The following is a 227,525-nucleotide window of genomic DNA, read 5'->3' on the forward strand; positions in this document are numbered from 1 at the left end:
CCGACACGAGCACCCGCACCGCCGTCTCCGAGCTGCTCACGGTCACCGTGAACGAACCGCCCGCCCCGGACCTGGTGTGCAGGATCGCGTTCGTGGCCAGTTCGCTGGTGAGCAGCGCGGCGTCGTCGTACAGGGGGTGGTCGCGGCCGAGCGCGGCCGTCACGAGCCCCCGGGCCCTGGCCACCTGCGACGGCACGCCCGGGAGCCGGGCCACGAGATCACGGGAGTCGCCTCCGTCGACGCTGTGAAAGTCCGGCGGTGCCACGGCGACCTCCCCCAAATCCGGTGACGTTATGAGACGCGCTGACAGGGGGCCGGAGATTATCGCGAAAAGGTAGGAATGACCTTGCCCGAGGTCGGCTGCACGACCGCGGACGCCGACCGAGTACGCTGCGATCGACGAGTCGTCTAGGCCTATAGGGGAGAGCGTGGGAGGTCGCGTGAGCAGCCTGGAGGCCGTCTGGGTGCAACCGTACGACCAGGTGGGGGCGGCGGTCGTGACCGGCGTCTTCGACATCCTGCACGTCGGCCACGTGCGCTACCTGGGCGCGGTGGCCGACCGCGGCCTGCCGCTGGTCGTCGGCGTGGAGGACGATCCCCGGGTGCGGGCCTGGAAGGGGCCGAGCCGCCCGCTCAACCCGGCGGAGGAGCGGGCCGAGGTGCTGGCCGCGCTCCGCTTCGTGACCGGCGTCTTCATCGTGACGGGGCCGCCCGACGCGCACGGGCCGGAGGACTACATCGACCTCCTGGCCCCGATGCGGCCGGGGGCGCTCGCGCACACGGCCGGCGACCCGCACGCGGGCGCCCGCGCGGCGGCGGCGGCGATCCTGGGGTCCGAGTGCTGGGAGATGGCCTCCATCCCCGGCCGCTCCACGACGCGGATCGTGAACGCGGCCGGCAAGGGCTGACAACCGGGCTCCTTCACGCCCACCGGTCCTTCGCTCGCCGGGCCCCTCGCGCTCGCCGGGCCTTTCGCGCTGGCTGGGCGCTGCGGTGAGGTTGCTCACGTCTGCAGGGCCACTCCACCACCCCTGCCCACGCCACGAAGCGCCCCGCCCCTTCACGGCCGCGTCCGGATGCGACCCGCATGACGAGCGGTGCCGCTCCCACGGCGGTGCCTCGCCCATGACGGAGACGCGCTCCCGAGTGAGCCGTGCCTGCGCCTGAGGGGCGATGGATCCGTGAGGCCACCGGCCTTCGAAGGGGCCGCGGGTGGGGTGGAAGGGGTGGGTGGGGGCGGCGGGCATGATCGCGTACTCTTTCGTGACATGACAGCCGACCTCGTGGCGAAGCGCGTGACGAACCTGCTGGCACCCCAAGTGCTGGTGATCGCCATGCCGCCCGTCGTCGGCCTGCTGGCCCAGGGATGGGGCGGCGCGGCATGGGGGCTGGTGGCCTCGGCGATCTGCGGCGGCGTGCCGGCGGCGGTGATCGCGGCCGGTGTGCGCACGGGCCGCCTCGACTCCCACCACATCGTGGACCGCGCCCGCCGCACCGGCCCCCTGCTCGCCGCCATGGCGGCCGTGCTGGTCGCGCTGGCGCTGCTGGTGGTGATGGGCGCCCCGACCCTGCTCGTCGCCACCGTGACCGCGATGCTGGTCGCGCTGGCCGTCACCGTGCCGGTGACGCTGCGCTGGAAGATCTCCTTTCACGCCGCCGTCTCGGCGGGCACGGTCGTCGTGTTCGCGCACGTCCTGCCCGCCTGGCCGGCCGCGATCGCCGGAGCCGCCGTGGTCGCGCTGGTGTGCTGGGCACGCGTACGCCTCACACACCACACCTGGCCCCAGGTCATCGTCGGAGCGGTGGTCGGCACGGCCGCGACGTGGGCGACGCTGGCCGCGTTCGGACTGAGCTGAGCCCCGGCCGCCCGCACGCGGGACCGGAATAGCGGTGCCGCGTCCGGGGTTGGCGGTGACATGGATGTCACGAACCGCGGCCGGGTACGCGTCGAGCCCACGGCCAAGCGTGTGAGGACCTATCTCGGCGGCCGGGTGGTGGCCGACTCCACCTCCGCCCTCCTGGTGTGGGAGGTCCCGTACTACCCCACCTACTATTTCCCGGCGGCCGACGTGGACGAGTCCGCGCTCAAGGCCACCGGCGCGACCAAGCACTCCCCGAGCAGGGGAGACGGCCTGGTCCACACCGTCACCTCGGGCACAGCGGAGGCGGCCGACGCCGCGCTCGTCTATCCCGACTCGCCGCTGGAGCAGATCCGCGGCCACGTCCGCTTCGAGTGGGACGCCATGGACGCCTGGTTCGAGGAGGACGAGGAGGTCTACTTCCACCCGCGCGACCCGTACACGCGGGTGGACATCCTGGCAAGCTCGCGCCACGTGCGGGTCGAGGTGGACGGCGTGACCGTGGCCGACTCCCGCAGCCCGCGCATCCTCTTCGAGACGGGCCTGCCCGCCCGCTACTACCTGCCGAAGACGGACGTACGGCTCGACCTGCTGGAACACACCGACACCGCCACCCACTGCCCCTACAAGGGCACGGCGGAATACTGGACGGTCAACGGCCAGAAGGACCTGGCCTGGTCATACCGCACGCCGCTGCCGGAGAGCGAGAAGGTCGCCGGGCTGATCGCGTTCTACAACGAGAAGCTCGACATCTACGTGGACGGCGAGCTCCAGGACCGCCCGAAGTCGAAGTTCTCCTGATCCGCCGCGGTCAGGAGGAGGGGGTCCAGCGCGGGTCGCGGCCGAGGTAGCGCAGGAGCGCCGCCACGTCGTCGTCGCCCGGCTCCGAGTCCAGCGCCGGGGCGTACGCGCCCCAGGCGCGCAGCGGCTCGACGATCTCCATGGCCACCTTCAGCAGGGGCCTGGCCAGCTCCGGCGTGAGCGGCGAGGCCTGGCCGGTCGCGACCGCGATGTCCCAGGCGTGCACGGCGGCGTCCAGCGCGCACGCCGTCGAGCCGGACCACGGCGACATCTTGTGCGGCGGCACCGGCGTCGGCACCTCAACGGCGCTCCGGTCGACGCCCGCCCATGCCCGGGCCGAGCGGACCAGCGCGTCCTCGGTGAAGGCCGTCGGGTCGGTCTCCGGCGCGCCCGACGGCTCGAACGGGTTGAACGTGGGGCCGGGCTCGCCGGTCAGCGCGGCGGCGAAGCCGATCTGGTCGCCGACGGCGTGCTGGAGGACCTGGGTGACGTTCCAGGCCGAGCAGGGCGTCGGCAGCTGCCAGGCCCCGGCCGGCACGGCGCCGACGACCCGGCGCAGCGCCTCGTGCGAGCCGTCGAGGATGTCCCAGCCGCTGACAGTGGTGTCGCTCATTGGTGAGCCCCCTTTCGTGGTGCTTTCAGCATAGCAGAACGGAATGCTTTGTTCCACTATTTGGGGGCCTCGGCCGCCAGGCCGTGGATCAGCATGTTCAGGGCCTGCTCGAAGTCCGCCAGGGGGTCCACCCCCTCCCGGGTGCTCCGCAGCAGCCTGCTGAAATGCGGCAGCCGTGCCGGATCCATCTCGCGTACGTACGCGCTGACCCCCTGCTCGCCCGCGTGCACGCCGGGATCGCCGGTGAACCCGCCCGTGGACAGCACCAGCGACCCGAACACCAGGCTGTTCACGGCGGTCAGCGCCCGCCACGCGCCCAGGTCGTCGAACCCCGCCTGGAACAGCGCCCCCACCAGCGCGTCGAGCGGCTCCAGCGCCCGTACGGAGGTCGGGTTGGACTGGTCGGTGACCAGCGCGAGCGGCACCGCCGGATGGCGGCTGAACACCCGGTACATGCTCAACGCCACCTCGCGCACCTGCTCCTGCCACGGCAGCGCCGGGTCCGGCCGCTCGACCTGCTCGAACACCCGCTCGGCCACGCCGTCGAGGATGTCGGCCTTGTTCGAGACGTGGTTGTAGAGGGACATCGCCTCAACGCCGAGCGCCTTGGCCAGCCGTCGCATGGTCAGGCCCTCCAGGCCCTCCTTGTCGGCCAGTTCCAGGGCCGCGTCCAGGACCCTCTCTCGGTTCAGCGGCTCCCGTCGTGCCATTCGGTGCTCCTTTCCCGGATTGACAAAGCTTACGGTGTATGTGTTCTACTTACTACGTAAGCTTACTGCGTAAGTAGAGGAGCGGAGATGACCGACGTGATCATCGTCGGCGGCGGGCCGGTCGGGCTGCTGCTGGCGTGCGAGCTCAAGCTGGGCGGGGCCGACCCGCTGGTCCTGGAGGCGGCCACGGGTGAGGAGCGCCGCACGCGCAGCCTCGGCCTGCGCTCGCTCAACGCGCGCACCGTGCAGTCGCTGGCCCTGCGCGACCTGGTCGAGCCGGTGGCGGGGGAGCAGTGGGCGATGCTCGACGAGCTGGCCGCACGCCGCGAGCCCGCCGGGGCCGACCTGGTCGCCATGATGGTGGAGCTGCTCCAGGAGGGCCTGATCAGGGGGCACTTCGGCGGGCTGCCGCTGCTGGGCGAGGCCGGCGACGCCGAATACCTCATGCTCAAGCAGGACCGGCTGGAGGCCGTCCTGGCCGAGCGGGCCGCCGGGATGGGGGTGCGGATCTGGCAGGGGTGCGCGGTGAGCGACGTCGCGCAGGACGGGTCCGCCGCCGTCGCCACGCTCGCCGACGGGCGGACGGTACGGGCCGCGTACCTCGTGGGGTGCGACGGCGGGCGGAGCCTGGTGCGCAAGCGGTCGGGGTTCGCGTTCGAGGGGACGCCGGCGACCATGACGGGGCGGACCGCCGTGGCCGAACTCGCCTCCGCCGAGGCCGTGACGTCGTCCCTGCGCCACCCCGGCGGCCTGGTGAACCTGTCGCTGGTGCCGGGGGAGATCGCCACCATCGAGTTCGACGGCGGGCCCGGCGACCGGGACGCGCCGATGACGGCCGAGGAGCTGGAGGACAGCCTGCGGCGGGTGACGGGGCACGACGTGGTGGTCAAGCGGCTGGAGACCGGCATCCGGTACAGCGACAACACCCGGCACGCGGGGACGTACCGCCAGGGGCGGGTGCTGCTGGCGGGGGACGCGGCGCACGTGCACTCGCCGATCGGCGGCCAGGGGCTCAACCTGGGGCTGCAGGACGCGGTCAACCTCGGGTGGAAGCTGGCCCTGGTGGCCCGGGGGCTCGCGCCCGAGGCGCTGCTGGACACCTACACCGCCGAACGGCACCCGGTGGCGGCCAGGGTGCTGCGCAACACGCGGGCCCAGGTGGCGCTGATGCGGCCGGGGCCGCAGGTGGAGGCGTTGCGGGAGGTGCTGGCGGAGGTGATCGAGCTGCCGGACGCCAAGCGGCACTTCACGGGGATGGCCGACGGGACGGAGACGGACTACGCGCCCGGCTCGGCGCACCCCCTCGTCGGGCGTTTCGCACCACGCCTGGAGGCGGTCCCTTCCGCACCACGCCTGGAGGCGGTCCCTTCCGCGCCGCGTCCGGAGGCGGTCCCCGAGCCGACTCCCGCGAAGGCCCGGACGGTCGCCGAGCTGCTGCGGGACGGGCGCGGCCTCGTACTGGCACTCTCGGGAGCATCTGGCGACGGCGGGCTCGATGCCGCCGTGGCGGGCCACCGCGAGCGCGTGCGGGTGGCGCACGCTTCGACCCTGCCTGGCAATGGGCCCGGCGACGGGGATGCCGAGGTGCTGCTGGTGCGGCCCGACGGCTACGTCGCGTGGGCGGGCGGGCGCGACGGGGTCGCCGCCGCGCTCACCACGTGGTTCGGACCGCCCAGGGGCTAGGCGAGGAGACGGGTGAGGACCCGGGTGCCGAATTCGAGCCCCTCCACCGGCACCCGCTCGTCCTTGCCGTGGAACATCCCGAAGTAGTCCAGGTCCGGCCGGAGCATGAGGGGCGCGAAGCCGTACCCCTTGATGCCGATCCGGGCGAAGGACTTGGCGTCCGTGCCGCCGGCCATCACGTACGGCACCGGCCGGGCGAGCGGGTCCTCGGCCACCAGCGCACCCGCCAGCGTGTCGAAGAACGCCGACGGGTACGGCGCGTCGGGCGCGTCCTCCAGGTTGACGAACTCCCGGGTGATCTTCGGCCCGAGCAGCGCGTCGATCGTCTCCAGGAACTCCTCCTGCGACCCCGGCAGGTAACGCCCGTCCACGTGCGCCTCCGCCGTCGAGGGCACCACGTTCACCTTGTAGCCGGCGTCGAGCATCGTCGGGTTCGCCGAGTTGCGGATCTGGCTCTTGAACAGGCCGCCCAGCGGCCCGAGCCGGGCGGCCTCCTCGTCGAGGCGGTCGAGGTCGATCGGCCGGCCGATGATCTCCGACAGGTTCTGGATGAGGGCGGCCACCGGCGGCGTCAGGCGTACGGGCCACTGGTGGGAGGCCACCCGCGACAGGGCGTGCACCAGCGTGGCGACCGGGTTGTCCACCGGCGGGCGGGAGCCGTGCCCGGCCACGCCGTGCGCGGTGAGCTTCATCCAGGCGGTGCCGCGCTCGCCGACGGCGATCGGGTACACCCGGTGCTCGCCGGAGGCCACGCTGAAGCCGCCGGACTCGCTGATCGCCTCCGTGACGCCGTCGAACAGCTCCCGGTGCTCGGTGACGGCGTGCCGCGAGCCGTAGTCGCCGGTCGCCTCCTCGTCCGCCAGGAACGCCAGCACCAGGTCACGCTTCGGGCGCACGCCGCGGGCCGCCAGGTCGAGCACGGTCGCGAGGGTCATCGAGCACGACCCCTTCATGTCGACCGCGCCGCGCCCGTACACGCAGCCGTCCACGATCTCCCCCGAGAACGGGTCCATCTGCCACTCGGCCGGGTCGGCGGGCACCACGTCCAGGTGGCCGTGGATCAGCAACGCGTCGGGGGAGTCGCCGTCGATCCTGGCCACGACGGTGGTCCGCTTCGGAGCCGACTCGAACACCACCGGCTCGATCCCCGCGTCGGCCAGCAGCGTGGCGACGTATTCGGCCGCCGGCCGCTCACCGGAGCCCGGGTTGGTGGTGTCGAACCTGATCAGATCCGAGCAGATCTCGGCAACGCTCTTCACGCTCTCCCCTTCAGTGTCAAAGGCGGCACCTCGGGAGTCTCCATGCCGAAGATCAACCCGTAGAAGGCCAGCTCGGCCTCCAGCACCGAGACGATAGTCTCCTCCCTGCGCCAGCCGTGCTGCTCGCCGGGGTAGGTGAGCAAGGCCCACTCTTTGCCATGTTTGTCCAGTTCAGCGGTGAATCGCTCGGCCTGGCTCACGTCCACGATCGCGTCCTCCAGGCCGTGCAGCATGAGGCACGGGCCCGAGGCGCGGTAGGCGTTCAGGAGCGGCGAGCGTTCGGTGTAGCGGTCGCGGGTCTCGGGCAGCGGGCCCACCAGGCCGTCCAGGTAGCGGGACTCGAAGTCGTGCGTCTCGGCCGCCCAGCTCTCCGGGTCGGTGATCGCGTAGTGCGCGACCCCGCCCGCGAACACGTCGCTGTGCACGAGCGCCGCCACCGTCGTCCAGCCTCCGGCGCTGCCGCCGCGGATGGCGATCTTCGCGGCGTCGGCCCGGCCCATCTCGACCAGGCCGCGCGCCACCCTGGCGCAGTCCTGCACGTCCACCACGCCCCACTCGTGGCGCAGCCGCTCGCGGTAGGCGCGGCCGTACCCGGTCGATCCGCCGTAGTTGACCACGGCCACGCCGAGCCCTCTGCTGGTGAAGTACGCGATCTCCAGGTCGAGCACGACCGGGAGGTTGCCGGTCGGGCCGCCGTGCACGAAGATCACGTACGGGCTCGGGCCGCTCCGGCCGCCGGTCGGCGGGTAGAGGTGCGCGTGCACGCCCTCGAGGGTCACGGCCTCGGGCGTGGGCAGCAGGTCGCGGTCCGGCAGCGGCTTGCGCGGCGACACGACCTCGTGGGTGCCGTCCGCGAGGTCGACGAGGGTGACCTCCAGCGGCGTGTACGGGGTCGCGCCCACGGCCGCCACCATGCCGCCCGCGACCGACACGGTCGAGGACCAGTAGGTGGCCGTGCCGCCGATGTCCCTGATGTCGCCGGTCTTCGGGTTCAGCACGCCCAGGCGGCGCAGGTCCGGGGTGCCGTACACGACCGCGAGCTCGCCCGTGTCCGCGATGTCCAGGTACGTCATGCCCGGCTTCCACGCGGCGGCGCCGAACTCCTGCTCGATGGGGGTGAGGTTCGTGGCGGGGGAGCCGTCGAGGGGGACGAGGTGGACGTTCCACCAGCCGGTGGGGTCGGTCACGGCGTACAGGCTGCCGTCGTCGCGCCACTCGGCCTGGGCCACCGACTCCTCGGGGCCGCCGGCGACCACCCGGTACGCGCCCGCCGTGCCGTCCTCGCCCAGCGGGGCCACGCACAGCTCGGTGCCGTCCCAGGGCATGTTCGGGTGGTCCCAGCCGATCCAGGTGATGTGGCGGCCGTCGGGGGACAGGCGGGGGTTCATCAGGAAGTGCTGGGCTTTTACGATCACCGTGACCGGGCCGCCGTCCAGGGGCACCGCCACCAGGTCCCGCACGTCGTCCGTCTCCCGGACCGCCCACACCTCGTCCCGGCCGGGCGGGAGGTAGAGGTCCGCGTAGCGGTAGGAGCCCTCCGGGGTGATCGCCACCGGCTCCGCGCCCCCGGCGAGGCGATAGAGGCGCTGGTCGGCCCAGTTCGTGAAGACCAGGCCGCCGCCCGGGAGCGGACGCCAGGAGCGCCCGCCGTACTCGATCACCCGGTTGCGCGCGTTCCAGCCCGCCGGCAGGGCGTCCACGCGGCTGCCGTCAGGGAGGCGGCGCACCACGCAGCGGCGCCCGCCCTCGGCCGGGCGTGGCTCGTCCCACCAGACCTCGACGCCGGAGGGCGTGGCCACCGCCTCCACCCACTGCGGGCCGCCATCGGTACGGGCCACGTCGATCGGTCGAATGCTCATCAAGTCACCAATTGCCATTCGTACATGGGGGAAGTGGATGGTCAGGCGGGTGAAGGATGTACGCGATGCCCCCGCTGCCCGAGCTCCTGAGCCATACGTTCTCGAACGCTGCCCGCGGATAGACCCTTCGAACCGAGGCGTCATCGGGAGCCGCGGGATCGTTGACGACGATGTCGCCCTCGACGGTGAAACCGGTGACGACCAGGATGTGCCCGCTGGTGGAGTAGCAGGAACCGGGCAGCTCGGCCGCCTTGAACGACTGCGACGTGATCACCGGGACGCCCGCCCGCACGAACGCCTCCAGCTCCACCGCCGACCGCAGCCGCGTCACGAACCCGGCCAGGCCGTAGCGCCCCGCGTACGCCACGTTGAACGGCCAGTTGCCGGTGCCCTGGTAGCTCTCGTCGTACGTACCCATGGCCGCGTGATCCACGGACGGGGCCGGATCGCCGTCCCCCACCCAGGCCAGCTCGGCCGGCCCGGGACCGCGGCCCCAATGGCCCAGCACCATGGCCACCGAGGTCGGGCCGCACCAGTTGACACCCCCGCCGTCCCACTGCGGATGGTGCCCGGCGTGCGCGTGCTGGGAGTACGCGGGCACCGCCAGCTCCACCGCCCCCGCGGCGCCGAAGGGGCTCGCCACGACCGGGCGGCGCGGCACGGCCGAGGCCATCACGCCCAGCCCGGTCACCCGCGCGTCCCCGCCGTGCGCCGCGACCCGCACCTGGTACGCCACGACCGACCGCCGGGCCACGAAGGTGTCCACCGCCACGTTCCCGTCCTCGTCGCCCTGACCGGGCACCGAGGTGCGGGGGGTGCCGTGTTCCGACCAGCGGCCCATGACGTACCACTTGGTGAGATCGCCCCGCTCGGTCCTGGCCCGGAGTGCCACCTCGATCCACGAGCCCGGCGGGGTGCGCGCGGTCCACGAGGGGATGAGCTGGGTCGCCGCGAACCCGATCCGCTGCTCCGCGCTCGCCCACGAGCCCGCCTGCGGCGAACCCGCGGGTACGGCGAAGCGGGTGAAGGCGACGCGGGCCAGGCCGACGGTGAGCACCAGCCATATTGTGGTTTCGCACTCTGTGTCGCACATCGGATGGTTTACGTACCAGCCCCGTTTGTGTCGGTGGTGATCTCTATCGTTCGGGGCATGACTCAGGCGGTACAGGCATATTCGTACGCGGGCCCCTCCACGCTCACCGACGGCAGGCTCGGTCTCTCGACCTCCGGTGGCACGGCGTTATCGGGGCCGCAGACGCACCCGCGCTTCTTCAGCGGGCTGCTCACCCACGCGGCTCCGGCGGCGGCCGGGCTGCTCGCGGTGGCGGACGTGGCGCTCGCCCGCTACCACCAGCCCAGGCCGGGCTGGACCCGCGACCCGGTGGTGACGTGCGACGGCGGGCGGCTGCGGTTCGAGTCGTTCTCGGCGTGCGGCGGCGTCTACGCCCGGCTCGACGTGCTGGAGCTCGACGGCGACGTGCTCGACCGGGGCACCACCAACGTCGACGTCAACGGCCCGCTGCGCGAGTCCCTGGCCAGGGTGGGCGGCAGGGATCCGCTCCACCTGGGCGTCGGCCCCGACGAGCTGACGGTCACCACGCTCGACGGCGCGGTCGTGGAGAAGAAGGTGCCGCTGCCGTCGCGGTGGCTGCGCGGGTTCGCGGAGGTGCAGGTGATCGCGTCCGGCTGGGACCTGCGGGCCGAGCTGGCCGGGCCGCACGCCGTGCGCTTCCTGCGCTCCCTGCCGAAGGGCGCCCGCTCCACCGTCTGGGCCGTCCCCTCGGGCCGTGACCTGCGCGTGGCCTCAGGCCCCGCGCGCGGCGCGGTCTGCCTGTCGGGCACCGGGCGGGTGGCCACGCTGCTGCCGCTGCTCAGGTTCGCCAAGGCACTGAGGGTGTACGGGCCCGCCGACGGCTCGTCCACGGCCAGTGCCTGGGAGCTGGAGCTGCCCGGCATGCGTTACACGCTGGCCGTCTCGCCCGAGCCGTGGCGCGGGTTCTCCGGCGAGGGGGCGGTGCTGTCCGACCTGGCCACCGACGAGGCCGCGGACGACGCCGACGTGGTGGGCATGCTGCTCAACTTCGAGCCCACGGTCGAGCTGGGGCTGCTCGCCGACCGTTCCGGGCTCGCGATCGAACGCGTACGCGCGGCGCTCACCCAGCTCGGCACGGCCGGGCGCGTCGGCTACGACCTGCACGAGGCGGCCCACTTCCACCGCGAGCTGCCCTACGACAGGGACCAGGTGGCGGAGCTCAACCCCCGGCTGACGGCCGCCCGCGCGCTGGTGGACTCCGGCGCCGTACGGCTGCTCGGGGAGACGGCCGAGGTGACGACCGACGGCGGGGTGCGGCGGGTGCGGATCGCCGACGGCGAGTGCACGTGCCCGTGGTGGTTCGACCACCTGGGCTCGCGGGGGCCGTGCAAGCACGCGCTGGCGGCCAGGATCGCCGCCCGCGTCGCCGTAGAGGTCGCTCCGTGACCGCATGGGAGACGGTGGTGGCGGCCATCGACACCGGGGATCCGCAGTGGGTCTCCGAACGCGTCCTCGCTCTCGGCGAGCGCGAACGTCGCGAGGTGGCCGCCCTGCTCCCCGCCCACGTCGCCGTGGCCGAGGAGCGGGCCCATGCCCGGGAGCTGGAGCGCATCGCCAGGCGGGAGCGCGAGAGCGAGGCCGCCTGGCGCGAGCACGTGCGCCGGGCCGAGCGCGCCGGCCGCACCGTCCACGAGTACGAGCGCTGGGAGTGGAACACCCCCTGGAACCAGCCCTGGCCACTCGAGCGCGGGGAAAACTGGGCCGACTCCCTGCGGGTCGCGGGCGCGGCCACCATCGGCGGCGCGGCGGCCGTCGTGGCCTGGCTCAACCGCCGCGAGTTCCAGGACCGCGGGGAGGTGAGCGGCGCCACCACCGCGATCCTCGAAAGCGTCCTGTCCGCCCGCCCGGCCGCGTGGCAGGAGGACTTCGCCACCCGCGCCGCGCTCCGGCTGCGCCCGGCGCCCCGGCGGCGCCGCCGATCGGACGAGATGGACACGCTCGCCCTGGCCATGCTGCGCCGCACCGGCGTGGTCCCGCCCGAGCACGACCCCCTCGTCGTGGCCTGGGTACGCCGGCCGCCCGCCCGCGAGGACCCGCTGCTCGACCACCTCCTTCCCCGGCTCTTCGAGGCGGAGGGCGTGGGCGCGGTGCTGCGGGGCGAGCGCGCGGAGCCGCTGACGCGCGGCACCTGGCTGGCCGCGCTCAAGAGGCTGGCCGGTCAGGGCCGCCGCGACCTGCTGCTCGACGGGTGCGTACGGCGCTTCCTGCGCGGTGGCGAGGCCGCCGACCTGCGCTTCTTCGTCCGCCTGCACGAGCTGCTCCAGCCGACCCCCGACGAGGTGAGCAAGCACGCCGCCGACTACCTGCGGCTGCTGCCCGCCGCGCCGGGACCCGTCGCGGAGGTGGCGCTGCGCCACCTGCGCGGGCTCGACCACCTGGACCACGCCGACGTGTCGGAGGCGGTGCGGGCGCTGCTGTTCAGGGCGGAGCGCAAGCTGGTGACGGCCGGGCTGACCTGGCTCGACGCCGTCGCCCGCGCCTGGCCGGGCGACCTCGACGAGCTGGCGCCCGCGCTGGGGTCCGCGTTCGCCTGCGAGTCCGCCGACGTGCAGGGGCGGGCGGTGCGGATCGCGGTCAAGCACGCCAAACGGTTCACGCCGGTGGGGGCGCAGGCCCTGCGGGACTCCTTCGGGCTGCTGCCGCACCAGCTCGGCGAGACCCTCGTGGCGGTGTTCGGCGGGGAGGCCGCCGAGGAGCCGCCGGAGCCCTTCACACCCGCCCCGCTGCCCGCGCCGCGCTTCGCCGAGGCGTTCCCCGGGCCGGTGACCGCGCCCGTGGAGCTGGGGCCGTGCGGGGGCGGATGGGAGTCCGCGGAGCTGTGGCTGGCGGGCGTCGTGCGGCTGCTCCACGACGACCGGGACGGGCTCGTGGCGAGGCTGTCGGAATGGCGGCTGGGCACCCGCTCGCACGAACGGCCGTGGCTGGACGTCTGGCAATGGTGCGAGGAGATCGCCCGGCTGATCCTGACGGGCGGCTCCCCGGCTGACGGGCTGCCCCGGGGCGACGCGGTGTCGGCGCCGCACCTGTTCCTGCTGCGGCGGTGGGCCGAGGTCCACTCGGCGCTCCAGGACGGCATCCTCCCGCCGTACCTGCTGGCCGAGCCCACCGAGGGCACCGGGCACGTGGACGCCGGGGAGCTCGTGGCGCGGCTGGCGGGCTACGAGCGACGCGGTTCCGAGGCCCTGCCGGCGGACCTGCAGCAGGCGCTGCTGCGGCTGCCGCGCGAGGTGGCGCCGGAGGTGGTGGCGCGGGCGCGGCTGCTCACCTCGGAGGCGGGGCGGGCGGCGGCCCGGTGGCTGGACGGCGGCCGTCCCGAGCCGGTCACGGAGGTCGGCTGGCTCGCCTCCGGGCGGCTGGACCCCGGCGGCGAATACCGCGACGACCGGGATCCGGCCGACACCCGGACCCCCGATCTGGAGCCCAGGATCCGGGTGGCGCCGACGGGGCTGCCGCTGGTCGACGACCTGCTCACCGAGCCCGGCTGGCGGCGGCGGAGAGGGCAGGGCGGGCTGCTGCCCTGGTGGCCGTACGTGCTGCCGTCCCATCGGGAGGTCGTCGCGCAGCACTTCGTCCCGCACCTGATGTACGGGTGGCCGGTGGAGGGGGCGAGTCCGCCCGAGGCGTACGCCCTCGCGCTGGCCGACGGTCCGTGGGGCGAGGGGATGGCGCTCGTGGTGGCGTTCTTCCTGGCCGACCCGTCCTGGTCGAAGCTGCCCGTGGTGCGGGCGCACCTGGTGGTGGACCTGGCGGCGCGCGGCGACGAGGACGCCGAAGGGATCGGCCGGCAGCTCGGACTGCTGCTGCGCAGGACGTGGTTCAAGCCCGGCCCGGTCCTCGAGACCCTGGAGAGCGCGGCCGAGCAAGGAGCGCAGTGGGAGGTGTGGCGGATCATGACCGGGTTCCTGCCGGTGTTCCTGCCGGGGCCGGAGGAACGGCCGCACACCCGGCACACGCAGGTGCTCGCCTTCGCGCTGCGCGCCGCCCGGTGGGCCGGAGCGCGGGGGCCGGTGCCCTGCGTGGCGGAGATCGCCGAGCGGCGGGCGTCGAACAACTTCGTCCGCGAGGCCCGCCGCCTGCACACCTACCTGACGTGACCGCCCCGTGACCACCACGTGACCGCCACATGACCGCCTCTGACCGGCGCGCCGGTCAGAGGTACAGGCCCGTGGACTCGTCGCCCGGCTGCGGGGTGAACTCGCGGCCCGCGCGCAGAGCGTACAGCTGGGCCAGCGTCGCGCCCGACGGGCTCACCCCGTTGGCGGAGCCCAGCCAGGTGACGGCCTCGTCCTTGGTCAGCGGCCCGACCTCCACCTGCGCCAGGCAGCGGCCGGGGCGGACGACGGCCGGGTGGAGGCGGGCGAGGTCCTCGTTGGTGGTGATCGCCACCAGGACGTCCCGCCCCTGGCCGAGCAGGCCGTCGGTCAGGTTGAGCAGGCGCGAGAGCCCCTGGCCCGCCTGGGCCTTGGCGCCCGAGCTGATCAGCTCGTCGCAGTCCTCCAGGACGAGCAGCCGCCAGCGCTGCGTGTCCTCGTCTGAGTCGTAGCCGACGGCCACCTCCATCAGGTAGCCCGGCTCGTTGAACAGCCGCTCGGGGTCGAGCACGCAGTCCACCTGGCACCAGTCGTGCCACTGCTTGGCCAGCGTGCGCAGCAGTGTGGTCTTGCCGGTGCCCGGCTCGCCGTGCAGCAGGATCAGGCGGCCGTTGACGTCGGCGGGGGTGATCGACATCAGCCGGTCGAGGGCCGGGCGGACCTTGGCCGAGTAGTTCTTGTTGATCTCGTCCCAGGGCTGGGCCGTGATCGGCTTCTCCGAGCGGGTGCCGCCGTGCATGCCGCGCCACCAGAAGCCCATCTCGACGTGGTCCACCTCCGGCATGGCCTCTTCGGCGCCCTCGATGCTCTGCGCGAGCACGCTCTTGGCCAGATCCTCGTCCACGGCCGTGACGCTGACGGTGGCCGTGCGGTTGCGGTGTCGCACGACGCGCAGGGTCCAGCCCTCGCCGGCGATGAGCCGCGACTCCGAGCCGTCCTCGACCCGCGCCGTGCGCAGCAGCCGGCCGTCGGCCGGACTCAGCGGGGCGTCGGGGCGCACGCGCTCCAGATTGGCAAGGCGGGACCACGGTTGCGCACCCGTCGCGAACGGCGACAGCGCCAAGGCGTCGATGACGTCGATCGCGGAGTCGGCATCGTCGATCCAGATGTTCATGGGGAGCTCTGAAGACTCCCGGCTGGGGAACGGCACCTCCCTCATCACAGACATAACGTTAATGATCCAGCGTCCAGCCGTCACATGTCGAAGGGTTTTGCGGAAAATTCGTGGTATCGGTTAGCTCTTGGTCAGAGTGCCGGTCTGGGTGACGATGCCGGGGCCGGGCTCGTCCCGCCAGGTGTAGGAGAGGGAGTCGCCCTGCCTGGCGAGCCAGACGGTGCCCGGGATGCAGCCGCCCTCCATCGCCTCCAGCGAGAACGTCAGCCGCGACGCCTCCACCTGGGTCAGGATGATCATGCCGCGGCAGCTCGCGCCGGCGTCCTTCTCGCTCCACTGCGCGGTGGTCGCGCCCGGCTTCAGCACCACGGTGTTCTCGGCCCCGTCGGTGTCCATGGGGTTGGTGCTCTCCGTCCGGCCCGTCCACGTCCCCGCGTAGGCGGCGGGGATCTTGAGCTTCCCGCCGGAGGCGGTGGGGGTCGCGCTGCCGGAGGTGGCGGGCGTCGTCGGGGTGGCCGCTGGGGTTGAGGGCGGGGTGGACGGTGGGGTGGACGGCGGGGTGGACGGGGCCGGGGATTCCGGAGGGGTGGCCGAGGGGGAGCTGTCGTCCTGGTCCGCGAGCGGGGTCGGGGTGCTGTTCACGGAGAGGATCGTGACGACGGCCGCGGCGAGGGCGACCAGGCCCGCCAGCGCGCCGATGAGCAGGCTCCGCGAGCGGGGGCGCCCCGTCCCCTGGGTGGTGACGGCGGCCTGGGGGCGCGGCCCCGTGCGAAGGCCCTCGGGTACGGCGGGGTCCTGCGGGAGAGGGGCCGCCGGGGGGCCTTGCGGGGCGTTGGGGTTGACCAGGGACATCATCAGGTGCTGGGCCGTGGGCCGCCGCGACGGGTCCTTGACCAGGCAGGACGCGATCACCCCGCGCAGGCGCGGCGGCAGCGGCGACAGGTCCGGCTCCGCGTGGAGCACCCGGTGCAGCACGGCGGGCACGGTGTCCGCGCCGAACGGGCTCGTGCCCGTGGCCGCGAACAGCATCGACGAGGCCCACGCGAACACGTCGGAGGCGGGCGCGGCGGGCGAGCCGCTGATCTGCTCGGGCGCCAGGTAGGCGGGGGTGCCGATCAGGCCGGAGGTCATCGTGGCCGCCCCCTCGGCCCGGGCGATGCCGAAGTCCACCACCCTGGGCCCGTCGGGCCCGAGCAGCACGTTGGCCGGCTTGAAGTCGCGGTGCACGATCCCGGCCGCGTGGATGGCGGCCAGGGCGGTGGCCGTGCCGACCGCCAGGCGTTCGAGGTCGCCGCCGCGTAGCGGGCCGCGCTCGCGCACCCGGTCGGCCAGCGAGGGGCCGTCCACGAACTCGCTCACCACGAACGGCCGGGGCCCGTCGGCCGAGACGTCGAGGACCCGCGCGGTGCAGAAGGAGGCGATGCCCTCCAGCGCGTCCAGCTCGCGTGCCAGCCTGGCCCGCGTCTGCTGGTCACCGGTGCTCAGCAGCTTGATCGCGACCGGTTCGCCGGCGGCGGTGTGGGCGAGATAGACCACACCCTGCCCGCCCTCCCCGAGCCGGCCGGACAGGATGTACCCGCCCAGGGACGGCGGGTCGTCCGGTCGCAGGGGGCTCGCCATGGCCGATACGTTACCGGTCGCCATGCGCTTGTGAAGATCCACCGGTACCTTGGAGCGTTGGGCAAATCACACCTTAAGCGGAGGTATCGGGGAAGTGTCGAAGGCGACGTTCCGTGAAAGGACGCGTTACTGGTTCGACAACACCATGTCCAGGGGGACCGCCTCGTTGATCGGCTGGCTGGCCGTGGTGTCGGTGGGGCTGATCGTGGTCGTGGCCGGGCTCACGCTCTGGCTGGCGCCGAACGAGCCCGACGGCGTGAACGGCCCCGGACATGTGCTCTGGATCGCGCTCATGCACGCGCTGAACCCGGGCAAACTCGCCAGTGACAAGGGCTCGACCGCGTACATGGCCGTGATGTTCGCCGGGTCGATCGGCGGACTGTTCATCGTCAGCATGCTCGTCGGCCTGCTGTCCAACGGGCTCAAGCAGAAGGTGGACCGCCTGCGCAGGGGACGCTCGCGGATCGTCGAGTCCAGCCACACGGTGGTGCTCGGCTGGTCGGACCAGGTGTTCACGATCGTGGCCGAGCTGGCCAAGGCGCACGCCAGCCAGAAGGGCTCGGTCATCGCCGTCCTGGCGGAACGCGACAAGCTGGCCATGGAGGACGACATCCGCGAGGCCGTCGGGGACCTCGGCAGGACCCGGCTGGTCTGCCGCACCGGGCGGCCCACGGAGCCGCGCGACCTCGCGATGATGAACCTGGCCACCGCCCGTTCCGTCGTCGTGCTCTCGCCCGAGGGCGAGGACCCGGACGCGCACGTCATCAAGATCCTGCTCGCGCTGGCCAAGCGCCGCGGCGTCCATCCGCCGGTGGTCGCCGGGCTCACCTCCAGCCGCAACATCGCCGCCGCCCGCCTGGCCGGCGGCGAGGACGTGCACCTCGTCGACTCCGACGACACCGCCTCCCGGCTCATCGTGCAGTCCTCGCGCCAGTCGGGCATGTCCGTCGTCTGCATGGACCTGCTGAACTTCGACGGCGGCGAGATCTACCTGCGCACGCCCAAGAAGCTCATCGGCGTCACGTACGGCGAGGCGCTGCACGCGTACCAGACCGCCTCCGTCATCGGCCTGCGCCGGCCGACCGGCGTCGTGCTGAACCCGCCCATGGACACCGTCGTCAACGCCGACGACGAGGTCATCGTGATCGCCCACGACGACTCCCACATCCGCCTGGCCGCCGGCAAGCCGTCCATGGACGAGTCCGCCGTCGTCGAGGCGGAGGCGCCGCCCACCGAGCCCGAGCGCACGCTCCTGCTCAACTGGAACGGCCGGGCCGAGCAGATCGTCCGCTACCTCGACGGCTACGTGGCCCCCGGCTCGGTGCTGGAGATCGCCGCCGACCACCCCAAGGCCGGCACCGGCCTGGCGGGCCTGCGCCACCTCACCGTGAACGTCAAGGACTGCGACACCACCGACAGGTACGCGCTGGAGTCGCTCGGCGTCGGCCTCTTCCAGCACGTCATCGTGCTCTCCGACGACCGCTTCGCCGCCCACCACGCCGACACCCGCACGCTCATGACGCTGCTGCAGCTCCGCGACATGCAGAGCACGCTCGGCGAGCACTACTCGATCGTCAGCGAGATGCACGACGAGAACAACCGGGCCCTGGCCGAGGTCACCGAGGCCGACGACATCGTGATCAGCGACACCGTCATCGGCCTGCTGCTCGCCCAGCTCGCCGAGAACCGGCACCTGGCGGACGTGTTCGGCTACCTGTTCGACTCGCGCGGCTCGGAGATCTACCCCAGGCCCGCCGGCTCCTACGTCAAGACGGGGACGCGCGTGCACTTCTCCACGGTCGTGGAGTCGGCCAGGCGCAGGGGCGAGACCGCCATCGGCTACCGCAACGCCCTGGCGCGCAACGACCCGCCGCACTACGGCATCGTCCTCAACCCCGACAAGTCCGAGCCCATCGTCCTGAACAAAGGCGACTCGGTGATCGTCCTCGCCGAGCGGTAAAAACGTACAGTTTGCCGTGTGAGGACCATTGACTGGGTGGACGGCGCCGTCGAGCTCGTCGACCAGACACTGCTGCCCGACAAGTGCGTGACGCTGCGCATCCAGACCGTGGACGAACTGGTGGACGCCATCCGGCGGCTGGCCGTGCGCGGCGCGCCCGCGCTCGGCGTGGCGGGGGCGCTCGGCGTGGTGCTGGCCGACGGCGACCCCGCGCAGATCGCCAGGCTCCGCACCGCCCGGCCCACCGCCGTCAACCTCGCGTGGGGCGTCGACCGGGCCGCCGCCCACCTGCGGGAAGGCCGCGCGTCCGTGCTCGCGGCCGCGCTGCGCGTGCGCGACGACGACATCGCCGCCTGCGTGGCCATGGGGGAGCGCGGGGCCGACCTGCTCGAAGGCGACCGGCTGCGGATCATGACCGTGTGCAACACCGGCGGGCTGGCCGCCGTCGAACGCGGCACCGCGCTCGGCGTCGTGCAGACGCTCCACGAGCGCGGGCGGCTGACCGAGGTGCTCGCGCTGGAGACCCGCCCGCTGCTGCAGGGCGCCCGGCTCACCACCTGGGAGCTGGCCAGGATGGGGGCGCCGCACCGGCTCATCGCCGACTCGGCGGGGCCGTACCTGCTGGCCAAGGGCGAGGTGGACGCGGTGCTCATCGGCGCCGACCGCATCGCCGCCAACGGCGACACCGCCAACAAGATCGGCTCGTACGCCCTCGCGCTCGGCGCGGAGCGCGCCGGGGTGCCGTTCGTGGTGGTCGCGCCCGAGTCCACGATCGACCAGAACACCCCCACCGGCGAGCACATCGAGATCGAGGACCGAGGGGCGGACGAGGTCGTGACGGTCAGAGGTGTGCGCGTGGCGCCTGAGGGCACCCAGGCGTTGAACCCGGCCTTCGACGTGACGCCGCACGATCTCATCACCGCGATCGTGACGGACAAACGGGTGATCAGACCCTAGGTAAAATCACCCAACTTCAGGACCCGTCCGCATGCTCCGCGTTACGCTCGGTGGTCTCGACAGCGACTCTCGGAGCTCACCGTGGCCATCGACCTGGTGTTACGCAAAGACTGGAACGCCCGCTCGCCGCGCGGCGACTACACGCAGCTCGACTCCACCAAGGGAGTGAAGGTCCACTACACGGGCGGCAGGGTCGACCCCGGCATCGTCTCCGACCACAGCGGGTGCGTCTCGCTGGTGCGGTCGATCCAGGCGTTCCACATGGACGACAACGGCTGGATCGACATCGGCTACTGCGTCGACGAGGAGACCGAGCTCCTCACCCGGCAGGGCTGGAAGTCGTACCGGGACCTGCGCGTGGGCGACGTCGCGCTCACGCTCGACCACGACACGGGCATGTCCGAGTGGCAGCCCGTGCTCGAGGTGTGCGTGTTCCCCGCGATGGAGCGGGAGATGATCCGGATGGAGGGGCCCGCCCACTCCTCCCTGACCACCCCCCATCACCGCTGGCCCGTGGAGCGCCAGGCGGGGGAGGACACGCGGCGCCTGTGGGTGACCACCGAGACCATCGGTCACCGGGACCGCATCCCGGTCGCGGCGCCCTGCGCCGACCTGCCGGCCGAGGCGAAGTGGTCGGACGCCTTCGTGGAGCTGGTCGCGTGGTTCGCGGCCGAGGGCGCGTCGAGCGCGAGCGGGGTCGCGATCCACCGGTCGCGTCGGGACCCGGCGCATCTCATGCGCGTCCGCGCCGCGCTCCACGGGGTCTTCGGCCCTCCCGCCGCGGGCGCGTCCCGCTGGAGGGAGACGGTCAGGGACGATCTCGTCGAGTTCCGGCTCCCGGCCGACGCCGGACGGCAGCTGGTCGAGGTGGCGCCCGGCAGGGTGCCGGGGTACGCGTTCCTCCTGTCGCTGACCCGGGCCCAGCTCTCCCTGTTCCTGGAGACCTCCCTGACGGCGGGCGACGCCGGGCGCGACAGGCTCGCCCGCGGGGACCGGGCGGCGGCGGAGGCGTTCATGTTCGCCGCGCTGCTGTCGGGGTCGGGAGCGGCCATGAGCCGCCTGCCCGAGACGGGCATGTGGCTGACCACGATCCGGCGCCGGCACTCCGTCATGCCCCGACCGGCCCTGAGGATCCGGAGGGAGACCTACCGCGGCCGGATCTGGTGTCCCCGGACCGAGAACCAGAGCTGGCTGGCCCGCCGGGAGGGGACCGTCTACTTCACCGGCAACACCATGGTCGCCTGCCCGCACCGCAAGGTGTTCGAGGGGCGGGGCCCGCACCACCTGCCCGCCGCCAACGGCCCGGGGCTCAACGCCGGCCACTACGCGGTGCTGGGGCTCGTCGGCAACGCGGGGCTCGTCCAGCCGCCCGACGGGGTGCTGCACGCGATCCTGGACGCCGTCCAGTACCTGCGCGACAAGGGCCGCGCGGGCAAGGAGATCAAGGGACACCGCGACGGCTACTCGACCGACTGCCCCGGCGACCCGCTCTACGACTGGATCCGGAGGGGCGCGCCCCGGCCGGGCGGGACCCCGCCCACGGAGCCGACCGCGCCGCCGTTCCCCGGGCGGCCGCTGAAGTATCCGCCGGTCATGCACGGCGAGGACGTGCGCACCTGGCAGGCGCAGATGAGGAAGCGCGGCTTCGACCTGGCCGTGGACGGGGCGTACGGCTCCGGGTCGCGCGAGGTGTGCCGCAGGTTCCAGCGGCGGCAGGGCCTCGAGGACGACGGCGTCGTGGGCGCCCTGACGTGGCGGCTGACGTGGGAGGCGCCCGGATCCTGAATCTGGGTCCTGAATCTGGGGTGGACCGGGGTCAGCGACACACCGAGCCTGGGGTGGACCCGGGGTTACCGCACCTTCGCAGCTCCGCCTAGTATCCGACCATGGAACTGGCCACGGGGTTCGAGTCCATCTCGCGAGACGGCTGGCGGGCGCTGGCGGTCGAGGTCCTCCGCAAGTCGGGCATCGAGACGGAGGCGCCGGAGGAGGCGCTGTCCACCGCCACCTATGACGGGGTGACGGTCGCGCCGCTCTACGACCTGGACGACCTGCCCGGCGATCCCGGGCTGCCCGGCGAGGCGCCGTACGTGCGCGGGGCCCGCGGCACCCCCGGCTGGGACGTGCGCCAGCGGCACGCCGTGGCCGACCCCGAGGCGGTGCTGGCCGACCTGGAGAACGGGGTCACCTCGCTGTGGCTCGTCGTCGGGGACGGCGCCATCCCGGTGGACGCGCTGGGCGCCGTGATCGAGGACGTCTACCTCGACCTGGCGCCGGTCGTGCTGGAGGCCGGGGACCGGGTACGCGAGGCCGCCGAGGTCCTGTTCGGGCGCGGGAGCGCCGTGCGGGGCAACCTGGGCGCCTCCGCCGTTGAGGGTCCGGGGCTGGAGCTGGCCCGGCGCTGCGTCGACGGGTTCCCGGGGCTCAGGGCTATCACCGTCGACGCCACCCCGTACCACGACGCGGGCGGCAGCGACGCCGAGGAGCTGGGTTGCTCGATCGCCCGGGGAGTCGCCGAGCTGCGGGCGCTCACGGACGGCGGGCTCTCTGTCGAGCAAGCGCTAGGGCAGATCGAGTTCCGGTACGCCGCCACCGCCGACCAGTTCGCCACCATCGCCAAGCTGCGCGCGGCCCGCCGGCTGTGGGCCAGGGTCGCCGAGGTGTGCGGCGCCGCCGGGCACGGCGGCCAGCGGCAGCACGCGGTGACCAGTTCGGCCATGATGACCGCCCGCGATCCCTGGGTGAACATGCTGCGCACCACCCTGGCCTGCTTCGCCGCCGGCGTCGGCGGCGCGGAGGCGGTCACGGTGCAGCCGTTCGACGCCTGCCTCGGGCTGCCGGACGCCTTCTCGCGGCGCATCGCCCGCAACACGCAGGCGCTGCTGCTGGAGGAGTCGGGCCTCGGACGCGTCATCGACCCCGCCGGCGGCTCCTGGTACGTCGAGCGCCGCACCGCCGACCTCGCCGAACGCGCGTGGGCCTGGTTCCAGGAGATCGAGGCGGCCGGCGGGATCACCCGGGCCGCCGGGCTCGTGGCGGACCACATCGCCGCCACCCGCGCCCGCCGCGCCGACGACGTCGCCCACCGCCGCCTGCCCATCACGGGCGTGAGCGAGTTCCCGAACGTGCACGAGAAGCCGGTACGGCCGCCCACACCCGCGCAGGCCGCCTCCGAGACGGGCGGCCTGCCCCGGGTCCGCTACGCCGAGGAGTTCGAGGCCCTGCGCGACCTGGCCGACGCGCGGCCCGAGCGGCCCACGGTGTTCCTCGCCACGATCGGGCCCGTGGCCGCCCACACCGCGCGGGCCGCGTTCGCCGCCAACCTGTTCCAGGCGGGCGGGCTGGACACCGAGACCGCCGGTCCCGGGGCCGATCCCGAGCAGATCGCCACCGCGTTCGCCGTGAGCGGCGCCTCCGTCGCCTGCCTGTGCTCGACCGACAAGCTCTACGCCCAGCACGCCGCCGCCGTCGCCACCGCACTGCGCAAGGCCGGTGCGAGGAAAGTCTGGCTGGCGGGGAAGGGGGAGTACGAAGGCGTGGACGGAAACCTCTACGCGGGCTGCGACGCGCTGGCCGTGCTCCGCGAGACCTTCGACGACCTGGAGGTGACCCGATGATCCCGGACTTCTCCGGCATCCCGCTCAACGCCCTGCCCAAGGACGGGCCGCAGGCGCCGAAGCACGCCGGTGAGGTGTGGGAGACGCCGGAGGGCATCGGGGTCAAGCCGCTCTACACGGCCCACGACCTCGAGGGCATCGACTTCCTGCGCACCTACCCGGGCGTGGCCCCCTACCTGCGCGGCCCGTACCCCACCATGTACGTCAACCAGCCCTGGACCATCCGCCAGTACGCGGGCTTCTCCACGGCCGAGGACTCCAACGCCTTCTACCGGCGCAACCTCGCCGCCGGGCAGAAGGGTCTGTCCGTGGCCTTCGACCTGGCCACGCACCGGGGTTACGACTCCGACCACCCGCGCGTGGCCGGCGACGTGGGCATGGCCGGGGTGGCGATCGACTCCATCTACGACATGCGGCAGCTGTTCGACGGCATCCCGCTCGACCGCATGTCCGTGTCGATGACCATGAACGGCGCCGTGCTGCCCGTCCTCGCGCTCTACATCGTGGCGGCCGAGGAACAGGGGGTCGCGCCGGAGCAGCTCGCGGGGACCATCCAGAACGACATCCTCAAAGAGTTCATGGTCCGCAACACCTACATTTATCCCCCGACGCCGTCGATGCGGATTATTTCGGATATTTTCGCTTATACGAGCGAGAAGATGCCGAAATTCAACTCCATCAGCATTTCCGGTTACCACATCCAGGAGGCCGGGGCGACGTGCGACCTGGAGCTGGCCTACACGCTGGCCGACGGCGTCGAATACCTGCGGGCCGGGGTCGGCGCCGGGATGGACGTCGACCGGTTCGCGCCGCGGCTGTCGTTCTTCTGGTGCATCGGCATGAACTTCTTCATGGAGGTCGCCAAGCTCAGGGCCGCGCGGTTGCTGTGGGCCAACCTGGTTTCTGGATTTAACGCGAAAAATCCGAAATCGCTGAGCCTCCGTACGCACTCCCAGACCTCCGGCTGGTCGCTGACCGCGCAGGACGTCTTCAACAACGTGGCCCGCACCTGCGTCGAGGCCATGGCCGCCACCCAGGGCCACACGCAGTCCCTGCACACCAACGCCCTCGACGAGGCGCTCGCGCTGCCCACCGACTTCTCCGCCCGCATCGCCCGCAACACGCAGCTGCTCATCCAGCAGGAGTCGGGCACCACCAAGGTGATCGACCCATGGGGCGGCTCCTACTACGTCGAGCGCCTCACCCACGACCTCGCCGAACGCGCCTGGGCCCACATCCAGGAGGTCGAGGCCGCCGGCGGCATGGCCAGGGCCATCGAGGCGGGCCTGCCCAAGCTCCGCATCGAGGAGGCGGCCGCCCGTACGCAGGCCCGCATCGACTCGGGCCGCCAGCCCGTGATCGGCGTCAACAAGTACCGCGCCGAGAGCGACGAGGCCGTCGAGGTGCTCAAGGTCGACAACAGCGCCGTACGCGCCCAGCAGCTCGACAAGCTGGCCCGGCTCAGGGCCGAACGCGACCCCGGCGCCGTGCAGCGCGCGCTCGACGCGCTCACCAAGGCCGCCGACAACCCCGCGCCTGGCCTGGAGCACAACCTGCTCAAGCTGGCCGTGGACGCCGCCCGGGCCAAGGCGACCGTGGGCGAGATCTCCGACGCCCTGGAGCGGGTGTTCGGCAGGCACGCCGAGCAGGTACGTACCATCTCTGGGGTGTATCGCGACGAGTCAGGCCCCTCCGCCAACATCGAGCGCGTCCGCCGGGCGTGCGCCGACTTCGAGCGGGCCGAGGGCCGCCGCCCGCGCATCCTGGTGGCCAAGATGGGCCAGGACGGGCACGACCGCGGCCAGAAGGTGATCGCCACCGCGTTCGCCGACCTCGGCTTCGACGTGGACGTCGGCCCGCTGTTCCAGACGCCGGAGGAGGTCGCCAGGCAGGCGGTCGAGGCCGACGTGCACATCGTGGGCGTGTCGTCGCTGGCCGCCGGCCACCTGACGCTGGTGCCCGCGCTGCGCCGGGCGCTGGCCGACCTCGACGCCGGCGACGTCATGATCGTGGTCGGCGGCGTCATCCCGCCCGGCGACCACGACGAGCTGCGGGCCGCGGGCGCCGCCGCGATCTTCCCGCCCGGCACGGTGATCGCCGACGCCGCCCTCGACCTGCTCGACCAGCTGAGGAACCGTCAGTAGGTTCCCCGGTCGCACATCGTGACGGAGATCGTCCGCTGGGTGGCGACCGGGGACGTGATCCGGAGCGTGACGCGATGGACGCCGCCCGTGCTCTTGAGGCTCTGCGGCGAGGTCAGGAAGCGCTGGCCGTTCTCGGTGACGAGCGCCGACGAGCGGCCCACGGCGACGTTGTCGATGTACCAGGTGTAGCGGAAGGTCAGCGGCAGGCCCGTGCGCTGCACCATCGCCTGGAGCGTGACCTCGCCGCCGGTCCAGCAGTCGCCGTTCTTGGCGCCGCCCGGGCGGACGTAGACGAGCCTGAGCCGGCCGGCGGCGGGCGTGGCACTCGCCGTCGGGTTGCCGGTCGGGTCCGCCGTCGGGACGTTGCTCGGGGTGCCGACGGTCTGCGGGCTGGGCCTGGCGGTACGCGAGCGCCTCGGGCGCGAGGTGGGCGTGGACGCTGCCTCGGTCGTGGGCGCGGTGGTCACGTCGGAGACGTTCTTGGCCTTGGGGGTGGGCGTGGTGGGGGTGAGCCACATGATCGCGCCGGCCAGCGCCAGCACGGACACGCCGGCGACGCCCGCGATGAGCACGATCTTCACCCGCCGCCGCCCGGACCGCCGCGGCGGCTCGGGCGCCTGGGGCGGGGCCTGGGGCTGGGGCTGGGGCGTGCCCGGCACGAGGAGGTCGACCAGGGCCGAGTGCTGGGCCACCGACGGCTCGGCCACGACCTGCGCGGCGCCCGGCCCTTCGGCGGGCGGGAAGCCCGGCGGCGGCTCGGCGGGCGCGTGGTGCTGGAAGGCGGGGGGAACCGGGACCTCGACCGGAGCCGCCATCGGGAACGTCCCCGGCCCCTGGCCGTGCGGCGCGGTCGCACCCTGGTGGTGCGCGGCCACGCCTTGGTCGAAGTGCGCGGGCGAGCCCTGGCCGAAGTGCGGGCCTTGATCGACGTGGGCGGGCGCGGCCTGGCCGAAGGGCTGGCCCTGGTCCAGAGGTGCGGGTGCGTTCTGGCCGAAATGCGGGCCCTGGCCGTGGTGCGCGGGCGGAGCGGGCTGGCCCGCCACGGGCCGGCCCAGGGACTGGGGGTCGGTGCCGTGGCTCTGGCGCGAGGTCCTGCGCGGCAGCGGGGCCGCGGCCTGCTCCGCGGCCGGCTCCTGGGCGCGGGCCCGGCGCGGCGGCGTGTCCTGGTCGAGGGTGGCGTCGGGCGTGTCCTGCCAGGCAGCCAGCGGGGGATCGGGCCGGTGGGGCTGGGTCTGGTACGGCGCCGTCTGCTGGCGGGACGGCGCGGTCAGCCGCAGCAGCACGTCACGCATCGCGGGGCGGGAGCCCGGGTCCTTGGCCAGGCAGGCCAGCAGGATCTCGCGTACCGGCCCGCGCAGCTCGCCCATGCGCGGCTCGTCCTTCAGGATGCGGTTGATCACCGCGGGCAGCGAGTCGTCCCCGAACGGCGGCACCCCCGTGGCCGCGGAGACCATCACCGACCCCCACGCGAACACGTCCGCCGACGCCCCGCCCGCCTGCCCGGCGAGCTGCTCGGGCGCCATGTACGCGGGCGTGCCGACGAAGGTGCCGGTCGCCTTCACGCCGGTGCCGAGCGCCCCCGCTATGCCGAAGTCCACCACCCGCGGCCCGTCGGGCCCGATCAGGACGTTCGCCGGCTTGAAGTCCCCGTGCACGACGCCGGCCTGGTGGATGGCGTCCAGCGCGGTCGCGGTCGCCACGGCGAGCCGTTGCAGCTCCGCCCCGCCGAGCCGGCCGACCTGCTCGAGCGAGGCTCCGTCCACGTACTCGGACACGATGTACGGCCTGCCGCTGGTCGAGGCGTCGAGCACCTGCGCGAGGCAGAACGGCTCGACCTTGCGCGCGGCGGCGATCTCCGTGGCGAGGCGGCCGTCGACGGAGAGCCCCTCATGCAGCACCTTGACGGCGACCGGGGTTCCGTTGCGAGCCTGGCCGAGGTAGACGACACCGTGGCCGCCCGCGCCGAGCCGACCGACCAGCCGGTAGGGTCCCACCGTTGCCGGGTCGCCCTCGCGGAGGGGTTCGACGTTGGGCATGAGGGGAGTGACTCCTGTGACGGCTGAGATCAGAACTCCAGCACCCTACTGGCAAAAGTCAAGAATTGTCAGAGATTAGCTGATCAACTGGGAAGAAAGGGGTAAGCCGGGTGCACTCGCTGGAGGACTACGCCCGAGGCGTACGGGCCGGGTCCCGTACGTGGATCGCCCGCGCGATCACGCTGGTCGAGTCGACCAGGCCCGACCACAACGTCCTGGCGCAGCGGCTGCTCGTCGAGCTCACCCCGCTGTCCGGCCACGCGCGCCGGATCGGGATCTCCGGCGTGCCCGGCGTGGGGAAGTCCACGTTCATCGACGCGCTCGGCACGATGCTGACCGCGCAGGGCCACAAGGTGGCCGTGCTGGCCGTCGACCCCTCCTCCACCAGGACGGGCGGCAGCATCCTCGGCGACAAGACCCGCATGGCCCGCCTGTCGGTCGACCCCGCCGCGTTCATCCGCCCCTCGCCCACCTCCGGCACCCTGGGCGGCGTCACCAAGGCGACCAGGGAGGCCATGGTCGTCGTGGAGGCCGCCGGCTTCGACGTCGTGCTGGTCGAGACCGTCGGCGTGGGCCAGTCGGAGACCGCGGTGGCCGACATGGTGGACACGTTCCTGCTGCTCACGCTGGCCCGCACGGGCGACCAGCTCCAGGGCATCAAGAAGGGCGTGCTGGAGCTCGCGGACGTCATCGCGGTCAACAAGGCCGACGGCGAGTACGAGCTGCCCGCCAGGAAGGCCGCGCGGGAGCTGGCGGGCGCGCTGCGCATGCTCCGCTCAGACTCCACGCCGCCGCCGGTGCTCACGTGCAGCGGGCTCACCGGCGAGGGGCTGGACAAGCTCTGGCGGCACGTGCTGACCCACCAGGAGTCGATCGACCTGGCCGCCAAGCGCCGCGGTCAGCAGGTCGGGTGGACGTGGACGCTGGTGCGCGACCGGCTGCTGTCCGAGCTGCGCCACGACCCCGAGGTGGCGGCGATCACCGAGGAGGTCGAGCGGGAGGTCCTGGCGGGCGAGCTGACGCCCGCGCTCGCGGCCGACCGGCTCCTGTCCGCCTTCAAACGCCCCTGAGACGGGAAGCACGCGGCGCGCTGGTCTATCCCAAATGGTGGGATTGCTTTTAGAGTCGGCGTCAACACCGTCCAGGAGGTTCAGGCATGTCCAGCATTCCGTCCCTGCTGCGCGACCGGATCGCGGCGACCCCCGACGCGGAGGCGTACCGATTCCCCTCGGACGACGGCTGGGCCTCGCTGTCGTGGCGCGAGGTGGGCGACCGCGTGCGCGGGCTGGCCCTGGGGCTGGCCGGGCTGGGCTCGGGGCCCGGCAAGCGGGTGTCGATCCTCTGCTCCACCCGGGTCGAGTGGATCCTGGCCGACCTCGCGGTGCTGGCGACCGGAGCGGCCACGACCACGATCTACCCGTCCAACACGGCGGCCGAGTCGGCGTTCGTCATCACCGACTCCGGCAGCACGATCGTCATCGCCGAGAACGACGACCAGGTGGCCAAGCTCAGGTCCGTCCAGAAGGAGCTGCCCGACGTCACCCACGTCGTGGTCGTCGACGGCTCGCCCAGCGACGACGGCTGGGTGGTCACGCTCGCCTCCCTCAGCGGTGAGGGCGACTACGACGCCATGGTGGACGCCATCGCGCGGGACGACCTGGCCACTCTCATCTACACCTCGGGCACCACCGGCCGCCCCAAGGGCGTGGAGCTGACCCACGACAACTGGCTCTACGTCTCCGAAGCCGTCCGCGGGCTCGGCATACTCTCCGTGTCCGACCTGCACTTCCTGTGGCTGCCGCTGTCACACTCGTTCGGCAAGCTGCTGGAGGTCGTCATGATCGACATCGGCGTGCCGACCGCGATCGACGGCCGCCTCGACAAGATCGCCGAGAACCTCGGCGTGGTCAAGCCGACGTTCATGGCCGCCGCGCCGCGCATCTTCGAGAAGATCCACAACACGGTCGTGGCCACCGTGCGCCGCGAGGGCGGGATCAAGCTGCGCATCTTCGACTGGGCGAAGCGGACCGGCATCCGGGTCGTCAGGGCCCGCCAGCGCGGGGCGGACATCCCGGTCACCACCCGGATCGAGCACTCCCTGGCCGACCGCCTGGTCTTCGCCAAGCTCCGCGACCGGTTCGGCGGCCGGATCCGCTTCTTCATCTCCGGCGCCGCCCCGCTCTCGCAGGACATCGCCGAGTTCTTCGACGCGGCGGGCCTGACGATCATGGAGGGGTACGGGCTGACCGAGTCGTCGGCGGGCAGCTTCCTCAACCGGCCGGAGTCGGTGAAGTTCGGCACGGTCGGGCCGCCGCTGCCGGGCACCGAGGTCCGCATCGCCGACGACGGCGAGGTCCTCATCGGCGGGCGCGGCATCATGCGCGGCTACCACGGGCTGCCGGAGGAGACGGCCGGGGCGCTGGAGGAGGGCTGGCTGCACACCGGTGACATCGGCGAACTCGACGAGGCCGGACGGCTGCGCATCACCGACCGCAAGAAGGAGCTGATCAAGACCTCGGGCGGCAAGTACGTCGCGCCCACGTACCTGGAGGGCCGGATCAAGGCGGCCTGCCCGTACGCGTCGCACGTCTTCGTGCACGGCGACCGGCGCAACTACGTCACGGCGCTGGTCACGCTCGACATGGACGTCGTCAAGCCGTGGGCCCAGGCCGAGGGGCTGCCGTCCGACCCCGAGGAGCTGCGCGAGCACCCGCGCGTGCGCGAGGAGGTCGGGCGGGCCATCGACCAGGTCAACGCCGACCAGGCCAGCTACGCCACGGTCAAGAAGTTCGCGATCCTGGCGGAGGACTTCACCGTGGAGACGGGCGAGCTGACGGCCAGCCTCAAGATCAAGCGCAAGGCCGTCGAGGAGCGCCACGGCAAGACCCTCGACTCCTTCTACGACGGGTGAGCGATCCCGTCGTGATCTCCCACCTGCCGGTGCGGCCGAGGCACTGCGACGCCCAGGCCATGATGCACGCCTCCCGCTACTACGAGTACATCGAGGACGCGTTCCTCGACTGGATCGGGGCCCGCGGCGGCTACGACCGGCTCCGGCGGGAGGGCGCGGACCTGGTGGTCAAGGCGAGCGGGTGCGAGCACCACGCGCCCGCCCGCCTCGGCGACGTGCTGGCCGTGGAGAGCGCGCCGGCCAGGGTCGGCACCACGTCGATCACGATGACGTTCACGATGCGGCGCGGGGACGAGCTGGTGGCCGTCGGCACGGTCACGTACGTGTGCGTCCGCGACGGCCACCCCGCCCCGCTCCCCGCGATCCTCACAGGACCCGCTTCGCCCCCGGCAGCGACCGCACCAGGTACGCCAGCGACCAGCACAGCGGCAGCGCCACCACCAGCATGATCGCGAACTTGACGACCGCGACCGCCTCCAGCGGGCGCAGCGCGTAGCCGATGGCGACCAGCACGAGCGGGTGGATGATGTAGACGGTGAAGGCGTGGTCGGACAGGAACCGCCCGCGCGGCCCCTGCTCGGCGAAGCGCTCCCGGAAGAGCACCGCCAGCCCGATGATCATGCTGACCGCGAAGGCCGACTCCCAGGTGGCCGTCAACGCCGACGAGAGCTGCCCGCCGGTCATCCGCGAGAGCGGCAGCAGCACGGCGCTCGACACACCCGCCACGACGAACCCGAGATGCCCCGCCCGCGCGGGCAGCGTCTCGAACCAGCCGCGCCTGAAGGCCGCGCACCCGAGGGCGAACATGGCGACGTACTGCGGCAGGAAGTCCGGCGTCGGCAGCCCGAGCACCGGCACGTACGTGCCGGTCGGCACCGGGATGCGCCACAGGAACGTGGCGAGGGACAGGCCCAGGACGAACAGCACGACCGACCGGAGCCGCAGCGGCTCAGGGCGCGGATCGGCCGCCGGCCGCCGGCTCCGCCACCACGCGTACACCAGCGCGAAGACGATCAGCACCTCGGCGAACCACATGGGCCCCGGGTCCCACGAGCCCAGGTAGTACTGCCAGTAGGGCAGCTCCGGGCGCTGCGCGAGCCCGCCGAAGTTCACCAGCGGCCGCAGCAGGACGAGGAAGACGAGCAGCGGGATGCCCAGCCGCACCAGCCGGTCCCGCACGAAGGCGCGCGAGCCCTTGCGGTCGTACGAGCCGGGGGTGAAGAAGCCGGAGATGAGGAAGAAGAACCCCATGAAGAACGCCTGGTTGAACACCACCAGGATGTCGAGCGCGACCCCCGAGGGGTCCCTGGCGGGCTCGGTGTAGAACCAGAGGGGGATGTTCCCGTACGTGACCGCGGCGTGGTGGGCCACCACCAGCGCGGTCAGCACGATCCGCAGGTTGTCGATCGAGTGGAGCCGGGTCCTCGGCTCGGTCTTCATTTCCTGCATGCCCTTTCGAAGAGGTCGGCGAGTTCGCGCGCGTGCGCGTCGAGGTCGTGGTCGGGATAGGCGGCCCAGTAGCCGAACATGCTGTCCATGGCGGCCGACACCGAGACGGACATGACGCGGAGGTCGAAGTCCCTGAACTCGCCGGTGCGCTGCCCGAGTTGGAAGATCATCTCGATTGCCCGGTAGATCTCCTCGCTGGTGTGCACGCCGTAGCGGGGTTTGCCGTCGGCGCCGCGCAGGTTGTTGAAGATCTCGCCGAGCGCCAGGATCTTCGAGCGGTGCTTGCGCATGTGCGCGGCGTTGGCGACGAAGTACGTCCGCAGCAGGGCGCCGGCCCCCTCCACACCCTCCATCGCCGCCACCACGTGATCGGCGGCCTCCGTGTAGGCGCGGGTGACGACCTCCTCCATCAGTTCGTCCTTGCCGGCGAAGTGATAGGAGATGACGCCCTTGCTGATGCCCGCGTGCTTGGCGATGCGCGCAAGGGACGCCTGGGCGAACCCGACGTCGGCGATCACCTCCACGGCCGACGCCACGATCTGCGCGCGCCGGGCCTCCTCGATGAACGAACGGCGCTTCCGGCCGTCCGGTTCAATTTCTGACCGCATGGCCAAAATTTAACACATACGGCCAGAAACGGCGACGCTCGTCGCCTCGCGCCTCAGCTCAGCCGGGACCGATAGACCGCCCTGGCCTGTTCCAGCAGGGACACGTGCCCGGCGAGCCGACAAGGCGCGCGAAAATCGTGGTCGGGGCGCTTATTGCCGTGTTCAGTGCGCCTAAGGGAATACTCGGGAGTACAGATCTTCTCCCCAGGACAAGGTTTCCGATCCCTGGCACTCGCCTCAAAGGACTGCCGTTCGTGACCCATGTCACGATGACGCGCGAGCGACAGGGAGGGGCGCGTATGTGTGCCGAGCCAGTGCTGCCCGAAAGCGTGGCGGGCGCGTTGGAGGAGTACGGACGGCTGCTGGCCGAGCACGGCATCACCTGGGGTGAGCCGGAGATCCATTACGTGAAGTTCTTCGCCAGACGCAGGGTGCTGCCGTCCGCACTGTTCGAACGGTTCTGGCGGCTGGTAGTCGAGGCGGTCGCCGAGAGCCATCCGGGCGAGCCGCACGACCGGCTCGGGGCCCACCTGGCCGAGCCGGACTACGACAGGGTGCTGCGCGACACCCTCGGCGGTGAGCTGCCCCGGCACCTCGCCGCCGTACGGGTCGGGCCCGAGGGGGTCCGGCTCGAAGGGGCGCCGCGGATGGTGCTGCTCCCGCCGCGCCCGAACCGCCGCGTGAGGAACAGCCTGCGGTGGACGCGCAGGCTGCCGTTCGTCCCGCTCGCCGAGCCGCCGCCCGGACGCGGCGAGGAGCGGATGTCACTGCTCATCGACTCGAGGCGGGATGAGGCCTGCATGGTCAGCGTGAACGAGACGCAGCGACGGATCGACCCCGGCGGCGCCTGGCTGGTGGAGGTGGATCACGACAGCTCGGTCATGGTGGACGGCGTGCGCATCGAGCTGGACACCCTCCTGCGCCCCACCCAGGCGGCCAGGCTGCGGCTGGTGGCGGGGATGCCGTGCCGGTGGAGCGTGACGAGCGAGGACGGCAGCGGCTGGTTCCCGCGCGACACCCCCAACCGGTACGACTACCACGGCCGCCCCTACTTCCACGGCGACGACATCGTCCTGGAGGTCCCCTGCGTGCCCCTGACGATCACGGTCGCCAGGGGCATGGAGTACGGCGAGGCCAGCCTGGAGCTCGAACCGCGGCCGGGTGAGGAGCGCCTGGTCGAGCTCGCCCCGCAGCGCATCTACGACGCGGCCGCGCGCGGCTGGTACGGCGGCGACATGCACGTACACCTCAACTGGGCGGGAGACCTCGTCGGCGCGCCCGCGGACGCCGCCGCGGCACAGCACGGCGAGGACCTGCACGTGCTCAACCTCCTGGCCGGCAACGTCTCCGGCAGGCGCGTCTACGACCGCGAGGCGCTGGAGCACTGGACGGACGTGGACCTGCCGTGGTCCGATGCCACGCACGTGGCCAGGATGGGCGTCGAGTACCGCAACGACCTGCTCGGCCACGTCTACGCGTTCGCGCCGCGCGCCGCGCCCGGCCGCTACCACACCGGGTTCGCGGGGGACGCCGACTGGCCGCCCAACGCCGACGGGCTGCGGGAGCTGCGCGGGCTCGGCGCGCTCGTCGGCTACAGCCATCCCTTCCGCACGCCGATCGCCGACGGCGACCCGCCCAAGGGCATCGTGTCGCCCGTGTGGCGCAACTGCGCCGCCCGTGAATTGGTCGCCGACGTCGCGCTCGGGCTCGTGGACAGCCTCGACGTGCTCACGCACGCCTCGATCCCGTCCACGGCGGCGGTGTACCGGCGGCTGATCGGCGCGGGCAACCGGCTCGCCGTGACCGCGGGCACGGACGCGATGATCTCCTTCACCCGTTCCGACAACCAGTCGAACCCGCCCGGCTGGGCCCGCGTCTACGCCCAGGTCGAGGGCGCGCTGACCGCCAGGTCGTTCGCGGCGGCCGTACGCGCGGGCCGGACGTTCGCCACCACCGGCCCCTGGCTGGAGCTGTCGGTGGCCGGCCACGGCCCGGGCCACGTGATCCAGGCCCGTAAGGGGCAGCGCGTCCGCGTCACGGCCACTGCCGTCGGCACCGAGGTCTCCGCTGTGCGCATCCGCACGGCGGAGGGCGTGCGGGCCGAGGCCACGCGGCTGACGGACGAACCCGGGCGGGCCCCCGACGAGCCGCTGATCGCGACGGCCGACCTCACGGTGGACGCGTCCACGTACGTGGTGGCCGAGGTCCTGTGCGACCGGCACCCCCGCACCCTGGCCTCCACCGGGTACGCCCTGAGCAGCCCCGTCTACGTTGAGGTGGACGGGCGGGGGGTCGCCCGGCGCGAGGACGTCCTGTGGTGCCTGGAGTGGCTCGACCTGCTGGAGGAGCTCATCAGGCAGCACGGCCGCCTGGCCGGTGCCTACCAGTTCGGCGACCACGTGTCCCTGCTGGAGCAGGCCAGGGCGGTCTACCGGTCCCGGCTGAGGTGAGGCATGGAGACGGTGGCGACCATGCCCGAGGTGCGCACCTCCCACACGCCGCAGGCACACCGCAGGTAGGAGACCGTGCCCTCGGAGGTGCGGTGGGAGGAGACGACGGCCAGGGCCAGGGGGTCGTGCAGGTGTCCGGAGTGCATGCTTCCAATCTGCTGTAATGGACTTATGCATTTCAACGCTTACGGTGGCAACGGGGCGGCCCTCGCGGCGGAGCTGGTGAACGCGACCGACTTCAGTCCCGAGGCGGTCGAGGCGATGCTGACCGAGCACCGCCTGGTTCGCACCGTCGTCACGGCCGAGCAGGCCGAGGAGCTGCGGGTGTGGGCGGGGCGGCTGTCGCCGGTGTTCGGGGAGCGGGACCAGGACACGCAGATCAAGCTGATCAACGATCTGCTCGACGTCACCGCGTCCAAGCCGTACATCAGCGCGCACGACGGGCGCGAGCCGCACCTGCACTTCTTCGACCCCAGCGCGGACGTGGTGTCCAGGGCGAAGGACACCACGGCCGGCGGGCTGGCCATGGCCATGTCGTTCGCGGGCAGGCACCGGCTGGGGCGGTGCGACCGCGACGGGTGCGAGATCGTCTTCGTCGACACCTCCCGCAACGGACGGCGCCGGTTCTGCTCTCCCGCCTGCGCCAACCGGGTCAACGTCGCGGCACATCGGGCGCGCGGCCTTGCGGGGTGATCGAGGCGTCGCATACTCTTTGGAGTCTTATCGCCGAGCCCTGGGGGCAGTTGACGTGAGGATCTGAGGTCGCGGGCACCGCGCCGTTCCGCCCTGTCGTGGGCATGCGCGCACACCTGGACCTCCTGGCGATCCTCGTCGCCCCGAATCCTCTGCTTGTGTTGCGCGCGTTTGCGGTGATTTCCCGCCAAGTCACGAAATTTCGATCTTTGTGACGGGAGCCGCCTTATGTCTTTTTCCATTGTTGTAGATCACGTGTCCTTCGGCTGGCCGGACGGCACCAAGGTGCTCGACGGGCTCGACGCCGCGTTCCCCGCGGGACGCACCGGGCTCATCGGGACCAACGGGTCGGGCAAGTCCACCCTGCTGAAGGTCATCGCGGGGGAGCTGGCCCCCCGGCCCGGGTCCGTGTCCGTCTCCGGCGAGATCGGATACCTGCCGCAGAACGTCCCGCTGGGCGCCGGCCGTACCGTGTCGGACCTGCTGGAGATCAGCGCGACGCGGGCGGCGCTGCACGCCATCGAGAGCGGGGACGTGGCCGAGGAGCACTTCGCGGCCGTCGGCGACGACTGGGACGTCGAGGAACGCGCCCGCGCGGAGCTCGACCGGCTCGGGCTGGACCACGTCGGGCTCGACCGCACGGTCGGCACGCTGTCCGGCGGCGAGACCATCATGGTCGCGCTCGCCGCCCAGCTGCTGAAACGGCCCGAGGTGCTGCTGCTCGACGAGCCCACCAACAACCTCGACCTCGACGCGCGAGAGCGGCTCTACGCCGCGGTCGCGGCCTGGCCGGGCGTGCTGGTGGTGGTCAGCCACGACCGGGCGCTGCTGGAGCTGGTGGACCACATCGCAGAGCTGCGCGACGGCGCCGTGCGCATGTACGGGGGCAACCTGAGCGCCTACGAGGAGCAGGTCGCCGCCGAGCAGGAGGCCGCCCAGCGGATGGTACGGACCGCGGAAGGCGAGATCCGCCGCCAGCAGCGGGAGCTCATCGACGCCCGCACCCGGATCGACCGCAGCCAGCGGGCCGGCCGGAAGGCGTTCGAGAACAAGAAGGCGCCGAAGATCGTCGCCAACGCGCTCAAACGGAAGGCCCAGGTGACGGCGGGCAAGCAGCGCAACCTCGCCATCGAGAAGCTGGAGGAGGCGCGCGGGCGGCTGACGGAGGCGGAGCAGGCGGTGCGGGACGACGCGGAGATCCGCATCCAGCTGCCGGGCACCGAGGTCCCGGCCGGCCGCACGGTCCTGACCCTTCCCCTGGCCCCGCCCCCGGGTCAGGGCACTCCCGAAGCCGGTGCCTCCGAGCGCCGTCGCGTTCCCGAGGACCACGAGGCCGGTGAGGAGGAAGTGGAGGGCGATGCGCGCGGCGTGGTGCTCGAGACGCTGGTGGTGCGCGGTCCCGAGCGGATCGCGTTGCTGGGCCCCAACGGCTCCGGCAAGACCACGCTGCTCAGGCGGATCGTCGAGCACGGCGCCCACGTCCCGGTGCGCTACCTGCCGCAGCGCCTCGACCTCCTGGACGACGCGCTGAGCGTGGTGGACAACGTGCGGGCCGTGGCCCCGTCCGCCTCCGTGAACGACGTCCGGGCCCGCCTGGCGCGCTTCCTGTTCAGGGGCGAGCGGGCCAACCAGGCCGTCGGCACGCTGTCGGGCGGCGAGCGCTTCCGGGCGACGCTGGCCGCGCTCCTGTCGGCCGAGCCGCCGCCCCAGCTGCTCCTGCTCGACGAGCCGACGAACAACCTGGACATGGCCAGCGTCCGCGAGCTCTCCCAGGCGCTGAACGCGTACCGGGGGGCGCTCGTCGTGGCCAGCCACGACGTGCCGTTCCTGGAGACGATCGGGATCACCCGGTGGCTGCGACAAGATCGCAATGCCGGACTGTCCGAATCCTGATTGACGGGCAGGGATCAACCGGACGATAGTGTGACAGGTGGCTGGACCCCGGTTGATCTCCTGCGTTCTCGCCCTGGCAACCCTCACGCTCAGCGCGTGCTCCACGGCGTTACCGTCCCCGACCGGAGGCGAGCCGAAGGTCAGCGGGGTCGCCGGCGGCAACGGCGGCGGCGTGCCCGCCGGCGGCGGCACGGCGGCGCAAACCCCGAGCCCGGCCGCGCTCACGGCCGAGGCCTACAAGGGCGAGCTCCAGAGCAGGCACAAGTCGATGGCGGACGCCATCAGCGCCCTGGCGGGCGCGCGCGGGGTCAAGGCCCTGGACCAGCGCGTCGGCCGCGCTGAGCAGGCGCTGAGCGGGGCGGCGGACGCGCTGGCCGCCATCACCCCACCCGACGCCGTACGGCCCCAGCACGACGCGTACGTGGCCAGCCTGCGCGACTTCGCCGGCGAGCTCGGCTCCACGGCGGGCAAGGTCGGCGCGCGGAACCTGTGCACGTCCTCGGCCGTCCTCATCGACCTCGACGCCAAGCTGGCCGCGCTCGACAAGGCGGGTGCGGCCCTGCAGAGCGCCGGCGACTACCCGGCCGACGTCGTGAGCGTGAAGGCCGGCAAGAAGCAGACCAGACGGCTGAAGAACGGCTCGTTCATCAAGAGGGCCACCTTCAACGGCCGCAGCTCGCTGGAGATCGACAACGGCGGCACCCGCGACTCCGTGGTGACCATCATGAAGGGCGGGAGCAAGTCCTTCAGCGTGTACGTGCGCAAGAACGCCAAGTTCAAGGTCAAGGGCGTGCGCGACGGCAGCTACAAGGTCTACTTCACGCACGGCGTGGACTGGGACGGCAAGAGCAGGTCGTTCACGCGTGACTGCAGCTTCGAGAGGTTCCAGAAGTCGGTGACGTTCAAGACGACGTTCACCGCCACGCAGATCCGCTGGCACGACTGGCGGATCACGCTGCACGCGATCGCGGGCGGCAACGCCCGCACCTCGCCCGTGGACCCCGACGACTTCCCGGGCTGACCCGCGGATCCGGACCGCAGGACGCGCGAAGGCCGCACACCCCCACCGGTGCGCGGCCTTCGTCGCGATCAGGTCGAGAACAGCATGCCCACCCAGCTGCGCTGCCGGTGGTGGTGGCCGCCGTAGTGGCCGCCGCCGTGCGGGGCGCCCCAGGCCGGGCCGGGGGCGGGGGGCGGCGGGGGAGAGGTGTGGTACTGAGTCTCCATCCGGGTCAGCGTCTCGAGCTCGCCGTAGTCGAGGAAGATCCCGCGGCAGTTGTCGCACTGCTCGATGTGAACGCCGTTGCGCTCATAGGTTCGCATGTTCCCGCGGCACTTGGGGCACTGCATCTAGGTCGCTCTCCTTGGCTTCGAGGTCTCAGGTTGAAACCTACCGCGCGCAACCCCGTCACGCTCGGACGATTCTGTTGCACGACTCGACCAACGAATGCTCGACCTCGTCCAGTTCCCGGCCCTCGCGCTCGGCGTTGACCACGGCCACCGCGGCCAGCTGAACGGTCAGCGCCCTGGCCGGCACGTCGAGCCGCCGCCACGGGTCGTCGCCCCGGCCGAGCGCGGGCCCGCCGGAGGCCAGGTAGGCCCCCAGGAACCGCTCCCAGACGGCCGGGTCGAGCAGTCCGGCGGCGTACCAGGCGGCCGGCCTGGCCAGGTCCCACGCCGGGTCGCCGACGCCCAGGTCGTCGACGTCGATGAGCAGCCAGTCGTCGCGGTGGACGAGCTGGCCCAGATGCCAGTCGCCGTGCGTGAGCAGGCCGGGCAGCGGGTCGGGCTCGGGCAGCTCCTCGAAGGTCCGCCTGATGAGCTGCTCCACCGGGCCGTCGCCGGTCATCCGGCCCACCGCCCTGGCGGCCCGCGCGGGCCCGCCGGCGGCGGGCAGGCCGGGCAGCAGGGTGAGGGGGACGGCGTGCAGCCTGGCCAGCAGCCTGGCGCCCTCCTCCCAGGGCGCGGAGTCCGGGTCCTCCTGCGCGACCGGCCGGCCGGCGGGCCAGACCGTCACCGCGCGGCCCGCGACCGCCAGCACCTGGGGGTCGAGCGGGGCCAGCATCACCCCGGTCACCGCGGCCGACGCCGCGCCCCGCAACCGGATCCGCAACGACTCCACGTCGTCACGCCGCGAGTGGGCCTTGACCACGACCTCGCCTCTACGTAACACCACGACGTCCGTACGCGTCGGATGCAGCACGGGCTCGCCCGTGCCCCCGTACGCCCCGGCGATCCCCGCCAGGTCCTCCTCCAGACTCACTGCTACAGACTAGGGGTCATGAGGATCGGTTTCGCAGTGCCCCAGTCAGGCCCATGGGCGACCCCCGAGAACATGCGCCGCGTCGCCAGGCGGGCGGAGGAGCTCGGCTACCACGAGCTGTGGACGTTCCAGCGGCTGCTCTACCCGGTCGGGCACCCGATGGGGCCGACGTACCGCAGCGTGCACGACCCGCTGATCACGCTGGCCCACCTCGCGGGCGTGACGGAGCGGATCCGGCTCGGCGTGGCCGTCGTCAACGCGTACGTGCAGCCGGTCGTGCTGGCCAAGCAGCTGGCCACGCTCCAGACCGTGTCCGGCGGGCGGCTCACGGCGGGGCTCGGGCTGGGCTGGCTGCCGGAGGAGTTCGAGGCGGCGGGCGTCGGCATGGAGCGGCGGGGGCGCAGGGGCGAGGAGTTCGTCGAGGTGCTGCGCGAGGCCTGGGCCGACGACGTGGTCGAGCACCGCGGCGAGTTCTACCGGGTGCCGCCGTCCCACATCGACCCCAAGCCCGTGCCGGGGCCGCCGCCGATCCTGCTGGGCGGCACCGCCGAGGTCGCGCTGCGCCGCGCCGCCCGGCTGGCCGACGGGTGGGTGAGCTCCAGCAGGGAGGACCTGTCCGCGATCGCCGCGCGGGTGGGGCTCATCAAGGAGACGCTGGCGGAGTCGGGGCGCGACGCGGCCGCGTTCCGGTTCGTCTGCCGCGGCGTCACGCAGGTCCGGGCGGCCGGCGACCGTCCCTTGACGGGCACGTACGACAAGATCAGGAGCGACGTGGACGCGCTGGCCGCCAGTGGCGTGACGGACGTCTTCCACGACCTCAACTTCGACCGCGAGTTCGTCACGCTCGACGCCGAGGAGGCGATGGGCCGGGCCGAGGAGGCGCTGGAGGCGCTGGCGCCCTAGCCCCAGCCGCCGTACGGGACCGTGATGATCTCCAGGTTGTGGCCGTTGGGGTCGGACCAGTAGAGGCCGCGGCCGCCGTCGTGGGTGTTGATCCGCTCCGGCTGCGTGTGGTGCGGATCGGCCCAGTACGTCAGGCCGCGGCTCTTGATCCGGTCCCAGATCTGGTCGAACTCCTCCTCACCGACCAGGAACGCGTAATGCTGCGGCTCCACGGCCTCACCCGCCTGGACGACGTCGAGCGAGACGTCGTTGCCGAGCGAGACGACGCGGAACGGCCCGTACACGGGCGCGGGCTCCAGGCCGAGGACGTCCACGAGGAACGCGGCGGTCTCGTCCCTGTCCTTCGCCTGCACGATGGTGTGGTTCAGCTGGACGGACATACCTGCAGGCTACGTCAGGGGCTGGAGCTCGCGCAGTCGCAGCGCCTCCCCGGCCACCGCGTGGCGCAGCTCGCGGATGCCGTCCCGCCCGCGTACGGGGTGGACGGCGTTCGTCAGCAGCACCACGGTCAGCCCGCGGGCGGGATCGACCACCAGCGAGGTGCCGGTGAAGCCGGAATGCCCGAAGGCGCCGGTCAGGGGGCCCACGATGGCCGGATCGCCGATCCGCACGCCCAGCCCGTGCCGGAAGGCGGCCCCCTCGGCGCCCTGGTCGCGCAGCATCTCGGCCACGCTCCCCGAGCGCAGCACCCCACCGCCGCCCAGCCGCAGCGCCTCGCCGAAGGCCAGCAGGTCCCCGGCCGTGGCGAACAGCCCAGCGTGCCCCGCCACGCCGCCCAGCGCGTACGCCGTCTCGTCGTGGACCTCCCCCCGCACGCAGCCCGGCCCGGTCCGCTCCGGCTTCCACTCGGTCGCGGCGACCCGCGCAGAAGCGGCGACCTGCGCAAGCGGGGCGGCCCGGGACGGCGCTGTGGGCCGGTAGCCGGTGTCGGGCAGGCCGAGCACGTCCGTGACCCGGGCGCGGACCAGCGCGTCGAGCGGGGCGCCGCCCGCCAGCTCGGCGACCCGGCCGGCGATGACCAGGCCGACGTCGCTGTAGAGGTACGGGCCGCCGACCGGATGGGCGATCGGCGTGCGCAGCATGGCCTCCATGCGTTCGGAGGCGTCCGCGCCCGGCAGCTCCAGGTCGATGCGGCGGGTCGGGGGCAGGCCCGCCGTGTGCGTGAGCAGGCGGCGCGGCGTGACCCTCGGGTCGTGCCCCGGAATCCAGGCGGCCACCGGCTCGTCCAGGCCGATCGCGCCCTCCTCGGCCAGCGAGAGCAGCACGGCCGTGGTGAAGAGCTTGCTGATCGAGGCCAGATCGAAGATCGAGTCGCGGCCGGCGGGCGGGCGCTCCGCGACCAGGGTCCCCTCGGCGTCGGCGTAGCGTACGAGCTCGCCGGTGGCGGCCGCGGCGGCCACGGAGCCGTCCACGGCGATCAGCGCGACCGCGGCGGGGCACACGCGCGGCACCGCGCCCGCCAGGACCGCCCCCAGCCGGTCGGTCATCCCCGTTCCCCTCAGCCGCTCAGCGCGTCGCTGAGGCGCTCCCCGTGTGACTCCAGCAGCGCTCGTGCCCCCTCCGCGTCGAGCCCGTGCTGGATCATCAGCACGGCGATCTTCGCCTGCCCGCCGGCCGCGTCCAGCGCGGTCTCGGCCGTCTCCAGGTCGGCGCCGGTGATGTCGCTGACCATGCGCAGCGCGCGCCCGGCCAGCTTGTTGTTCATCGCCGACATCTCGATCATCTTGTTGCCGTAGGTACGGCCGAGCTTGACCATCGAGATCGTGGAGATCATGTTGAGCACGAGCTTCTGGGCCGTGCCCGCCTTGAGCCGGGTCGAGCCGGTCACCACCTCGGGTCCCACGACCACCTCGATCGCGTGCTCGGCGGCGGCCGACAGCGGCGCGCCGTCGTTGCACGACAGGCCGACGGTGAGCGCGCCCCGGGAGGCCGCCTCCGCCAGCGCGCCCAGGACGAAAGGAGCCCGGCCGCTGGCGGACACGCCCACCACCGAGTCGAGCGGTCCCACCTCCAGGTCCTTCAACGCGGCGGCGCCGGCCTCGGCGTCGTCCTCCGCCCCCTCGACCGATCGGGTGAGAGCCTCGGGCCCGCCGGCGATGATGCCCTGCACCAGCGACGGATCGGTGCCGAACGTGGGCGGGCACTCGCTGGCGTCGAGCACGGCCAGCCGCCCTGACGTGCCTGCCCCGACGTACAGCAGCCTGCCGCCCTCTGCCATCCTGGCGGAGATCGCGTCGACGGCGGCCGAGATCGCCGGGATGACCACCGCGACGGCGGCGGGCACGGCGGCGTCGGCCTGGTTCATGAGCCGGGCGATCTGCTCGGTCGGCAGCCGGTCGATCTGGCTGTAGCGGGGATCGCTCTGCTCGGTGGACAGCTCGGGTAGCGGATCAATCATGACGCTAATTTCCACCCTCTCCTTCACACTTGTAAATATCTTTCAGACAATGGCTTTCATGGCATACGTACGCATCGGAGCCGAACGGCTGGCCGTGGATACCGCACTCGCGGGCGGAACCCGCCTCGGCCTGATCACGAACCCCACCGGAGTCCTGCCCGATCTCACCCCCACCGCGGACGCGCTGCTGGCCGCAGGACTGAACCTGACGGCCCTGTTCGGCCCCGAGCACGGCATGCGCGGCACCGCCCAGGCGGCCGGCAGCGAGGCCGACACGGTGGACGAGAGGACCGGGCTGCCGGTCTTCGACACGCACAAGCTCGAGGGCGAGGCGCTCGACCGGACGATCGCGGGGTCGGGCGTGGACACGCTGGTGTTCGACATCGCCGACGTGGGCACGCGCTTCTACACCTACGTCTGGACGATGTACGACCTGATGGCGTCGGCCGCCCGGCTCGGGCTGAGGTTCGTGGTCCTGGACCGGCCCAACCCGCTGGGCGGGACCGTCCAGGAGGGGCCGGCGCTCGACCCGGCGTTCGCGAGCTTCGTGGGCCGCTTCCCGCTGCCGGTCCGGCACGGCAGGACGGCGGGGGAGCTGGCCACGCTGTTCGGGTTCGACGTGGAGCTGCGCGTGATCGAGATGGAGGGCTGGCGGCGCGACATGACGTTCGCCGAGACGGGGCTGCCCTGGGTGATGCCCTCGGTCAACATGCCGACCCCGGACACCGCGCTGGTCTACCCCGGCACGGGCCTCTTCGAGGGCACGAACTTCTCCGAGGGGCGCGGCACGACCAGGCCGTTCGAGCTGATCGGCGCCCCATACGCCGACGAGCGGTTCGCCCCGGCGCTGGCCGCGCTGGACCTGCCGGGCGTGCGGTTCAGGGAGACGTGGTTCATGCCCACGTTCCACAAGCACGCGGGCGTCGCCGTGCGCGGCGTCCAGCTCCACGTGCACGACCGCGAGGCGTTCAGGCCCGTCCTGACGGGCCTGTCCATGCTGTACACGGCCCGCACCCTCTACCCGGACGACCTGCGCTGGTGGGGCCCCGACCTGTTCATGGACCACCTGTGGGGCTCCGACACCCTGACCCGCTGCCTGGACGCCGGCGAGGACCCCCGGGGCCTCTGCCCGCCGCCGGGAAAGCCGGAAGGACGACTCATCTACGACTGACATCACACCAGATCGCGCCGGTAGAGCCAGAAGACGCGTTCCGCTCGCGCGCCCACGGCGTGCGAGTAGAACCGCAACGGCCCCACCCACCCGATCTGGGCGCTGGACTGTCCAGCGGCCCGCTGGTCGGCCAGGCACCTGCGCAGCAGCACCCGTCCGACGCCGAGCCCGCGGGCGTCCGGGGAGGTCCCCATGGGCCCGAACCAGCCCGGCCGGGCGCCCCAGGCGGCGAAGCCCAGGACGTGACCGTCGCGCTCGGCGTAGTGCAGGCCGGCCGCGTGGGCGGCCTCCCAGGCCCAGCGCTCGTTCCACTGCTCCCGGACGAACGCGGCGACGTGCGCGCGGGCCGGGTGGTCCGCGGTGTCGCCGGCCGCGTGCACGCGCACGCCGGAGCGCTCCAGCCGCGACAGGTCGTCCTCCACGGACAGGTCGGCGCTCAGGTCGGCCGTCATGTTCCAGGCGACGTCGTAGCGGTGGTAGCCGAGGCTCTCGGCCAGGCAGGCGGCCGCGGTGTAGCGGACGTCGATGCCCGGCCAGACGTAGCACGGCGGGTTGCCGGCGAAGCGCGACTGCCGCGCGCCCTGGCCTTTCAGCCATTCCTCGGCGGCCCGCACCAGCGCCCGCCCGCGCCCCTGCCCCTGCGCGGAGGGGTGGACGGCCAGCAGGTCGATGTGCCCCACCGCCGGATCCGTGGCCGACACGGACGCCATCACCACGCCGCCGTCGGTGGCCAGCGCGCTCCAGCGCCGATCCGCGGGCGGGCGCGACAGGTAGCCGACCAGGCCGGCGGCCTCGGCGGCGTCCAGCGTCAGGGCGGCGGCGGCGACCCCGGCCGCCTCGGCGACCCCGGCCCCGCTGGTGGATCCGGCGGCGGACGCGAAGGTCCGCACGGCGTGGGACATCACACCTCGCTCATCGGGCGGGCGATCACGCTGCGGCGCTCGGGGTAGAAGCACGCGTGCTCCTGCGGCACCCCTTCCGTCAGCTGCAGCAGCGGCCGCTCGCTCGTGCACCGCTCGCCCCTGAACGGGCAGCGGCGGGCGAACAGGCAGCCCTCGTCCGACTGGCTCTCGTCCAGCGACTCCAGCGGCGTCACCGGCTGCTCGCCGGGCAGCTCCAGGCCGTGCAGCACCGGGATCGCCGACAGCAGCGACTGCGTGTACGGGTGCACGGGGTCGGCGATGACCGTGTCCACGGCGCCGCGCTCGACGACCTGGCCGCGGTAGATGACGTACAGCTCGCCGTCGCCGCCGATGTAGCGGGCCGTGGCCACGTCGTGGGTGATGAACAGCACGCTCACGCCGAGCCGCTCGCGCAGGTCCTTCAGCAGCGCCAGGATGCCCAGCCGCAGCGACACGTCGATCATGGAGACGGCCTCGTCGGCGACGAGCATCTCCGGGTCGACGGTCAGCGCGCGGGCGATGACCACGCGCTGCCGCATGCCGCCGGACAGCTGGTGCGGGTAGCGCGACAGCACCGTGCCCGGGTCGAGGCCCACCAGCGACAGCACCTCGGCCGCCCGCTCCTCGACCCACGACCGCGACCGCCCGGTCTGCCCGGCCCGCAGGGAGAGCGGGGCGAACAGGGTCTGGTGGACGGTCCTGGTCGGGTTCAGGGCCGAGTACGGGTCCTGGTGGATCATCTGGATCTTGCGGAAGTGCGGCTGGCGCTGCTTCTGCTTGAGCGGCGACATGGAGACGCCGTCGATCAGGATCTCGCCCTCGTCGTACGTCTCCAGCCCGGCGATGATCCGGCCCAGCGTGGTCTTGCCGCACCCGGACTCGCCGATGAACGAGGCCGCGCCGCCCTTCGGGATCGCGAAGTCCACGCCGCGCAGCGCGCGCACCTCGCGGGCGCCGAGCATCTTGCCCCGCTGCTTGAACGTCTTGACGACGCCGGTCCCAGTGATCATGCGTGCTCCTTCACGTTCGCGGTCACGGCGTGGCAGGCCACGACCCGCGACCCGTCGGCCACCGCCAGCGGATCGACGGTGTCGCAGACGTCCATGCGCAGCGCGCAGCGCTCCCTGAACACGCATCCCTCCTTCGGCACGGTCGCCAGCGTCGGCGGCCGGCCGGGCAGCGCCCTGGCCTCGTCGATGTCGCCGACGAGCCGGGGGATGGCCTGGATCAGACCCCTGGTGTACGGGTGCCGCGGCGAGCCGAGCACCTCCCTGGTGGGGCCCTGCTCGACCAGCCGCCCGCCGTACATGACGGCCAGCCGGTCGGCGACCTCGGCCACCACGCCGATGTCGTGCGTGATGACGAGGGTGGTGAGGCCGCGCTCCGCGTGCACCTCGCGGACGATCTTCAGGATGTTCGCCTGCGTGATCATGTCGAGGGCGGTCGTCGGCTCGTCCAGCACCACCAGGTGGGCGTTGAGGACCAGCGCCAGCATGATGCCGACCCGCTGGCGCATGCCGCCGGACAGCTCGTGCTGGTGCGAGTCGAGCACCCGGGCCCCGTCGAGGCCCATCCGCGACAGCAGCTCCTTGGCCTCGCGCACCAGGCCGCGCAGGTCGTCGACACCGTGCGAGCGGCCCAGGTCGAGCAGTTGCTTGCCGACCGTCTTGAGCGGGTTCAGGGAGTTCTGGGCGGCCTGGAAGACGTACCCGATGTGCTTGCCCCTGGCCTTGCGCAGGTGCTCGCCCTTCAGGCCGACCACGTCGCCGAGCCCGTCGATCTCGACGCTGCCCGCCGAGATCCTGCCCGGCGGCTGGACGGCGTTGAGCAGCGACAGGGCCATCGTCGACTTGCCCGAACCGGACTCGCCGACGATGCCGGTGATCGAGCCCGGCTCCAGGGTCAGGTTGACGTCCCTGACGGCGGGCAGCTCGCCCGCGGGGGTCTTGTAGACGACCGTGAGGCCGTCGATGCGCACTCCCGGCGCTGTCTGAGTCAGGCGGCCTCCGGCCACCTGACTCGGAGTGCTGTATCCGATGGTGCCCTCGCTTCGCTCGGTCACGCCTACTCCTCCCGCAGCCGGGGGTTGAAGATCTCGTCCATGGCGTCCACCACGAGCACGATGGCCAGCGTCAGCAACAGGATCGCCAGCAGCGGCCCGATGAGGAAGCCCAGCGCGCTCGGCACCTGGAGCGCGCCGGAACGGAACACGGCCGTGTTGAGCATCTGCCCCCAGTTGTTCGACTCGTACGGCAGCACGCCCAGGAAGAACAGGCCGACCTGCGCGTAGACGCCGCCGGTGACCGCGATGAGCATGTTCATCGCGATGTACGGCGCCATGCTCGGCAGCAGCTCCTTGCCCACGATGTGCCTGGTGGGCAGACCGAGCCCGCGCGCCGCCTCGATGAAGCCCCGCTCGCGCAGCGACAGCGTCTGCGAGCGCACCGCCCGCGCCACGCCGCCCCAGCCGAGCAGCCCCAGCACCAGGCCCATCTGGATCGCGCTGCTGAACTTCCACACCGTGGACAGCACCAGCAGCAGCGGCAGGCCGGGGATGGTCAGCTTCATGTCGGTGAGCCGCATGAGCACGTTGTCCCAGCGGCCCCGCTTGAAGCCGGAGAACAGCCCGATGCCGGTGCCCACGACCACGGTGATGACCGCGGTCACCAGGGCGGCCAGCAGCACGTACCGCGACCCGGTGACCACCAGGGCGACCACGTCCCGGCCCTGGTCGTCGGTGCCGAGCCAGTGCTGCCAGCTCGGCGGCTTGGTGATCTGGGTCGGGTCGAGAGGCAGCTGGGCGGGGTAGAACATCGGCCCGAACACGCCCATGAAGACGAACCCGAGCACGAGCACCACGCCCACCATGCGGCTGGGCTTGCGCTTCATCACCCGCCAGACGCCCGCCCAGAAGTTGCGGCGCATGGCGGCGCTGGTCGAAGAGCTCTCGAGCAGGACGCTCATGACGACACCTCCTCCCCGCTGCGGACCCGCGGGTCGATCGCGGAGTAGAACAGGTCGGCGACGATGTTCGCCACGATGATGGACACCGTGATCAGCAGGAACGCCCCGCCCATCAGCGCGTAGTCACGCATGGTGATGCTGTCGAGGAGCAGCAGGCCCAGTCCCGGATAGTTGAAGATCCGCTCGATGAACACCGCGCCGCCGAGCAGCAGGCCGAGCGACAGCGCGAGGATCGTGAACAGCGGCAGGATCGCGTTGCGCGCGATGTAGCGGAAGATGATCGACCGCTTCATCCCGCGCAGCTCCGCCGCCAGGATGAAGTCGTCGCCGAGCACCGTCACCACGCTCGACTTCATCGCCAGGATCCACCCGCCGTAGGACGCCAGCGCGTACGTCAGCACCGGCAGCACCGCGTGCTGGGCCAGCGAGCCGATGTAGTCGGCGTTGAACCCGGGCTCGAACAGGATGTCCACGGGCCCGTCGGCCGGCAGGATCGGGATCAGCGTCGCGAAGACGGCGCTGAGCAGCAGCCCCAGCACGTACTGCGGGACACCGTGCAGCAGCGACCCCGAGACGGCCAGGACATCGCCGAGCTTGCCGGAGCGCTTGATGGCCGCGTAGACGCCCATCACGATGCCGACCAGGAAGCTGAGCAGCGTTCCCACCAGCACCGGTAGAACGGTCCACTTGGCCGCCTCGCCCAGCACCTGGGTGACCGGCGCGCCCGCGTGGGTGATCGACTGGCCCAGGTCGAAGCGGAGCAGGCCCGACATGTACTGGACGTACTGCTCCCACAGCGTGCCCCTGGGCTGGAACCCGTAGAGCACGCGCGTCGCCTGCTCGGCTGCCTGCTGATCCATGCCCTGCTGGATCAGCTTCTGGACGTTCGCGGCCACCGGGTCGCCGGGAATGCTCCTGACGATGAAGAAGCTGATCGTGGCTACGACGAGGATCATGACGACCCCGCGGGCCAGGTGGCCCGCGAGTCGCCGTGCGATTACTACCATAGGCTCTTCTCTACTGCTTCGCCTTGATGAGACCCAGCTGGATCCAGACGCCGGCGTTCAGGCGGAGCAGGTCACTGTCCTGCTCCGGCCAGCCGGTGAAGCGGCTGGTGTTGGTGAACTGCGTGTTCACGTAGTCCCAGAGCTGGATCGCCGGCAGGTCCTGGTTGGCCGTCTTCGCGAGCTGCGCCATGATCGGCTTGGCCTCCTCGGGAGTGGCCGCGTTCAGCTTGGCCGTGAGCTCACCCGGGTTGACCTTGCCCACGCCCTCGACGTCGATCTCCTCCGCGCTGCCCATCCAGTTGCCGCCCTTGCCGGGCGCGCTGTGCGCGACCTTGCCGGCGACGTTGGTCCAGCCGTTGGAGGCGCCGTAGAGGCGCTGGAAGATGTCGTACGGCGCGGGGCCGAGCGCCATCAGCCAGAAGCCGACGTCGTACTTGCCGGCCGCGAGCTCCTCCAGGTAGACGGGATAGTCGGCGACGGTCACGACCTCGGCGTCCACGCCGCCCGCGATGAGCTGGCTCTTGATGTTCTCCTCGGCGGAGATCCAGTCGGAGAACGTCGCGGGCGCGCGCATGCTGACCTTCCACGGCGAGCCGTCGGCCAGCGTCCACTTGCCGCCCGTCTTCTTCAGACCGGCCGCCTTGAACTCCTCCTCCGCCTTGGCCACGTCGTGCTTGTACGGGTTCAGGCTCGCCAGCTCGGAGCCGATCCACTCCTGGGCCGGCTTCTGGTGGATGCCGGAGGTGGTCACGGCGGGCGTGCCGCCCTCGGGCGAGGCCACCTTGGTCACCTGGTCGCGGTCGATCAGGTAGGCCAGGCCTCGCCGCACGTGCACGTTGTCGTACGGCTTCTTCGACTGGTTGAAGCCCATGCCGACGGCCACCGGGGAGAAGCCCCTGACGACGTTGGAGCCGGGGGCGTTCTTGATCCGGGTCATGACGTCGGAAGGCATGGCGGTGAAGCCGGCCTGGTCGAGCTTGCCCGCGCTCAGGTAGTTCCAGATCTGCTCGTTGCCGTTGTAGTTGAGGAGCTTCACCTGCGCGGGCGCGACGTTCGCGGCGTTGTAGAAGTTCTTGTTCTTGACCAGCAGCGCCTCGCCGGGGTTGACCCGCTCCAGCGTGAAGGGTCCGGCCGAGACGTCCTTCGGCGGCGCGAACGCGAGCACCTTCTGGCCGATGGCGAGGATCTCCTCGCGGGCCTTGTCGGCGTCGGCGCCGGTTTCCCTGGCGGCCTTCAGCTTGTCCCAGAAGTCGGCCGGCAGCAGGCTGCTCCAGACGTGCGCGGGCACGACCCAGTTGTCCATGATGCCGCGGGCGAACTTCATGCTCGGGTTCTTCATGTCCTGGGAGACCTTGACGGTCTTCTGGTCGACCACCTGGACGTCGGACGCCACGCCCGCCGCGCCCGGCGTGACCGCGAACGCGGTGCTGCCGGTGGTGGAGGCCAGCCCGAGAGAGAGCTTGACGTCGTCGGCCGTCACCGGCTTGCCGTCGGACCACTTGGCGTTCGGCTGGATGTGGAGGGTGATCGAGGAGTTGTCGGGAGCGATCTCCCAACTGGCGGCGATACCTGGGTAGAACTGGTTCGGGTCGGTCAGGTGGTTCTTGATCCAGCCCAGCTTCATCGCGTTGTAACCCAGGAAAGAGTTGCCCTTGGGCGCCCATGGGTTGGCCGGGCCGCTCGCGTCGAGGCCGGGCTTGAGCACGTCGATCGTGGTGAAGAGCCCGCCCCCGCCGCCCGAGCCGCCGGAACTGTTGGTGGAACCACCGCTGCACGCCGCTGTCGCGGTGGCAAGGCCCAGCAACGCTACTACCGCTGCCAGTCGTTTCATTTGCCGCTCCGGGGAGATGTCGGACCTGTCAAAGATCTCTGCAGGGATTGACCGGACACTACGATCGTGCCTGATCCGCGTCAATAATCTCCAGAGGTTGTGAGGCTAATGTAACTTTCCTTCATCAGTGTGCGGAGTGGAGCTAAGCGCCGTCAAGTAAAACGTCATTCCATTACCAAGACGGCAGCCCCTCTGACCTGGTCGTTTGCCAGATCGGTGAGCGCCTGGGCGGCCTGCCCGAACGGGTAGAGGCTCGTCGTCACGCGTGGCGGGTGCGCCAGCGCCAGCTCCAGATAGGCACGCCCATCGGCCCTGGTGTTGGCCGTGACGCTGCGGAGTGTGCGCTCCTGGAAGAGGTGCCTGTCGTAGTTCAGGACGGGCACGTCCGTCAGGTGGATGCCGGCGATGGCCAGCGTGCCGCCACGGTCGAGCGCTTCGAGCGCTGCTGGAACCAGGGTACCTACCGGCGCAAATAGGATGGCCGCGTCCAGCGGTTCCGGCGGTTCGTCCCCGGCGGAGGCGGCTCCCAGCTCCAGCGCGAGCGCCCTGGAGGCCGCGGATCTGGTCACCGCGTGCACCACCGCGCCCCGGGCGATGGCGGCCTGCGCGGTCAGGTGGGCCGACGCGCCGAACCCGTAGATCCCCAGCCGCCCGCCCGGCGGCAGGTCGCAGCGCAGCAGCGCCCGGTAGCCGATGATCCCGGCGCACAGCAGCGGCGCCAGCCGCTCGGCGGGCACGTCGGCGGGCAGCGGATAGACGTAGTCGCGGGGCGCGGTGAGGTATTCGGCGTACCCGCCGTCGGCGTCCCACCCCGTGTAGGCCGAGGAGGGGCAGAGGTTCTCCGTGCCCCTCAGGCAGTATTTGCACGCGCCGCAGGTGGAACGCAGCCAGGCCACGCCCACCCGCTCACCCGTGCCCTCGACGCGCCCGACGACCTGGTGGCCGGGCGTGGTACGCGGCCGGCGCGGCAGGAGGTCGCCCTCCGCCAGGTGCAGGTCGGTGCGGCACACGCCGCACGCCTCCACCCGTACCAGCACCTCGCCCGGGCCCGGCTCGGGCACGTCCCGCTCGACCGGCTCCAGCGGCCGCGTCGCCATCGGCCCCGGCTCGGCCACGACCCACGCCCGCATGGTCACGACAGCCTGGCGTGCGCGAGCGTGGCGTAGAGCGCGGCGCCGTCGGACAGGACGGCGTCGTCGAAGACCGCCTCGGGGGAGTGGTTGTAGGGCGCCGTGGCCGGGTCGCGGTCCGCCGGGCAGGCCCCCAGGAACACGAACGCGCCCGGCACCTCCTCCAGCACGTACGAGAAGTCCTCGGAGCCCATGATGGGCTGCGGCGACACGAAATACCGCCCCGGGCCGAACAGCTCGTCGGCCGTCCTGCCCACGAACGCCGCCTCGCCGCCGTCGTTCACCGTCACCGGGTAGCCCATCCCGAACGACGCCTCGACCTCCAGCCCGTGCGCCGCCGCGATGCCCCGCACGACCTCCACCAGCCTGCGCTTGACCTTCGTCCGGTTGTCCTTGCTGAACGTGCGCACCGTGGCCTCGAACCTGGCCTCGTCGGGGATCACGTTGTCCGCCGACCCGCCGTGGAAGCTGCCCACCGTCACCACGACCGGGTCGAACACGTCGAACCCCTTGGTCACCATGGTCTGCAGCGCCGTCACCATCTCGCAGCCCGCCGCGATCGGGTCCAGCGACCGGTGCGGGCTGGAGCCGTGCCCGCCGCGCCCCTTGACCGTCACGAGGAACGTGTCCGCCGCCGCCATGATCGGCCCCGGCCGCGACGCGAACAGCCCCGGCGGCAACATCGCCGACACCACGTGCATCCCGTACGCCGCCACGGGCCGCGCGCCCGCCGCGTCCAGCACCCCCTCGGCGATCATGTGCTTGGCGCCCTCGTAACCCTCCTCGCCCGGCTGGAACATGAAGATGACGTCACCGGCCAGCTCCTCCCGCCGCGCGCTCAGCAGCCGCGCCGCCCCCGCCAGCATCGCGGTGTGCAGGTCGTGGCCGCACGCGTGCATCTGGCCGGGCAACTGGGAGATGTACGGCAGGTCGTTCTTCTCGGCCACGGGAAGCGCGTCCATGTCCCCGCGCAGCAGCACGGCCGGGCCCGGCCGGCCGCCCCTCAGCACGGCGGTGACGGAGCTGAGCTCGGTGCCCGTCTTCACCTCCAGCGGCAGCCCGTCCAACGCGGCCAGGACCTTCTCCTGCGTGCGCGGCAGGTGCAGGCCGAGCTCCGGGGTGGTGTGCAACGAGTGCCTGAGCTGGATGAGGTCGTCCCGCATGTCACGGGCGGATTCAGTGAAGGACATGAAGAACATTGTTCATCCGCCGGGCGGGAAGTCGATAAGGCGCGCTCGGTACGATGTGCGTGTGACTCAGCGTAAACGGATCGACTCCTGGTTGTCCGACATGGACGGCGTTCTCGTCCACGAGGGTCGTCCGATCCCCGGTGCGGACGAATTCATCAAGCGGCTCAGAGAGTCGGACAAGAAGTTCAGGGTGCTGACGAACAACTCGATCTACACCCAGCGCGACCTGTCGGCGCGCCTGGCCGGGGCGGGCCTCGAGGTGCCCCCCGAGTCCATCTGGACCTCCGCGCTGGCCACCGCCCAGTTCCTCGACGACCAGCGCGCGGGCGGCTCGGCGTACGTCATCGGCGAGGCGGGCCTGACGACGGCGCTGCACGAGGTCGGCTACGTGCTCACCGACCTCGACCCCGACTACGTCGTGCTCGGCGAGACCCGCACCTACAGCTTCACGCAGATCACCCGGGCCATCCGCCTCATCGAGGGCGGCGCCCGCTTCATCGCCACCAACCCCGACCCCATCGGCCCCTCCACCGAGGGCTCCCTGCCGGCCTGCGGCGCCGTGGCCGCCCTCATCACCAAGGCCACCGGCGTCGCCCCCTACTTCGTCGGCAAGCCCAACCCCCGCATGATGCGCAGCGCCCTCAACGAGATCGAGGGCCACAGCGAGACGACCGCCATGATCGGCGACCGCATGGACACCGACATCGTGTCGGGCATGGAGGCGGGCCTGTTCACGATCCTGGTCCTCACGGGCGTGACCCAGCGCGACGAGATCGACCGCTTCCCCTACCGTCCCTCGCTGGTGGTCGACTCGGTCGCCGACCTCATCGACCTCATCTGAACCTGACTCCTTCTGACAGGTACGGGTGGCACCCTTGGACGTCATGACCCGCGTTTACCTGGAGATCGGCCCGAAGAAGGCGTTCGCCTGCTCGCTCGACTGGCCCGGCTGGTGCCGGGTCGCCAAGGGCGAGGAGGCGGCGCTCGACCTGCTCATGGAGTACGTCCCCCGGTACGGCGCGGTGGCCGCCCGGGCCGGGCTGGAGTTCTCGCCGGGTGACCCGGTGGTCGTGGCTCGCATCCCGGGCAGCGACATCACGGACTTCGGCGCCCCGTACGCCGTTCCGGACCTGGACCAGGAGCCCGTGCCGGCGTCCGAGGCGGCCCGCGGCGTCGCCCTCCTCCGGGCGGCCTGGACCCTGTTCGACGAGACCGTCGCCACCTCGCCCGAGGACCTGCGCAAGGGCCCGCGCGGAGGCGGCCGCGACCTGTCGGGGGTCGTCAGGCACGTGGAGGAGGCCGAGCGCGCCTTCGCCAGGAAGGTGGACGTGCGGCACAAGCCGTACAAGGAGCCCGGGGACCGGGACGCCATGCGGGCGGAGCTGGCCGACGTGCTGTCCCGCGCCTGGGAGCCGCCCCAGACGACCGGCTGGCCGCCCCGCTACGCGCTGCGCCGCATCGCCTGGCACGTCATCGACCACCTCTGGGAGATCGAAGACCGCCGCTGACACCCTTGCCCGGCGAGCCGGGCAAAGAATCGGCCCCTATTTCTTTGAGGTCTGGCCAAATCACTCACCGGCTGCAACCATATGGTGACCAAACGCGGTCGTCGTCGGGGCGGTCGCACCATCAGCGAGCGCAAAGGTAAAACCCGTGGACGTACAGGCGGAGATTCGCGACTTGAAGCTCCGTGTCGATGGGCTCGAGGCGTGCGAGCGGCTCGGCGAGGCCACGCCGGGGGGCGGCGGGGAGCGGGACCTGCTCCGTGAGATCAACGACCGCGCCAAGCGCCTGGAGACGCAGCTCGCGGCCATGAAGGCCGAGACGTCGATGGCCCGCACCGAGACGATCGAGCAGTTCGCGGCCGTCGATGTCGAGATCGCGGCCATCCGGCGGGAGATCAACGCCTGCCGCGCCACGCCCGCCGGGGGCGACGAGGACTACGTCCCGACGCTGATCGCCGACCAGTTCGCGAGCGTCCGGGCCGAGATCGCGCGGGAGTTCGACGCCATGCGGTCCGAGCTGCTCGATCTGGGCATCAAGCTCGATCGCCTGCTCAAGAACGACTACATGTGACGGCCGGCCGGGCCGGATCGACGTCCCGTGGCCGTCCCCGCGTTGCTAGCCGGGCGCGGGGTTCGTGAGGTCGTCGGCGCGTTCCAGGAGGGCACGCCGTTCGGCTCCCGGGCCGAGGAGGGCGGCCGCCTGGCGGAACAGCGCGGCGGCGTGGTCGCGGTGGCCCAGGCGGGCCGTGAGGTCGGCCTGCGCGGCGACGGCGAGCGGGTAGTCCTTCAGCGCGCCGGTGGCGAGCACCTGGTCGATCAGCGCCAGCCCGGTCGCCGGGCCGTGCGCGTAGCCGTGGGCCACGGCGCGGTTGAGGGCGATCACCGGTGAGGGGTGGATCTCCACGAGCTCGTCGTACCGGCGGGCGACGGCCCGCCAGTCCGTCGCGCCGGAGTCCGTCGCGGTCGCGTGACAGGCGGCGATGCGGGCCTGCAGGACGTAGGGGCCGTCGGCCGGCGCCGCCGCCAGCGTCTCCAGCCCTTCGCGGATCGCCGCGCGGTCCCAGCGGGCGCGGTCCTGCTTGTCGAGCGTGAGCAGGTTGCCCTGGCCGTCGCGGCGGGCCTCGCGCCGGGAGTGCTGGAACAGGAACAGCGCCAGCAGGCCGGCGACCTCGGGCTGGTCCGGGAGCAGCCGGTGGAGCAGGCGGGCCAGCCGGACCGCCTCGTCGGCGAAGCCCGGCTCGCCGTCGGCGTCGTAGCCGCGGGTGAAGAGCACGTACAGGACCGCCAGCACGCCGGGCAGGCGCTCGGCCAGCGCCGGGCCGCTCGGGACGAGGTACGGGATGCGCGCGTCCGCGATCTTCGTCTTGGCCCGGGTCAGCCGCCGCGTCATGGTCGCGTGGGGGACGAGGAACGCCCGCGCGATGTCGGCGGTCGGCACCCCGCAGACGGTCCTCAGCGTGAGCGCCACCCGTGACTCCAGGGCCAGCGCGGGGTGGCAGCAGGTGAAGATCAGCCGCAGGCGGTCGTCCACGACCTCCTCCTCCGGGTCGTCCGTGGCCGGGGCGGTGAGCGTGAGCTCCGCCAGCTCGTGCAGCTTGCGGCGCTCGACGGACGCGCGGCGCAGCACGTCGGTGGCGCGGTTGCGGGCGACGGTCATGAGCCAGCCGCCGGGGTTGTCCGGCACGCCGTCCCGCGGCCACCTCTCCAGGGCCTGCGCGAGCGCCTCCTGGGCGCTGTCCTCGGCGAGCGTCCAGTCGCCGGTGACGCGGATCAGGGTGGCGACGATCCTGGTGTAGGAGTCCGCGCCGACTGCCGCGACAGCCTCCGCGACGGTCCCAGCACCGGTATTCGCGCCGGTCCCCGCGGCGGGCTGTGCCGCCGCGGGGGGCCGTGCCGGGCGTCCCCTCGTCACTGACCGGCGAACGGCCGCAGCTCCAGCCGCCCGTACCGGGCCATCGGGTGCGCCCGGGCCACCTCGATCGCCTCGTCGAGATGGGCGCACTCGAGGATGTCGTAGCCCACGATCACCTCCCGGGTCTCGGCGAACGGCCCGTCGGAGACCAGCAGCTCGCCGTTGCGGACGCGGACCGTCGTGGCGGCCGACACCGGCCCCAGCTCGTTGCCGTCCAGCCGCCGGCCGCGGCCGTCGTTGTCGGCCACCCACTTCTCGATGTCCTCGCTGCCGGTTGAGTCCGTGTCCGGTTCGGCGTCGGTGCAGACGAACATCATGTACTTCATCGATCGCTCCTTGCGTGTCGTGCTGTCACCAGCATGACGAACGGGCTCCCCGGATCCGGACACCACCCGGAACATCCCTCTCAATCCGGACTCTCTGCCCAAAGCTGACCTTAAACCCGGTAACCACCTCCATATCGCCAACGCAGGACCAATGAAAACTTGCGCGACAACAAGGACTCCAAGCCCGTGACGTTCTCGATTTCCGCGAGTCGCGCGGCTACGCTCAAGGCTTCGTTGGGCGATTGTTCGCGTATTCCGTAGGAAAAACCTTGCTACGGAAATATGGGGTGGCAAATTGCCCGAAGGGGGACTATTAGCTTTTTGGGGGGATTAGATCGACAGTTTCACTGTCGATCCAGTCAAACTAGTTTATTTCCGGAGAAGTAGTGGCTGTTAGTGTTGGGGGCCACCGCTGGGTCAGGCGGTGGGGAGGGCAGCAGAGGTCGGGGCTCGGGAGGGCTGTCCAGCCACTTGGCCTGATCTGCATCGATCTGATCTGCATGGCGTTCGCCGCGGCCAACGCCGGCCAGGCCGTGCCGCGCATCGCGCTGGCGGGAATCCTGGTCGTCGCGGTCGGCGGCCTCGGCCATGTGTACGCGCCGCGCGTCCTGCCCTCCAGCCTGGACCGGGGCTTCTGGCTCGCCGGGGCTGGACTCGTGGGCGCGCTCATCGCGTTCCGGGAGACGGCCTCGCTCATCGTGGTCGCCCTGGTCGCGTTGCTCTTCACCTTTCTCGCCGTGTGCGGCAGAAGCGTCCTGTATTTCCTGATCCGCCGGGCACGCCGGCGCGGCAGGGCCGCGCCCACCCTGGTGGTCGGCGCGGGGCCGCACGGCCACGGGCTGGCGCGCAACCTGCTCGCCTACCCCGAGCACGGCCTGCTCCCGCTGGGCTTCCTGGACGAGACGCCCGGCGAGGACCAGTGCGTCCCGGTGCTCGGCGGGCCCGGCGACGTCGTCCGCGTCGTCCAGGCCCACGGGGTGCGCGCGGTGGTCATTGCCGGGGTCATCGCAGGGCAGGGCCAGCAGTCGATCGCGAGAACGGCGCGGTCGCTCGGCTGCGACGTCTACCTCGCGCCCGACCAGGGCGAGCTCATCATCGACTTCGTGACGCTGCGCGAGCACGTACGCAGCTTCCCGCTCGTGCGGATGCGCCCGGAGGCGCAGCGCGGCCTCGCCTGGCCGCTGAAGCGGGCGCTGGACATCGCGGTCGCGCTGACCGGACTCATCGTCAGCGCGCCGATCCTCGCGCTCTGCGCGGCGCTGATCCGGCTGGAGACCGGCCCCGGGGTGCTGTTCCGGCAGCGGCGCGTGGGCTACCGGGACGAACCGCTCGAACTGATCAAGCTCCGGACGCTGAAGCCGACCGACGCGCTCGAGTCCGAGACCCTGTGGAGCATCGCCCACGACAGCCGGATCGGGCCCGTGGGCCGGCTGCTGCGCAAGGCCTCCTTCGACGAGCTTCCCCAGCTCTGGAACGTTCTCAGAGGGGACATGAGCATCGTCGGCCCGCGGCCCGAACGCCCGCACTTCGTCAAGAAGTTCTCCGGGACGATCCCGGGCTACGGCCTGCGCCACCGGATGCCGGTCGGCATCACGGGCTGGGCCCAGATCCACGGGCTGCGCGGCAACACCTCGATCGAGGACCGCGTCCGGTTCGACAACCACTACATCGACGGATGGACCCTCCGGGCGGATCTCAAGATCATGCTGCAGACGGTGTGGTCCCTGCTCCGGCCGGGCGGGGGCTAGGCATGCGCGCTCTCTTCCGGCGGCCCAGTCTGGCGGCCGCCGCCACCGTGCTCCTGACCTGCCTGCCGGCGGGCCGCCAGGACCTGTCCTCCGGCGTCCAGGTCACGGCCGCCGACGTGGCCTCGCTCCTGCTGATCGCCATCGCGGCGACGGTCGCGCTCGCGAGCCGGCTGACACGCCCGCTGCCCGTCCGTGCCCTGGCGTCCGCCGGTGCCGCGGCGCCTGCCCGTGCCGTGCCGGCCGTGGTGCCCGTTCGTGCCTTGGTGCTCGCTCCGGTGGCGGGCGCGGCCGGGATCGCGATGCTGGCCTCTCCCGACGTCCTGACGAGCATGCCGGGCTACGTCCGGTATCTCCAGGTGTTCGTGCTGGTCCCGCTGGCCGTCCTGGTGGCGGTCCGGGACCGTACCGACACCCTGATCGTGGGCGGGGCGCTCGTCGGGACGGCCGCCCTGCAGGGCCTGGTCGGCTGCGTCCAGGCGGTCACCGGCACCGGCGCGTCGTACGCGGGGGAGCGGGTACGGGCCGTCGGCACCTTCGGCGCGCTCGACATCATGGGCATGGCGAGCGTGGTCAGCTACGGCGTGATCGTCCTGCTGGCGGCCGGTTTGGCCTGGCGCGGCGGGCGCCGGGCGGCCGCGCTCGGCGGCGCCGCCCTGCTCTGCGTGCCGCTCGCCCTGTCGCTCAGCCGCGGCGCCTGGCTCGCCCTGCTGGGCGCGTCGCTGGTGGTGCTCTTCGTGCACAGCCGGGCGCTGGCGGCCAGGGTGATCCTGCTCGGCGCCGCGGCGGCGACCGTGCTGGTCCTCGGCCCGGGCGCGGGCTCGGACCCGGACCTGCTGGGGCGGCGGCTGGCCTCCATCACCTCCGTCGTCTCCCATCCCGACCAGTCGGTGAGCGACCGCTACAGCCTGTGGCTCACCGCCACGAGGATCTGGCTGGACCACCCGCTGACGGGGGCCGGGCCGCGCAGGTTCGCGGAGCTGCGCGACGCCTACGCGCCGATCGAGCTGTCGTCCGGCAGCGACACCGACGACCCGGTGAACGGCTTCCAGCGCATGCCGCTGCTCTCCCCGCACAACATGTACCTGCTGACGCTCAGCGAGCAGGGCCTGCTCGGGCTGGCCGCGCTGGGCGCGTGCCTGGGGTCCATGGCCTGGTGGGCCGTGCGGGCGGCCGTGCCGGCCGCGGCCGGGCTGCTGGCCTGGCAGGGCATCGACTTCCTCTACGGCGACGTCGGCGGACCTTCGACCGTGGTCATGTCCGTCGTCCTGGGGCTGGTCCTGTCGCTCGTCGCCCGGCCCCCGGCGACGGGATGGGCCGGCGAGGTCCCGGTCGCGCTGGGCGTGGCGCGATGACCACGTCCACATCACCGGCCACCTCGCCCATGGCGCGGGCCGTCGGCGTCACCATCCTGCTGACCGCGCTGGGCTCGCTGCTCGGCTTCGTCCGCGACCTGCTGCTGGGCCGGTTCTTCGGCGCCGACGCCGGCACGGACGCGTTCCTCGTCGCCTGGACGATCCCGGAGACCGCCGCGCCCCTGCTGATCGAGGGGGCGATGGCGTTCGTGCTGGTCCCGCTGTTCAGCCGGGCGATGGAGGCGGGCGAGGATCTGAGGGGCCTGGCGTCGTCGACGCTGCCGTACCTGTGCCTCGGGCTGCTGGTGCTGACCGCGCTGACCGTCGCGGGGGCGCCGTGGCTGGTCGGGGTGCTCGCCCCGGGCATCCGGCGGGCCGACCTCGCCGTGGACTGCATGCGGGTGGCGTCGGTGACGATCCTGACGTTCGGGCTGGCCGGGTACCTGAGCGCGGCGCTGCGGGCGCACCAGTCGTTCGCGCCGCCGGCCGCCATCTACGTGGCCTACAACCTGGGGATTGTCACCTGCGTGTGGGCCCTGCGCGACCAGGGCGCGTACGCGGCCGCGATCGGGGTGGCCGCGGGCGGGGCGGGCATGGTGCTGGCCCAGGTCCCGGCGTTCGTGCGGCGCTTCGGGGTGCCCCTGTGGCCCACGCGCGGCGTGGCGCTGCCGATGATCGCCTTCCTGCCGGTCGCGGTCTTCACGCTCGTTCGCCAGAGCCAGGTCTTCGTCGAGAGGTTCGTCGGCTCGAAGCTGGCCGAAGGATCGATCTCGCACCTCAACTACGCGCAGAAGATCGCCCAGGTGCCGATGGTCCTGTCGCTGATCGTGGCGACCGTGACCTTCCCGCAGCTCGCCCGCGCGCTCGCCGCGGGCGAGACCGCGCGGGCGCGGCGCAGGCTCGCCGACGACCTGGTCAGCGCCTCGGCGATCGTGCTGGCCGCCACCGCGGCGCTGCTCGTCTGCGCCACGGACGTCGTGGCCCTCCTGCTGCAGTACGGCGCGTTCACCGAGGCCGACACCGCCGCCACCGCGCGGATCATGCGGGTGTACGCGCTGGGGCTGCTCGGCCAGGCCGTGGTCGGGGTCGTCTGCCGCGTCTACTTCTGCGGCGCCCGCGCGTCCTGGTACCCGGTCCTCGCGATGGGCGCGGGGCTGGCCGCGACGGTCGTGCTGGCCCGCCCGGAGTGGGGCGTGACGGGGATCGCCGCGGCGAACGCGGCCGGGATCTCGCTGACCGCCGCGCTGCTGCTCGCGGGACTGCGGTGGCAGGCCCTCGCCCTGCCCGCCCACACGGCGCTGGTCCCGCTCAGCGGCCTGCTGCTGGCCACCGCGGCCGCCGTCGGAGCGGGCTGGGGCGCGCGGACGCTGCTGGCGGACCTGCCGCCGCCGATCGCCCTGGCTTCGACCGGTGTCGCGATCGCCGTCACCTTCTCCGCTGTCGCGGCCCTCTCGGGGGCCACGGCCACGCTCACCGACACCACCAAGATCACCCACTTGATCAGGATGCGAGGTCGCTCATGACCGCGATGCCGCTGGTGCTCATGTACCACTCCGTGGACAAATACGACAGCGACCCGCTTCACGTCACGGTCTCGCCGGACCGCTTCGCCCGGCAGATGCGCTGGCTCGCCCGGCGCGGCCTGAGCGGGGTCTCGATGCTGGAGCTCACGCGCGCCCGGAGCACGCGCGGCCTGGTCGGGCTCACCTTCGACGACGGGTACGGCGACTTCCTCAGCGAGGTCGTCCCCGTCCTGCGCAAGTACGGCTTCACGGCCACGGTCTTCGTGGTCACCGGCCTGATCGGCGAGCACAACGCCTGGGACGCCGGCTCCCCGCGCAAGCGGCTCATGGACACCGAGGGCCTGCGCTGGGCCGCGCGGCAGGGCATGGAGATCGGCTCGCACTCGGCCGGGCACTACTCGCTGTCCGGGCTGCGCGACGACGAGCTCCACCAGGAGGTGGCCGGCAGCAAGGCGGCGCTGGAGGAGCTGCTGGGCCGCCAGGTGAGCGGGTTCTGCTACCCGTACGGGCACGTCAACGCCCGCGAGCTGGCCGCCGTCCGCGAGACGGGCTACTCCTACGCCTGCGCCATCTGGAAGTCCGAGCTCACCGGCCCGTACGCGCTGCCGCGCACGTACGTGGGCGAGCGGGACGGCGCGCTGCGGCTGCACGCCAAGCGGGCGCGGCACCGGGTCCGGTGGGGCTGGTGAAGGTCCTGCACGTCATCACCGGCCTGGCCGCGGGCGGCGCGGAGCAGCAGCTGCGGGCCCTGCTGCCGTACCTGCGGGCCCGGTGCGAGGTCGCGGTGCTCACCGGGCACGGGGTGGTCGCGGAGGCCATCGAGGGCTCCGGCGTGCCCGTCCACCACGTCGGCATGCGCGGCAACAGGGACCTTCGCGCCGTCGGCCGGCTGGCCCGGCTCATGCGCGGGGGCCGCTACGACGTGGTGCACACCCATCTGTACCGCGCCTGCGTGTACGGCCGGCTGGCGGCGCGGCTGGCGAACGTGCCGGCGATCGTGGCGACTGAGCATTCGATCGGGCGCGAGCACGTCGAGGGACGCCGCCTGACCCGCTCGATCAGGGCGCTGTACCTGGCCAGCGAGCTGCTCGGGCACCTGACCGTGGCCGTCTCGCCGACCGTGGCCGACCGGCTGTCGAGGTGGGGCGTCCCCCGCGCGCGCATCGCGGTGGTCCCGAACGGCGTCGACGGCGAGGCCTTCGGCTTCGACGCAGCCCTGCGCCGGCGCACCCGGGAGCGGCTCGGCCTGCCCGAGAACGCGTTCGTGATCGGCGGCGTCGGCCGCCTGGAGCCGAGCAAGCGCTTCGACACGCTGATCAGGGCGCTGCCGCCGCTCGAACACGCCGTCCTGCTCCTGGTCGGCTCCGGCTCCTGCGAGCCGCGGCTGCGGGAGCTGGCCCGCGAGGCCGGGGCCGAGGACAGGGTGATCTTCGCGGGGGAGTCGCCCGACGTGGGGGCCCTGATGATGGCGATGGACGTGCTGGCCGCGCCCTCCGTCGAGGAGACGTTCGGCGTGGCCGTCGTCGAGGCGCTCGCGTCCGGCCTGCCCGTCCTGTACGACGCCTGCCCGGCCGTCGAGGACCTGCCGCCCGGCTCGGCCCCGGGAGCACGGCGCGTCGAGCCGCACCGGCTCGGCGCGGAGCTGTCCGGCCTCGCCGCCAGCCCGCCTCTCAGGCTGCCACCGCCCGATGCCGTCCGGCTCTACGACGTCCGCCGCCAGGCGGACCAGCTGGAGCGGCTCTACCTGCGCCTGCTGGGCGCCGAACCCACCGAGGAGTGACGATGACATGGACCTGGGTCCGCATCACGGGCCTGCTCGTGCGATGGTGGCTTCCGCTGTCCCTGGCGCTCGGGGCGCTGGGCGGGGTGGCCTACGCGCTGGCCCGCGACACCGTCTACGCCGCCGAGGCGTACGTCGCGGTGGCCGGCGGTGACCCGGCGCAGGCGGCCGGGTTCGCCGCCGCCTACGCACGGATATCCAGTCATCCCGGCTTCCTCGTCGGCGCCGCGGACGAGCCGGACAGCCTGCGGGCGGCGGCCTCGCCCGACGCCCCGCTGGTGCGGCTCACCTCCGTGGCGACCGGCGCGCGGGAGGCCGCCGACCGCGTCAACCAGGCGGCCGCCGCGCTGATCGCCTACGCCAACGCCCATGCCGCCGACACCCGCGTACGGCTGGTGCCCTTCGCCTCGGCGGTGCCTCCGCTGCGCCCCTCGTCCCCGCTGCCGCTGCTCAGCGTGGCCATCGGCGCCTGCGGGGCGGCCCTGGCGGCCGGCCTCGTCCGGCTGGCCGCGCCGCAGGCCCGTCCTCAGGCGCGGCCGGAGCCGGCCGCGCTGACCGGAGCGCCGGCGTGAGGGCCGCCCGGCAGGGGACCTCGCGCGCGGGGCTCACGCTGCGGATCGTCAGGGAGAGCGCGGAACTGGCCGCGCTGTCGGCGGAATGGGCGGATCTGTACGCGCGCAGCTCGGCCGCCACGCCGTTCCAGTCGTACGGCTGGCTCAGCTCCTGGTGGCGGGTCTACGGGACCCCGGGGCGGCTGCGGGTGTTCCTGGCACACCGGGACGGACGCCTGGTCGCGGCCGCGCCGCTCAGGCTGGAGCACCGGCTCGGCTGCCGGGTGCTGACACCCGTCGGGGGAGCGCAGTCCGACTTCACGGACATCGTGGTGGACGACTCCGAGGGCGACGCGGGCCTGCGCGAGCTGCGCGCCGGGCTGCTCGCCCAGCCGGGCTGGGACGTCATCGACCTGCCCGAGGCGCGGCCCGGCTCGGCGATCCGCCGCCTGGCGGAGATCTGGGACGGCAGGGCCTGGACGCTGCCCGCCTCCACCTGCCTCCAGCTGCCCGGACAGCCCATCGAGCAGGTCCTCACCGGGCTCCAGAGCCGCCGGGCCCAGCATGTGCGGGCCGCGCTGCGCAAGCTCGACGCGCTGAACGTGTCGGTGACCGTGGTCGAGGCGGACCGGGTCAGAGCGTCGACGGCCGAGCTGCTGCGGTTGCACACCATGCAGTGGAAGAGCCGGGGGATCAACGCCCAGCACGCGCAGCCGCGCTTCCTGGACCACCTGGCCGGGGCCGCGCAGGCGCTGGTGGCGGAGAACCACGGGGCGCTGTGGGAGTACCGGGTGGGCGGGCGGCTGCTGGCCTGCGACTTCGCGGTGATCGGCAAGGACTTCGTGGGCGGCTACCTGTACGGGGTCCACCCGGACCTGCGGGCCCGGGTGGACCTGGTCACGATGCTGCTGCGTACCAACCTGGAGCTGACGCACCGGCTGGGCAAGCCCGTGCTCAGCATGCTGCGCGGCGCCGAGCCGCACAAGGCCAGGTGGGAGGCCGAAGCGGTGGTCAACCGGCGGGTGATGCTCGGGCGCGGCTCCCGCGCGGCCGCCTACGCCGCGCTGGCGGGCGTGAACAAGGCGGGCAAGGAGCTGCTGAAGAGGCGCTGCCCGCGCCTGGCGGCGAAGGTCTCGGCATGGCGATGAGGCCGAGAGTCCTGCACGTCACGCAGCCGGTGGACGGCGGCGTGGGGGCGTACGTGGCCATGGCCGCCGCCGACCAGGCACGGCGGGGCTGGCGCGTCGCGGTCGCCTGCCCCCCGCCTGATGTCCTGGCCGGCCCGCTGGCCGGCGAGCTGGACCGGCTGGGCGTGCCCCGGCTGGACTGGACGGCCGGCCGCGCGCCCGGGCTCGGCGACGTCGTCCAGGCGGCGCGGCTGCGGCGGATCGTGCGCGAGTTCGGCCCCGACGCGGTGCACCTGCACTCGTCCAAGGCCGGGCTGGCGGGCCGGGCCGCGCTCAGGGGCCGGGTGCCCACGCTCTTCCAGCCGCACGGCTGGTCCTGGCTGGCCGCCCGGGGCGCCGTCGCCGCCGCGGCGCTGACCTGGGAACGGCTGGCCGCGCGCTGGGCCGACCGGGTGATCTGCGTGGGCGAGGGCGAAGCCGCGCTGGCCAGACGGTACGGCGTGCCCGGCGACCTCGTCGTGGTGCGCAACGGCGTGGACCTGCGCCGCTTCAGTCCCGCGGGGCCGCGGGAGCGGGCCGAGGCGCGCGCCCGCCACGGCATCGCCGAGGACACGCCGCTGGCGGTCTGCGTGGGCAGGGTCACCCGCCAGAAGGGCCAGGACCTGCTGCTGTCGGCCTGGCAGCGCGTCGCCGCCCGCGACGGGCGGGCCCGGCTGGCCATCGTCGGCGACGGCCCGATGCTGCGCGCGCTGCGGTCGCGGGCCGTGCCCGGCGTTCACTTCGCCGGCGGCGTGGCCGACGTCCGGCCCTGGTACGCCGCCGCCGACGTGGTGGTGCTGCCCTCGCGCTGGGAAGGCCTGCCGCTCACCGCGCTGGAGGCGCTGGCCACGGGCAGGCCCGTGGTCGCCTGCGCGGTGCCCGGGCTCACCGAGGTGGTGACCGGGGGAGTCGGCGCGCTCGTTCAGCCGGAGGACAGCGTGGGGCTGGCCGAGGCGCTGCTGGTCAGGCTCGGGCAGCCCGAGCTGGCCGGCGCCGAGGGGGTGGCCGCCGCCACGCTGGCGGCCGGGTTCGGCGTGGACGGCGCGCTGGACGGGCTCGCCACGCACACGCTGGCCGTGCTGGGCGGCGAGGCGTGCTCCAGCAGCCGCCTGCGGAAGGCCTCCGACGAGCCGGGGTTCGACGAACACTGCCAGACGCCGTGCGGACAGTAATCGGAGATCGAGTGATAGACCACGTTGTGAGTACTGATCCAGTCGAGCATCCCTTCGACGTAGGCGGGACGGTCGCCGTTGCGGAACAGCCCCCACTCGGGGAACGAGATGGGCTTGCCGTGCTGGGCGGCGAAGTCGGCGTGCGCCCGCAGGCCGTACGGCTGGTCGATGTATTCGGCGAACTCGTGCCCGGGCCCCTGGTCGTAGCTGTCCATGCCGATGATGTCGACCACGTCGTCACCCGGGTAGCACTGCGTCCAGGGCACCGCGTCGAGCCCGCGGCTGGGGGCGAAGTCGAAGCGGAAGCGCTGGCCGGGCGTCTCGCGCATGGTCTTCACGATGCGCCGCCAGTACTGCTTCCACGTCTCCGGGTCGGGTCCGCACCTGCTGGAGTAGGTGGTGCCGTTCATCTCCCAGCCGAGCACGATGATGGTGTCACCGGCGCCGGAGGAGACCAGCTTCCCGGCGAGCTTCCTGAAGCGGCCGTCGTGGGCTCCGTGCGCCCCCTTGGCCAGTCGTCGCGCCACGGTGCGGTCGGACATCATGGACTCGTTCGGAGTGACCATCGGCACGTTCAGCGCCAGGACGCGGCCCGGCTGGGCGGCCCGCCAGCGCGTCCACGCGTCGAGGATCTCGGAGTCGCCCCCCTCGAGGGACTTCCAGCGTTCGCCGGGGAGATAGGTGCGCCCGACCGTCACCCTGAGCCCCAACCACGCCTCGAAGCCCGTCAGGAGCTCGGGACCGCGCGCGTCGGAGGCGAGGAAGACGCCCAGCGCCGCGGGACCGCTCGCCGGAGCGGGCGCCGTCGCGCCCAGACCGAACGATGCCACCGCCGCACCCGTGATTATCGCGAGCGAAAAGCGCAGATATCTCGTTCCTGCCACGATCGCACATCCCCGATTCTCGCCTCTCCTTCCTTCTCCATACCCCATGTTTCGGCAATCCGGATATCCGACTCGCGATTTGCCTGATTTATAGCTTTTCGCGAAGGAGAAGGAAGATGCTCGATTGCACTGTCCCGGCGCTTGTGCTGCGATTGGACCCCAATAACTTTCATCATGGGACCCTCGGCGCCATTCGCTCCCTCGGCAGGGCCGGAGTGGAGGTGCACGGGCTCCTCGGGGAGACGGACTCGCCGACCTCCCGCTCCAAGTACCTGGCGCGCGCGCATGCGTGGCCGCGCGGCGGGGACCCCGGGGACATCGTGCGGACGCTCACGCAGGTCGCCCAGAGCATCGGCCGCCCGGCCGTCCTGCTGGCCCTGGACGACGCGGGCGCCATCGCCGTCGCGGAGCACGCGGCCGAGCTGCGCCCGCACTACCTCATCCCCGACCAGGTGCCCGGACTGCCGCGCGCCCTCGCCGACAAGAGCCTGCTGGCGCAGCTGTGTTCCGCGTTCGGGGTCGTCCAGCCGGAGACCCGGCTGATCACCGGCGAACGCGACGCCGCGGACGCCATCACCGACTTCGGGCTGCCGCTGGTCGCCAAGTGGGCGCAGCCGTGGCTCCTGCCCGCCGGCGTCGGGCTGCGCAACACCAGCCTGGTGCGGCGGGCCGGCCAGGTGCCCCGGCTGCTCCAGCACGTGGAGGGCTGCGACCTGCTGTTCCAGCGCTTCGTGCCCGGCGGGCCGCACGCGGACTGGTTCTTCCACGGCTACTTCGACGAGAACTCCCGCTGCCTGTACGGCGGCGCGGGACGCAAGGAGCGCGCCCATCCCAAGGGCGCCGGGCTCACCACCTACGGGCGGTGGCTGCCCAACCCCGTCGTGGAGGGCACCGCCCGCGAACTGGCGGAGAGGCTGGGCTACCGCGGCGTGCTGGACATCGACTTCCGCCACGACGCCGGCCGGGACGCCTACCACCTGCTGGACTTCAACCCCCGGCTCGGCGCCCAGTTCCGGCTGTTCAGCGACAGCAGCGGCCTGGACCTGGTACGGGCCGCCCACCTGCACCTGTCCGGCCGGCGCGCGCCCCGGGGACGGGCCGGTCACGGCCGGACCTACGTGGTGGAGAACTACGACCTCATCACCGCGGGCCCGAAGAGCCTGCGTGCCCTGTGCTCGGCGGACGAGTTTGCCTGGCTGTCCGCCGACGACCCCCGGCCCTTCGTGGCCATGGCCAGGCAGGCGATGAAACGCGGATTCACCCGGCTGGCCCGGCAGCGGGCCTAGCACGGCGAATGGAGGATAATGTGCCTACCTCGGTCATCGACGTGGCGATCGTGGGCGCCGGACCGTACGGGCTGTCGGTGGCGGCGCACGCGCTGCACGCCGGGCTCGACGCACGGGTGTTCGGCGAGCCGATGCGGGCGTGGGAACGCCACATGCCCAGAGGCATGCTGCTGAAGTCCGAGCCGGACGCGTCCCATCTCGGCGACCCGGATCGCAGACACGGCCTCGACGCCTTCCACCGGTACTCCTACGGGGAGCCGGTGCCGGTGGAGAGGTTCGTCGCCTACGGCAGGTGGTTCCGTCAGCAGGCGGTCGGCCGGGCGCTGGAGGAGACGGAGGTGTCGGCCGTCGGCGTCGAGGGCGGGCTGTTCGCGCTCTCCCTGTCGTCGGGCGCGTCCGTGCTGGCCAGGACCGTCGTGCTGGCCCTGGGATTCCTGCCGTTCGCCCACCGGCCCCGCGCCCTGGCGGCGTTGCCGCCGGAGGTGGCCACGCACAGCTCCGACCACCATGACCTGAGCGGGTTCGCGGGCCGGGACGTGACCGTGCTCGGAGCCGGGCAGTCGGCGCTGGAGACCGCGACGCTGCTGGCCGAGGCGGGGGCGGCCGTCCGGCTCGTCGCCCGCACCGGCGCCCTGGCCTGGAACGACGTGCCCGTCGAACGGCGCCCGGTCATGTCGCGCGTGCTGGCGCCCCGCTCCTCGCTCGGGAGCGGCTGGCCCTCCGTGGCCTGGTCGCGGATGCCGTACGCGGTCAGGCACCTGCCGCGGGCGGCCCGCGCCCACATCGTGCGCAACACCCTCGGGCCGGCCGGATCCTGGTGGCTGAAGGAGCGCTTCGACGGCACGGTGCAGGTGACCCTGGGGGCGCGGCTGGCGGCCTCCGAGTACCGCGACGGGGTCCGGCTGCGGCTGCGGGACCTCGCGGGAGCGGTCACCATGCTCGAGACCGAGCACGTCATCGCGGCGACCGGCTACCGGGTGGACGTGGCCAGGATCGGGATCCTCCACGAGGACCTGCGGCGCGCGGTGGCGGCGCCCGGTCCGGCGCCGCGGCTCGGTCCCGCGTTCGAGACGTCCGTCGCGGGGCTGCACCTGGTCGGGCTCGCGGCGGCGGCGACGTTCGGACCGGCCATGCGGTTCGTGTGCGGCTGCGACTTCGCCGCCCGCCGGGTGACCAGGGGACTGGTGGGCCGCCTGCGGGGAGCTCGGCCGTGAATCCGGGCAGAGCCGCTTCGGGGGGAGCGAGAGTGGTTCTTCATGCGGTGCTGGCCTGCGTGGTCACGGTGTTCGCCGGCGTCCCCGGGGCCGTGGCCGAGGACGCGCCGTCGTCCTTCACCAACTCGCCGGCGACGGCCTCGGGGCGGACGCCGTCCGGCGTGACGGTGACCGTGCGCAAGACCATGATCGGGGAGACGCGCGTGGCCTCCGCCGAGGTGCTGACCGCGAGCACGTTTGCACCCGACGACGAATTCCTCGTCCCGGCCAACGCCAAGATGACGGCGGGATTCATGGACCTCTACGAGGACTTCGCGGCCCGGCCCGGCGGCTGGGGCGGCGTGGCCATGCTGACGTTCACGTTCTCCCGGCCGGTACGCGACCCGCACCTGCACGTGTTCGGCACGGGCGGCGTGTCGCGCGACCCGAGGCGCGGCCGCGACGACTACTGGCCCGCCATCGACCTGGTCGACGGGACCCCGGCCACGCCCGCCTTCTCCGCGGCGGCCGGCTTCCCCGGCTACCGGGTCACGGCGGACTCGATCGAGCCGGAAGCGGTCCGTCCCGTCAAGTCCACCACCTGCGGGGTTGTCTACACCTGCGGCACGGCCAAGGTGAAGGGCACCGTCACCGCGTTCTCGATCCGGCTGAGCGCCCGTGACGTGCGCTACGCGCTCGGGGGCCCGGGCCCGCAGCTGTGGGCCGCGTTCAAGATCACGCTGGCCGAGGACGACTCCGACGCGCCCGCCTCATACGGAGCGGCCTCCCATGCGATCACCGACTCCTTTCTGGGGGCCTCCGTGACCGCCGACCATCTGGACGAGGTGAGCACGGCGGCCCGCGAGGTGAGCGCCGACGAGGACGACGCCGTGACCGGCTCGCCGGCGGAGATCACCGTCCGGGACCGGGTCGGCACGCTGACGGTGCCCGTACGGGCCGGGTCGCCCGCGTACCTCACCGGGTGGATCGACGCCGACCACGACGGCCGCTTCGACACGGACGAGCGGGCCACCGCGCAGGTCGCCAAGGACGCCACCACCGCGGAGCTGCGCTGGAGCCTGCCGCAGACATTCCGTACCGGCCTCACCTGGATGCGGCTGCGCCTGGCCGCCCAGGCGACGGCCCTGCCCACGGGATGGGCCGACAGCGGCGAGGTCGAGGACCACCGGATCGAGCTCGTCCGCCCGGCGGACGACGCGTCGCCGGCGACGGACTGAGGAGGGTCAGAGCGAGAGCGCGGGCTCCATGACCTCGGAGGGGCACAGCTGGCCGATCACCCTGCGCACCTGGGCGCGCAGGGCGGGATCCGTGAGATGGCCGTCCTTGTCGAAGTGCGGGCAGGCCGGCGAGATCACCAGCTCGGCCCCCATCACGACGGCGCCCGCCGCCTGAAGGTGCTTGTAGAGCTCCGCCTGGGCCCACATCGCGCCGCACGCCCGCGCGCTCGCGCTCATCACCGCCACGTGCTTGCCCGACAGCCCGTTGCGCGCCGACATCCAGTCCAGCGCGTACGTCAGCTCCTCCGGCAGCAGGCTGTGCTCGGGGGCGGTCAGCAGCACCGCGTCGGACGCGGCGACCAGCCCGATGAGCTCGCGCGCCATGACCGGTACCGGCCCGTGCGCGTACGGGGGGATCTCGCCCAGCCCCGGCCACACCGCGAAGTCGACGCCCACGGGCAGCTCGCCACCCGCCGCGTCCAGCAATTTGTTGATAAACGACCCCGCGTGGAGACTGGCGGCGATCCCGATGATTTTCACCCTCTGCTCCCGAGCGGTTCCGAAGTTTCCAGGAACCTGCCCGATGTCTCGGATGTCCAAGACCAGTGCCGGGTCAAGACACGACTGGGGCCCGTTCGCGTCCTATCGCCGCGCCGGGTGATCGTCCGAGGCGCGCGGGCGGCGGAAGATCAGGGCCAGGACGCGCAGCACCAGGATGGCGGCGATCACCAGCAGGTTGTAGCCGATGAGCTGGAACAGCGTGGTGTTCGCCAGCGCCGGCGGGCCGCCGGCCGTCCCGAGGAGGATGACCGCCATCACCCCGGCCGTGGCGCCGAGCACCGTCAGCAGCACCTGGTGGAGCAGGCCCGTCACGTAGCGGCGGTCGCGGTCGTCGGCCAGCAGCCGCACGTTCATGGAGAACCGGCCGTGCTCCGCGGCGCTCGCGATGCGCTCGACACGGCGCGGCAGGCGGCGCAGCATCGGCAGCAGCGCGACCAGCTCCTGGGTGGCGGACTCCTTGATCGTCTCCGGGGTGATCCGCTCGGCGAGATGGCGGCCGGCGAACGACCGGGCCTCGCCGATGAGGTCGAACCCGGGGGAGAGGCGCACGAGCGTGCCCTCCAGCGTGGCCAGCGCGCGGAAGACGGCGGCCACCTCGGGCGGGATCGACAGCCCGTACGCCGAGACGATCCTGAACAGATCGGTGAACATCTGCGCGCTGTCCATGCCGGCCGTCACGTGCCTGGCCATGAACTGGCCGAGCGCCCGTTCGAGCGCGGCCTCGTCGATGTCCTCCGGCCTGGGCACGACCTCGAGCAGCGCGTCGGTGACGCCCAGCGGGTCCTGGCGGTTCATGGCGAGCAGGAAGCGCCGCAGCGCCGAGCGCACGGAGTCGTCGAGCCGCCCGACCGCGCCGAAGTCGAGCAGCCCCAGCGTGCCGTCGTCGAGCAGCATGAGGTTGCCGGGATGCGGGTCGGCGTGGAAGACGCCCTCGATCAGGATCTGCCTGAGCAGGCAGTCGAGCAGGTCGCGGGCCAGCTGCGGGCCCTGCTCGGGAGCGGCGGCGGTGACGGGCCGGCCGGTCAGGCGCCGCATGACGAGCACGCGTTCGGTGCACATGGCGCTGATCGGGGCGGGGTACGTGACACCGCCGCCGGCGGTCACGGCCGCCATGTTGGCCGCCTCCACCCGGAAGTCGAGCTCCTCGCGGATCGCCGCCGCGAACCCGTCGGCCAGGTCGCGCAGCCCGAGCGAGCGGCCCCAGCGGGTCCTGGACTCCAGTGTGGCCGCCAGCCGCCGGACGATGTCGAGGTCCTTCGAGACCACCGGCCAGATGCCCGGCCGCAGCACCTTGACCACGACGCTCTCGCCCGAGTGCAGGCGGGCGGCGTGGACCTGCCCGATGGAGGCGGCGGCCAGCGGCGTCCGGTCGAACTCGGCGAACGCCTCGTCCACCGGCCCGCCCAGCTCGGCGGCGAGCACCGGCTCGATCTCCGGCCACGGCGCCGGGGCGACCTGGTCCTGCAGCCGGCCCAGCTCCTCGACGAACTCGGCGGGCAGCAGGTCGCGCCGGGTGGACAGGACCTGGCCGAGCTTGACGAACGTGACGCCGCCCTCGTCGAGGGCCTCGCGCAGCGACCTGGCCAGACGCACCTTCCCGGGGCGGTCGTCGAGCCGCTCGCCCCGGCCGCGCAGGTACGGGCCGAGGCCGTGCTTGATGGCGATCCTGGTGATCTGCGAGTAGCGCCTGGCCCGGGAGAGGCGGCCGCGTACGGACCGGATGAGCTCCAGCGGCCCCGGCACCGAGCCCGGCGGCACCAGTGCCTCGGCGATCACCAGGATCACCATGGGGATCAGCACCACGCTCATGACGATGAGCAGCAGGATCCCCAGCGCCGGCGCGGCGGGCGGGTTCTCGCGGCCGATGGGGCCGAGCGAGGTCAGGATCGGCTCCAGCATCGGCTGCGCCAGCCCGAAGGCGACCAGCGCGGCCAGGAACGTGCGCAGCCTGCCGAACCTGACGCCCAGCAGGCGCTGCGCCGCCGTGGCCAGGCCGATGATCATCAGGAGCGTGAAGACGCTGAGGAGCAGCTGGGTGGGGAGATCCATAGGGCAGGATCATTCCACGGCGGCGCTCCTCGCCACATGTCAGCGACGTGCCTCGGGGGCCCCGGTCAGCGGGCGGCGCGGGTCCGTCAGCGGGCGGGGCGATGGCTCGTCAGCGGGCGGCGGCGCGCGCCCGGCGCTCCTCGCGGCGCTCGACGAACCTGGCGGCCGTGGTCTCGGTCTTGGCCAGGAACGCGGACAGCTGCTCGCGGGCCTGCTCGCCTTCGGCGTCCAGCCCGGTCTTGTCGAACACCGCCCACTGCTTCAGCACCGGCATCAGCACGTCGTCCAGGTGCAGGCGCAGGTCGTAGATGCCCTCGTTCGCGATGATCATGGCCTTGCGGGTGAACCCCTCGATGCCCGAGCCCGGCATCTGGAACGTGGTGACGACGTCGGTCACCGCGCGCATGGTCTGGTTGGGGTCCAGCTCGAAGGCGGCCTTGAGCAGGTTGCGGTAGAAGAGCATGTGCAGGTTCTCGTCGGCGGCGATCCTGGCGAGCAGGCGCTCGCAGCCCTCGTCGCCGGAGGCCCTGCCGGTGTTGCGGTGCGCGATGCGGGTGGCCAGCTCCTGGAAGGAGACGTACGCGAGCTGCTGGAGCATGGTGCCGTACTCGGTGGTGAAGCCGTTCTCCATGTGGTGCATGCGGGCGCGCTCGAGCGCCACGGGATCGACGGCGCGGGTGACCGTGAGGTAGTCGCGGAGCGCGGTGCCGTGGCGGTCCTCCTCGGCCGTCCAGCGGTGCACCCAGGTGCCCCAGGCGCCGTCGCGGCCGAACGTGCTGGCGATCTCGTGGTGGTAGCTGGGGAGGTTGTCCTCGGTCAGGAGATTGACGATGAGCGAGATGCGAGCCGCCTCGGGGATCTTGGAGTCGCCTTCCTGCCACGCCTCGCCCCCGTAGATGCCGTCGAAGTCGCGGCCCTCGCTCCACGGGATGTACTCGTGCGGGAACCACTCCTTCGCCATCGTGTGATGGCGGTCGAGCTCCACGGCCACCACGGGCTCCAGCTCGTGCAGCAGCTCCGTCTGAGTCATCGCCATAAAAGATCTTCTCCTTCAGGTTACGGTACCGTAGGTTAGGCTACCGGAAGGACATACCGGTCAAATAGGGTGTCCCTATGCGACCCAGTGTCCGCGGTGTCCTGCTCGACCACGACGAGCGGCTGGTGATCTTCCGTCGTACGGTTCCGGGACGCGACGTCTATTGGAGCATCCCCGGAGGGCATGTCGAACCGGGGGACGACACGCTGGAGCACACCCTGCACCGGGAGCTGCTCGAGGAGCTGGGCGCGACCGTCTCGGCGGTGACGCCCCTGGTCACGCTGTCCTACCCGTGGCAGGGCGAGCTCAAGACGCAGCACGTCTACGGCTGCCGCCTGGTGGCGATGGATCCGGGGCTGCGGCACGGGCCCGAGTTCGAGGACCCGTCGCGGGGGCTGTACGAGGTGGAGCGGGTACGGCTGAACCGTTCGGAGATCACGTCCCGGCACCTGGTCCCCGAGCCGGTGGCGGACTACCTGTCGACCACCATCACGGACCTGCCCCGCCTGATCGGCCAGGGCTCAGGGCCCGATCAGGGCTGAGGGCTCGGTCGGGGCTCACGGCCCCGCTAGGGTTCGCGGCGCAGGCGCTTCAGGTCGGAGCGCTGCTTCTTCGCGGCGATGCGGCGCTCGACGGCGCCGCGGCTGGGCTTGGTCGGGCGGCGGCGCTTCGGCGGCGGGGCGATGGCCTCGCGCAGGCGCTGGGCCAGGCGGTGCGCCGCGGCCTCCCGGTTGCGCAGCTGGGAGCGGTATTCGGAGGCGGCGATCGTGATCGTCGGGGAGCCCAGCCGGTCGAGCGCCCTGGCCTTCAGCGCGGGCGGCAGCGCGGTGCTGGCGGCCACGTCGAAGACGAGCTCCACGCGGCTGTCGGTGGTGTTGACGCCCTGGCCACCGGGGCCCGACGAACGTGAGAAACGCCAGACGAGCTCGACGTCGGGAATGACGATCGAGTCGTTGACGATCAGCGGGCCGGGCATGGGCGGGACTCCTGTTCTCTCACCAGCATTAACAGTAAATGGGTGATATATGCCGCGCGCAACGGCATTTTCCCCATCCGCTCGATGGCGGACTGCAAGTGACGTGTGCCACCATCGCGCGTGGAGATCACGGGTGGGGAGGCGCTGTGACCGCGATCGTCGGCGTGCACGGGATCGGCAAGTACAACTATTACCTCGAGGCCGGGCGGTCCGCGACCGGGGCGGCCGAGGCCATGCGGGTCAAGTGGGACCGCTATCTGCAGGTGGCGCTCGGGGGCGAGGCGCGGCCGTACTTCAGCGAGGTCGCCTACTTCTCGCACCACCTGCACAGCGGCAAGGGCGGTGAGGAGGAGGCGAGGGCCGCAGCGGTGACGGAGGGCCAGATCCAGCAGGTGCTCGTCGCCTGGGCGAAGAACCTGGGCGTGGGGGAGCACGTGACGGGGGCGCTCAAGTCGTTCACCGGCTGGCTGCTCGACCGGCTGGACGGCAGGTCGGCGGCGTTCGCCAAGCTGTTCGCGCCGGAGGTGGCGGCGTACCTCACGGACGCGATCAGGCGCGAGAGGTGCCGGCAGGCCGTGGCCGACACGATCAGGCGCAACCGGCCCAAGGTGGTGATCGCCCACTCGCTCGGCAGCGTGGTCGCGTACGAGACGCTGTGGGGCGACCCCAGTCTCCGGATCGACCTCCTGGTCACCCTGGGCAGCCCGCTCGGCATGCGCAACGTCGTCTTCGAACGCCTCCTGCCCGCCCCCATCAACGGCCATGGCGAACGCCCCCCGGGCGTCAGGCGCTGGGTGAACATCGCCGACAAGGACGACATCGCCGCCATCCCGCCCAACCTGGCCGTCAGCTTCACCGGCATCGACGCCGAAGAGCTGGTCAACCTGGACTGGATCGACTTTCACACGGTCGAGAAGTACCTAGGTTGCCCGGCGCTCGACCCGCATCTGCGACCATTCCTGGCATGACGTGGATTGTGTTCGACTACGGCGGCGTGCTGTGCCTGCCCCAGCTCGAGTCCGACAACGAGGCCATGGCGCGGGCGGTGGGCGCGGATCCGGACGCGTTCCGGCACGGCTACTGGGAGCACCGCCTGGAGTTCGACCGGGGGAGCCTGGGCCCGCTGGACTACTGGTCGGCCGTGCTGGACCGGCCCGTCACCCGGTCCGAGCTCGCCCGCCTGGTCGCCATGGACGTCGCGAGCTGGGCGTACCCGAACGAGAGCACGGTCACCCTGCTCGGCGAGCTGGTCGGGGCCGGGTGTGACGTGGCGCTGCTGTCCAACATGCCCGTCTGCGTCGGCGACGGCCTGGACGAGCTGCCCTGGATCGCCGAGGTCGGCCACCGCTTCTACAGCGGCAGGATGGGCCTGGTCAAACCCGACCGGGAGATCTACGACGCGATGGCCCGCGCGCTGGGCGCCGACCCGTCCGAGGTCGTCTTCATCGACGACCGCGAGGAGAACGTCGAGGGCGCCGAGCGCGCGGGCATGACCGGCGTGCACTTCACGGACGCGGCCACGCTCCGCGGAACGCTGTCTGGCGTTCACAGAGCCATCGGATGAACGCTCAGTGAGGTCATCGGCCGAGGCCAAACCTCGCGAACAGGACGACTGATGCTGTTCACCCGTGCTTGACTCGGCTGTCACGGCCGGGTCAGCGCGGGCGGACATACCTGTGAACGTGGACCGCAGAGCCTTCCTGACAGCGGCGACAGCCGGACTCCTCCTCCCCCAGACCGCCACACCGGCGGCAGCGGCCAGAACCCTCAGATCCGACCCGTTCACGCTGGGCGTGGCCTCCGGCGACCCGTCGGCCGACGGCTTCGTCCTGTGGACCAGGCTGGCGCTCGACCCGCTGGCCGGCGACGGCCGCGGCGGCATGCCCGCCCGTGACGTGGACGTGGACTGGCAGGTCTCGGCCGACGAGCGCTTCTCCAAGATCGTCAGGTCCGGTACGGCCACCGCCAGGTCGCGCGACGCCCACAGCGTCCACGTCGAGCTGGACGGGCTGGAGCCGGGGCGCGAGTACTTCTACCGCTTCAGAAGCGAGGGCAGGCTCTCCCCGGCGGCCCGCACCAGGACGACCCCCGCCGGGGAGACGCCGCTCAACTTCGCGGTGGCGGCGTGCGCGCACTACGAGCACGGCTACTACACGGCCTACCGCCGCCTGGCCGAGCAGGAGCCCGACCTGGTGGTGTTCCTCGGCGACTACATGTACGAGTACGGCCCCAGCGGCTACACGGCGCTGGCCGGCCGCGTACGCACCCACACGCCCGGCAAGTGCGAGACGCTCGCCGACTACCGGCTGCGGCACGCCCAGTACAAGAGCGACCACGACCTGCAGGCCGCGCACGCGGTGGCGCCGTGGCTGGTGGCGTTCGACGACCACGAGGTGGAGAACAACTGGGCCGGGCCCGTCTCCAGCACGAACGCGCCCGGCTTCACCACGCGCAGGACGCACGCGTTCCGGGCGTACTACGAGAACATGCCGCTGCGCCGCGCCAGCCTCCAGGGGGCGGTGCTCAGGGTGAACCGGCGGATCTCCTGGGGGACGCTGGCCCGCTTCCACCTGCTGGACACCCGGCAGTTCCGCGACGACCAGGCGTGCCTGGACGGCGTGCGGGCCGGGTGCGACGACCGGCTGGCGTCGGGGCGGACGCTGCTCGGGTCCGACCAGTGGCGCTGGCTGGAGAGCGGCCTGCGCGGCTCGACCACCCGCTGGAACCTGCTGGGGCAGCAGATCATGATGGCGCAGCGCGACTACAAGGTCGGGCCCGGGCGCGAGGTGAACCTGGACTCCTGGGACGGTTACGCCGCCGAGCGGACCCGGCTGCTGGGGTCGCTGGCGGGCACCGAGAACCCGGTGGTGCTGACGGGGGACGCGCACATGCACCACCTGGCCGAGCTCAAGACCGACTTCGACGACCCGGACTCGCCGGTGGTGGCCAAGGAGCTGATCGCCTCGTCGATCGCGAGCGACGGGGACGGGTACCGGGACCGGACGTGGATCGCGGAGGCGCTGCAGGAGAACCCGCACATCTCCTTCATCGACCAGCGGCGGGGGTATCTGATGGCGCGGCTGACCCGGGATGAGCTTTCCGTGGATTACCGGACATTGGACTACATCTCCCGGCGGGGCGCGCAGGCGAAGACCGCTCACCGGCTCACGATCCCCGCGACCACCGGTCCCGCGGCCGCCGGCCGGGCGGGCGCGCCGCGCGTCGGCTGAACGTTTGCTGGGAGCAGCCTGAAAATCCCCTCAACCGCGCACACGCCTGGCGGGCCGGCCGTGCTCCCGGGCGCGTTTGCCGCGCCCACCGGAGGCGCCGGGTGGCGCCGCCGGTGGGCGCGCCGGGCCGGGGCGGCACGCGCCACGTGCGGCCCTGCCCGGGACCCGGCGGGAGAGGAGGTGCCGGGCCGGTCCAGGGGGTCAGGCGCCGGTCCAGGGGGTTAAGCGCCGCTCCAGGGGGATCAGGCGCCGGGCCAGCTCGCGTCCGGGAACTCGCCGTTCGTGGCGCCCGACATGACCACTTCGTCGCTCTCCTGCAGCCCTGAGGTCACCTCCACGTACTGGTCGCCGCGGACGCCCGTCCGCACCACCTTCGCCGAGTCCCGTCCGCCCGCCCGGACCGTGACCACCTGAGCGCCGTCCGACCTGCTGCGGACCGCCGAGGCGGGCACGTAGATCGCGTCCGCGGCCGTGTCCGTGGTGACCGTCACCGAGGCGGTCTGCCCGAGCATGAGCCCGGTGGGCGGCTCGTCGAAGGCCAGGGTGACCGAGTAGCGGACGAGCTGGCCGCTCACCGTCGCGGTCGGCGCGATGGCCGTGATCGTCCCCTCGTACTGCCGGCCGTTTCGGGTGGCCAGGGTGATCCGGGCCTTCTGGCCGAGCTTGAGCCGGTTCACGTCCGACTCGGTGACCATGGCCTGGACCTGCAGCTCGTTGAGGTCGCCGAGGCTGACGAAGGTGCCGGTGCCCGCCTGGTCGCCGACCGCGCCCGCCAGCGACAGCACCGTGCCCGCCGCGGGGGCCACGATGCGGGTCGCCCGTACGGCGTCGGCGGCCTGTTCGAGGGCGGCCTGCGCGCGGTCCACGTTCGCGCCGGCCTGCTCCTCGCTGACGCCGCCCTGCCCCTGAGCCTGACCCTGGCCTTGAGTCTGGGCTTGAGCCTGGCTCTGGCTCTGGCCCGCTGAGCCCGTGCCGCGGTTGCAGGAGGACTGCGCGTTCGGCCGGGCGGCGCCGCCGGTCGGCCTGGTGCTGGCTCTCGCCGACGGCTTGCCGCTACCCGTGGGGCGGCCGGTCGCCGACGGCTTCGCGCTGGTGGACGGCTTGCCGGAGCTCGTGGCGGACGGCGTGGCGTCCGAGGTGGGACGGCTCCCGGACTGGTCCGAGCCCCCGCCCGGGGTGCCGCCTTGGGGAGCGTCGCCGGTCGGGGTGGCGGTGACGGTCGTGGTGACGGTGGCCGTCACGGTGACGGTGACCGTGGGCTGCGGCTCGGGCCCGGGGCCGGTGGGGCCGGGGTCCGTGGGCACGGAGGTCGGCGTGCTGGTGGGGCGGGGTGTGGAGCCGGTGGCCGGGCTCCCGTTGCTCAACGACACGCCCTGGGTGGGTGGCGCCGTGGGCCCGAGCGCCCCGCTGCCGCCGACCGCGCCACCGCTCGGCCTGCCCGTGGGCGTGGCCGCACCCGTGGCCGCGCCCGTGGGGGTCGCACCTCTGGTGGGCGTCGCCGAACCAGCAGGTGTCCCGCTGGTGGGTGCGGTCGGCGTCGCGCCGTTCCCGGACGGCGTACAGGCTGCGGGGCTGGCGGCGGTGGTCGGGGACGCCGCCTTCTCCTGGGCGTCCTCCAGGGCCTCCTCGGCGGCGGCGAGATCGGCCTTGGCCGCCGTGTACGCCTCCCGCGCCGACCGCCCGTCGACCCTGGCCAGCACCTGACCCTTCGTCACCTTGGTCCCGACTTTGACGTACACCTTGGTCAGCGTCCCCGAAGAGCCGAACGCCAGGTCCCTGCGCGAGCCGTCCACGGTGTTGCCCGCCGCGCTGACCGTGGCCGTGACCTGGCCGCGCTGCGCGGCGGCGAGCCGTACCTGGACGGTGGGCGGTGCGTCGTCGCGCAGCGCCAGCGCCAGGCCGGACCCGGCCACGAGCACGGCGAGGGCGAGGCCGCCCAGCGCGAAAGTCGGTCTCATGGCGGCCCATCCTGGCGAAGCCGGCTCGCGCCAGGCTGCGAGCAGCCTAAGAGTTACCTGTGTACCTGGAGGGACCCTCAGGTTGTCAGCGAACGTTCAGCTCGCTCGCGGCTCCGGCGCAGCCTGGTGTGCAAGGGTCACCGCCTGTGAAGGTGTCCACACGGCGCAGAGCGCTGATGACCAACGGAGCGCTGATGGTGCTCCTGCTGGGCGGTGCCGCGCTCGCGTACGCCCAGCTCGGCACGGGCCAGGCGGCGGGCCAGACGGCCGTCAGGACCGTGACCGCGAGCCGCGGCTCCGTGGTGGCCTCGGTGTCCGCGTCGGGCGCGGTCGAGAGCTCCAAGTCCAGGGCCCTCTCGTTCGGTACGACGGGGACGGTCGAGAAGATCTACGTCAAGGCCGGCGACAAGGTGAGCAAGGGCGACCTCCTGGCCAGGATCGACGACGACGCCGCGCAGGAGAGCCTGTCGGCGGCGAAGGCCACGTACGACGAGGCCGTCGACGACGGGACCTCGACGGCCCAGCTCTACGCCTCCTACATCAAGGCCCGCAACGCCTACCGGGAGGCCCAGCGCACGGTCGCGGCCACCGTGCTGAAGGCGCCGTTCAAGGGCACGATCACGGCGGTGAACGGCTCGGTCGGCGGCAGCAGCTCGGGATCGGGCTCCGGATCCGGCTCCGGGTCGGGTTCGAGCGCGGCCTCCGGCCAGGGCACGGGCCAGTCCTCGGGCTCGGGCTCCGGCGGCACGCAGAGCTCCGGCGGCTTCGTCGAGCTGGCCGACACCGGCAGGCTGCAGCTCGTGGGCACCTTCACCGAGTCCGACGTCGGCAAGCTCAAGAACGGCCAGGAGGCCACGGTCACGTTCGACGCCCTGCCGGGGGTGACCGCCACGGGCAAGGTCACCCAGATCCAGCCGGTCGCCTCCACCAGCAACAATGTCGTGCAATATCCGGTCACGGTGACGTTCACGAAGGTCCCGGGCCAGGTGCGGCTGGGCCAGACGGCCACGGTCGAGGTCGTGGTCGGCCAGGCCGACAACGTCGTCACCGTACCCTCGACGGCGGTCTCCACCAGCGGTGGCCAGACCACGGTCACCCTGATCAGGAACGGCACGCAGACCAGGACCCCGGTGGAGGTCGGCGTGCAGGGCACGACGCTGACCGAGATCAAGTCGGGCGTCTCCGAAGGCGACCAGATCGTGCCCCCGGCGACCACGACGAGCACCACGGGCGGCAACCTGCGCTTCGGCGGTGGCGGCGGCTTCCCCGGCGGCGGTGGGGTGCCCGGCGGCGGCGGTCCGGGAGGCGGGCGATGACGGCCCCGGAGGTTCCCCCTGTCCTGCGCGTGCAGGACCTGGTCAAGGAGTACGGCGAGGGGGACGCGAAGGTCCGCGCCCTGCGCGGCATCAGCGTGGACGTCGAGCGCGGCGACTACGTCGCCATCATGGGCGCCTCCGGCTCCGGCAAGTCCACCCTCATGAACATCCTCGGCTGCCTCGACATCCCCACCTCCGGCACGTACCTGATCGACGGCGCCGACGTGGGACAGCTGGACGAGCGCCAGCTCGCCATCCTGCGCAACCGCAGGGTCGGGTTCGTGTTCCAGTCGTTCAACCTGATCCCGCGCATGAGCGCGCTGGCCAACGTCGAGCTGCCGCTGGTGTACGGCGGCATCGGCCAGGCCGAGCGGCGCAGGCGGGCCCTGGCGGCGCTGGACCAGGTCGGGCTGACCGACCGCGTGCACCACGAGCCGAACCAGCTCTCCGGCGGCCAGCAGCAGCGCGTGGCCGTGGCCAGAGCCCTGGTCACCGCGCCCGCGCTGCTGCTGGCCGACGAGCCGACCGGCAACCTCGACACCGCCTCCACGCACGACGTCCTGGAGATCCTGGACCGGCTCAGCGAGTCGGGCCGCACGATCGTGCTCATCACCCACGAGAACGACGTGGCCGCGCACGCCAAGCGGGTGATCAGGCTGGTGGACGGCGAGATCGTGGAGGACCGCCGCCAGGGCCCGGTGGACGGCCCGCCGCCCCGGATGGCGGGAGCGGCCCGGTGAACCAGCTCGAGATCCTCCGCTTCGCGCTGCGCGGCCTGCTGGCCAACAAGATGCGCAGCTCGCTGACCACGCTCGGCATCCTCATCGGCGTCGCCGCGGTCATCATGCTGGTCGCCATCGGCGAGGGCTCCTCGCAGAGCATCCAGCGCAACATCCAGCGCCTCGGCGCCAACACCCTGACGATCTCCCCGCAGTTCTCGGGCGGCGGTGGTGGCGGCGGTGGTGGTGGTGGCGTCATGCGGGCGTCCGGCGGCGGCACGAACACCGGCCCGCGCACCCAGGCCAGGCAGCTCAGCCTGACCGACGCCAAGGCGCTGACCGACAAGACCCTGGCGCCCTCCGTCAGGAGCGTCTCGCCGGTCGTGACCGCCTCCTCCTCGACGGCCACGTACGGGGCCGCCAGCCACGCGATCTCGCAGTTCGTCGGCACCTACCCCAGCTACTTCGAGGCCGTCAACAAGCCGGTCACGAAGGGCACGTACTTCTTCAACGACGACGTGCTGGCCGCCAGGAAGGTCGTGGTGCTCGGCCAGACCGTCGTGGAGGAGCTGTTCGGCACCGTCGATCCCATCGGCAAGCAGGTCAGCGTGTCCGGCGTGCCGTTCACGGTCGTCGGGGTGCTGAAGGAGGCCGGGTCCACCGGCATGCAGGACGCCGACGACGTGGCCATCGCGCCGCTGCCCGCCGTACAGCAGAGCCTGAGCGGGTTCGGCTCGCTCAACTCGATCGTCGTGCAGGCGTCCGGGGCGGAGACCACGACAGCGGCGCAGGCCGAGGTCACGGCCATCCTCAACCAGCGGCACGGCATCAAGAACGACAACGCCGACTACCGCATCCTCAACCAGGCCACCTTGCAGGAGACCGTCAGCGCGGCGACCGGCACCTTCACCGTGCTGCTGGGCGCCGTGGCCGCGATCTCGCTGCTGGTGGGCGGCATCGGCATCACCAACATCATGCTGGTGACCGTCACGGAGCGCACGCGCGAGATCGGCATCCGCAAGGCGATCGGCGCGCCCAGGAGCGCGATCCTGGGCCAGTTCCTGCTGGAGGCCACGCTGCTGAGCCTGGTCGGCGGGCTGTCCGGGGTGCTGGTGGCGTTCCTCGGGACCAGGTTCACCGTGGCCGGCATCGAACCGGTCCTCGTGCCGTCGTCGGTGGCGCTCGCGCTGGGCGTGTCGGTGGGGATCGGGTTGTTCTTCGGCAGTTATCCCGCAAACCGGGCGGCCAAGCTGAGGCCGATCCAGGCCCTGCGCCACGAGTAAGGAGAATGACATGGCCCAGCTCGACGACTCCTCGCCGTACCCCGACGACCTGAAGGAGGAGCTCGCCGTCCAGCCGCGGAAGGGCACCTCCAAGCTCACGCTGGCGTTGGCCGCCGGCGTCGTGCTGGTGGCCGGTATCCTCATCGGCATTCAGGCCGCCAACCTGTTCGGCTCGCCGGCCGCCTCCGCCGCCGGGGCGCAGCAGCGCCCCATGGGCGGCGGGTACGGCCAGCAGCAGGGCGGTTTCGGCCAGCAGCGCGGCGGATCCGGACAGCCGCCCGGTTACGGTGGAGGCCAGCGGATGGGCGGCGGCGGGGGAGGCACCATCGGCACCGTCGAGAAGGTCGAGGGCGGCAAGGTCTACGTGAAGACCATGGACGGCTCCACCGTCACGGTCGCCACCGACGACCAGACGACCGTCCAGATCTCCAAGCCCGGGAAGGTGACCGACCTCCAGACCGGCACCACGGTGGTCGTCCGCGGCCGGCAGGGCGGCGACGGTTCGGTGACCGCGACGTCGATCACGCAGGGGAACCTGGGAGGAGGCCCGCGATGACGCGCGAGCCCGAAGCCCGGCTGCTGGTGGTCGACGACGAGCCCAACATCAGGGAGCTGTTCTCGGCCAGCCTGCGCATGGCCGGCTTCGAGGTGCTGACCGCGGCCGACGGCATGGAGGCGCTGCGGGTGGCCGAGGAGAGCTCACCTGACCTGGTGATGCTCGACGTCATGCTGCCCGACCTGGACGGCCTGGCGGTCGCGGGCAGGCTGCGGTCCCGCGGCCGCCGGGTCCCGGTGCTGTTCGTGACGGCGAAGGACACGCCCGAGGACCGCATCGCGGGGCTGGGGCTGGGCGAGGACTACGTGACCAAGCCGTTCAGCCTGGAGGAGGTCATCGCCAGGATCCGGGCGGTGCTGCGCCGCACCCGGCGCGGCGTGCCGCCGCCCAACCGGATGCGGGTGGCCGACCTGGAGCTGGACGAGGAGAGCCACGAGGTGTGGCGCGACGGCATCCCGGTGAAGCTGTCGCCGACGGAGTTCAGGCTGCTGCGCTACTTCATGCTCAACGTGGGCCGGGTGCTGTCCAAGACGCAGATCCTCGACCACGTCTGGAACGGCGACTGGCGCACCGACGTCGGGCTCGTCGAGTCGTACGTCTCCTACCTGCGGCGGAAGGTGGACACGGGGGACCGCAAATACCTGCACACGCTGCGCGGGGTGGGCTACATCCTGCGCCCGCCCCGCATATGAGCGGCGCCGTCTCTCCCGCTCAACACCTCCGCGCGAAGGGCGCGGCGGTCCGCAAACACCTGGCCAGGTCCCCGCTGTGGCTGCGGCTGGTGTCGGCGACCCTCCTGCTGGTCACCCTCGCCATCACCGTGACCGGCCTGTTCGCCGTACGGCTGATGCGCGGCTACCTCGTCGAGCGCGTGGACCAGCAACTGCTCGCGGCCAGCCGCCCGCTGCGCGAGCCGCCCCCGCCGCCCACCGACCAGCCCCGTCCCGGTACCCGCCCGCAGCGTTTCTTCGGCCTGTTCTACGCCGTGATCCTCGACTCCGCCGGCGCCCCGATCAGGACGCTCAGCGAGTCGACCGAAGATCACACGCCCGCCCTGCCCAAGCTCGACCTCGCCACGGTCCTGGAGCTCCACGGCCACCCCTTCACCGTCGAGTCGCGCGCCGCCGGCGGCCCAAGCTGGCGCGTCACCGCCGTGCCGGTCCGGGACGGCGAGACCCGGGTGATCGCCGTCAACCTGAACGACGTGGACGCCACGGTCTCCCAGCTCGCCCTGATCGTGGGGGTCGCCGGCGGCGGCACGCTGGTGGTGCTCGGGTTCGCGTGCTACTGGCTGGTACGCCGCAGCCTGCGCCCGCTCCGCGAGATCGCGCGTACGGCCAAGGACATCGCGGGCGGCGACCTGTCCCGCCGCGTGCCCATGTGGGCGGCCACCACCGAGGTCGGCAAGCTCGGCCGCTCCCTCAACGGCATGCTCGCGCAGATCGAGTCGGCGGCGCGCGAGCGCGAGGCGGCCGCCGAGTCCGCCCGCCAGTCCGCCACGGCCGCCCGGCGCTCCGAGGAGCTCATGCGCAGGTTCATGGCCGACGCCTCCCACGAGCTGCGCACGCCGCTGACGTCGATCAGGGGGTTCGCCGAGCTGTACCGGCTGGGGGAGGAGAAGGACCTGGCGGAGGCCGTACGGCTGCTGAGCCGCATCGAGGGGCAGGCGGCCCGCATGGGGCTGCTGGTGGAGGACATGCTCCAGCTGGCCCGCCTCGACCAGCGGCGGGAGCTGGCCCGCCGGCCCGTGGACCTGCTCAGCCTGGCCGCCACCGCCGTCATCGACGCCCAGACGCTGGCGCCGGACCGCAGGATCGAGCTGGTGCGGCTGTTCGGCGGCGAAGGGGACGTGACCGTGACGGGGGACGAGTCGCGGCTCGGGCAGGTGATCAACAACCTCGTCACGAACGCCCTCACCCACACGCCGCCCGGCACGCCCTTCCAGGTGCGGGTCGGGCTGGACGGTGACCAGGCCGTGGTGGAGGTGGCCGACGAGGGGCCCGGCTTCCCGCCGGAGGTGGCCGAACGCGTCTTCGAGCGCTTCTACCGGGCGGATCCGGCGCGGAGCGCGGGCGGGTCGGGGCTGGGGTTGTCGATCGCGGCGACGCTGGTGGAGGCGCACGGGGGGATCGTGATGGCGGAAGGCTCACCCGGCAAGGGCGCCCTCTTCCGCATCATCCTCCCCACCACCGCCACCCCACCCCCCACCTGACCACCCGCCCCCGTCAAGCCCGCCCCCATCACGGCCGCCCCCGTCACGGCCACCTCCGACACGGCCACCTCCGACACGGCCACCCCCGACACCGCCACCCCCGTCACGCTCGGCCCGAACCCCGTCCCACACCGTCCCCTGGAACTCAGCACGTCAGCGGCTCAGCCGAAGGTGTACCCGTACAGCCCCGTGCCCTTGCTGAGCCGGCGGACCTTGCCCAGCTTCAGCCCCGCCTTCCGGGACCCGGGAGCGTACATGACCAGCCCCTGGTCCGGCGCCGCCACCACGAGCCCGTACAGCGGCCGCCGCGCCCCCAGCGCCCGATACCGCTCACTCAGCGGCAAAGCGGCCAGAGCGGCCCCGAAGTCCCGCCCCTCGCCCTTGATCAGCAGGTTCCCCACCCGCGTCAACCCGCCGGAGGCCCGCCCGGCCAGCACCTGGACCGCCTTCTCCCCGGGCACGCCGATGGCCAGCTCGTCGTGCCCGTCCCCGTTGAAGTCCCCGGCGGCCAGCGACGCCCCGAACCGGTCGTAGTACCGGGGCACCCCCTTGAGCGTGTTCTGCGACCACGCCTCGCTCTTGCGGGTGGTCAGCCCGCCGCGCGACCCGTACAGGACGTCCACGGTGCCGTCGCCGTAGTCCATCGCCCGCTGGTTCGCACTGAGCCCCTCACTCGGCACCCCGATGGCCAGGTCGGCCCGCCCGTCCCCGTTGAAGTCGCCCGTGGCCAGCGAGGCCCCGAACGCGTCCCACTTCTCGGAGGCCCCCTTGATGCCGGGACTGCTCTGGGTGAGCAGCCGCGCCCGCTTCGCCCGTACGTCGACGACGGTCACCGACCCCTGCCCGTCCAGCGTGACGCTGTCGGCGGGCGCGCCGACGACCAGCTCGTCCTTGCCGTCCCCGTCGAAGTCCCCGGTCGCCAGCGCGGCGCCCCACTGGTCGGTCACGTTCGCCGCCTGCCGCACCCACGACGTCTTCTGAGTGATCTGGTACGGCTTGCGCCCCTTCATCCAGTACACCGTCACCGCCCCGCCCGAGCGGTGGCTGGGCGCGCCGACGACCAGTTCGTCCTTGCCGTCCCCGTCGAGGTCCCCGGCGGCCAGCGCCGCCCCGAACCGGTCGCTGGACGGCTTGGCCAGCGCCAGCTCCTTGCCCGGGACCAGCCCGCCGACCGAGCCGTTGAAGATCTGGACGACCCCGTTCCCGTCCCCGCCCGGGACCCGCGTCCCCACGAACTCCTCCGACACCCCGACGGCCAGGTCGGCGCACTTGTCCCCGTTGAAGTCGCCGACGGCCAGCGCCGATCCGAACGAGTCACCGGGTTCGGCGCCGTTCTGGGTGAGCTTCACCTTCTTCCCGGACCCGTACATCACGGTCACCGACCCGGCCCGGGAGTCGTCGTAGGGCGCGGCCACGGCGAGGTCGGGCCGTCCGTCGCCGTCGAAGTCGAGAGGGTGCCCGCCGCACGCCCGTGCCGCGGCGGGAGTCGTGCCGGAGGCGAGGGGGAGAACCAGGCAGGCGGCGAGGAGAAGGTTCATAACGGAAGTAATGTCCACACAGGTCGAACCGTGCCTGAACAGCGCGAGAACGGCCCAGGAGAGCCGGATGCACATCGCTTGGCGATCCACGGCGTGGTGGGAACGTGCCAGGATAGACGCGTGGACATCGATCTCGCGGATCTGGATTTCTGGCGTAAGCCGCCGAAAGAGCGAAACGAGGCATTCGCCCGGCTCCGGCAGGTGGAGCATCCGGTGTTCTTCCCCGAGAAGAAGGTGCCGTTCCTGCGCTCGGGCAAGGGTTTCTACGCCCTCGTACGGCACGCGGACGTGGTCGAGGCCAGCCGCAACGCCAAGATCTTCTCCAGCGAGCCCGCCGTCACCAACCCGGAGCCGCCCGGCTGGGTGAAGCAGGTGTTCGGGGAGTCGATGGTCAACATGGACGACCCGCGCCACGCCCGCCTGCGCCGGATCGTCACCCGCTCGTTCAGCCCGAAGATGCTGGCCGGCCTGCAGAGCGACATCGAGGCGGCCTGCGCCCGCATCGTCGACGACGTCGTCAGGGACGGGCCGAGCGACTTCGTCACCCAGGTGGCCGCCCGGCTGCCCATCCACGTCATCTGCGACATGCTGGACATCCCGCAGGAGTTGCGCGAGAAGGTCCACCAGCACGTCGACATCTCCACCGCGTACACCGGTGTGCGCCCCAGCCTGGCCCGCAGCGTCCAGATGGCCGGCCAGAACATGCTGGCCCTGCTCGCCCTGCAGCGCATGGTCATCAAGCTCGGCCACGAGCGCGTCGCCGACCCCAAGGGCGACCTGGTGTCCCTGCTGGTCAACGCCAACCCCGACGGGGAGAAGCTGACCGACAAGGAGCTCGGCTCGTTCTTCTCGCTGCTGCTGGTCGCGGGCAACGAGACGGCCCGCAACACGATGGCGCACGGCATCAAGCTCCTCACCGACAACCCGGCGCAGCGCGAGCTGCTGATGAGCGACTTCGACACGCACATCAACGGCGCGATCGAGGAGATGGTCCGGTACGTGTCACCGATCATGCAGTTCCGGCGCACGGTCACCGAGGATTGCTCGCTGCGCGGGCTGGAGCTGAAGAAGGGCGACAAGGTCGTCCTGTTCTACGGATCGGCCAACCGGGACGAGTCGGTCTTCCCCGACGCCGACACGTTCGACATCACCCGCGAGACCAAGCCGCACGTCGGCTTCGGCGGCCCCGGGCCGCACTTCTGCCTCGGCGCCAACCTGGCCAGGCAGGAGATGCGTACGATGTTCCGCGAGCTGCTGACCAGGCTGCCCGACATCCGCTCGGTCGGCGAGCCCGACCTGCTGCTGTCGAACTTCGACAACAGCGTCCGCGCCCAGCCGTTCACCTGCTGACGCTGTGACGGGACTCAGTCGGGCTGGTCGTCGTCGACCGCCAGCACGTTCGTCCTGATCGTGAAGAACGTGATCAGCGCCGCCACCACCATCATCCCGGCGCTGACCAGCATCGCCATGTGGAATCCGGCGTTGAACACCGGCGGGTTCCTGAACGCGTCACCCACCAGCCCGACCAGCGGCGGCACGGCCGCCACGGCGAGGAGGCTCCCGGTGCGGGCCACGGCGTTGTTGACGCCGCTGGCGGTGCCGGCGTGCCGCTCCTCGGCGGTGGCCAGCACGGTCGAGGTCAGCGGCGCGACCGCCGCCGAAAGCCCCAGCCCGAACAGGGTCGCCGCGGGCAGGACCTGCAGCGCGTAGGAGGCGCCCGGCCCGATCGTGCTCATCGCGAGGAACCCGCAGGCCGCGAGCAGGATCCCGCCCGTCATCGGCCAGCGTGGCCCGCGTCGCTTGGCGATCTCTCCGGCCCGGGGCGACAGGAGCAGCATCAGGATCGTCGTCGGCAGCATCGCCAGCCCCGCCGCGATGGGCCCGAATCCGGACACCACCTGGAGCTGGACCACGAGCAGGAAGAACACCACGCCCATGGCCGCGTACATGATCAGCGTCACCACGTTCACGGCGGTGAAGACCGGGTTGCGGAAGATCTCCACCGGCACCAGCGCGTCGGGCGACCTGCGGATCTCGGTCACCACGAAGGCCGCGCCCAGCACCAGCCCCGCGATCAGCGGTATCGGCGCGCCCGTCTCGATCAGCCCGTACGTGATCCCGGCCAGCGCCAGCGCCGCCAGCGCCGCCCCCAGCACGTCGAACCGCCCCGCCGCCTCCTCGTCCTTGCTCTCCGGCACGTGCCGCAGGGTCACGAGCACGATCAGCGCCGCGAACGGCAGGTTGATCAGGAACGCCCAGCGCCACCCCACGCTCTGCACCAGCCAGCCGCCCAGCAGCGGCCCGATCGCGCTGGCCACACCGCCCAGCCCGGACCACACCCCGACGGCCCGGGGCCGGTCGTGCCGCACGAACGACGCCTGAATGATCGCCAGCGAACCCGGCGTGAGCAACGCACCGCCGATGCCCTGCAGGGCCCGGGCCGAGATCAGGAACTCGATGTTCGGCGACAGCCCGCACAGCGCCGAGGCCACGGCGAACCACACCGTGCCGATCAAGAAGATCTTCCGCCGCCCGTACCGGTCGCCCAGCGACCCGCCCAGCAGGATCAGCCCGGCGAGGGTGAGCGTGTACGCGTTGATCGTCCACTGCAGGCCGTCCATGCCCGCGTTGAGCTCTTTGCCCAGGAACGGGAGGGCGACGTTGACCACGGTGCTGTCGAGCAGCGCCAGCCCGGAGCCGAGCACGGTCGCCGCCAGGATCCAGCGGCCCCGGGCGGACCCGAGTTGGACATGGCCGTTCACGGGCGCCGTCCCCGGGCCGCCAGCCGTACCGCTCACGCGAGTCCGCCGATGGCCCGCAGCACGAACTCGGACACCAGCTCCCCGGCCCGGTCCACCGTCACGCTCCCGCTGATCAGCGGAACCCGCTCGGCGCCGACCACGGCGAGGATCATGCGAGCCGTGGCCTGCACGTCGAGCACCCGGAAATCGCCGGACTCGACCCCGCTCTCGAGGATCTCCACCAGAATGCGCTGCATGGGCGCGACATGCTCGGCCAACTGCTGGTAGGCATCCGGTCCGAGCGCGGCACTGAGATCGGCGGCACCCGGGTGCGGATGGGCGACCAGCCCGGCCAGCTGCAGCCGCACGAACGCCCGCAGCCGATCAGCCGGTGAGGCACTCCCTGGCAGCTCCTGCTCGTAGCTGTCGATGAAGTACTGGGTCACCCGCTCTGTGAACGCCAGCAACAGTGCCGCCTTGTCGGGGAAGTAGTTGTAGAGGACGGTCCTGGTGATCCCGGCCTCGCCGGCCACGTCCGTCATCGAGATCGCGTCGATACCGTGCACCCTGGACAGTCGGGAGACGGCCTGCAGGATCCGGTCCCGCGTCTGCGTTCGATGCTCGCCGATCGTGGCGGCGGAGATCCGAGGCATACGCCCATCGTAGGCCGAGATCGTCACAAGCCGACGCGCACTCCCCTCATTCACCCTCCCCTCAGAATCCCACCACCGCCAACGGACACCGGACCAGCGAGAACGGCCCGTCGGCAGTTGATGGCTTGTCTTGATGATGCGGCGGGGCGCCTGTCGGCGGTTGGTGGGCTTTCTTGATGATGAGGCGAGGGGTTCCGCCGGTGGCTGGTGGTTGGTCCTGATGATGTGGTGTGGTGCGCGCCGGTGGTTGGTGGGCTTTCTTGATGGCGTGGCGGGGGGTTCCGCCGGTGGCTGGTGGTCGGTCCTGATGATGTCGTGAGATGCACGCCGGTGGTTAGTGGGCTGTCCTGACGACGTGATGAGGGCGCCCGCTGGTGTATGGATGGCAGCCGCGAAGGCGTGGGTGGGCTGGCCGCCGGGTGTTGGGTGGCGGCCGTGGCGAGAGGCTGCTGGGGGTGGATGGTGATTCCGGCGTTGGGGGGAGGCCCGGCTGTCGGGGGTCAGGCCCCGGTTTCGGTGCGTGGTGAGGGTGGCCGCTGGTGTTTGGACGGCGGCCGTGACGGCGGCGGGGTCGGTCGTCGGGTGTTGGGTGGCGGCCGTTTCCGACGGCGTGGTGAGGGTGGCCGCTGGTGTTTGGACGGCGGCCGTGACGGCGTGGTGGGGTGGGCCGCCGGATGTTGGGTGGCGGCCGTGACGGCGTGGTGGGGTGGGCCGTCGGGCGTTGGGTGGTGGCTGTGACGAGGGGCCGCTGGTGGCTGGGCGGCGCACGTAAGGGGGCGTCGGTGGCTAATTGGCTGGCAGTTGTGACCGCGTGGTGAGGTCGGCCGCTAAGTGGCGGGTCCTGATGACGGGCGGCTGGTGGCTGGGCAAGGGGCGGGGCACGTTTGGTGGGAGGCGACAGCCGTAACAGCGGGGTGAGTCCGGTCGTCGGGCGTTAGGCGGCAGTGGCGACGGCGGGGCGCTGGTCGTCAGGCGGCGGTCTTGACGACGTGGAGGAGTTCGGCGAGTACCTCGGTGTTGAGCTGGTACGCCAGCTTCACCTCGCGGATCATGCGCTGACGCTCCCGGTCGTCCAGCTCGAGCTCGTCCAGCCGCGCACGGTACTCGTTCTTGAACCTCGGCAGGCTGCCCAGCCCGTCGAAGATGTAGAAGTCGACGCCCCCGCCCGTGCCGTACCCGTAGATCTTCTGCAGCTCCATGCGGATGAACTGACCGCCGGAAAGATCGCCCAGGTAGCGCGTGTAGTGGTGGGCGATGTAGCCGCTCGGCCAATCGGCCATCTGGTGGATCCGCGCGACCAGCGTGCGGGTGGCCTTGGACGGCACGATCCGGCTCCGCCAACTCGGACCGTAGATCGTCGCGAGGTCCCGCTCCAGCGCTCGCTCCCGATAAAGCTCAGGAAAGACGAACCGGCCCGCCACCGGATGGTCGGCGAGCTGGTGTGACACGCCGTCAAGCGCTATGTACGCGAAGTAGTGTTGCGCTACCATCTCGCCGTATTCGTGCTCGCTCAGCCGGCCGCCCATGAGCTCCGCGAGATAGCTCTCGCCTTCGGCGGACTCGTGGTCAGCCCAGGTGGTGTTCTTCAGGGTTTCGGAGAACGGGGTGGTCACGGCCTACCTCAACTCGCACGGAAGTTTCATGACAAAGTGTCACAAACATCGGCATCCGGCGTCAAGCTGATGACGACACCATGTCATCAAAATCCGGCTCTTCTGTCTCGTACCCAGGAAACACCACGTCAAGAGGTCACCTCGCCTTCGTGTCCGAGAGCGATGAGGGCCAGGTTGCGCAGCGATGGGGTCCCGGGGGTGAAGTAGTCGCTGTGACCGCCTGAGCCCACCGCGAAGACACGAGCTCCGAACGAAGGGCTCATAGGGTCGGCGCCGAAGCCCACGGGCCCGAGCTTGACCTTCGGCACGAACCTGACCCAGTCGTTCTCTCCGAGCCCCGCCCACACCCGCAGCGGCACCACCGCCGCACCTGTCGCGCCGCCCTGAGCACCCTGTACGCCTGCCGTGCTCCAGGCGTCCGGCAAGTCTGCCGTGTCCCCGGTATCCGGCGGGCTTGGCGTGCCTGTGGTGTCCGGTGAGTCTGCCTCCTGCGCGCCCGTGGGATCCGGTGCGCCGACCGAGCCTGTCGCCTTTTGGACGTTGTGTGAGTCTGCCGCGTCCTGATCGTCCTGCGCGCCGGTCGTGCCGTGGGTGTCCTGCGGGCCTGTTGCACCTTGAGCGTCGTACCCGCCTGTCTTGCCGCGAGTGGTGTCTGCGGTCAGCGCGCTGACGGCGGCTCGGGCGGTCTCTGCGGTGCGGGCCGGGTTGGTCGGGGTGGCTCGGGTGGTCTCCGTGGTGTGGGCCGGGCGGGTCAGGGCGGTGGCTCGGGCGGCCTCTGCGGCGTGGGCCGGCTGGGTCAGGGCGGTGGCTCGGGCGGCCTCCGTGGTGCGGGCCGGGTGGGTCAGGGCGGCGGCGGAGGGTGCGTCGAGGCCGGGGCTGCCGAAGACCGCGAGGTCGGTCACGGGTAAGCCGGGGACGGCTTTGGCGCACAGGACCGAGCCGTAGCTGTGGCACAACAACGCGATCGGAGCCGGGGTGCGGGCGTGGAGCTCCGTGATGGTGCGGCGCAGCGCGCGGGCACCTTTGACCGCCGCGTCGCTGGTCAGCACGCCCAGGCTCAGCGTGGGTGGGGAGTCGTAGCCCAGCCAGGCCACCACCGCCAGTCGCTCGCGCGGGGCGAGCCGCGCGGCCTCCGCCAGCAGGGCCCTCGCCGCGCCTCCGGGCCGCTTTGTGCCGTCGTCGAACGTGGCGACCGTCGTGTCGGCGCCGGGCACGATGACCGCCAACCGGTCGGCCGTGGCCAGGTCGCCGTAGACCCGCACCAGTCGCCCGCCCGGTTGCCCCGGCCACACCACGAGCGCCCCCACCGTCACGAGCCCTGCGAGGAGAAGATTTCTGAGCATGCTGGGAAGGTTACGGAGAGTGGCCGGTCGTCCGCGTCACCGCAGGGTTTGACCTTTCCCGTAGTACTGGAGGGTGATGCGGGACTACGGTGCGTGTACGGTGGCCTAATGGCCAGCGATCGCCTTGAACGAGGCTCCGCCTCGGCGTACCCGTCCGGGCCTACCGACGGCGTGTGAAGGCGCGCGGCGTCCCGGCGGCGCCTCGGATCAGGCTCGGAGGACGGCTCGGCGAGCCGGCCACAGAGCGCCGCGTCCCGCGCCGCCTCGCGTCGTCGGAGAACGCCGTGTGGAACGGGTGCCCGTACCCCATCACCCCGCCCAGCCCGCGATCCGACCGGTAATGCCGGGCACTGTGTACGGTGACGGCCTGCGTGCGTACTCGCGAGAGACCGTCCATCCACGACCACGACCTGGCCAGGGCCGAGCGGCGGGTCGTGGAGCTCCGCATCGCCCGCCCGGGTCAGCGGGTGTAACGGTGCTTGGCACCTGGGGGGAAGTATTCGGGGTCGCCGGACTCCCGTAGCCGGATGAACGGCACCTGCTGCGGGACGGGCACATAGCTGGCGAACTCGCTGTTCAGCCGCCGCAGCTGGGCCAGGACCGACCCGCCCACCGCCTGGGCGATCTCGTCGGTCGGCTTCTCGCCGGGCATCAGCTCCACCGTGATCGTCAGGTGCCGGTCCCGGTCGGCGTCCTCCACCACCTCCACCACGAACTTCCCGGTGACCGAGCCGCTGACCTCCGGCTGCTCCAGGCCGACCGCGATGTTCTCCGGGTAGACGTTCGCGCCGTAATAGGACACGGTGAAGTGGCTGCGGCCGAAGACGTACACGAACGGCCGCTCCGGCCCTCCGGCCGCCGGCTCGAAGCCGTGCCGCCGGACGAAGCCCAGCATGTCCTCGTACGGCACCACGCCGCCCTCGTCGGCGATGTGGTAGCGGATGAGCGGGATGCCGTTGTCGCCGGAGAAGAGCAGGGTGCCCTCGTGCTCCTCGAAGAAGCGGACCTGCGGGTCGTACTGGATGAGCGTCGGAAGCCTGGACTCGCCGAACAGCTCCCTGGCCGTGTCCGGGCGCGTGGACAGGAAGCGCCGGATCTCCACGGACAGCGGGGTCTCGTTGCCCAGGACGCCCGCGTCGGCGGTCCCGTACAGGGAGGCGATGCCCCGGACGGGGTCCGCGATCCCCGCCCGCCGCGCGACCAGCGTGCGCCACTCCTCGCTGAACACCTCGCCGGCCGTGACGAGCTTGATGTTCCAGTCGGCCCAGGGGAGGTCCTCGGTGTCGATGACGTTCTTGAGGAACGGCGGGTAGCCCAGGAGCACGACCTGGTCGAAGTGGGGCGCCAGCTCGGGGATGACCCGCAGGATCTCCCTCCGGTCGGTGCCGGGGGCGACCACGGTGATCGGGTAACCGCGTTCGGCCAGGTGTCGGCAGCAATTGACGGTGAACAGGCCGCCGACCCAGGTGCCCAGGGCGAAGCAGACGACGGCGAGGGTACGGCGCTCGCGGGCGTCGAAGGAGTCCCTGAAGACCTCTTCGAAACGGGCGGCGATCACGCGCTCGTCCGCCGCCGAGCGCGGCCAGAAGGACGGGACGCCGGTCGAGCCGGAGGACACGGCGATGATGTCCCCGATCGTGCCGTTCCTGCACAGGTCGGGGAGGGGGTGGCGGTGGGTGTAGTTCTCCTTGGACGTCATCGGCAGCCCGACGAAATCCTGAAATGTCGAGATCTGCTCGGGGTTGATGCGGTTCTCCGCCAGAAAGGCCCTGTAGGCGGGAACGGTCGCCGCCACCTGATGGAAGAGCTCAACCGGGTCCATCAGCCGACTGTACGGCGGCGGCCCGTGAAGGGGAACGGGGGTTGTGCAAGGGAGGGGCGCCATCGGTAAGGCCGGCACGGATGTGGGTCGGGTGAGGGGGATGGGGCCGTGTAAGGCAGGGGCGGCACTGGCAAGGCCGGCACGGATGCGGGTCGGGTGAGGGGGAACGGGGCCGTGTAAGGGAGGGGCGCCACCGGTAGGGCCGGCACCGACCCTGGTCGGGAGAGGGGGACTGGGGCCGCGCAAGGGAGCGGGCACCACTCCCAGGGTTACTCGCCGGGGCGGACCAGGCCGGTCTCGTAGGCGAAGACGATCGCCTGGGCGCGGTCGCGCAGGCCGAGCTTCATCAGCACCCGCCCGACATGCGTCTTGACCGTCTGCTCCGCCACGAACAGCGTCTCCGCGATCTCCTGGTTGGACAGCGCCTGCGCCACCAGCGTCAGCACCTCAGTCTCGCGCTCGGTCAGCTCGGCCGGCCGCTTGCCCGTCACCGGTCGCGGCCCGCCCAGCTTGGCGAACTCGTGGATGAGCCGCTTGGTGATAGCCGGGGCGATGAGCGCCTCCCCGGCCGCGACCACGCGCACCGCCTCCACGAGCTGGGCGGCGGATGCGTCCTTGAGCAGGAACCCGCTGGCCCCGGCCCGCAACGCCTCGTAGACATAGTCGTCGAGGTCGAACGTCGTCAGGATGAGCACCTTCGGCGCCCCGTCGCGCGACAGGAGCTCCCTGGTCGCCTCCAGACCGTTCATGACCGGCATGCGCACGTCCATGAGCACCACGTCGGGGCGCAGCGCCGAGGCCCGCTCCACGGCCTCCCGCCCGTTGGCCGCCTCGCCCACGACCTCGATGTCCGGCTGCCCGCTCAGGAACACGGTGAACCCCGTGCGCACCATCCCCTGGTCATCGGCGATCAGAACCCGGATCAAGCCCTCTCCCTCTCCATGGTCATCCGACGTCGTCCCCTGCGATGAGGTGCTCATGGGCCTCCGCGTCGGCATCGGTGACGGGCAGCGTGGCACGTACCTCGAAGCCTCCACCCGTCGCCGGACCGGCGTCGAGCGTGCCGCCGAGCAGCGTCGCCCGTTCGCGCATGCCCACCACCCCCTGACCCGCGCCGGGCCCCGCGCCGGGCGCGGTACTCGGGCCGTTGGCGACGCGCAGCCACAGCTCACCCCGCCGGTGTGCGACGTCCAGCGCCACCGTCGAGCCGGGCGCGTGCCGCATCGCGTTGCTGAGCGACTCCTGCACGATCCGGTACGCCGACAGCCCCACGGCCGGAGACAGCCGGTCGAGCGGGCCGGCACGCTTGACGAGCACGGCCAGCCCGGCGGCGCGGGCGTTGGAGACCAGCTCGTCGAGCCGGTCGAGCCCGGGCTGAGGGGCGGTGTCGACGCGTCCGTCCTGATCGCGCAGCACGCCGAGGACCTGGCGCAGCTCGGCGATCGCCTCCAGCGACAGCCCCCGGATCTCCGCCAGCCCCGCCTCCAACTGGGCGGGATCGCCCCTGGCCTTGAGCGGCACCGCCTCCGCCTGGATCGCGATCACCGACATGTGGTGCGCGACCACGTCGTGCAGCTCCCTGGCGATGCGGGCCCGCTCCGCCAGCACCGCCTGCGCGCTCTCGGCCTGCCGGGTGCGCCGCTCCTCCGTCTTCAGCTTCGCCGTGGCGGAACGGCGGACCCGCACGTTGTAGCCGAACAGCACCGCCACCGACACGACGACCATGGCGACCGGCATCGAGTTGGGGTCGATGATCCAGGTCGCCAGGAACGTGACGACCCAGACGGCCACCGTGATCCGCCGGTCGCAGCGCACGGCCACGGAGTAGAGGACCAGCAGATGGGAGACGATCAGCCACGTCATGTACGGCATCTCGCCGTGAGGGAACCCGATCGTCCGGGTCACCCCGACGGCCACGGGCAGCAGCGCGAACGACACCCGCCAGGCCGCCAGCGGCCACCGGTCGCGCAGGGCGATGGGCAGCGCGACCGCCACGGCGGTGAGGTAGACGAAGCCCTCCCAGATCGGCCCTTGTCGGTAAGGGCCGATCTGTGGGCCGATGTTCCACGACCACACCGTGTTCACCGTCTGCATGTAGAGCAGCAGCGCCAACATCAGCTCCGCCACCTGGACGAGGCTGATCGTGGTGAGCGGGACGAGCGGCCTGAGCCACTGCGGCACCCCGAACGCCAGCCGCCGCGCCTTCGGTGGCGGATCGGCGTCGCCCTGGAAGAAGGCGAGCCCGACCGCCCCCCGAACGGCCCACACGGCCCGTCCCGCCGACGCCCCGAGCCGCCCGAGGAACCCGCGTTCCGCCGACGCCCCGAGCCGGCCGAGGAACTCTCGTCCCGCCGACGTCCCGACCCGCCCGAAGAGCCCCCGTTCGCCGCCGCTCCGTTCGCCGCCGCTTCGTGCGCCGTCCGTGCTGGACGGTGACCGGCTGACTCGCTCGCCCGAACGCTCCCCGCCGCCACGCCGCCGGGCTGCCGCGTCATCGTCGTACGGCTCGGCCGCCGCCTCGTCGCCACCCCCGCCTGGCACGTCTGCCCGCTTCTCGCCAGCCTCGTCTGGCGCGTCTGCCCGTTCCTCGGTGGCCGCGCGACGGCGGCGGCTGAGGAAGCGGCGGCGGGGGACGGAGATCACCTGGTCAAGGGTACGGGCGCGCGCCCCGTCAGGCGTCACACCAGGGTTTGATCCCACACGTCCCCCTCAGGTATCGCTTACACAATTACGATCGCCGTGAGCGAACATCGGCAAGAGAGGGAACAACGAAGGGCTCCAATGAATTGAGTCGGTATAACTCAACCTTTGGAGTTCGCATGAGTGAGAGCCTGATCCTTCCGGTCCTGCCACTGGACGACGAGGTCGTCCTGCCGGGCATGGTGGTTCCGCTGGACCTGTCCGACTCCGAGGTGCGGGCTGCCATAGACGCGGCCCGTGCATCCGGTGGCAACAAGCCGCGGGTCCTCCTCGTTCCCCGGATCGACGGCCGTTACGGCGCCATCGGCGTGCAGGCCGTTGTGGAGCAGGTCGGGAGGCTGCCCGGCGGCGAGCCCGCCGCCGTGGTCCGGGGCGTCAACCGCGTCCGCGTGGGCACCGGCACGACGGGCCCGGGTGCCGCGCTGTGGGTCGAGGCCGACACGATCGACACCGTCGCCGCCGGCGAGCGCGCTCAGGAGCTGGCCAAGGAGTACAAGGCGCTGGCCACCACGATCCTCCAGAAGCGCGGCGCCTGGCAGGTGGTCGACCAGGTCAACCAGATCGACGATCCCTCGGTGCTGGCCGACAGCTCCGGCTACACCCCCTGGCTGACCACGGCGCAGAAGGTCGAGCTGCTCGAAGCCGCCGACCCCGCCGAACGCCTGGCCAGGCTGATCGAGTGGTCCCGCGAGCACCTCGCCGAGCTCGACGTCGCCGAGACGATCCGCAAGGACGTCCAGGAGGGCATGGAGAAGCAGCAGCGTGAGTTCCTGCTGCGCCAGCAGCTCGCCGCCGTGCGCAAGGAGCTCAAGGAGCTCAACGGCGACACCGAGACCGAGGAAGAGGACTACCGGGCCCGCGTCGAGGCCGCCGACCTGCCGGAGAAGGTGCGCGAGGCCGCGCTCAAGGAGGTCGACAAGCTGGAGCGGACCTCCGACCAGTCCCCTGAGACCGGTTGGATCCGCACCTGGCTGGACACGGTGCTCGACATCCCCTGGAACGACCGTACCGAGGACAACTACGACATCACCGGCGCGCGGGCCGTGCTCGACACCGACCACACGGGCCTGTCCGACGTGAAGGACCGCATCATCGAGCACCTGGCCGTGCGCAAGCGCCGCCAGGACAAGGGCGTCGGCGTGGTGGGCGGCCGCCGCAGCGGCGCCGTGCTCGCCCTCGCCGGCCCTCCCGGAGTCGGCAAGACGTCTCTGGGCGAGTCCGTGGCCCGCGCGATGGGCCGCAAGTTCGTACGCGTCGCGCTCGGCGGCGTGCGCGACGAGGCCGAGATCCGCGGCCACCGGCGCACCTACGTCGGCGCGCTGCCCGGCCGCATCGTCCGCGCCATCCGCGAGGCCGGCTCGATGAACCCGGTCGTCCTGCTCGACGAGGTCGACAAGGTCGGCGCCGACTACCGCGGCGACCCGACGGCGGCCCTGCTGGAGGTGCTCGACCCGGCCCAGAACCACACGTTCCGCGACCACTACCTCGAGGTCGAGCTGGACCTGTCCGACGTGCTGTTCCTGGCCACGGCCAACGTGCTCGAGGCCATCCCCGGGCCGCTGCTCGACCGGATGGAGATCGTCACGCTCGACGGCTACACCGAGGACGAGAAGGTCGCGATCGCCCGCGACCACCTGCTGCCCAGGCAGCTGGAGCTGGCCGGGCTGAGCGCCGAGGAGGTCAAGGTCGAGGACGGCGCGCTGCGCAAGCTGGCCGCCGAGTACACCCGCGAGGCGGGCGTCCGGTCGCTGGAGCGCTCGGTCGCCAGGATCCTGCGCAAGGTGGCGGCCAAGGACGAGCTGCCCGTCACGGTCGGCGAGGGCGACCTCGTGGGCTACCTCGGGCGGCCGCGGTTCGTGCCGGAGTCGTCGCTGCCCGAGTCCACCCAGCGCACCTCGGTGCCGGGCGTGGCCACGGGCCTGGCGGTCACCGGAGCGGGCGGCGACGTCCTGTACGTCGAGGCGTCCATGGCCGACCCGGAGACCGGCGAGACCGGCCTCACGCTGACCGGCCAGCTGGGCGACGTGATGAAGGAGTCGGCCAGGATCGCGCTGTCCTACCTCCGCTCGCACGGGGCGGAGCTTGAGCTGCCGGTCACCGCGCTGAAGGACCGCTCGGTCCACGTCCACTTCCCGGCGGGCGCCGTGCCCAAGGACGGCCCCTCGGCCGGTGTGACGCTGACGACCGCGCTGGCCTCCCTCCTGTCGGGCCGTCTCGTACGCGGTGACGTGGCCATGACCGGCGAGATCTCCCTGACCGGGCGGGTCCTGCCGATCGGCGGCGTCAAGCAGAAGCTCCTGGCCGCGCACCGGGCGGGCATCACGACCGTCCTCATCCCGGCCCGCAACGAGCCGGACCTGGACGACGTGCCCGAGGAGGTTCGCAAGGAGCTGACCATCCACGCGGTGAGCGACGTGCGCGAGGTTCTCGACATCGCGCTGACCCCGGCGAAGGTGGCCGCCACGGCAGCAGCCTAATCGGGGCATAAATGGGCGAATCATTCAGTCGTTTGACTGGATGATTCGCCCATGCTGTTATGTGGGCATGTTGTACGAGACCCCGGCGCTGGAGCCCGCGGACAAAGCAGTCCTCGAGGAGATCGAGGAGATGCGGCGCGACCTGAAGTACCGGCTCGCCGAGACGCACCGGTGGGACGGGCAGCTGCGCAGGCAGTTGCAGGCGCGGGCGATCCAGGGCTCCAACTCGATCGAGGGCTACCAGGCCAGTGTCGAGGACATCCAGTCGATCATGGCGGGTGAGGAGCCCCTTGAGACGTCGACGTCGGTGGCTCAGGAGATCGCGGGCTACCAGCAGGCGCTGACGTACATCCAGGTGCTGTCGCGGGCGCAGATGTTCCGCTACGACGCCGGGATGCTCAACGCGCTCAACTTCATGGTCATCGGTCACCATCGCAACAAGGGGCCGGGCGTCATCCGGCCGGGAGCCATCTTCATCCGTGACTCCGACACGGGGGAGGTCGTCTACGAGGGCCCCGACGTCGAGCTGGTCCCCGGTGCGATGAACGAGCTGGTCACCTGGCTGAACGAGGGCGACCTCGATGTCCCCGGCTATGTCCGGGCCGCCATGGCCCACTTCAACCTCGTCAAGATCCACCCGTGGCGTGACGGCAACGGCCGGATGTCGCGGGCGCTGCAGACGCTCGTCCTCGGCCGGGAGCAGATCCTGCTGCCCGAGTTCTGCTCCATCGAGGAGTGGCTCGGCCAGCAGCGCGTCACCCTCGACTACTACGACGTGCTGGGCGAGGTCGGAGGGCGGCGATGGGGCCCTCACGGGGACACGCTGCCGTGGGTGCGGTTCTGCTTGAAGGCGCATCACCTGCAGGCCCAGCGGGTCCGCCAGCGCCTGGCCGAAGCCGGAGAGATCTGGATGCTCCTGGAGGAACAGGTCGACGCCGACGGGCTCAACAGCCGTACCGTCTCCGCGCTCTACGAGGTCTTCGTGAACAGGCGGCTGCGCAGGAGCCGCTACCAGTCCGACGAGGGTCTCAGCCAGGGGCAGGCCGCGCGTGACCTGCGCGATCTGGCCGCCAAGGGCTGGCTCCGGCCGTACGGCGAGACCAAGGGCCGCTTCTACGCGCCGGGGCCGCGCATGGAGCGGATCAAGGCAGACTTCGCCGAACGCGTCACCCCGCTGCGCGACCCGTACCGTTAGCGGAGCTGTTCGAGCAGGTCGGCGGCCACCGCCAGGATGCGGCACTCGGCGGGGGTGAGCTTGCCGGCCATGGCCTCGGCCAGCCACAGATCCGTGGTGCCGACCTGCTGGGTGAGCGCCGCCGTGCCGTCCTCCGTGAGGACGATGTGGTGCCTGCGGCGATCGGCCTCGCCGCGCGAGCGGCGGATCAGGCCCTGCTCCTCCAGCGAGGCGAGCACGCGGGTCACGGACTGGGGCTGGAGGTGCTCGGCGGCGGCAAGCTCTCCCGCCGTCATCGCGCCGCGCCGGTGCAGGTGGCCGAGCAGGGAGAGGGCCAGGCGGCCGAGGCCGTGCGCGGGGCGCTCGTCGCGCAGCCGCCGCGCCAGGCCGATGGTCGCCCGGCGGAGTGCCACGGCTGTGCCCCGCAGTTCCTCGTCGTCCATGATTATTACGATAGCACTTACTAATTCGACGGCATCGAGCGACAAGAGCGCGCTGACTTACTACGCAATGCGTAGGAAATTGAGGTAGGCTCCCGCGTCGGGAGGTGCCACGTGCGGATCGAGCTGCGACACATGGTCGCCGCCGGGCTGGGGCTCGGCGGGCCGGTCGCGTGGGGAGTCGCCTCGGGGCGGCCCGCGCTCGGCGCCCTGGCCGCCATCGGAGCCCTCGCCGTGAGCGGCCTCTTCGGAAACGAGGCCCGGCCGGGCCTGGCCCATGGCGCCGCCGCGGTGGCGGGCACGGCTGTGGCCGGGTTCGCCGGGGTCGTGGTGGCGGGGCGCGGGTGGCTCACCGCCGTCGCCGTCGTGCTGATCGCGGGCCTGCTCGCGGTGGCCGGCGGCATCAGCCGCCCTCTGGCCGACCACAGCACTCGCTTCATCGTCTTCATGGTCATCAGCACCGGCGTGGCCAAGGGTGTCGAGCCGGTCGCCGCCGCCGTGCTGTTCGCCGAGGGGGCGGCCTGGGGCCTGCTGGTCACCGCGCTCTGCCTCCACACGCGGAAGGGGCACGACGGGCCGGGGGAGCCCCGGCCGGCTCCTCCTCCGGCGAGAGCGCTGCTGCGGCGCTGGTGGCGGACGCTGGGGAGCATGCCCGGGTGGCAGTACGCCATCCGCCTGACCGCCTGCCTCGCCGCCGCCGAGGCCGTCGGGCTCCTGTGGCCGCAGCCGGCCGCGTCGTGGATCGCCGTCACCGTGGTGATCGTCGTCCGGCGCCGCCTGGACGGCGCGGCCAGGCGGTCGGTCGAGCGGGCCGCCGGCACCGCCGCCGGAGTGGTCGCCGGATCCGCCGTGCTGCTGTGGGTGCCGCCGTCGTGGCTGTTCGTGCTGCTCGTCGCCGCGCTCGCCGCGGTCAGGCCCGCGCTCAAGGAGCGCAACTACACCCTGTACGCGACCGTCATGACCCCGCTCGTCCTGCTGCTCATGGAGGGCGGCGCACGTGTGCCACCCGCCACGATCGGGTACCGGCTGGCGGACACGGTCATCGGCTGCGTGCTGGCCCTGGGGCTCGGGTATCTGCCCTGGGTGGTACGCCGGGAAAGGAGCGTTCGTGCCGTCGTGGGCTGAACATGCGATCTGGTGGCACGTCTACCCGCTCGGCTTCACCGGAGCCCCCGCCACGGCAGAGCCTGCCGAGGGCGTGCGGCACCGGCTGCGGCATCTTGAGTCATGGCTGGACTACGCGGTCGAGCTGGGCTGTTCTGGCCTGCAGCTCGGCCCGATCTTCGCCGCCGAGTCCCACGGGTACGACACCGTCGACCACCTCAGGATCGACCCGCGCCTCGGCGACGATCGCGACTTCGACTCCCTCGTCGCCAAGGCGCGCGACCGCGGGCTGCGGGTCGTCCTCGACGGCGTGTTCAACCACGTGGGCCGCTCCTTCGCGGCCGGCGAACGATGGTTCAAGCGCGCCCCCGGCGGCTACGAGGTCTTCGAGGGCCACCACGGGCTCGTCACGCTCGACCACGCCCAACCCGCCGTGCAGCAATACGTGGCCGGCGTGCTCGACCACTGGCTCCGCCGCGGCGCCTCGGGGTGGCGGCTCGACGCCGCGTATGCCGTGCCGGCGTGGTTCTGGCGGAAGGTCCTGCCGGAGGTACGCGAACGGCACCCCGAGGCGTGGTTCGGCGGCGAGGTGATCCACGGCGATTACACCGGTTACGTCAGCGAGTCGGGGCTCGACTCGGTCACCCAGTACGAGCTGTGGAAGGCCATCTGGAGCTCGCTCAACGACCGCAACCTCTTCGAGCTCGCCTGGGCCCTCGACCGCCACGACAAGCTGCTCGACACGTTCGTGCCGCTCACGTTCGTCGGGAACCACGACGTCACCAGGCTCGCCACCCGGCTCGACGACCCCCGCCACCTGGGCCACGCGCTGGCCGTGCTGTTCACCGTCGCGGGCCTGCCCAGCGTCTACTACGGGGACGAGCAGGCGTTCCAAGGGTTGAAGGAGGAGCGGGCGGGCGGCGATGACGCGATCAGACCGGCGTTCCCCGCCGAGCCGGACGGTGTGCCGCCGTACGGGACCGAGGTCTACCGGCTTCACCAGCGGCTCATCGGCTTCCGCAGGCGCCATCCGTGGCTGCACCGAGCCCGGACCACCGCCGAACAGCTCACCAACACCACCGTCGCGCTCCGCAGCCGCGGGGGACCCGGCGAGGAGGTCGTCACGCTGCTGAACCTCGGCGACCGGCCGCACCGCTTCCTCATCGGCGACGCGCGGGCCGCCTTCCAGGACGATCGGGGGGACCCGGCCGTGGTCCCAGGCCACGGCTGGCGCATCGTGACTCAGATCACCAAAGAAGTAGGGAATAAGGGGAGTCAAGGGAGCCGTTGAATCGGGCGTGAACGAGGCATACGCGTACGACACGAGCGCCCACCGGGACGGCTCGTGTTGTCGTATGGGGCGAATGCCGAGCTGAAGCAGAGATCCGCCCGCTCCTCCTCGAAGGTCACCATGATCGCACCTTGTTTCGTGCTGCGCAGGCTGAGCCACCTGCCCTTCCACCCCGGCACCCGCTGACACCGGCCCCCTGACATCGGCCCCCTTTTCTTCCTTCATGTGATGTACGTTTCCGCGGCCCGCCGACGGGCCGCTCTCAGTCGTGGGGATATTCCGTGATCCAGGCTTCAGGCCTGCGCAAGCAGTACGGGGACACCGTGGCGCTGGACGGCGTCGACCTGCACGTGCGCGAAGGCGAGATCTACGGCGTGCTCGGCCAGAGCGGCGCCGGCAAGAGCACGCTCCTGCGCTGCGTCAACCTGCTCGAACGCCCCACCGCGGGCACCGTCACCGTCGCGGGGCAGGACCTGACCGCGCTGCGCAGCGCCGAGCTCAACCGCGCCCGCCAGCGCATCGGCATGATCCACCAGCACTTCGCGCTGCTGAACTCGCGCACGGTCGCGGGCAACGTCGCCTTCCCCCTGGAGATCATGGGCGTGCCCAGGGCCGAGCGCGACCGCCGCGTGGCCGAACTGCTGGAGCTCGTCGGGCTCGCGGGCCGCGGCAAGGACCGCCCGAACCAGCTCTCCGGCGGCCAGAAACAGCGGGTCGGCATCGCCAGGGCGCTCGCGGGCAACCCGTCCGTGCTGCTGTCGGACGAGGCCACCTCGGCGCTCGACCCGGCCACCACCCAGTCGATCCTCGCGCTGCTCAAGCGGCTCAACGCCGAGCTGGGCCTGACGATCCTGCTCATCACCCACGAGATGAACGTCGTCAAGAGCGTCTGCGACTCGGTCGCCATCATGGCGAACGGGCGCATCGAGGAGTCGGGCGCCATCGCGGACCTCATCCGTACCCCCGGATCCCGCTTGACCAGGGAGATCTTCCCGCTGCCCGAGCCCGCCCCGGCCGGCTCGGTGACGCTGACGTTCACCGGCGACCCGCGGCAGCCGGTGGTGTCGGAGGTGGTCAGGAAGTTCTCCGTGGACCTGAGCATCCTGGGCGGCTCGATCGAGGACCTCGCCGGCGGCTCGGTGGGCCGGCTGCGGGTCGCGCTCGACGGCGCCGAAACCGCTGCCGCGCTGGCGTACCTGCGTGACGCGGGCCTGATCGTGGAGGAAAGCGCATGAACTGGGACGAGATCCTGCCGCTGCTCGGTCCGGCGACGCTGGAGACGGCGCAGATGGTCGGCTGGTCGACGCTGTTCACGGCGCTGCTCGGGCTGCCGCTCGGCGTGGCGCTGGTGGTGTTCGACCGGAACGGGCTGCGGCCGGCGCCGGCGCTCAAGTCGGCCCTCGGGTTCGTGGTCAACATCGGGCGGTCGCTGCCGTTCATCGTGCTGATGATCGCGATCATCCCGTTCACCCGGCTCGTCGTCGGCACGACCATCGGGACGGCCGCCTTCGTGGTGCCGCTCACCGTCGGCGCGGTGCCGTTCTTCGCCCGGCTCGTCGAGACGGCGCTCAGGGAGGTCGGCCCGGACGTGGTGCAGGCCGCGCAGGCCATGGGCGCGAGCCGGGCCACCATCGTGCGCAAGGTCCTGCTGCCCGAGGCGCTGCCCGGGCTGGTCGCGGGCCTGACCGTGACCGTCGTCGCGCTCATCGGCTACAGCGCCATGGCCGGCACGCTCGGCGGCGGCGGGCTGGGCGACCTGGCGGTCCGGTACGGCTACCAGCGGTTCGAGACGCTGCTGATGATCGTGACCGTCGTCCTGCTCCTCATCATCGTGCAACTTCTGCAAAGCCTGGGCGACTGGGTCGCTCGGCGCCTATCTCACAAATAAGGAAAAATCATGAAATTTCGTTATATAGCGGGTGCTGTTGCGCTGGCCTTGTCGCTCGCCGCATGCGGAACGTCGCAGTCCGCGACGACGGCCACTGAGTCGGCCGCCGAGTCGGCCGACACCGTGCTGAAGGTGGGCGCCAGCCCGGTGCCGCACGCGGAGATCCTCAACTTCGTCAAGCAGAACCTGGCCCCGGCCGCCGGGCTCAAGCTCGAGGTCGTGGAGTTCACCGACTATGTGCAGCCGAACGTGCAGCTCGACGAGGGCCAGCTGAGCGCGAACTTCTTCCAGCACAAGCCGTACCTGGACGACTTCAACGCCTCCAAGGGCACCAAGCTGACCTTCGTCACGCCGGTGCACCTGGAGCCGCTGGGCCTCTACTCCAAGAAGATCACCTCCGTGTCCGCGCTGGCCGCCGGCGCGACCGTGGCCGTGCCGAACGACGCCACCAACCTGGGCCGCGCGCTCAAGCTGCTCGCCGACAACGGCCTGGTCAAGCTCAAGGACGGCGTCGGCACCGCCGCCACCGAGCGCGATGTGGTGGACAACCCGAAGAAGCTGCAGTTCAAGCCGCTTGAGGCCGCTCAGCTCCCGCGCTCTCTCGAGGACGTGGACGCCGCCGTCATCAACGGCAACTACGCCATCGAGGCGGGGCTCAAGCCGGCTTCGCAGGCGCTGGTGCTGGAGAAGACCGAGGGCAACCCGTACGTGAACGGCCTCGTCGTCAAGGCCGGCCACGAGAAGGACGCCAACATCGTCACGCTCGGGAAGCTGCTGCAGGACCAGAAGGTCAAGGACTTTATCAAGCAGAAGTACGAGGGCTCCGTCATCCCCGCCGAGTGACCCCACCCGCGCGCGAAGCCGCGTCGCCCGTCCCACCTACACGCAAAGGGGATGGGCGGCGCGCAGCCTGGCGTGGGCGCACGGCACCGAATAGTGTTCGGTCATGTATCCGGGAGCCATCGCAGCAGTCACCCCAGACAAGCCCGCTGTGATCATGGCGGGCTCCGGACGGATCATCACCTACCGCGAGCTGGACGAGGAGTCGAACCGGCTGGCCCACCTGCTCCGCGCCGCCGGGCTGCGCCCCGGTGACCACATCGCGTTCATGCTCGCCAACCACCCCCTCTTCCTGGCCGTCGCCTGGGCGGCGCAGCGCTCGGGGCTGTACTACACGCCGATCAGCTCCCGCCTGCAGACCGACGAGCTGGCCTACATCATCGGAAACTGCGGCGCCCGGGCGTTCGTCTCCAGCGCCGACCTGGCCGCCGTCGCCACCTCGGTCACCGACGCCACGCCCGGGGTCGAGCTGCGGCTCATGCTGGACGGCACGGCCGAGGGCTTCGCGTCGTACGAGGAGGCGGTCGCCAAGCAGCCGGCCACCCCGATCGACGACGAGTGCATGGGCGTGGACATGCTCTACTCCTCGGGCACCACGGGACGGCCGAAGGGCGTCAAGATCCCCTCGGCGCACGGCCCGCTCACCGAGCCCGGCATGCTGCTCCAGCTCGTCCAGGCGCTGTTCGCGCCGTCGGCGGACAGCGTCTACCTCTCGCCGGCCCCGCTCTACCACGCCGCCCCGCTGCGCTACAGCCTGACGTTCCAGCGGCTCGGGGCCACGGTGGTGGTGATGGAGCGCTTCGACCCCGAGCAGTTCCTGGCGCTGGTGGAGCGGTACGGGGTGACGCACGCGCAGCTCGTGCCCACGATGTTCATCAAGATGCTCAAACTGCCCGAGGAAACCCGGACAAAGTACGATATTTCCTCGCTCGCGTACGCGATCCACGCCGCCGCCCCCTGCCCCGTCCCCGTCAAGGAGCAGATGATCGACTGGTGGGGCCCGATCATCCACGAGTACTACGCGGGCACCGAGGGCAACGGCTTCCTCTACGTCAACTCCCAGGACTGGCTCCGGCACAAGGGCACGGTCGGCCGCTCCCTGCTCGGCATCGTGCACATCTGCGACGAGGACGGCAACGACCTGCCCCCGGGTGAGCACGGCACGATCTACTTCGAGAAGGGCGGCCGGTTCGAGTACCACGACGACCCGGGCAAGACCCGCTCCGCGGAAGACCCTCAGGGCAGGGGCTGGACCACGCTCGGCGACATCGGCCGCCTGGACGCCGACGGCTTCCTCTACCTCACCGACCGCCGCTCGTACATGATCATCTCCGGCGGCGTGAACATCTACCCGCAGGAGGCCGAGAACGTCCTGTCGGTGCATCCGAAGGTGGCCGACGTGGCGGTGTTCGGGGTGCCGGACGAGGAGATGGGCGAGCAGGTCAAGGCCGTGGTGGAGCCGGTCTCCATGGCCGAGGCCGGCCCGGGGCTGGAGGCGGAGCTGATCGCGTACTGCCGCGAGCGCCTGGCCCACTACAAGTGCCCGAAGTCGGTGGACTTCCGCGAGCAGCTGCCCCGCCACCCGACGGGCAAGCTCTACAAGCGCCTGCTCAGGGACGAGTACTGGCCGGCTTCCGGGTAAATCTTCCGCATTTTCTCCGGACCGTCGCCGGTGGTTCCACCTTGGCGGATAAGGCGCCCGTTCAGAGTTCTCATAAAGCTCTGATCAGCGGCTTAACGTGCGCTTACGCGTCGCTTGGCACCCTGGAGTCATCGGTACTCGAGGGAGATGACAGATGAACGCGAACGAGCCTCACGAGCAGGGGACCGGCGGGTGGAGCCAGTTCGGCAGCAACCCGCCGGCCGCCGGGGGCTTTCCCCGGCGGGACACTCAGATCATGGACCAGCCGGCCCCGCCTTCCTCCCCACCGAAGAAGCTCGGCTTCGCCGCGGGTCGCAAGACCGTCGCCGGGCTGGCCCTGGCGGCCACGGCCATCGGCGGCGGCGTCGTGGGGGCCGTCGTCGCCAACGCGTTCCAGCCGACGCAGCTGGCCAGCAGCGCCACGCCGAGTCCCGTCTTCAAGTCGGCCTCCAACCAGCTCACCATCGCGCAGGTGGCCGCCAAGGTGCAGCCGACCGTCGTGATGATCCAGGGTCAGACCGGTGAGGGCTCCGGCGTCGTGCTGTCGGAGGACGGGCTCATCCTCACCAACAACCACGTGGTCGTGGGCGCCGGCGAGGGCGGCGGGCAGATGACCGTCAAGTTCAACGACGGCAAGACCGCCAAGGCCAGCGTCGTCGGCACCGACCCGGCCACCGACCTGGCCGTCATCAGGGCGGAAGGCGTGTCGGGGCTGAGCAAGGCCACGCTCGGCGACAGCGACATCGTCAAGGTCGGCGACCCCGTACTGGCCATCGGAAGCCCGCTCGGCCTCGACGGATCCGTCACCGCGGGCATCGTCAGCGCGCTCGACCGCACGCTCACCGTCGGCGGCGAGCAGCGGCAGCAGATCCCGCCCGGCTGGGGCTGGGGCCAGCAGCAGGACCAGGGGAGCGGGGCCACCACGATCGCCGGCGCCATCCAGACCGACGCCTCGATCAACCCGGGCAACTCCGGCGGCGCGCTGGTGAACGCCGCGGGCGAGCTGATCGGCATCAACACCGCGATCGCCTCGGACGCCGCGGGCGGCGGCGTCGGCTTCGCCATCCCGGTCAACACCGCCAAGCAGGTCTCCGAGCAGCTCATCGGCAGCGGCAAGGTCAGCCACGCGTTCCTCGGCGTGAGCGTCACCGACGCGACCGGCGACGTGCCGGGAGCCCTCGTCAGGCAGGTCACCGACGGGAGCCCGGCGGCCAAGGCGGGACTGCGGCAGGGCGACCTGATCACCAAGATCGGTGACAAGGCGGTTGACGGGGGAGATACTGTAGTTGGGCAGGTCAGAGGTTTTAAACCCGGCCAACAGGTCAAGATCACATACATGAGGGACGGCAAGACGGCCGACGTCACCGTGACCCTCGAAGAGAAGAAGTAACAAGGACCCCCTCCCGGACGGGTGTGCCGTTGAGATCGCTGCGGACTCGGCGGCACACCCCCCCTTTCAGGAGAAGCGTCTGCCCTCGTCGCGGCGGTAGGCCCAGCCCGCGGCGAGGGCGAGGACGACGGTCCAGACGGCCAGCATGACGACGGCGACCACGTTCGGGGCGCGGTCCGCGGTCACCGCCCAGAGCAGCTCCGCCGCACCCCGGGTCGGCACGTACGGGGAGACGGCCTCGATGAAGCCGGGCAGGACCTGGGGCGGCAGCAGCAGCCCGCCCAGCACCGCCAGCGGGAAGAACAGGATCTGCGACACGGCGATCGCCGCCTTCGAGCTCAGCCGGAAGCCGATGAACAGGGCCAGCAGCATGAACGGGATCCCGCTGACGACCAGCACGGCCAGCCCCAGCAGCAGCTTCACCGGCGTGATGGTGGCCTCCGTGAGGAACGCCGCCACCAGCAGCACGGGGATCACCGAGATCAGCATGACGGCCACCGTCGTCAGGATCCGCGCGGCGAAGCGGGGGAACGGGCCCGCCGGGAGCGTGCGCAGGTACGGGTTCCAGGGCTGCTCGCGGTCCTGGGCGACGGTGATGCTGAGCCCGATCAACGCCCCCGACATGGCCCCGAAGAACATCAGCGACGCCGTCGCCATCGTGGCCCCCTTCGGATCCTGCCCCGCGAACGGCACCACGAAGGCCAGCATCGACACGGCCGGGAAGAACGCGCTGGCCAGGAGGCTGATGGGCACCCGCAGCTGCTCCAGCATGAGGTAGCGGGTGTGCGCGAGGACCAGGCTAGGCATGGGCGGTCTCCTTCGAGGTGATGGTGAGGAAGGCCTCCTCCAGGGTGGTCGGCCTGATCTCGAGGCCGGAGAACGGGGTGCCGCTGCGCACCAGCTCGACGACCAGCCGGTCGGGGTCGGTGGTCACCAGGTGGGTCCGGCCGTCCTCGTGTTCGGTGCCGATCACGCCGGGCAGCTCGGGCAGGTTCTCGGCGACGAGCGAGACGCGCCGCACACCCACCATGTCGCGCACGGCCCGCACCGTGTCGTCGGCCAGCACGCGGCCGTGGCCCACCACCACGACCCGCTCGGCCAGGGCCTCGATCTCCTCCAGGTAGTGGCTGGTCAGCAGCACCGTGCCGCCGCCCTCGTGGAAGGATCTGACGCCCTCCCACAGCGAGCGCCTGGCCTCGACGTCCAGGCCGGTCGTGGGCTCGTCCAGGAAGACCAGCTGCGGGTCGCCCGCGAAGGCCAGCGCCACGGCCAGCCGCCGCTTCTGGCCGCCGGACAGGCCGCCGACCTGCCGTTTGGCCAGGTCGTCGATGCCGAAGCGGGCCAGCAGCTCCCCTTTATCCGCTTTTTTCGGGAAGTGTGATGAGACGAAGTCGACGATCTCGCCGACGCGTAACGACTCGGGCAGCCCGGTCTCCTGCGGGGTCACGCCGATCCCGCGCCGCATGATCGGGTCCTGCGGGGAGCCGCCGAGCAGCTCGACCGTGCCGGAGGTGGGCCGGCGCAGCCCCACGAACAGGTTGATCAGGGTGGACTTGCCCGCGCCGTTCGGGCCGAGCAGCCCGACGAGCTCGCCCGCCCGGATGTCGAGCGAGACGCGGTCGAGCGCGAGCACGTCGCCGTAGCGGCGGCTGGCCTCGATCGTTCTGGCGAGGATGGTCATGGCATCACTCCAGCGTTGTCCCAGCGTTGTCCAGCAAGGCGCGGATCGCCTTGGTGTAGTCGTCGAAGGCCAGCCGCCCGCGCTTGGTGAGCGCCGCGAACGTGACCGGCGTGCGGCCCTTGTGCGTCTTGGTGATCTGGACGTATCCGGCGTCCTCCAGCTTGCTGAGGTGCACCGACAGGTTGCCCGCGGTCATGCCCAGCAGGTCCTTCAGCGCGGGGAAGGCCATCTCGTTCCCCTCGCCGAGCACGTTCAGCGCGGCGACCACCCGGAGCCTGGCCTGCGCGTGGATCACCGGGTCGAGCTCCGGCGGTGCATTGTCCGTGCTCACCGGCAGCGCCTGAGCCACAGGCCCGCGACGATGAAGCCGCCTCCCAGCAGCACCGCCGTCAGCAGCGCGTGCCAGCCGGCGCCGAGGAGCACGCCCACGGCGTCGACGCCCGCCACCCACGCCCCGATGAAGAACATCGGCCAGTTGAGCCAGATCGCGCCCCCGGCCATGTGCATGACCGCGACGACCATGAGCGACGCGCCTCCCCAGACGAGGCCGCTCTCGGCGGGTGGCAGGAGGTCGCTCACCCTGGAGGCGATGACGACCACGAGCATCATCCCGGCGAACCACGCGTAGCCGTACATCGTGCCCCTGGCCGTGTGGTCGCCGCGGATGCCCTTGTTCATCCGCACGATCCCGAACGCGGCCACCGCACCGGCCACGATCTGCGCGCCCATCAGCACCCCCAGCGCCTGCATCTGGGAGATCGGCGCGTAGGGGTGGCCGTCGAGGCCGTAGTGCAGGAAGAACGCGGTGAAGCCGAGCAGCCAGGCGATGCCCCAGGGGGCGTAGAGCAGGAGCGGATCGCCGTGCAGCCACCTCGTGGTGGCGGCCCGCTGCTCCTCGATGACGCGCAGCATCTCCTCAGGACTGGTCACCTGGTCGTCGTCGCTCGTCATCGCAAACTCCTCGGTCCCTCAAACTGGTTTGTACTTTAAACCAGATTGCCGCGCCAACTCAATCCCGTGTTCGTCAGGGGACTCAGCGCCTGGTCAGGACCTCGGACTCCCACAGATCGCGGTAGTAGCCGGGCACCGAGACGAGCTCGTCATGCCGTCCGCGTTGGACGACCCGGCCCTCTTCGAGCACCACGACCTCGTCCACGCTCTCCAGCCCCTTGAGCCGGTGCGTCACGAGGAGCGTGGTGCGGTCGCGGGTGACGTCGAGCAGGTCGCCCATCAGCCGGTCGGCCGTCTCCTCGTCGAGCGCCTCGGCGGGCTCGTCGAGCAGCAGCACCGGGGGGTCGTACAGCAGGGCCCTGGCCAGGGCCAGGCGCTGCAGCTGGCCGCCGGACACGGTCCTGCCGTCCTCGCCCAGCTCGGCGTCCCACCCGGTCCGCTCGACCCAGCCGTCGAGCCTGGCGTCGCGTACGGCCCGCTCCAGCTCCTCCTCGCCGGCCTCCGGGCCCGCGAGGCGCAGGTTGTCCTTCAGGCTGGCGCGGAAGATGTAGGGGTCCTGGGTGAGGCCGGTCATGAGCGTCCGCACGTCGTCGCCGGCGAGGTCGCGGACGTCCACGCCGTTGACGCGGACGCTGCCCGACTCCGGCTCGACCAGGCGCATCAGGGCGGCCAGCAGCGTGCTCTTGCCCGCCCCGCTGGGGCCCACGATCGCCACCCGCCTGCCGGGCGTGAGCGTCAGCGACACGCCGTCCAGGGCGGCCCGCGCGGACCCGTGGCGGACCACCAGGTCGTCGATCTCGACGGTCAGCGGGGCCTCGGGCCGGGGCGCGGGGCGGGCGGGCTCCGCGACGGCCGGGGTGGCGGCGCGGACCTCGCGCAGGCGGCGCAGCGCCGCCGTGATCCCGGCCAGGCGCTCGCCCGCCGCCGCCAGCGGCAGCACCGGCTCGAACGCCACCAGGGCGGTCAGCGCGAGCACGGCCGTCGCGACCGAGCCCGCGCCCTGCGCGAGCAGGACGACGGCCGCCACCGTCAGGCCCTGCACGAGCGTGCCTCCGGCCAGGGCGGCGGCGTGGACGCGGGCCTGGCGGCGTTCGAGCGCGGCCAGGGACTCGTCGGCGGCCAGCGCCTTGGCCAGCGCCTCCTCGTCGGCGCCGTAGGCGGCCAGGTCGGCGGAGCCGTGCACCAGGTCGGCCACCCGGCCCGCCAGCGCCGCCCTGGCCGGGGCGATCCTGGCCGACCAGCGCCGGGCCGCGGCGGCCGTGCCGGCGGGCAGCGCCACCCCGGCCAGCACGAGCCCGGCCACCAGTACGAGCGCCGTCACCGGCAGGACGGCCAGCCCGATGACGACGGCCGCCAGCCCCGCCAGCGCCGCCGCCGCGGCGGGGAGCAGACAGCGCACGAGCAGGTCCTGTACGGCCTCGGTGTCGTCGACCATGCGGCTGAGCAGGTCGGCGCCGCCGTGCCGGGGCTGCTGGGGCGGGATGAGGGCCCGGTAGAGCTGCTCGCGGGTGCCCGCCTGGGCGCGGAGCGCGACGTCGTGGCCGGTGAGGCGTTCGGCGTAGCGGAAGACGCCCTTGCTCGTGGCGAACGCCCTGGTCGCCACGATGGCCACGCTCAGGGCGGCCAGGCCCGGCTGCTGCGCGGCCCTGGTGATCAGCCAGGCGGCGGCGGCGATGAGCCCGAGCCCCGCCAGGTCCGCCGCCGCGCCCGCCAGCACGGCCCAGAGGAGCCGTGTCCCCATGCGCCGGTTCACCGCCCGCTCCCTTCGCCCCGCCGCGCCGCGGGTTCAGCTTTTCGGTGCATACGGGTGGTGTCGGAGACGACGCGGCCCTCGTGCACCCGGATGACGCGGTCGGCCAGGTCGATCATGGCCGGGCGGTGCGCGACGATGACGGCCGTACGGCCCTGGGCCAGGTCCGAGGTGGCCGCCACCACGGCGGCCTCGCTGCGCCCGTCCAGGCGGGCCGTGGGCTCGTCGAGCAACAGCACCGAGGCCGCGGGCCGGCAGAAGGCCCGCGCCAGCGCGATCCGCTGCCGCTGACCGGCGGACAGGTTGGCGCCGCGCTCGCCCACCACCGTGTCGAACCCCTGCGGCAGCGCGTCCACGAAGTCGGCGTGCGCGGCGGCCGCGGCCCTGCGGACCTCCTCCGGGGAGGCCGCGGGAGCCCCGAGCCGGATGTTGCCGGCCACGGAGGTGGCGAACAGGTGGGGCCGCTGCGCCACGAACGCCAGCCGCGCCCGCCAGCTCCCCAGGTCGAGCTCGCGAAGGTCGGTGCCGTCGATGAGCACCCGGCCCTCCGACGGCCGGACGAACCCGAGGACGAGATGGAGCAGGGTGCTCTTGCCGCCGCCGCTCTCGCCGACCAGCGCCACGCGTTCCCCCGGGCCGATCGTGAGCGAGACGTCCTCCAGGGCCGCGACGTCACGGCCGGGGTAGCGCACGGTCACGTTCTCCAGGCGGATCTCCGGCGCCCCCTGCCCGGCCGGATGAACCCGCCCATATGCGGGCTCGGGCTCGCCCGCGCCGTCCAGCACGGCGAAGGCCGCGTCGGCCGCCGCCACCCCCTCCATCGAGGCGTGGAAGCGCGTCCCCATCGCCCGCAGCGGCAGGTACGCCTCCGGCGCCAGCAGCAGCACCAGCAGCGCCGTCGTCAGATCCAGCGACCCCCCGAGCAGCCGCAGCCCGATCGGCACCGCCACCAGCGCCAGCGACAGCGACGCGCACAGCTCCAGCACCAGCGACGACAGGAACGCCACCCGCAACGTCCGCATCGTCGCGTTCCGGTGCGCGTCCGCGACCTGCTGGATGACGCCCGCCTGGTAGCGGGCCCGGCCGAAGGCCCGCAGGGTGGGCAGCCCGCGCACCACGTCGAGGAAGTGGCCGCCGAGCCGCGACAGGGCCAGGAACTGGCGCTCGGTGACGGCCTTGGTGGTCATGCCGACCAGGGCGCCGAAGACGGGGATCAGGGGCAGCGTGATCAGGACGATGAGCGCGCTCGCCAGGTCGGCGGCGAACAGCCGTACCAGCACCGCGAGCGGCACCACCCCGGCCACCGCGATCGACGGCAGGTAGCCGGTCAGGTACGCGTCGAGCCCGTCCAGGCCGCGCCCCGTGAGCGTGACCAGCTCGCCCGAACGGTGCTGCGTCAGCCGCCCGGGGCCGAGGTCGCGCAGCCGGGCCAGCAGCCGGTGGCGCAGCGCCGACTTCACGCCGGTGGCGGTGCGCCCGGCGAAGACGCCCTGCGTCCAGGCCAGCAGCGCCCGCACGCCCACCACCGCCGCCAGCCCCGCCAGGGCGACGGCGGTGAACCTGCCGGACAGCACCCCGGCCAGCAACTCGGCCTGCACCAGCACGAGCAGCCCCGCCAGCACCGCCGCGACCATGGTCACGGCCAGGTGGCGGCGGACCGACCGCTCGGCCCGCATGAGCCGTAGGAGATCCTTGTGCACGAGCCCTCAGAAGCCCTCAGAAGAACGACGGAAGCTGGACGGCGTCCTTCCCTGGGCGGAAAGTGCGCCACACCCATACTTGCGCGCCCAGGACGATGGGTGCGAACGGCAGCACCATGACACTGAGCACATTCAACGTGGCCGCCGGCGCGCTGTTGGCCAGCAGGTACGGCATCGCGCCCACGAGCACGCCCACCGCCGGCACCGCCGCCACGACCCCCGACACGACCAGGGCCCGCCCCGACCTGGACGCCCCGAAGACCCCGGGCGCCCGCCACGCCAGGAACGTCCACCCGTGGAAGGCGAACAGCAGCGTCACGACCGCCCCCAGCATCACCCCCACCGGGTGCACCACCGGGCCCGCGAACCCCGTGGCCGCCGCGTGGATCGTCATGCCCCACCCGAACGACAGCCCCAGAGACCCGAACGCGATCATCGCGTCCCAGAACCCCCGCCACCTGAACCCGTCCAGCCTGCGCCGGAACCACAGCCCCGCGTCCCGCAGGATCCAGCTCAGCAGCATGGCCACCACCAGCGGGTACAGCTTGAACAGCACCTCGCCCTCGAGCAGCGGATAGACGCCGAACAGCGTCCCGGCGACCGCCACCAGCCACACCTCGTTGGCCAGCACGTACGGCGCCATCGCGGCCACCATGCGGTCGCGGCCCTCGCGGGTCCTGCCCAGCAGCGGCAGCAGCAGCCCCACCCCCAGGTCGAACCCCTCAAGGGCGAAATATCCGGCCAGCAGCACGGCGAAGAGAACGAACCAGATCACTTCCATGTCGGCACCTCACTCAGTAACTCAGCGCGGGGGAGCGGGTCTCACCGGCGGGGACGGCGCCCAGGGCCACGTCGCGCGGCCCGCGCCGGACGATCCTGGCGATGAGCACGTAGTCGACGACCGCCAGCAGCCCCAGCACGCCCGCGAACCCGACGAGCGAGGCCGTGACCATGCCCGAGGTCAGCCCGGGGGACATGGCGTCGGCCACGGTGAGCTTCTCCCAGATCATCCACGGCTGCCGGCCGACCTCCCGCGCCAGCCAGCCCATGATCGCCAGCACGAACGGCAGCGGCGTCATCAGCATGAGCAGCGGATGCGTCCACCGCCAGCGCGGCAGCACGGCGACCATCGGCAGCATCACGAACAGCACGACCAGCGCGAGCAGCTGCCCGAACTCGATCATCAACCCGAGCGGGAGCGCCGCGCCCACGTTGTCGCTGAACTTCCCGTCCTGGAGCCCGGCGAACTGCGCGTACCCGAAGCCGATCGTCACGAAGATCCCGAGCGCCGCCGCGACCACGCCGGTCCGCAGCGACCTGGTGAAGAACTCCACGTGCTCGGTACGGCGGCGCAGCTGGTACGCGCTCGCCCCCACCAGCACCATGGCCCCCGTGAACAGCCCGGCCCCGATGACGTGCGGGAAGGAGAAGATCAGGCTCTTGTTCGTGAGCAGGGCGCCGAAGTCGACCAGCTCCAGGCGGTCGCCGCGGGCGACGGAGCCGACCGGGTTCTGCAGGAACGAGTTGGCGAGCATGATGTAGAAGGCGCTCGCGTACGCGGTCAGCGTCACGAGCCAGATGCAGGCCAGATGCGCCCATTTCGGCAGCCGCCCCCAGCCGAAGATCCACAGGCCCAGGAACGTGGACTCCAGGAAGAAGGCCACCAGGGTCTCCATGGCCAGCGGCGCGCCGAACACGTCACCGGCGTAGTGGGACAGGCCGCTCCAGGAGAGGCCGAACTGGAACTCCATCACCAGCCCGGTCACGATGCCCAGTGCGTAGTTGACGACGTAGATCTGGCCCCAGAAGCGGGTCATGGCCTCGTGGAGCGGCTTGCCCGAGATCGCCCAGCGCGTGTTCATGATCGCCACCAGTGGCGCCAGGCCCAGGGTGAGCACGACGAACAGGAAGTGGAGGCTTCCCGTCACGGCGAACTGCGTCCGGGCCAGTTCAAGTACATCCATCGCGAACTCCGTTGTTGTGTCTGTCTACATATAGACAGCCTACATGTAGACTGACTACATGAGCGCACTTCGATGGATGGCGCGGGGAATGCCGGGTCGCCCGTGCGGTGTCTAGGATCGGAATCATGAATCCGGACGCGCTGCGCGGGCACATGGACGCGCTCCTGCTCTCCGTACTGGAGCGGGAGCCGCTGCACGGCTACGCCATCATCGAGGCGCTGCTGGAGCGCAGCGGCGGCGCGCTGAACGTGCCGACGGGCACCGTCTACCCGGCCCTGCGCAGGCTGGAGCGGATCGGCTACCTGTCCAGCGAGTGGGCCACGGTGGGCGGGCGCAAGCGCCGTACCTACCGGCTGACGGATTCGGGCAGGAAGCAGCTCGAAGGGGAGCGCTCGGCGTGGCAGGAGTTCGCCAGCGTGATCGGTGGCGTGCTCCGCGCGGACGCCGTGGAAGCCGGGGAGGTCAGCGGCGCGCGAAGGGCGGCCGGCTGATGCGCAGGCAGCGCGTCGCGCCGTAGATCTGCAGGCCCCAGCAGGCGGACGTCACCGCGTTGGCCAGCATGGAGGGCAGGACGTCCAGATGGCTCGCCCCGTTCGAGCCCAGGGTGAGCAGCATGCCCAGCGCCACGGTGACGGGCAGCATGCCCCAGACGAGCACGCCGAGCGACCTGGTCACCAGCCGCGGCCGGCGGATCCACCGGGCGCCCCGGCTCAGCGCGAACAGCGCGAGCCCGCCGTAGAGCCCGACGCAGAGCTGCAGGATGTCGAGCAGGCGCGAGACGGGCCGGTACCAGGCGGGCGCGAGCCGCCAGGCCTGGTCGTCGCCGGGATAGATGCGCCAGATCACCGACCACATCAGCGCGGTGATCGGCACGCTGATGAACAGCAGGAAGCCCAGCCGGCGCCCCGCCACGGCGGTCAGCTCGGACTGGTAGCCGGGGGCGACCTCCGCGACCTCCCCGAACTCCGCCACCGCGACCCGCTCCGCCTCCGCCCGTGCGAGCCCTTCGGCCTCCAGCGCGTCGGCGGTGTCGGTCAGGCTGTCGCGCGCCTCGACGACCAGATCGCGCTTCGCCCCCTGCGGGCCGGCCAGGGCGCTGTCGAGCTCCGCCACGTAGTCGTCGATGCGCATGGACCCCAGTCTACGGAGGACGATCTCGGTCTCCCATCGGGGAATTCCCCGATATTTCCGGGGTCGGGTTGATGTGTAGGAAAACTCCTACGTATAGTGTCCGACATGCCGATATCTCAGATCCTCACCATCACCGTGCCCGTCGCCGACCAGGAGCGGGCGCTGGCCTTCTACACCGGCGTCCTCGACTTCGAGGTGCGCACCGACAACCCGTTCCCGATGGGCCGCTGGCTCACCGTCGCCCCCAAGGGGTCCGGGGCCGCCCTGCTGCTGGCCTCCTGGTTCCCCGGTATGGCCCCGATCGGCGGCCTGGTGGTGGCCGCGCCCGATCTCGACGTCCTGGCCGCGCGGCTGCGCGAGCACGACGTGCCGTTCGAGGGGCCGAGCGACGAGCCATGGGGGCGTCAGCTGCTGTTCCAGGACCCGTTCGGCAACGGGTTCGTGGTCAGCCAGGCATGACGGCCGACCACGTGTTCACCGCGCTGGCCAGCCCGGCCAGGCGGGAGCTGCTGCGCCTGCTGCTCGACGAGGGCGCCCAGCCCGCCGGCCGGCTGGCCGAGCGGTTCGACATGAGCAGGCCCAGCGTGTCGGAGCACCTCAAGGTGCTCAGGGACGCCGGGCTGGTGGCCGAGAGCCGCAAGGGGCGGGAGCGGCACTACCGGCTGGAGGCGGCGCCGCTCATGGAGATCCGCGACTGGCTCACCCCGTACGAACGGTTCTGGCGGGAGAAGCTGGCCGACCTCACGACCCTGCTGGACGAGATGGAGGACGACGACCATGCCCCGTGACACGGCGGCCGAGGACCTGCGCGCGATCAGGATCGACCAGTTCATCGCGCATCCCCCGAGGAAGGTGTGGCGGGCGCTCACCGAGCCCGAGCTGGTCGCCCGCTGGCTCATGCCCAACGACTTCAAGCCGGAGGTGGGGCACCGCTTCACGTTCACCACGGAGCCCAAGCCGCAGGTGGGCTTCGACGGGATCGTCTACTGCGAGGTGCTGGAGCTGGAGCCGGAGAAGCTGCTCAGGATCAGCTGGAGCGACCACAAGCGGGCCGACTGGACGGTCACCTGGCGGCTGGAGCCCGAGGGCAAGGGCACCCGGCTGTTCCTCGACCACGAGGGCTTCGACCCGGGCGACGAACTGCAGCAGCTCTCCCGCCGCATCATGGGCGGCGGCTGGCGCTCGCGCCACTTCCGCGCGATCGCCGCCGTTGTGGAGGAGCTGGACGCCTAAGGGTTCAGGGCCGGGCTCGGCGGCTCCGCCCGGCGTTCGGCGTGCTAGGTGGACGTCCACATCACGGTGGCCGTGGTGATCGCCAGCAGCAGCGCGAACCAACCCGCCGCCCGCCCCATGCGCATGCCGTACCCGCACACGAGCCAGGAGACCGACAGCCACCAGCGGTGACCGGCCTGGCGCCGCATCTCCATGGCCGCGAACGCGAAGTCGGCCGAGGTGGCGCGGTCGCTGGGCTGCAGCCCGGCGTAGAGGTCGGCCAGCCGGTCGGGTGTGGCGCCGGGGTCGACCGCCGCCTCCCAGCCGCGCATGGTGTGCTCGTCGGCCAGCGCGCGCCGGCGGGAGAACCAGCGCAGCATCGGCCAGCGCAGGCTCACCCGCAGGCCGCGCGGCGTCAGCGCGAACGTGCAGTCCTTGACCCGCACCGCCGACGGACGGGCCAGCCCGGCGAACCTGCACGCCGACAGGTCCAGCCCGTACAGCGCCAGGTCGCTCGCGTTCACCTGCCGCAGCGAGGTCAGCATTGACCTGCCCCGGCCGGTCACGGTGGCGGGGCCGCGCAGCACCGCGCCCTCCAGGTCGGCCTGGGAGTCGGTCAGTCGCAGTGTCGTCGTGCCCGCCACTTCGACGCCGCGCAGGTCGACGCCGCACCGGGACACCGCCACGTCCAGGAGCCCGTCGGCGCGGGCCCTGGCCGCCGACAGCCTGCCGGTGGCCGAGAGGTACGCGTCGGCGGCGAAGTGCGCGGCCTCGAACCCGGCGTGCCCGCTGACCTTGCGGAAGGACAGGGTACGGCCGAAGCGCGCCCCTCTGAAGGCGGCCCCGTCGCCCAGCCTGGCCCCGTCGAAGGTGGCGTACCCGTCGAACCTGGCCCGCTCGCACGACAGCCCGTGGCCGAAGACGGCCTGGCTGAACAGCGCGTCGCGGGACATCACGGCCCGGTCGAGGGAGACGTGCCCGCGCACGGTGACGCCGTGGAAGGACAGCTCGCGGGTGAACCTGGCGCCGGCCAGCGACACGTTGCCCTCGAAGCGGGCGCCGAAGAACGAGGCCAGCCGCTCGAACCTGGCGCCGTCGAGCGACACGTCGCCCGTGAACGTCACGCCGGACAGCCGTACGTCGCCGGTGAACCTGACCCGGTCGAGCCGGGCCCTGCCGGGCCTGCCGCCGGTGGCTTCGAGCACCCGGGACAGCAGTTCGGCGCTGACGGTGGTGCCGCGCAGGTCGAGCAGGCGGCCGGGGGAGATCTCGTCGAGGGCCTGGGGGAGTTCGTCGGGTGCGAGGTGTGCGAGGCAGAAGCCGGTCGTCCGGCTGGCGATTCCGGTGCAGGCAGCGGAATGCGCGCAGGTGACCCAGTCCATGAAGAGGTCATACCCGCCGGCGACGGTGTCAAGGTTCGATGTTTTAATGTTCTATCCACTTTTATGCGGAAATATGCGCTCTAAATAGGCTCTAATGTGCCGGGCATGGGCGCTTTATCCAGAGCCTCCCTTGCTGCCCTGATTGTGGTGGCTCTCTCCGCCTCGCCCGCGGTGTTGAGCCGGCCAACGCCTACGGCGAGGAGGACCCGATCGACCCGCTCGAGGCGGGCGGCCTGACCAGCGTCACCAAGCGGTTCGTGCCCGCGGCGCTGCGCTACGGCCACCTCTTCGACGGCCTGGCCGGCGAGCTCGACCACGCCATGGTCGGGCGGCAACTGCTCAAGCGGGTGACGAGCGCGACGATCTGGCACATCAACTCCGACGAGCCGCGCATCCGCGACCACAACACGGAGTACAACCCGCCCGGCCTCTACCAGCCGGACGCGTTCCGCTCCTCCGACCACGACCCACTGGTCATCGGCCTGACCCTGCCGGGGTGATGAATGTCACAACGCCCGCCCACCCAGGTCTCGCGCGGGGCACCCGCAAATAGGATGGATCTTCCGAACCCCCCTGGGAGAGGGTGAGCGTGCATTGGCGCACGTTGATCGACCCCGGACGCGCGCGCTGCGCGCCGGGACCTACGACGGCGGCGATCAATCGGGCACGCGCGAGGTGGTGCGGCTGATCAAGGAGCCGGCCCCGCGGGAGGTCGTCTTCGACGGCCCCCGATCCCGATGCATGACGTCAGGCGCGCGGTCCTGCCCACCCCCGGCCTTCTCCGGCCGTCCGCTCCGGCATGGACACTGGAATGCCGGTGGGAGGGTAGGGGTTCATAACCATGGACAGTTATCAGCGAGGGACGAGGAGCCACTTGTGGCGACCATCGAAGTAACAGAGCAGAACTTCAACGACATCGCCGACAAGGGGATCGTGCTGCTCGACTTCTGGGCGGAGTGGTGCCCGCCGTGCAAGAAGTTCGGTCCGATCTTCGAGCAGGCCTCGGGCCTGCACGAGGACATCACGTTCGGCAAGATCGACACCGACGCCGAGCAGGGCCTCGCCCAGGGCTTCGACATCACCTCGATCCCGACGCTCATGGCCATCCGCGACGGCATCGTGGTCTTCGCCCAGGCCGGCGCCATCCCGGCGCCCGCACTGGAGGACCTGATCAGGCAGGTGCGGGCGCTCGACATGGACGCCATCAGGGCCGAGCTCGCCGAGGAGATGAAGCAGAACTGACCCTTCCCAGGGGTCTCAGGGTTTGCGGGCGACTCCGACGTACCCGAACGTGATCCCGTTGCCGGGCGCGTCCGGGTCGTCGGGCCTCCAGCCGTTCGGGTACGTCAGCCCGGGCTCCTCCAGCTCGTACCCCTCGAAGAAGCGCAGGATCTCCTCACCCGTCCGCAGGCTCAGCGCGGCCGTGGCCCGCCGATAGATCTCGATGGCCTGCGGGGTGGTGTCCGGCGTGGTGTCGATGGCATGACTGATCACCAGGCGGCTCCCGGGCGCGCTCGCCGCCCGCAGCTTGGCCACCATGTCATACGCGACGTAGTCCGGGATGAAGTGCAGGATCGCCAGCATCAGGAACGCCACCGGCCGCTCGAAGTCGATCACGTCGCCCAGCTTGTTCAGCAGCGTGTCGGTCTCGCGTACGTCCGCCTGCAGGAAGTGCACGTTCTCGGTCCTGGCCAGCAGCGCCCTGCCGTGCACGCAGACCACGGGGTCGTTGTCCACGTAGACGACCCGCGCCTCAGGAGCGATCTCGTGCGTGTTCCCCTGGGTCGGCAGGCCCGCGCCGAGGTCGACGATCTGCCGCACCCCCGAATCGACCAGGTGCCGCACGGCGCGGCGCAGGAACGCCCTGTTCGCGCGGGCGCCCTCCTTGGTGTTGGGGAACGTCTGCAGGATCTGCTCGGCGGCTGCCCGGTCGGCCGCGAAGTTGTCCTTGCCGTCGAGGAAGTAGTCGTACATCCGCGCGACGTTGGGGACGTTAGGGTCCACCCCCTCCGGGGCACTGTCCACGATTTCTCCTGAAATATCGCCCTTTTTGCGGGCGATCATAGCCGTGAATTACCCGGTTTCCCCGGAATTTGGTTCTACTGGCGGTGCCAGTGAGACGTACATCACGTATCACCATCACCCCCCGCCCCACATCCCTCGCACCCCGTGACACAGCCCCCCGGCGCGCCCCCTTGGGACCCACCCGCCACCGCACCCCCGGCCGCGCCGCCATCGGGCGGGCGCCGTCGCGGGGGACCACCCGACCGCCGCCGCGCTGCCGCCGTGCGCCGGGCCTTCAAGCGCCGCGGCCGCTCGCGCGGGGACGGTACGTCGAAGTGGGGCGGGCGGCAAAAGGCGGGCGTCGAAGTGGGGCGGGCGGCAGAAGAAAGGGGACGCGGGCCTGGAAGGCGGGCGCGTCCCCTTGAATGCGCGGTGAGGTCAGCCGCGGTAGAGCTCGGCGACGCGGAAGGCGAGGTCGAGGGACTGGCCGCGGTTGAGCCGCGGGTCGCAGGCCGTCTCGTAGCGGGTCGCGAGGTCGTCCTCGGCGATCTCGTGCCCGCCGCCCACGCACTCCGTCACGTCGTCACCGGTGAACTCGATGTGGATCCCGCCGGGATGCGTGCCCAGCGACCGGTGCACCTCGAAGAAGCCCGCCACCTCGTCCAGCACGTCGTCGAGCCGGCGGGTCTTGTGCCCGCTGGGCGCCTCGAAGGTGTTGCCGTGCATCGGGTCGCAGATCCACGCGACCCGCGCCCCCGTGGCCGTGACCTCCTTGACCAGGGCCGGCAGGTGCTCGCGGATCTTGGAGGCGCCCATGCGGGTGATGAACGTGAGCCGCCCCGCCTCGTTGCCCGGGTTGAGCTTCTCGATGAGGCCCAGGGCCTCGTCGGGCGACGTGGTGGGCCCGAGCTTGACGCCGATCGGGTTGCGGATGCGGGCGAAGAAGTCGACGTGCGCCCCGTCGAGCTGGCGGGTGCGCTCGCCGATCCAGACCATGTGCGCCGACACGTCGTACGGCAGCCCCGTACGCGAGTCGATGCGCGTGAGCGCGCGGTCGTAGTCGAGGATGAGCGCCTCGTGCGAGGAGTAGAACTCCACGGTGTGGAACTCCTCGGGATCGGCCCCGCAGGCCCGCATGAACGCGAGCGCCTGGTCGATCTCCCTGGCCAGCTGCTCGTAGCGGCGCCCGGCGGGCGACTCGGCCACGAAGTCCTGGTTCCACGCGTGCACCTGGCGCAGGTCGGCGTAGCCGCCCTTGGTGAACGCGCGGGCGAGGTTGAGGGTCACGGCCGAGGAGTGGTACGCCTTGAGCAGCCGCCACGGATCGGGCCGGCGGGACTCGGCGGTGAAGTCGAACCCGTTGACCATGTCGCCCCGGTAGGCGGGCAGCTCGATCCCGTCACGGGTCTCGCTGCCCTTGGAACGCGGCTTGGCGAACTGGCCCGCGACCCGGCCGATCTTCACGACCGGCACCTTGCCCGCGTACGTCAGCACGATCGCCATCTGCAGCAGCGTCTTGAGCTTGTTGCGCACATTGTCGGCGGTCGCGCCGGAGAAGGTCTCCGCACAGTCGCCGCCCTGCAGGACGAAGGCCTCGCCCCGGGCGACTGCGGCCAGCTGCTCCTTGAGCTGGTCGCACTCGCCGGCGAAGACCAGTGGGGGCAGGCCGCCGAGCTCGGCGACGACCTTGTCGAGCTCGCCGCGGTCGGGCCAGTCAGGTTGCTGCGCCGCGGGGAGGGCTCGCCAGGAATCGAGATCCACGAGATTGCTGCTCACGAGATACGAGGGTAATCCACTGGCCACGGGCCCACGGACCTCGTTGTCCACGTTGTGAGAATGCAGTTATACCCCTGAGGACTCAGAGGCGGTCAAACTTCCTTTACGGACACGTGCTCGGGCCGCACCCCCAGCCCGATGAAACGCCGGGCCACCCGCCTGAGCAGGGGGATCCGCGTGAGGTCGCGGGGCATCCTGGACGGGTCGAGCCTGTTGCTGAGGGCCCGCTTGATGACCAGATTCTGGACCACCCGCTGGGCCGCCTGCGTGACGCGCGTGGGCGGCATCCGCCGCTTCTGCACCAGGCGCAGGGTGGACTCGGGGATCGGCGCGCCGGACCTGAGCGAGCCGGCCAGCAGGTTGGCGGTGGCGACCGCGTCCTGGACGGCCAGGTTGATCCCCACCCCGAACACCGGCGACATGGCGTGCGCGGCGTCCCCGATGCACAGGAATCCGGGCCGGTGCCAGCGGTGCAGCCGGTTGAGCGCGACGGTGAGCACGCTGACGTCGTCGTAGCTCCCGATCTGCCCGATCCGGTCGGCCAGCCACGGCAGCAGCTCCGCGACCGGCTCGCGGAGCGCGTCGATCCCGGCGCGCACCAGCTCGTCGAACCCGCCCTTGGGGATCGCGTACGCGAGTTGCCAATAACTTTGCCGGTTGATGGACACCATCATGCGTCCGCCGGAGATCCGCAGGAACGAGTCGTCACGGTCGGACGGGTGCCGGGGCAGCCGGAACCACACCACGTCCATCGGCGCGCCGAGCTCCTCCGGCACGAGCCCGGCGCGCTCGCGCAGGGTCGAGTGCCGCCCGTCGGCGGCGACGGTGAGGTCGGCCCTGATCTCGTGCTCGCCCGACTCGTCCCGATAGCGCAGGCCGCGCACGGTCTGGCCGTCGCGGATCAGGTCGTACGCCTCCGCGTTCATCAGCAGCCGGAAACTCGGATACCGGGCGGCGGCCGACGTGATGAGGTTGAGGAAATCCCATTGCGGTACGAACGCGATGTAGTCGTACTTGCCGGGCAGCCCGCGCAGGCTCGCCAGCCTGGCCTCCCCGCGGTCGGTCACCATGCTGATCCCGTACGCCTTGCGATGGGGGATCTTCAGGAACTCCTCGGCCAGCCTCAGCTCGTCGAGGACCTGCAGCGTGGACGGATGGATCGTGTCGCCCCGGAAGTCACGCAGGAAGTCGCCGTGCTTCTCCAGCAGCGTGACCTCGACGCCTGCCCTGGCCAGGAGCAGCGCCAGCATTGCGCCGGCCGGCCCGCCCCCCGCTATTACACAGCTCATAATTCATCACCCGATGAGATTGTCTCACGCCATGGGAAAAGAGCAAGCCCCCGCAGCCATCCGACATGCCCGAGTCGCCGAAGTACATGCGTGAGCCGCCTCTCACAAAGGGAGTGGATGATGACGGACGACCTCCACACCCTCTCGGGCGCCTACGCCGTGCACGCACTGCCGTACGCCGAGTGGGTGCTGTACGAGGAGCACCTGCTGGCGTGCTCGGCCTGCTGGATGGAGGTCCGGAGGCTGCGGGAGACGGCGGCCAGGCTCGCCGAGGCGGTGGCCGAGCCGCCGCCCGCCACGCTCCGGCAGCGCCTGCTCGCCGCCGCCCACCAGCTGCGGCGGCCCGAGGAACGCCCGGAGCGGGGGTCAGGAGCGGTGCCCGACGACAGCCCGACCATCTGGCGGCCCCCGGCGTCACGCACGCCCGCAGCCCCACCTGTGGCCCCGCACGTACCCTCGTCCGTGTCCCCGTCCGTGTCCCCGTCCGTGTCCCCGTCCGCGTCCCCGTCCGCGCCGGAGGACTCGCCGACGCTCAGGATCCCGCCCGAGCCGGAGCGGCCCCCCGCGTTCAGGACCGCGCCGGAGCTCCCGGCGGCTCACGAGGGCGGCCGCGTCGTGCTCCTCAGGCGCCGCCGGGCCAGGGTGACGGCGGGCCTGGCGGCCGTGGCCGCGGCGGCCGCGGTCGCGCTCGGCGCCGTCGCCGTGGACGCCCGCCGCGACCTGAGCGACCTGACCGCCAGGAACGACGAGGTGATCGCCGTGCTGGCCGCGCCCGACGCCGAGACGGTACGTCAGCCCGCCACCTCCGGCGGCACCGGCACGGTCGTGATCTCCCGCGCCAGGGGACGCATGGTGTTCGCCTCGTCCGGCCTGGCCGAACTGCCCCGCTCCAAGGGCTACGAGCTGTGGCTGATGGGCCCGGACGGCCCCCGCCCCGCCGGGATGCTCGACCGGGCCGAGAGCGGCCTGACCGCACCGCTGCTGATCACGCCGGAGCGGGGGGACGACCGCGTGGCGCTCACGGTCGAGCCGGCGGCCGGTTCCGGCAGGCCCACGACCCAGCCGATCCTGCTGGCCGAGCTCCCCGAGGCCTGACACGCAGTTAGGGACTTGGTCACGCGCGTTTGATCGTAGATAGTGCAGGGCATGCGTATCTTCGCGGCCCTGGCGCTGGCCGCCGCACTGTTACCCGTGTTACCCGTGCCCGCGGCGGCCGCCGAGGCGGGCGCGGCAGCCGTGGTGCCCGTCCAGGTCACGGGCTCCCCGGCCAGGCGATTCAACCTGATCATCATGGGGGACGGCTACACCGAGCCGGAACAGGCCAAATTCCGGGCCGACGTGGACCGGCACCTCAACGTGATGTGGTCGATCGAGCCGTTCAAGACGTATCGCAACTACATCAACGTCTACCGCGTGGACATCGTCTCCGGCGAGTCGGGCATCAGCTGCGACCCCGGACTGGACTCGCCGAAGAAGGTCACCCCGCTCGGCATGGGCTTCTGGGGCCGCTGCAACCCCGGCAGCGTCCAGCGGCTGATCACCATGGACAACACCGCCGCCACCCGCTACGCCGACCTGGTCACCGGCACCTCCTCCGGCAACCGGCAGATCCTCGCGCTCGGCAACAGCGGCACGTACGGCGGCGCCGGCGGCTCGTACGCCACCGCCTCGGGCAGCAACAGCATGTCCGCCCTGATCAGCCCGCACGAGCTGGGCCACTCCCTGGGCGGCCTCCAGGACGAGTACGACTACTACCAGCGCGGCGTCCCCGGCGGCGCCTACCCCGGAGCCGAGCCGTCCAGCCCCCACCACACCCTGCTGACCGAGCAGCAGATGAAGGACCAGCAGAAGAAGTGGTGGCGCTGGCTGGGCGAGCCCAGCGAGTCGGGCGGCCCCATCGGCCGCTACGAGGGCGGCCTGTACTACACGACCGGCGTCTGGCGGCCCAGCCGACACTCGATGATGAAGACCCTCGGCTACGCCTACGACCAGGTCAGCCGCGAGGTCATGGTCCAGCGCATCACCGCCAAGACCATGGTCATCCAGGACGCCACGCCCAACCAGCAGCCCGTCGGCGCCGACCGGGTGCTGTGGGTCGAGCCGATGCGCCCCGTCGGCCACTCGCTGACGACCACCTGGAACGTGGACGGCAAGGACCTCGCGAGCCGCGAGGACGCCCTCGACCTGCGCACCCTCGGCCTCACTCCGGGCACGCACACCGTGACGGCCACCGTCTCGGACCCGACCGAGTTCGTCAGGGACCCGGCGATCAGGGCGGCCATCACCAAGTCCCGCACCTGGACGGTGGACACGTCGCTGACCACCCCGCCGGACGGCGCCGAGGCCGCGTTCGTCTCCGCCACCCCTGCCGACCGGCCGCTGGGCCGCGCCGACGTCGTGTACGTGGAGACCACCCATCCGGCCGCGACCGTGCCCGAGGTGACGTGGACCGTGGACGGCCGCCCGGCGGGCACCGGAACCGACCTCGACCTGGGCAGGCTGAACCTGCAACCGGGCACGCACACTCTCGTCGCCGCCCTCGGCGGCCAGACCCTCAACTGGCAGGTCGACGCGAGCCTGCCCGCCACCCGCTACGAGCTGTCCGAGCCGCTCGCCGCGGTCGGCGACGCCTACGTCTACAACGGCCCCTTCTCCATGCGGCTGGCGGGCGAGGACGACCGCGGCGGCTACGTGGTCTCGGAGTCCCGGGTGGACGGGGACGGCTGGTTCAACTACTTCGGCTGGCCCACCTCCTCGGAGCTGCCGTGGACGTTCAGCGAGGAGGGCACGGTCATCGACTCCCTCGTGTACGGGAAGCTGCCGCGCGGCCGGCACACGGTCGAATACCGCTCGATCGACGCCGCGGGCAACCAGGGCACGCCGAAGAGCTTCACCGTCACCACGATCGCCCCGCCGCCCGCCTGCACCCGCACGGTCACCGGCGTCTACCAGGGCGCCCTCGTCGCCGCCGACGGCGTCACCTGCCTCGACGGCGCCCAGATCAGCGGGCCCATCACGGTGAAGCCCGGAGCCTCGCTCGTGGTCAAGGGCGGCCGGATCGCCGGGACGCTGACCGCGGCGCAGCCCGCCGCCGTGCACCTGCTCAAGGCCTCCCTCACCGGCGCGCTCAACGTCAGCGGCGCCAAGGCGCTGACCATCGTGGGCGCCGACCTGCGCGGGGCCGTCCTGCTGGCCGGCAACACGGCGCCGATCCTGTCGGGCAGCACGATCAGCGGCGCGCTGCTGTGCACGGGTGACAAACCCGTCGACCTCGGCGTGCCCAACAAGGGCGCGCGTTCGTGCGTCCGGCTAGCCGCGGCCGCCAGGGGAGGCGCCTACGAGGCGGTCGAGCACCGCGGTAAGTGAGCCGAACGAGGCGTCGCGGAGCCTGGCGTACTCCTCCTCCGGATACTGCCGGGGTCCGTTCTCCACCAGCAGGATCAGGTAGAGGTAGGCGCGGTAGAGGTCGATGCGGGTGCGCGCCGCCGGGGTGAGCTCCAGCGGCGTCACCTCGCGGTAGCCCGCCAGCAGCGGGTCGTCCTCCGCCAGCTCGCCGAAGATCGTCGGCGTGACGAACTCGGCGAGCGGGTCGCCCCAGAAGGCCCGTTCGTGGTCGATGATGGCCTGGATCCGGGGCGGGCCGCTGACGTCGAGGAAGACGTTGCCCGGCCAGACGTCGAAGTGCACCAGCCGCGGCGTCGTCACCTCGTCGAGCACCGGCGACGCCGCCTCGATCAGCCCCATGATCTCCCCGGGGGAGCGCGGCAGCGGCGTCGGGTAGCGCTCGGTGTCGCCGACCAGCGCCCCCACCATCGCCAGGAACGCCTGCCGCCAGGTGGCGCCGACGATCCCGGCGTGCGGGTAGCCGAAGACCTCGCCGCTCACCGCGTTGAACCTGGCCAGGTGGCGGCCCAGCTCCCGGCGCAGCGCCTCCTCGCCCTCCGGCTTGACGTCGTTCCACGAGACCCCGTCGAGCGCGTCGAGCAGTAGGTAGTCGCCGCCCAGCACCGGGTCGTCGAACTCGGCGCGCAGCAGCGTCGCCACCGGCACGCCCGCCTGCGCCGCCAGCTCGTACGCGGCGGCCTCCATGCGCAGCAGGTTGCGCTCGTAGCTGAGCTGGTCGAGGTCGGGCGGCGGGGACAGCTTGAGCACCACCTCGCGTCCGTCGTCCAGCTTGAGCCGCCAGACGGCGTTGGCGTAGCCGTCGGTCAGCTCGGTGACGGCCACGACGCCCGTGCCCAGCGCGCGGCGGAGCAGGGCGTCGAGCTCGGCGTCGGATAAGCGGCGCTTGGTTCTACTGTCCACGGGAGCCTTTCACGCTGACTGCCGGCGTACCAGGTGGGTGTCGAGGATCACGACCGGCTGGCGCAGCTCCTCGCCGTTGATCCGGGCCACCAGCAGCTGCGCCATCTGCCGGCCCATCTGCTCGGTCGGCTGGTGGACGGTGGTCAGCGGCGGGTCGGCGTGCAGCGCGGCCTTGGAGTCGTCGAACCCGATCACCGCCACGTCCTCCGGGATCGCCCGCCCCGCCGCCTTGAGCACGCGCATCGCGCCCAGGGCCATCGGGTCGGACGCGGCAAACACCGCGTCGAGATCGGGATGGCTCGCCAGCAGCTGGGTCATCGCCGCCGAGCCGCTCTCCTCCGAGAAGTCGCCGTACACCACCAGCTCCGGCAGCCCGGCGGGCAACAGCGCGTCGCGATAGCCGGCCAGCCGGTCGACGCCCACGCCCATGTCCTGATGACCGGCGATGGTGGCGATGCGCGTGCGGCCGAGGCCCAGCAGGTGTTTGACCGCCTGCCGGGCCCCTGCCCGGTTGTCCATGTCGACGTAGCTGTAGGGGTCGAGCCCGACGGGCCGGCCGCCGAGCACGGTTGGCACGCCCATCTCCTCGAGCCGCCCCGGCAGCGGGTCGGCGCCGTGCAACGACAGCAGCAGCACGCCGTCGACGTGCTGCCCGGTCAGGTAGTGCTCCAGCCGGTCGTACTCCTCGGTGGTGCGGGCCATCGCCAGGATGAGCTGCAGCCCGGTCTCCGACAGCGCCGAGCCGATGCCGCGGATGGTGCCCGCGAAGAACGGGTCGTCGAACACCCGCAGCTGCGACTCGGACACCACCAGGGCCACCGCGTCGGTGCGGCGCGTCACCAGGGCGCGCGCCGCACGGTTGGGCACGTAGCCCAGCTCGCGGATGGCCAGCTCCACGGCCTCGCGGGCCTTGGCGCTGACGTTCGGCGAGCCGTTGATGACTCTAGACACCGTGCCCCGGCCCACCCCGGCCCGAGCCGCGACTGCCTCAAGAGTCGGTCGGTTCATGGCGCCTATTCTGCCGGATGATCTCCGAGTACCAGAGCGCGCTGTCCTTGATCAGCCGTTCCTGCGTCTCGAAGTCCACGCGCACCAGGCCGAACCGCTTGCCGTAGCCCCAGGCCCACTCGAAGTTGTCCATCAGTGACCAGGCGAAATAGCCCTCCAGGGGCACGCCGGCCTCGATGGCCGCCTTGCAGGCGCCGAGGTGCGCCTCCACGTACGCCTGCCGCTCCCGGTCGTGGATCCGGCCGTCCTCGAGCACGTCCTCGAAGGCGGCGCCGTTCTCGGAGACCACCATGGGGATCGGCGGGTACTCCCGCGCGATCCTCGTGAGCACCTCCACCAGGCCGCTCTCGTCGATCTCCCAGCCCATCGCGGTGACCGGGTAGCCGGCGCTGACGAACGACACGTGCTCGCTGCCCACCCACGGCGAGGCCGAGTCCGTGGGGGCCGCCGCCGCCGACTGCCTGCCGCCTGGTGCTCCCGAGACCGTGAAGCGGCTGTAGTAGTTGACGAGCAGCAGGTCGATGGGTGCGTTGATGGTCTTCATGTCGCCGGGCTCGATGAAGTCGATCTCGAGCGGCAGGTCGGCCAGCACGTCCTCCGGATAGCGGCCGGTGAGCAGCGCGTCCAGGAAGAACCTGTTCTGCAACCCGTCGATGCGCCGGGCGGCCTCCAGGTCCTCCGCGCTGTCGGTGGCGGGGGTGACCGCGTACAGGTTCACGCAGCCGCCGACGCGCCGGGCGTCCATCGCCTGGACGGCCAGCCCGTGCGCCAGGTTGAGGTGGTGCGCGCCCCTGATCGCGTTCTCCGGCTCCCGCCTGCCGGGGGCGTGCTCCCCCGAGGCGTAGCCGAGGAACGCGGCGCACCATGGCTCGTTGACGGTGCTGAAGGTGTGGATGTGGTCCTTCAGCGCCTCGTGCACGGCCGCGGCGTAGTCGGCGAAGTGGTAGGCCGTGTCGCGGTTGGGCCAGCCGCCCCTGTCCTCCAGCTCCTGGGGCAGGTCCCAGTGGTAGAGGGTGAGCCAGGGGTCGATGGAGTGCCGGCGGAGCTCGTCGGCGAGCCGCTTGTAGAAGTCCAGACCCTTCTGGTTGATCCGGCCGGAGCCGGTGGGCTGGATGCGGGGCCAGGAGACCGAGAAGCGGTAGGCCGACAGGCCCAGCTCCGCCATGATCCGGACGTCTTCCCGGTATCGGTGGTAATGGTCGATGGCCACGTCCGCGTTGTGGCCGTTGAGAATCCGGCCCGGCGTCCTGGTGAAGGTGTCCCAGATGGAGACGCCGCGCCCGTCCTCGTCGACCGCGCCCTCGATCTGGTACGCCGAGGTCGCCGCGCCCCACGTGAAGCCCGCAGGGAAGCGCAGCCCGGCACGCGTCTGTTCCTCTTGTGTCGTCACGCCTTGACCGCACCTTCCATGAGGCCGCCGACGATCTGGCGGCCGAATGCGACGAATACTGCGATGAGCGGAATGATGGACAACGCCGTTCCCGCGAAGATCAACGTGTAGTTCGTGGAGAACCTGGCGTTGAGCGAGGTGATCGCGATCTGCACGGTCGGGTTGTCCGGGGTCAGCACGATCAGCGGCCACATGAAGTCGTTCCACATGAGCATGAACGTGTTGATGCCGAGCACCGCCATGCCCGGACGTACGGCGGGCAGGACGACGTTCCACCAGATCCGCAGCGTGGCGGCGCCGTCCACCCGGGCGGCCTCGACCAGCTCCATCGGCACGGCCTGGCGGGTGTACTGCGTCATCAGGAACACGCCGAACCCGTTGAGCAGGTACGGGAGGATGACCGCCTTGAGCGTGCCGGTCCACTCCAGGCTCACCATGAGCCGGTAGAGGGGCACCACGCCCATCTGTTGCAACGGCACCGCCATCGTCAGCAGCACGAGCACCAGCAGCAGGTTCCTGCCCTTGAAGCTCAGGTTCGCGAAGGCGAAGCCGGCCAGCGTGGAGATGATCACCACGGAGACGGTGACGATGCTCGACACGATGAACGAGTTCGTCAGGCCCAGCAGGAACTTGGCGTCCTCGTTGTTGAGCACCGCGACGATGTTCTCGCCCAGGTTCCCGCCCGGCAGGAACGGCGGCGGCATCGCGACGGCGTCGGCGTTCGTACGGGAGGCGATGACGAGCATCCAGTACAGCGGGAACGCCGACAGCAGGACGGCCAGGGCCAGCATGAGCCGGGTGGCGAGGGTCGGGGAGAAGTTGTTCATCGGGTGCCCCCGATCCTGCGCACGAACAGGAAGTTGATCGCCGCTCCTATGAGGATGAGCAGGAACAGCAGCCAGGCGGCCGCCGCGGCGTAGCCGTAGTCGAACTCGCGGAAGCCCTGCTTGACGATGAACATGGCCACCGTCTGGAACTGTCCCTGCGAGCCGCCGTCGACGTTGCCGTTGTAGAACGTGGTCGGCTCGGAGAACAGCGTCAGGCCGCCGATCGTGGAGTTGAGCACCACGAAGATCATCGTCGGGCGCAGCATCGGCAGCGTGATCTGCCAGAACTGCCTGCGCCGCGACGCGCCGTCGATCGCGGCGGCCTCGTACAGGTCGCGGGGGATCGTCTGCATGCCGGCCAGGAAGATGATCGCGTTGTAGCCGGTCCAGCGCCAGTCGACCATGGTGGCGATGGCGATCCACGACGGGATGCGCTCGGCCCGCCAGTTCGTCTTGTCCACGCCGAACGAGCTCAGGATCCAGTTGACCAGGCCCCAGTCGCGGGCGTACAGCTGCGTGAACACCACCGCGACCGCGACCACCGACGTGACCAGCGGCAGCAGCACGCTCATGCGGATGGCCAGGCGGAGCTTCAGGCGCTTGTTCAGCGCGTTGGCCAGGAGCAGCGCGAGGATCATCTGGGGGACGGTGGCGAGGACGAACATGCCCACCGTGTTGACCACGGCGTTCCAGAAGTCCTCGTCCGCGAGCAGGGCGGTGTAGTTGCCCAGCCCGGTCCACTCCACGGTCCCGGCCAGGTCGTAGTCGTAGAGCGAGTAGTACAGGGTGAAGGCCAACGGGAACAGCCCGAAGGCGGCGAACAGCAGGAAATAAGGGGACACCAGGGCGTACGGCATCGCTTTGACGTCGAATCGTGAACGCCAGCGGTGGCCGGGCGGACGGGCGCGGCGATGGTTGTTCCGCGCCGCCCGCGGAAGGGTGTCGAGGCTCATAACGGAACCTTTCGGCAGCTTGTCGTCGGCAACACGCCCGGCCCGCTGCTCGCGGGCCGGGCGGGGAGACTAGCCCGCGGCCTTCACCGCGTCGTCGACCAGCTGCTGCCAGGCCTTGTCGTACGGGACGGAGCCGTCGTCCATGCCCTGGATGACGGACTCGATGGCGTTCTTGACCTGGGCGTGCTTCACGCCGAGGAAGACCGGCTGCAGGCTCGACGCGGACTTGGCGAAGATCTCACCGATGGGGGCGTCGTTGAAGAACTCGTTCTTCGCGCCCTGCACGGCCGGGTCCTGCTGGGCCTTCGTGTTGCTCGGCATGTTGCCGAAGTCCGTGAAGATGCTCGCCTCGGTCTGCGCGTTGGTCAGGAAGTCGGCGACCATCGCGGCTTCCTTCGGGTGCTTCGACTGCTTGGGCACGGCCAGCCAGGAGCCGCCCCAGTTGCCGCCGCCGCCCGGCACGCTGGCCACGTCCCACTTGCCCTTGCCGCCGTCGCCGGCGTTGCCGCTGACCACGCCGAGCATCCAGGACGGGCAGCCGACCGTGGCGAACGCGCCCTTCTGGGTGCCCGCCGCCCACTCGTCGGTGAAGTTGCGCAGCTTGGCGGTCAGGCCCTGCTGGCTCATCTTCGTGGCGAAGTCGAAGCCCGCCTTCACCGCCGGGTTCTTGTCGACGATGAGGTTGTTGTCCTTGTCGAAGTACGTCACGTTGCCGTTCTTGGCCGCCTCCTGGTAGAGGACGACCTGGTAGAGCGTGTTCGTGCCGTCGGCGAACTTGGTGTCCTTGACCTTCGACTGGAACGTCTTGGCGACGTTCATGAACTCGTCCCAGGTCGGCCAGAGCGCGCTGACCTTGTCACGCTCGGTCGGCAGCCCGGCCTTCTTGAACAGGTCCGTGCGGTAGCAGAGGCTCATGCCGCCGATGTCGGTGCCCAGGCCGAACAGCTTGCCGTCGGCCGTGACGCCGTTCTCCCACTTCCACGCCGGGAAGTCCGCCTTGCGGGACTCCAGGCCGTACTCCTTGAGGTCGGCCCACCATTCGGGGTGTGCCTTGGCCAGGCCCATGCCGCCCTCGTCGATGCCGACCACGTCGCCAGCGCCGTTGCCGGCCTGCAACCACTGGATCATCTGCGGCCAGTACTGCTGCTCGAACTGGTCGGTCAGGTGCTCTTCCTTGATCTGGATGTCCTTGTGCTCGGCGTTCCACTTCGTGATGGCGTTCTTGTAGCCGAAGTTGGTGCCGCCGCCAAAGGTCTGAACGCGGATGGTGACCGGCTCAGCCGCCGCGGAGGAGGCGGGAGCGCTGCTGGACCCCGTGGCGGTGCCGCCGCCGGAGCTGCAGGACGCGACGGTCAGCGCCGCCACGGCCAGGGCAGAGGCCGCGGCGAGACCGCCGCGACGCTTGCTGATCATCATGGGTGGACCCCTTCTCGGGTGAATGTTGGGGGAGTGCACCGCGGCTCGCGCTCCGCCGCGGTGGGAGTCTTTGGGAGCGCTCCCACAAAGGGTGCACTTACGTGGTCTGCACGTCAATCCACCGAAACGCAACCGTTACCAATGAGGCGGTTTGTCACTCTAGAACCGGATTTTTCGCGTTATACCTCGCAAAGGGCCGCTTGGGAGCGCTCCCACCACAAGAGGCATCTTTTGTGTCGCATCAAGGGCATGTCACCCGCACCCACCACGCTTTCTCCCGGTCACACCACCAGTGAGAACCCCCCGCCGGAAGCGTAGGACCCTCGGAGCGCGATCTCGCTGAAACGGGGACGCCGGTGGATCGTACGACGGGGCCGCGGAACGCCGGTACCGCTCGGCCGTTAGGGTCCGTCGTGATGATGACTTCTGCCTTGTCGGGCGCGCGGTGGTTGCTGCTGGACGAGTACACCGGAGAGGTGGGTGAGCCGGACGTCACGCTGGGCGTGTGCCACGACATCGACGGCCTCTTCGTGGACCCCGAGCCCGTCCCTCCGCCCGAGACCTTCACCCTGCTCGGTTGCGATCCTGCGGGTCCGCTGCTGGAGGCGCTGCGGCATTTGGGGACCGAGCGGGCATGGCTGCCCAGCATCGCCCTGACGCCCGTCCACCGGCCGGGGCACCGGCCCGCCAAGTGCCGGACGTACGAGCACGGGTGCACGTGCGAGGAGGAGCTCATCGACGTCACCGTGGTCGGCCGACGCCCGTCGGCCGCGCGGGATGGCCTGGTGGACCTCGACTTGCGCGGATATGTCCGGCTGTTTCCGGAGCACGGGTTGCCAGAGGTGAAGCCCGACGGGACGGGGTTCCGGCTGTCCGCGCTCGACAACGAGAAGCTCGGCGAGTGCCTGGACGTCGCCGGAGTCTTCCGCGTGCGCCCCGCCGCGCCCGTCCGGCCGGTGACGCTGATCGGATTCCGCCCTGAGGCGCCGCTGCCGCGGTTCGTCGAGGGGCAGAGGATCACGGCGTCTCTCATCGCCATCCAACGCGACGGACACATCGCTGGATGGGCCGGGATGCTGTCGGCCGCCGTCGTCTCCGCCCGGCCGTCGAGGTTGGGCGACGGTCTGCTGGACATCGCCTTGGACGGCGGGGTGGGGGAGCCGTGGCTGAGCGGCGCCCGTGAGATCTTCCAGATGTGGTACGATGGCGGCCCGGCCGAGCCCAACCTGTGGGCACGTTACGACCGGCTGCTGCGGCGCGAATGGCTGGGCGTGGCCGCCGGCCATCGTCCTCAGGGCCTGCCTGACAAGCCGGCCGACACGACGTATCACCTCGACGGCCGTCTCGTCACCGACATCGACGCCTTCTACTGCACCATCGGAGAGGCGATCAACGGTCCCGGCGGCTATTTCGGCTCGAACCTCGACGGCCTGCATGACTGCCTCTTCGGCGGATGGGGCGCCGCCAGGCCGTTCCGACTGGTCTGGCACCACTCCGACGTGGCTCGCCGGCATCTGGTCCCGGGTTACGACCGGCCCACCCACGACCCGCGGTGTTGGAGACCGAACGTCGAGCTGGACGACCTCCTGGAGATCTTCTCCGATCGTGGTGTCGAGGTCGAGCTCCGCTGACCCGCCTCTCGTCTTCCGAACCGACATGGCCTCACCACCGCTATGCGCGCTGTCTCCGATATTCAGAGCGCTTCGGGCGAGCAGGTGACGGTGACAGTCCTTCGATCCGGAACCGAAAGCTCAGGTCAAGCCTGAACGCGGCAGGCGGTTCGATCGGATGCGACTGACCCGGGCGGGTCGCTTCGCCGAGGCACTCAGCGGCACGTGAAAGCCGGGAAAGGTCGTGCAGGGGTGGTCCTTGGGTTACTTGACGATCTCCAGGATCGCCATCATGCCGGCGTCTTCGTGGTTGAGGATGTGGCAGTGCAGGACGGTCCTGCCGGTGTAGTTCTGGAAGTGCGTCCGGATGACGATCTGCCCCTTGGGAGGGACGCTTGCGGTGTCCTGCAAGCCATGCCCTTGATGGGGTCGCCCGTTGATGCTCATCAGTTGGAAATCATTGGTGTGGACGTGAAAGGAATGCTCTTCGTTGCTGTCGTTACGGACGATCCACTCCTCGACGGTGTTGAGCTTCGACCGGATGTCCACCCGATTCATGTCGAACTGCTTGCCGTTGATGTAGAACGCGGTGCCCGCCTTGTTCTCAGAGAACACGATGGTGCGCCGCGCGGCGATAGCGGCATGGCCCAGGTCCTCTGTCGGCGCGAACGTCGCGGGCAGAGCCGGCGGGTGCATCGCAGGGCCCTCTGAGACAACGGTCGCCAGCGTGGCTTGCGGGAACCGGTTGCCCGCGGGCCCGGTGCTGTACGGGAGCGTCCACAACTGGGCGTGCCCGGGCGGACCGCCTCGTACAAGCACGTCGAACCGGGAACCGGCCGCGAGCAGGAGCGAATCCGCCGTCCAGATCCGGTCGACGGGATTGGCGTCGTGCGCGATCACCTGGAACGGCTGTCCCTGCAGGCTGACCCGGTAGTAGATGTTGGCGCTGATGTTGGCCAGCCGCCAGAGTTGAATCTCGCCCGGGCGGATGTGGATGGTCGGGTTCAGCTGGCCGTTGACGGTCCGGTTGGTCGGCGCACTGATGTGGAGATCTTTGGTTTTGATCGCGTCGCCCTGCACCTGGAAATCTTTGAGCGCGATGACGTGCTCTTTGATGCGCAGACCCGGCGGCAGATAGCGCTTCAGCCCATCGACGACGATGATGCCCGACATTCCACCGGCGACCTGTTGTGCCGAGATCGGATGCGCGTGTGAGTGGTACCAGTAGGTGCCAGGCGCGAGATCGTCCGGGAACTGATATGAGTAGTGGAACGTCTGGCCTGGATGGATGTGGATGAAGACGTTGTCGGAGTGGCCTGCCGGTGACACGTGCAGGCCGTGCACGTGCAGATTGGTGTAAGGGCCCAGCCGGTTCTCCATCGCCAGTTCCAGCCTGTCTCCTGGCCGAATTCGCAGCGTGGGCGGCATGTACTGCCCGTTGTAGGTCAGCGCCGACAGTGTTCGGCCGGCCACCTCCACCCGCTTTTTCTCCACGACCAAATGGGCGCGCAGGACTCCGTGGTGACTCACCAACTGCGGCGGGTCGCGCAGCGGGACCCCTTCGGCTGCCAATGGCGGCGGCGGGCTGCCGGCGAGCCCACCCGCCGCGGCAGTGAAAACGAGAGTTCCGGCAGCAGCGAAGCCCGCCAGACCGGGTCGAAATCGCATTTACACCCCCCGATGTGCATGCCGTCCGTCCAGCGCAGCTTCCCGTGCCAGAGCCGCTTAATCCGAGGCCAAGCCGAAAGCCCACCCGCACCCAGCCGACGTCGTCACCACGCCAGTCCATGATCACCTCACCGCCCCACGCCGCCGGCCTGCCCACGGGGCGGAGGCGATCTGGTCGGCCAATCGACGCATGCTCGCCGCAGGCATCACCGTCCTGTACTGGGGCGTGCTGTCGGTGTTCGCCTTGCGGGGCATCCGCCGCCGACCCACGGTGCGCTCTGGCGTGTCACGGCCGTGACGGTACGCCGCCCCAGGGCAGCACGCCTGGGCTTTGCGTGTTGAGTGTCGGGGTCAACCGGACGGGTGGTACCGCCGACCACTGCGGCGGCCGCCGGTGCGGTGGCCGCTCTGGACTGCACGGCCGTCCGGTCGGGTCCGGTTCACGATCCGATGATCGTGCTGTTCCGCAGCGACGCCGACGCCGAGACATGGGTGGAGTCGTATTGGTGGGCCCTGCCTGGACCTACACAGGTCAGTCCGTGGCCATGACCGCCGAGGCTTGGACGCCACAGCCGCTGTACGCCTGGTGGCAGGGCCTTTCACTGCTGAGCGACTGAGCCGGCCAGACTGTGTTGAGCAGGAGTCACTGTCGCAGTTCACCCAGTCGGGATCGTGCCAGCCTGAGACCTTTGCATAAGCACAGATGGGCGGCATATCCGTTGGATCCTGCGCCATTACTACCGGGACCCCTGAACGTGGCAGGCGGTGGCGCGTTCCCGGAGGAGGGTGCGTTCGCGGGCGTTGCGGGTCATGTCCGCCGCCCTTTCGAACTCGGTCCGGGCCTCTTCCCTCCGGCCCAGCTTGAAGAGCAGGTCTCCTCGTACGCTCGGCAGCAGGTGGTAGTCCTTGAGGGACGGCTCGTCGGCGATCTGGTCGAGGAGCTGGAGGCCGACCGCGGGGCCGTAGGCCATGGAGAGGGCGACGGCCCGGTTGAGCTCGACGATGGGGGAGCGGGACAGCTTGGCCAGCGCCTCGTACAGGCTCGCGATGCGTACCCAGTCGGTGTCCTCCGGGTTGAGGGCTCGCGCGTGGCAGGCGGCGATGGCGGCCTGGAGGGTGTACGGGCCGAGCGTGCCGTCCCCCAGCTTCTCGGCCTGGTCCAGGGCGGTGAGGCCGCGCCGGATGAGGAGGCGGTCCCAGCGGGCGCGGTTCTGGTCAAGGAGGAGGATGGGCTCGCCGGACGGGCTCACCCGGGCCGCCGACCTGGACGCCTGGATCTCCATGAGGGCGACCAGGCCGTGCACCTCCGGCTCCTTGGGCATCAGGCCGGCCAGGACCCGGCCCAGCCGGAGCGCGTCCTCGCACAGGGCGGGACGCATCCAGTCGTCGCCGGCCGTCGCCGAATAGCCCTCGTTGAAGATCAGGTAGATGACCTCCAGGACCGATTCCAGGCGCGCCGACAGCTCGGTGGCCTGGGGGACCTCGAAGGGGATCTTCTTGTCGGCCAGGGTTCGCTTGGCGCGGACGATCCGCTGCGCCACCGTGGACTCCGGGACCAGGAACGCCCGGGCGATCTCGTCGGTGGTCAGGCCGCCGAGTACGCGGAGCGTGAGGGCCACCCGGGCCTCCACGGAGAGCGCCGGGTGGCACGCCGTGAACACCAGCCGCAGGAGGTCGTCCTCGATCTCGTCCACCTCGGGCAGGTCCTCGTCCGTGTCGAGGCGGTGGCCGAGCTCGATCAGGTTACGTTCGAGGCGTTCGTTCCTGCGGATCAGGTCGATGGCGCGGCGCTTCGACACCGTCATCAGCCAGGCGCCGGGGTTGCGGGGCACGCCGGACTCCGGCCACTGCTCCAGGGCGGCGACCAGCGCGTCCTGGGCCAGCTCCTCGGCCAGGCCGACGTCGCGCACCAGCCCGGCGAGCCCGGCGATGAGCCGGGCCGCCTCGATCCGCCACACCGCCTCGATGGCCCGATGGGTCTCCGTCCCACGGCGGGGGGTGGCCTGGGTTCGGGCCTGGTCGTCGGTGTCGGAAGCCATCACCGGCCCATGAGAGCAGCACGAAGGCGCCGATGGCAACCCGCGTCCCGTCATGTGTCCCAGGGGGCGGTTAGGGTCGGGGCGGGCGCGTGCGGGTCAGGGGTTGGGCGTGTCGACGCCGAGGCGGTCGCGTAGTGCTTGTTCGCGGTCCCGCTCGTCCGCGGGCAGCGAATCGTCCGGTACGTCCGAAGCGTCGAACACCCGCCACACGTCCAGCCCGATCCCGTCGTACCCCGGCGGCACCGGTACGCGCATCGCCCATTCGATCGCCTCTTCCCGGGACTTGACCTGGATCAGCCAGAAGCCGGCGATGAGCTCCTTGGCCTCGGCGAAGGGGCCGTCGATCACGGTCGCCTTGCCGCCGCTGTACGCGATCTGGGCCCCCTGCGAGCTCGGGTAGAGCCCTTCGGCCGCCAGCAGCACGCCCGCCTTGGTCAGCGCCTCGTTGTAAGCGTGCATGTTGTCCACGACCTCCTGGCTGGGCAGCGCCCCGGCCTCGGTCTCCGCGTTGGCCTTGCCGACGATCATGAATTTCATGGGTGTCTCTCTTTCGTCCGGTTCGAGCTCTCGTCGAACGCGTCGAACGGCGACAGGCGGGATCGACACGTACGCGGGAGATTCATTGCGCGAACAGCCGGGCAGCGATGCCGTCCAGAACGTACTCGAGCCCGGTCTCGAACTGCCAGTCCGGCCGGTCCTTGTGCCTGCCCTCGTAGATGTACTGCCGGAAGCCGGGGTAGCGGCCGGTGTCGAGGAGGTACGTGAGCTGTGGGGCCATGCTGAGGTAGACCTGCTGCTCGCTGGACCAGCCCTGACCCGCCATGAGCCGGCGCATCGCGATCTCGGCGCCGGTGACTCCCTGCGTGAAGGAGCCGACGGTGTTGACGACGGCCAGCTTGGTGTCGGCGTCCAGGTCCAGGCCGTCGACGGCGCGCAGCGAGCGTTCCGCCACCGCCAGGCGGTTGGGGGTGACGGCGAGCAGCGCGCTCGGCGGGAGCTGGGCGAGCCAGAGGTGCTTCAGCACCAGCTCGCGCGTCCTGACGGCGATCTCCCGCAGCGTCTCGCGCCATCCCGCCGTCTCGCCGGGCAGCTCCAGCTCGCCGTAGACGTGGTCGGCCATCAGCTCCAGCAGCTCGTCCTTGCCCGACACGTACCGGTACGCGGCCATCGGGGCGACGCCCAGCTCGGTGGCCAGCCGCCGCATGGTGATGGCGTCGAGGCCCTCCGCGTCCGCGACGCCCACGGCGGCGGTGGCGATGCGGTGCGGGGACAGGGTCTGGCGGGGGGCGGGCGCCGGGCGCTCGAGGCGGGCCCACAGCGGGGGCCTGTCATTGGGCTTGCGCGGGGCAGCCATGGATCGCCCTCCTCTCGACGAGTTGGTGTACAACGTATCAGTAGTAGACGACGTACACGCTGATCTACAATGTAAAGGCGCCGAGCTGGTCGAGAAAAGCGCGTGCGGTCGGGGCGCAGTCGTCCGCCGACGGAACGGCCAGGGCCTCCGCGCTCGCCCGGCCGGCCACCGAGGCGGAGCCGGCCGATTACCTTGATCCGTGGAACGACCCGCGGGTGGGCCGGTCGTGGATGGCGCTGGCGGGCGCGGCCGACAGCCGTTACACGCTGGACCTGGTGCCCGCGCTCAAGGCCGATGGGACGCCGAAGCTGCTGGTGTGGGGGGGAGGACGACACGTTCCAGGAGGTCCGGTACGCCGAGCGCTTCGCCGCCGAGGTGCCGAACACGACGCTGGTGCGCGTTCCCGGGGCGGGGCACATCCCGATGGAGAACGATCCGGCCGGGGTCACCCGGGCGCTGGCGGAGTTCTTTCTCGGCTGAGACCATTGCGGGCGACGAGGGCGACGGTGGTGAGCAGGGCCAGGGCGATCGCCAGGGCGGGTGCGGGGCCGGTCGTGAGGTGGAGGGTGGCGCCGGTCAGGGCGCCGAGGAACATCGCGGCAATGGAGGCGGATCGGCGCAGGGCGGCCCGGCCCGGCGTGTCGGCGGCCAGGCCCGTGAGGGTCGTGGTGAGGACGTTGGTGACCAGGTCGGGTACGCCGAGCGCCCGTACGGATGCGTTCTGCAGGCCCATGCCGTACGCGAGCAGCGCGATGAGGGCCGCCTGGGCCCAGGTCGTGCGGTGCCCGGCCGTGAGGGCGACGGCGAGGGCGGCGGCGACGAGGAGCGCGTGTACGGCGGTGGCGGCGGCGAACGCCCGTCGCGCGTTCGCGGTGTGCCTGATCACCCGGCCGGCGCTCCAGGCGCCGGCTCCGAAGGCGACGAGGGCCGCCGGGGAGGGCCATTTGGACATATGGGCCTCCCCGGCCAGGGCGAAGCTGAGGAAGACGATGTTGCCGGTCATGTTGGCGACGAAGACGCGGCCCAGGCCGAGGAAGCTGACGGCGTCCACGAGGCCGGTGACGCAGGCCAGGAGGATCAGCAGGGCGGGCAGGACGCCGTGCGGGTTGGCGCCGCGCGGGAAGAGCCCGTCGGCGACCCGTCGCAGCCCACTCCGGACCAGCCTTCCGGGACGTCTGCGCGCGGCTGGCATGGTGGGCGGCTCCTTGGCGAGGTCGCGGGTGGTTCGCCTCGGGTCTTCCCCGGTGGCGGGCCGCCGCACTCGCGGGGGTGAAACGCGACGGCCGGACGGCACCGGCCGCCGGGTTCCGCTCGGCACCCCGCCGCACCTGCGGGGCGAAACGCGACGAGCGCGCATCCCGTTGCGGGACGCGCGCTCGTTCGGCGCTGGGGGAAGGCCGGCCAGGAGGTGCCTTGGGGGAGTCCAGCCTGGAGGGGGACGGTCCGGTCAGGAACGGTACTGGGGGTAGCCGTAGCCGACGACCTGGGACTTGGGACGGACGCGCTCCTCGACCTTGCCGTTGCCGGTGTTGCCCTCGACGGTCGAGATGGTGCCGTCGCCGTTGTCCTTCTCGACGAACCCGACGTGCTTGATGTCGTCGAGGTTCTTGCTGCCGCTCCACGAGAAGTACACGATGGCGCCGGGCTTGGCCTCGGTGCCGAAGCGGTGGTTGGCCTGGAACCACTTGGCGTGGGCGACGGTCCAGGCGTCCCAGCCGATCTGCGAGCGGGCGCCGGTCTGCTCGCCGACCCAGGAGACGAACATCGCGCACCAGGCGGCGTTCAGGTAGTCGGCGCGGCTGCCGCCGTCACGGGCGATGGTCTCCGCGGCGCGCTGCGAGTTGGCGTACCAGCGCTGGAACTTGGTGCCGCCGCCGGCCGCGTTCTCGGTGATGCCGACCTGGGACTTGGCGAGCGCCAGGACCTGGCCGGCGGTGACGCTGACCTTGGTCTCGCGCGAGCGCTCGGCGTGGTCGGCGACGGTGGCGGTGCCGGCGACGGTGTCGATCGGCTGCTTGTCTGCTGCGGTGGCGCTGGTCATGTGGGCGCCGAACGCGGTTCCGAGGATGGTGGCGCCGAGAAGGGCGCGGGCGATGTTGGTCTTCGCAGCAGAGGTAAAGCGGATGTTGGCCATCGAGGGGGTTTACTCCTTGCTTCCATGCCGCTTACCGGGTTAGCTGACGGGTTCGGACGTGGAAGCTGCCCTACGGCACCGAAGTGCCGATTCACCCCAAAGGACGTGGGTCCCCGGTTCCGCCCGAGGGCGGATTCAGCGGTCACAGGACGTTCCTGTGATGTGTCGTGCGATGGTCGGACAAGTCCGGACAAACCGGACGTATGTCTCAAGAATGCCTCAAACGTAATGCATAAGGCAAGAGCGTTACAAATCGATAAAGGCCCAGCTAGGCGACCTGCCTGCGAGCCTCGGCCAGAAGCCCCATCATGGCAAGGGATTCGTCGAGCGGCATGATCGAACTTTCGGTCCTGCCTTCGGCCGTCGCGGCCCGGACCTCACGGAGCTCCCCGGCGTACCCGTTGTCCGCCGGATCGAGGATGTACTCCTCCGGCTCCATGGAGGGCCCGGACAGCAGAATCCGCGGCGTAGCCCAGAACGGTGCCTGGAGGTCCGCCCGCATCTGAGTCCCTACAACACTGGCATGGTTCGGGTAATTCCCGAGCAACGAAGTCTCCACGAGAGCCTTCCTGCCACCGGGGTAGAGCAGCACGCCGCCGGCCTCCGCGTCGACGCCGTTGGGCGCCAGAGTGCCGGTGATCCGCAGGTCGGAGGGCATGCCGAGGATCAGCTGGGCCAGCCCGAACGGGTAGATCCCCAGGTCCAGGAGCGCCCCGCCGCCGAGCTCCGGCGCCCACAGCCGGTGCTCCGGGTCGTAGGGCTTGGCGAAGCCGAAGGAGGCGTGCACCGAGCGGAGGTCGCCGAAGCGCTCGTCGGCCGCGATCTTCTGGACGAGCGGGTTGAACCGCATCCACATCGCTTCCATCAGGAACACGCCCGCCTCGCGCGCCAGGCGTACCATCTTCTCCGCGTCGTCCACGGTGGCGGCCAGCGGCTTCTCGCACAGCACGGCCTTGCCCGCGGCGATGGCGACCTCGGCCACCTCCAGGTGCTGGGCGTGCGGCGTCGCCACGTAGATCGCGTCCACGGCCGGGTCGGCGCAGAGCCGCTCATAGGAGTCGTACGCGGACTCCGCCCCCAGCGTGGCGGCCAGCGCCTGCGCCCGCCCCAGGTTCCTCGACCCGACGGCGGCCACCCGCATGCCCGGTTCGGCCGCGATGGCCGCCCCGACGGTCCGCGCGATATTCCCTGTCGCCGCTATGCCCCACGCAAAATCCCGCACGCGGGAGATCGTAGACGAGTCAGGTCATGTTGAACGTGTCGGGGTCGGGTCCGATCCGCTGGCCCCTGTTCATCGCGCCGATGGCGGCCATGTCCTCGGCGTCGAGGATGAAGTCGAAGACGCCGATGTTCTCGGCGATGCGCGCCGGGGTGACCGACTTGGGGATCGCGACGTGGCCGAGCTGCAGGTGCCAGCGGAGCACGATCTGCGCGGGCGTCTTGCCGCACTTGTCCGACAGCTTGGCCAGCGCGGGGTCGTTCAGCAGGCCCTGGCCCTGGCCGAGCGGGCTCCACGCCTCGGTGAGGATGCCGTTGGCCTCGTGGAAGGCGCGCAGCTCGCGCTGCTGGAGGTACGGGTGCAGCTCGATCTGGTTGATGGAAGGCACGAGGTCGGTCTCGTTCATGAGGCGGGTGAGGTGGGCGATGCTGAAGTTGGAGGTGCCGATGGCCTTGGCGCGCCCGTCACGGTAGATCTTCTCGATCGCCTTCCACGCCTGCACGTACTTGTCCTGCTGCGGCACCGGCCAGTGGATGAGGAAAAGGTCGATGTAGTCGAGGCCGAGCCGGGCCAGGGACTCGTCGAAGGCCGCCTCCGCGCGGCCGTGGTCGGCGTTCCACAGCTTGGTGGTCACGAACAGCTTCCGGCGCGGCAGCTCACTTTCGCGTACGGCCTGCCCCACGCCTTCTTCGTTGCCGTACGCGGCGGCGGTGTCCACGTGCCGGTAACCGGCCTTGAGCGCGGTCGTGACGGCCCGCGCGGCCTCGTCGGCGGGCACCTGCCAGACGCCGTAGCCGAGCTGCGGGATCTGCACGCCGTCGGTGTTGAGCATGAGCGAGTTCATACTCTCCATTGTTCACGTCGCGTTTCTGGTGGCTTAAGGCGGCGGGGCTAGCTTGAAGCGGTCGTGAACGGGCCATCACCCGGCTGGGAGGACAGGAGTGGTCGAACAGGCGTCGGCCTGGGTGGAGTCACCGCTCCAGATGCTGTGCGCCGTCGAGGCCCATTACGCGGGCGTGCTCGGCCCCGAGACGGTGGTCGTGCCGCGCGCCGGTCTGAGGCCGTTGAAGGCCACGCGTCGGGAGCTGAGGTCTCTTGGGCTGCCCGACGGCCTGGAGCTGGCGGAGCCGCGTGAGCGCATGCCCAGGCGCGTGCAGGCCGTCGGTGACGCCTTCTCCGGCAGGGTGCAGATGCGCTGGCTCACCTCGCGTCCCGGACGCATCGTCATCGTGGACGACGGGCTGGCCACGCTCCGGCTGCTGGAGCTGCTGGCCGCGGGGCCGTACCGGCCGCTGCTGCGGGCCAGGGCCCAGCCGACCAAGCTGCGCTCCGTGCTGGGCCTGGCGGCCGCGCTGCGGCTGCGCCTGAGCGACGTGTCGGTCTTCACCGCCCTGCCCGTGGACGAGGCCCTGGCGGACGGCGTCCGGCGGGCCGGGATCAACCTGGTACGCCACCAGTTCGACTGGCTGCGCGCCCAGCCGCCCAGCGCGGAGGGGCCCGCGGAGCGCACGGTCGTCCTCGGCACCTCGCTCGTCCGCAACGGGCTCGTGCACCGCGACCACTACCTGCGCTGGCTGACGGACCTGGCGGCCCAGGAGCCGCTCGCGTACTACCCGCACCGCCGCGAGGACCCCGTGGACGTGGCCCTGATCAGGGAGCGCCCCGGCATCACCGTGCACGACGTGGGCGCGCCGGCCGAGCTGACGCTGCGCGGCCTGGACGCGGGCCAGCGCGTGCTCAGCCTGCCCTCGACCGCGATCACCTCGCTGCGGGTGCTGCTCAGCCCGCGCGGTGTCGCCGTGGAGCCCGTGGACGTTCCTGACGACTGGTGGACCAGCAGGGCGGCCCCCGCCCTTCGCTCGCATCTGACAGGAGTGTCCGGTTGAAAGTGTTGGCGGTCGCCGACTCCGACTCGTATCTGAAGTGGGCGGCCTGCCTGCTCGGCGACCTTCCCCCCGGCGGCACGGCGGAGCTCGTGGTGGTGCGCACGCCGATCGCGCCCTCGCCGGAGCAGATCGCCGCCGCCGTGGGCGGTCTGGAGCCGCCGCCGGTGGTCTCGGCGCGGTCCGTGCGGCGGCTGGCCGAGCGCATCCGCCCGGACGTGGTGCTGGTGGCCTGCACGGGCCCGGTGGTGGACGTGCTGGTGGCCGACGTGCTCGGCGACCTGCGGCCGCGGCCGGTGTTCGTGAGCGGGCTGCCGGGCATCTCGGTGCCGGCGACGGAGAAGGCGTGGTTGTTCCGCAGCGGGTGCGACCTGTTCGTGGTGCACAGCGAGCGTGAGGTGGCCGAGTTCTCCGAGATCGCCGGCCGGCTCGGCGGGGGAGGGGCGGTGGGGCTGGCGAGGCTGCCGTTCCTGCGCTCCGACGTGGTCGCCGGGGGCGGGAACCGGGTCGTGTTCGCCACCCAGGCCAAGGTGCCGCGGGAGCGCCAGGACCGCGAGCGGATCCTGCTGGCGCTGGCCGAGCTGGCCCGGCTGCGGCCAGAGCTGGACGTGGTGGTCAAGCTGCGGGCTCTCGAGGACGAGCGGCAGACGCACAACGAGCGCCACCACTACCAGCGGCTGTGGCGGGAGATGGGCGAGCCGGGGCGGGTGGAGTTCGCGGCGGGGTCGATGCACGACCAGCTCGAACGGGCGGCCGGGTTCGTCACGGTGAGCTCGACGGCGGCGCTGGAGGCGATCGCGCTGGGCGTGCCGTCGCTGGTGCTGGAGGACTTCGGCGTGAGCGCCGAGATGATCAACCTGGTGTTCGAGGGCAGCGGGCTGCTGGGCACGCTCGACGACCTGGCGAAGGGTGGCTTCCGGGCGGCCGCTCCCGAGTGGTGCGAGGCCAACTACTTCCACCCGCCGGCGCACAACGACTGGGCCGGGCGGCTGGCCGGGCTGGTGGCGGGCGGGTCGCGCGTACCGGCTCGATCGCTGCTGGACGGGCCGGAGCACGCGGCGGCGCGGCGGCGGGCCAGGCTGCGGGTGGAGGTGCATCCCTCGATGCTGCGGGCCGGCTACCGGGCCAAGCGCCGCATGCGCCGCTACCTCAAGGCCCTCGGCTGACCACCGCCCTCCCGATGCGGCGAGCACACCGCCCCACCTGAACGGCACGCCCGTCCCTCCGAGGGACCGCCGGGGGCGCGGCTCACGCGCGCCTGTTTCCCCGAAGGACCGCCTGGGGCGCGGCTATTCGCGCTCCTTCCCCACGAAAGGACCGCAACCCCGGACGGCGGGAGAGGGTCCCTCCCGTCGCCCAGGGTTGCGGTCCCCTGGGAAGCGGGGGCCGAGGTCTCGCCACCGGTCCCGCGACGAAAGGCCGCAACCCCGGTGTCGGGGTTGCGGCCTTTCGGGGGAGAGGTGTCAGATCGCCGAGCGGATCTTCCGGCGCAGCCGGGTGAGTGCCGTGGGGCGGGTCACCAGGCCGAGGGTCTCCAGGCGCTTGCGCTTGAAGTAGCGGGCGTCGAACTCGATGCTCGCCGGCCGCAGCTCCGGGTACGTCTCGGCCTGCATGCAGTAGCCCACCGCCCGGACGAGCCCGCGCAGGTCCACCGCCGTCGGGTGCTCGATGCCGCCGTCCGGTGACAGCCGGGGCAGCAGCGCGTCCACGATCGTGACCGGGATCCGGTTGCTGTTCTCGTACGGCGCCAGCCGGTCGAGCACCAGCTCCGTGCCGTACGCGGCCACCTGCAGCCCGAAGTAGCGCTGCGCGGTCAGCAGCCCGGTCGAGAAGCAGCCCACGACCAGTTCGGGCCGCAGCGCCGCGAAGCACACCTCGGCGGGCACGCTCTCGGAGGCCACCGACAGCCGCACGCCCAGGGGCTCGGCCGCGGCCCGCAGGAGCTGGGCGTGACGCCGCCCGGCGGCGGGGTGCGGCTTGAAGACGATGTCGGTGTAGCCGCGCGCGGCCAGGGCCTTGAGCATCGTCTCGTGCAGCGCCGCCTCCTCCTCCGGGGTGACGATCTCCAGGGCCGACAGGTACTGGCCGAGGATCATCGCCTGCCCGGGCAGCATGTCGGGGGCGGTGGCGGTGACCTCGTGCACGACCGACATGAACCGCTCGTCCGGCAGGATCGAGGGGGCGACGTCGTACTCGCTGAGCAGCAGCGGGGTCAGGCCCGGCACGAGGTCCAGGTGGAACAGGCGGCCGATGCGGCGGTGGATCTCCGCCGGCAGCGGGTCGCGGGTGGGGCCGTAGCTCATCAGGCCGTCGGAGTAGACGGTGATGGGGCAGTCGCGCACCAGCCCGGCGATGGTCCGGGCCGGGGGCACCGCGATGGACTCCAGCACCAGCTCCTCGACCCCGTCCAGGCCCCAGACGGAGCGGATGAGGCGCTCCATCATCGGCACCTCGATGACGCGGGCGCGCCAGTCGGAGGGGTGCAGCGGCGCGATGAGGTCGTTCCACGAGTGCACCGCGTCGAAGCGTGAGCGCAGCACGGCGAAGCCGGGCGTCTTGTCGAGCGGCGTCGACACCTCGGGGATGGCCGCGTTGTTCGACACGATCAGGACGCGGCGTCCGTCGCCGAAGCGGCCGTCGTCGATGGCGGCGGCCAGCGACATCGCCCCGAACAGCGTCGAGGCGTAGAAGACCTTCACTATGTCTCCTCCCGGTCGCGGCGGACCCGGACGTGCGGGCTGGGCGGCAGGTCGGGCACCAGGGCCCGCAGCGTGGTCTCGCGTTCGACGGACATGCGCGCCACCGATTCCGACACGATCTCGGGGGGCAGCGCGCGTACCATGTGCGCGCCGCGCTCCTCGAAGCGCGAGCGCAGCGCCGGCGTGAACCGGTCGGCGATCTCCAGGTGGTGGGCCAGGAGCGCGCAGAAGTTCCGCACCGCCTTGGGCATGAACTCCGGCTCCAGGTCCTTGAACACCAGGTCGAACGCGTCGAAGAAGTGCAGCTGGCGTTCGTCGCCGACCTGGGTCAGCGACCCGGACACCAGCCGGCGGTAGAACACCCCGGCCAGCGACACCACCGCGAACGTGGCGGCCTCCCGGTGCAGGCGCCAGATCCACGGCCGGTCCTCGGCGGTGTGCAGGGAGCCGGGGAAGTGCAGCAGGTCGCGAAGGGAGCGCCGGTAGATCCCGGCCCACGCGTACGGGTAGTCGACCATGGTCCGCACGCCGGCGGGCAGGATCGCCTCCCGTGGGTCGAGCACCACGCCCCTCCGCGCCATGGGGGCGCGGTGCACGACCCGTTTGCGGCCCTCGACCTGCACGTGGTCGGCGCGTACGAAGTCGCAGCCGAGCCCGTCGATCGCCTCGACGAGCCGTGCCAGGTAGCCCGGGGCGAGCCAGTCGTCGGCGTCCATGAACGTGACATACCGGCCGGAGGCGGCCGACAGGCCCGTGTTGCGGGCGTCGGCCAGCCCGACGGGGGCCGGGTTGCGCAGCATGGTCAGCCCGGGCAGGTCGCGGGTGAAGTCGTCGACGATGTCCGCGGTGGCGTCCGTGGACCCGTCGTTGACGACGATGAACTCGAAGTCGTGCCGGGCGTTGCGGCAGAGCGACGACAGTGTGTCGGCGATGTACTTCTCGCCGTTCAGCACCGGCACGACGACCGAGAGAGTGATCAAGAGTGGTTTCTCCAGAGTGCGGACGAGGTCAGACGGTCACCCGGCGCAGGCGGGCCTTGGGGGCCTCCTCGCCGGGGAAGACGCGCTTGACGCCGTCGCCCATGGCCTGCTCGATGATGCGGATGTCACGGACGAGGTGCTCGAGGCCGGCCGGCTCCAGCGAGGCGGCGTGGTCGGAGCCCCACATGGTCCGGTCGAGCGTGATGTGCCGCTCCACCGTGACCGCGCCGAGCGTGACCGCGGCCAGGGAGATCTGCAGGCCGCGCTCGTGGCCGGAGTAGCCGACGGGCACGCCGTAGCGCTCCTTGAGCGTGGTGATCGTGCGCAGGTTCGCCTCTTCCGGCGGCAGCGGGTACGTGGACGTCGCGTGCATCATGATCAGCTTGTCGGTGCCGAGGATCTCGACGGCCGCGTCGATCTCCGACAGCGTGGACATGCCGGTGGACAGGATGATCGGCTTGCCGGTGGCGGCCAGGACCCGCAGCAGCTCGTGGTCGGCGACGCTGGCCGAGGCCACCTTGTGGACGAGGACGTCCATCTCCTCCAGGAACTCCACGGAGGGCACGTCCCACGGCGAGGCGAACCAGTGCAGGCCGCGCTCGTCGCAGTATTTCGCGATCTGCCGGTACTCGTCGTAGCCGAACTCGGTCCGCTCCTTGTACTCCAGGTACGTCATCTCGCCCCACGGCGTCTGCCTGATCTGGCCCTTCTGCTCCTCGGGCACGCAGATCGCGGGGGTGCGCTTCTGGAACTTGACCGCCTGGCAACCGGCCTCGGCCGCCACGTCGATGAGGCGGCGGGCGATGTCGATGTCGCCGTTGTGGTTGATGCCGATCTCGCCGATCACGTACACGGGCTCGCCGTCGCCGACCAGGACGTCGCCGATCGCGACGGGGCCGAGCCTGGGCCGCGTGCGGACCTCGGCCGCGGGCGGCTCGGGGCGGGCGGCCACGACGCGGTCGCACAGCTCGCGCACGGCGCCGGACCCGCCGGCCCTGGTCAGCACGACCCTGGCGGCGGCGCGCACGCGCGGGTGGGCGTCGGGGGTGGCGATGGCCCAGCCGACCTCGGCCATCGGGCCCAGGTCGTTGACGTCGTTGCCGACGTAGGCGACGCGGGCCGGGTCGAGGCCCTCGATGGTCAGCCAGTCGCGCAGCACGGTCCGCTTCTCGGCCAGGCCCTGCAGCACGGGGACGCCGAGCTTGCGGGCGCGGGCGGCCACCACCGGGTTGTGCTCGGTGGACATGACCAGCACCTTCACCCCGGACCGCTTCAGCAGCGCGATGCCCATCCCGTCGGAGCGGCTGACGAGCACCATCTCGCGGCCGTCGGAGTCGACGTAGGCGCGGTCGTCGGTGTGCACGCCGTCGAAGTCGGTGATGACGGCGTCCACGTCGATCGGCTCGGGCTCGTCGATGAACGGGGCGAGCGCGCGCACCAGCTCGAGGTCATCCGGGTTGTCGATCTCGACGGCGTGCTTGGGCGACACCGGCTGGACGGCGACCTGGCCGAAGAAGCGGTGGCCGTGCTCGCGCAGGCCGGAGGTGCGCATGACGTAGAAGGCGCCGTTCTCGCGGAACTCGGGGTCGCGGTCCTGGCGGCGCTGCCGGACGGCGGGGTCGTGGTTGATGCCGCCTCCGGCGGCGGTCCACAGGAACTCGTGCGTGGGCAGCCCCGACACGACCGAGTCGGCCTCCCCGTCCAGCACCTTGCGCACGGCCTCGGACAGGCTCTCCGGGTCGATGAACGCGCTGGTGCACTGCACCAGCACGACGACCTCGGGGTCCTCGCCGAGGGTGTCGAGCGCGTGCAGCACCGCCGACTCGCTGGAGGCGGTCGCGCCGCTCAGCTCCTCGGGCCGGTCCACGACGATCGCCCCCGCCTCACGGGCGGTCTCGGCGATGTCCGCGTGGTCGGTGCTGACCACGACCTGGTCCACGAGCTCGGCCCGCTGGGCGGCCCGTACCGCTCGGGTGACCAGCGGGATGCCGCCGACCAGGGCGAGGTTCTTCAGGGGTACGCCCGCCGAACCTCCGCGGGCGGGAACTACGGCCAGGACTCGCAAGATCTGTCTCCTCAGTGCATCGGACTGCACCAGAAGCTAGAGCCCCGGATTGAACGGCCAGCGTCACCATCATTAACTTTCCATGGGGATCCGGTAGAGGAGTTCTGGCCGGCCGACTCCTCCGTATTGCGGGATGCGGGCCGCCACCCCCAGCTCGACCAGGTATTCCAGGTAGCGGCGGGCCGTCACGCGGGACACCCCGATCGCGTCGGCCACGGCCTGGGCCGCCATGCCCTCGGGGCTGTCGCGCAGCTTCGCGGCGACCGTGTCGAGGGTGTCGCGCGCCATGCCTTTCGGCAGCTCTGAGCTGCCCCGAAGGGTGCCGAGGACCCGGTCCACGTCGCCCTGCCCGACGGCCAGGCCCGCCTCGTCCTTGAACCGGGCGTAACGCGTCAGCTTTTCGGAGAGTGTCGCGTAGGTGAACGGTTTGAGCAGGTACTGGGAGATGCCGAGGGAGACCGCGGAGCGCACCATGGCCAGGTCGCGGGCCGAGGTGACGGCGATCACGTCGCACATGAGCCCGCCCGCGCGGATCGCCCGGCACACCTCCAGCCCGTGCATGTCCGGCAGGTACAGGTCGAGCAGGACGAGGTCCACGGGCCTGCCGCGCAGGAACCGCAGGGCCTCGCCGCCGGTCCTGACCACCCCGGCCACCTCGAAGCCCGGGGTCCGCTCGATGTAGATGCGGTTGGCCTCGGCCGTGATCTCCTCGTCCTCCACGACGAGCACGGATATCTTCGCGCCCGATCCCGGCGCCGAGATGGTCATCGCACCCGCTCCGGCACCGGCAGCCGCACGGTGAACACCGAGCCCTCCACGTCGATGGTGCCGCCCAGCCGCCGCACCGCATGCCCCACCAGCGCCAGCCCCAGCCCGCGCCCGTCGCCCTTGGTGGTCCAGCCCTTCGCGAACGCCTGCGGGTCGGCCAGCCCCGGGCCGTTGTCGGCGACCCTGATGAGGACCTCGCCGCCGCCCACGCTGAGGTGGACCTCCACCCGGGAGGCCGCCTCGATGGCGTTGTCGATCAGGTTGCCCACGATCGTGACGAGCTCGCGCGGGTCGAGGCCCAGGTCGTCGAGCTCGCTGTCCTGGCTGATCACGAGTTCGGCGCCGCGTTCGGCGGCCTCGGCGCTCTTGCCGAGCAGCAGCGCGGCGAGCACCGGCTCGCGCACCGCGCCGACCACCCGGTCGGTCAGCTCCTGCGCGGCGCGCAGCTCCGCCGTGCCGAGCGCCACGGCCTGTTCGGTACGGCCCAGCTCCACCAGCGTGATGACGGTGTGCAGCCGGTTGGCGGCCTCGTGGGCGGCCGAGCGCAGCGAGTCGGCGAAGTCGCGCTCGGCGTTGAGCTGCCCGGTCAGCGCCTGGAGTTCGGTGTGGTCGCGCACGGTCACGACGGTGCCGAGCCGGCTGGCGGCGCTGTTGACCGCGAGGACGCGGTCGCCGACCAGGTGGACGCGCTCGTCGTCGTCGGCCAGCATCTCGGAGAGGCCGAGTTCGTCCACGTGCCGCCCTTCGGCGTCGGTGGGCAGGCCGAGCAGCATCCTGGCGGCGTCGTTGCAGAGCGTCAGCGTGCCGTCCTTGCCCACCAGCAGCAGGCCCTCCCGGACGGCGTGCAGGACGGCGTCGTGGTGCTCGTGGATGCGGCCCAGCTCCACCGGGCCGAGGCCGTGCGTCTGGCGGCGCAGCCGCGCGGTGACCAGCCACGTGCCGGCGGCGCCCAGCGAGAGCGCGAGCGCGACGATGAGGCCGCCCCAGGCGAGCTGGTCGCGGACCCTGGCGCTGATCTTGTTGATCGTGATGCCCGCGCTGACCAGCGCCCGCACCCGGCCGTCCGACATGACGGGGGCCACCACCCGCCTGGACTCGCCGAGTGTGCCGGTGTAGGTCTCGGTGAACGTCTCGCCCGCCAGCGCCCGCTCGGTGTGCCCGAGGTAGTGCTTGCCGATCTCGGCGGGGTTCGGGTGGGTGTAGCGGGTGCCGTCGGGTTTCATGATGGTGATGAAGTCGACGCCCGTCTGGTGGCGTACCTGCTCGGCGTACGGCTGCAGCCGTACGGACGGGTTCGGGTCGTCGAGGGCGGCCAGCACGCTGGGCGAGGCGGCCACGCTCACCGCGACGGCCCCGGCCTTGCTGCTCGCCTCGTCGGTGAGCAGCTCGTGCGTCTGCACGAGCGCGAGCACCGCGAGGCCCGCCACCGTGACGGCGACCACGAGCAGCTGCAGGACCAGCATCTGGCCCGCCAGGCTCCAGCGCCGCATCTGACATCTCTCCTGTGAACGAAACTTACTCAATGGTGACCTATGTCACTGTGAGGCGCATACTCGGGCGTCTAGAAGGTCATTTCCATCACCGCTGGAGAGCCCCCCATGCGTGATCGCACTCGCTACCTCTATCTGGCCGTCATCGGGGCGGTCCTACTCGGCATCCTGGTCGGATTCGTCTGGCCGGACGTGGGCAAGGAGCTCAAACCGCTCGGCACCGGCTTCGTGGCGCTCATCCAGATGGTGATCGGGCCGATCATCTTCTGCACGATCGTGCTGGGCATCGGCTCGGTACGCCAGGCGGCCAAGGTCGGCAAGGTCGGCGGCCTCGCGCTCGGCTACTTCATCGTCATGTCCACGGTAGCCCTGCTCATCGGCCTGCTGGTCGGCAACGTCATCGACCCGGGCTCCGGGCTGCACCTCAGCGACGCCGCCAAGCAGGCCGCGGAGGCGCAGGCGGCCAAGGGCGGCGAGTCCACCACGGTCGACTTCCTGCTCGGCATCATCCCGAAGACGCTGGTGTCCTCGCTCACCGGCGGCTCGGTGCTGCAGGCGCTGCTCGTGGCGCTGCTGGCCGGGTTCGCGATCCAGGCCATGGGCGCCAAGGGCGAGCCGATCCTGCGCACCATCGAGCACTTCCAGCGGCTGACGTTCCGCATCCTCGCCATGATCATGTGGGCCGCGCCCGTCGGCGCGTTCGGCGCGATCGCCGCGGTCGTCGGGGAGACCGGGCTGGAGGCGCTCAAGAGCCTGGCGATCATCATGGTCGCCTTCTACATCACCTGTCTGCTGTTCGTCGGCGTCGTGCTCGGCTCGATCCTGTGGCTGGTCGCCCGGATCAACCTGTGGTCGCTGCTGAAGTACCTGGGCCGCGAGTTCCTGCTCATCCTGTCCACCTCCTCGTCGGAGACGGCGCTGCCCAGGCTCATCGCCAAGATGGAGCACCTGGGTGTGAGCAAGACCGTGGCCGGCATCACGGTGCCGACCGGCTACTCCTTCAACCTCGACGGCACCGCGATCTACCTGACCATGGCCACGCTGTTCATCGCCGAGGCCACCGGGGCGCCGCTGCAGTTCGGCGAGCAGATCGCGCTGCTGCTGTTCATGATGATCGCCTCCAAGGGCGCCGCGGGCGTGACCGGGGCCGGGCTGGCCACGCTGGCCGGTGGGCTGCAGGCGCACCGTCCCGCGCTGGTCGACGGCGTCGGGCTCATCGTGGGCATCGACCGCTTCATGTCCGAGGCCAGGGCGCTGACGAACTTCGCCGGCAACTCCGTCGCCACCGTGCTGGTCGCCGTCTGGACCGGCGACTTCGACCGGGAGCGCGCGACCCAGGTGCTCGCCGGGAACGCGCCGTTCGACGAGGCCACGCTGCTGGACGAGGACGACGACGACAACCGCCCCGGTCCCGACGAGTCGGGCGACCGGGAGCTGTCGAAGGTCTAGAGCTTGCGGGCGATGCCCGCGTAGCCCAGCCGCGACATGTCCGCGTCGAGGAAGATCGGGATGTCGCGATCGATGTACGGCCACCCGAGCTCCGGCCCGATGCCGTTGGCGAGGTGGCCGGGCGGGATGAACTCGAAGTCACCGAAGAAGGCCGCGATCTCCTTGCCGGGTCGCGGCCTGAACGGCATGTTGGCCCGCTGGTAGAACTCGACCACCCGGTCCGTCAGCGCCGAGTGGGAGTCGCTGCCCACGTGCGAGATGGCCAGATAGCTGCCCGGCGCCATCGCCTCGCGGTAGCCGGCCACGAACGTGCTCGGGTCGTCCTCGTCGGGGATCAGATGCAGGATGAACATCATCAGCACGGCCACCGGCCGCTCGAAGTCCAGGAGCGCGCGCACTTCGGGGTTGGCCAGGATTTCCTTCGGCCGGCGCACGTCGCCCAGCACCATGGCCACCCGGTCCGGGTCGGCCAGCAGGGCCCTGCCGTGCGTGGCCACCACCGGGTCGTTGTCCACGTAGACCACGCGGGCATCGGGGGTGTGGCGGAGCGCGACCTCGTGCACGTTCTCCTGCGCCGGCAGGCCGGAGCCGAGGTCAAGGAATTGCGTGATGCCCTGTTCGCACAGGTAACGCACGAACCGGCCAATGAGCGCCCGGTTCTCCCTGGTGCCTTCACGGGTTTCGGGAACCGCGCTCAGGACCAGTTCGGCCAGATCCCGGTCGGCCTGGAAATTGTCCTTGCCACCCAGGAAGTAGTCGTACATGCGCGCCGCGTTAGGGATGTGAGGGTCGACGCCCTGCGGCGCTTGTTCCGTCATGGCACCATGATCTATGACTTGAGCACCGGAAATCTACGAAAAGCGGTCAAACGGCTGGAAGTCTCAACACAAATCGCGCCCCGCCCACACGGTCCTCAACGGTGATCTGGCCCCCATGGGCCACCACGACGTCACGCGCGATGGCCAGGCCCAGGCCTGTTCCGCCGGCGTCGCGGCTGCGGGCGGCGTCCAGGCGGGTGAAGCGCTGGAAGATGCGCTCGCGATCCTCCTCGGCGATCTCCACGCCGTCGTTCTCGACCGCCAGCAGCGCCGTGTGCTCGCCCTCCCTGCGGACCTCGACCTGGACCGTGTGCTCGGCGTGGCGCTGGGCGTTGTCCAGCAGGTTCGTCAGCACCCTGGCCAGCTGGAGCCGTACGCCCTCGACCACCACCCCCTCGGTCAGTTCCACGTGCACGGGCACCTTGTCGCAGCGCACGGACACCTCTTGGAGTACCAGTTCGGCGAGGTCCACCCGCTCCTTGACCACGTCCACCCGGGAGCCGATCCTGGCCAGCAGCAGCAGGTCGGTGATGATGGCCTCCAGGCGGTCGGTGTCGCGCAGCGCGCTGTCCACCAGCGCCTCGACGTCGGTGTCGTCGGGATAGAGCTGGGCGCTCTCCAGCTGGGCGCGCAGGCCCGCGATGGGGGTGCGCAGCTCGTGCGAGGCGTCGGAGGCGAACTGGCGCTGCTGCTGGGCCGAGCGTTCCAGCCGGGCCAGCGTGCCGTTGACGGATCTGGCGAGCTGGGACACCTCGTCCGCGCCCGGCGGCTGCGTGACGCGCCGGCTCAGGTCGCCCGCGTGGACGGCGTCCAGCTCGGCCCGCATGGTCGCCACCGGTCTCAGCGCGCGTCCCGTGACCAGCCACGTGGCCCACGACGCCAGCCCGATCAGCACCCCGACCTCGATGAACACCACCACTTCCAGCCCGCGGTTGGCCAGCAGGTCCGGCGTGCTGCGGCCCGCGTAGACCACGGGGGAGTCGGCGAACAGGCTCACCCGGACGGCCGTGACGTGGATGCACTCGGTCGGCAGGCAGTTCATCACGCTGATCACCCGGTTCTCGGGCGTGGGGCGGATGTCGCTGAGCGGCGGCAGGTTCCTGGCCGCGTCGCTGCTGGCCAGGATCTGGCCGTTGGGGCCGACGACCTGGATCAGGTCCACCGGCGGGTTGGGCACCGGGATGGCGGCGCCCATGGGCAGCGCGCCGCCGCGCATCTCGTACGCGATCCGCTCGGCCGTGTCCCGGGTGTCGCGGAAGACGCTGGCCGTCATCAGCGACCTGGCGGTGATCACCCCGGCGACGGCCACGGGGATGAGCACGAGGGCGGCTACAGCCGTCGCGATGAGGGTGACGCGTCCGCGCAGGGATCTGGCCCACCAGGGTGGCACCCTGTGAGGTTACCGAGCGTGATTACCGACATTTGCCGCGTTAAGGGAAAGATTCCCCCAACCTGGGGTCGGATCCGGTCAGCGCTGGATCCAGACCGCGGTGTCCGGCGGGACGGCCCCGTCCTCGGCGAGCGGGCCGCTGGACAGCAGCACCTCGCCGCCCAGGTCGAGCCGCACCGGCTCCTCGCCCGTGTTGAGCACCACGACCAGCCCCGGGTCGCGCTCGATGGCCAGCACGTCCTTGGGGGAGTCGAGCCACGTCACGGTGCCGCCGCCGAGCGCCGGGTGCTCCCTGCGGAGCTTCAGCGCGGCGCGGTAGAGGTTCAGGGTGGAGGCGGGGTCGTGCTCCTGGGCCTCGGCCGACAGCGGCCCCCACGAGGCGGGGATCGGCAGCCAGGGGTCGCGCCAGCCGAAGTCGCCGGAGGCGGTCCACGGGATCGGCACCCGGCAGCCGTCGCGGCTCTCGCCGGTGCGCCGGAAGGCCGGGTCCTGGCGCAGCTCGTCCGGCAGGTCGAGCACCTCGGGCAGGCCCAGCTCCTCGCCGTTGTAGAGGTAGGCCGAGCCGGGCAGGGCCAGCATGAGCAGCGTGGCCGCCCGGGCGCGGGCCAGGCCGCCGTGGCGGGTGACGTGGCGGGGCTTGTCGTGGTTCGACAGCACCCACGTGGTGGGCGCGCCGACCAGCTCGGACTCCTTCAGCGCCTTCTCGATGACGGTACGGAACGACTTGGCGTGGAAGTCGGCCATCATGAACTCGAACGAGAACGCCTGGTGCAGCTCGTCGGGCCCGACGTAGCGGGCCAGCCGCTCGGGGGAGGACACCCACGCCTCGGCCACCGCCATCCGGCCGCCGGGATAGGAGTCGAGGATCGGCCGCCACTCGCGGTAGATCTCGTGCACGCCGTCCTGGTCGAAGTACGGGAGCTGCTCGTCGCCGAGCATCTCGGCCTGGCGGCCCTCCTTCGGCCCCACGTCGGGCAGCCCGGCGGCCTTGATCATGCCGTGCGCCACGTCGACCCGGAAGCCGTCCACGCCCCGGTCGAGCCAGAAGCGCAGGATGTCGCGGAACTCGGCGCGCACGTCCGGGTTCTCCCAGTTGAGGTCCGGCTGCTCGGGGGCGAACAGGTGCAGGTACCACTGCCCGTCCGCCACCTGCGTCCAGGCGGGGCCGCCGAAGATCGACTCCCAGTCGTTGGGCTCGTCGCGGAAGATGTAGCGGTCGCGCAGCCCGGCCTGGAACCAGGGGTGCCGGTCGGAGGAGTGGTTCGGCACCAGGTCCACGATGACCCTGATGCCCTTGTCGTGGGCGTCGGAGATGAGAGCGTCGAAGTCGGCGAGCGCGCCGAACATGGGGTCCACGTCCCGGTAGTCGGCCACGTCGTAGCCGCCGTCGGCCATGGGGGAGGTGTAGAAGGGGCTCAGCCAGATGGCGTCCACGCCCAGGTCGGCGAGGTAGCCGAGGCGGTCGCGCACGCCGGCGAGGTCGCCCATGCCATCGCCGTCCGCGTCGGCGAAGCTGCGCGGGTAGACCTGGTACACGACGGCGTCACGCCACCAGTCGTCGTTGCCGAGCATGGCTGTCCTTCCCTGGATGCCCGAGATGTCCCGTGAGGTTGTGGTGAAGGATGTCGCGATCGTTCGGCCGGGGTCAAGCGCAACTTGCGGAAAGTTGCATACGTCACCCTGACCCGCCCGTACTCCGGCCTGAGGTCGCTCGCAGAAGGCGCTTTCGCGGGGTTCGGTGAGGATCGCGTAACGCTCTTTCGCAAGTTCTTCCAATTCTTGCAAAGAGCCGCTAACGTCCCGGAAACGTTAGAGCTTTCTTCCGGCGGCGCTCGCGTGGCACCGCCGTTCCTGCGTGACCTCAGGAGGTCCCATGCGCATGCGGGCTCTGGGTGTGGCCGCTCTCGCGACCCTCGCTTTCGCCGCCACGGCGTGCGGCGAATCCCAGCCGGCTTCCCAGTCGGCGTCCCCGGCGGCACCCGGTGCGTCCGCCTCCGCCCCGGCGGCCAAGAGCGGCGGCACGCTCGTGATCTGGGCCGACCCCAGCCGCGTCAAGCCGCTCAAGCCGTTCGCCGACCAGTTCGGCGCCGAGAACGGCGTGACCGTCGAGGTGAAGGAGATCAGCAAGGACAACCAGACGACCTTCCTCACCGCCTCCCAGCAGGGCAGCGGCCCCGACATCATGATCGGCGCGCACGACTGGATCGGCAACCTCGTCCAGAACGGCGCCATCGACCCCGTCACGCTGACCGACGAGCAGAAGGCCGCCTTCTCGGCCAAGGCGATGCAGGCCGTGACGTTCAACGGGCAGGTCTACGGCGCCCCGTACGCGGTGGAGAACATCGCCCTGATCCGCAACACCAAGCTCGCCCCCGACGCCCCCGCCTCGATCGAGGACATGATCGCCAAGGGCAAGGAGCTCAAGGCGGCCGGCAAGGTCAAGGAGGTGCTCTGCATCCCCGTCGGCCAGAAGGGCGACGCCTTCCACGTCTACCCGATCTTCGCCTCCGCGGGCGGCGCGCTGTTCGGCGCCACCTCCACCGGCGACCCCGACCCCAAGCAGGTGCTGGTCGGCTCGCCCGACTCGGTCAAGGCGTTCGGCAAGCTCAAGGACCTGGGCGAGAAGGGTGACGGCGCGCTGCGCACGTCGATCACGAACGAGAACTACATCGTGAACTTCGCCGGCGGCAAGTGCGCCTACCTGATCTCCGGCCCGTGGGCGATGAGCGAGGTCAAGAAGGGCGGCATCACGTACGACATCACGGCCGTCCCGTCGTTCAAGGGCGGCAAGCCCGCCACCCCGTTCGTCGGCGTGCAGACGTTCTTCGTGGCCTCCAAGGGCAAGAACAAGGCCCTGGCCCAGGAGTTCGTCGCCAACTACGTGACCAACAAGGACGTCGCGAAGGCGCTGTACGAGGCCGACCCGCGGCCCCCGGCGCTGACCGCCGCCCTCCAGGAGGTCCAGGCGAGCGACCCGGACGCGGTCAAGTTCATGGAGGCGGGCAAGGACGGCCTGCCGATGCCGGCCATCCCCGAGATGGCGGCCATCTGGGAGCCGTTCGGCATCGCCGAGAACGCCGTCGTCAAGGGCGGCGACGCGGCCAAGGCCGCCGCGGCCGCGCAGAAGGCCATCGACGGCTCGCTCAAGCACTGATCATGACCCTCGACGTGCGCGAGGCCGTGGGGACGAAGTCGTCTCCGCGGCCCCGCCGGGAGATCACCACGGCGTTCGTGGTGAGCAGGATCGCGGTGCTGGCCGTGGCCGCCGCGATCCTGCTCTACGCCGCGCCGCCGCTGGTCGCCGCCGAATCGTGGGTCTCGCTCGGGCTGCTGGGCGCCGTCAGCGCGGCCATCGCCTACCTCTACCTGACCCGCCGCTTCATCCCGGCCAAGTATCTGGTCCCCGGCACCGTCTTCCTGATCGCGTTCCAGGTGTTCCCCGTGGCCTACACGGTCACCACCGCGTTCACGAACTTCGGCGACGGGCACCGCGGAGACAAGGCCGCCGCCGTCACCGCCATCGAGACCGGCTCGGTGCGCCAGACCCCCGGCTCGCCCGAGTACGCCATGACGGCCGCGCTGCGCGGCGACGAGCTGGTGTTCCTGCTGGTCGACCCCAAGACCAAGCAGGTGCGGCTGGGCGACTCCAAGGGGTTGTCACCGCTGGCGGGCGCCCAGGTCGGGGTCACCGGCAAGGTGCTGGCGGCCCCCGGGCTGACCGTGCTCAAGACGCCCGAGGCCGCCGCCCGGGGGCAGGAGATCTCCGCGCTGGCCGTGCCGACCGGCGACGGCGTGATCAAGGCGAACGGGCTCAGCCGGGCCGTCGAGGGCAAGGCGGCGCTCGTGTACGACGCCGGCTGCGACTGCGTGCGCGGCAACGGCGACACCTGGACGGCCGACGAGAGCCAGGGCTTCTTCGTCAACGCCAGGGGCGAGCACCTGGCGCAGGGCTGGCAGGTCGGCGTCGGGCTCGACAACTTCGCTCGGGTGCTGACAAATCCGACTATTTCGGGATATTTCGCGGGGGTGTTCGGCTGGAACCTGGTCTTCGCGCTGGCCTCCGTGCTCGGCACGTTCGCGCTCGGCATGTCGGTCGCGCTGGCGCTGCACCACCCGCGGATGCGCGGCACCCGCTTCTACCGGATCGCGCTGATCCTGCCGTACGCGATGCCCGCCTTCGCCATGCTGCTGGTCTGGCGTGACATGTTCAACCGCGACTTCGGCCTGATCAACCAGCTGCTCGGCGCCAACGTCGACTGGCTGGGCGAGACCGGGACCGCCCGGTTCGGGGTGATCCTGGTCAACCTCTGGCTCGGCTTCCCGTACATGTTCCTGGTCACCACCGGCGCGCTGCAGGCCATCCCGCGCGAGCTGACCGAGGCGGCGGCCATCGACGGGGCCACGCCGTGGAAGGCCTTCCGGCGGGTGACGCTGCCGCTGCTGCTGGTGGCGCTCACGCCGCTGCTGATCTCGTCGTTCGCCTACAACTTCAACAACTTCAACGCGATCGCGCTCACCACCGAGGGCGGGCCGTTCCCGGCCGACAACCCGCAGGTGGGCGGCACGGACCTGCTGATCACCTACACCTTCAGGCTGGCGTTCGGGGCGGGCGGGGCGCAGTTCGGCTTCGCGGCGGCGGTCTCGGTGTTCATCTTCACGATCGTGGCCGTCATCTCGGCCGTGGCGTTCCGCCGTACCCGCAAGCAGGAGGAGGTCTACGCGTGAAGCTCGCCCTCAGGCACGTCTTCGTGCTGATCGTGTGCGCGTTCGCGCTCTTCCCGATCCTGTTCGTGGTCTCGGCCGCGATCAACCCCATGGGCACGCTGGCCTCCACCGACCTGCTGCCGACCGGGGCCAGCCTGGCCAACTTCGCCCACCTGCTGACCTCCGACAGCTACCCGTTCGGCCGGTGGTTCTTCAACTCGGTCTTCATCGCGCTGGTGGCGTCGTTCGCGAGCCTGCTGCTGTCGATGCTCGCCGCGTACGCCTTCAGCCGCATGCGCTTCGCGGGCCGCCGGGTCGGGCTGCTGGCGCTGCTGCTCATCCAGATGTTCCCGCAGTTCCTGGCCATCGTGACGATCTTCATGATCTTCACCAGGGTGACCGAGCTGTACCCGGCCTTCGGGTTCAACACCGTCTGGGGGCTGATGCTGCTCTACCTCGGCGGCGCGCTCGGCGTGAACACCTGGCTGATGAAGGGCTTCCTCGACACCGTGCCGAAGGAGCTGGACGAGGCCGCCACCGTGGACGGGGCCACGCACGCGCAGATCTTCTGGCGGGTCATCATGCCGCTGGTCACGCCGATCCTCGCGGTCACGGCGCTGCTGGCGTTCATCGGCACGATGAGCGAGTTCCTCATGGCGAACGTGTTCCTGCGCGACCCCGAGAGCAAGACCCTCGCCGTCGGCATGTACGGGATGATCGCCGGCGACCACCGCAACGCGAACTTCGGCATGTTCGCCGCGGCGACGCTGCTTACCGCGATTCCGACGGTGAGTGTGTTCCTCTGGTTGCAGAAGTACATCGTCTCCGGGCTCACCGCCGGGGCTGTCAAGGGATAGGTGCATTTGCGCTTCATCGGGGAGCCGCATCACGACGGCTCAGCTCTGTACGTCTCCGAGCAGGAGCCCGCCCTCGGCTCGCGGGTGACGTTGTGGCTGCGGGCGCCGCTGGCCGCCGGGATCACGGGCGTGCACGTGCGTACCGTGCACGACGGCGAGCCGCGCTACGCCGAGGCGGCGCCGGACCCGTCGCGGCGGGAGGCCGGCGGGTACGGCGGCACGGACGTCTGGTGGCGGGCCGAGATCACCGCGGTCAACCCGGTGACCCCGTACCGGTTCCTGCTCGCCACGCGGGGCGGCCAGGCGTGGCTGACCGCGGCCGGGCTCGTCACCCACGACGTGACCGACGCGGGCGACTTCCGCCTCGTGTGCCACGAGCCGCCGCCCTCCTGGATGTCGGACGCGGTCGTCTACCAGATCTTCCCCGACCGCTTCGACCGCTCCCGGCCCATGCGCGACCTGCCCGACTGGGCGCTGCCGCGCGACTGGGACCACGACCCGGTCATCCCCGCCGGCCCCGGCACCGCGGGGCAGTTCTACGGCGGCGACCTCGACGGCGTCGCCCAGCGGCTCGACCACGTCCAGAGCCTCGGCGTGAACACCGTCTACCTGACGCCGATCTTCCCCGCCCGCTCCAACCACCGCTACAACGCCTCCACGTTCGAGCACGTCGATCCGCTGCTCGGCGGCGACGAGGCGCTGCACCGCCTGTCCGGCGCCCTGCACGCCCGCGGCATGCGGCTGCTCGGCGACATCACCACCAACCACTGCGGCGACACGCACGAATGGTTCACCGCGGCCGTCTCCGACGTGAACGCGGTCGAGCGCGAGATGTTCTACTTCGACCCCGACTCCGGCGACTACGAGTCCTGGTGGGGCGTCAAGACGCTGCCCAAGCTCAACTGGGGCAGCGAGCTCGTCCGCGCCCGCATGCGGGCCGTGCTGAAGAAGTGGCTCGGGCCGCTGGACGGCTGGCGCGTGGACGTGGCCAACATGACCGGCAGGCGCGCCGCCGACGACCACAACCACGAGGTCGCCGCCATGCTGCGGGCCGAGCTGGGGCCGAAGGCCGCGTTCATCGCCGAGCACAACCACGACGCCTCCTCCGACCTCGACCGCGACGGCTGGCACGGCACCATGAACTACGGCGGCTTCACCCGCCCCGTCTGGACCTGGCTGCGCGGGCCCGAGCTGGACCTCGACCACTTCCTCGGCGTGCCGGGCGGCGTCCCGGCGCGCGACGGGACGGCTGCGCTGGCCACCTTCCGGTCGTTCGCGTCCCACATGTCGTGGCGCTCGCTCGTCCACTCCTGGCAGCTGCTCGACTCGCACGACTCGCCCCGCATCCGCACCGTCACCGGCTCGCGCGAGCGCCACCTGCTCGCGCTCGGCCTCCAGGCCACGCTGCCGGGCACGCCGATGGTGTTCGCGGGCAGCGAGTTCGGCCTGACCGGGGTCAACGGCGAGCACTCCCGCACCCCGATGCCCTGGAACCGGCCCGCGGACCAGGACCTCCCGACGCTGACGGCCTACCGGGAGCTGTTCGGGCTGCGCCGAGCCGAGCCCGCGCTGCGCCACGGCGGCCTGCGCTGGCTGCACGCCGACGCCGACTGCCTGGTCTTCGCGCGGGAGACGTACGAGGAGTCGATCCTGGTGTGCGTGCGGCGGGCGCCCGGCGCGCCGCTGCGCCTCGGCGTCCACGCGCACGGCCTCTACAACGCCGAGGACGGGGACGTGCTTCCGGGCGACGGACCTTCGGTGCGTCTCTGGCGTCTCGCGCGCTGATCACGCTACCTTGGGCTACCCCCCCATCCGCTCCAACTCGATAGTGGTGTGCTCGAATGAGGTTGCTGCCCGTAGCCGTCATGGCGGCTGTCCTGCCTGCTTTCTCGCCCGCGGCCCCGGCCCACGCGCTGGCCGGCACCACGTACTACGTGGACTCGAAGTCGGGTGACGACGACGCGGCGGGCACCAGCGCCACCGCGCCGTGGAAGTCCCTCGACAAGGTCAACTCCGCCGACCTCAAGCCGGGCGACGCGGTCAGCTTCAAGCGCGGCAGCTCCTTCACCGGCCCGCTCAAGCTGGAGGCCAACGGCACCGCGGCCAGGCCCATCGTCATTCAGGCGTACGGCACCGGCCCGCTGGCCAGGATCAGCGGCATGGACGACGACTGCGTCGTGCTCAGCGGCGACCACTGGCGCGTCGGCGGCCTGCGGGCCTCCCGCTGCCGCTGGGCCGGCTTCGAGGTCGCCGGCGACAGCAACGAGCTGGCCGGCGTGCAGGCCGACGGCAACATCGCGGGCGTCTACGTCACCCCGTCCGGCTCGCGCAACGTCATCCGCGACAGCGTCCTGACCGACAACAACCGGATGAGCGTCAACGACGAGGGCGGCGACAACGACTCCGGCGCCTTCGGCGTGCTGCTCAACGGCGACGACAACCTCGTGACCGGCAACACCATCACCGGCAGCTACGCCAAGAGCGCCGACTACGGCACCGACGGGGCCGCCGTCGAGATCTTCGACGGCGACCGCAACCGCGTCACCCACAACATCTCCAGGAACAACGAGACGTTCACCGAGCTCGGCGCCCAGAAGGGCAAGACCGCCACCGGCAACGTGTTCGCCTTCAACGTCGTGACCTCCTCCCGCAGCCGCGGCTCGTTCCTCATCACCCGCGGCCCGCGCCACATCGTCGGGCCCGTGAAGGGCACGATCGCCGTCCAGAACTCGGTCTACCTGCCGGCCCGGGACACCATCGGCTGGTCCTGCCACGACGGCTGCTCCCCGTCGATCCTGAAGCTGCGCAACAACGTGATCGTGGTGGGCGGCGAGGCCGGCTGGGAGGACGGCAAGGGGGCCGACGAGGGCGGCAGCGTCTACCAGGGCCGCGTGAACAAGTTCAAGCTGGGGCCGAAGTCGATCGTGGCCGACCCGAAGTTCGTCTCCCGTACCGACCTGCGGCTGCGGCCCGGCTCGCCGGCGCTCGGCCGCGGCCTGACCCTCAGCCCCGCGTGGTACGGCGGCAGGGCGCTCGGCAAGGACATGGTCGGCAGGCCCCTGGCCGGCTCCCCCGACGCAGGCGCCTACCAGCGCTGACGCGCCCCTCCTGCCCCTTCCCGCATCGGCGTCGCCCCCTGCGCCGGTGCGGGGACTCCTGGGTCACGTGGCACCGCCCTACCCATGGACGCCGGGGGCGCGGTCTGCCGCGCTCCCCATTCCCCCCCAAAAAAGGCTTCTCTCCTTGGCGGGTGTAAAGATGCAGTGAGTGTAAGCTTGCATGCCATGGAGGAGTCCCGGCGCGAGCGTAAGAAGCGGCAGACCAGGCAGTTGCTCGTCGGCACGGCGCTCAGGCTGTTCGCCGAGCAGGGATACGAGCAGACGACGGTCGCGCAGATCGCCGCCGCGGCCGACGTCGCCACCAAGACGTTCTTCAACTACTTCCCGACCAAGGAAGACGTGCTGTTCGCCGAGGTCCTGGAGTACATGGAGCAGATGGCCGGCGTGGTAGCCGAGCGCGAGCCGTCGGACCGCGTCGCCGACGTGCTGCTCAAGACCTACGACCGGGTCATCGCCCACTACCTGACCAAGGGCCCGCCGGCGGGCGACCGCGAGCTGGCGAAGGTCTACGAGCACCTGCTCGCGACCGTGCCCTCCATCCAGGCCAAGGCGCTGCACATGATGTTCGGGATGCAGCGCGAGGTTGCCCGGCACCTGCTGGAGGCCTTCCCCGACGTGCTCGACCCGATCAGCGCCGCGGCGGTGGCCGGCGCGTTCGTGGGCGCGGTCCAGGGGGCGGGCGGCGCCGCCCGCGAGGCCGGCCAGTCCGATGAGGAGATCGTGGCCTCGATGGCCCGCGCCGCCGAGATCGCCATCGGCGGGCTGCGCCCGTTCTAGAGTGGACGGGTGCTTCCAGATCTTCGCCAGCCGCTGGTGCGGCAGCTCGCCGAGTCCGACGTCCCCCGGCGCTACTGGCACCTGGGCGACGAGGACGGGCGGGCCTGGCTGTTCGAGAGCGTCGAGGGCGACGGCCTCGAACAGTGGGCGATCAGGCAGGTGCTGGTGGGCGCCGACCGGACCGCCCGCCGCTACTGGTGGCGCCACCTGCAGGACGAGTACGGCTTCCTCACCGACCAGCCGCTGGAGGTCTGGGAGCTGGCCGAGATCACGGAGGAGGCGTTCGAGGCCGTCTGGGAGGCGAGCGACTGAGGCGTCAGCTGCCGGCGGCCAGCACCGGGTAGAGGCGCTCCAGCTCGCCCGAGAGCCCGGCCTTCGACTGCCGGCTGATGGCGTCGGCCAGCACCTCGTAGGCCCCGGTCTCCAGGGCGTCGAGGGTCTGCGCGACGACCTCCTCGGGGGTGATCTTGGGGCCGGTGACGTGGGCGGCCATGTCGGTGTCGATGTAGCCCGCGTGCACCCCCAGGACGTGGGTGCCCTGCTCCTTCAGCTCCAGCCGCAGGGCGTTGGTCAGGGACCACGCCGCCGCCTTCGACGCGGCGTACCCGCTCGCCTGGGGCGCCGTGATGAACGACAGCACCGACAGGACGTTCACCAGCGCCCCGCCGCCGTTGCGGGCCAGGACGGGGGCGAAGGCGCGACTCATGGACAGGGTGCCGAAGTAGTTGGTGTCCATCTCGGCGCGCGCCGAGTCCAGGTCCGAGCTGCCGGAACGCGAGATGCCGGCGTTGTTGACGAGCAGGTCCACGTCGCCGCAGCGCTCGGCCGCGGCCGCGACGGCGGCCGGGTCGGTGACGTCGAGCTCGATCGGGGTGAGGTTCGTGCCGGTGATCGTGGCGGGGTTCCTGGCGGCCGCGTAGACCGTGCGGGCTCCCCGGTCCAGGAGGGCCTGGGCGAAGGCGGCGCCCAGGCCGCGGTTGGCGCCGGTGACGAGTGCGACGCTGCCGGAGATCTTCATGAGGACTGCTCCCAAGGGGTTGTCAGGGACGTTCGAGGATGAGGGCGTTGGCGAGGCCGCCCGCCTCGCACATGGTCTGCAGCGCGTAGCGGGCGCCGCGCTCGGCCATGGCGTGGACCAGGGTCGTGGCGATGCGGGCGCCGCTGGCGCCCAGCGGGTGGCCGAGGGCGATGGCGCCGCCCTTGACGTTGACCTTGGCCGGGTCGGCGCCGGTCTCCTGGAGCCAGGCCAGCACGACGCTCGCGAACGCCTCGTTGACCTCGAACAGGTCGATGTCGGCGAGACTCAGCCCAGCACGGCGCAGGACCTTCTCGGTGGCCGGGATGACGCCGGTGAGCATGAGGATCGGGTCCGAGCCGACGACGGCGAAGCTGTGCAGGCGGGCCAGGGGCCGCAGGCCCAGGCGGGCCGCCGTCTCCGAGGTGGTGACCAGTACGGCCGCCGCCCCGTCGTTGATCGGGCTGCTGTTGCCCGCGGTCACCGACCAGTCGATCTGCGGGAACCGCTCGGCGTAACCGGGGTCGGTGAAGGCGGGCCTGAGCCCGGCCAGGATCTCCGGCGTCGTGCTCGGGCGTACCGACTCGTCCCGGTCGAGCCCGCCGACGGGCGCGAGCTCGCCGGCGAAGGAGGAGGCGGCGGCCTTGCGGTGCGAGCCGGCGGAGAACTCGTCGAGCTGCTCGCGGCTGAGCGACCACTTGGCCGCGATGAGCTCCGCGCTGATGCCCTGCGGAACCAGGCCGCCGGGGAAGCGCGCGGCCAGCGCCGGGCCGAACGGGTCGGCGCCCGCGGGCACGTTCGACCACATCGGCACCCGGCTCATCGACTCCACGCCGCACGCCACCACCAGGTCGTACGCGCCGGACATCACCCCTTGCGCGGCGAAGTGCACCGCCTGCTGTGACGAACCGCACTGCCGGTCCACCGTGACCGCGGGCACCGACTCCGGGAGGCCGGCCGCCAGCCAGGCGTTGCGGGTGGTGTTCATGGCCTGCTCGCCCACCTGGTCGACGCAGCCGCCGATCACGTCGTCCACCAGGGACGGGTCCACCCCGCTGCGCTCGATCAGGGTGCGCAGCGTGTGCGCGAGCAGGTCCACCGGGTGGATCGCGGACAGGCCGCCGCCCGGTTTGCCCTTGCCGATCGGAGTACGTACGGCTTGCACGATGACGGCATCACGCACAGCGCCCTCCTCATCAGTTGGAAAACTGAACCCACTCTAGACCCGGTGGGTTTGATTTTCCAACGGACCCCATTGATCAGGAGGTGGAGCGCGCGAGGCCGTCGATGATCAGCTGGATGGCCGCGTCGAAGGTGCGGCCGATCTCCTCGGGGTCGTCCGACATGTGCCCCTCGGTCTCGGCCAGGATGAAACCCGAGACGAACGCGTGCAGGATGTCGCTCGTCCGCCGCAGCTCCGACTCCGGCACCCCCGCCAGCCGCAGGATGCGGTAGAGCGTCTGCCAGACGGGCAACCGCCGGTCGGCGACGAGGCTCGGATGGGTGTGGACATATCTCCATATGGCGGGGTGCTCTTTCGCGTGCCGGTGATAGTCCAGCGCCAGCGCCATGAGCTGCTCCTGCCACGGGGCGCCGTCGTCCGGCGGGACGTGCATGCGCTCGGCCGTCGTGGCGCAGACCAGCGCCAGCAGCGCGTCCTTGCTCTCCACGTGGTGGTAGAGCGACATCGGGTTGACGTTCAGCTCGGCCGCCAGCTTGCGCATGGACAGCCCGTCCACCCCGCTCTCGTCCATCAGGCGCACCGCCGTGGTGCCGATCTCGTCGAGGGTCAGGGGTGCACCTCTGCGCGCGCTCACTGCCATACACCGTATGGTAGCGTCAGCCATACGGTGTATGGCTACTCGAAGGGAGCAATCATGGCGGAGATCCCCGCCCCGCAGGGCCTGCCCATTCTCGGCAACACGCTGCAGATTCCCTCTCACTCGCCGATGGAGCACTTCGCCCAGGTCGCCACCCGTTACGACGAGGGCATCTACCGGCTGGAGATCGTCGGCCGCACGGTCGTGGTGGTGTACGACCCCGACCTGGTCGCCGAGGTGTGCGACGAGAGCCGGTTCGTCAAGCGGATCAAGCCGCCGCTGACGATCGTGCGCGACTTCGCCGGTGACGGGCTGTTCACGGCCGACCCGGACGAGCCGGTCTGGGGGCACGCGCACCGCATCCTGATGCCGGCCTTCAGCCAGCGGGCCATGAAGGCGTACTACGGGCAGATGCTCGAGATCGCCGAGCAGCTCGTCGAGTCGTGGGCAGCCCGCCAGGGGGAGGACCTGCCCGTCGCCGACGACATGACCAGGCTGACCCTGGACACGATCTCGCTCACCGGGTTCGGCTACCGGTTCAACTCCTTCGACTCTCCCGAGCTGCACCCGTTCCTGCAGGCCATGGGCGGCGCGCTCACCGAGGCCATGCTGCGCAACCAGCAGCTGCCGTTCGTCACCAAGCTCAAGCGCGGGCGCGAGGAGGCGTACCGGCGCGACATCGCCACCATGCAGTCGCTGGTCGACGACGTGATCACGCAGCGCCGCGCCGAGGGCGCCATCGGCTCCAAGGACCTGCTCGGCCTCATGCTGGAGGCGTCCGACCCGCAGAGCGGCGCCCGCCTGTCCGACGAGAACATCCGCAACCAGGTCCTCACCTTCCTCATCGCCGGCCACGAGACCACCAGCGGCCTGCTCTCCTTCGCCCTGTACAACCTGCTGCGCGAGCCGCACACCCTGGCCCGCGCCTATGAGGAGGTGGACCGGCTGCTGCCGGGCGACGAGCCGCCCACGTACGAGACGATCATGAAGCTCGACGTCATCGCGCGCGTCCTGGAGGAGACGCTGCGGCACTGGTCGCCGATCCCGGGGTTCAGCGTCAGCGCGGTCGAGGACACCACGATCGGCGGCTACCCCATCGCCAGGGACCAGGGCGTCGTCGTGCTGCTGCCGGTGCTGCACCGCAGCCCCAAGGCGTGGGAGCGGCCGGACGAGTTCGACATCGACCGCTGGCTGCCGGAGAACAAGCAGAGCCATCACCCCGGGGCGTACAAGCCGTTCGGCAACGGGGAGCGGGCCTGCATCGGCCGCCAGTTCGCGCTGACCGAGGCCAGGCTGGCGCTGGCGATGATCCTGCGGCGGTTCGCGATCTCCGACCCGAGCGTCTACCGCATGAAGATCAAGCAGACCCTCACTCTCAAGCCCGACGGGTTCACGCTCAGGGTCCGCGAGCGGCGGGCGCACGAGCGGACCGTCGTCGTGGCCCAGGAGGTCGAGGAGAGCGCGCAGCAGGAGATCGCCGTCACCGGCGTGCCGCTCACCGTCGCCTACGGCTCCAACCTCGGCACCAGCTCCGACATCGCCGAACGCCTGGCCGAGCGGGCCGGTCGCGCGGGCTTCGCCACGACGCTGACCTCGCTCGACGACATGACGCCGCCCAGCGACGGCCTGCTGATCGTGGTCGCCTCCTCCTACAACGGCAAGGCCCCCGACAACGCCCAGCGCTTCGACGCGCTGGAGGCGCTGCCCGACCTGTCCGGGGTCCGGCTGGCCGTGCTGGGCTGCGGGAACACGCAGTGGCCCACGTACCAGGAGTTCCCGAAGCGCGCGTACGAGAAGCTGACGGCCGCCGGAGCGGTGCCGCTGATCGAGCGCGGCGAGGCCGACGCGGACGGCGACTTCGACGGCGACGTGACCGCCTGGACGGCCGGGCTGTGGGCGGCGCTGGCCGAGGAGTACTCGGCAGCTGCGAATCTGGGCACCGAGAGCGCCGGGCCGCGTTACGAGATGGAGGTGCTCAGCGAGGCCGAGGTCAGGCCCTCGGTCGTCTCCTCGCGCGCGTTCCCGCTGACCGTCGTCTCCAACGAGGAGCTGACCTCCGACCCGACCGGCCTCTGGGACTTCTCGACCGAGGCGCCGCGTCCCGGCGTGCGCTCCATCGTGGCCCGGCTGCCCGAAGGCGTCACCTACTCGGCGGGCGATCACGTGGCCGTCTTCGCCAAGAACGACCCCGAGCTGGTGGAGTGGGCGCTGCGCTGCCTGCGCGTCCCCCGCGACCAGGTCGTACGGCTGCGCGCCGCGGGATCCACCCACCTGCCCGTGGACACGGCGGTCACGGCGGGCCTGCTGCTGACCGAGTTCGCCGAGCTGCAGGAGGTGGCCACCAGGTCCGACCTGGAGGCGCTGGCCGCGCACACCGCCTGCCCCTGGACCAAGGGCCAGCTCGCCGAGCTGACCGCGAACTACGCCGACGAGATCCTCGCCAAGCGCGTCTCCCCGCTCACCCTGCTCGACCGCTTCCCCGCGATCGAGCTACCGCTGCCGGTGTTCCTGGAGATGGCCGGGCCGATCAAGCCGCGCTACTACTCCGTCTCCTCCTCGCCGCTGGCCGACCCCTCGCTCGTACGCCTCACCGTCGGCCTCGTCGAGGGCCCCGCCTGGTCCGGCTCGGGCACCTACCAGGGGATGTGCTCGGCCTACCTGGCCGGGCTCAAGGAGGGCGAGGTGTTCTACGGCTACATCCGCGTGCCCGCGCCGCCGTTCCGGCTGCCGGACGACCCGGCCACGCCGGTGATCCTCATCGGCCCCGGCACCGGCTTCGCGCCGCTGCGCGGCTTCATCGAGGAGCGCCTGCTGGCCGGGGCTCCCGGCCGCGCCGCCGTCTTCACCGGCTGCCGCCATCCCCGGCACGACGAGCTGTACGCGGACGACCTGGCCCGCTGGGGCGTGCCCGCGCACGCCGCGTACTCCGCCGTGCCCGGGCATCCGTACCGGTTCGTCCAGGACGCCGTCGCTGCGCACGCCGACGAGGTGTGGGAGCTGCTTTCCCAGGGGGCGTACGTGTACGTCTGCGGTGACGGGCTGCGGATGGCTCCAGCGGTGCGGCAGACGCTGCTGGACATCTACCGGTCACGGACGGGGGAGGACGGGGCGGGGTGGCTGGCCGACCTGGAGTCCTCCGGCCGCTACCAACAGGACGTCTTCGCCTGAACCCCCGCCCCTGCCCCCGCTCCGCCCTGCCCGCTCCGCCCCCGCCTGCTCCGCGCTCCCGGCCGTTCGGTCCGCCCCGGCGAGCGCGCTGCGGCGGGGGCGCCCATCCTGCGGAGATCACGGCGGCCCGTCGCGGTGGGTGGCCTTCGGGCGTCGCGTTGGCGGGGTGTTGCACGGCGGGGGCGGCGCTCTTGTATGGCGCGTGGTGAGGGCGTATTCAAGGGTGTGAGATCGCGTGTCGTGGGGTTGTGATGGGTGGGCGGTGCAGGGCGTGAGAGCTCGGTCTGGTGGGCGGTTTGGGGTGGTCGGAGGTGCGGGGGAGGGGCGTACCATGACCTGCGGAAACCGGCGACAGCCCTTTATCGACATTCCGGACTTAACGCTGCATGCTGGGATATAACCGCAGCATGCGCGACATATCCGTGGAACATGCTCGAAACTTTTCCACGGCACTGTGAGAGCCTCTGAAAGGGGGCGGCAATGCTGCTGCGACTGAGGGTGTCGCTGCCGGACCGGCCGGGCGGCCTTGGCCAGGTCGCCAAGTCTCTTGGAGCGCTGGGCGCGGACATCCTGCAGGTCACCGTGCTCGAACGCGAGGCCGGACGGGCCGTGGACGATTTCACTGTTTCCTGGCCTGGGCCGGTGACCGCCTCAGAGGCTCGCGATCGATTGTCGGCCATGCCGGGCGTACGGGTGGAGGGCGTCTGGGCGACCAAGGAGGTGCCGGGCTCGGCGCTGGACTATGACCTTCTGATGCACGTCGTGTCCCAGCCCGCCCGGGGATTCGCCGCGCTGGTGGACGCGCTGCCGGGGTTGTGCGGCGCGGAGTGGTCGGTGGCCCTGGCCGACGGTGCCGTACGGCACGCCTCGCTGGCCGCCCCCGAGAAGTTCGAGCTGAACCTGCCGGAACCCCCGCCACGGGCCGCCACCCTGGACGCCAATGAACTGCGCCTGATGCTGCTGCCGGTGGTGGCACAGGGGTTGCACCTGGTGGTCGCCAGGGCGGACGGGCCGGTGTTCCACCGCGCCGAGCTGGAGCGCGCCGCCCGCATCGTGGACGTGGTCGCCAAGCTGGCCGCCCGCGCCCGGCCCGGGGCGGCAACCGGCTAGTCGTGGCGGGGCAGGCCGGACACCTCATGGCCGGCGTGGAACAGGGCCTCCGCTATGAGAGCCCGTACGTGGGAGTCGCGTGCGCTGTAGAGCACGCGACGCCCGTCCCTGCGGGTGTCCACCAGTCCCGCCAGCCGGAGCTTGGCGAGGTGCTGCGACACGGACGGGCGGGGCGCGCCGATCGCCTCGGCAAGCGAGTTCACATCCTTCTCGCCCGATGACAGCAACCACATCAGCCTCAGCCGGGTGCCGTCGCTGAGCATGCGGAAGGCGTCCACCGCCGCGTTCACCTGGGCGGGAGTGGGTTGCTCTTGCGACTGGTCGGCACCTGAGACGTTGTCGCGTGCGTACATGACTACATATCCTGGTCAAAAGGGTCGAATTGCGCAAGCGAGGAATGCCATGACTGACCACAGGGGCCAAACGCCACACGGACATGGGCACGGACATGGACACGGGCACGGGCATCTCGGCAAGAGCCGCGGGTGGTTCGCCCGGGTGGGGCACGCCGTCGCGGCTCACAATCCGCTCAGCGGCCACACCCACGACAGCGCCGACAAGACCGATGCCGCCCTGGAGACCAGCAGCCGCGGCATGCGCGTGCTGGCCGTCTCGTTCGCCGTCCTGATGGTCACCGCCGCCGTTCAGGCGGTGATCGTCGTGGCCTCCGGGTCGGTCGCGCTGCTGGGCGACACCCTGCACAACGTGGCCGACGCGCTCACCGCAGTCCCGCTGGCGATCGCGTTCTCGCTCGGCCGCCGCGCCGCCACCCGGCGCTTCACCTACGGGTACGGCAGGGCCGAGGACCTGGCGGGCATCGTCATCGTCCTGCTGATCGCCGCCTCGGCGGCCCTGGCCGGATACGAGGCCGTCACCCGGCTGCTGAACCCCCAGGACCTCCGGGCCGTCGGATGGGTGGCCGGGGCGGCGGTGGTGGGGTTCGCGGGGAACGAGTGGGTGGCCCGCTACCGGATCAAAGTGGGCCGGGAGATCGGCTCGGCCGCCCTGGTGGCCGACGGGCTGCACGCCAGGACCGACGGTTTCACCTCGCTGGCCGTCCTCCTGGGAGCGGGCGGCGCCGCGCTCGGCTTCCCGCTGGCGGACCCGATCGTGGGCCTGCTGATCACGTTCGCCATCTGCTTCGTGCTGCGGGACGCCGCCCGCGAGATCTACCACCGGCTCATGGACGCCGTGGACCCGGCCCTCGTGGACCGCGCCGAGAGCATCCTGGGTGCGGTGGACGGGGTTCACCGCGTCGGTTCCGTGCGCCTGCGCTGGATCGGCCACGCCCTGCACGCCGAGGTGGAGATCCTGGTAGATCATGACATGTCGGTGGTGGACGCCCACGCGGTGGCGGTGGAGGCCGAGCACCGGCTCATCCACGAACTGCCGCGCCTGAGAGCCGCCACCGTCCACACCGACCCGCACGGCCCTGCGGGCGCCGACCACCACGCCAGCCTGTCCACCCACCGGCCGGGCTGAGCCCGCCGCCGCGCGTCGGGCAACCGGCCCGGCCACGGAACCCTGCCTTGACCGCACGCCGACCGTGAGGAACGCTGAGGCGGGAGACGATGCCGGGGGCATTCCGCGTGAGGCGTCCATTCATCACCTTGCTGTCCGCCAACGCTCTGTCCGTCACCGGAAACGTGCTCTCCATGCTCGCCGTTCCCTGGTTCGTCCTGGAGACCACGGGAAGCGCCGGGCTCACGGGGCTGGCCGCCTTCGCCACCACGTTCCCCATCGTCATCTCCGCCGCGTTCGGCGCCACGCTGGTGGACTGGCTGGGGTTCCGCGGGGCGAGCGTGGTGTCCGACCTGGTGAGCGGGGTGGTCGTCCTCGCGGTTCCGGCGCTGTTCCTGACGACCGGGCTGTCCTATCCGCTCCTGCTGCTCCTGCTGTTCGTACGGTGGCTGGCCGCCACGCCGGGGGAGACCGCGCGCAAGGCCATGCTGCCGGACCTGTCGGCCCTCGGCCGCGTCCGCATCGAGCACGCGACGGCGGCGTACGACGGCGCCAGCCGCGGCGCGACCATGGTGGGCGCCCCGCTCGCCGGCATCCTGATCCTCTGGGCGGGACCGAGCACGCTCCTCATCGTCGACGGCGTCACCTTCCTCCTGTCGGCGGCGCTCATCGCCGGCGGAGTCCCGCGCATCGAGAACGGCGGACGCGAGTCCGGCGGCTACATCCGCGACCTGCGCGACGGCCTGGCCTTCCTCTGGCGCGACCGCCTGCAGATGAGCGCCACCAGCATGATCGTGGTCGTCAACATGCTCGACACGGGCGTGACCCAGGTGCTGCTGGCCCTGTACGCCCGCGACGTGGCAGGCGACCCCCGCGCGTTCGGCCTGCTCGCCGGCGCGCTCGGGGCGGGCGCCGTGGTGGGGACCATCGTGTACGGGGCCGCCGGCGAACGATTACCCATGAGGCTGACCTACGGAGTGTGCTTCCTCATCGCCGGCGTCCCGCGCGTACTGGTCCTGGCGCTCGGCGCGCCGTTCCCCGTGGCGCTCGCCACGGCCGCGCTGTCCGGGTTCGCGGCCGGCGCGATCAACCCGATCCTCGGCATCCTGCAGTTCGGCCGCATCCCCGCCCCCATGAGAGCGCGGGCGCTCGGCACCATGACGGCCGCCGCGTACGCGGCCATGCCGGCCGGCGGGCTGCTGGCCGGCTCCCTCACCGAGCTGACCAGCTTGCGGACCACGCTCTACGCGTTCACCAGCCTCTACCTGATCACGTCAATCCCGCCGTTCGTCTGCCGGGCCTGGCGGGAGCTGGATCAGTCGTCTACCGCGAAAACCTAGCCAGCAGCGCGGACTCCGTGATCGGGGACTCGTGCGTGCCGGCGACCGTGCACGCGTGCGCCCCGGCTGCCGCGCCCAGCCGTACGCACTCCTCCAGCGACCGGCCGCGCAACGTGCCGTACAGGAAGCCGGAGACGAACGCGTCGCCCGCGCCGTTGCTGTCGGCCACCGGCCCGGGCAGCGGCGCGGCCGGGAAGGCGCGCACGCCGGAGTCGCGCGTCAGGACGAGGCAGCCGTCGGCCCCGCGCGTGCAGACGACGGTGTGGGCGCGGCCGCGCTCGAGGATGTCGCGCATCGTGGCGGCCGGGTCGGCCAGCGCGGTGGCCGACAGGAACACCAGGTCGGACCGGTAGGCGAAGTCCTTGTGATAGTCGTTGGCGCCGTCCCAGTCGTGCAGGTCGGTGGAGATCGGCGTGCCGTCGAGGTCGGGGTAGACGTGGCGGCAGAAGTCCATGATCGACAGGTGGACGTGCCGGGCGCGCGTCTTCGCGTACAGCTCGCGCGGCAGGCGCTCGTCCGGCGTGGCCTTCGGGTCGTGCAGCGAGGTGCGGCGGCCGTCCGGCCCCACGAGCAGGACGCTGCGCCGGGTGCCCGCCGCGGCGGGCCCGAAGGAGCAGTCGACCTCGCGCAGCGCCTGACGGACCAGGGCGCCCTGCGGGTCGTCGCCGATCAGGTCGGCGAAGGCGACGGCGAGCCCGAGCGCGTGGCAGCCCAGCGCCACGCCCGCGCCGGTGTTGCCGATCCGGTCGACGACCGGGGGCACGTGGTAGGTGTCCCGGTACGGCAGCGGCAGCTCCGGCACGTACACCGTCGAATCGACCCCGGCGCCGCCGAGAACCAAGATGTCGGTATTCATGGCCTCCACTCCGTGGAGGCGGGCTCGGTCGCCTGGGAGCCGTCGCCTTCCCTCGTCGCTCTGGTCGCTGCGCTCCCGCCGCTCCTCAGTCCAGGCAACGGCGCTCTCTCGCGGGTCACCGGTTGACCAGCGGGCCGGAGCCGGTGGAGCCGCGGACGACGAGCTCCGGCTGGAAGATCAGCTCGACGTGCTTGGCGGGGGCGCCGTTCACCTCTTCGAGCAGCGTCTGCACGGCCGCCGACGCCATCGCGCCGATCGGCTTGCGTACGGTGGTCAGCGGCGGGTCGGTGAACGCGATCAGCGGCGAGTCGTCGAAGCCCACCACGGACACCTCTCCCGGCACCGACAGCCCCTTCTCCCGGCAGGCGCGGATCGCGCCCAGCGCCATCAGGTCGCTCGCGCACACGATGCCGGTGCAACCGCGGGCCAGCAGCTGCGCGGCGGCCGCCTGCCCGCCCTCGACGGAGAACAGCGAGTGGGCGATCAGCTCGTCGACGTCGGTCGCGCCGAGCAGCTGCGCCATGGCCTGCTTGTAGCCCTCGATCTTCCTGATCACCGGCACGAACCTGCGCGGCCCCAGCGCGATCCCGATCCGCTCGTGGCCGAGGTCGACCAGGTGCTGCACGGACAGCCGGGCGGCCATGCGGTCGTCGGGCGAGATGAAGGGCGCGTCGATGTGCTCGCTGTAGCCGTCGACCAGCACGATCGGCAGCCCGCGGTCGGTCAGGCGGGTGTAGCGGTCCATGCGGGCGGTGCTGTCGGCGTGCAGCCCGGAGATGAACACGATGCCGCTCACCCCGCGGTCGACCAGCAGCTCGGTGAACTCGTCCTCCGGCGCGCCGCCGGGCAGCTGGGTGCACAGGACCGGCGTGTAGCCGTGCTGGGTCAGCGCCTTCTCGATGGCCTGCGCGAACGCGGGGAAGATCGGGTTGTCCAGCTCCGGCGTCACCAGGCCGACCAGCCCGTTACTGCGCTGGCGCAGCCGCGGCGGGCGCTCGTAGCCCATGAGGTCGAGCGCGGTCATCACCGCCTGGCGGGTGGCGGCCGAGACGCCGGGTTTGCCGTTGAGCACCCTGCTGACCGTGGCCTCACTCACCCCGGCCTGGGCGGCGATGTCGGCAAGGCGAGCGTGACCGTTCATGCCACTCACTTTACTTTCCACCAGGCCGCCGAATCCCCTGCTCCAGGGACATCCGACGCGATCAGGAGCTCCCCGTCGATCCCGAAGTCCACCGGCGTCGCGGTGAGGTTGACGGCACAGACGTACGGCCCCCTGGAGAACACGAGCGTGCCCTCGGGCGACTCGTGCCAGACGAGGTCCCCGCTCAGCGCGCGCCGCAGCCCCAGCGCCTCCCGGTACAGCTCCAGCGTCGAGCCGGGCGTCCCTTCCTGCGCCTCCACGCTCAGTTCGGCCCACTCGGACGGGATCGGCAGCCACGGGTCCTGCCAGCCGGACTCGCGCGTCCACGGCAGCGGGACGCGGCAGCCGTCCCGGCCGCTGTCGGGGTCGCGCAGCCGCTGCGGGTCCTGGCACACCTCCGCCGGCAGGTCGAGCACCTCGGGCAGGCCCAGCTCCTCCCCCTGGTAGACGTAGACCGAGCCGGGCAGCGCGAGCGTCAGCAGCGCGGCCGCGCGGGCCCTGGCCAGGCCGCCGTAGCGGGTGACGTGCCGCTTGACGTCGTGGTTCGACAGCACCCAGGTGGTCGGGGCGCCCACGGAGCCGGCTGTGGCGAGCGAGGAGTCGATCACCGCCCTGAGCTCGGCGGCGTCCCACGGGGTGAACAGGTAGTGGAAGTTGAACGCCTGGTGCAGCTCGTCCGGGCGGACGTACATCGCCAGCCGCTCGGCCGTCGGCGCCCACGCCTCGGCCACGCCGATGCGCTGGCCGGGATAGGAGTCGAGCACGCGCCGCCACGCGCGGTGGATGTCGTGCACGCCGTCGTCGTCGAAGTACGGCACCGGCTCCTTGCCGATCAGCGTGGTCTGGTTCGGGTGGCCGATGTCGGGCAGGTCGCGCGGCTTGACCATGCCGTGCGCCACGTCCACGCGGAAGCCGTCCACGCCCAGGTCGAGCCAGAAACGCAGGATCGACTCGAACTCGCCGCGCACCTCGTCGTTGTCCCAGTTGAGGTCCGGCTGCGCGGGGTCGAACAGGTGCAGGTACCACTGCCCGTCCTCGACCCGCGTCCACGCCGGGCCGCCGAAGATCGACTCCCAGTCGTTCGGCCGGTCGCGGAAGATGTAGCGATCGCGGTGCTCGCCGCGCAACGCCTCCTGGAACCAGGGGTGGGCCGAGGAGGTGTGGTTGGGGACGATGTCCACGATCACCCGCAGGTCGAGGGCGTGCGCCTCGTCGATGAGCGCCTTGGCGTCCGCGAGCGATCCGAACAGCGGGTCGACGTCCCGGTAGTCCGCGACGTCGTACCCGAAGTCGGCCATGGGGGAGGTGTAGAAGGGCGTCAGCCAGATGGCGTCGACGCCGAGCCCGGCCAGGTAGGGCAGGCGATCGCGAACGCCGATCAGGTCACCCACGCCGTCGCCGTCTCCGTCGGCGAAGCTGCGCACGTACACCTGGTAAATCGCGGCGTCTCGCCACCATGCGGTCATAGTCTCCCCCTGACGGTCTCGACTATGAAATCCCTTGCCGCAAGTTTACGCAAGCCCTTACATACCCCTCCAATCCGGAAATTTCGGTGTAAGAACCCACAAAGCCCTCGACCGAAACGCCTGCGCAGGAGATTCTTTATGTCAAGGGTGGACATCTAGCGTTAAGGCGCGATGTACTACCTCTTCAATCAGCCCCGTCACAGGTGACACGTGCGCAAGGTGTGGGCCCATGAGCTCGGTCGTTCTCGACAAAGTGACCAAGGTGTATCCGGGCGACTACCTCGCAGTCGACCGGTTGAGCCTGCGGGCTGAGGACGGCGAGTTCCTCGTCCTCCTCGGCCCCTCCGGCTGCGGCAAGTCCACGCTGCTCCGCATGATCGCGGGACTGGAGGAGATCACCGAGGGTGACCTGTGGCTGGACGGCGAAATCGCCAACCATCTGGCCCCGCGCGATCGTGATGTCGCCATGGTGTTCCAGAACGGCGCGCTGTATCCGCACCGGACGGTGCGCGGGAACATCGCCTTCCCCTTGGAGATCGCCAAGTCGGACCCGGCGATGGTGCGCGAGCGGGTGACCGAGCTGTCGAAGGCCTTACACATCGACGAGACGCTGGACCGCCGCCCCGGCACGCTCTCCGGCGGCCAGCGGCAGCGCGTGGCCATGGGGCGGGCCATCGTCCGGCAGCCGAAGCTGTTCCTCATGGACGAGCCGCTGTCGAACCTGGACGCGGGTATGCGTACCGAGCTGCGCATGGAGATCTCGGCGCTGGTCAGGTCGCTCGGCGTCACCACGATCTACGTGACGCACGACCAGGTGGAGGCGCTGACGCTCGCCGACCGGATCGCCATCCTGAACCGAGGGGTGCTCCAGGACGTCGGCACCCCCGCCCAGATTTACAACGATCCAGCCACCGCGTTCGTGGCGGCGTTCCTCAACTCCCAGCAGTTGAACCTGTTGGCGGCCACTGTCAGGACGCCGCAGAACCAGTACGTCATGCTCGATTTCGGCCCGCACCAGCTCACGATGCAGTGGAGCGATCCGAGGGCGTACGCGATCTCGCAGCACACCGGCGGGCAGGTGCTGGTGGGCATGCGCCCGGACGGGCTGGCCCCGGTGCAGGAGTCGTACGACGGGCCGTCGTTCTTCGGGCGGGTGCGGGCGCTGGAGTACCACGGGCACGAGTGGCTGGCGTACCTGGCATGTGGGGTGCCCGCCGTACCGGTGCCGGAGCCGCCCGACCCGCGCCAGCGGAGCAACGGGAACAAGAGCGGCTCGGGGAAGCTGTCAGGACTGGTACGGCGGATCTTCTCCTCCCAGCGGGAGGAGGAGCATCAGGAGCAGGAGCAGGTCGGCCAGCACCCGAACAGCGGCATCCACCGCCGCTCCGACCTGATCGTCCGCCTGGGCAACCGCCCCGTCTGGCGCACGGGCGACGCCGCCAAGGTCGCGATCGACCTTTCCCGCATCATGATCTTCACCCTCGACGGCGCCCGCATCGACCCCCCGCGCCGATAGCAGGCGCCGCCCCGCGCCGCGGTTCACTGCTGGAGGGTCTGGCTCCGTTCGATGAGGTCCAGCATCTCTTTCTGGATCTGGCGCAGGAAGGCGAGAACCTCGTCGGCGGCCGCGGCGACGGCCGAGTCGCCGGGGGCGACGGCGGGTTCGAGCAGCCGGGCCACGGTGTCGGCGAGGACCTGGTCGGGATCGACGCCGAGCGCGACGGTGGCCGGGTCGGACAGCGCGGCGCCGAATCCCGTGAGCACGGCGTGCACCGCGTAGGTCAGCTCGGGCAGCGGACGGTCGTGGCGGATCAGCCCGTGGCGGTGATGGATCGGCATGCCCGCCTCGCACAGGGCGCCGGGTGTGGTGCGGGCGAACAGCTCGCGGTCGCCGGCCTGCTGGATGAGCAGCCGCAGCAGGTCGGCGTCGCCGCTCTGCACCCGGCGCGCCAGCGGGTACTTCAGCCCGGTGCGGACCAGCAGCGGGGCCAGGCGGTGCGGCAGCACGGTGGCGGGGTCGGCGCTGACGCGGCTGGTGATCTCGTCCAGGAAGGCCAGCAGTTCGCGGGCGAACAGCCCGAGGATGAGGTCCTCTTTGGCGGGCCAGTACAGGTAGACGGTGCCCTTGCCGACCCCCGCCGCGCGGGCGATCTCGCTGACGGTGACCTTGTGCACGCCGTGATCGAGCACCAGCTCCCGCGCGCTGTCCAGGATGCGGGCGGCTTTGCGCGAGTGGCGCTCGATCAGCTGGCTCACGTGGGCTGTCCTCTGCTTTCGGGCTGGGGTCGGGTCACACGGCGGCGACGTCGAAGGTCTTGTTCTTCATGTCCGGGCCGTTCATTATCTTGCCCATGGCCGGCCCGATGACCGGCGTGCGCATGAGGCGCAGCATCGCGCCGCGCATGACCAGCTCCTTGCGGTCGTGGGGCGTGAAGATCCGGCGCATGATCAGCGCGCTGTCCTGCTCGGTCTGGATGAAGGGCCGCATCCGGGCCTCCCACGCGGACAGTGCGGCGGGCAGGTCGCCGGGGTGGCGCTGCACCATGGTGCCCAGCAGCTCGCCTCCGGCGATGCCGCTGGAGGCGCCCATGCCCGCGTACAAGGTCACGCACCAGGCGGCGTCGCCGACCAGGACCACCCGGCCGTGGTGCCAGCGCGGCATCTTGACCTGGTTCACCGAGTCGAACAGGGACTCCGGAGCCTGCTCGAACGCCGTGAACAACTTCTCCAGGAGCGGCCCGGCGGGCTGCGGCCCGAACGCGGCGCGGATGGACTCGATCGGCGGGCGGGCGAACTCGGCGTCGATGTCGTCGGTGCGGTAGGAGAACAGCAGCCCTGGCGGGTGGTCGGAGAAGGGGAAGATCCACGCCGAGCGTCCCGGCTCGGCCAGGGTCAGGCCCTGCCCCTGGCCGAGGCCCTCGATCGGCCGGTCCAGCACGGTGGCGCCGATCATGTAGTTCAGCGGGTGCAGGTGCTCCTCGGGGCCGAAGGCCAGCCTGCGTACGGTCGAGCGCATTCCGTCGGCGCCCACCACCAGGTCGAAGCGCTCGGTGACGGTGGCGCCGGAGGCGGTGTCGCGCAGGGTGACCTCCGCCGCGGAGTCGTCCTGGGTGATGTGGGTGGGCACGGTGGAATAGCGGATCTCCACGTCGGCCGGCAGCGCGGAGAACAGCGCCCGCTCGATGTCGCCGCGCAGCACCACCCGTGGCTTGCCGGGCAGGTTGGCCAGGCTCATGCCGGCGGTGTGGCGACCGGCCCGGTTCACCTCGTAAGGGGGAAGCCGCGGGGTGCGGTCGCCGATCGCCTCCAGCGCGCCCAGCCGCTGAGCGGAGGCGAGACCGGTGCCGAACAGCAGGATGAAGTACCCGCCCGAGCGGCGTGCCGGGGCCCGCTCCACCAGCACCGGCTCCCAGCCGACCTGCCGCAGGCGCAGCGCGGTGGCGATGCCCGCGATCCCGAGCCCCACCACCAGCGCACGGCCGCGCCCGACTGCGTCCTTCATTGCCGACTCCCTTTCTGTCGTGTCACCACGACCCTATTCGACAAACTGACCGGATTGGTTCTGCTGGTCAGTTTTTCTGGGCGCAGTCGTAGAGGGTGAGGCCGCCGGTCGTGGGACTTCCTCCATAGGCGGCGGCGGGGACTTCGGCGCAGTTCGCCTTGATCCATTGCGAGCGGCCCGTGCTCGACCCGCCCATCATGGCGCCGAAGCCGGATCCCAGAACGAAGCGCAGTTGCCCGGAACCCGTCCAGTCCTTCAGCTGCCGGACGGTCGGGGCGTCGTCGATGCCGATGAAGCCGCCCATGCCGATCACGGTGGCGTCGCTGCCGAGGATGAACGTGGAGGCCAACGTGGCGCCACCCTCGACGGCGAGCTTGATCCGGGCGGAGCCGGAGTTCTTGACGGCATGGTCGAGGATCTTGCGCTGGTCGGAGGCGAGCTCGGCGCCGCCGCCGGGAAAGCCTCCCGGGAAGCCGCCCGCGAGTCCGGATGGCATGCCGCCCGGGCTCCCGCCGGGGAAACCCTCGGGGAGTTTCATGCCTGGCGGGAGTTCCATGCCTGCTGGGAGCCGCATCCCTTCCGGGAGTTCGCGCCCGCCCGGAGCCGGGCCGGCTCCGCCGCCGCCGAAGGGCATTATCGGCGGCCCCGCGGTGGGATTGGCGCCGCCCAGTGCCGACGTGGTGCCGGGAACGCTGATAGCCCAGGCCGCGGGCGCCGCCAGCACCGCCAGGACCGCGACGCCGAGGGCGGCGGGCAGCAGCCGTCGCCGGCCGGCGGACAGCAGGAGCAGGACGACCGCCGCCAGCCCGGCCGCGCCCACGGGCCACACCAGCCAGCCGTTCCAGGACGGGGCCCGCCCGATCACGGCACAGGCCCAGGCCGCGGTCACCGCGACGGCCCCGGCCCCCAACGGGAGCGCCCAGCGTGCCCCCGCCCGATGGGCGCGGGCCAGCGTCGTGACGAAGCCCGCGGTGAGGGCGGCGATGGCGGGGGCCAGCTGCGTCGTGTAGTACGGGTGGAAGATCCCCTGCTGCGTGGCGAACACCACGCCGCAGACCACCAGCCAGGTGCCCCAAAGCACCCATCCGGCCGCGGCGAGCGGCTCACCGGGCATCGCTAGCCCGCGCCGGCGCAGTACGGCGACGGCCAGGACCAGTGCCAGCGCCACCCCGCACAACGGCAGCAGCCAGCTGATCTGCCCGCCGACCTGCTCGTTGAAGAGCCGCCCAGGACCGGCCGCACCGCCGAAGGAGATGCCGAAGCCGCCCGGGACGCCGCCGCTCCCGCCGCCGAGGACCCGGCCGAGGCCGTTGTAGCCGATGACCAGGTCCCAGGCGCCGCCGTCGGTGCTGCCGCCGACGTACGGACGGTTCCCCGGCCAGAGCGCGACCATCGCGATCCACCACAGGGAGGACACGGCGAGGACCACGCCCCCGGCCAGCAGCCTGGCCAGCCGGCCGAGCCAGGGACCGCGCGCGCCGACCAGCCAGGCCGCCGCGAAGGCGGGGATCACCATCCAGGCGGCCAGCATCTTCGTCAGGAAGCCGAGGCCGATCAGGAACCCGGCGGCGCACAACCACCGCAGGGCGGCCCGGCCGGAGCCGGTCCGCAGGGCCCGGGTCAGCGCGTACGCCGCCGCCACCAGCGTCAGCACCAGCAGGGTGTCAGGGTTGTTGTCGCGGTTGATCGCCACCGTGATCGGGGTCAGGGTCAGCACCAGCGCGGCCAGCAGCCCCGCCGCCTCACCCGCCCACAGGCGTACGGTGCGGTGCAGGAGGAACACCGTGGCGACGCCTTCCAGCACCTGGGGCAGGATCATCGCCCAGCCGTGCAGGCCGAAGAGCTTGGTGCTGAGGACCTGGGGCCACAGTGCCGCCGGCGGCTTGTCGACGGTGATCACGCCCGCCGGGTCGTAGGCGCCGAACAGGAAGTTCGTCCAGCTCTGGCCCATCGACTTCACGGCGGCTGAGTAGTAGCCGTTGCCCCAGCCGAGGGAGCCGAGGGCCCAGCCGTACAGGCCGGTGGCCAGGAGCAGGATTACCGCGAGCGCGGCCGGTGCCGCCCAGCCGGGCAGGCGACGGCCGGCGGCACGCGGCGGCAGTTCGGTGATGTCGGTCATCAGTGCTTCTTCTTCTCCGAAGACGATCAGGGTGTGGGACGGCGGAAGACGGCCAGGCGCAGCGTCACGAAGCGGACGGCGGTGACCAGCACGGACGAGGCGGTGAGCACCAGCGTCTCGGCCGCGGCCGACGCGTCGGGCTGGACCTGGCGGAACAGCAGCACGGCGGCGGAGGTGACGACGTACCCGAGCAGGAACAGGACCCCGGCTCCCAGGTGCGCCCGCCCTGCGCCCGTGCCGGACCAGCGGAAGGTGAGGCGGCGGTTGGCCTCGGTGTTGAGCACGGTGAGGACGAGCAGCGACACCAGGTTCGCGATCACGGGCGGCCACCACGCGCGCAGCAGCCAGTAGAGCAGGGCCTGACCGGCCGTCGAGAGCACGCCGATGGCCACGAAGCAGCCGACCTCCCAGGTGATGCGGGAGCCCGCCCTGGCGGGGGCCAGCACGGCGTCGGGGTGCTCGGCGGCGGGGGCGGGGCGCCGCGGCAGCGGGGCCCGTGCGGCGCCCGACGCCTTCATGCGGGCCACCCGCCACAGCCCGCGCAGGTCGTCCACGGCGGTGCCGACGACGTCGACCCGGGTGTCCACGTCCTCGACCCAGTCGACCGGGACCTCGTGGATGCGCAGCCCGTTGTGCTCGGCGAGCAGCAGCAGTTCGGTGTCGAAGAACCAGGCGTCGTCCTGCGTCCTTTCGAGCAGCGGGCCGAGCACGTCCGTACGGGCGGCCTTGAAGCCGCACTGTGCGTCGCTGAACCGGGCTCCGTGGGTGAGCCGGATGATCGCGTTGTAGCAGCGGGAGATCAGCTCGCGGCGCGGCCCGCGCACGGTGCGCGCGCCGGAGGCCAGCCGGCTGCCGATGGCGAGGTCGGAGTGGCCGCTGGCGAGCGGGGCGATCAGCGGCAGCAGCCCGTCCAGGCGCGTGGACAGGTCGACGTCCATGTAGACGACGATGTCGGCCTCGCTCGCGCCCCACACCGTCCGCAGTGCGAGCCCGCGCCCCTTCCTGTCGAGGTGGACCACGTCCGTGCCGGGCAGCTCGGCGGCCAGCTCCCGGGCCACCTCCAGCGTCCGGTCACGGCTCGCGTTGTCCGCCACGGTGATCCGCCAGGGGAACGGCATCCGCTCACGGAGGTGCGCGTGCAGGGTGCGCAGGCATCCCGGGAGCGCGCGCTCCTCGTTGTAGACGGGGATGACGATCTCGACCGTGGGATTCGGCAGCTCCGAGCGCTGGAAGTCGCGGAGGACGCCCTGGCCGCAGGTGGTGTCGGTCATCGCTGTCCACTTCTCTTCGCAGGAATGTCAGATCGCACGGTGGGACGGCTCCGTCACCGGCGATCGGCACGACGCCGGGCGCGATCCCCGCGCCGGGGCCCTCGTGGTCACCCCTCAAGCCTCGTGGCCTCGCCCCGGGGCAACGTCCGCCTGGAGGAGGGTTCTGAACTGCGGCGATCGCAGTAGACGTGGGCGCGGGCCTACCGCGCCCGCGGTTCCCGCCCGATCAGCGGGCCTGGGGGCGGACCAGGCCGGTCTCGTAGGCGATGATCACCAGTTGGGCGCGGTCGTGCGCCTTCAGCTTGGTCATGGCCCGGTTGACGTGGGTCTTGGCGGTCACCCGGCTGATCCCCAGCAGGTCGGCGATCTCGTCGTTGGTACGCCCGCAGGCGACCAGGGTCATCACCTCCCGTTCGCGCTCGGTGAGCACGGCGAGGTCCTCGGGCACGTGCTGGGCCGAGACGCCGGGGCCGGCCAGGAAGCGGGTGATCAGCCGGCTGGTCGCCAACGGCGACAGCAGCGCCTCGCCCCTGGCCACCACCCTGATGGCCTCCTGCAGCTCGCCGGCCTCCACGCCCTTGCCGAGGAAGCCGCTGGCGCCCGCCCGCAGCGCGGCGAAGACGTACTCGTCGATCTCGAACGTGGTCAGGACCAGCACCCGGACCCCGGCCATGGCCTCGTCGGAGGTGATCTCACGTGTCGCGGCCAGACCGTCCATCCCGGGCATGCGGACGTCCATCAGCACCACGTCGGCCATGGTCTCCCGCGCCAGCCGTACGGCGTCGTGACCGTTGGCGGCCTCGCCGACCACGTGCAGGTCGGGGGCCGAGTCGATCAGCACCCGGAACCCCGCGCGGACCAGCGCCTGGTCATCGGCCAGCAGCACGTTGACGGTCATCGCCTGTTCTCCCTGGAGGTGGGCAGCACGGCGTGCACCCGGAACCCGCCGCCGTTCACGGGCCCGGCGAGGAACGTGCCGCCGACCGACAGCGCCCGCTCCCGCATGCCGATCAGGCCGTGACCGAACCCGTGGGAGATCCCGCCCGCACCGCCACGACCGTCGTCGGTCACGGTGACGATCACCTCGTCGGCGGCGTACTCGATCCGCACGGTGGCGGTCGCCCGCGGCGCGTGCTTGCTCACGTTGGTCAGCGCCTCCTGGACGATCCGGAACGCGGCGAGGTCCACAGGGGCGGGCAACGGCCTCGGATCGCCGTAGAGCAGCCGGCCCAGCTTCAGCCCGGCGGCGGTGAAGGAGTCGACCAGCTCCGGCAGCCCCTCCAGCCCCGGCGCGGGCTCGGTCAGGAGCTCGTCGCGGCTGCCCGGCCGGCGCAGCAGCCCCACCGTCGTCCGCAGCTCGTCCAGCGCCTCCTTGCCGGCTTCGCGGACATGGCCCAGCGCCGCGCGGGCCTGCTCGGGTTCGCTCTCCAGCATGTACGCGGCGACCTGCGCCTGCACGTTGATCAGCGCGATGTGGTGGGCGAGAACGTCGTGCAGTTCGCGTGCGATGTGCAGCCGTTCCTCCATCACCCGGCGTTCGGCCTCCTCCTCGCGCGTCTCCTCGGCCCTGCGCGCCCGCTCCTCGATGGCGGCCACGTACGCCCGGCGGCTGCGCATCGAGTCCCCGACGGCGGTGGCCATGCCGATCGCCGCGATCGGCGCCAGCACTTCGGGCGCCAGCCACGTGCTGTCGCCGAACACGATCCTGGCCACGGCGACCACCAGCGCGGCGAGCCCGCCGTAGATCCACGCGTGCCGGCGCGGGCATCGGGAGGCCACCGTGTACATCGCGATCGCCGACCCCAGGTCCAGCACGTTCCGCCCGCCGTCGATCATGGCATAGGCGGCGAACCCGGTGACCGTGACGGCGAGCACGGCGTGGGGCCACCGCCGCCGGAAGACCAGCGCGCCGCAGACGACCGCGGCCAGCGCGATGTCGTACGCGGTGAGGGGCCGCATCGGGTCGTGCCATTCCGCGCCGGGCGGCGGGGGAGCGCCCGGCGCCAGCATCGTCATCGCATACACGCACGCGGCCAGGACAGTGTCGGCCGCATAGGGCCGGGACAGGAGTTCCCGTCTCAGCCAGGTCACCGTACGCACCTTTCAAACGTTAGGCCTGACCTGGGCGAAGTCCCTCATCCCGGAGTACCCATCCGCTCTACTGCGCCCGCAGTACGCCCGTCGCGCCGCCACTTGACCAATCGGACCGCAGTCCGTATTTTCGATGCTGTAATCGGACCATAGTCCGGAAAGGACCTGAAATCATGAGCAGACTGCTGCACATCTCCGCCTCCCCCCGTGGGGGCGAGTCGATCTCGCTGGGCATCGCGCGGACGTTCGTCGAGGAGTACCGCGCCGCCCGGCCCGGTGCGACGGTCGATCACTTCGACCTGTGGGACGGCACGCTCCCCGAGTTCGGCCCGGCCGCCGCGGGCGCGAAGATGACCGTGTTCGGTGGTGGCGTGCCCGAGGGGGAGCAGGCGGAGGCGTGGACGGCGGCCGTGCGGACGTTCGAGCGCTTCGACTCCTACGACCGTTACCTCTTCAGCGTGCCGATGTGGAACGGGGGCGTGCCCTACAAGCTGAAGCAGTTCATCGACGTGGTCAGCCAGCCGGCGATGGTCTTCGACGTGCACCCGGAGACCGGGTACCGCGGCCTGCTGACCGGCAAGCGCGCCGCCGTCGTCTACACCAGCGCCGTCTGGGGTCCCGGCCTCGGGCCGGCGTTCGGCAATGACTTCCAGTCGACCTACTTCGACGACTGGCTCCGCTGGGCCGGCATCGACGACATCCAGGAGATCCGCCACCACCCGACGCTGACGGGCTCGTACGAGGCCGAGCGCAAGCAGGCCGACGAACGCGCCCGCCAGATCGCCGGGACGTTCTAGCGCTCAGCCGAAACAGGTGTCCGCCGGATGTCTCAGGAGGCGCAGGTCCAGCGGGGCCCGTCCGGGGTGTCCTCCACGAGGATCCCGCCCTCCTGCATCGCCGCCCGCACCGCGTCCGCCACCTCGTACATTCCCCCCTCGCGCAGCCGGGTGCGGAGCACCAGCAGGGGCTCCACCAGGGAAGGGAGGCTCTGCGAGCGGAGGCGGGCGGTCGAGGCGAGCTCGCCGAGGCGGGCGATGAGCAGCCTCATCAGCTCTCTCGCCTGGTCGACCCCACCGGCGTCCTCCTCCGTGTCGGCCGCCCACTTGACGACCTCGGCCTCCAGGTCGAGCACCGCCTGGGCCGCCGCCACCAGGTCCGGACGGGCCACCGCCGCCTTGAACAGCTCCTCGCACGTGCGGATCGTCTCCTCCAGCGTCACCTCGGCCGGAGCGGGGTCCGCCGGGGGCGGCGGGGTGACGGCGCCCGTGCCGGGGCCGCCCTCGGCCAGGCGGCGCAGCTCGGCCAGGTCGGTGTGGGTGCCCGTGGGCAGGACCGTCGTGGAGCCGGGCAGGCGGACGGTCAGGCCGCCCCGGCCCGCCACCCGCACCGACTCGGTCTCGAGGTCGATGATCAGGGCGGTGTGCTCGTCGAGGCCCAGGACGGCGGTGCCGGGCGGCAGCTCGCGCTCCATGCGGGACAGCCGGCGCTCGCCCAGATAGCAGTAGCGGGTGTCGTGGGTGCCGCCCTCGGCGTTGTCGAAATGGGGGATCAGCACGGCCCGCAGCCCGAGCGGATCCAGCAGGTCGACGCCTTCGCGCCAATGGGGATCCGCGCCTACCTTGTAGATCTCGTAGACCGGCACGGTGGCCAGGCCCGCCGTGCAGGCGGCGGCCGAGGCCAGCACCGTCACCCCCTCGCGCGCGCGGATGCGGGCGCGCAGGTCGCCGGCCACGCCCGAGCCGGCCCAGCGGTCGAGCGCGTACGTCGGGCTGCCGGGACCCGAGAAGACCCAGTCGGCGCCCGTGATCCCGGCCGCCACCTCGACCTCCAGGCCGACGCTGCGCGCGAAGTAGCGGCGGGCGCGGGCGGAGATGTCGGCGGAGTTTTCCTGGAAGGCGTAGGGAGTGTCGAGCAGCACGGCCCGCGCCCCGGCGCGCAGCGAACGCGCCGCCGCGCGGTGGATCTCGACCATGGTCGGGCTCGTCTCGCCCGACCCCATCAACACCAGCAAACCCGGCATGGCTGTCGGCCCCTCTCTCGCATGTCATCGACTACATCCGGGCCCGCCACGGCTTTCAAGAGCGTTGCGACAATGCGTCTGAGACGTACTTGCATATGATTGGCAGTAAGTTGGTGGCGGTGACGGGAAGACACGTGATCCTGGTTGAGACGCTCATGCTACGGGTGGGCACCGACAATCGCTGGTCCTACCGGCATGCCCTGACCCGGCCGCGGCGAGGGGAGAGCCCCGACGAGGCGGCCCGCCGGCTCGGCGGGGTCGCGGCCGAGGACCCGGGGACCGTCGTGCACTCCACGAGCTGGCGATACGAGCCGGACGGCGGGGTCGTCCTGACCTATGCGGTCTGCCCGGACCCGGCGCCGTGGCTGCCCGCGGTCGAGGTGCCCGAGCTGGAGATCGTCAGGGGTGAGGCGCCCGCGACCCCGTCACCTGAGCGCGTCGCCCTGGCCAACGTGGTCGCGCACGCGGTCCGGCACCTGGGCTTCCTCATGGCCGAGGACCCCGTCGTGTCGCGCGTCCTGTCGAGCCACCCCGCGATCGCCCTCGCCCTGGAGCCGGCGGGCGCGCCCGCCTGAGAGGCGGCGGCCCAGCGCCTGCATGGGCCGTTCGACGTATCTGTAGGTGAGCGCGCTGGCGGCCAGCACCACGGTCAGGGCCAGCGCCGCCATCATGAGCTGGTACGCCGGCTCCGCCCGCCGCAGGTCACCGGTGATCGCCACGAAATACTTCAGCAGCGGGTGATGCACCAGGTAGAGCGAGTAGCTGATCAGCCCGAGCCAGGTCAGCACCCTGGGCAGCCGCCGCCCCCGCAGCGCCATCCCCGCCGCGAACGTGGCCCCGGCCAGCACGATCGTCGTCAGCCACACGTCGGCCCGCACCCACCACCAGCCGCCCTGGACGGCCCACAGCGGCGCGATCCCCACCAGCGCCGCGGCCACCGCGACCGGCCACAGCCGTCCGTGGCCCCGCTCCCACCGGTGGATGGCCGTCCCCGCGAACATCACCGCCAGCACCGCCACCGCGAGCCACGGCACCCGGCTGCTCAGCGGCAGCAGCGTCAGCGCCATCAGCCCCAGCACGCAGGCCGCGGCCGTGCGCAGGCGCCCCCACACGACGCAGGCCAGCCCGGCTGCGAACACCGCGGCGGAGACGTAGGCGGGCCACCCGCCCGTCAGCACCGCCCCCGACGCCACCAGCCCCACCACCACGGCCCCCGCCGCGAACGACACTGACAGCAGCCCGCTCCGGCCGTGCCCCCCGATCAGGAACAGCGCGGTGACCAGGAGGTAGAAGATCATCTCGTACGACAGCGTCCACATCGTGTCGGCCACGCCGCCCACGTTCACGACGTCGAGCAGCATGGTCGCGTGCGCCGCCACCGCGCTGGCGTCCCTGGGCACCTCCGGCCGCACCGGCACCCACCAGGCCAGGGCCAGCACGAGGACGACCACGCCGAGGTAGAGGGGATAGAGGCGGAAGAACCGGCTGATCCAGAACTTGCGCACGTCGCCGTGGCGTTCCAGGGACGTGGGGATGATGTAGCCGCTGACCAGGAAGAACACGAGGATGCCGTAGATGCCGAGGCTGAACCAGTACGGCCTGAGCTGGGGCAGGAACCACGGCAGCAGGTGCTCGGCCACCACGGCCAGCGCGCCGATCCCCCGGAGCGCGTCCAGCCACGCGAGCCGGGCGGCGGCGGGGACGGAGGTGGTCACGGGCTGGGCGGCGACGGCGGACACCCGCCCAAACCTACCCACGAAGGCTGAAGAGATGCTGGCACCGGAGAACGTCGTGCTCGGGCATCACCGATACGCTAATGATCCCGTGGCGAGAAGGAGGCCCCAGCATGACCGTCGCCGTCCATGTCGGACCCGAGCCGGTGCCCGTGCTCATCGAGGCGGTGCGTCAGGCGGGCGGCCGGGTCGTGCCCCTGGAGGAGGCCGAGGCGATCGTCTTCTTCGGCGGCGGTCCCGCGGAGCTGCGGCCGATGCTCCACGAGGGCATCCGCTGGGTGCAACTGCCGAGCGCGGGCATCGAGCGGTTCGCCGACGCCGGGCTGATCTCCGAGCACCCGGTCTTCACCGCCGCCACCGGCTCCTACGGCCTGCCGGTGGCCGAGCACGCGATGGCCATGATGCTGGCGGCCGCGCGCCGGCTGTACCGGGCGGCCAGGGTCCAGACGTGGGAGCCGAAGACGTCCAGGGAGTTCGCGGGCTCGACGGTCGCGATCGTCGGCTACGGCGGCATCGGGCGGGTGCTCATGCGGATGATGGAGCCGTTCGGCTGCCGGGTCCTGGCGGTCACCGACAGCGGCGAGGCGCCCGGCGCGGACCTCGTGCTGCCGCGCGCCCGCTACCGCGAGGTGCTGCCCGAGGCCGACTACGTGGTCGTCCTGGCGCCGGCCACGCCGGAGACGAGGGGGATGTTCGGGAAGCGGGAGTTCGAGCTCATGCGCGAGGACGCCTGGCTGGTGAACGTCGCCCGAGGCAGCCTCGTCGTGACCGACGAGCTGGTGGACGCGCTGCGCGCGGGCCGCATCGGCGGCGCGGCGCTCGACGTCACGGACCCGGAGCCGCTGCCCGACGGGCATCCGCTGTGGAGCCTGGACAACGTGCTCATCACGCCCCACTCCGCCAACCCGCCCTCCTCCTACTGGCGCGGCCTGACCGAACGCGTCACCGCCAACGTGCGGCGCTTCGGCGACGGCGCCCCGCTGGAGGGCGTGGTCTCCCCGTCCGAGGGGTTCTGAGGCGCCCCAGAGACGGCCCAGAGACGGCTCAGCCGAGGTTGAGGCGGGCCCCGTTGCTCAGCCCCGAGTCGTGCACCTCGAGCGCGGCCGGGGCGAGGTCCTTCGGCAGCTCGAACACCAGCGCGCCGGCGAACGACTGGCCCGCCTCGATGCGGATCGGCGTGATCTCCTTGCCGTCCCTGTCGAGCAGCTTGGTGCCGCCGTGTAACTCCTTGTCCTCGTCGACCAGCTTCTGCTGGCCCGGGTAGAGCACCCTGGCCTCCTGACCGACGTTGCTGACCCGCACGCCGATCTGGCACGTGCGGGTCTGCGCGGACTTCACGGGCTTGGGGCACTTCGTGCTGGTGACGGCGAAGCGCAGCTTGCCGTCCTGCACGGGCCCGTCCTCGCCGGCCGACGAGGGCCGCAGCACCCAGATCAGCACGAGGATCAGCCCCACCACCAGCACGAACGCGATGATCAAGGCGGTCATGCAGCCCGCGAACACACCCCGCTTGGGCTTGGCGGGCGGATAGCCAGGCAACGGCCCCTGGCCGGTGGCGGAGTGGTGGGGCATCGGCCCCTGCCCGGTCTGGTGGTGGGGGACCGGCCCGGTGAGATCCGGATGCGGCCCCCGCGGGCCCATCCCGGTCTGCGGCACGGGACCGGTCCGCTCGGGGTGGGGCGCCGGCGGCTGCTGCGGCACCCGGCCGACGCCGGGCGTGGGCCCGGTCCGCTCGGCGGGCGGCGGCTGCATCATGCCGGGCTTGGGCCCCGTGCGCTCAGCGGGCGGCATCTGACCCGGTTTGGGCCCCGTGCGTTCGGCGGGCGGCGGCTGCATCATGCCGGGCTTGGGGCCGGTGCGCTCGGCGGGCGGCACGTGGCTCGCCGCCCTCGGCGTGGGGCCGGTGCGTTCGGCGGGCGGCGGCGGCTGCGGCCCGCGGGGCTCGGCGTGCGGGCCGCGACCCTCGGGCCGGCGGGGCGGGCGACCCGCGCCCGGCACCGGGCCCGTACGGTCGGGCGGCATCGGAGGCGGCATCATCGGGAAGTCCGACGGGTTCCACGAGTTGGTCAGGTGCTTGGTGGCGGCGAGCTGCGCAGCGGGCTCGTCGGCCGCCCCCACCAGCTCCAGCAGCAGCTGCTTGGCCGCGGGCCGGCGCGCCGGGTCGGGATGGATGGCCGCGGCCACCAGCCGGTCCAGGGGCGCGGGCAGCCCCCGCAGGTCGGGCGGCGCGCTGCGGGCCCGGGCCGCCATCACGTACGCGTCACCCTCGCCGAACGGATGCCCGCCCAGCCCCGCGTAGGCGATCAGCGACCCCCAGGCGAACACGTCGCCCGCCGGGCTGGTGCGCCCCTCGAAGACCTGCTCGGGAGCGATCCATCCGGGCGTGCCCATCACCATGCCGGCGTTCGTGTGCCGGGAGCTGACGTGCGTCGAGCGCGCCAGCCCGAAGTCGATCACCCGGGGCCCGGCCAGCGTCAGCATCACGTTGGCCGGCTTGAGGTCGCGGTGCACCAGCCCGGCGGCGTGGATCGCGGTCAGCGCGGCCGCCACGCCGACGGCCGCGGAGTGCAGCACCGACGGCGACAGCGCGCCGTGCTCGATCAGGTGGTCCTCTAGCGAGATGCCGTCGATGTATTCAGTGACGAGGTAGAGGACGCCGCGGTCCTCGCCGTGGTCGAGCACGCGCGCCGTGCAGAACGAGGCCACCTTGCGCGCGTTGGACACCTCTTCGTGGAAACGCGCCCGGTAGACCGGGTCGGCCGTGTAGTCGCGCCGGATCGCCTTGAGCGCCACCCGCTGCCCGTCGGCCGCCTTGGCGAGGTAGACCACCCCCATGCCACCGGAGCCGAGACGGCTGACCAGCTCATAGGGGCCGATCGCCGGCGGATCTTCCGGCTCCAGCGGAGTGCCTGCGGAGCGCCCCAACGTAGCCGTCCTCTCGCCGTCGTCATCCCGTCTCAATCCGAACCGTTCCTCCGCCCGGCACGTCATTTTGTACCCAAGACTCTAACGGAGGAAGTGCCTGCCCGGTGGCGACTAGTTCTGAGCAGGAGAGGGAGCGCCGTGGATGCGCAAGGGACGCATCGTCACCCGCAGGCGCGAGAGGTTGAGGGTGTGGGGGAGCGGGCGGTGCGGGGACAGCAGCCGCCCGACCGGCTTGGGGCGGGCGGCGCGGACGATGCCGGCCAGGAACGCGGTCCCGACCGCGAGCGTGAGGTGCACGCCGTCGCAGCCCGGTCTGGCCCACCACTCGTTCGCCGCGGTGCCGTCCAGCCAGATCTCGGGGGCGAAGGTGTTCGCGTACGGCAGGCGCGAGCTGCGCTGGTGCGCGGCGATCGGCACGAGCACGGTGGTGCCGGCGGGCAGGGTGGTGCCGTACCAGTCGGTCCTGGTGGCGGTGACCCGCGTCAGCGCCGGCACCGGCGGCCACAGGCGCAGCCCTTCGCGCAGGCAGGCCCGCAGGTAGTCGGCGTCGCGACGGGCCGACTTGCGCTGGGCCGGGTGGGCGGCCAGCAGCGCCAGGGTCTGCATCAGCCCCGCCGACATCACGCCGAGGCCCATCAGCCAGAACGCCGCCTGCATGAGCCCGCGCGAGCGGCCCACCCCCGGCCTCTCCGCGATCAGGCCGGCCAGGCTGCCGGGTTCGGCGCGGCGCAGGTGGTCGAGAATGCGGGCGTCGTACCGGCCCGAGAGCAGGTCCTGGCGCCGCCTGTCGCGCCACCTGCCGGCCCGCGTGAGGTCCGTCAGCAGGCGGGTGAGCTCCACGTCGTCGGCCGCGCCGTCGCCGTAGACGCAGCGCCTGGCCACCCGCTGCCACCGGGCGTTCAGCCGGTCGTGGTCCACCACGCCGGAGGTGAGCTCCCCGGCCTCCTCCCTGGCGATGTCGATGAACGTCGGGCGCAGCACGTCCGTCGGCAGGCCGAAGGGGCGTTGCTCGACGCCCTGCGCGAATTCGCCCTCCTCCGACAGCACGCGCAGGGCGTCCCGCTTGGAGATGATCAGCAGCGCGGGGCCGCGCAGGCCGCGGACCAGGACGGGGCGGCCGCCGTACCTGGCCTCGAGCTCGGCCAGCAGCGCGCGGGAGCGCAGCGGGTCGCGCCCGCGCGTCAGATGCGGCAAGCCCGGCGGGACGATCGTGGCGGCCAGGCGCAGGCTCTCCAGCACGGTGGCCCGGGGGAGGTCCCTAGGCACGCGCGGCCTTCCGTGCTCCGACCGGCGCCCGCGGGTCCGTGGCCATGCGGGCACTGACCTTTCGGCCCGCGGGCGCCTCCTGGGTGGCCGGAGCGGGAAGGAAGTCCATATGCCGATGTGATCTCCCGTGGCGCCGCGTTCGCAATCAGGGGTCTCGGCCACCGGAACACTTCCGGGCGGAGGCCGCAGAGATGTTCCGACAGCCGGAACGCCTACGCGCCGAGGAGGGCCGCCGAGATGGCCTGGGCGGCGCCGCGTACGGAGATGCCGAGCTTGGCGAGCGGCACCGCGCCCACGGGGGCGGCCACACCGAGGGACATGCAGATCCGGCCGCCCGGGCCGAACACCGGCGCCGCCACGCACGCCACGCCCTCGGTGAACTCCTCCTGCGAGTACGCCACGCCGTGCCGGCGGACCTGGGCCAGCTCGCGTTCGAGCCCGCCCAGCGTGGTGATGGTGCGGCGCGTCATCCGCTCGAACGAGCCGCGCGCCAGCAGCTCCTGGCGCAGCCTCGGGTCGAAGGCCAGCAGCGCCTTGCCGGTCGCCGTGCAGTGGAGCGGCGCGCGGTCCATGCCGTCGGAGCGGGAGTCGACGCGGTTGTGGCCGTAGAGGCGCTCGACGTAACGGGCCTCCAGGCCGGAGGGGACCGCCAGGTTGACCGTCTGCCGGGTGGCCTCGTACAGGTAGAGCAGGTAAGGAAGCACGACCTTGCGGGTGCCGGGCACGCGGGCCCGGGTGATGCCGGCCATCGTCTCCAGCAGCTCGCCCGGCAGATAGCCGTTGCCCACCCGCCTGGCCAGCTCGCGCGAGCACAGCACGCCCAGGAGGCGGTGGGCGGTCGACTTGGGCAGGCCCGTGCTGCGGCACAGCTGCGAGAGGCTGAGCGGGTGGGAGGCGGCGCTGAGCGCCAGCAGGATGTCGATGCCCCGCTCCAGGCTGCCCGGCTGGGCCACGGGGCGGTCGTCCGCCATCCTCTGCACTTGGCGGACCAGTTCCGTCGGCATTGATGTCCTTTCGCTCTCCGGAGAGCGAAAGGGGCTTCCCGGGGGCTGCGGTTGTCCTGTCCTTGGCGTACCCGGCTGCCGCCCGTTAACGCAGGCTGATGATCTCGGCGTACACGGAAACGGCCACTTCACCGGGCGTTCTGGCACCTATGTCCAGACCCGCCGGAACCCGTACGCGCTCGCCTCCCTCCACGCGCGCCAGCACCGCCGTGCCGCGCCTGCGGCTGGCGATCAGCCCGATGTACGGCACGCCCTTGGCCAGCGCGTCACGCAGGATCGGCTCCTCGCCGACCCCGTGCGAGGCCACCAGGACGGCGTCGGCGTCGGCGGCGACCCCGGGGCCGGTCTCGATCTGGTACCCCAGCGCCTGGCCGACGGCGGCGAAGGCCCGGGCGATGGGGCTGTCGCCGTACACGTGGATCAGCACGGGAGGCAGCACGGCCTCCAGGAAGATCTCCAGCGTGCCGCCGGACAGGCACGGCTGGCCCACGGCGATCAGGCCCTCCTCCTCGTGCGGCTCGCCCGCCTCCGGCGTGATCCGCAGCAGCGTGGTCCGTGCGGCGCGCCGGAGTTCGAGCAGCCGCAGGCCCTGCGCCCGGACGGTGTCGGTGGCGCAGACCCCGCCGACGAACCCCTCGATCGTCCCGTCCGGCAGCACCAGCGCGCGGTCGCCCGCCTTCGCGCTGGTCGGCCGCTGTGCCCGCACGACCGTGGCCAGCACGTACGGCTCCCGCCCCGACCGCAGCCGCGCGACCCGGGCGTCCAGGTCGGCGGCCGGCCGCGGCCGGGACGTCGGCATACCGAGGAAGTCGCTCACGGGATGGCCAGGTCCGTGCGGAACGGGTCGCCGTTGACGACGCGCCAGACGTTCGCCGGGGTGAGCGGCATGTCGGCGTGCCGCACACCGTACGGCCTGAGCGCGTCCACCACGGCGTTGACCACGGCCGCGGGAGAGCCGACGGTGGCCGACTCGCCCACGCCCTTGGCCCCGATCGGGTGCGTCGGCGAGGGCGTCACGGTCTCGCCCAGCTCCCACGACGGGCACTCCATCGAGGTCGGCAGCAGGTAGTCCATGAACGACGCCCCCAGGTGGTTGCCGTCCTCGTCGAACGCCATCACCTGCATGAGCGCCATCCCCACCCCGTCGGCCAGCCCGCCGTGGATCTGCCCCTCGACGATCATGGGGTTGATCCGCACGCCGCAGTCGTCCACCGCCACGAACCTGCGCACCTTCACCTGCCCCGTCCCCGGATCGACGTCGACGACGCAGATGTAGGCGCCGAACGGGTACGTGAGGTTGGGCGGGTTGTAGACGGTGGCCGCGTCCAGGTGGCCCTCGACGCCTTCCGGCAGCTCCAGGTTGGAGTGCGCGGCCAGCGCGATCTCGGCCATCGACTTGCCGGCGGACGGGTCGCCCACCACCGACCACCTGCCGTCGGCCCACTCCAGGTCGTCCGGCGCGGCCTCCAGCATGGCCGCCGCCACGATCTTGGCGCGGTCGCGCACCTTCCTGGCCACGATGGCGGTGGCCGCGCCGGAGACGGGGGTGGAGCGCGAGCCGTACGTGCCCAGCCCGAACGGCGTCTGGTCGGTGTCGCCGTGCACCACCTCCACGTCGTCGGCCGGGATGCCCAGCTCCTGCCCGACGATCTGGGCGAACGTGGTCTCGTGCCCCTGGCCCTGCGACTGGCACGAGACCCGCAGCACGGCCTTGCCCGTCGGGTGCACGCGCAGCTCGGCGCCGTCGGCCATGCCCAGGCCGAGGATGTCCATGTGCTTGCGCGGCCCCGCCCCGACGGCCTCGGTGAAGAAGCTGACGCCGATGCCCATCAACTCGCCCCTGGCCCGCTTGTCGGCCTGCTCGGCGCGGAGCTTGTCGTAGCCGCCCATGTCCATGGCCAGGCGCAGCGCCCTGGGGTAGTCGCCGGAGTCGTACTCCCAGCCGGTGGGGGAGTGGTAGGGGAACTGCTCGGGTCTGAGCAGGTTGCGCATCCGCAGCTCGGCCGGGTCGAGGTCCAGCTCGGCGGCCAGTACGTCGATCATGCGCTCGACCAGGTAGACGGCCTCGGTGACGCGGAAGGAGCAGGCGTAGGCGACGCCGCCGGGGGCCTTGTTCGTGTAGACGCCGGTGACCTCGCAGTGGGCGGCCTCGATGTCGTACGAGCCGGAGAAGACGTGGAAGAAGCCGGCCGGGAACTTGGTCGGCTGGGCCGTGCCGTTGAACGCGCCGTGGTCGGCCAGCACCTTGACCCTGATCGCCTGGATCCTGCCGTCACGCGTCGCCGCCACTTCGCCGCGCATGTGGTAGTCGCGGGCGAAGGCGGTGCTCATGAGGTTCTCGGAGCGGTCCTCCATCCATTTGACCGGCTTGCCGGTGACGATCGAGCCGACGATCGCGCACACGTAGCCGGGATATATCCCGACTTTTCCGCCGAAACCGCCGCCGATGTCCGGAGAGATCACCCGGATCTTGTGCTCGGGCAGCCCGGCCACCATCGCGTACAGCGTCCGGTGGGCGTGCGGCGCCTGCGTGGGGCACCAGACGGTCAGCTTGCCGGTGACCCTGTCGAAGTCCGCGAGCGCGCCGCACGTCTCCAGCGGCGCCGGGTGCACGCGCGGGTAGAGCAGGTCCTGGGCGACCGTCACCTCCGCCTGCTCGAAGAGGGCGTCGGTGCGGGCGCGGTCGCCGGCCTCCCAGTCGAAGATGTGGTTGCCGGTACGCCCTTCGAGATCGTCCCGGATGACCGGCGCGTCCGGGTCGAGGGCCCTCCTGGCGTCGATGACCGCGTCGAGGGGGTCGTACTCGACGTCGATGAGCTCCAGCGCGTCGCGGGCCGAGTAGGCGTCCTCGGCCACCACGAACGCGACCTCCTGGCCCTGGAAGCGCACCTTGTCCGTGGCCAGCACCGCCTGGGTGTCCTGCGAGAGCGTCGGCATCCAGGCGAGGCCGAGCCCGGCCAGGGTCTGCCCGGTGATGACGGCCTTGACCTTCGGGTGGGCCTCGGCGGCGCTCGTGTCGATGGAGACGATCCTGGCGTGGGCGTGCGGGCTGCGCAGCACGGCGCCGTACAGCATGCCGGGCAGCCGTACGTCGTCGGTGTAGTTGCCGCGGCCCCTGATGAAGCGGGCGTCCTCCTTGCGGTGCATGCGTCCGTAGCTCATGATTTCGCCTCCGTCGCGGACTCGGCGACATTCAGACTCGCCTGGGCCGCCCAGCGGATCGATCGGACGATGTTCTCGTAGCCGGTGCAGCGGCACAGCTGGCCCGAGATCGCCTCGCGGATCTGGCCCTCGTCGGGGTCGGGCACGCGGTCGAGCAGCGCGCGTGCGGTGAGCAGCATGCCGGGCGTGCAGAACCCGCACTGGAGCCCGTGGCACTCCACGAACCCCTTCTGCACCGCGTCCAGCTCCCCGTCCCGTTCCAGGCCCTCCACGGTGGTGACCTCGTGGCCGTCGGCCATCACCGCCAGCACCGTGCACGACTTGACCGGCATGCCGTCGAGCCGCACCGTGCAGACGCCGCAGTTGGAGGTGTCGCAGCCCCAGTGGGTGCCGGTCAGGCCCAGCTCGTCGCGCAGGAAGTGCACGAGGAGCAGCCTGGGCTCGACCTCTCTGGTGTACGGCTGCCCGTTCACCGAGACCGTGATGCGCATGTCAGATCCTCCCTGCGGCTCTGACCAGCGCGCGCCGGGTCAGCTCGGCGGCCAGGTGGCGCTTGTAGTCGGCGGGGCCGCGCTGGTCGGCGTGGGGGTCACAGTGCTCGGCGGCGATCCGGCCCGCCTCCGCGAACGCCTCCCCGCCGGGCGGCCTGCCTTCGAGGTGGCTCTCGGCCTCGGGGGCGCAGAAGTGCTCGGCGCCGACCGCGGTCAGCCCGATGCCCGCCCGCGCGATCACGCCGTCCCGGACGGTGACGACCGCTCCGGCCGCGGCCACCGGCCAGTCGCCCACGCGCCGCTCGACCTTCTCGTACGCGCTGCCCGTGCCCGCCGTGACCGGCACGCGCAGCTGCACCAGCAGCTCGCCCGGCCCGACGGCGGTCTCGTACGGGCCGTGGTGGAAGTCCCTGATCGGCACGGTACGCTGACCGCCCGCGCCCTGGATGACCGCCCGCGCCCGCAGCGCCGAGAACACGGCGGACAAATCCTCGGAAGGGTCGCCCTGGCACAGCGACCCGCCAACGGTCCCCCGATTTCTCACTATCGGGTCGGCAATAACTCGCTCCGCATCCCGAAATATCGGGAAAAGGTCGGTGGCGGTGGTGCTGTCCAGCAGCTCTGTGTGCCGTACCAGCGCGCCAATGGCCAGTTCGTCACCCTCGACGGCGATCCGCCCCAGCTCGGCCAGTCCGTTGATGTCGATCAACGCCTCCGGCTGGGCCAGGCGCAGCTTCATCATCGGGATGAGGCTGTGCCCACCTGCGACGATCCTGGCCTCGGGGCCGTAGCGTGCCAGCAGTTCGAGCGCGTGCGGCACGCTGTCCGCTCTCTCGTATTCGAATCTCGCGGGAACCTGCATGACTGCACATTGCTGGCACCGATTTGTCCCGACAATCCGCAAATAAGGGATTCCTTAATGGGCGCCGGAGAACTATGAAGGGGTGATGACACTCAGCCAGCTCGGGGCGTTCGTTTTCGTCGCGCGTCTGGGATCTGTCAAGGCGGCGGCACGGGCGCTGGGCGTGAGCGAGCCCGCCGTCTCCCAGTCGCTGGCCCAGCTCCGCAGGCACCTCGGCGACCCGCTGCTGACCCGTGCCGGCGACCGGATGGTGCTGACCGAGGGCGGGCGGCGGCTGCTCGGGATCGCCGCCCAGATCGTCGCGCTCGGCGCGGAGGCGGTCGCCGCCGTCCAGCCGGGCCGCGTCGCCGGGCTGCACGTGGTCATGGACGCCGGGCTCGCCGAGTACGTCGCCGGGCCGCTCGTCTGCCTCTTCACGCAGCGCAAGTCGGTGGACGCCACCACCGGCGTGGCCGCCACGGCCGAGATCCCGCTCCTGCTGTCCAGCCGCCTGGCCGACGTCGCGCTCGGGGCCCAGGTGAGCGGCGAGGGCCTGGTGAGCCGCCCGGTCCTGCGCTGCCGCCTCATCGTGGTCGGCTCGCCCCGCGGCCGCCGCGACCAATGGCTGGTGGGCCCCTCCGGTACGGACCCCCTGAGCGACACGAGCCGGTTGCTGCGGCTGCTGCGGGTCCCGGAGTCCCAGGTACGGGTCTTCGCGAACCAGACGGCCGCCTGGAAGGCCGCCGCCGAGGGCTCCGGCATGGCTCCCGCCACGGCCCACCTGGTGGCGTCCCAGTTACGCAGGGGCGAACTGGTGGCCGTCGAGACCGCTGCCACCCCGCTGGCCGCGTACTGGTACGCCACGACCCTGGAACCGCCGAACCGGTCGGTGGCCGCGGGCACGTTCCTGGACTTCCTCACCACCCCGGCCGCCACCCAGGTCATGCGCACCCCGGACGACGGCATCCCCCGCAGCCGCTTCCGTCCCCCGATCCACGTGTCGATCTGGAGCTGAGACCTACCGCAGCCCCCGGCCCGTCATCGCCGCGCTCAGCGCAGGGCCGCGGCCTCCGAGGCGAGCTTCTCGACGCGGCCCCAGTCGCCGGTGGCCAGCGCGTCGGCCGGGGTCAGCCAGGTGCCGCCGACACAGCCCACGTTCGGCAGCGCGAGATAGTCGGCCGCCGTGTTCACCCGGATCCCGCCCGTCGGGCAGAAGCGCACGTCCGGCAGCGGCCCGGCCAGCGCCTTGAGATAGGGGATGCCGCCCGCGGCCTCGGCGGGGAAGAACTTCAGCTCCTTGACCCCCCGCTCGACCAGCGCCATCACCTCGGACACGGTGGCCGCTCCCGGCAGGTACGGGACACCGCTCGAATCCATCGCCTCGACCAGCGACAGGGTCGTCCCCGGCGAGACCAGGAACCGCGCCCCGGCGGCCACCGACGCCGCGATGTCCTCCGAGCTGCGGATGGTCCCCGCGCCCACGGTCGCCTCGGGCACCTCGGCCGCGATCCGGGCGATGGCCTCGCGGGCGGCCGGGGTCCGCAGGGTCACCTCGATGACCGGCAGGCCGCCGGCGACCAGCGCCCTGGCCATCGGCACGGCGCTCTCCACGTCGTCGATCACCACGACGGGGATCACCGGGGCGAGATCGAGCAGGCTCATGGGTTCTTCTTCTCCTCGTCGGCCCGTTGACGGCCGTCTAGTCACGTACAGGTCCGCCCGGACAAGTCCATGCGGTCATCCCACCAGTTCCCGGCGGGCGCGCTGGGCCAGCCAGGCCGCCGCGCCCGTCAACGCCGGCTGCGGGGCGACGATCAGCGCGGTGCCGATGGCCTCCAGGTAGTGGGCCATGTCCGGATTTTCGGCGAAACGGGTCCGGAAGCTGCTGGTGCGCACGCGTTCCACGATACGGGGGAGCACGCCGCCGCCCAGATACACCCCGCCCCGCGCGCCGAGGGTCAGGGCCACGTTCCCGGCGAAGCTGCCCAGCATCCCGCAGAACACCTCCACCGTCTCCGCGCACAGCGAGTCGTCCAGCCGGGCCACGATGTCCGAGGCGGTCAGGTCGGGGGCGGCGACGCCGTTCACCTGGGCGAGCGCCCGGTGCAGCCGGACCAGCCCGGGTCCGGACAGCACGTGCTCGGCCACCACGTGCGGCAACCCCTGCGACTGCAGGACCTGGACGATCTCCAGCTCCCGCCGGTCCACCACCGGCACCGTGACGTGCCCGCCCTCGCCCGGGATCGGCGTCCAGCCGTGCTCCGCGGGCACCAGCCCGCCCACGCCGAGGCCGGTCCCCGGCCCCAGCACGGCCTTGACCCCGTGACCCGGCTCGGGGCCGCCCAGCGAGACCAGGTCGTCGCCCTCCAGGTGCGGCAGCGACACCGCCAGCGCCTCGAAGTCGTTGAGCAGCGCAGCGTACGGCACGCCGAGATCCCGTACGGACCCGGCCCACGCCGAGTTCGTGAGCCGGTAGCGGTCGCCGTCGATCGGCCCGGCCAGGGCCAGGCACGCCGCCCCCGGTCGCACTCCGCCCGCGTGTTCCGCGAGATAGGCGGCTACGGCTTCGGGGAGGGTCGGGTAGTCGGACCCCGCCAGGACCGCGACGTCGGCCGGCCGCGCTCCCGACGAGGTGACCAGGCCGAACCGGGCGTTGGTCCCGCCGATGTCGGCGACCAGCCACGGAAGGTCAAAGGCACTCACCACATACCTCCGGCGTCCAGGGCGGCGTCAAGATCGCTCGCCATGAACCGAAGGATCCCACGAACGCTCTCGCCGTCCCAGACGGGATGGCGAGCCATCGACTTCTGAACCGTCACCTCGCCAGCCCGGCGTGCTGGGCGCCGACCGGGGCGCCCGTCTCCAGGTGCGAGGCGCCGGCCTCGGCGAGGAAGCCCAGGCCGGGGCCGTGGTCGGGGGACTCGGCGCCGCTGATGCCGAAGATCCCGGCGCCCTGCTCCGCGTGGCCCGCCATCCGGCGGAAGGCCGCGAACAGCTCGCGCCCGGTCCCCACCCACTGCGCGTCGCTCAGCGGGCGGCCCTCCGGCAGGCGGCGGGACAGCTCCTCGGCGGGCACCTGCAGCTCAAGCGTCCCCGCCGTCGAGTCCAGCCTGATCATGTCGCCGTCCCGCACCAGGGCGATCGGCCCGCCGTCGGCGGCCTCGGGCGACAGGTGGATGGCCGCGGGCACCTTCCCGGACGCGCCGGACATGCGGCCGTCCGTGACGATCGCGACCCGCTGCCCCCTGTCGAGCAGGACGGCCAGCGGCGGCGTGAGCTTGTGCAGCTCGGGCATGCCGTTCGCGCTCGGACCCTGGTAGCGGATGACCGCCACGAAGTCCTGCCCGTCCAGCTCGCCGGCCTCGAACGCCCGCAGCAGCTCCAGCTGGTCGTCGAACACCTTTGCCGGCGCCTCGATCACCAGGTGCTCCTGCTTGACCGCCGAGACCTTGGAGACGGCCCGGCCCAGGTTGCCCGACAGCATGTGGATCCCGCCGTCCGCCGAGAACGGCGCCGCGACCGGACGCAGCACGTCCAGGTCGGAGCTGCCGCCGGTGACCGGCGCCCACACCAGCTCGCCGTCCACCAGCTCGGGAGCCTCACGGTAGCGGTCGAGGCCGGGCCCGGCCACGGTCATGACGTCCCCGTGCAGCAGGCCCTCGTCCAGCAGGTCGCCGATGAGGACCTGCATGCCGCCGGCGTCGCGGAAGTGGTTCACGTCCGCCTGGCCGTTCGGGTAGATCTTGGTGAGGGACGGCACGACCCGCGACAGGCGGGCGAAGTCGTCCCAGGTCAGCACGATGCCCGCGGCGGCGGCCATGGCGACCAGGTGGATCGTGTGGTTCGTGGATCCGCCGGTGGCCAGCAGGGCGACGCAGGCGTTCACGATGGCCTTCTCGTCGACCAGCTCGCCGATCGGCGTGTACTCCGAGCCGTGCGCGGTGATCTCCACCGCGCGGCGCCCGGCCGCCTCGGTGAGGGCGTGGCGCAGCTCGGTGTGCGGGTTGACGAAGGTCGAGCCGGGCAGGTGCAGGCCCATGACCTCCATCAGCGCCTGGTTGGAGTTGGCGGTGCCGTAGAAGGTGCAGGTGCCGGGGGAGTGGTACGACTTCGCCTCGGCGTCGAGCAGCTCGTCGCGGCCCACCTTGCCCTCGGCGAAGAGCTGGCGGGTGCGCGCCTTGACCTTGTTCGGCAGGCCCGAGGCCATCGGCCCGGCCGGGACGAAGATCGCGGGCAGGTGCCCGAAGTGCAGCGCCCCGATGAACAGGCCGGGCACGATCTTGTCGCACACGCCCAGCAGCAGCGACGCGTCGAACATGTCGTGCGACAGCGCGATCGCCGCGGCCATCGCGATCACGTCGCGGCTGTAGAGGGACAGCTCCATGCCGGGCCGCCCCTGCGTGATGCCGTCGCACATCGCGGGCACGCCGCCCGCCACCTGCGCCACGCCGCCGGCCTTGCGCACCGCGGCCTTCAGCTCCGGCGGGTACGTCTCGTACGGCTGGTGCGCCGAGAGCATGTCGTTGTAGCTCGTCACGATGGCCACGCCCGGCTTGGCAGCGCCGCGCAGCGTGAGCTTGTCGTCGGCGGGCGCGCCCGCGAAGCCGTGCGCGAGGTTCGCGCAGCCGAGGTGGGCACGGGCCGGGCCCTTCGCCCTCGCGGCCTCGCCGTCGCGCCGGATGCGCGCCAGGTACGCGGCCCGGCTGGTGGCGCTCCGCTCGGCGATGCGGTCGGTGACGTCCTGGATGACGGGGTTCACGGTGCCTCCTTCGTCGGGTCCATGAACCCGGAATCGATTGTTCACACGTCCTCCTCGTGCCACTCGCGACCGCTGCGGCCGAGCAGTTCGTGGGCTCCGGCGGGACCGGTGGTCCCGGCGGGATAGGGCTCGGGCAGGTCTCCGGACGACTCCCAGGTCGACAGGATCGGGTCGATCCAGCGCCAGGCCGCCTCCACCTCGTCACGCCGCATGAACAGCGTCGGGTTCCCGGCCAGCACGTCCGTCAGCAGCCGCTCGTACGCCTCCGGCACCCGCGCCGTGAACGTCTTGCCGAAGCTCAGCGACATCGGCACCGGCTTCAGCGTCACCTCGCCCGCGCCCGGCTCCTTGGCCATGATGTGCAGCTCGATGCCCTCTTCCGGCTGCAGGCGCAGCACCAGGCGGTTCGGCGTGCCACCGGGGAAGATGGAGTGCGGCACGTCCTTGAACTGCACCACGATCTCCGACCTGCGGTACGGCATCCGCTTGCCGGTCCGCAGGTAGAACGGCACCCCCGCCCATCGCCAGTTCTTGACCTCGGCCCGGATCGCGGTGAACGTCTCCACCCGCCGCGAGGCGTCCGTCGGCGGCGTGGAGGCGGGCTCGTCGAGGTAGCCCGGCATCCCGTCGGCCTCGGTGTACTGGCCCCGCACGGTGAAGCGGTCGACCTCCGTGCCCGTGATCGGGCGCAGCGCCTGCAGGACCTTGACCTTCTCGTCGCGGATGGCCTCACGGTCGTTGCGGGCCGGCGGCTCCATCGCGGTCAGCGTGAGGAGCTGGAGCAGGTGGTTCTGCACCATGTCGCGCAGCGCGCCCGCGTGGTCGTAGTAGCCGCGCCGGCCCGGCGTGCCGACGGTCTCGGCGGCGGTGATCTGGACGTGGTCGATCCACAGGGAGTTCCAGATCGGCTCGAGGAAGGCGTTGGCGAAGCGCAGGACCAGCAGGTTCTGGACGGTCTCCTTGCCCAGGTAGTGGTCGATGCGGAAGATCTGGCGCTCGTCGAAGATGGCGCCGACCTCGTCGTTGATCCGCTGCGCGCTCGGCAGGTCGTGGCCCAGCGGCTTCTCCAGCACCACGCGCGAGAGCGGCGTGACCAGCCCGGCCTCCTCCAGCTCGCGGCAGAAGGGGCCGAAGGTCCGGGGCGGGCTGGCCAGGTAGAAGACCCGGTCGCGCTGCTCGTGCCCGGCCAGCAGCCGGCTCAGCGCCCCCCAGCCCGACTTGTCGGCGCCCCCGACGTCGACCGACACGTGGTGCAGGCGGCCGAGGAAGCGCTGCCACATGGCGGGGTCGTCGATCGGGACCTGGTCGCGTACCTCGGCGTCCACCTTGCCGCGGAAGTCGGCGTCGGTCAGGCCGCCCCTGGACATGGCGATGACGCGGGTCTCCGGGGAGAGCCGGCCGTCCCTGTCGCTGTGGTAGAGCGCCGGGAGCAGCTTGCGCATGGACAGGTCGCCGGTGCCGCCGAAGACGACGAGGTCGGCGGTGTGGGCGGGGCTGGTTGTCGACACGGGGGACACGGTTGCGGACTCCGATGATCTACCAAGCAGGGACAGAACGGACACTAACGAGAGTTTGGGTCCCACACAAGCGGAGTTTTGGCATTTGAGATAAAAAAGTCTGGACTTTTCATGACCTAACCCCATGTGATTCACTTAGCCGATGCCTCGACGTACCGCCGCGACCCTCGCCACCAGTGGTGAGGTGCTCCGCCTCATCCGCACCGGAGAGGCCGCGACGCGGGCCGACCTGGGCCGGGTCACCGGTCTGTCGCGCCCCGCCGTGCAGCTGCGCGTGGGTGAGCTGCTGGAACGCGGCCTGGTCGTGGAGCGCGACGACGCCCCGTCCACGGGCGGGCGGCCGCCGGTCCGGCTGGAGTTCAACGCCACGGGCGGCGTGGTGCTGGTGGCGGCGCTCGGCGCCAGCCGCACCCGGGTGGCCGTCTGCGACCTGGCCGGGCGAGAGCTGGCCGGGCGCGAGTTCGCGATGGACGTGGAGCAGGGGCCCGACGTCGTGCTCCCCGTGATCATGGATTCCTGGGACGAGCTGCTCGGCGACCGGCCCCGCTCGATGCTCAGAGGCGTCGGGATGGGCGTGCCGGCCACGGTCGAGTTCGCGCAGGGACGCGCCGAGAGCGCCCGCGTGATGGCCTCATGGACCGGCGTGGTGATCCCGCCGATCATCCGCGAGCGCTTCCCCGTCCCCGTGCTCGTGGACAACGACGTCAACGTGCTGGCCATCGGCGAGCACCGCGGCGCCTACCCCGACCTGGACGACCTGATGTTCGTGAAGATCTCGACGCGGATCGGCGCGGGCGTGATCGCCGGGGGCGGCATCCTGCGCGGCGCGCTGGGCGCGGCGGGCGAGATCGGGCACATCCCCGTGCTCGACGGCGGCGACGTGCTGTGCCGCTGCGGCAACACCGGCTGCGTCGACTCCGTGGCCAGCGGCACCGCGCTGCTGCGCGACCTGCGGGCCCATGGCAAGGACGTCAAGACGATCGCCGACGTGACCGCGCTGGTGCGCGCGGGCGACGCCGAGACGATGGCCACGGTGCGCGAGGCCGGCCGCCGGATCGGCGAGGTGCTGGCCGGGGCGGTCAACATCCTCAACCCGTCGGTGGTGGTGCTGGGCGGCGACGTGGCCGAGGCGTTCGGGCCGCTGGTGTCGAGCATCCGCGAGGTCGTCTACCGTCGTTCCACGGCCCTGGCCACCCGGCGGCTGCGCATCGAGCCGAGCCGGCTGGGGGCGGGCGCGGGCATCAGCGGGTGCGCGGTGATGGTGCTCGACCACGTGCTCTCGCCGGACGCCGTGGACGAGACGATGACGATCTCGGCCCTGCGCCGCGAGCGCGTCGCCGCCCCGTGACCATGACGGTCCGAGCCCTGTGTCGCGAGCGCGCCGCCGCCCCGTAACGTCAGAGGTCCCAGCGGGGGACGTCGCTCTCCCGTACGAGCCCGTCCGCGCCGAACACCAGATGGCGGTCGAGGTCGGCGGCGAACCAGCGGTCGTGCGTGACCGCCAGCACCGTCCCCTCGAACCCCGCGAGCCCCTGCTGGAGCGCCTCCGCGCCGGCCAGGTCGAGGTTGTCCGTCGGCTCGTCGAGCAGCAGCAGCGTCGCCCCCGACAGCTCCAGCAGCAGGATCTGCAGCCGGGCCTGCTGCCCGCCCGACAGCGTCTCGAACGGTTGCCCGCCCGCCGGCGCCAGCTCGTAACGGGCCAGCGCCGCCATCGCCTCGTTGCGGGTCAGCGCGTACTCCCGCATCACCACGTCGGCGGCGGCCCGCCCGACCAGGTCGGGCCGCGCGTGGGTCTGGGTGAAATGCCCGGCTGACACCCTGGCGCCCAGGCGGGCCACGCCGGTGTGCGCGATCGGCTCGCCCGCCAGCAGGCGCAGGAAGTGGGACTTGCCGGTGCCGTTCTGTCCCAGCACACCGACCCGCTCGCCGTACCGGACCTCGGTGGAGAACGGCCGCAGCAGCCCGCGCCGAGGCAGACGCTGACGCTCGACCGGATCGTGGCCGAGGCGGTCGCGCTGCTCGACGAGGAAGGCGTGGCCCGGCTGACCATGCGCCGCCTGGCCGAGCGGCTCGACACCGGCTCGACCACGCTCTACTGGCACGTCAAGACCAAGGACGACGTCCTCGACCTGGCCCTGGACGCCGTCTTCGGGGAGGTGCGGCTGCCGGCGGGCGGCTCCGGGTGGCAGGGGGCCGTACGCGAGCTCATCGGCGGCTGGCGCGCGGCCCTGCTGCGGCATCCGTGGTCGGCCACCATCCTCGACCGCCCGCTCATGGGGCCGAACGCGCTGGAGCGCACCGAGTTCCTCTACGCGACCCTGGCGGCCGCCGGATTCGCCGCCCCCAAGCCCGCCGCGTACAGCCTGTCCAACTACGTCATGGGCTCGGTCGTCATGCAGGTGACCTGGCAGGACCGCGACCGGGACGACACCGGCGAGTTCCTCAGGGAGCGCGCCGACCGTTACCCGGCCCTCGCCGAGCACGGCCTCGACCACGCGTGGGACGCCACGTTCGACGAGGGCCTCGGCTACCTGCTGGACGGCATGGAGCAGTCGCGTAGACGCGAAGACGGCCGGCTCGGGTGAGCCGGCCGCCTTCGGGGGGCCGTCAGTCCTCGCGGGCCTGCTTCGGGAGCATCAGGCCGACCGCGAACGTCGTGGCGATCATCCCGGCCGCCACCCACAGCGTGATCGTGACGCTCCCGGTGCCGAAGTAGAGGGTGCCCAGCAGGGCCAGGCCCAGCGCCCCGCCCACCTGCTGGAGCGCGGTCAGCGCGCCGGAGGCGGAGCCGGTCTCCTGGGGCTCGACGGCGGCCATCACGATGCTGAAGTACGGGCTCATGATCAGTCCGCTGCCCAGCCCGGCCACCGCCAGCGCCGGGGCGAGCTGCCACGGCGTGACCCCGGGAGCGGCGACGGCGATCACACCGGTCACGCCGAGCCCCATGACGATCGCGCCGGACAGCAGCACCTTGCGGCCGTGCCTGCGGGCGGCCTGCGCGACGCCCATGCCCGCGATCATGCCCAGCGACGAGGGCACGCTGGTCAGCGCCGCCTTGAGCGGGGAGTAGCCCAGGCCGAGCTGGGTGTAGAGGCCGATCACGAGGAAGAACCCGGTGAAGGCGGCGAAGTAGATCGTGCCGGTCGCCATGCCCGAGACGAACGCCCGCTTGCCGAACAGGCTGGGCGCCACCAGCGGGTCGCCGCCGCGCCGGGCCCTGCGCTTCTCGTAGGCCGCGAAGACCGCGAACACCGCCGCGGAGGCCGCCATCATCGCGAACGCCCACGCCGGCCAGCCGCTCTCGCGCCCCTGGACCAGCGGGAAGACCATGAGAACGGTGCCCGCGGAGGCGAGCACGGCGCCCGGCAGATCGAGCCGCACGCCCTTGACCGGGCGGGAGGCGGGCAGGAAGCGCAGGGCGGCCAGCGCGGCGGCGGCCCCGATCGGCAGGTTGATCAGGAAGATCAGCCGCCAGTCGACGCCGGTCAGCGCGCCCGCCAGGATCGGCCCGCCCACCGCGGACAGCCCCATGACCGGCCCGAACATCCCCATCGCGACCGCCAGCTCCTTGGGCGGGAACATCTCCTTCATCAGCCCCATGCCCTGGGGGATCATCGCCGCCCCGAACAGCCCCTGCACGACCCTGGCCGCGATGATCGTCTCGGGGGAGGCGGCCAGGGCGCACAGCAGCGACCCGACGGTGAACCCGACGACGCCGATGAGGAACATGCGCTTGCGCCCCACGATGTCCCCGAGCCGCCCGCCGGTGAGCAGGCCCGCGGTCATGGCGAGGGTGTAGGCCGCGCCGAGCCACTGGATCAGGGAGGTGCCGCCGCCGAGGTCGGCCCGCATCGTCGGGCCGGCGACGTTGGTGACGGTCGCGTCGAGCAGCTCCATCACCGAACCGGCGAGGACCACCGCGAGCGCGGGCCAGCGCCACTTGTAGGGGGCGGGGGTGGCGGGCGTCTGCGCGGGGCGGGTGTCGAGGATGGTCATCCACGGCCTCCTGGATCGGAACGGCTTGTTCTGTTCCAGAATAGCAGAACGGAATGCTTCATTCCATAATGAGGCCAAGATTCTTCCGGGCGGGGATTGCCACGGAGCCGGTCAAGAGTGCGCGTCGTCACGGCGAGCAGCCCGTGAGCCTTCACGACCGGCCATGACAGGCGGAAACGGACGTCGGCGCGTGCGGCCCACCGTGCGGAGCCGTAAAAGACGAGCTTGAAGATCGGCGCGCGGCCCGCCGTGCGCAGCCGTTAAGCGCGGGCCTGAAGGCCGGCGTGCGCAGCCGTAGAGGAGGGTTCAGTGCTTTCTGGGGTGGCGCGTCTGGCCGGGCGGAACGTGCGTGCGGCCGGGCGGCGTGGCGGCGGTGGGGGGCGGCGCGGTGGACGAGCGGGTCGGCCGCACCGCTGGGGAGGCCGTGGCCGGCTCAGGGGTGGGCGTGCGAGAAACCGAGGCGGGGGTCGGCCGCGTGGAGTTCGTCCGCCGTGGGGTCGGGTGCGCCTTGGGGGTGGGGCGGTGCGCGGCGGCGGCGGAGTGCGCCGGGTGCGCGGAGGGGGAGCGCGCCGGGGACGCGGAGGGGCCGAGGGCGGTGCGCGCGGGGCCGAGGGTGGTGGGGGCGGTGCGGAGGCGGGATTCGGTGGCGACCGGGATGGATCCGTCACGGGCGCCGGGGCCGGTGCGGTGCCAGTCGACCGCGTCCAGCCGCCTGGCGGTGGACGCCCCGCCCACCAGAATCCCCGCCGAGGCCAGCATGAGCGTGCCGACCAGCGCGCCGGCGATCATCAGTATCCGCCCTCGCCGCCCGCCCTCGTCGGCGAACGGGTCGGGCTCCGATGATCGCTCCGTGCCGGTCACGCCTCAAATGCTAGAGAGGTGCCGCCGATGCCAGGGCCGATCCGGACAAATCGGAGAGTTAATTGTGATCATCAACAGGAGCACAGCAGCCCGCGCAGCGCCGTCTCCAGGCACAGGCCGGAGCGGGCCGGGGTCGGCCACGGGAAGCGGATCAGCGCCTCGTCCACCCGTACGGTCGCCCCGAACCGGTCCAGCTCCCACAGCCACACCTCGCCGGCCTCCTCGCCGAGCTGCCGGGACACGCCCGCGGTGAGCTGCGCCCGGTGCGAGGCGTTGACGTGCGAGAGCACCCGCTCGGCCGTCTCCGCCAGCGGGTCCGGCGCCGCGCCCAGGTAGTCGTCGGCGTCCAGCAGCCCCGACTCCTGCCCGGTCAGGTACACGACCTGTCCCACGTCCAGCCGCAGCAGCCGGGGCGCGGAGCGCTCCCCGAACCGCTCGAGCGCGTCGAACAGGCTCTCGTCGGCGCTGTGGGCGGCCACCGCGACCGCCGCGCCCCGCGCCTCGCTCTCCGGCACGGCCTCCGCCCACCCCTGCACCTCGAGCAGCCCGCGCGGATGGGTGGCGTCGCCCAGTTGCCGCATCGCCGTCAGGTTCACCGCCACGACGGCGTCCTCGCGCAGGGGGTGCAGGGGCTCGCCCGGCAGCACCAGGAGCACGGGCCGGCCGCGCTCGTCCACGCCTCCCCGGGCCGGCGAGGGCGCTCCGTCGACGGACAGCTTGGCGACGTTCGCGGTCGCGGCGAGGGTGCGGACCCGCTCGGGGATCGGCAGCATGGGCCCTCCGTTTCAATGATAGGTTAGGCTTCCCTAAGTAAGGATTACCTAATCACATTGAGGTGAACGTGCGCTACACCGGCCCCAAGGTGCGACTGTCGCGTCGCGCGGGCGTCCCGCTGACCAGGAAAGCCGTCCGCTACTTCGAGCAGCGCCCCTATCCGCCGGGCGAGCACGGCCGCAAGACCAACCGCCGCAGCACCGGCGACTACGGGCTGCGGCTGATGGAGAAGCAGAAGCTGCGCTGGTACTACGACGTGTCGGAGCGGCAGCTGCGCCGCTACTGGGACCTCGCCGTCCGCAAGTCGGGCGCGTCCGGCGCCGAGCTGGTGACGCTGCTGGAGAGCCGCCTGGCCTCGCTCGTGCTGCGCGCCGGGCTGGCGCCGTCCATCTACGCGGCGCGGCAGTACGTCAACCACGGCCACATCGCCGTGGACGGCCGCAAGGTGGACATCCCCAGCTACCTGGTCAAGCCCGGGCAGGTGGTCACGGTGCGGGAGCGCTCCCGCCGGATGCAGCCGTTCGTGGCCGCCGCCGAAGGCGTGTACGCCGACGAGCGCACCGCGGCCTACCTCTCCGTGGATCACGCCAATTTGACGTTCACGCTGGTGAACCGCCCCGAACGCGAACAGATCGTGGTCCCCGTGGAGGAGCAACTCGTCGTGGAGTTCTATTCTCGTTAGCCGTGAGCGAACCGGTAGAGCGTCATGCGAGTTGGTTAGAGCTGTTCTTCGACCTGGTGGTCGTCGTGGCGGTGGCGCAGCTGGCCCACCGGCTGGAGCACCCCACGTGGGAGAACGTCGCGTTGTTCGCGGTGCTCTACTACGCCGTGTGGAGCGTGTGGACGACACTGACGCTCTATTCGAACGCCGAGGCCGAGCGCACCCGCACCCGCGGCATGCTGATCGGCATGTTCGGCATCGCGGTGATGGCCGCGGCCGCGCCCGACGTGGCGCACGTGCTGAAGGAGACCGGCGACACGCATGACGGCTGGTTCATCGCCGCCTACATCACCTGCAGGGTCGGCGCCTCGCAGACCCTGCAGCGCGCCGGCACGATCCTGACGGCGTGGCCGGCGGCCCAGCTCGGCGCCGGCCTGATCCCGTGGTTCGCCTCCATCGGCGTCCAAGGCCCGGCGCGCTACTTCCTCTGGGGGCTGGGCGCCGTGCTCGACCTGATCTTCTCGGTGCTCCAGAGCCGCAGGCCGGAGCGCCTGATCAAGGAGATGGAGCACCAGGCCCTGCGGCAGGCGCAGCGGCTGGAGCAGCGTGACCGGCGCAGGGGCGACGGGCCGGTGGTGCGCCCGGCGGCGCGGGTCAAGGCCGCCGTGCTCGACCCCGCTCATCTCGGTGAGCGGCTCGGCCTGTTCGTGATCATCGTGCTCGGCGAGGCCGTCATGCAGGTCGTGATGGCCTCCTCCGGGCATTCCTGGGACCTGCAGCTCGGTCTGGCGGCGGTGGCCGGGTTCGGGCTGATCGTCTCGCTGTGGTGGCTGACCCTGCAGTACGGCGTGAGCGCGGTGCCGGGCGCGGCCGAGCGGGGGCTGCGCGCGTACGTGGCGCTGCCCGCGCACTTCGCGATGACCGCGGGCATCACCGCGACCGCGGCCGGGCTCGGCGCGGTCGCCGCGGACCCGGCCGCGCACCCGCACGGCGGCATCGGCTGGGTGCTGGCCGCCGGTCTGGCCGTCTACTTCGCCGCCTCCGCCGTGCTCGGCGTGGCGAGCGGCGCCGAGCGGCGGTGGATCTGGGGATGGGCCCTGCCGTCCGTGGCCGCGCCGCTGGCGGTGGGTGCGGTGTCCGGGCTCGTCGAGGGCTGGGCCGTGGTCGCGCTGCTGCTGGTCGTCGCCCTGTGGCGGGTGGCCTACCGGCACCGCGGCGGCACGGCCCAGGAGGGCTCAGTCCAGCCGGCGTAGCTCGGCGACCTCCTTGCGCAGCTCGGCCAGCTCGTCGAGGATCCGCTGGGTGTGCTCGCTGGTGTCCTCCAGCACCGCGCGCTCCTCGGCGCGTTCCTCGGCGTTCTCCTCGTCCATGGCGCTGACGACCACGGCCATGAAGAGGTTCAGGATCACGAACGTGCAGATCAGGATGAAGATGGTGAAGAAGACCCAGGCCGACGGATGGCGGGTCATCACCTCCCTGGCGATGTTGCCCCAGTCGTCGCCGGTCATCGTCTGGTAGAGGGTGAACAGCGAGGTCGGCAGGCTGCCGAAGCGCTCGGGGGAGGTGCTCCCGTAGAGCTTGGTGGCCATGACGGCGGCCACGTAGAGCACCAGGCCGAGCAGCACCACGATCGAGCTCATCCCCGGCATGGCCCGCAGCAGTGCCGAGACGACGCGGCGCAGGCTCGGCACGACCGACAGCAGCCGCAGGGCACGCAGGATGCGCAGCGAGCGCAGCACGGACAGGCCGCCCGTTGCGGGCATGAAGGCGATGAGGACGATCGCGGCGTCGAAGACGTTCCACGGGTCGCGGAGGAACCTGGAGCGCTCGACGTAGATCTTGGCGATCAGCTCGACGGCGAAGACGTACAGCGCGATGTGGTCGACCACGGTGAGCAGGTGGCCGAAGCGCGCGACCACCGCGGGGAAGGTCTCGAGACCCAGCGTGGCCGCGTTGAGCAGGATGACGCCGACGATGAACCGCTGGAAGCTTTCGCGGGCGAGGAAGGCGGCGGTGCGTTCACGCACGGGGGCAGGCTCCTAAGGGCTTGGTCATGTGCCCCACCATGATGGCGCAACATGATCAAGCCGATGTCTGTGGTATAAAAACGCACCTGAGCGACGAATGGTGAGGGCGCCGAGCGAGCATGTCCTATCCGAACTACGGTCCCTCCTACTACGGGCCGCCACCCCAGACCCACCCCCAGGGCACCGCCATCCTGGTGCTGGGCATCCTGAGCCTGGTGGTCTGCACGTTCATCGGCCCCTTCGCCTGGTCGATGGGCAACAGGGCGCTGCGCGAGATCGACGAGAGCGGCTACTACTACGAGAACCGCGGCATGGTGCAGGCCGGGCGCATCTGCGGCATCGTCAGCTCGGTCCTGATGATGATCACCCTCGGCTTCGTCGTCCTAATGTTCGGGCTCATGCTGGTCACCGGGGCCCTTTCCAGCTAGCAGGTCGCCCAGGCCCGACTCCAGCAGGTCGAAGGCCTGCTCCGCCTGGGCCCGCAGGCCGGGCGCGATGCTCTCCCAGTCCTCGCCCGCGAGGAGCCGGCGGATCGAGTGGTCGCCGAGCAGCCGCGTCGTGTTGAGGAGGTGGGAGGCCACCAGCCGCGGCGTCAGGTCGTCGGGGTCGGCCTCGAGCTCGTCGGCGAGCGCCTGCGCCAGCACGCGCTCCCGCTCCTCGCCGATCTCGCGTAGCTTGGCGCCCAGCGAGGGGGCCTCGTCGACGATCCTGGCGAACACGTCGACTCCCGCGTTGAGCCCGTAGCGCCAGTGGCGGGTGTCGAGCGCGTCGAGGAAGTCGCGGCGGAACGCCCGCACCACGCTCTCCCCGGGCTCGCGCTCGCGCAGCACACGCGGGGCCAGGTCGACGGCCACCTCCTGCCGGTCGGCGAAGAGGTCCTCCTTGGTGCTGAAGTAGTTGAACACCGTGTTGACCGACACGTCGGCGGCCCGCGCCACCTCGGCCACGGTCACGTTGTCGAACCCCTTGGCCATGAACAGCCCCATCGCGACGTCCGCGATGCGCTGCCTGGTCTCGCGCTTCTTCCGCTCCCGCAGCCCCTCTTGCATGCCTCCATCGTACCAAGTTTGCAGTGACACCAAAATTGTGGTTACCCTAATTTTGGAGGCGATGAAATGATCAGGACTTCAGGTCTGAGCAAGACCTTCGACGGCGGCGTAGAGGCCGTCAAAGGCGTCGACCTATCGGTCGGGCCCGGCGAGATCGTCGGGTTCCTCGGTCCGAACGGCGCCGGCAAGACCACGACCATGCGCATGCTGACCACGCTGCTGCGCCCCACGTCCGGCACCGCCACGGTGGCCGGCCACGACCTGCTCGGCGACGCGAAGGAGGTGCGCAGGCGCATCGGCTACGTCTCCCAGACCGGCGGGACGTCGCCGACCTCGCCGCTGATGGGTGAGCTCGTGCTCCAGGGCATGCTGTACGGCCTGAGCAGGGCGACGGCGGAGACCAAGACGCGGGAGGCGCTGGAGCGGCTCGAACTCACGGGCCTGGAGTCGAAGCCCGGCGCGGCGCTGTCCGGCGGGCAGCGCCGCCGCTTCGACATCGCGTTCGCCCTGCTGCACGACCCGGTCCTGCTCTTCCTCGACGAGCCCACGACGGGCCTCGACCCGCAGAGCCGGGCCAACCTGTGGGACCACATCCGCTCGCTGCGCGCCGAGCGGGGCATGACGGTCTTCCTCACCACCCACTACCTGGACGAGGCCGACGCGCTCTGCGACCGGATAGTGATCATCGACCACGGCCGGATCGTGGCCGAGGGCGCCCCGGCCGAGCTGAAGACCGGCGGGCGCACGCTCGACGAGGTGTTCCTGGACATCACCGGCAGGTCCCTACGCGAGGAAGCGGGCGTCTGATGCTGCGTGACACCTGGGTGCTGTTCCGCCACGGCGTGCGCGTCACGCTCCAGCAGAAGGTCGGCATGGTCTTCGGCGCGATCCAGCCGCTGCTCTTCCTGGTGCTGTTCGGGCCCATCTTCACCACGTTCGGCACGTGGGAGACGCTCGTCCCCGGCCTCATCATCCAGCTCGGGCTCATGAGCATGGGGCTCGCCGGGTTCGGGGTGGTGTTCGAGAAGCGCTCCGGCGTGCTGGAGCGCATGCGCGTCACCCCGGCCAGCCGGCTGGCGCTGCTGCTCGGGCGCGTGCTCAACAACGCGCTCACCATGACGATCCAGACGCTTTTGCTCCTCGTGGTCGCCTTCGCCTTCGGCCTACGGGCTCCCGCGCTTGGGCTGGCGGCCGGGTTCGTGCTGGTGATCGTGCTCGGGAGCAGCCTGGCCGCGCTGTCGTACGCCATCGCGCTGACGATGAACGAGCACCTGTTCGCGCCCGTGATGTCCACGGCGGTGATCCCGCTGGTGCTGCTGTCCGGCTCGTTCCTGCCGATGTCGATGGCGCCGGGCTGGCTCGACGCCATCTCGCACATCAGCCCGTTCAGGTACACGCTGGAGGCGCTGCGCGACCTGTTCGAGGGGCACTACCTGACGGGCACCGTGGGCCTGGGAGTGGCCGTGACCGTGGTCTTCGCCGCGGTCAGCCTCACGGTCGGGACCCGGGTCTTCAACCGGGAGAACGCCTGAGAGCGCCGTTCAGGCCGCGTTCCTGGCGCGCCGCCGCAGCGCGGCGATGATCCCCGCCGGGTCCACGTTCCCGTAGCCGTAGTCGTAGTCGAAGCCCACCTCGCTGCGGTCCTCGGCGGTGCGCCGCAGCAGCGCCCGCAGCTGGGTGGGCGACAGCCGGGTCGACGGCCACAGGGTGCGGACGGCGGCGACGAGCCCGGCGGCCACCGGCGTCGCCGCGGAGGTGCCCGAGTCGGGCTCGTCGTCCCCGAACGCCTTCGACCCGGAGAAGTGGGTGTAGGCGCAGAAGTCGGGCTTGCGGGCGGTCAGCCGCCCGGGGCCCTGCGAGGAGTAGCCCACGCGCTCCCCGTTGATGTCGACGCCGCCGACGGACAGGGCCTTTGGGTGGGAGTTGGCGCCGACGATGGGCCGGTTGGGGTAGACGCACCGGCCGTCGGGGCACTGGGTGCCGCAGTTGCCCGCCGCGAACAGCACGTCCGCGCCCGCCCGGTCGAGCTCGGCCACCATCAGGTTGAACGGGTGGGCGGCGTTGTCGGAGTAGTTGCCCGGATGCCCGACGGGGAAGTCCCACTCGGGGGAGAAGGAGCCCCACGAGTTGCTCACCACCAGCGCCCTGGACTCGGCGGGCTGGGCGGCGAGCACACTGCGCAGGTGCGCGAACGCCGACACCGCGTCCGACAGCAGCCCGTCCAGCGCCGAGCCGCCGGGCCGGGTGGACAGCAGGACCGGGATGTCGATCAGCGACGCCTGGGGAGCGGCGATGAGCGTGTCGAACGCGCACATCGTCCCGTGATCGACCTCGAACTCGCCCGCCTTGCCCGACACGCCCTGCGGGCTCCAGGACCGCTCGGCGTCCAGCGTGACGCCCCGGCCGAGCTGCCTGGCGGTGTGGGCCGCGTTGATCCCGGTGTCGAGCACGGCCAGCGCCACCCCGCTGCCGTCGAGGCCCTCGGCGCTCAGCCCCGGCACGTTCAGCAGCCGCTCCACGTCGTGCCAGGTGCCGACCGGCGGGTCGCCCCCGCACGTGCGCGTGGTCGCGATCACCGGGTCGGCGTAGACGCCGACCACGTCGGGCCGCAGCGCGGGCAGCAGCGTGACCCTGGAGGCCAGCTCGTCGTCCGAGATCGTGCCGCGCACCAGCACGGAGGCGTCCTCGGCGGCCAGCGAGAAGTCGAGCGGCTGGTTGAGCGAGAGGGGGTCGCCCCCGGCGATGGGGACGGGCCGCGCGACCGCCACGGGGACGTACGCGGTGTCGAGCTCGACCCCGGGCAGCCCGTCGGCCACGTCGGCCGTGGTGGCGCTCTGATCCGGGTCGGCGACGGCCGCGACCAGATCGGGGGAGGGGCGGAGCTGGATCAGGACCCGCATGTTTCACCACCGAATCTCGTGGAGGGAATGAACTCCCCAAGATTCCTCCATTCATCGCCCCGGCGTCCAGCGCCTTTCAAGGGTTTGACCTGCACAAATGCCCTAATTAGTGCGAACCGGATGACATTTCTTCCGGGGCGTCAGGCTTCCGTGTTCCCGGTCTGTTCACTACGGTGTCGAATCATGACGCTCCAGGCGCAGATGCCGGTCGACGACGGAGAAAAAGCTCACTGGCTGGCGGTGCGGCCGAGGCTCGTCCTCGCCAGTGCCTTCATGCTGTTCCTCGAGCTGGCGCTGATCCGGTGGACCGGGTCCAACATCGTCCACCTCAGCTATTTCACCAACTTCGTGCTGCTCGGCTCGTTCCTGGGCATCGGGCTCGGCTTCCTGCGCGTGGGGCGGTCGCGGCGGCAGCCGTACTACTCGCCCGTCGTGCTGGCCGTCCTGGTCGCCGTCGTCCTGACGTTCCCCGTGACCGTCGACAGGAACACCGAGGGCGTCCTGTACTGGACGAGCCTGTCCACCAGCGGCCCGCCCGCGTGGCTGATCCTGCCGGTGATCTTCGCCGCCGCCGCGCTGGTGCTCATGGGCCCCGCCGAGCTCGTCGGGCGCTGCTTCCCCGAGCTGCCGCGCCTGGAGGCCTACCGCTACGACCTGATCGGCAGCCTCAGCGGGATCGCCGCGTTCACGGCGCTGTCGTTCCTGAGCGCGCCGCCGGTGTTCTGGGGGCTGGTCGCGGCCATCTGCTACGGGCTGCTGCTCATGCCCCGGCCGCGCTCGCTCTACCTCGGCCTGGTGACCGTGCCCTCGCTGGCCGTGGTGGGGCTGCTGCTGATGGAGACGCTGACCGCCGGGGCCATCTGGTCGCCGTACTACAAGGTGACCGCGCGCCAGCTCACCCAGCTCGGCGTGCCCGTCACCGACATCTCCGTGAACGGCATCCCGCACCAGCAGGCCGTGCCCGCCGCCGCCCGGCTGCAGTGGGAGGCCCAGTACGGCCTGCCGTACGAGCGGACCAGCAAGCCGCCCAAGGACGTGCTCATCGTCGGCGCGGGCAGCGGCACCGACGTGGCCATCGCGCTGTCCAAGGGCGCCAACCGGGTGGACGCCGTGGAGATCGACCCCAAGCTGCGCGAGCTGGGCGGCTCGGTCCACCCCGACAAGCCGTACGACGACCCGCGCGTCACCACCCACATCACCGACGGGCGCGCCTTCCTCGAGCGCACGGGCGACAAGTACGACCTGATCCTCTTCGCCCTGCCCGACTCGCTCACCCTCGTCTCCGGGGCGAGCTCGCTGCGCCTGGAGAGCTACCTGTTCACCGAGGAGGCCATGAAGGCCGCCCGCGCCCACCTCAAGCCGGGCGGCACCTTCTCGATGTACAACTACTACCGGGAGAGCTGGCTGGTCGACCGCCTCGCCTCCACCATGCAGAGCGCCTTCGGCCACAAGCCGTGCGTCGACGTCGTCAGCACCGCCGGCCAGCAGGCCGTCATCACGGCGGGCGTGACGGCCGACGCGCAGCGCTGCGCGTCGGAGTGGCCCGGCGCCGCCCCCGGCACCCCGCAGCCCGCCAACGACGACCGGCCGTTCCTCTACCTCAAGGACGCCACGATCCCGCCGATCTACATCATCACGCTCGGCCTGATCCTCATCGTCAGCCTCTTCGCCGTCCGCGTCGTCGCCGGGCCCTACGAGCGGATGCGGCCGTACGCGGACCTGTTCCTGCTCGGCGTGGCGTTCATGCTGCTGGAGACGAAGAGCGTGACCGGGTTCGCGCTGCTGTTCGGCACCACGTGGGTGGTCAACGCGATCGTCTTCGCCGGCGTCCTGGTCGCGGTCCTCGCCGCCGTCGAGGTCACCCGCCACTTCCGCACCCCGCCGCTGCCCGTCATGTACGGCGTGCTGCTCGCGGGCCTGCTGCTGTCCTGGCTGGTGCCGAACTCGTGGCTGCTGTCCCTGCCGGTGCCCCTGCGCGCGGTGGCGGCCGTGGTGGTGGCGTTCCTGCCGATCTTCGCCGCGAACGTCGTCTTCGCCAAGCGCTTCGCCG

Annotated in this window: 198 protein-coding genes, 2 pseudogenes and 1 riboswitch (2 of these 201 only partly in view); of the genes and pseudogenes, 90 read left to right on the forward strand and 110 right to left on the reverse strand. The window is 71.6% G+C overall.

All coding sequences use genetic code 11. The annotated features are described in order from the left end of the window. A protein-coding gene (locus tag AB0L65_RS19115; RefSeq protein WP_355192081.1) for an ATP-binding protein crosses the window boundary here: on the reverse strand, positions 1-265 show its 5' portion. The gene continues 179 nt to the left of window position 1, outside the view; only the first 265 of its 444 coding nucleotides appear in the window; the start codon lies at positions 263-265; its stop codon lies beyond the left edge, outside the window. A gap of 175 nt (positions 266-440) precedes the next feature. On the opposite strand from AB0L65_RS19115, the gene AB0L65_RS19120 reads away from it, so the two are divergent. The 3 genes from AB0L65_RS19120 to AB0L65_RS19130 all read left to right on the forward strand — a co-directional run bounded on the left by AB0L65_RS19120 (position 441) and on the right by AB0L65_RS19130 (position 2,660). After that, the gene (locus AB0L65_RS19120) at positions 441-908 is read left to right on the forward strand and encodes an adenylyltransferase/cytidyltransferase family protein (RefSeq protein ID WP_364246917.1); all 468 of its coding nucleotides are present in this window, start codon (positions 441-443) and stop codon (positions 906-908) included. 360 nt (positions 909-1,268) lie between these two features. Beyond that, the gene (locus AB0L65_RS19125; protein WP_364246920.1) at positions 1,269-1,856 is read left to right on the forward strand and encodes a hypothetical protein; all 588 of its coding nucleotides are present in this window, start codon (positions 1,269-1,271) and stop codon (positions 1,854-1,856) included. Between the two features lie 60 nt (positions 1,857-1,916). Continuing rightward, positions 1,917-2,660, forward strand: a complete 744-nt coding sequence (locus AB0L65_RS19130) for a DUF427 domain-containing protein (protein WP_364246922.1) — start codon at positions 1,917-1,919, stop codon at positions 2,658-2,660. A 10-nt stretch (positions 2,661-2,670) separates the two neighbouring features. Here AB0L65_RS19130 and AB0L65_RS19135 read toward each other — a convergent pair whose 3' ends face one another. Both AB0L65_RS19135 and AB0L65_RS19140 read right to left on the reverse strand, forming a co-directional pair. Further along, on the reverse strand, positions 2,671-3,273 hold the full coding sequence (locus AB0L65_RS19135; protein ID WP_364246925.1) for a TIGR03086 family metal-binding protein: 603 nt from the start codon (positions 3,271-3,273) through the stop codon (positions 2,671-2,673). 56 nt (positions 3,274-3,329) lie between these two features. After that, positions 3,330-3,983: a TetR/AcrR family transcriptional regulator C-terminal domain-containing protein gene (locus AB0L65_RS19140; protein WP_364246927.1), complete on the reverse strand. Its 654-nt coding sequence runs from the start codon at positions 3,981-3,983 to the stop codon at positions 3,330-3,332. Positions 3,984-4,070: 87 nt separating this feature from the next. On the opposite strand from AB0L65_RS19140, the gene AB0L65_RS19145 reads away from it, so the two are divergent. Next, on the forward strand, positions 4,071-5,666 hold the full coding sequence (locus AB0L65_RS19145; protein ID WP_364246930.1) for an FAD-dependent monooxygenase: 1,596 nt from the start codon (positions 4,071-4,073) through the stop codon (positions 5,664-5,666). On the opposite strand, the gene AB0L65_RS19150 is transcribed toward AB0L65_RS19145, so the two are convergent. Genes AB0L65_RS19150 through AB0L65_RS19160 form a run of 3 tightly spaced genes read right to left on the reverse strand, consistent with a single transcriptional unit; the run spans position 5,663 to position 9,841 of the window. Next, on the reverse strand, positions 5,663-6,925 hold the full coding sequence (locus tag AB0L65_RS19150) for a M20/M25/M40 family metallo-hydrolase (protein ID WP_364246933.1): 1,263 nt from the start codon (positions 6,923-6,925) through the stop codon (positions 5,663-5,665). The genes AB0L65_RS19145 and AB0L65_RS19150 overlap by 4 nt on opposite strands. Next, entirely contained in the window at positions 6,922-8,784 is a 1,863-nt protein-coding gene (locus tag AB0L65_RS19155) for a prolyl oligopeptidase family serine peptidase (protein ID WP_364246936.1), read from the reverse strand. Before AB0L65_RS19155 ends, AB0L65_RS19150 begins: the two co-directional genes overlap by 4 nt. Positions 8,785-8,788: 4 nt before the next feature. Continuing rightward, the gene (locus AB0L65_RS19160) at positions 8,789-9,841 is read right to left on the reverse strand and encodes a C39 family peptidase (protein WP_364246939.1); all 1,053 of its coding nucleotides are present in this window, start codon (positions 9,839-9,841) and stop codon (positions 8,789-8,791) included. A gap of 93 nt (positions 9,842-9,934) precedes the next feature. Here AB0L65_RS19160 and AB0L65_RS19165 point away from each other — a divergent pair, with 93 nt between their 5' ends. Together AB0L65_RS19165 and AB0L65_RS19170 are read left to right on the forward strand one after the other, a co-directional pair. Next, positions 9,935-11,263, forward strand: coding sequence for an SWIM zinc finger family protein (locus AB0L65_RS19165; protein WP_364246941.1), 1,329 nt, complete (start codon positions 9,935-9,937; stop codon positions 11,261-11,263). After that, positions 11,260-13,971 (forward strand): DUF6493 family protein, encoded by a 2,712-nt coding sequence (locus tag AB0L65_RS19170; protein WP_364246944.1) that lies wholly within the window; start codon positions 11,260-11,262, stop codon positions 13,969-13,971. Before AB0L65_RS19165 ends, AB0L65_RS19170 begins: the two co-directional genes overlap by 4 nt. Before the next feature lie 55 nt (positions 13,972-14,026). Here the strand turns inward: AB0L65_RS19170 and AB0L65_RS19175 are convergent, their stop codons facing one another. Together AB0L65_RS19175 and AB0L65_RS19180 are read right to left on the reverse strand one after the other, a co-directional pair. After that, on the reverse strand, positions 14,027-15,136 hold the full coding sequence (locus AB0L65_RS19175) for a DUF5925 domain-containing protein (RefSeq protein ID WP_355192100.1): 1,110 nt from the start codon (positions 15,134-15,136) through the stop codon (positions 14,027-14,029). Positions 15,137-15,202: 66 nt separating this feature from the next. Further along, entirely contained in the window at positions 15,203-16,702 is a 1,500-nt protein-coding gene (locus tag AB0L65_RS19180; RefSeq protein WP_364246947.1) for a serine/threonine-protein kinase, read from the reverse strand. 94 nt (positions 16,703-16,796) lie between these two features. On the opposite strand from AB0L65_RS19180, the gene AB0L65_RS19185 reads away from it, so the two are divergent. The 5 genes from AB0L65_RS19185 (at position 16,797) to scpA (ending at position 25,380) form a co-directional block, all read left to right on the forward strand. After that, the gene (locus AB0L65_RS19185) at positions 16,797-18,662 is read left to right on the forward strand and encodes a potassium transporter TrkA (RefSeq protein WP_364246950.1); all 1,866 of its coding nucleotides are present in this window, start codon (positions 16,797-16,799) and stop codon (positions 18,660-18,662) included. A gap of 18 nt (positions 18,663-18,680) precedes the next feature. Further along, positions 18,681-19,619 (forward strand): S-methyl-5-thioribose-1-phosphate isomerase, encoded by a 939-nt coding sequence (gene mtnA, locus AB0L65_RS19190; protein ID WP_364246953.1) that lies wholly within the window; start codon positions 18,681-18,683, stop codon positions 19,617-19,619. Between the two features lie 81 nt (positions 19,620-19,700). Beyond that, positions 19,701-21,404 carry a peptidoglycan-binding protein gene (locus tag AB0L65_RS19195; RefSeq protein ID WP_364246956.1) on the forward strand — a complete coding sequence of 568 codons (1,704 nt, stop codon included), beginning with the start codon at positions 19,701-19,703 and terminating at the stop codon, positions 21,402-21,404. Between the two features lie 101 nt (positions 21,405-21,505). Further along, the gene (locus AB0L65_RS19200) at positions 21,506-23,236 is read left to right on the forward strand and encodes a methylmalonyl-CoA mutase subunit beta (protein WP_364246959.1); all 1,731 of its coding nucleotides are present in this window, start codon (positions 21,506-21,508) and stop codon (positions 23,234-23,236) included. Beyond that, a complete protein-coding gene (gene scpA, locus AB0L65_RS19205; RefSeq protein ID WP_364246962.1) occupies positions 23,233-25,380 on the forward strand; it encodes a methylmalonyl-CoA mutase in 2,148 nt (715 codons plus the stop codon). Before AB0L65_RS19200 ends, scpA begins: the two co-directional genes overlap by 4 nt. On the opposite strand, the gene AB0L65_RS19210 is transcribed toward scpA, so the two are convergent. Continuing rightward, complete coding sequence (locus tag AB0L65_RS19210; protein ID WP_364246964.1) at positions 25,374-27,416, reverse strand: protein kinase; 2,043 nt, start codon at positions 27,414-27,416, stop codon at positions 25,374-25,376. The genes scpA and AB0L65_RS19210 overlap by 7 nt on opposite strands. 110 nt (positions 27,417-27,526) lie before the next feature. On the opposite strand from AB0L65_RS19210, the gene meaB reads away from it, so the two are divergent. The 3 genes from meaB to AB0L65_RS19225 all read left to right on the forward strand — a co-directional run bounded on the left by meaB (position 27,527) and on the right by AB0L65_RS19225 (position 30,776). Further along, positions 27,527-28,486, forward strand: coding sequence for a methylmalonyl Co-A mutase-associated GTPase MeaB (gene meaB, locus AB0L65_RS19215; protein ID WP_364246966.1), 960 nt, complete (start codon positions 27,527-27,529; stop codon positions 28,484-28,486). Between the two features lie 86 nt (positions 28,487-28,572). Further along, positions 28,573-30,327, forward strand: a complete 1,755-nt coding sequence (locus AB0L65_RS19220; protein ID WP_364246969.1) for a long-chain fatty acid--CoA ligase — start codon at positions 28,573-28,575, stop codon at positions 30,325-30,327. Further along, entirely contained in the window at positions 30,324-30,776 is a 453-nt protein-coding gene (locus AB0L65_RS19225; protein ID WP_364246972.1) for a thioesterase family protein, read from the forward strand. The genes AB0L65_RS19220 and AB0L65_RS19225 overlap by 4 nt, the downstream gene beginning before the upstream one ends. Here AB0L65_RS19225 and AB0L65_RS19230 read toward each other — a convergent pair. Continuing rightward, on the reverse strand, positions 30,694-31,767 hold the full coding sequence (locus AB0L65_RS19230; RefSeq protein ID WP_364246975.1) for an acyltransferase family protein: 1,074 nt from the start codon (positions 31,765-31,767) through the stop codon (positions 30,694-30,696). The genes AB0L65_RS19225 and AB0L65_RS19230 overlap by 83 nt on opposite strands. Next, positions 31,764-32,384 carry a TetR/AcrR family transcriptional regulator gene (locus AB0L65_RS19235; RefSeq protein WP_364246978.1) on the reverse strand — a complete coding sequence of 207 codons (621 nt, stop codon included), beginning with the start codon at positions 32,382-32,384 and terminating at the stop codon, positions 31,764-31,766. Before AB0L65_RS19235 ends, AB0L65_RS19230 begins: the two co-directional genes overlap by 4 nt. Positions 32,385-32,683: 299 nt before the next feature. Between AB0L65_RS19235 and AB0L65_RS19240 the strand changes: the two genes are divergently transcribed. Next, positions 32,684-34,834 (forward strand): CehA/McbA family metallohydrolase, encoded by a 2,151-nt coding sequence (locus AB0L65_RS19240; protein WP_364246981.1) that lies wholly within the window; start codon positions 32,684-32,686, stop codon positions 34,832-34,834. Here AB0L65_RS19240 and AB0L65_RS19245 read toward each other — a convergent pair. Next, positions 34,813-34,980 (reverse strand): hypothetical protein, encoded by a 168-nt coding sequence (locus tag AB0L65_RS19245; protein ID WP_364246984.1) that lies wholly within the window; start codon positions 34,978-34,980, stop codon positions 34,813-34,815. The two genes, AB0L65_RS19240 and AB0L65_RS19245, sit on opposite strands and share 22 nt — an antisense overlap. Positions 34,981-35,005: 25 nt before the next feature. Here AB0L65_RS19245 and AB0L65_RS19250 point away from each other — a divergent pair, with 25 nt between their 5' ends. The 3 genes from AB0L65_RS19250 to AB0L65_RS19260 all read left to right on the forward strand — a co-directional run bounded on the left by AB0L65_RS19250 (position 35,006) and on the right by AB0L65_RS19260 (position 38,441). Further along, positions 35,006-35,527, forward strand: a complete 522-nt coding sequence (locus AB0L65_RS19250; RefSeq protein ID WP_364246986.1) for a CGNR zinc finger domain-containing protein — start codon at positions 35,006-35,008, stop codon at positions 35,525-35,527. Between the two features lie 228 nt (positions 35,528-35,755). After that, the gene (locus tag AB0L65_RS19255) at positions 35,756-37,420 is read left to right on the forward strand and encodes an ABC-F family ATP-binding cassette domain-containing protein (protein WP_364246989.1); all 1,665 of its coding nucleotides are present in this window, start codon (positions 35,756-35,758) and stop codon (positions 37,418-37,420) included. 37 nt (positions 37,421-37,457) lie between these two features. After that, complete coding sequence (locus AB0L65_RS19260; RefSeq protein WP_364246991.1) at positions 37,458-38,441, forward strand: hypothetical protein; 984 nt, start codon at positions 37,458-37,460, stop codon at positions 38,439-38,441. A gap of 68 nt (positions 38,442-38,509) precedes the next feature. Here the strand turns inward: AB0L65_RS19260 and AB0L65_RS19265 are convergent, their stop codons facing one another. Further along, positions 38,510-38,770 carry a zf-TFIIB domain-containing protein gene (locus AB0L65_RS19265; protein WP_350726654.1) on the reverse strand — a complete coding sequence of 87 codons (261 nt, stop codon included), beginning with the start codon at positions 38,768-38,770 and terminating at the stop codon, positions 38,510-38,512. Positions 38,771-38,828: 58 nt separating this feature from the next. After that, positions 38,829-39,683, reverse strand: a complete 855-nt coding sequence (locus AB0L65_RS19270; protein ID WP_364246994.1) for a phosphotransferase — start codon at positions 39,681-39,683, stop codon at positions 38,829-38,831. An 18-nt stretch (positions 39,684-39,701) separates the two neighbouring features. Here AB0L65_RS19270 and AB0L65_RS19275 point away from each other — a divergent pair, with 18 nt between their 5' ends. After that, positions 39,702-40,586: a TIGR03619 family F420-dependent LLM class oxidoreductase gene (locus AB0L65_RS19275; RefSeq protein WP_364246996.1), complete on the forward strand. Its 885-nt coding sequence runs from the start codon at positions 39,702-39,704 to the stop codon at positions 40,584-40,586. Here AB0L65_RS19275 and AB0L65_RS19280 read toward each other — a convergent pair. From AB0L65_RS19280 to murQ, 3 genes are read right to left on the reverse strand one after another with little or no spacing between them, the layout of a single operon-like run. Further along, positions 40,583-40,966, reverse strand: a complete 384-nt coding sequence (locus AB0L65_RS19280; protein WP_364246999.1) for a VOC family protein — start codon at positions 40,964-40,966, stop codon at positions 40,583-40,585. The two genes, AB0L65_RS19275 and AB0L65_RS19280, sit on opposite strands and share 4 nt — an antisense overlap. Positions 40,967-40,975: 9 nt before the next feature. Continuing rightward, entirely contained in the window at positions 40,976-42,073 is a 1,098-nt protein-coding gene (locus AB0L65_RS19285) for a serine hydrolase domain-containing protein (protein ID WP_364247002.1), read from the reverse strand. 11 nt (positions 42,074-42,084) lie between these two features. After that, positions 42,085-42,984 carry an N-acetylmuramic acid 6-phosphate etherase gene (murQ, locus tag AB0L65_RS19290; RefSeq protein WP_350726664.1) on the reverse strand — a complete coding sequence of 300 codons (900 nt, stop codon included), beginning with the start codon at positions 42,982-42,984 and terminating at the stop codon, positions 42,085-42,087. Between the two features lie 58 nt (positions 42,985-43,042). On the opposite strand from murQ, the gene AB0L65_RS19295 reads away from it, so the two are divergent. Beyond that, positions 43,043-44,155 (forward strand): DUF1343 domain-containing protein, encoded by a 1,113-nt coding sequence (locus tag AB0L65_RS19295; protein ID WP_364247004.1) that lies wholly within the window; start codon positions 43,043-43,045, stop codon positions 44,153-44,155. Positions 44,156-44,157: 2 nt separating this feature from the next. Here AB0L65_RS19295 and AB0L65_RS19300 read toward each other — a convergent pair whose 3' ends face one another. From AB0L65_RS19300 to AB0L65_RS19335, 8 genes are all read right to left on the reverse strand, one after another. After that, entirely contained in the window at positions 44,158-45,057 is a 900-nt protein-coding gene (locus AB0L65_RS19300; protein ID WP_364247007.1) for a GNAT family N-acetyltransferase, read from the reverse strand. Continuing rightward, a complete protein-coding gene (locus AB0L65_RS19305) occupies positions 45,057-46,067 on the reverse strand; it encodes an ABC transporter ATP-binding protein (RefSeq protein ID WP_364247010.1) in 1,011 nt (336 codons plus the stop codon). Before AB0L65_RS19305 ends, AB0L65_RS19300 begins: the two co-directional genes overlap by 1 nt. Then, the gene (locus tag AB0L65_RS19310) at positions 46,064-47,119 is read right to left on the reverse strand and encodes an ABC transporter ATP-binding protein (protein ID WP_364247013.1); all 1,056 of its coding nucleotides are present in this window, start codon (positions 47,117-47,119) and stop codon (positions 46,064-46,066) included. Before AB0L65_RS19310 ends, AB0L65_RS19305 begins: the two co-directional genes overlap by 4 nt. Before the next feature lie 2 nt (positions 47,120-47,121). After that, positions 47,122-48,021, reverse strand: coding sequence for an ABC transporter permease (locus AB0L65_RS19315; RefSeq protein WP_364247016.1), 900 nt, complete (start codon positions 48,019-48,021; stop codon positions 47,122-47,124). Then, positions 48,018-49,028: an ABC transporter permease gene (locus AB0L65_RS19320; protein ID WP_364247018.1), complete on the reverse strand. Its 1,011-nt coding sequence runs from the start codon at positions 49,026-49,028 to the stop codon at positions 48,018-48,020. The genes AB0L65_RS19315 and AB0L65_RS19320 overlap by 4 nt, the downstream gene beginning before the upstream one ends. A gap of 10 nt (positions 49,029-49,038) precedes the next feature. After that, positions 49,039-50,859, reverse strand: a complete 1,821-nt coding sequence (locus AB0L65_RS19325; RefSeq protein ID WP_364247020.1) for an ABC transporter substrate-binding protein — start codon at positions 50,857-50,859, stop codon at positions 49,039-49,041. 164 nt (positions 50,860-51,023) lie between these two features. Beyond that, complete coding sequence (locus tag AB0L65_RS19330; protein ID WP_364247023.1) at positions 51,024-51,989, reverse strand: zinc-dependent alcohol dehydrogenase family protein; 966 nt, start codon at positions 51,987-51,989, stop codon at positions 51,024-51,026. 2 nt (positions 51,990-51,991) lie between these two features. After that, positions 51,992-53,179 (reverse strand): M20 family metallopeptidase, encoded by a 1,188-nt coding sequence (locus AB0L65_RS19335; RefSeq protein WP_364247026.1) that lies wholly within the window; start codon positions 53,177-53,179, stop codon positions 51,992-51,994. Between the two features lie 100 nt (positions 53,180-53,279). On the opposite strand from AB0L65_RS19335, the gene AB0L65_RS19340 reads away from it, so the two are divergent. The 3 genes from AB0L65_RS19340 to AB0L65_RS19350 all read left to right on the forward strand — a co-directional run bounded on the left by AB0L65_RS19340 (position 53,280) and on the right by AB0L65_RS19350 (position 55,255). Next, positions 53,280-54,020 carry an HAD-IIA family hydrolase gene (locus AB0L65_RS19340; protein ID WP_221520889.1) on the forward strand — a complete coding sequence of 247 codons (741 nt, stop codon included), beginning with the start codon at positions 53,280-53,282 and terminating at the stop codon, positions 54,018-54,020. A 43-nt stretch (positions 54,021-54,063) separates the two neighbouring features. Then, positions 54,064-54,687: a hypothetical protein gene (locus tag AB0L65_RS19345; protein ID WP_364247028.1), complete on the forward strand. Its 624-nt coding sequence runs from the start codon at positions 54,064-54,066 to the stop codon at positions 54,685-54,687. A 172-nt stretch (positions 54,688-54,859) separates the two neighbouring features. After that, positions 54,860-55,255, forward strand: a complete 396-nt coding sequence (locus tag AB0L65_RS19350) for a hypothetical protein (RefSeq protein WP_364247030.1) — start codon at positions 54,860-54,862, stop codon at positions 55,253-55,255. A gap of 45 nt (positions 55,256-55,300) precedes the next feature. On the opposite strand, the gene AB0L65_RS19355 is transcribed toward AB0L65_RS19350, so the two are convergent. After that, complete coding sequence (locus AB0L65_RS19355) at positions 55,301-56,596, reverse strand: sigma-70 family RNA polymerase sigma factor (protein ID WP_364247033.1); 1,296 nt, start codon at positions 56,594-56,596, stop codon at positions 55,301-55,303. Next, complete coding sequence (locus AB0L65_RS19360; RefSeq protein WP_185073265.1) at positions 56,593-56,922, reverse strand: YciI family protein; 330 nt, start codon at positions 56,920-56,922, stop codon at positions 56,593-56,595. The genes AB0L65_RS19355 and AB0L65_RS19360 overlap by 4 nt, the downstream gene beginning before the upstream one ends. A 500-nt stretch (positions 56,923-57,422) precedes the next feature. Between AB0L65_RS19360 and AB0L65_RS19365 the strand changes: the two genes are divergently transcribed. The 8 genes and pseudogenes from AB0L65_RS19365 to AB0L65_RS19400 all read left to right on the forward strand — a co-directional run. Continuing rightward, complete coding sequence (locus AB0L65_RS19365) at positions 57,423-58,670, forward strand: sugar transferase (protein WP_364247036.1); 1,248 nt, start codon at positions 57,423-57,425, stop codon at positions 58,668-58,670. A 2-nt stretch (positions 58,671-58,672) separates the two neighbouring features. Beyond that, positions 58,673-60,022 (forward strand): O-antigen ligase family protein, encoded by a 1,350-nt coding sequence (locus tag AB0L65_RS19370; RefSeq protein WP_364247039.1) that lies wholly within the window; start codon positions 58,673-58,675, stop codon positions 60,020-60,022. Next, positions 60,019-61,545, forward strand: a complete 1,527-nt coding sequence (locus AB0L65_RS19375; protein ID WP_364247041.1) for a lipid II flippase MurJ — start codon at positions 60,019-60,021, stop codon at positions 61,543-61,545. The genes AB0L65_RS19370 and AB0L65_RS19375 overlap by 4 nt, the downstream gene beginning before the upstream one ends. After that, entirely contained in the window at positions 61,542-62,234 is a 693-nt protein-coding gene (locus AB0L65_RS19380) for a polysaccharide deacetylase family protein (RefSeq protein ID WP_364247044.1), read from the forward strand. Before AB0L65_RS19375 ends, AB0L65_RS19380 begins: the two co-directional genes overlap by 4 nt. Beyond that, positions 62,231-63,325 (forward strand): glycosyltransferase, encoded by a 1,095-nt coding sequence (locus AB0L65_RS19385; protein WP_364247047.1) that lies wholly within the window; start codon positions 62,231-62,233, stop codon positions 63,323-63,325. Before AB0L65_RS19380 ends, AB0L65_RS19385 begins: the two co-directional genes overlap by 4 nt. 2 nt (positions 63,326-63,327) lie before the next feature. Then, positions 63,328-63,897 carry a hypothetical protein gene (locus AB0L65_RS19390; protein ID WP_364247050.1) on the forward strand — a complete coding sequence of 190 codons (570 nt, stop codon included), beginning with the start codon at positions 63,328-63,330 and terminating at the stop codon, positions 63,895-63,897. Beyond that, complete coding sequence (locus tag AB0L65_RS19395) at positions 63,894-65,024, forward strand: GNAT family N-acetyltransferase (protein WP_364247052.1); 1,131 nt, start codon at positions 63,894-63,896, stop codon at positions 65,022-65,024. Before AB0L65_RS19390 ends, AB0L65_RS19395 begins: the two co-directional genes overlap by 4 nt. Continuing rightward, a pseudogene (locus AB0L65_RS19400) lies at positions 65,021-65,944 on the forward strand (glycosyltransferase); the annotation flags it as partial. The gene AB0L65_RS19395 and the pseudogene AB0L65_RS19400, both read left to right, overlap by 4 nt. A 20-nt stretch (positions 65,945-65,964) precedes the next feature. Here AB0L65_RS19400 and AB0L65_RS19405 read toward each other — a convergent pair. Next, complete coding sequence (locus tag AB0L65_RS19405; RefSeq protein WP_364247055.1) at positions 65,965-67,044, reverse strand: glycosyl hydrolase; 1,080 nt, start codon at positions 67,042-67,044, stop codon at positions 65,965-65,967. 275 nt (positions 67,045-67,319) lie between these two features. Here AB0L65_RS19405 and AB0L65_RS19410 point away from each other — a divergent pair, with 275 nt between their 5' ends. From AB0L65_RS19410 to AB0L65_RS19420, 3 genes are read left to right on the forward strand one after another with little or no spacing between them, the layout of a single operon-like run. Further along, on the forward strand, positions 67,320-68,384 hold the full coding sequence (locus AB0L65_RS19410; RefSeq protein ID WP_364247058.1) for an ATP-grasp domain-containing protein: 1,065 nt from the start codon (positions 67,320-67,322) through the stop codon (positions 68,382-68,384). A gap of 20 nt (positions 68,385-68,404) precedes the next feature. Beyond that, entirely contained in the window at positions 68,405-69,598 is a 1,194-nt protein-coding gene (locus AB0L65_RS19415) for an NAD(P)-binding domain-containing protein (protein WP_364247061.1), read from the forward strand. A 32-nt stretch (positions 69,599-69,630) separates the two neighbouring features. Further along, a complete protein-coding gene (locus AB0L65_RS19420; RefSeq protein ID WP_364247063.1) occupies positions 69,631-70,815 on the forward strand; it encodes a GEVED domain-containing protein in 1,185 nt (394 codons plus the stop codon). Between the two features lie 6 nt (positions 70,816-70,821). Here AB0L65_RS19420 and AB0L65_RS19425 read toward each other — a convergent pair whose 3' ends face one another. The 3 genes from AB0L65_RS19425 to AB0L65_RS19435 all read right to left on the reverse strand — a co-directional run bounded on the left by AB0L65_RS19425 (position 70,822) and on the right by AB0L65_RS19435 (position 74,461). Beyond that, positions 70,822-71,355 (reverse strand): NAD(P)H-dependent oxidoreductase, encoded by a 534-nt coding sequence (locus tag AB0L65_RS19425; RefSeq protein ID WP_350726709.1) that lies wholly within the window; start codon positions 71,353-71,355, stop codon positions 70,822-70,824. Positions 71,356-71,457: 102 nt separating this feature from the next. Next, positions 71,458-73,425, reverse strand: coding sequence for an AarF/UbiB family protein (locus AB0L65_RS19430; protein ID WP_364247066.1), 1,968 nt, complete (start codon positions 73,423-73,425; stop codon positions 71,458-71,460). Positions 73,426-73,534: 109 nt separating this feature from the next. Beyond that, positions 73,535-74,461 carry an acyl-ACP desaturase gene (locus tag AB0L65_RS19435; protein ID WP_364247069.1) on the reverse strand — a complete coding sequence of 309 codons (927 nt, stop codon included), beginning with the start codon at positions 74,459-74,461 and terminating at the stop codon, positions 73,535-73,537. Positions 74,462-74,538: 77 nt separating this feature from the next. Here AB0L65_RS19435 and AB0L65_RS19440 point away from each other — a divergent pair, with 77 nt between their 5' ends. Continuing rightward, positions 74,539-75,003 (forward strand): NUDIX hydrolase, encoded by a 465-nt coding sequence (locus tag AB0L65_RS19440; RefSeq protein ID WP_364247072.1) that lies wholly within the window; start codon positions 74,539-74,541, stop codon positions 75,001-75,003. A gap of 26 nt (positions 75,004-75,029) precedes the next feature. Here AB0L65_RS19440 and arfB read toward each other — a convergent pair whose 3' ends face one another. Then, positions 75,030-75,437, reverse strand: a complete 408-nt coding sequence (gene arfB, locus AB0L65_RS19445; RefSeq protein ID WP_185073280.1) for an alternative ribosome rescue aminoacyl-tRNA hydrolase ArfB — start codon at positions 75,435-75,437, stop codon at positions 75,030-75,032. A gap of 146 nt (positions 75,438-75,583) precedes the next feature. Here arfB and AB0L65_RS19450 point away from each other — a divergent pair, with 146 nt between their 5' ends. The 3 genes from AB0L65_RS19450 (at position 75,584) to AB0L65_RS19460 (ending at position 78,667) form a co-directional block, all read left to right on the forward strand. Beyond that, positions 75,584-76,405: a hypothetical protein gene (locus AB0L65_RS19450; RefSeq protein WP_364247074.1), complete on the forward strand. Its 822-nt coding sequence runs from the start codon at positions 75,584-75,586 to the stop codon at positions 76,403-76,405. Beyond that, positions 76,402-77,001, forward strand: coding sequence for an HAD family phosphatase (locus tag AB0L65_RS19455; RefSeq protein ID WP_364247077.1), 600 nt, complete (start codon positions 76,402-76,404; stop codon positions 76,999-77,001). Before AB0L65_RS19450 ends, AB0L65_RS19455 begins: the two co-directional genes overlap by 4 nt. Positions 77,002-77,119: 118 nt before the next feature. Then, the gene (locus AB0L65_RS19460) at positions 77,120-78,667 is read left to right on the forward strand and encodes an alkaline phosphatase D family protein (RefSeq protein ID WP_364247080.1); all 1,548 of its coding nucleotides are present in this window, start codon (positions 77,120-77,122) and stop codon (positions 78,665-78,667) included. Positions 78,668-78,909: 242 nt separating this feature from the next. Here AB0L65_RS19460 and AB0L65_RS19465 read toward each other — a convergent pair whose 3' ends face one another. Further along, on the reverse strand, positions 78,910-80,625 hold the full coding sequence (locus AB0L65_RS19465) for an efflux RND transporter periplasmic adaptor subunit (protein ID WP_364247083.1): 1,716 nt from the start codon (positions 80,623-80,625) through the stop codon (positions 78,910-78,912). A 176-nt stretch (positions 80,626-80,801) separates the two neighbouring features. Between AB0L65_RS19465 and AB0L65_RS19470 the strand changes: the two genes are divergently transcribed. From AB0L65_RS19470 to AB0L65_RS19495, 6 genes are read left to right on the forward strand one after another with little or no spacing between them, the layout of a single operon-like run. Next, positions 80,802-81,941: an HlyD family efflux transporter periplasmic adaptor subunit gene (locus AB0L65_RS19470; RefSeq protein ID WP_364247085.1), complete on the forward strand. Its 1,140-nt coding sequence runs from the start codon at positions 80,802-80,804 to the stop codon at positions 81,939-81,941. Then, positions 81,938-82,681 carry an ABC transporter ATP-binding protein gene (locus AB0L65_RS19475; RefSeq protein ID WP_364247088.1) on the forward strand — a complete coding sequence of 248 codons (744 nt, stop codon included), beginning with the start codon at positions 81,938-81,940 and terminating at the stop codon, positions 82,679-82,681. The genes AB0L65_RS19470 and AB0L65_RS19475 overlap by 4 nt, the downstream gene beginning before the upstream one ends. Further along, positions 82,678-83,943: an ABC transporter permease gene (locus AB0L65_RS19480; RefSeq protein ID WP_364247091.1), complete on the forward strand. Its 1,266-nt coding sequence runs from the start codon at positions 82,678-82,680 to the stop codon at positions 83,941-83,943. Before AB0L65_RS19475 ends, AB0L65_RS19480 begins: the two co-directional genes overlap by 4 nt. 10 nt (positions 83,944-83,953) lie before the next feature. Continuing rightward, on the forward strand, positions 83,954-84,499 hold the full coding sequence (locus tag AB0L65_RS19485) for a hypothetical protein (protein ID WP_364247094.1): 546 nt from the start codon (positions 83,954-83,956) through the stop codon (positions 84,497-84,499). Next, complete coding sequence (locus AB0L65_RS19490) at positions 84,496-85,191, forward strand: response regulator transcription factor (protein ID WP_350726732.1); 696 nt, start codon at positions 84,496-84,498, stop codon at positions 85,189-85,191. The genes AB0L65_RS19485 and AB0L65_RS19490 overlap by 4 nt, the downstream gene beginning before the upstream one ends. Further along, positions 85,188-86,711, forward strand: coding sequence for a HAMP domain-containing sensor histidine kinase (locus tag AB0L65_RS19495; RefSeq protein ID WP_364247097.1), 1,524 nt, complete (start codon positions 85,188-85,190; stop codon positions 86,709-86,711). Before AB0L65_RS19490 ends, AB0L65_RS19495 begins: the two co-directional genes overlap by 4 nt. A gap of 161 nt (positions 86,712-86,872) precedes the next feature. Here AB0L65_RS19495 and AB0L65_RS19500 read toward each other — a convergent pair whose 3' ends face one another. After that, positions 86,873-88,249: an FG-GAP and VCBS repeat-containing protein gene (locus AB0L65_RS19500; RefSeq protein WP_364247099.1), complete on the reverse strand. Its 1,377-nt coding sequence runs from the start codon at positions 88,247-88,249 to the stop codon at positions 86,873-86,875. A 120-nt stretch (positions 88,250-88,369) separates the two neighbouring features. Between AB0L65_RS19500 and AB0L65_RS19505 the strand changes: the two genes are divergently transcribed. Continuing rightward, on the forward strand, positions 88,370-89,599 hold the full coding sequence (locus AB0L65_RS19505) for a cytochrome P450 (protein ID WP_364247102.1): 1,230 nt from the start codon (positions 88,370-88,372) through the stop codon (positions 89,597-89,599). A 14-nt stretch (positions 89,600-89,613) separates the two neighbouring features. Here AB0L65_RS19505 and AB0L65_RS19510 read toward each other — a convergent pair whose 3' ends face one another. From AB0L65_RS19510 to AB0L65_RS19540, 7 genes are all read right to left on the reverse strand, one after another. Next, positions 89,614-91,011, reverse strand: coding sequence for an MFS transporter (locus AB0L65_RS19510; RefSeq protein ID WP_364247105.1), 1,398 nt, complete (start codon positions 91,009-91,011; stop codon positions 89,614-89,616). 32 nt (positions 91,012-91,043) lie between these two features. After that, positions 91,044-91,643 (reverse strand): TetR/AcrR family transcriptional regulator, encoded by a 600-nt coding sequence (locus AB0L65_RS19515; RefSeq protein ID WP_364247107.1) that lies wholly within the window; start codon positions 91,641-91,643, stop codon positions 91,044-91,046. Positions 91,644-92,611: 968 nt separating this feature from the next. After that, entirely contained in the window at positions 92,612-93,256 is a 645-nt protein-coding gene (locus tag AB0L65_RS19520) for a biliverdin-producing heme oxygenase (protein WP_364247109.1), read from the reverse strand. Positions 93,257-93,384: 128 nt separating this feature from the next. Then, the gene (locus AB0L65_RS19525) at positions 93,385-94,599 is read right to left on the reverse strand and encodes an alpha/beta hydrolase (RefSeq protein ID WP_364247111.1); all 1,215 of its coding nucleotides are present in this window, start codon (positions 94,597-94,599) and stop codon (positions 93,385-93,387) included. Positions 94,600-95,059: 460 nt separating this feature from the next. Next, complete coding sequence (locus AB0L65_RS19530; RefSeq protein WP_364247113.1) at positions 95,060-96,421, reverse strand: phenylacetate--CoA ligase family protein; 1,362 nt, start codon at positions 96,419-96,421, stop codon at positions 95,060-95,062. A 269-nt stretch (positions 96,422-96,690) separates the two neighbouring features. Beyond that, positions 96,691-97,347: a response regulator transcription factor gene (locus AB0L65_RS19535; RefSeq protein ID WP_364247116.1), complete on the reverse strand. Its 657-nt coding sequence runs from the start codon at positions 97,345-97,347 to the stop codon at positions 96,691-96,693. Between the two features lie 19 nt (positions 97,348-97,366). Next, positions 97,367-99,064 (reverse strand): histidine kinase, encoded by a 1,698-nt coding sequence (locus AB0L65_RS19540; protein ID WP_364247118.1) that lies wholly within the window; start codon positions 99,062-99,064, stop codon positions 97,367-97,369. Between the two features lie 176 nt (positions 99,065-99,240). Here AB0L65_RS19540 and lon point away from each other — a divergent pair, with 176 nt between their 5' ends. Both lon and AB0L65_RS19550 read left to right on the forward strand, forming a co-directional pair. Next, positions 99,241-101,598, forward strand: a complete 2,358-nt coding sequence (gene lon / locus AB0L65_RS19545; protein WP_364247120.1) for an endopeptidase La — start codon at positions 99,241-99,243, stop codon at positions 101,596-101,598. A 67-nt stretch (positions 101,599-101,665) separates the two neighbouring features. Continuing rightward, positions 101,666-102,793: a Fic family protein gene (locus AB0L65_RS19550; protein WP_364247122.1), complete on the forward strand. Its 1,128-nt coding sequence runs from the start codon at positions 101,666-101,668 to the stop codon at positions 102,791-102,793. Here AB0L65_RS19550 and AB0L65_RS19555 read toward each other — a convergent pair. Continuing rightward, positions 102,790-103,215: a MarR family transcriptional regulator gene (locus tag AB0L65_RS19555; RefSeq protein ID WP_364247125.1), complete on the reverse strand. Its 426-nt coding sequence runs from the start codon at positions 103,213-103,215 to the stop codon at positions 102,790-102,792. The two genes, AB0L65_RS19550 and AB0L65_RS19555, sit on opposite strands and share 4 nt — an antisense overlap. A 111-nt stretch (positions 103,216-103,326) precedes the next feature. Here AB0L65_RS19555 and AB0L65_RS19560 point away from each other — a divergent pair, with 111 nt between their 5' ends. The 7 genes from AB0L65_RS19560 to AB0L65_RS19590 all read left to right on the forward strand — a co-directional run bounded on the left by AB0L65_RS19560 (position 103,327) and on the right by AB0L65_RS19590 (position 111,367). After that, positions 103,327-104,337 (forward strand): FUSC family protein, encoded by a 1,011-nt coding sequence (locus AB0L65_RS19560; protein WP_364247128.1) that lies wholly within the window; start codon positions 103,327-103,329, stop codon positions 104,335-104,337. After that, complete coding sequence (locus AB0L65_RS19565) at positions 104,321-105,607, forward strand: alpha-amylase family protein (RefSeq protein ID WP_364247130.1); 1,287 nt, start codon at positions 104,321-104,323, stop codon at positions 105,605-105,607. The genes AB0L65_RS19560 and AB0L65_RS19565 overlap by 17 nt, the downstream gene beginning before the upstream one ends. A gap of 281 nt (positions 105,608-105,888) precedes the next feature. Beyond that, a complete protein-coding gene (locus AB0L65_RS19570; RefSeq protein WP_355192227.1) occupies positions 105,889-106,842 on the forward strand; it encodes an ATP-binding cassette domain-containing protein in 954 nt (317 codons plus the stop codon). After that, positions 106,839-107,495 (forward strand): methionine ABC transporter permease, encoded by a 657-nt coding sequence (locus AB0L65_RS19575; protein WP_363964193.1) that lies wholly within the window; start codon positions 106,839-106,841, stop codon positions 107,493-107,495. Before AB0L65_RS19570 ends, AB0L65_RS19575 begins: the two co-directional genes overlap by 4 nt. 9 nt (positions 107,496-107,504) lie before the next feature. Next, positions 107,505-108,338, forward strand: a complete 834-nt coding sequence (locus tag AB0L65_RS19580; protein ID WP_363964195.1) for a MetQ/NlpA family ABC transporter substrate-binding protein — start codon at positions 107,505-107,507, stop codon at positions 108,336-108,338. Positions 108,339-108,441: 103 nt separating this feature from the next. Further along, positions 108,442-109,977 carry an AMP-binding protein gene (locus tag AB0L65_RS19585; RefSeq protein WP_364247133.1) on the forward strand — a complete coding sequence of 512 codons (1,536 nt, stop codon included), beginning with the start codon at positions 108,442-108,444 and terminating at the stop codon, positions 109,975-109,977. A gap of 154 nt (positions 109,978-110,131) precedes the next feature. Then, positions 110,132-111,367: a trypsin-like peptidase domain-containing protein gene (locus tag AB0L65_RS19590; RefSeq protein ID WP_364247136.1), complete on the forward strand. Its 1,236-nt coding sequence runs from the start codon at positions 110,132-110,134 to the stop codon at positions 111,365-111,367. 66 nt (positions 111,368-111,433) lie between these two features. Here the strand turns inward: AB0L65_RS19590 and AB0L65_RS19595 are convergent, their stop codons facing one another. From AB0L65_RS19595 to AB0L65_RS19630, 8 genes are all read right to left on the reverse strand, one after another. Next, a complete protein-coding gene (locus AB0L65_RS19595) occupies positions 111,434-112,174 on the reverse strand; it encodes an ABC transporter permease (protein ID WP_364247138.1) in 741 nt (246 codons plus the stop codon). Then, positions 112,167-113,048: an ABC transporter ATP-binding protein gene (locus tag AB0L65_RS19600; RefSeq protein ID WP_364247141.1), complete on the reverse strand. Its 882-nt coding sequence runs from the start codon at positions 113,046-113,048 to the stop codon at positions 112,167-112,169. The genes AB0L65_RS19595 and AB0L65_RS19600 overlap by 8 nt, the downstream gene beginning before the upstream one ends. Before the next feature lie 4 nt (positions 113,049-113,052). Next, on the reverse strand, positions 113,053-113,379 hold the full coding sequence (locus tag AB0L65_RS19605; protein ID WP_357736373.1) for a transcriptional regulator: 327 nt from the start codon (positions 113,377-113,379) through the stop codon (positions 113,053-113,055). Further along, positions 113,376-113,999: a hypothetical protein gene (locus AB0L65_RS19610; protein WP_364247144.1), complete on the reverse strand. Its 624-nt coding sequence runs from the start codon at positions 113,997-113,999 to the stop codon at positions 113,376-113,378. Before AB0L65_RS19610 ends, AB0L65_RS19605 begins: the two co-directional genes overlap by 4 nt. A gap of 82 nt (positions 114,000-114,081) precedes the next feature. Continuing rightward, a complete protein-coding gene (gene cydC / locus AB0L65_RS19615; protein WP_364247146.1) occupies positions 114,082-115,752 on the reverse strand; it encodes a thiol reductant ABC exporter subunit CydC in 1,671 nt (556 codons plus the stop codon). Then, a complete protein-coding gene (cydD, locus tag AB0L65_RS19620; protein ID WP_364247149.1) occupies positions 115,749-117,449 on the reverse strand; it encodes a thiol reductant ABC exporter subunit CydD in 1,701 nt (566 codons plus the stop codon). Before cydD ends, cydC begins: the two co-directional genes overlap by 4 nt. Positions 117,450-117,465: 16 nt before the next feature. Further along, positions 117,466-118,230, reverse strand: coding sequence for a cytochrome d ubiquinol oxidase subunit II (locus AB0L65_RS19625; RefSeq protein WP_364247152.1), 765 nt, complete (start codon positions 118,228-118,230; stop codon positions 117,466-117,468). 13 nt (positions 118,231-118,243) lie between these two features. Further along, positions 118,244-119,413 (reverse strand): cytochrome ubiquinol oxidase subunit I, encoded by a 1,170-nt coding sequence (locus tag AB0L65_RS19630; protein WP_364247155.1) that lies wholly within the window; start codon positions 119,411-119,413, stop codon positions 118,244-118,246. Positions 119,414-119,538: 125 nt separating this feature from the next. On the opposite strand from AB0L65_RS19630, the gene AB0L65_RS19635 reads away from it, so the two are divergent. Further along, positions 119,539-119,904 (forward strand): helix-turn-helix transcriptional regulator, encoded by a 366-nt coding sequence (locus tag AB0L65_RS19635; RefSeq protein ID WP_350726786.1) that lies wholly within the window; start codon positions 119,539-119,541, stop codon positions 119,902-119,904. Here the strand turns inward: AB0L65_RS19635 and AB0L65_RS19640 are convergent. Next, a complete protein-coding gene (locus AB0L65_RS19640; protein ID WP_364247157.1) occupies positions 119,876-120,544 on the reverse strand; it encodes a permease prefix domain 1-containing protein in 669 nt (222 codons plus the stop codon). The two genes, AB0L65_RS19635 and AB0L65_RS19640, sit on opposite strands and share 29 nt — an antisense overlap. Positions 120,545-120,649: 105 nt before the next feature. Here AB0L65_RS19640 and AB0L65_RS19645 point away from each other — a divergent pair, with 105 nt between their 5' ends. Genes AB0L65_RS19645 through AB0L65_RS19655 form a run of 3 tightly spaced genes read left to right on the forward strand, consistent with a single transcriptional unit; the run spans position 120,650 to position 121,777 of the window. Then, entirely contained in the window at positions 120,650-121,003 is a 354-nt protein-coding gene (locus AB0L65_RS19645; RefSeq protein WP_364247160.1) for a VOC family protein, read from the forward strand. Then, positions 121,000-121,332, forward strand: a complete 333-nt coding sequence (locus tag AB0L65_RS19650) for a metalloregulator ArsR/SmtB family transcription factor (RefSeq protein ID WP_350726792.1) — start codon at positions 121,000-121,002, stop codon at positions 121,330-121,332. Before AB0L65_RS19645 ends, AB0L65_RS19650 begins: the two co-directional genes overlap by 4 nt. Beyond that, entirely contained in the window at positions 121,322-121,777 is a 456-nt protein-coding gene (locus AB0L65_RS19655; protein WP_364247163.1) for an SRPBCC domain-containing protein, read from the forward strand. Before AB0L65_RS19650 ends, AB0L65_RS19655 begins: the two co-directional genes overlap by 11 nt. Before the next feature lie 44 nt (positions 121,778-121,821). On the opposite strand, the gene AB0L65_RS19660 is transcribed toward AB0L65_RS19655, so the two are convergent. Further along, a complete protein-coding gene (locus AB0L65_RS19660; RefSeq protein ID WP_364247166.1) occupies positions 121,822-123,138 on the reverse strand; it encodes a pentapeptide repeat-containing protein in 1,317 nt (438 codons plus the stop codon). A gap of 257 nt (positions 123,139-123,395) precedes the next feature. Here AB0L65_RS19660 and AB0L65_RS19665 point away from each other — a divergent pair, with 257 nt between their 5' ends. Then, positions 123,396-123,638 (forward strand): hypothetical protein, encoded by a 243-nt coding sequence (locus AB0L65_RS19665; RefSeq protein ID WP_364247169.1) that lies wholly within the window; start codon positions 123,396-123,398, stop codon positions 123,636-123,638. Between the two features lie 376 nt (positions 123,639-124,014). Continuing rightward, on the forward strand, positions 124,015-124,380 hold the full coding sequence (locus AB0L65_RS19670; protein ID WP_192792540.1) for a thioredoxin family protein: 366 nt from the start codon (positions 124,015-124,017) through the stop codon (positions 124,378-124,380). Between the two features lie 15 nt (positions 124,381-124,395). Here the strand turns inward: AB0L65_RS19670 and AB0L65_RS19675 are convergent, their stop codons facing one another. From AB0L65_RS19675 to AB0L65_RS19685, 3 genes are all read right to left on the reverse strand, one after another. Further along, positions 124,396-125,163 carry an SAM-dependent methyltransferase gene (locus AB0L65_RS19675; protein ID WP_364247171.1) on the reverse strand — a complete coding sequence of 256 codons (768 nt, stop codon included), beginning with the start codon at positions 125,161-125,163 and terminating at the stop codon, positions 124,396-124,398. A gap of 417 nt (positions 125,164-125,580) precedes the next feature. After that, positions 125,581-126,918: a class II 3-deoxy-7-phosphoheptulonate synthase gene (locus AB0L65_RS19680; protein WP_364247174.1), complete on the reverse strand. Its 1,338-nt coding sequence runs from the start codon at positions 126,916-126,918 to the stop codon at positions 125,581-125,583. A 92-nt stretch (positions 126,919-127,010) separates the two neighbouring features. Next, complete coding sequence (locus AB0L65_RS19685) at positions 127,011-128,207, reverse strand: FAD-dependent oxidoreductase (RefSeq protein WP_364247177.1); 1,197 nt, start codon at positions 128,205-128,207, stop codon at positions 127,011-127,013. A 117-nt stretch (positions 128,208-128,324) separates the two neighbouring features. Between AB0L65_RS19685 and AB0L65_RS19690 the strand changes: the two genes are divergently transcribed. Together AB0L65_RS19690 and AB0L65_RS19695 are read left to right on the forward strand one after the other, a co-directional pair. After that, the gene (locus AB0L65_RS19690) at positions 128,325-129,302 is read left to right on the forward strand and encodes an anti-sigma factor (protein WP_364247179.1); all 978 of its coding nucleotides are present in this window, start codon (positions 128,325-128,327) and stop codon (positions 129,300-129,302) included. Between the two features lie 51 nt (positions 129,303-129,353). After that, the gene (locus AB0L65_RS19695) at positions 129,354-131,573 is read left to right on the forward strand and encodes a M64 family metallopeptidase (protein WP_364247182.1); all 2,220 of its coding nucleotides are present in this window, start codon (positions 129,354-129,356) and stop codon (positions 131,571-131,573) included. Here AB0L65_RS19695 and AB0L65_RS19700 read toward each other — a convergent pair. The 6 genes from AB0L65_RS19700 to AB0L65_RS19725 form a co-directional block, all read right to left on the reverse strand. Beyond that, the gene (locus AB0L65_RS19700) at positions 131,517-132,512 is read right to left on the reverse strand and encodes an aminoglycoside phosphotransferase family protein (protein ID WP_364247185.1); all 996 of its coding nucleotides are present in this window, start codon (positions 132,510-132,512) and stop codon (positions 131,517-131,519) included. The two genes, AB0L65_RS19695 and AB0L65_RS19700, sit on opposite strands and share 57 nt — an antisense overlap. 9 nt (positions 132,513-132,521) lie before the next feature. Then, entirely contained in the window at positions 132,522-133,520 is a 999-nt protein-coding gene (locus tag AB0L65_RS19705) for a LacI family DNA-binding transcriptional regulator (protein WP_363964229.1), read from the reverse strand. Then, positions 133,501-134,910 carry a GH1 family beta-glucosidase gene (locus AB0L65_RS19710; RefSeq protein WP_364247188.1) on the reverse strand — a complete coding sequence of 470 codons (1,410 nt, stop codon included), beginning with the start codon at positions 134,908-134,910 and terminating at the stop codon, positions 133,501-133,503. The genes AB0L65_RS19705 and AB0L65_RS19710 overlap by 20 nt, the downstream gene beginning before the upstream one ends. Beyond that, positions 134,907-135,737 (reverse strand): carbohydrate ABC transporter permease, encoded by an 831-nt coding sequence (locus AB0L65_RS19715; RefSeq protein WP_350726814.1) that lies wholly within the window; start codon positions 135,735-135,737, stop codon positions 134,907-134,909. Before AB0L65_RS19715 ends, AB0L65_RS19710 begins: the two co-directional genes overlap by 4 nt. Then, positions 135,734-136,690 carry a sugar ABC transporter permease gene (locus tag AB0L65_RS19720; protein ID WP_364247190.1) on the reverse strand — a complete coding sequence of 319 codons (957 nt, stop codon included), beginning with the start codon at positions 136,688-136,690 and terminating at the stop codon, positions 135,734-135,736. Before AB0L65_RS19720 ends, AB0L65_RS19715 begins: the two co-directional genes overlap by 4 nt. A gap of 69 nt (positions 136,691-136,759) precedes the next feature. Continuing rightward, entirely contained in the window at positions 136,760-138,106 is a 1,347-nt protein-coding gene (locus tag AB0L65_RS19725; RefSeq protein ID WP_364247192.1) for an extracellular solute-binding protein, read from the reverse strand. A 416-nt stretch (positions 138,107-138,522) separates the two neighbouring features. On the opposite strand from AB0L65_RS19725, the gene AB0L65_RS19730 reads away from it, so the two are divergent. Continuing rightward, positions 138,523-139,737 (forward strand): barstar family protein, encoded by a 1,215-nt coding sequence (locus AB0L65_RS19730; RefSeq protein ID WP_364247195.1) that lies wholly within the window; start codon positions 138,523-138,525, stop codon positions 139,735-139,737. 243 nt (positions 139,738-139,980) lie between these two features. Here AB0L65_RS19730 and AB0L65_RS19735 read toward each other — a convergent pair whose 3' ends face one another. The 4 genes from AB0L65_RS19735 to AB0L65_RS19750 form a co-directional block, all read right to left on the reverse strand. Further along, positions 139,981-141,384 (reverse strand): multicopper oxidase family protein, encoded by a 1,404-nt coding sequence (locus AB0L65_RS19735; protein ID WP_364247198.1) that lies wholly within the window; start codon positions 141,382-141,384, stop codon positions 139,981-139,983. 737 nt (positions 141,385-142,121) lie between these two features. Then, positions 142,122-143,423, reverse strand: a complete 1,302-nt coding sequence (locus AB0L65_RS19740) for an RNA polymerase sigma factor (RefSeq protein WP_364247463.1) — start codon at positions 143,421-143,423, stop codon at positions 142,122-142,124. Positions 143,424-143,519: 96 nt separating this feature from the next. Further along, entirely contained in the window at positions 143,520-143,960 is a 441-nt protein-coding gene (locus AB0L65_RS19745) for a YciI family protein (protein WP_364247200.1), read from the reverse strand. Between the two features lie 82 nt (positions 143,961-144,042). Continuing rightward, positions 144,043-144,777 carry a TetR/AcrR family transcriptional regulator gene (locus AB0L65_RS19750; RefSeq protein ID WP_364247203.1) on the reverse strand — a complete coding sequence of 245 codons (735 nt, stop codon included), beginning with the start codon at positions 144,775-144,777 and terminating at the stop codon, positions 144,043-144,045. A gap of 102 nt (positions 144,778-144,879) precedes the next feature. Between AB0L65_RS19750 and AB0L65_RS19755 the strand changes: the two genes are divergently transcribed. Further along, positions 144,880-145,257 carry an alpha/beta hydrolase gene (locus tag AB0L65_RS19755; RefSeq protein ID WP_364247206.1) on the forward strand — a complete coding sequence of 126 codons (378 nt, stop codon included), beginning with the start codon at positions 144,880-144,882 and terminating at the stop codon, positions 145,255-145,257. Here the strand turns inward: AB0L65_RS19755 and AB0L65_RS19760 are convergent. From AB0L65_RS19760 to AB0L65_RS19775, 4 genes are all read right to left on the reverse strand, one after another. Beyond that, on the reverse strand, positions 145,223-145,969 hold the full coding sequence (locus AB0L65_RS19760) for a YoaK family protein (protein ID WP_364247209.1): 747 nt from the start codon (positions 145,967-145,969) through the stop codon (positions 145,223-145,225). The genes AB0L65_RS19755 and AB0L65_RS19760 overlap by 35 nt on opposite strands. A gap of 255 nt (positions 145,970-146,224) precedes the next feature. Next, on the reverse strand, positions 146,225-146,911 hold the full coding sequence (locus AB0L65_RS19765) for a CHAP domain-containing protein (RefSeq protein ID WP_364247210.1): 687 nt from the start codon (positions 146,909-146,911) through the stop codon (positions 146,225-146,227). Positions 146,912-146,924: 13 nt separating this feature from the next. Continuing rightward, positions 146,925-147,062, reverse strand: a riboswitch (cyclic di-AMP (ydaO/yuaA leader). A gap of 117 nt (positions 147,063-147,179) precedes the next feature. After that, positions 147,180-148,133, reverse strand: a complete 954-nt coding sequence (locus AB0L65_RS19770) for a Gfo/Idh/MocA family oxidoreductase (protein WP_364247212.1) — start codon at positions 148,131-148,133, stop codon at positions 147,180-147,182. Between the two features lie 19 nt (positions 148,134-148,152). Continuing rightward, positions 148,153-148,974, reverse strand: coding sequence for an aldo/keto reductase (locus AB0L65_RS19775; RefSeq protein WP_364247214.1), 822 nt, complete (start codon positions 148,972-148,974; stop codon positions 148,153-148,155). A gap of 97 nt (positions 148,975-149,071) precedes the next feature. Between AB0L65_RS19775 and AB0L65_RS19780 the strand changes: the two genes are divergently transcribed. Beyond that, a complete protein-coding gene (locus tag AB0L65_RS19780; protein ID WP_364247216.1) occupies positions 149,072-150,016 on the forward strand; it encodes a hypothetical protein in 945 nt (314 codons plus the stop codon). 2 nt (positions 150,017-150,018) lie between these two features. Further along, positions 150,019-151,179 (forward strand): DUF6716 putative glycosyltransferase, encoded by a 1,161-nt coding sequence (locus AB0L65_RS19785; RefSeq protein WP_364247466.1) that lies wholly within the window; start codon positions 150,019-150,021, stop codon positions 151,177-151,179. 297 nt (positions 151,180-151,476) lie between these two features. On the opposite strand, the gene AB0L65_RS19790 is transcribed toward AB0L65_RS19785, so the two are convergent. The 5 genes from AB0L65_RS19790 to AB0L65_RS19810 form a co-directional block, all read right to left on the reverse strand. Then, positions 151,477-152,712, reverse strand: a complete 1,236-nt coding sequence (locus tag AB0L65_RS19790; protein WP_364247219.1) for a polysialyltransferase family glycosyltransferase — start codon at positions 152,710-152,712, stop codon at positions 151,477-151,479. Then, positions 152,712-153,692, reverse strand: coding sequence for a glycosyltransferase family 2 protein (locus AB0L65_RS19795; RefSeq protein ID WP_364247222.1), 981 nt, complete (start codon positions 153,690-153,692; stop codon positions 152,712-152,714). Before AB0L65_RS19795 ends, AB0L65_RS19790 begins: the two co-directional genes overlap by 1 nt. 28 nt (positions 153,693-153,720) lie before the next feature. After that, entirely contained in the window at positions 153,721-155,757 is a 2,037-nt protein-coding gene (locus AB0L65_RS19800) for an N-acetylneuraminate synthase family protein (protein WP_364247224.1), read from the reverse strand. Between the two features lie 72 nt (positions 155,758-155,829). Then, a complete protein-coding gene (locus AB0L65_RS19805) occupies positions 155,830-156,525 on the reverse strand; it encodes a response regulator (RefSeq protein WP_364247227.1) in 696 nt (231 codons plus the stop codon). Next, positions 156,522-158,015 (reverse strand): sensor histidine kinase, encoded by a 1,494-nt coding sequence (locus AB0L65_RS19810; RefSeq protein WP_364247230.1) that lies wholly within the window; start codon positions 158,013-158,015, stop codon positions 156,522-156,524. The genes AB0L65_RS19805 and AB0L65_RS19810 overlap by 4 nt, the downstream gene beginning before the upstream one ends. A 108-nt stretch (positions 158,016-158,123) precedes the next feature. On the opposite strand from AB0L65_RS19810, the gene AB0L65_RS19815 reads away from it, so the two are divergent. Further along, positions 158,124-159,464 (forward strand): cation:dicarboxylase symporter family transporter, encoded by a 1,341-nt coding sequence (locus AB0L65_RS19815; protein WP_364247233.1) that lies wholly within the window; start codon positions 158,124-158,126, stop codon positions 159,462-159,464. Here the strand turns inward: AB0L65_RS19815 and AB0L65_RS19820 are convergent. The 3 genes from AB0L65_RS19820 to AB0L65_RS19830 form a co-directional block, all read right to left on the reverse strand. After that, positions 159,461-160,282 carry an SAM-dependent methyltransferase gene (locus tag AB0L65_RS19820; RefSeq protein WP_350726849.1) on the reverse strand — a complete coding sequence of 274 codons (822 nt, stop codon included), beginning with the start codon at positions 160,280-160,282 and terminating at the stop codon, positions 159,461-159,463. The genes AB0L65_RS19815 and AB0L65_RS19820 overlap by 4 nt on opposite strands. Positions 160,283-160,328: 46 nt before the next feature. After that, positions 160,329-161,672, reverse strand: a complete 1,344-nt coding sequence (locus AB0L65_RS19825; protein ID WP_364247235.1) for a HAMP domain-containing sensor histidine kinase — start codon at positions 161,670-161,672, stop codon at positions 160,329-160,331. Positions 161,673-161,750: 78 nt separating this feature from the next. Further along, the gene (locus AB0L65_RS19830) at positions 161,751-163,244 is read right to left on the reverse strand and encodes a glycoside hydrolase family 13 protein (protein ID WP_364247238.1); all 1,494 of its coding nucleotides are present in this window, start codon (positions 163,242-163,244) and stop codon (positions 161,751-161,753) included. Between the two features lie 301 nt (positions 163,245-163,545). Between AB0L65_RS19830 and AB0L65_RS19835 the strand changes: the two genes are divergently transcribed. The 7 genes from AB0L65_RS19835 to AB0L65_RS19865 all read left to right on the forward strand — a co-directional run bounded on the left by AB0L65_RS19835 (position 163,546) and on the right by AB0L65_RS19865 (position 171,441). Beyond that, on the forward strand, positions 163,546-164,826 hold the full coding sequence (locus AB0L65_RS19835) for a maltose ABC transporter substrate-binding protein (RefSeq protein ID WP_357736486.1): 1,281 nt from the start codon (positions 163,546-163,548) through the stop codon (positions 164,824-164,826). A gap of 2 nt (positions 164,827-164,828) precedes the next feature. After that, on the forward strand, positions 164,829-166,397 hold the full coding sequence (locus AB0L65_RS19840; RefSeq protein ID WP_364247240.1) for an ABC transporter permease subunit: 1,569 nt from the start codon (positions 164,829-164,831) through the stop codon (positions 166,395-166,397). Continuing rightward, a complete protein-coding gene (locus tag AB0L65_RS19845) occupies positions 166,394-167,233 on the forward strand; it encodes a sugar ABC transporter permease (protein WP_319714304.1) in 840 nt (279 codons plus the stop codon). The genes AB0L65_RS19840 and AB0L65_RS19845 overlap by 4 nt, the downstream gene beginning before the upstream one ends. After that, the gene (locus tag AB0L65_RS19850) at positions 167,234-169,018 is read left to right on the forward strand and encodes a glycoside hydrolase family 13 protein (RefSeq protein ID WP_364247243.1); all 1,785 of its coding nucleotides are present in this window, start codon (positions 167,234-167,236) and stop codon (positions 169,016-169,018) included. It abuts the gene before it with no gap. A 56-nt stretch (positions 169,019-169,074) separates the two neighbouring features. Further along, on the forward strand, positions 169,075-170,331 hold the full coding sequence (locus AB0L65_RS19855) for a right-handed parallel beta-helix repeat-containing protein (protein WP_364247245.1): 1,257 nt from the start codon (positions 169,075-169,077) through the stop codon (positions 170,329-170,331). A gap of 186 nt (positions 170,332-170,517) precedes the next feature. Continuing rightward, entirely contained in the window at positions 170,518-171,129 is a 612-nt protein-coding gene (locus AB0L65_RS19860; protein ID WP_364247247.1) for a TetR family transcriptional regulator, read from the forward strand. A gap of 9 nt (positions 171,130-171,138) precedes the next feature. Next, on the forward strand, positions 171,139-171,441 hold the full coding sequence (locus AB0L65_RS19865) for a hypothetical protein (protein ID WP_364247249.1): 303 nt from the start codon (positions 171,139-171,141) through the stop codon (positions 171,439-171,441). 4 nt (positions 171,442-171,445) lie between these two features. On the opposite strand, the gene AB0L65_RS19870 is transcribed toward AB0L65_RS19865, so the two are convergent. From AB0L65_RS19870 to AB0L65_RS19880, 3 genes are all read right to left on the reverse strand, one after another. Continuing rightward, positions 171,446-172,147, reverse strand: coding sequence for an SDR family oxidoreductase (locus AB0L65_RS19870; RefSeq protein ID WP_364247252.1), 702 nt, complete (start codon positions 172,145-172,147; stop codon positions 171,446-171,448). A 22-nt stretch (positions 172,148-172,169) separates the two neighbouring features. Then, entirely contained in the window at positions 172,170-173,327 is a 1,158-nt protein-coding gene (locus AB0L65_RS19875) for a thiolase family protein (RefSeq protein ID WP_364247255.1), read from the reverse strand. A 76-nt stretch (positions 173,328-173,403) separates the two neighbouring features. After that, positions 173,404-173,967: a TetR/AcrR family transcriptional regulator gene (locus tag AB0L65_RS19880; RefSeq protein WP_364247257.1), complete on the reverse strand. Its 564-nt coding sequence runs from the start codon at positions 173,965-173,967 to the stop codon at positions 173,404-173,406. Positions 173,968-174,021: 54 nt separating this feature from the next. On the opposite strand from AB0L65_RS19880, the gene AB0L65_RS19885 reads away from it, so the two are divergent. Further along, complete coding sequence (locus AB0L65_RS19885) at positions 174,022-177,132, forward strand: cytochrome P450 (protein WP_364247258.1); 3,111 nt, start codon at positions 174,022-174,024, stop codon at positions 177,130-177,132. Between the two features lie 480 nt (positions 177,133-177,612). After that, the gene (locus tag AB0L65_RS19890) at positions 177,613-178,242 is read left to right on the forward strand and encodes an amino acid-binding protein (RefSeq protein WP_350726867.1); all 630 of its coding nucleotides are present in this window, start codon (positions 177,613-177,615) and stop codon (positions 178,240-178,242) included. Here AB0L65_RS19890 and AB0L65_RS19895 read toward each other — a convergent pair. Beyond that, positions 178,239-178,595 carry a metalloregulator ArsR/SmtB family transcription factor gene (locus tag AB0L65_RS19895; protein ID WP_364247260.1) on the reverse strand — a complete coding sequence of 119 codons (357 nt, stop codon included), beginning with the start codon at positions 178,593-178,595 and terminating at the stop codon, positions 178,239-178,241. The genes AB0L65_RS19890 and AB0L65_RS19895 overlap by 4 nt on opposite strands. A 145-nt stretch (positions 178,596-178,740) precedes the next feature. On the opposite strand from AB0L65_RS19895, the gene AB0L65_RS19900 reads away from it, so the two are divergent. Then, on the forward strand, positions 178,741-179,724 hold the full coding sequence (locus tag AB0L65_RS19900; protein ID WP_364247262.1) for a cation diffusion facilitator family transporter: 984 nt from the start codon (positions 178,741-178,743) through the stop codon (positions 179,722-179,724). A 107-nt stretch (positions 179,725-179,831) separates the two neighbouring features. Further along, entirely contained in the window at positions 179,832-181,043 is a 1,212-nt protein-coding gene (locus AB0L65_RS19905; protein WP_364247264.1) for an MFS transporter, read from the forward strand. On the opposite strand, the gene AB0L65_RS19910 is transcribed toward AB0L65_RS19905, so the two are convergent. From AB0L65_RS19910 to AB0L65_RS19920, 3 genes are all read right to left on the reverse strand, one after another. Further along, the gene (locus AB0L65_RS19910; protein WP_364247266.1) at positions 181,027-181,899 is read right to left on the reverse strand and encodes a PfkB family carbohydrate kinase; all 873 of its coding nucleotides are present in this window, start codon (positions 181,897-181,899) and stop codon (positions 181,027-181,029) included. The genes AB0L65_RS19905 and AB0L65_RS19910 overlap by 17 nt on opposite strands. A 115-nt stretch (positions 181,900-182,014) precedes the next feature. Continuing rightward, the gene (locus AB0L65_RS19915) at positions 182,015-183,040 is read right to left on the reverse strand and encodes a LacI family DNA-binding transcriptional regulator (RefSeq protein ID WP_357736525.1); all 1,026 of its coding nucleotides are present in this window, start codon (positions 183,038-183,040) and stop codon (positions 182,015-182,017) included. 5 nt (positions 183,041-183,045) lie between these two features. Then, positions 183,046-184,506 carry a glycoside hydrolase family 13 protein gene (locus tag AB0L65_RS19920; RefSeq protein WP_364247270.1) on the reverse strand — a complete coding sequence of 487 codons (1,461 nt, stop codon included), beginning with the start codon at positions 184,504-184,506 and terminating at the stop codon, positions 183,046-183,048. Positions 184,507-184,735: 229 nt separating this feature from the next. Here AB0L65_RS19920 and AB0L65_RS19925 point away from each other — a divergent pair, with 229 nt between their 5' ends. Then, a complete protein-coding gene (locus AB0L65_RS19925; RefSeq protein WP_364247271.1) occupies positions 184,736-186,022 on the forward strand; it encodes an ATP-binding cassette domain-containing protein in 1,287 nt (428 codons plus the stop codon). Between the two features lie 23 nt (positions 186,023-186,045). Here AB0L65_RS19925 and AB0L65_RS19930 read toward each other — a convergent pair whose 3' ends face one another. From AB0L65_RS19930 to AB0L65_RS19955, 6 genes are all read right to left on the reverse strand, one after another. Then, positions 186,046-186,762 carry a helix-turn-helix domain-containing protein gene (locus AB0L65_RS19930; RefSeq protein WP_364247273.1) on the reverse strand — a complete coding sequence of 239 codons (717 nt, stop codon included), beginning with the start codon at positions 186,760-186,762 and terminating at the stop codon, positions 186,046-186,048. Positions 186,763-186,796: 34 nt separating this feature from the next. Further along, positions 186,797-188,008 carry an FAD-dependent monooxygenase gene (locus AB0L65_RS19935; protein ID WP_364247276.1) on the reverse strand — a complete coding sequence of 404 codons (1,212 nt, stop codon included), beginning with the start codon at positions 188,006-188,008 and terminating at the stop codon, positions 186,797-186,799. Positions 188,009-188,075: 67 nt separating this feature from the next. Continuing rightward, on the reverse strand, positions 188,076-190,127 hold the full coding sequence (locus AB0L65_RS19940; RefSeq protein WP_364247277.1) for a glycosyltransferase family 39 protein: 2,052 nt from the start codon (positions 190,125-190,127) through the stop codon (positions 188,076-188,078). A 26-nt stretch (positions 190,128-190,153) separates the two neighbouring features. After that, positions 190,154-191,398, reverse strand: coding sequence for a bifunctional glycosyltransferase family 2/GtrA family protein (locus AB0L65_RS19945; protein ID WP_364247279.1), 1,245 nt, complete (start codon positions 191,396-191,398; stop codon positions 190,154-190,156). 226 nt (positions 191,399-191,624) lie between these two features. After that, positions 191,625-192,296, reverse strand: a complete 672-nt coding sequence (locus tag AB0L65_RS19950) for a response regulator transcription factor (RefSeq protein WP_364247280.1) — start codon at positions 192,294-192,296, stop codon at positions 191,625-191,627. Next, a complete protein-coding gene (locus AB0L65_RS19955; protein ID WP_364247283.1) occupies positions 192,293-193,489 on the reverse strand; it encodes a sensor histidine kinase in 1,197 nt (398 codons plus the stop codon). The genes AB0L65_RS19950 and AB0L65_RS19955 overlap by 4 nt, the downstream gene beginning before the upstream one ends. Positions 193,490-193,662: 173 nt before the next feature. On the opposite strand from AB0L65_RS19955, the gene AB0L65_RS19960 reads away from it, so the two are divergent. Beyond that, positions 193,663-194,286, forward strand: a complete 624-nt coding sequence (locus AB0L65_RS19960; protein ID WP_364247285.1) for an NAD(P)H-dependent oxidoreductase — start codon at positions 193,663-193,665, stop codon at positions 194,284-194,286. A 32-nt stretch (positions 194,287-194,318) separates the two neighbouring features. Here the strand turns inward: AB0L65_RS19960 and AB0L65_RS19965 are convergent, their stop codons facing one another. Both AB0L65_RS19965 and AB0L65_RS19970 read right to left on the reverse strand, forming a co-directional pair. After that, positions 194,319-195,509, reverse strand: a complete 1,191-nt coding sequence (locus AB0L65_RS19965) for a hypothetical protein (protein WP_364247287.1) — start codon at positions 195,507-195,509, stop codon at positions 194,319-194,321. A gap of 425 nt (positions 195,510-195,934) precedes the next feature. Further along, a complete protein-coding gene (locus AB0L65_RS19970) occupies positions 195,935-197,248 on the reverse strand; it encodes an acyltransferase (RefSeq protein WP_364247290.1) in 1,314 nt (437 codons plus the stop codon). A gap of 107 nt (positions 197,249-197,355) precedes the next feature. Between AB0L65_RS19970 and AB0L65_RS19975 the strand changes: the two genes are divergently transcribed. Further along, on the forward strand, positions 197,356-198,258 hold the full coding sequence (locus AB0L65_RS19975) for a D-isomer specific 2-hydroxyacid dehydrogenase family protein (RefSeq protein WP_364247292.1): 903 nt from the start codon (positions 197,356-197,358) through the stop codon (positions 198,256-198,258). A 28-nt stretch (positions 198,259-198,286) separates the two neighbouring features. Here AB0L65_RS19975 and AB0L65_RS19980 read toward each other — a convergent pair whose 3' ends face one another. From AB0L65_RS19980 to AB0L65_RS20010, 7 genes are all read right to left on the reverse strand, one after another. Further along, positions 198,287-200,167, reverse strand: a complete 1,881-nt coding sequence (locus AB0L65_RS19980; protein ID WP_364247295.1) for a protein kinase — start codon at positions 200,165-200,167, stop codon at positions 198,287-198,289. A gap of 111 nt (positions 200,168-200,278) precedes the next feature. Further along, a complete protein-coding gene (locus tag AB0L65_RS19985) occupies positions 200,279-201,433 on the reverse strand; it encodes a cytochrome P450 (RefSeq protein ID WP_364247298.1) in 1,155 nt (384 codons plus the stop codon). A gap of 212 nt (positions 201,434-201,645) precedes the next feature. Then, positions 201,646-202,404, reverse strand: coding sequence for an IclR family transcriptional regulator (locus AB0L65_RS19990; protein ID WP_364247300.1), 759 nt, complete (start codon positions 202,402-202,404; stop codon positions 201,646-201,648). 118 nt (positions 202,405-202,522) lie between these two features. Further along, positions 202,523-203,254, reverse strand: a complete 732-nt coding sequence (locus AB0L65_RS19995; RefSeq protein WP_364247303.1) for an XdhC family protein — start codon at positions 203,252-203,254, stop codon at positions 202,523-202,525. Next, positions 203,251-205,599, reverse strand: coding sequence for an aerobic carbon-monoxide dehydrogenase large subunit (locus AB0L65_RS20000; protein WP_364247305.1), 2,349 nt, complete (start codon positions 205,597-205,599; stop codon positions 203,251-203,253). The genes AB0L65_RS19995 and AB0L65_RS20000 overlap by 4 nt, the downstream gene beginning before the upstream one ends. Further along, on the reverse strand, positions 205,596-206,090 hold the full coding sequence (locus tag AB0L65_RS20005) for a (2Fe-2S)-binding protein (RefSeq protein WP_364247307.1): 495 nt from the start codon (positions 206,088-206,090) through the stop codon (positions 205,596-205,598). Before AB0L65_RS20005 ends, AB0L65_RS20000 begins: the two co-directional genes overlap by 4 nt. A 1-nt stretch (position 206,091) precedes the next feature. Next, positions 206,092-206,952 (reverse strand): xanthine dehydrogenase family protein subunit M, encoded by an 861-nt coding sequence (locus tag AB0L65_RS20010; RefSeq protein WP_364247310.1) that lies wholly within the window; start codon positions 206,950-206,952, stop codon positions 206,092-206,094. 85 nt (positions 206,953-207,037) lie between these two features. On the opposite strand from AB0L65_RS20010, the gene AB0L65_RS20015 reads away from it, so the two are divergent. Continuing rightward, the gene (locus tag AB0L65_RS20015) at positions 207,038-207,946 is read left to right on the forward strand and encodes a LysR family transcriptional regulator (RefSeq protein WP_364247311.1); all 909 of its coding nucleotides are present in this window, start codon (positions 207,038-207,040) and stop codon (positions 207,944-207,946) included. A gap of 35 nt (positions 207,947-207,981) precedes the next feature. On the opposite strand, the gene eda is transcribed toward AB0L65_RS20015, so the two are convergent. The 4 genes from eda to zwf form a co-directional block, all read right to left on the reverse strand. Then, positions 207,982-208,593 carry a bifunctional 4-hydroxy-2-oxoglutarate aldolase/2-dehydro-3-deoxy-phosphogluconate aldolase gene (gene eda / locus AB0L65_RS20020; protein ID WP_364247313.1) on the reverse strand — a complete coding sequence of 204 codons (612 nt, stop codon included), beginning with the start codon at positions 208,591-208,593 and terminating at the stop codon, positions 207,982-207,984. 75 nt (positions 208,594-208,668) lie between these two features. Further along, a complete protein-coding gene (glk, locus tag AB0L65_RS20025; protein WP_364247314.1) occupies positions 208,669-209,634 on the reverse strand; it encodes a glucokinase in 966 nt (321 codons plus the stop codon). Positions 209,635-209,746: 112 nt separating this feature from the next. Next, positions 209,747-211,690, reverse strand: coding sequence for a phosphogluconate dehydratase (gene edd, locus AB0L65_RS20030; protein ID WP_364247317.1), 1,944 nt, complete (start codon positions 211,688-211,690; stop codon positions 209,747-209,749). A 41-nt stretch (positions 211,691-211,731) separates the two neighbouring features. After that, positions 211,732-213,198, reverse strand: coding sequence for a glucose-6-phosphate dehydrogenase (gene zwf / locus AB0L65_RS20035; protein ID WP_364247319.1), 1,467 nt, complete (start codon positions 213,196-213,198; stop codon positions 211,732-211,734). A gap of 151 nt (positions 213,199-213,349) precedes the next feature. Between zwf and AB0L65_RS20040 the strand changes: the two genes are divergently transcribed. Continuing rightward, complete coding sequence (locus AB0L65_RS20040; protein ID WP_364247320.1) at positions 213,350-214,555, forward strand: ROK family transcriptional regulator; 1,206 nt, start codon at positions 213,350-213,352, stop codon at positions 214,553-214,555. A gap of 49 nt (positions 214,556-214,604) precedes the next feature. Here the strand turns inward: AB0L65_RS20040 and AB0L65_RS20045 are convergent. Beyond that, a pseudogene (locus tag AB0L65_RS20045) lies at positions 214,605-215,171 on the reverse strand (ATP-binding cassette domain-containing protein); the annotation flags it as partial. On the opposite strand from AB0L65_RS20045, the gene AB0L65_RS20050 reads away from it, so the two are divergent. Then, the gene (locus AB0L65_RS20050) at positions 215,088-215,792 is read left to right on the forward strand and encodes a TetR/AcrR family transcriptional regulator C-terminal domain-containing protein (RefSeq protein WP_364247322.1); all 705 of its coding nucleotides are present in this window, start codon (positions 215,088-215,090) and stop codon (positions 215,790-215,792) included. The pseudogene AB0L65_RS20045 and the gene AB0L65_RS20050 sit on opposite strands and share 84 nt — an antisense overlap. Before the next feature lie 22 nt (positions 215,793-215,814). On the opposite strand, the gene AB0L65_RS20055 is transcribed toward AB0L65_RS20050, so the two are convergent. The 3 genes from AB0L65_RS20055 to AB0L65_RS20065 form a co-directional block, all read right to left on the reverse strand. Continuing rightward, positions 215,815-217,203 (reverse strand): MFS transporter, encoded by a 1,389-nt coding sequence (locus tag AB0L65_RS20055; RefSeq protein WP_364247324.1) that lies wholly within the window; start codon positions 217,201-217,203, stop codon positions 215,815-215,817. 306 nt (positions 217,204-217,509) lie between these two features. Beyond that, on the reverse strand, positions 217,510-218,064 hold the full coding sequence (locus tag AB0L65_RS20060) for a hypothetical protein (protein WP_364247327.1): 555 nt from the start codon (positions 218,062-218,064) through the stop codon (positions 217,510-217,512). Between the two features lie 71 nt (positions 218,065-218,135). Beyond that, positions 218,136-218,837 carry a DUF2470 domain-containing protein gene (locus tag AB0L65_RS20065; protein ID WP_364247329.1) on the reverse strand — a complete coding sequence of 234 codons (702 nt, stop codon included), beginning with the start codon at positions 218,835-218,837 and terminating at the stop codon, positions 218,136-218,138. 68 nt (positions 218,838-218,905) lie between these two features. Here AB0L65_RS20065 and rpsD point away from each other — a divergent pair, with 68 nt between their 5' ends. Continuing rightward, the gene (gene rpsD, locus AB0L65_RS20070) at positions 218,906-219,520 is read left to right on the forward strand and encodes a 30S ribosomal protein S4 (RefSeq protein ID WP_363965049.1); all 615 of its coding nucleotides are present in this window, start codon (positions 218,906-218,908) and stop codon (positions 219,518-219,520) included. Positions 219,521-219,522: 2 nt separating this feature from the next. After that, positions 219,523-220,752 (forward strand): low temperature requirement protein A, encoded by a 1,230-nt coding sequence (locus AB0L65_RS20075; RefSeq protein WP_364247330.1) that lies wholly within the window; start codon positions 219,523-219,525, stop codon positions 220,750-220,752. Here the strand turns inward: AB0L65_RS20075 and AB0L65_RS20080 are convergent. After that, complete coding sequence (locus tag AB0L65_RS20080; RefSeq protein ID WP_355192389.1) at positions 220,735-221,526, reverse strand: ion transporter; 792 nt, start codon at positions 221,524-221,526, stop codon at positions 220,735-220,737. The two genes, AB0L65_RS20075 and AB0L65_RS20080, sit on opposite strands and share 18 nt — an antisense overlap. Before the next feature lie 119 nt (positions 221,527-221,645). Between AB0L65_RS20080 and AB0L65_RS20085 the strand changes: the two genes are divergently transcribed. Then, positions 221,646-221,954 (forward strand): DUF4190 domain-containing protein, encoded by a 309-nt coding sequence (locus tag AB0L65_RS20085; RefSeq protein WP_363964346.1) that lies wholly within the window; start codon positions 221,646-221,648, stop codon positions 221,952-221,954. Here the strand turns inward: AB0L65_RS20085 and AB0L65_RS20090 are convergent. Beyond that, complete coding sequence (locus tag AB0L65_RS20090; RefSeq protein WP_364247333.1) at positions 221,910-222,575, reverse strand: TetR/AcrR family transcriptional regulator; 666 nt, start codon at positions 222,573-222,575, stop codon at positions 221,910-221,912. The genes AB0L65_RS20085 and AB0L65_RS20090 overlap by 45 nt on opposite strands. A gap of 66 nt (positions 222,576-222,641) precedes the next feature. On the opposite strand from AB0L65_RS20090, the gene AB0L65_RS20095 reads away from it, so the two are divergent. Next, positions 222,642-223,382: an ATP-binding cassette domain-containing protein gene (locus AB0L65_RS20095; RefSeq protein ID WP_364247334.1), complete on the forward strand. Its 741-nt coding sequence runs from the start codon at positions 222,642-222,644 to the stop codon at positions 223,380-223,382. Then, positions 223,382-224,107, forward strand: coding sequence for an ABC transporter permease (locus AB0L65_RS20100; protein ID WP_364247337.1), 726 nt, complete (start codon positions 223,382-223,384; stop codon positions 224,105-224,107). The genes AB0L65_RS20095 and AB0L65_RS20100 overlap by 1 nt, the downstream gene beginning before the upstream one ends. Positions 224,108-224,116: 9 nt before the next feature. Here the strand turns inward: AB0L65_RS20100 and AB0L65_RS20105 are convergent, their stop codons facing one another. Then, entirely contained in the window at positions 224,117-225,475 is a 1,359-nt protein-coding gene (locus AB0L65_RS20105; protein ID WP_364247339.1) for a S8 family serine peptidase, read from the reverse strand. A gap of 183 nt (positions 225,476-225,658) precedes the next feature. Here AB0L65_RS20105 and AB0L65_RS20110 point away from each other — a divergent pair, with 183 nt between their 5' ends. Next, a protein-coding gene (locus AB0L65_RS20110) for a spermidine synthase (protein ID WP_355192399.1) crosses the window boundary here: on the forward strand, positions 225,659-227,525 show its 5' portion. Its footprint extends 170 nt past the window's final position; 1,867 of the gene's 2,037 nt are visible here — the first part of the coding sequence; the start codon lies at positions 225,659-225,661; its stop codon lies beyond the right edge, outside the window.

The organism is Nonomuraea sp. NPDC052116, assembly GCF_040680035.1.
GTDB classification, from domain to species: Bacteria; Actinomycetota; Actinomycetes; order Streptosporangiales; family Streptosporangiaceae; genus Nonomuraea; species Nonomuraea angiospora_A.

What these genes read in the sequence shown, in the direction of transcription:
- AB0L65_RS19275 (WP_364246996.1), top strand. Translation starts at nt 39,702, where the DNA reads ATGAGGATCGGTTTCGCAGTGCCCCAGTCAGGCCCATGGGCGACCCCC.
- AB0L65_RS20005 (WP_364247307.1), bottom strand. Translation starts at nt 206,090, where the DNA reads ATGCGCATCACGGTCTCGGTGAACGGGCAGCCGTACACCAGAGAGGTC.
- AB0L65_RS19945 (WP_364247279.1), bottom strand. Translation starts at nt 191,398, where the DNA reads ATGACCGACACCACCTGCGGCCAGGGCGTCCTCCGCGACTTCCAGCGC.
- arfB (WP_185073280.1), bottom strand. Translation starts at nt 75,437, where the DNA reads ATGCCCGGCCCGCTGATCGTCAACGACTCGATCGTCATTCCCGACGTC.
- AB0L65_RS19860 (WP_364247247.1), top strand. Translation starts at nt 170,518, where the DNA reads ATGGAGGAGTCCCGGCGCGAGCGTAAGAAGCGGCAGACCAGGCAGTTG.
- AB0L65_RS19245 (WP_364246984.1), bottom strand. Translation starts at nt 34,980, where the DNA reads ATGCACTCCGGACACCTGCACGACCCCCTGGCCCTGGCCGTCGTCTCC.
- AB0L65_RS19325 (WP_364247020.1), bottom strand. Translation starts at nt 50,859, where the DNA reads ATGAAACGACTGGCAGCGGTAGTAGCGTTGCTGGGCCTTGCCACCGCG.
- AB0L65_RS19235 (WP_364246978.1), bottom strand. Translation starts at nt 32,384, where the DNA reads ATGCGGTCAGAAATTGAACCGGACGGCCGGAAGCGCCGTTCGTTCATC.
- AB0L65_RS19580 (WP_363964195.1), top strand. Translation starts at nt 107,505, where the DNA reads ATGAAATTTCGTTATATAGCGGGTGCTGTTGCGCTGGCCTTGTCGCTC.
- AB0L65_RS19380 (WP_364247044.1), top strand. Translation starts at nt 61,542, where the DNA reads ATGACCGCGATGCCGCTGGTGCTCATGTACCACTCCGTGGACAAATAC.
- AB0L65_RS19200 (WP_364246959.1), top strand. Translation starts at nt 21,506, where the DNA reads ATGGAACTGGCCACGGGGTTCGAGTCCATCTCGCGAGACGGCTGGCGG.
- AB0L65_RS19550 (WP_364247122.1), top strand. Translation starts at nt 101,666, where the DNA reads ATGTTGTACGAGACCCCGGCGCTGGAGCCCGCGGACAAAGCAGTCCTC.
- lon (WP_364247120.1), top strand. Translation starts at nt 99,241, where the DNA reads ATGAGTGAGAGCCTGATCCTTCCGGTCCTGCCACTGGACGACGAGGTC.
- AB0L65_RS19525 (WP_364247111.1), bottom strand. Translation starts at nt 94,599, where the DNA reads ATGCTCAGAAATCTTCTCCTCGCAGGGCTCGTGACGGTGGGGGCGCTC.
- AB0L65_RS19435 (WP_364247069.1), bottom strand. Translation starts at nt 74,461, where the DNA reads ATGGCGATGACTCAGACGGAGCTGCTGCACGAGCTGGAGCCCGTGGTG.
- AB0L65_RS19720 (WP_364247190.1), bottom strand. Translation starts at nt 136,690, where the DNA reads ATGAGCCTCGACACCCTTCCGCGGGCGGCGCGGAACAACCATCGCCGC.
- AB0L65_RS20015 (WP_364247311.1), top strand. Translation starts at nt 207,038, where the DNA reads ATGACACTCAGCCAGCTCGGGGCGTTCGTTTTCGTCGCGCGTCTGGGA.
- AB0L65_RS19475 (WP_364247088.1), top strand. Translation starts at nt 81,938, where the DNA reads ATGACGGCCCCGGAGGTTCCCCCTGTCCTGCGCGTGCAGGACCTGGTC.
- AB0L65_RS20055 (WP_364247324.1), bottom strand. Translation starts at nt 217,203, where the DNA reads ATGACCATCCTCGACACCCGCCCCGCGCAGACGCCCGCCACCCCCGCC.
- AB0L65_RS19855 (WP_364247245.1), top strand. Translation starts at nt 169,075, where the DNA reads ATGAGGTTGCTGCCCGTAGCCGTCATGGCGGCTGTCCTGCCTGCTTTC.
- AB0L65_RS19760 (WP_364247209.1), bottom strand. Translation starts at nt 145,969, where the DNA reads ATGCCAGCCGCGCGCAGACGTCCCGGAAGGCTGGTCCGGAGTGGGCTG.
- AB0L65_RS20105 (WP_364247339.1), bottom strand. Translation starts at nt 225,475, where the DNA reads ATGCGGGTCCTGATCCAGCTCCGCCCCTCCCCCGATCTGGTCGCGGCC.
- AB0L65_RS19330 (WP_364247023.1), bottom strand. Translation starts at nt 51,989, where the DNA reads ATGCGGGCGTGGGTCGTGGCCGAGCCGGGGCCGATGGCGACGCGGCCG.
- AB0L65_RS19610 (WP_364247144.1), bottom strand. Translation starts at nt 113,999, where the DNA reads ATGACGAGCGACGACGACCAGGTGACCAGTCCTGAGGAGATGCTGCGC.
- AB0L65_RS19735 (WP_364247198.1), bottom strand. Translation starts at nt 141,384, where the DNA reads ATGCGATTTCGACCCGGTCTGGCGGGCTTCGCTGCTGCCGGAACTCTC.
- AB0L65_RS19315 (WP_364247016.1), bottom strand. Translation starts at nt 48,021, where the DNA reads ATGAGCGTCCTGCTCGAGAGCTCTTCGACCAGCGCCGCCATGCGCCGC.
- AB0L65_RS19655 (WP_364247163.1), top strand. Translation starts at nt 121,322, where the DNA reads ATGCCCCGTGACACGGCGGCCGAGGACCTGCGCGCGATCAGGATCGAC.
- AB0L65_RS19880 (WP_364247257.1), bottom strand. Translation starts at nt 173,967, where the DNA reads ATGGCAGTGAGCGCGCGCAGAGGTGCACCCCTGACCCTCGACGAGATC.
- AB0L65_RS19590 (WP_364247136.1), top strand. Translation starts at nt 110,132, where the DNA reads ATGAACGCGAACGAGCCTCACGAGCAGGGGACCGGCGGGTGGAGCCAG.
- AB0L65_RS19155 (WP_364246936.1), bottom strand. Translation starts at nt 8,784, where the DNA reads ATGAGCATTCGACCGATCGACGTGGCCCGTACCGATGGCGGCCCGCAG.
- AB0L65_RS19130 (WP_364246922.1), top strand. Translation starts at nt 1,917, where the DNA reads ATGGATGTCACGAACCGCGGCCGGGTACGCGTCGAGCCCACGGCCAAG.
- AB0L65_RS20010 (WP_364247310.1), bottom strand. Translation starts at nt 206,952, where the DNA reads ATGCAGGTTCCCGCGAGATTCGAATACGAGAGAGCGGACAGCGTGCCG.
- AB0L65_RS19440 (WP_364247072.1), top strand. Translation starts at nt 74,539, where the DNA reads ATGCGACCCAGTGTCCGCGGTGTCCTGCTCGACCACGACGAGCGGCTG.
- AB0L65_RS19975 (WP_364247292.1), top strand. Translation starts at nt 197,356, where the DNA reads ATGACCGTCGCCGTCCATGTCGGACCCGAGCCGGTGCCCGTGCTCATC.
- AB0L65_RS19285 (WP_364247002.1), bottom strand. Translation starts at nt 42,073, where the DNA reads ATGACCGACCGGCTGGGGGCGGTCCTGGCGGGCGCGGTGCCGCGCGTG.
- AB0L65_RS19390 (WP_364247050.1), top strand. Translation starts at nt 63,328, where the DNA reads ATGACATGGACCTGGGTCCGCATCACGGGCCTGCTCGTGCGATGGTGG.
- AB0L65_RS19295 (WP_364247004.1), top strand. Translation starts at nt 43,043, where the DNA reads ATGGCATACGTACGCATCGGAGCCGAACGGCTGGCCGTGGATACCGCA.
- AB0L65_RS19145 (WP_364246930.1), top strand. Translation starts at nt 4,071, where the DNA reads ATGACCGACGTGATCATCGTCGGCGGCGGGCCGGTCGGGCTGCTGCTG.
- AB0L65_RS19990 (WP_364247300.1), bottom strand. Translation starts at nt 202,404, where the DNA reads ATGGCGGACGACCGCCCCGTGGCCCAGCCGGGCAGCCTGGAGCGGGGC.
- murQ (WP_350726664.1), bottom strand. Translation starts at nt 42,984, where the DNA reads ATGATTGATCCGCTACCCGAGCTGTCCACCGAGCAGAGCGATCCCCGC.
- AB0L65_RS19490 (WP_350726732.1), top strand. Translation starts at nt 84,496, where the DNA reads ATGACGCGCGAGCCCGAAGCCCGGCTGCTGGTGGTCGACGACGAGCCC.
- AB0L65_RS19960 (WP_364247285.1), top strand. Translation starts at nt 193,663, where the DNA reads ATGAGCAGACTGCTGCACATCTCCGCCTCCCCCCGTGGGGGCGAGTCG.
- AB0L65_RS19640 (WP_364247157.1), bottom strand. Translation starts at nt 120,544, where the DNA reads ATGCGCATCGACGACTACGTGGCGGAGCTCGACAGCGCCCTGGCCGGC.
- AB0L65_RS19360 (WP_185073265.1), bottom strand. Translation starts at nt 56,922, where the DNA reads ATGAAGTACATGATGTTCGTCTGCACCGACGCCGAACCGGACACGGAC.
- AB0L65_RS19840 (WP_364247240.1), top strand. Translation starts at nt 164,829, where the DNA reads ATGACCCTCGACGTGCGCGAGGCCGTGGGGACGAAGTCGTCTCCGCGG.
- AB0L65_RS19165 (WP_364246941.1), top strand. Translation starts at nt 9,935, where the DNA reads ATGACTCAGGCGGTACAGGCATATTCGTACGCGGGCCCCTCCACGCTC.
- AB0L65_RS19125 (WP_364246920.1), top strand. Translation starts at nt 1,269, where the DNA reads ATGACAGCCGACCTCGTGGCGAAGCGCGTGACGAACCTGCTGGCACCC.
- AB0L65_RS19895 (WP_364247260.1), bottom strand. Translation starts at nt 178,595, where the DNA reads ATGTACGCACGCGACAACGTCTCAGGTGCCGACCAGTCGCAAGAGCAA.
- AB0L65_RS19940 (WP_364247277.1), bottom strand. Translation starts at nt 190,127, where the DNA reads ATGACCGACATCACCGAACTGCCGCCGCGTGCCGCCGGCCGTCGCCTG.
- AB0L65_RS19515 (WP_364247107.1), bottom strand. Translation starts at nt 91,643, where the DNA reads ATGCCTCGGATCTCCGCCGCCACGATCGGCGAGCATCGAACGCAGACG.
- AB0L65_RS19175 (WP_355192100.1), bottom strand. Translation starts at nt 15,136, where the DNA reads ATGTCTGTGATGAGGGAGGTGCCGTTCCCCAGCCGGGAGTCTTCAGAG.
- AB0L65_RS19495 (WP_364247097.1), top strand. Translation starts at nt 85,188, where the DNA reads ATGAGCGGCGCCGTCTCTCCCGCTCAACACCTCCGCGCGAAGGGCGCG.
- AB0L65_RS19255 (WP_364246989.1), top strand. Translation starts at nt 35,756, where the DNA reads ATGTCTTTTTCCATTGTTGTAGATCACGTGTCCTTCGGCTGGCCGGAC.
- AB0L65_RS20040 (WP_364247320.1), top strand. Translation starts at nt 213,350, where the DNA reads ATGCCTCGACGTACCGCCGCGACCCTCGCCACCAGTGGTGAGGTGCTC.
- AB0L65_RS19320 (WP_364247018.1), bottom strand. Translation starts at nt 49,028, where the DNA reads ATGGTAGTAATCGCACGGCGACTCGCGGGCCACCTGGCCCGCGGGGTC.
- AB0L65_RS19335 (WP_364247026.1), bottom strand. Translation starts at nt 53,179, where the DNA reads ATGTCCTTCACTGAATCCGCCCGTGACATGCGGGACGACCTCATCCAG.
- AB0L65_RS19635 (WP_350726786.1), top strand. Translation starts at nt 119,539, where the DNA reads ATGAATCCGGACGCGCTGCGCGGGCACATGGACGCGCTCCTGCTCTCC.
- scpA (WP_364246962.1), top strand. Translation starts at nt 23,233, where the DNA reads ATGATCCCGGACTTCTCCGGCATCCCGCTCAACGCCCTGCCCAAGGAC.
- AB0L65_RS19470 (WP_364247085.1), top strand. Translation starts at nt 80,802, where the DNA reads ATGACCAACGGAGCGCTGATGGTGCTCCTGCTGGGCGGTGCCGCGCTC.
- AB0L65_RS19250 (WP_364246986.1), top strand. Translation starts at nt 35,006, where the DNA reads ATGCATTTCAACGCTTACGGTGGCAACGGGGCGGCCCTCGCGGCGGAG.
- AB0L65_RS19870 (WP_364247252.1), bottom strand. Translation starts at nt 172,147, where the DNA reads ATGAAGATCTCCGGCAGCGTCGCACTCGTCACCGGCGCCAACCGCGGC.
- AB0L65_RS19690 (WP_364247179.1), top strand. Translation starts at nt 128,325, where the DNA reads ATGATGACGGACGACCTCCACACCCTCTCGGGCGCCTACGCCGTGCAC.
- AB0L65_RS19220 (WP_364246969.1), top strand. Translation starts at nt 28,573, where the DNA reads ATGTCCAGCATTCCGTCCCTGCTGCGCGACCGGATCGCGGCGACCCCC.
- AB0L65_RS19925 (WP_364247271.1), top strand. Translation starts at nt 184,736, where the DNA reads ATGAGCTCGGTCGTTCTCGACAAAGTGACCAAGGTGTATCCGGGCGAC.
- AB0L65_RS20000 (WP_364247305.1), bottom strand. Translation starts at nt 205,599, where the DNA reads ATGAGCTACGGACGCATGCACCGCAAGGAGGACGCCCGCTTCATCAGG.
- AB0L65_RS19340 (WP_221520889.1), top strand. Translation starts at nt 53,280, where the DNA reads ATGGACGGCGTTCTCGTCCACGAGGGTCGTCCGATCCCCGGTGCGGAC.
- AB0L65_RS19890 (WP_350726867.1), top strand. Translation starts at nt 177,613, where the DNA reads ATGCTGCTGCGACTGAGGGTGTCGCTGCCGGACCGGCCGGGCGGCCTT.
- AB0L65_RS19645 (WP_364247160.1), top strand. Translation starts at nt 120,650, where the DNA reads ATGCCGATATCTCAGATCCTCACCATCACCGTGCCCGTCGCCGACCAG.
- AB0L65_RS19370 (WP_364247039.1), top strand. Translation starts at nt 58,673, where the DNA reads ATGCGCGCTCTCTTCCGGCGGCCCAGTCTGGCGGCCGCCGCCACCGTG.
- AB0L65_RS19765 (WP_364247210.1), bottom strand. Translation starts at nt 146,911, where the DNA reads ATGGCCAACATCCGCTTTACCTCTGCTGCGAAGACCAACATCGCCCGC.
- AB0L65_RS19600 (WP_364247141.1), bottom strand. Translation starts at nt 113,048, where the DNA reads ATGACCATCCTCGCCAGAACGATCGAGGCCAGCCGCCGCTACGGCGAC.
- AB0L65_RS19180 (WP_364246947.1), bottom strand. Translation starts at nt 16,702, where the DNA reads ATGGCGAGCCCCCTGCGACCGGACGACCCGCCGTCCCTGGGCGGGTAC.
- AB0L65_RS19965 (WP_364247287.1), bottom strand. Translation starts at nt 195,509, where the DNA reads ATGCCGGGTTTGCTGGTGTTGATGGGGTCGGGCGAGACGAGCCCGACC.
- AB0L65_RS19575 (WP_363964193.1), top strand. Translation starts at nt 106,839, where the DNA reads ATGAACTGGGACGAGATCCTGCCGCTGCTCGGTCCGGCGACGCTGGAG.
- AB0L65_RS19715 (WP_350726814.1), bottom strand. Translation starts at nt 135,737, where the DNA reads ATGAACAACTTCTCCCCGACCCTCGCCACCCGGCTCATGCTGGCCCTG.
- AB0L65_RS19300 (WP_364247007.1), bottom strand. Translation starts at nt 45,057, where the DNA reads ATGTCCCACGCCGTGCGGACCTTCGCGTCCGCCGCCGGATCCACCAGC.
- AB0L65_RS19705 (WP_363964229.1), bottom strand. Translation starts at nt 133,520, where the DNA reads ATGAACCGACCGACTCTTGAGGCAGTCGCGGCTCGGGCCGGGGTGGGC.
- AB0L65_RS19650 (WP_350726792.1), top strand. Translation starts at nt 121,000, where the DNA reads ATGACGGCCGACCACGTGTTCACCGCGCTGGCCAGCCCGGCCAGGCGG.
- AB0L65_RS19820 (WP_350726849.1), bottom strand. Translation starts at nt 160,282, where the DNA reads ATGACGGAACAAGCGCCGCAGGGCGTCGACCCTCACATCCCTAACGCG.
- eda (WP_364247313.1), bottom strand. Translation starts at nt 208,593, where the DNA reads ATGAGCCTGCTCGATCTCGCCCCGGTGATCCCCGTCGTGGTGATCGAC.
- AB0L65_RS19585 (WP_364247133.1), top strand. Translation starts at nt 108,442, where the DNA reads ATGTATCCGGGAGCCATCGCAGCAGTCACCCCAGACAAGCCCGCTGTG.
- AB0L65_RS19485 (WP_364247094.1), top strand. Translation starts at nt 83,954, where the DNA reads ATGGCCCAGCTCGACGACTCCTCGCCGTACCCCGACGACCTGAAGGAG.
- AB0L65_RS20085 (WP_363964346.1), top strand. Translation starts at nt 221,646, where the DNA reads ATGTCCTATCCGAACTACGGTCCCTCCTACTACGGGCCGCCACCCCAG.
- AB0L65_RS19530 (WP_364247113.1), bottom strand. Translation starts at nt 96,421, where the DNA reads ATGGACCCGGTTGAGCTCTTCCATCAGGTGGCGGCGACCGTTCCCGCC.
- AB0L65_RS19625 (WP_364247152.1), bottom strand. Translation starts at nt 118,230, where the DNA reads ATGGAAGTGATCTGGTTCGTTCTCTTCGCCGTGCTGCTGGCCGGATAT.
- AB0L65_RS19455 (WP_364247077.1), top strand. Translation starts at nt 76,402, where the DNA reads ATGACGTGGATTGTGTTCGACTACGGCGGCGTGCTGTGCCTGCCCCAG.
- AB0L65_RS19210 (WP_364246964.1), bottom strand. Translation starts at nt 27,416, where the DNA reads ATGCCCAACGTCGAACCCCTCCGCGAGGGCGACCCGGCAACGGTGGGA.
- AB0L65_RS19345 (WP_364247028.1), top strand. Translation starts at nt 54,064, where the DNA reads ATGACCCGCGTTTACCTGGAGATCGGCCCGAAGAAGGCGTTCGCCTGC.
- AB0L65_RS19835 (WP_357736486.1), top strand. Translation starts at nt 163,546, where the DNA reads ATGCGCATGCGGGCTCTGGGTGTGGCCGCTCTCGCGACCCTCGCTTTC.
- AB0L65_RS19555 (WP_364247125.1), bottom strand. Translation starts at nt 103,215, where the DNA reads ATGGACGACGAGGAACTGCGGGGCACAGCCGTGGCACTCCGCCGGGCG.
- AB0L65_RS19660 (WP_364247166.1), bottom strand. Translation starts at nt 123,138, where the DNA reads ATGGACTGGGTCACCTGCGCGCATTCCGCTGCCTGCACCGGAATCGCC.
- AB0L65_RS19885 (WP_364247258.1), top strand. Translation starts at nt 174,022, where the DNA reads ATGGCGGAGATCCCCGCCCCGCAGGGCCTGCCCATTCTCGGCAACACG.
- AB0L65_RS19910 (WP_364247266.1), bottom strand. Translation starts at nt 181,899, where the DNA reads ATGAATACCGACATCTTGGTTCTCGGCGGCGCCGGGGTCGATTCGACG.
- AB0L65_RS19695 (WP_364247182.1), top strand. Translation starts at nt 129,354, where the DNA reads ATGCGTATCTTCGCGGCCCTGGCGCTGGCCGCCGCACTGTTACCCGTG.
- AB0L65_RS19265 (WP_350726654.1), bottom strand. Translation starts at nt 38,770, where the DNA reads ATGCAGTGCCCCAAGTGCCGCGGGAACATGCGAACCTATGAGCGCAAC.
- AB0L65_RS20090 (WP_364247333.1), bottom strand. Translation starts at nt 222,575, where the DNA reads ATGCAAGAGGGGCTGCGGGAGCGGAAGAAGCGCGAGACCAGGCAGCGC.
- AB0L65_RS19725 (WP_364247192.1), bottom strand. Translation starts at nt 138,106, where the DNA reads ATGATGATCAGCAAGCGTCGCGGCGGTCTCGCCGCGGCCTCTGCCCTG.
- AB0L65_RS19935 (WP_364247276.1), bottom strand. Translation starts at nt 188,008, where the DNA reads ATGAAGGACGCAGTCGGGCGCGGCCGTGCGCTGGTGGTGGGGCTCGGG.
- AB0L65_RS19140 (WP_364246927.1), bottom strand. Translation starts at nt 3,983, where the DNA reads ATGGCACGACGGGAGCCGCTGAACCGAGAGAGGGTCCTGGACGCGGCC.
- AB0L65_RS19685 (WP_364247177.1), bottom strand. Translation starts at nt 128,207, where the DNA reads ATGAGCTGTGTAATAGCGGGGGGCGGGCCGGCCGGCGCAATGCTGGCG.
- AB0L65_RS19740 (WP_364247463.1), bottom strand. Translation starts at nt 143,423, where the DNA reads ATGGCTTCCGACACCGACGACCAGGCCCGAACCCAGGCCACCCCCCGC.
- AB0L65_RS19305 (WP_364247010.1), bottom strand. Translation starts at nt 46,067, where the DNA reads ATGATCACTGGGACCGGCGTCGTCAAGACGTTCAAGCAGCGGGGCAAG.
- AB0L65_RS19950 (WP_364247280.1), bottom strand. Translation starts at nt 192,296, where the DNA reads ATGACCGTCAACGTGCTGCTGGCCGATGACCAGGCGCTGGTCCGCGCG.
- AB0L65_RS19500 (WP_364247099.1), bottom strand. Translation starts at nt 88,249, where the DNA reads ATGAACCTTCTCCTCGCCGCCTGCCTGGTTCTCCCCCTCGCCTCCGGC.
- AB0L65_RS19365 (WP_364247036.1), top strand. Translation starts at nt 57,423, where the DNA reads ATGGCGTTCGCCGCGGCCAACGCCGGCCAGGCCGTGCCGCGCATCGCG.
- AB0L65_RS19730 (WP_364247195.1), top strand. Translation starts at nt 138,523, where the DNA reads ATGATGACTTCTGCCTTGTCGGGCGCGCGGTGGTTGCTGCTGGACGAG.
- AB0L65_RS19805 (WP_364247227.1), bottom strand. Translation starts at nt 156,525, where the DNA reads ATGACCATCTCGGCGCCGGGATCGGGCGCGAAGATATCCGTGCTCGTC.
- AB0L65_RS19810 (WP_364247230.1), bottom strand. Translation starts at nt 158,015, where the DNA reads ATGCGGCGCTGGAGCCTGGCGGGCCAGATGCTGGTCCTGCAGCTGCTC.
- AB0L65_RS20095 (WP_364247334.1), top strand. Translation starts at nt 222,642, where the DNA reads ATGATCAGGACTTCAGGTCTGAGCAAGACCTTCGACGGCGGCGTAGAG.
- AB0L65_RS19595 (WP_364247138.1), bottom strand. Translation starts at nt 112,174, where the DNA reads ATGCCTAGCCTGGTCCTCGCGCACACCCGCTACCTCATGCTGGAGCAG.
- AB0L65_RS19430 (WP_364247066.1), bottom strand. Translation starts at nt 73,425, where the DNA reads ATGGATCTCCCCACCCAGCTGCTCCTCAGCGTCTTCACGCTCCTGATG.
- AB0L65_RS19775 (WP_364247214.1), bottom strand. Translation starts at nt 148,974, where the DNA reads ATGAACTCGCTCATGCTCAACACCGACGGCGTGCAGATCCCGCAGCTC.
- AB0L65_RS20100 (WP_364247337.1), top strand. Translation starts at nt 223,382, where the DNA reads ATGCTGCGTGACACCTGGGTGCTGTTCCGCCACGGCGTGCGCGTCACG.
- AB0L65_RS19750 (WP_364247203.1), bottom strand. Translation starts at nt 144,777, where the DNA reads ATGGCTGCCCCGCGCAAGCCCAATGACAGGCCCCCGCTGTGGGCCCGC.
- AB0L65_RS19375 (WP_364247041.1), top strand. Translation starts at nt 60,019, where the DNA reads ATGACCACGTCCACATCACCGGCCACCTCGCCCATGGCGCGGGCCGTC.
- AB0L65_RS19915 (WP_357736525.1), bottom strand. Translation starts at nt 183,040, where the DNA reads ATGAACGGTCACGCTCGCCTTGCCGACATCGCCGCCCAGGCCGGGGTG.
- AB0L65_RS19280 (WP_364246999.1), bottom strand. Translation starts at nt 40,966, where the DNA reads ATGTCCGTCCAGCTGAACCACACCATCGTGCAGGCGAAGGACAGGGAC.
- AB0L65_RS19135 (WP_364246925.1), bottom strand. Translation starts at nt 3,273, where the DNA reads ATGAGCGACACCACTGTCAGCGGCTGGGACATCCTCGACGGCTCGCAC.
- AB0L65_RS19630 (WP_364247155.1), bottom strand. Translation starts at nt 119,413, where the DNA reads ATGGATGTACTTGAACTGGCCCGGACGCAGTTCGCCGTGACGGGAAGC.
- AB0L65_RS19920 (WP_364247270.1), bottom strand. Translation starts at nt 184,506, where the DNA reads ATGACCGCATGGTGGCGAGACGCCGCGATTTACCAGGTGTACGTGCGC.
- AB0L65_RS20065 (WP_364247329.1), bottom strand. Translation starts at nt 218,837, where the DNA reads ATGCTGCCGATCCCCGAGCGGGTCCGCACCCTCGCCGCGACCGCGAAC.
- AB0L65_RS19230 (WP_364246975.1), bottom strand. Translation starts at nt 31,767, where the DNA reads ATGAAGACCGAGCCGAGGACCCGGCTCCACTCGATCGACAACCTGCGG.
- AB0L65_RS19815 (WP_364247233.1), top strand. Translation starts at nt 158,124, where the DNA reads ATGCGTGATCGCACTCGCTACCTCTATCTGGCCGTCATCGGGGCGGTC.
- AB0L65_RS19240 (WP_364246981.1), top strand. Translation starts at nt 32,684, where the DNA reads ATGTGTGCCGAGCCAGTGCTGCCCGAAAGCGTGGCGGGCGCGTTGGAG.
- AB0L65_RS19465 (WP_364247083.1), bottom strand. Translation starts at nt 80,625, where the DNA reads ATGAGACCGACTTTCGCGCTGGGCGGCCTCGCCCTCGCCGTGCTCGTG.
- AB0L65_RS19745 (WP_364247200.1), bottom strand. Translation starts at nt 143,960, where the DNA reads ATGAAATTCATGATCGTCGGCAAGGCCAACGCGGAGACCGAGGCCGGG.
- AB0L65_RS19830 (WP_364247238.1), bottom strand. Translation starts at nt 163,244, where the DNA reads ATGCTCGGCAACGACGACTGGTGGCGTGACGCCGTCGTGTACCAGGTC.